This is a genomic window from Paenibacillus sp. cl130 (assembly GCF_900116035.1).
In the GTDB taxonomy this organism is placed as follows: Bacteria; Bacillota; Bacilli; order Paenibacillales; family Paenibacillaceae; genus Paenibacillus; species Paenibacillus polymyxa_B.
In genome coordinates, this window is sequence record NZ_FOYG01000002.1 from 288,357 (window position 1) to 498,576 (window position 210,220).

Annotated in this window: 146 protein-coding genes, 1 tRNA gene, 4 pseudogenes and 1 other annotated feature (1 of these 152 running past the window's edge); of the genes and pseudogenes, 38 read left to right on the forward strand and 113 right to left on the reverse strand. The window is 46.2% G+C overall.

Translation table 11 applies throughout. The features are described 5' to 3' along the window. From metG to adhE, 7 genes are all read right to left on the reverse strand, one after another. Positions 1–1,396, reverse strand: the 5' portion of a protein-coding gene (metG, locus tag BM358_RS07755) for a methionine--tRNA ligase (RefSeq protein WP_023989270.1). The gene continues 623 nt to the left of window position 1, outside the view; 1,396 of the gene's 2,019 nt are visible here — the first part of the coding sequence; it begins with the start codon at positions 1,394–1,396; the stop codon falls past the left edge of the window. Positions 1,397–1,808: 412 nt separating this feature from the next. After that, positions 1,809–2,099, reverse strand: a complete 291-nt coding sequence (gene yidD / locus BM358_RS07760) for a membrane protein insertion efficiency factor YidD (protein WP_023989271.1) — start codon at positions 2,097–2,099, stop codon at positions 1,809–1,811. A 1-nt stretch (position 2,100) separates the two neighbouring features. After that, entirely contained in the window at positions 2,101–2,592 is a 492-nt protein-coding gene (locus BM358_RS07765) for a Fur family transcriptional regulator (RefSeq protein WP_013310843.1), read from the reverse strand. A 253-nt stretch (positions 2,593–2,845) separates the two neighbouring features. Continuing rightward, positions 2,846–5,068, reverse strand: a complete 2,223-nt coding sequence (locus tag BM358_RS07770) for a copper amine oxidase N-terminal domain-containing protein (RefSeq protein WP_028540587.1) — start codon at positions 5,066–5,068, stop codon at positions 2,846–2,848. Positions 5,069–5,287: 219 nt separating this feature from the next. Then, positions 5,288–6,046: a pyruvate formate-lyase-activating protein gene (gene pflA / locus BM358_RS07775; RefSeq protein ID WP_013310845.1), complete on the reverse strand. Its 759-nt coding sequence runs from the start codon at positions 6,044–6,046 to the stop codon at positions 5,288–5,290. Positions 6,047–6,097: 51 nt separating this feature from the next. After that, positions 6,098–8,359 carry a formate C-acetyltransferase gene (gene pflB / locus BM358_RS07780; RefSeq protein ID WP_025722256.1) on the reverse strand — a complete coding sequence of 754 codons (2,262 nt, stop codon included), beginning with the start codon at positions 8,357–8,359 and terminating at the stop codon, positions 6,098–6,100. A 328-nt stretch (positions 8,360–8,687) separates the two neighbouring features. Beyond that, a complete protein-coding gene (gene adhE / locus BM358_RS07785; RefSeq protein WP_023989274.1) occupies positions 8,688–11,300 on the reverse strand; it encodes a bifunctional acetaldehyde-CoA/alcohol dehydrogenase in 2,613 nt (870 codons plus the stop codon). 258 nt (positions 11,301–11,558) lie between these two features. On the opposite strand from adhE, the gene BM358_RS07795 reads away from it, so the two are divergent. Then, positions 11,559–12,275: a Crp/Fnr family transcriptional regulator gene (locus BM358_RS07795; RefSeq protein WP_013310849.1), complete on the forward strand. Its 717-nt coding sequence runs from the start codon at positions 11,559–11,561 to the stop codon at positions 12,273–12,275. A 139-nt stretch (positions 12,276–12,414) separates the two neighbouring features. Here the strand turns inward: BM358_RS07795 and BM358_RS07800 are convergent, their stop codons facing one another. Beyond that, on the reverse strand, positions 12,415–13,182 hold the full coding sequence (locus BM358_RS07800; RefSeq protein WP_028540586.1) for a DODA-type extradiol aromatic ring-opening family dioxygenase: 768 nt from the start codon (positions 13,180–13,182) through the stop codon (positions 12,415–12,417). Positions 13,183–13,499: 317 nt separating this feature from the next. Between BM358_RS07800 and BM358_RS07805 the strand changes: the two genes are divergently transcribed. After that, on the forward strand, positions 13,500–13,799 hold the full coding sequence (locus tag BM358_RS07805; RefSeq protein ID WP_226887755.1) for a hypothetical protein: 300 nt from the start codon (positions 13,500–13,502) through the stop codon (positions 13,797–13,799). 125 nt (positions 13,800–13,924) lie between these two features. Here the strand turns inward: BM358_RS07805 and BM358_RS07810 are convergent, their stop codons facing one another. The 7 genes and pseudogenes from BM358_RS07810 to BM358_RS26740 form a co-directional block, all read right to left on the reverse strand. Further along, on the reverse strand, positions 13,925–14,269 hold the full coding sequence (locus tag BM358_RS07810; RefSeq protein ID WP_013371810.1) for a winged helix-turn-helix transcriptional regulator: 345 nt from the start codon (positions 14,267–14,269) through the stop codon (positions 13,925–13,927). Positions 14,270–14,515: 246 nt separating this feature from the next. Next, positions 14,516–15,247, reverse strand: coding sequence for a ThuA domain-containing protein (locus tag BM358_RS07815; protein ID WP_023989276.1), 732 nt, complete (start codon positions 15,245–15,247; stop codon positions 14,516–14,518). Between the two features lie 20 nt (positions 15,248–15,267). Further along, on the reverse strand, positions 15,268–16,236 hold the full coding sequence (locus tag BM358_RS07820; protein WP_013310854.1) for a sugar phosphate isomerase/epimerase family protein: 969 nt from the start codon (positions 16,234–16,236) through the stop codon (positions 15,268–15,270). 77 nt (positions 16,237–16,313) lie between these two features. Next, complete coding sequence (locus BM358_RS07825; protein WP_013310855.1) at positions 16,314–17,396, reverse strand: Gfo/Idh/MocA family protein; 1,083 nt, start codon at positions 17,394–17,396, stop codon at positions 16,314–16,316. Then, on the reverse strand, positions 17,389–18,156 hold the full coding sequence (locus BM358_RS07830; RefSeq protein WP_028540584.1) for a sugar phosphate isomerase/epimerase family protein: 768 nt from the start codon (positions 18,154–18,156) through the stop codon (positions 17,389–17,391). Before BM358_RS07830 ends, BM358_RS07825 begins: the two co-directional genes overlap by 8 nt. An 18-nt stretch (positions 18,157–18,174) precedes the next feature. After that, positions 18,175–18,345, reverse strand: a complete 171-nt coding sequence (locus BM358_RS26735) for a hypothetical protein (RefSeq protein WP_023989278.1) — start codon at positions 18,343–18,345, stop codon at positions 18,175–18,177. 2 nt (positions 18,346–18,347) lie between these two features. Further along, a pseudogene (locus tag BM358_RS26740) lies at positions 18,348–18,641 on the reverse strand (Gfo/Idh/MocA family protein); the annotation flags it as partial. A gap of 166 nt (positions 18,642–18,807) precedes the next feature. Here BM358_RS26740 and BM358_RS07845 point away from each other — a divergent pair. Further along, the gene (locus BM358_RS07845) at positions 18,808–19,626 is read left to right on the forward strand and encodes an AraC family transcriptional regulator (protein WP_023989280.1); all 819 of its coding nucleotides are present in this window, start codon (positions 18,808–18,810) and stop codon (positions 19,624–19,626) included. Positions 19,627–19,710: 84 nt separating this feature from the next. Here the strand turns inward: BM358_RS07845 and BM358_RS07850 are convergent, their stop codons facing one another. The 5 genes from BM358_RS07850 to BM358_RS07870 all read right to left on the reverse strand — a co-directional run bounded on the left by BM358_RS07850 (position 19,711) and on the right by BM358_RS07870 (position 24,080). Continuing rightward, a complete protein-coding gene (locus BM358_RS07850) occupies positions 19,711–21,195 on the reverse strand; it encodes an alpha-N-arabinofuranosidase (protein ID WP_028540582.1) in 1,485 nt (494 codons plus the stop codon). A 320-nt stretch (positions 21,196–21,515) separates the two neighbouring features. Further along, the gene (locus BM358_RS07855) at positions 21,516–21,794 is read right to left on the reverse strand and encodes a DUF6171 family protein (protein WP_028540581.1); all 279 of its coding nucleotides are present in this window, start codon (positions 21,792–21,794) and stop codon (positions 21,516–21,518) included. Positions 21,795–21,890: 96 nt separating this feature from the next. After that, entirely contained in the window at positions 21,891–22,211 is a 321-nt protein-coding gene (locus BM358_RS07860; protein ID WP_028540580.1) for a hypothetical protein, read from the reverse strand. 72 nt (positions 22,212–22,283) lie between these two features. After that, complete coding sequence (locus BM358_RS07865) at positions 22,284–23,228, reverse strand: Gfo/Idh/MocA family protein (RefSeq protein ID WP_028540579.1); 945 nt, start codon at positions 23,226–23,228, stop codon at positions 22,284–22,286. Between the two features lie 162 nt (positions 23,229–23,390). Continuing rightward, positions 23,391–24,080, reverse strand: coding sequence for a TerC family protein (locus BM358_RS07870; RefSeq protein WP_028540578.1), 690 nt, complete (start codon positions 24,078–24,080; stop codon positions 23,391–23,393). Between the two features lie 351 nt (positions 24,081–24,431). Between BM358_RS07870 and BM358_RS07875 the strand changes: the two genes are divergently transcribed. Together BM358_RS07875 and msrA are read left to right on the forward strand one after the other, a co-directional pair. Further along, positions 24,432–25,049: a TVP38/TMEM64 family protein gene (locus BM358_RS07875; protein WP_023989286.1), complete on the forward strand. Its 618-nt coding sequence runs from the start codon at positions 24,432–24,434 to the stop codon at positions 25,047–25,049. 179 nt (positions 25,050–25,228) lie between these two features. Continuing rightward, a complete protein-coding gene (gene msrA / locus BM358_RS07880; RefSeq protein ID WP_028540577.1) occupies positions 25,229–26,200 on the forward strand; it encodes a peptide-methionine (S)-S-oxide reductase MsrA in 972 nt (323 codons plus the stop codon). Positions 26,201–26,305: 105 nt separating this feature from the next. Here the strand turns inward: msrA and BM358_RS07885 are convergent, their stop codons facing one another. Further along, entirely contained in the window at positions 26,306–27,109 is an 804-nt protein-coding gene (locus BM358_RS07885; RefSeq protein ID WP_028540576.1) for a lipid II flippase Amj family protein, read from the reverse strand. A 151-nt stretch (positions 27,110–27,260) separates the two neighbouring features. On the opposite strand from BM358_RS07885, the gene BM358_RS07890 reads away from it, so the two are divergent. Beyond that, positions 27,261–27,710 (forward strand): DUF2188 domain-containing protein, encoded by a 450-nt coding sequence (locus BM358_RS07890; protein ID WP_028540575.1) that lies wholly within the window; start codon positions 27,261–27,263, stop codon positions 27,708–27,710. Between the two features lie 66 nt (positions 27,711–27,776). Here BM358_RS07890 and BM358_RS07895 read toward each other — a convergent pair whose 3' ends face one another. Both BM358_RS07895 and BM358_RS07900 read right to left on the reverse strand, forming a co-directional pair. Next, entirely contained in the window at positions 27,777–28,481 is a 705-nt protein-coding gene (locus BM358_RS07895) for a YitT family protein (protein WP_013310869.1), read from the reverse strand. A gap of 462 nt (positions 28,482–28,943) precedes the next feature. Then, the gene (locus BM358_RS07900; RefSeq protein WP_028540574.1) at positions 28,944–29,834 is read right to left on the reverse strand and encodes a DMT family transporter; all 891 of its coding nucleotides are present in this window, start codon (positions 29,832–29,834) and stop codon (positions 28,944–28,946) included. A gap of 307 nt (positions 29,835–30,141) precedes the next feature. On the opposite strand from BM358_RS07900, the gene BM358_RS07905 reads away from it, so the two are divergent. The 4 genes from BM358_RS07905 to BM358_RS07920 all read left to right on the forward strand — a co-directional run bounded on the left by BM358_RS07905 (position 30,142) and on the right by BM358_RS07920 (position 34,432). Continuing rightward, positions 30,142–30,543, forward strand: a complete 402-nt coding sequence (locus BM358_RS07905; protein WP_028540573.1) for a YhjD family protein — start codon at positions 30,142–30,144, stop codon at positions 30,541–30,543. 223 nt (positions 30,544–30,766) lie between these two features. Beyond that, positions 30,767–32,230: a spore germination protein gene (locus tag BM358_RS07910; RefSeq protein ID WP_028540572.1), complete on the forward strand. Its 1,464-nt coding sequence runs from the start codon at positions 30,767–30,769 to the stop codon at positions 32,228–32,230. Next, a complete protein-coding gene (locus BM358_RS07915) occupies positions 32,223–33,314 on the forward strand; it encodes a GerAB/ArcD/ProY family transporter (RefSeq protein WP_028540571.1) in 1,092 nt (363 codons plus the stop codon). The genes BM358_RS07910 and BM358_RS07915 overlap by 8 nt, the downstream gene beginning before the upstream one ends. Continuing rightward, entirely contained in the window at positions 33,311–34,432 is a 1,122-nt protein-coding gene (locus BM358_RS07920; protein WP_028540570.1) for a Ger(x)C family spore germination protein, read from the forward strand. Before BM358_RS07915 ends, BM358_RS07920 begins: the two co-directional genes overlap by 4 nt. Before the next feature lie 14 nt (positions 34,433–34,446). Here the strand turns inward: BM358_RS07920 and BM358_RS07925 are convergent, their stop codons facing one another. Further along, positions 34,447–36,972 carry a transglycosylase domain-containing protein gene (locus BM358_RS07925; RefSeq protein WP_028540569.1) on the reverse strand — a complete coding sequence of 842 codons (2,526 nt, stop codon included), beginning with the start codon at positions 36,970–36,972 and terminating at the stop codon, positions 34,447–34,449. A 216-nt stretch (positions 36,973–37,188) separates the two neighbouring features. On the opposite strand from BM358_RS07925, the gene BM358_RS07930 reads away from it, so the two are divergent. Then, on the forward strand, positions 37,189–38,457 hold the full coding sequence (locus BM358_RS07930; RefSeq protein ID WP_028540568.1) for a DNA polymerase IV: 1,269 nt from the start codon (positions 37,189–37,191) through the stop codon (positions 38,455–38,457). 149 nt (positions 38,458–38,606) lie between these two features. Here BM358_RS07930 and BM358_RS07935 read toward each other — a convergent pair whose 3' ends face one another. The 4 genes from BM358_RS07935 to BM358_RS07950 all read right to left on the reverse strand — a co-directional run bounded on the left by BM358_RS07935 (position 38,607) and on the right by BM358_RS07950 (position 43,759). Next, positions 38,607–38,894, reverse strand: a complete 288-nt coding sequence (locus tag BM358_RS07935) for a stage VI sporulation protein F (protein ID WP_013310877.1) — start codon at positions 38,892–38,894, stop codon at positions 38,607–38,609. A 111-nt stretch (positions 38,895–39,005) separates the two neighbouring features. Then, complete coding sequence (gene recG, locus BM358_RS07940) at positions 39,006–41,054, reverse strand: ATP-dependent DNA helicase RecG (protein WP_028540567.1); 2,049 nt, start codon at positions 41,052–41,054, stop codon at positions 39,006–39,008. A gap of 1 nt (position 41,055) precedes the next feature. Next, complete coding sequence (locus BM358_RS07945) at positions 41,056–41,925, reverse strand: DegV family protein (RefSeq protein WP_023989297.1); 870 nt, start codon at positions 41,923–41,925, stop codon at positions 41,056–41,058. A 49-nt stretch (positions 41,926–41,974) separates the two neighbouring features. Then, a complete protein-coding gene (locus BM358_RS07950) occupies positions 41,975–43,759 on the reverse strand; it encodes a DAK2 domain-containing protein (RefSeq protein WP_028540566.1) in 1,785 nt (594 codons plus the stop codon). 509 nt (positions 43,760–44,268) lie between these two features. Here BM358_RS07950 and rpmB point away from each other — a divergent pair. After that, positions 44,269–44,457, forward strand: a complete 189-nt coding sequence (gene rpmB / locus BM358_RS07955) for a 50S ribosomal protein L28 (RefSeq protein ID WP_013310881.1) — start codon at positions 44,269–44,271, stop codon at positions 44,455–44,457. Between the two features lie 223 nt (positions 44,458–44,680). Here the strand turns inward: rpmB and spoVM are convergent, their stop codons facing one another. From spoVM to BM358_RS08055, 19 genes are all read right to left on the reverse strand, one after another. After that, positions 44,681–44,761, reverse strand: coding sequence for a stage V sporulation protein SpoVM (spoVM, locus tag BM358_RS07960; protein WP_010345573.1), 81 nt, complete (start codon positions 44,759–44,761; stop codon positions 44,681–44,683). 391 nt (positions 44,762–45,152) lie between these two features. Further along, complete coding sequence (gene rpe / locus BM358_RS07970; protein ID WP_028540565.1) at positions 45,153–45,821, reverse strand: ribulose-phosphate 3-epimerase; 669 nt, start codon at positions 45,819–45,821, stop codon at positions 45,153–45,155. Positions 45,822–45,825: 4 nt separating this feature from the next. Next, entirely contained in the window at positions 45,826–46,743 is a 918-nt protein-coding gene (gene rsgA, locus BM358_RS07975; protein WP_023989300.1) for a ribosome small subunit-dependent GTPase A, read from the reverse strand. Positions 46,744–46,816: 73 nt separating this feature from the next. Next, on the reverse strand, positions 46,817–49,087 hold the full coding sequence (gene pknB / locus BM358_RS07980; RefSeq protein WP_028540564.1) for a Stk1 family PASTA domain-containing Ser/Thr kinase: 2,271 nt from the start codon (positions 49,085–49,087) through the stop codon (positions 46,817–46,819). Next, positions 49,084–49,860, reverse strand: a complete 777-nt coding sequence (locus tag BM358_RS07985; RefSeq protein ID WP_025723490.1) for a Stp1/IreP family PP2C-type Ser/Thr phosphatase — start codon at positions 49,858–49,860, stop codon at positions 49,084–49,086. The genes pknB and BM358_RS07985 overlap by 4 nt, the downstream gene beginning before the upstream one ends. A gap of 6 nt (positions 49,861–49,866) precedes the next feature. Beyond that, positions 49,867–50,907, reverse strand: a complete 1,041-nt coding sequence (gene rlmN / locus BM358_RS07990; RefSeq protein ID WP_013310887.1) for a dual-specificity RNA methyltransferase RlmN — start codon at positions 50,905–50,907, stop codon at positions 49,867–49,869. Positions 50,908–51,094: 187 nt separating this feature from the next. After that, complete coding sequence (rsmB, locus tag BM358_RS07995) at positions 51,095–52,510, reverse strand: 16S rRNA (cytosine(967)-C(5))-methyltransferase RsmB (protein WP_028540563.1); 1,416 nt, start codon at positions 52,508–52,510, stop codon at positions 51,095–51,097. Next, entirely contained in the window at positions 52,507–53,466 is a 960-nt protein-coding gene (fmt, locus tag BM358_RS08000) for a methionyl-tRNA formyltransferase (protein ID WP_028540562.1), read from the reverse strand. The genes rsmB and fmt overlap by 4 nt, the downstream gene beginning before the upstream one ends. A 6-nt stretch (positions 53,467–53,472) precedes the next feature. Then, entirely contained in the window at positions 53,473–53,970 is a 498-nt protein-coding gene (gene def / locus BM358_RS08005; RefSeq protein ID WP_013310890.1) for a peptide deformylase, read from the reverse strand. 132 nt (positions 53,971–54,102) lie between these two features. Further along, entirely contained in the window at positions 54,103–56,679 is a 2,577-nt protein-coding gene (gene priA / locus BM358_RS08010) for a primosomal protein N' (RefSeq protein WP_028540561.1), read from the reverse strand. Then, the gene (coaBC, locus tag BM358_RS08015) at positions 56,679–57,983 is read right to left on the reverse strand and encodes a bifunctional phosphopantothenoylcysteine decarboxylase/phosphopantothenate--cysteine ligase CoaBC (RefSeq protein ID WP_023989307.1); all 1,305 of its coding nucleotides are present in this window, start codon (positions 57,981–57,983) and stop codon (positions 56,679–56,681) included. The genes priA and coaBC overlap by 1 nt, the downstream gene beginning before the upstream one ends. Before the next feature lie 90 nt (positions 57,984–58,073). Then, a complete protein-coding gene (gene rpoZ, locus BM358_RS08020; protein ID WP_013310893.1) occupies positions 58,074–58,277 on the reverse strand; it encodes a DNA-directed RNA polymerase subunit omega in 204 nt (67 codons plus the stop codon). 122 nt (positions 58,278–58,399) lie between these two features. Continuing rightward, positions 58,400–58,972 (reverse strand): guanylate kinase, encoded by a 573-nt coding sequence (gene gmk, locus BM358_RS08025; RefSeq protein WP_013310894.1) that lies wholly within the window; start codon positions 58,970–58,972, stop codon positions 58,400–58,402. A 14-nt stretch (positions 58,973–58,986) separates the two neighbouring features. After that, positions 58,987–59,247, reverse strand: a complete 261-nt coding sequence (gene remA / locus BM358_RS08030) for an extracellular matrix/biofilm regulator RemA (RefSeq protein WP_005548256.1) — start codon at positions 59,245–59,247, stop codon at positions 58,987–58,989. A gap of 56 nt (positions 59,248–59,303) precedes the next feature. Further along, positions 59,304–60,191, reverse strand: a complete 888-nt coding sequence (locus BM358_RS08035; protein ID WP_028540560.1) for a YicC/YloC family endoribonuclease — start codon at positions 60,189–60,191, stop codon at positions 59,304–59,306. A 35-nt stretch (positions 60,192–60,226) separates the two neighbouring features. Beyond that, entirely contained in the window at positions 60,227–62,113 is a 1,887-nt protein-coding gene (locus BM358_RS08040; RefSeq protein ID WP_028540559.1) for a bifunctional homocysteine S-methyltransferase/methylenetetrahydrofolate reductase, read from the reverse strand. Between the two features lie 155 nt (positions 62,114–62,268). Then, on the reverse strand, positions 62,269–63,294 hold the full coding sequence (locus BM358_RS08045; RefSeq protein WP_023989310.1) for a hypothetical protein: 1,026 nt from the start codon (positions 63,292–63,294) through the stop codon (positions 62,269–62,271). 207 nt (positions 63,295–63,501) lie between these two features. Then, the gene (gene dapF / locus BM358_RS08050; protein WP_028540558.1) at positions 63,502–64,335 is read right to left on the reverse strand and encodes a diaminopimelate epimerase; all 834 of its coding nucleotides are present in this window, start codon (positions 64,333–64,335) and stop codon (positions 63,502–63,504) included. Between the two features lie 109 nt (positions 64,336–64,444). Next, positions 64,445–67,243 (reverse strand): calcium-translocating P-type ATPase, SERCA-type, encoded by a 2,799-nt coding sequence (locus tag BM358_RS08055; RefSeq protein ID WP_028540557.1) that lies wholly within the window; start codon positions 67,241–67,243, stop codon positions 64,445–64,447. A gap of 229 nt (positions 67,244–67,472) precedes the next feature. Here BM358_RS08055 and BM358_RS08060 point away from each other — a divergent pair, with 229 nt between their 5' ends. Then, on the forward strand, positions 67,473–69,218 hold the full coding sequence (locus BM358_RS08060; RefSeq protein ID WP_028540556.1) for an Rqc2 family fibronectin-binding protein: 1,746 nt from the start codon (positions 67,473–67,475) through the stop codon (positions 69,216–69,218). Positions 69,219–69,311: 93 nt separating this feature from the next. On the opposite strand, the gene BM358_RS08065 is transcribed toward BM358_RS08060, so the two are convergent. The 9 genes from BM358_RS08065 to BM358_RS08105 all read right to left on the reverse strand — a co-directional run bounded on the left by BM358_RS08065 (position 69,312) and on the right by BM358_RS08105 (position 78,613). Beyond that, a complete protein-coding gene (locus BM358_RS08065; RefSeq protein WP_028540555.1) occupies positions 69,312–70,181 on the reverse strand; it encodes a PHP domain-containing protein in 870 nt (289 codons plus the stop codon). Continuing rightward, a complete protein-coding gene (locus BM358_RS08070; protein ID WP_049828338.1) occupies positions 70,181–71,137 on the reverse strand; it encodes a selenium metabolism-associated LysR family transcriptional regulator in 957 nt (318 codons plus the stop codon). The genes BM358_RS08065 and BM358_RS08070 overlap by 1 nt, the downstream gene beginning before the upstream one ends. A 209-nt stretch (positions 71,138–71,346) precedes the next feature. Further along, positions 71,347–71,784, reverse strand: a complete 438-nt coding sequence (locus BM358_RS08075) for a hypothetical protein (protein ID WP_023989315.1) — start codon at positions 71,782–71,784, stop codon at positions 71,347–71,349. Positions 71,785–72,014: 230 nt separating this feature from the next. Beyond that, positions 72,015–72,275, reverse strand: coding sequence for a YlbG family protein (locus BM358_RS08080; RefSeq protein ID WP_023989316.1), 261 nt, complete (start codon positions 72,273–72,275; stop codon positions 72,015–72,017). A gap of 39 nt (positions 72,276–72,314) precedes the next feature. Then, positions 72,315–72,755 carry a YlbF/YmcA family competence regulator gene (locus tag BM358_RS08085; RefSeq protein ID WP_013310906.1) on the reverse strand — a complete coding sequence of 147 codons (441 nt, stop codon included), beginning with the start codon at positions 72,753–72,755 and terminating at the stop codon, positions 72,315–72,317. A 108-nt stretch (positions 72,756–72,863) separates the two neighbouring features. Next, on the reverse strand, positions 72,864–74,888 hold the full coding sequence (locus BM358_RS08090) for a helicase-associated domain-containing protein (RefSeq protein ID WP_028540554.1): 2,025 nt from the start codon (positions 74,886–74,888) through the stop codon (positions 72,864–72,866). 6 nt (positions 74,889–74,894) lie between these two features. Continuing rightward, positions 74,895–76,718, reverse strand: a complete 1,824-nt coding sequence (locus BM358_RS08095; protein WP_028540553.1) for a DNA repair helicase XPB — start codon at positions 76,716–76,718, stop codon at positions 74,895–74,897. Between the two features lie 176 nt (positions 76,719–76,894). Then, positions 76,895–77,323 carry a CBS domain-containing protein gene (locus tag BM358_RS08100; protein WP_023989320.1) on the reverse strand — a complete coding sequence of 143 codons (429 nt, stop codon included), beginning with the start codon at positions 77,321–77,323 and terminating at the stop codon, positions 76,895–76,897. An 84-nt stretch (positions 77,324–77,407) separates the two neighbouring features. Continuing rightward, entirely contained in the window at positions 77,408–78,613 is a 1,206-nt protein-coding gene (locus tag BM358_RS08105; protein ID WP_028540552.1) for a M20 metallopeptidase family protein, read from the reverse strand. Positions 78,614–78,864: 251 nt separating this feature from the next. On the opposite strand from BM358_RS08105, the gene ftsW reads away from it, so the two are divergent. Continuing rightward, the gene (ftsW, locus tag BM358_RS08110; RefSeq protein ID WP_023989322.1) at positions 78,865–80,124 is read left to right on the forward strand and encodes a putative lipid II flippase FtsW; all 1,260 of its coding nucleotides are present in this window, start codon (positions 78,865–78,867) and stop codon (positions 80,122–80,124) included. Positions 80,125–80,350: 226 nt separating this feature from the next. Here the strand turns inward: ftsW and BM358_RS08115 are convergent, their stop codons facing one another. Continuing rightward, the gene (locus BM358_RS08115; RefSeq protein WP_013310912.1) at positions 80,351–80,716 is read right to left on the reverse strand and encodes an Asp23/Gls24 family envelope stress response protein; all 366 of its coding nucleotides are present in this window, start codon (positions 80,714–80,716) and stop codon (positions 80,351–80,353) included. Positions 80,717–80,908: 192 nt separating this feature from the next. On the opposite strand from BM358_RS08115, the gene cax reads away from it, so the two are divergent. Further along, complete coding sequence (cax, locus tag BM358_RS08120; protein ID WP_028540551.1) at positions 80,909–81,979, forward strand: calcium/proton exchanger; 1,071 nt, start codon at positions 80,909–80,911, stop codon at positions 81,977–81,979. A gap of 140 nt (positions 81,980–82,119) precedes the next feature. Here the strand turns inward: cax and BM358_RS08125 are convergent, their stop codons facing one another. The 5 genes from BM358_RS08125 to BM358_RS08145 all read right to left on the reverse strand — a co-directional run bounded on the left by BM358_RS08125 (position 82,120) and on the right by BM358_RS08145 (position 87,108). Further along, on the reverse strand, positions 82,120–82,410 hold the full coding sequence (locus tag BM358_RS08125; protein WP_007431028.1) for an Fpa/YlaN family protein: 291 nt from the start codon (positions 82,408–82,410) through the stop codon (positions 82,120–82,122). Between the two features lie 141 nt (positions 82,411–82,551). Then, complete coding sequence (locus BM358_RS08130) at positions 82,552–82,794, reverse strand: HPr family phosphocarrier protein (RefSeq protein WP_013310915.1); 243 nt, start codon at positions 82,792–82,794, stop codon at positions 82,552–82,554. An 89-nt stretch (positions 82,795–82,883) separates the two neighbouring features. After that, complete coding sequence (locus BM358_RS08135) at positions 82,884–83,999, reverse strand: aminopeptidase (RefSeq protein WP_028540550.1); 1,116 nt, start codon at positions 83,997–83,999, stop codon at positions 82,884–82,886. 76 nt (positions 84,000–84,075) lie between these two features. Continuing rightward, entirely contained in the window at positions 84,076–84,927 is an 852-nt protein-coding gene (locus BM358_RS08140; protein WP_023989325.1) for a hypothetical protein, read from the reverse strand. 195 nt (positions 84,928–85,122) lie between these two features. Further along, a complete protein-coding gene (locus tag BM358_RS08145; protein WP_028540548.1) occupies positions 85,123–87,108 on the reverse strand; it encodes a sensor domain-containing diguanylate cyclase in 1,986 nt (661 codons plus the stop codon). A 436-nt stretch (positions 87,109–87,544) separates the two neighbouring features. On the opposite strand from BM358_RS08145, the gene rpsD reads away from it, so the two are divergent. After that, positions 87,545–88,144: a 30S ribosomal protein S4 gene (gene rpsD, locus BM358_RS08150; protein WP_025723468.1), complete on the forward strand. Its 600-nt coding sequence runs from the start codon at positions 87,545–87,547 to the stop codon at positions 88,142–88,144. Between the two features lie 79 nt (positions 88,145–88,223). On the opposite strand, the gene BM358_RS08155 is transcribed toward rpsD, so the two are convergent. After that, positions 88,224–89,093 (reverse strand): AraC family transcriptional regulator, encoded by an 870-nt coding sequence (locus tag BM358_RS08155; RefSeq protein WP_028540547.1) that lies wholly within the window; start codon positions 89,091–89,093, stop codon positions 88,224–88,226. Positions 89,094–89,292: 199 nt separating this feature from the next. After that, complete coding sequence (gene tyrS, locus BM358_RS08160) at positions 89,293–90,546, reverse strand: tyrosine--tRNA ligase (protein ID WP_013310921.1); 1,254 nt, start codon at positions 90,544–90,546, stop codon at positions 89,293–89,295. A gap of 66 nt (positions 90,547–90,612) precedes the next feature. Beyond that, positions 90,613–90,879 (reverse strand) — a binding site (T-box leader). 135 nt (positions 90,880–91,014) lie between these two features. Here tyrS and BM358_RS08165 point away from each other — a divergent pair. Then, the gene (locus BM358_RS08165) at positions 91,015–94,038 is read left to right on the forward strand and encodes a transglycosylase domain-containing protein (RefSeq protein WP_028540546.1); all 3,024 of its coding nucleotides are present in this window, start codon (positions 91,015–91,017) and stop codon (positions 94,036–94,038) included. Between the two features lie 118 nt (positions 94,039–94,156). Here the strand turns inward: BM358_RS08165 and acsA are convergent, their stop codons facing one another. Beyond that, positions 94,157–95,872, reverse strand: coding sequence for an acetate--CoA ligase (gene acsA, locus BM358_RS08170; protein ID WP_028540545.1), 1,716 nt, complete (start codon positions 95,870–95,872; stop codon positions 94,157–94,159). A gap of 246 nt (positions 95,873–96,118) precedes the next feature. Here acsA and BM358_RS08175 point away from each other — a divergent pair, with 246 nt between their 5' ends. Further along, positions 96,119–96,751, forward strand: a complete 633-nt coding sequence (locus BM358_RS08175) for a GNAT family N-acetyltransferase (RefSeq protein ID WP_028540544.1) — start codon at positions 96,119–96,121, stop codon at positions 96,749–96,751. A gap of 12 nt (positions 96,752–96,763) precedes the next feature. Here the strand turns inward: BM358_RS08175 and BM358_RS08180 are convergent, their stop codons facing one another. The 4 genes from BM358_RS08180 to BM358_RS08195 form a co-directional block, all read right to left on the reverse strand. Next, positions 96,764–97,462 carry a 5'-methylthioadenosine/adenosylhomocysteine nucleosidase gene (locus BM358_RS08180; RefSeq protein ID WP_028540543.1) on the reverse strand — a complete coding sequence of 233 codons (699 nt, stop codon included), beginning with the start codon at positions 97,460–97,462 and terminating at the stop codon, positions 96,764–96,766. Between the two features lie 114 nt (positions 97,463–97,576). After that, the gene (gene ccpA / locus BM358_RS08185) at positions 97,577–98,584 is read right to left on the reverse strand and encodes a catabolite control protein A (RefSeq protein ID WP_023989333.1); all 1,008 of its coding nucleotides are present in this window, start codon (positions 98,582–98,584) and stop codon (positions 97,577–97,579) included. 107 nt (positions 98,585–98,691) lie between these two features. After that, positions 98,692–99,033, reverse strand: a complete 342-nt coding sequence (ytxJ, locus tag BM358_RS08190) for a bacillithiol system redox-active protein YtxJ (RefSeq protein WP_013310927.1) — start codon at positions 99,031–99,033, stop codon at positions 98,692–98,694. Between the two features lie 101 nt (positions 99,034–99,134). Next, on the reverse strand, positions 99,135–99,581 hold the full coding sequence (locus tag BM358_RS08195; protein WP_023989334.1) for a hypothetical protein: 447 nt from the start codon (positions 99,579–99,581) through the stop codon (positions 99,135–99,137). A gap of 338 nt (positions 99,582–99,919) precedes the next feature. Here BM358_RS08195 and BM358_RS08200 point away from each other — a divergent pair, with 338 nt between their 5' ends. Beyond that, positions 99,920–100,456: a type 1 glutamine amidotransferase domain-containing protein gene (locus tag BM358_RS08200; protein WP_028540542.1), complete on the forward strand. Its 537-nt coding sequence runs from the start codon at positions 99,920–99,922 to the stop codon at positions 100,454–100,456. 186 nt (positions 100,457–100,642) lie between these two features. On the opposite strand, the gene ptsP is transcribed toward BM358_RS08200, so the two are convergent. The 4 genes from ptsP to aroA all read right to left on the reverse strand — a co-directional run bounded on the left by ptsP (position 100,643) and on the right by aroA (position 106,329). Continuing rightward, on the reverse strand, positions 100,643–102,388 hold the full coding sequence (gene ptsP / locus BM358_RS08205; RefSeq protein WP_023989336.1) for a phosphoenolpyruvate--protein phosphotransferase: 1,746 nt from the start codon (positions 102,386–102,388) through the stop codon (positions 100,643–100,645). Continuing rightward, positions 102,385–104,268 (reverse strand): glucose PTS transporter subunit IIA, encoded by a 1,884-nt coding sequence (locus BM358_RS08210; protein ID WP_023989337.1) that lies wholly within the window; start codon positions 104,266–104,268, stop codon positions 102,385–102,387. The genes ptsP and BM358_RS08210 overlap by 4 nt, the downstream gene beginning before the upstream one ends. A gap of 300 nt (positions 104,269–104,568) precedes the next feature. Then, positions 104,569–105,003 (reverse strand): CoA-binding protein, encoded by a 435-nt coding sequence (locus tag BM358_RS08215; RefSeq protein ID WP_013310932.1) that lies wholly within the window; start codon positions 105,001–105,003, stop codon positions 104,569–104,571. Between the two features lie 33 nt (positions 105,004–105,036). Beyond that, positions 105,037–106,329 carry a 3-phosphoshikimate 1-carboxyvinyltransferase gene (aroA, locus tag BM358_RS08220; protein WP_028540541.1) on the reverse strand — a complete coding sequence of 431 codons (1,293 nt, stop codon included), beginning with the start codon at positions 106,327–106,329 and terminating at the stop codon, positions 105,037–105,039. A gap of 269 nt (positions 106,330–106,598) precedes the next feature. On the opposite strand from aroA, the gene BM358_RS08225 reads away from it, so the two are divergent. Continuing rightward, positions 106,599–106,904: a rhodanese-like domain-containing protein gene (locus tag BM358_RS08225; protein WP_010345522.1), complete on the forward strand. Its 306-nt coding sequence runs from the start codon at positions 106,599–106,601 to the stop codon at positions 106,902–106,904. A 246-nt stretch (positions 106,905–107,150) separates the two neighbouring features. On the opposite strand, the gene gndA is transcribed toward BM358_RS08225, so the two are convergent. Both gndA and BM358_RS08235 read right to left on the reverse strand, forming a co-directional pair. Beyond that, positions 107,151–108,557 (reverse strand): NADP-dependent phosphogluconate dehydrogenase, encoded by a 1,407-nt coding sequence (gene gndA / locus BM358_RS08230; RefSeq protein ID WP_028540540.1) that lies wholly within the window; start codon positions 108,555–108,557, stop codon positions 107,151–107,153. A 173-nt stretch (positions 108,558–108,730) separates the two neighbouring features. Beyond that, entirely contained in the window at positions 108,731–109,330 is a 600-nt protein-coding gene (locus BM358_RS08235) for a hypothetical protein (protein ID WP_023989339.1), read from the reverse strand. A gap of 279 nt (positions 109,331–109,609) precedes the next feature. On the opposite strand from BM358_RS08235, the gene BM358_RS08245 reads away from it, so the two are divergent. Continuing rightward, positions 109,610–110,242: a YktB family protein gene (locus tag BM358_RS08245; protein ID WP_028540539.1), complete on the forward strand. Its 633-nt coding sequence runs from the start codon at positions 109,610–109,612 to the stop codon at positions 110,240–110,242. A 25-nt stretch (positions 110,243–110,267) separates the two neighbouring features. Here BM358_RS08245 and BM358_RS08250 read toward each other — a convergent pair whose 3' ends face one another. Next, a complete protein-coding gene (locus BM358_RS08250) occupies positions 110,268–111,551 on the reverse strand; it encodes an MFS transporter (RefSeq protein WP_023989342.1) in 1,284 nt (427 codons plus the stop codon). A 187-nt stretch (positions 111,552–111,738) separates the two neighbouring features. Here BM358_RS08250 and BM358_RS08255 point away from each other — a divergent pair, with 187 nt between their 5' ends. After that, the gene (locus BM358_RS08255; RefSeq protein WP_013310938.1) at positions 111,739–113,214 is read left to right on the forward strand and encodes an aminotransferase class I/II-fold pyridoxal phosphate-dependent enzyme; all 1,476 of its coding nucleotides are present in this window, start codon (positions 111,739–111,741) and stop codon (positions 113,212–113,214) included. A 106-nt stretch (positions 113,215–113,320) separates the two neighbouring features. Here the strand turns inward: BM358_RS08255 and BM358_RS08260 are convergent, their stop codons facing one another. Then, a complete protein-coding gene (locus BM358_RS08260) occupies positions 113,321–113,626 on the reverse strand; it encodes a DUF1292 domain-containing protein (RefSeq protein ID WP_007431055.1) in 306 nt (101 codons plus the stop codon). Positions 113,627–113,705: 79 nt separating this feature from the next. After that, the gene (locus BM358_RS08265; protein WP_023989343.1) at positions 113,706–114,263 is read right to left on the reverse strand and encodes a hypothetical protein; all 558 of its coding nucleotides are present in this window, start codon (positions 114,261–114,263) and stop codon (positions 113,706–113,708) included. A 201-nt stretch (positions 114,264–114,464) separates the two neighbouring features. On the opposite strand from BM358_RS08265, the gene BM358_RS08270 reads away from it, so the two are divergent. Next, positions 114,465–115,223 (forward strand): MBL fold metallo-hydrolase, encoded by a 759-nt coding sequence (locus BM358_RS08270; RefSeq protein WP_028540538.1) that lies wholly within the window; start codon positions 114,465–114,467, stop codon positions 115,221–115,223. A 122-nt stretch (positions 115,224–115,345) separates the two neighbouring features. Here BM358_RS08270 and BM358_RS08275 read toward each other — a convergent pair whose 3' ends face one another. Together BM358_RS08275 and BM358_RS08280 are read right to left on the reverse strand one after the other, a co-directional pair. Then, the gene (locus tag BM358_RS08275; RefSeq protein WP_023989345.1) at positions 115,346–115,582 is read right to left on the reverse strand and encodes a DUF3892 domain-containing protein; all 237 of its coding nucleotides are present in this window, start codon (positions 115,580–115,582) and stop codon (positions 115,346–115,348) included. Positions 115,583–115,672: 90 nt separating this feature from the next. Further along, positions 115,673–116,116: a GNAT family N-acetyltransferase gene (locus tag BM358_RS08280; RefSeq protein WP_028540537.1), complete on the reverse strand. Its 444-nt coding sequence runs from the start codon at positions 116,114–116,116 to the stop codon at positions 115,673–115,675. A gap of 141 nt (positions 116,117–116,257) precedes the next feature. On the opposite strand from BM358_RS08280, the gene BM358_RS08285 reads away from it, so the two are divergent. Next, positions 116,258–116,329, forward strand: a tRNA-Val gene (locus BM358_RS08285). Positions 116,330–116,619: 290 nt separating this feature from the next. On the opposite strand, the gene nirD is transcribed toward BM358_RS08285, so the two are convergent. Both nirD and nirB (BM358_RS08295) read right to left on the reverse strand, forming a co-directional pair. Further along, positions 116,620–116,949, reverse strand: coding sequence for a nitrite reductase small subunit NirD (gene nirD, locus BM358_RS08290; RefSeq protein WP_025724005.1), 330 nt, complete (start codon positions 116,947–116,949; stop codon positions 116,620–116,622). 12 nt (positions 116,950–116,961) lie between these two features. After that, on the reverse strand, positions 116,962–119,394 hold the full coding sequence (gene nirB, locus BM358_RS08295; RefSeq protein ID WP_028540536.1) for a nitrite reductase large subunit NirB: 2,433 nt from the start codon (positions 119,392–119,394) through the stop codon (positions 116,962–116,964). Between the two features lie 445 nt (positions 119,395–119,839). On the opposite strand from nirB (BM358_RS08295), the gene BM358_RS08300 reads away from it, so the two are divergent. Next, positions 119,840–120,442, forward strand: coding sequence for an ANTAR domain-containing response regulator (locus tag BM358_RS08300; protein ID WP_023989349.1), 603 nt, complete (start codon positions 119,840–119,842; stop codon positions 120,440–120,442). 19 nt (positions 120,443–120,461) lie between these two features. Further along, on the forward strand, positions 120,462–121,535 hold the full coding sequence (locus tag BM358_RS08305; RefSeq protein ID WP_028540535.1) for an anthranilate phosphoribosyltransferase: 1,074 nt from the start codon (positions 120,462–120,464) through the stop codon (positions 121,533–121,535). 126 nt (positions 121,536–121,661) lie between these two features. Here BM358_RS08305 and BM358_RS08310 read toward each other — a convergent pair whose 3' ends face one another. Then, a complete protein-coding gene (locus BM358_RS08310) occupies positions 121,662–123,842 on the reverse strand; it encodes an assimilatory nitrate reductase catalytic subunit NasC (RefSeq protein ID WP_028540534.1) in 2,181 nt (726 codons plus the stop codon). An 86-nt stretch (positions 123,843–123,928) separates the two neighbouring features. After that, a complete protein-coding gene (gene nirB / locus BM358_RS08315) occupies positions 123,929–126,103 on the reverse strand; it encodes a nitrite reductase large subunit NirB (RefSeq protein ID WP_028540533.1) in 2,175 nt (724 codons plus the stop codon). 419 nt (positions 126,104–126,522) lie between these two features. Here nirB (BM358_RS08315) and BM358_RS08320 point away from each other — a divergent pair, with 419 nt between their 5' ends. The 4 genes from BM358_RS08320 to BM358_RS08335 all read left to right on the forward strand — a co-directional run bounded on the left by BM358_RS08320 (position 126,523) and on the right by BM358_RS08335 (position 133,011). After that, positions 126,523–127,764: a nitrate/nitrite transporter gene (locus BM358_RS08320; protein ID WP_028540532.1), complete on the forward strand. Its 1,242-nt coding sequence runs from the start codon at positions 126,523–126,525 to the stop codon at positions 127,762–127,764. Between the two features lie 380 nt (positions 127,765–128,144). Beyond that, complete coding sequence (locus BM358_RS08325; protein ID WP_023989354.1) at positions 128,145–129,863, forward strand: NAD-dependent malic enzyme; 1,719 nt, start codon at positions 128,145–128,147, stop codon at positions 129,861–129,863. 98 nt (positions 129,864–129,961) lie between these two features. Then, positions 129,962–130,921, forward strand: coding sequence for an AEC family transporter (locus BM358_RS08330; RefSeq protein WP_028540531.1), 960 nt, complete (start codon positions 129,962–129,964; stop codon positions 130,919–130,921). A 326-nt stretch (positions 130,922–131,247) separates the two neighbouring features. After that, the gene (locus BM358_RS08335; RefSeq protein WP_023989356.1) at positions 131,248–133,011 is read left to right on the forward strand and encodes a methyl-accepting chemotaxis protein; all 1,764 of its coding nucleotides are present in this window, start codon (positions 131,248–131,250) and stop codon (positions 133,009–133,011) included. Positions 133,012–133,107: 96 nt separating this feature from the next. On the opposite strand, the gene BM358_RS08340 is transcribed toward BM358_RS08335, so the two are convergent. From BM358_RS08340 to BM358_RS08370, 7 genes are all read right to left on the reverse strand, one after another. Continuing rightward, on the reverse strand, positions 133,108–134,160 hold the full coding sequence (locus tag BM358_RS08340; protein WP_028540530.1) for a glycoside hydrolase family 53 protein: 1,053 nt from the start codon (positions 134,158–134,160) through the stop codon (positions 133,108–133,110). A gap of 102 nt (positions 134,161–134,262) precedes the next feature. Further along, positions 134,263–136,350, reverse strand: coding sequence for a beta-galactosidase (locus tag BM358_RS08345; protein WP_028540529.1), 2,088 nt, complete (start codon positions 136,348–136,350; stop codon positions 134,263–134,265). 28 nt (positions 136,351–136,378) lie between these two features. Continuing rightward, positions 136,379–137,257, reverse strand: a complete 879-nt coding sequence (locus tag BM358_RS08350) for a carbohydrate ABC transporter permease (RefSeq protein WP_023989359.1) — start codon at positions 137,255–137,257, stop codon at positions 136,379–136,381. A 27-nt stretch (positions 137,258–137,284) separates the two neighbouring features. Beyond that, a complete protein-coding gene (locus tag BM358_RS08355; protein ID WP_025718416.1) occupies positions 137,285–138,175 on the reverse strand; it encodes an ABC transporter permease in 891 nt (296 codons plus the stop codon). A 244-nt stretch (positions 138,176–138,419) separates the two neighbouring features. After that, positions 138,420–140,102: a type 2 periplasmic-binding domain-containing protein gene (locus tag BM358_RS08360; protein WP_028540528.1), complete on the reverse strand. Its 1,683-nt coding sequence runs from the start codon at positions 140,100–140,102 to the stop codon at positions 138,420–138,422. 136 nt (positions 140,103–140,238) lie between these two features. Next, on the reverse strand, positions 140,239–141,864 hold the full coding sequence (locus BM358_RS08365) for a response regulator transcription factor (RefSeq protein WP_028540527.1): 1,626 nt from the start codon (positions 141,862–141,864) through the stop codon (positions 140,239–140,241). Next, a complete protein-coding gene (locus BM358_RS08370) occupies positions 141,839–143,659 on the reverse strand; it encodes a sensor histidine kinase (protein WP_028540526.1) in 1,821 nt (606 codons plus the stop codon). The genes BM358_RS08365 and BM358_RS08370 overlap by 26 nt, the downstream gene beginning before the upstream one ends. A 114-nt stretch (positions 143,660–143,773) precedes the next feature. Between BM358_RS08370 and BM358_RS26405 the strand changes: the two genes are divergently transcribed. After that, positions 143,774–143,926 carry a hypothetical protein gene (locus BM358_RS26405; protein WP_023989363.1) on the forward strand — a complete coding sequence of 51 codons (153 nt, stop codon included), beginning with the start codon at positions 143,774–143,776 and terminating at the stop codon, positions 143,924–143,926. Between the two features lie 5 nt (positions 143,927–143,931). On the opposite strand, the gene BM358_RS08375 is transcribed toward BM358_RS26405, so the two are convergent. After that, positions 143,932–144,369, reverse strand: a complete 438-nt coding sequence (locus BM358_RS08375; RefSeq protein WP_023989364.1) for a NucA/NucB deoxyribonuclease domain-containing protein — start codon at positions 144,367–144,369, stop codon at positions 143,932–143,934. Between the two features lie 140 nt (positions 144,370–144,509). Between BM358_RS08375 and BM358_RS08380 the strand changes: the two genes are divergently transcribed. Both BM358_RS08380 and BM358_RS08385 read left to right on the forward strand, forming a co-directional pair. Continuing rightward, positions 144,510–144,704, forward strand: a complete 195-nt coding sequence (locus tag BM358_RS08380) for a hypothetical protein (protein WP_013310963.1) — start codon at positions 144,510–144,512, stop codon at positions 144,702–144,704. A gap of 387 nt (positions 144,705–145,091) precedes the next feature. Continuing rightward, a complete protein-coding gene (locus BM358_RS08385) occupies positions 145,092–145,394 on the forward strand; it encodes a hypothetical protein (protein ID WP_013310964.1) in 303 nt (100 codons plus the stop codon). A 69-nt stretch (positions 145,395–145,463) separates the two neighbouring features. Here BM358_RS08385 and BM358_RS08390 read toward each other — a convergent pair whose 3' ends face one another. The 11 genes from BM358_RS08390 to BM358_RS08440 form a co-directional block, all read right to left on the reverse strand. Continuing rightward, entirely contained in the window at positions 145,464–147,350 is a 1,887-nt protein-coding gene (locus tag BM358_RS08390; RefSeq protein WP_028540525.1) for an Ig-like domain-containing protein, read from the reverse strand. Between the two features lie 120 nt (positions 147,351–147,470). After that, the gene (locus BM358_RS08395) at positions 147,471–147,893 is read right to left on the reverse strand and encodes a hypothetical protein (protein WP_023989366.1); all 423 of its coding nucleotides are present in this window, start codon (positions 147,891–147,893) and stop codon (positions 147,471–147,473) included. A gap of 16 nt (positions 147,894–147,909) precedes the next feature. Beyond that, on the reverse strand, positions 147,910–148,578 hold the full coding sequence (locus BM358_RS08400) for a uracil-DNA glycosylase (protein WP_013310967.1): 669 nt from the start codon (positions 148,576–148,578) through the stop codon (positions 147,910–147,912). Positions 148,579–148,834: 256 nt separating this feature from the next. Next, positions 148,835–149,500, reverse strand: a complete 666-nt coding sequence (locus tag BM358_RS08405) for an S-layer homology domain-containing protein (RefSeq protein WP_028540524.1) — start codon at positions 149,498–149,500, stop codon at positions 148,835–148,837. Between the two features lie 123 nt (positions 149,501–149,623). Then, positions 149,624–150,910, reverse strand: coding sequence for a glycoside hydrolase family 140 protein (locus BM358_RS08410; protein WP_028540523.1), 1,287 nt, complete (start codon positions 150,908–150,910; stop codon positions 149,624–149,626). A gap of 71 nt (positions 150,911–150,981) precedes the next feature. After that, positions 150,982–152,286: a PTS sugar transporter subunit IIC gene (locus BM358_RS08415; protein ID WP_028540522.1), complete on the reverse strand. Its 1,305-nt coding sequence runs from the start codon at positions 152,284–152,286 to the stop codon at positions 150,982–150,984. 45 nt (positions 152,287–152,331) lie between these two features. After that, positions 152,332–153,741 (reverse strand): glycoside hydrolase family 1 protein, encoded by a 1,410-nt coding sequence (locus tag BM358_RS08420; protein WP_028540521.1) that lies wholly within the window; start codon positions 153,739–153,741, stop codon positions 152,332–152,334. A 44-nt stretch (positions 153,742–153,785) separates the two neighbouring features. Further along, the gene (locus BM358_RS08425) at positions 153,786–154,085 is read right to left on the reverse strand and encodes a PTS sugar transporter subunit IIB (RefSeq protein WP_023989371.1); all 300 of its coding nucleotides are present in this window, start codon (positions 154,083–154,085) and stop codon (positions 153,786–153,788) included. After that, the gene (locus tag BM358_RS08430) at positions 154,082–154,441 is read right to left on the reverse strand and encodes a PTS sugar transporter subunit IIA (RefSeq protein WP_023989372.1); all 360 of its coding nucleotides are present in this window, start codon (positions 154,439–154,441) and stop codon (positions 154,082–154,084) included. The genes BM358_RS08425 and BM358_RS08430 overlap by 4 nt, the downstream gene beginning before the upstream one ends. Before the next feature lie 178 nt (positions 154,442–154,619). After that, positions 154,620–156,569, reverse strand: coding sequence for a BglG family transcription antiterminator (locus BM358_RS08435; protein WP_028540520.1), 1,950 nt, complete (start codon positions 156,567–156,569; stop codon positions 154,620–154,622). 42 nt (positions 156,570–156,611) lie between these two features. Beyond that, positions 156,612–157,682 carry a LacI family DNA-binding transcriptional regulator gene (locus BM358_RS08440; protein ID WP_023989374.1) on the reverse strand — a complete coding sequence of 357 codons (1,071 nt, stop codon included), beginning with the start codon at positions 157,680–157,682 and terminating at the stop codon, positions 156,612–156,614. 311 nt (positions 157,683–157,993) lie between these two features. On the opposite strand from BM358_RS08440, the gene BM358_RS08445 reads away from it, so the two are divergent. From BM358_RS08445 to glpK, 4 genes are read left to right on the forward strand one after another with little or no spacing between them, the layout of a single operon-like run. Beyond that, complete coding sequence (locus tag BM358_RS08445) at positions 157,994–159,457, forward strand: L-fucose/L-arabinose isomerase family protein (RefSeq protein ID WP_023989375.1); 1,464 nt, start codon at positions 157,994–157,996, stop codon at positions 159,455–159,457. 54 nt (positions 159,458–159,511) lie between these two features. Beyond that, the gene (locus tag BM358_RS08450) at positions 159,512–160,357 is read left to right on the forward strand and encodes a transketolase (RefSeq protein ID WP_023989376.1); all 846 of its coding nucleotides are present in this window, start codon (positions 159,512–159,514) and stop codon (positions 160,355–160,357) included. A gap of 2 nt (positions 160,358–160,359) precedes the next feature. Continuing rightward, on the forward strand, positions 160,360–161,295 hold the full coding sequence (locus tag BM358_RS08455; protein WP_023989377.1) for a transketolase family protein: 936 nt from the start codon (positions 160,360–160,362) through the stop codon (positions 161,293–161,295). 12 nt (positions 161,296–161,307) lie between these two features. After that, complete coding sequence (gene glpK, locus BM358_RS08460; RefSeq protein ID WP_028540519.1) at positions 161,308–162,825, forward strand: glycerol kinase GlpK; 1,518 nt, start codon at positions 161,308–161,310, stop codon at positions 162,823–162,825. Positions 162,826–162,911: 86 nt separating this feature from the next. Here glpK and BM358_RS08465 read toward each other — a convergent pair. The 3 genes and pseudogenes from BM358_RS08465 to BM358_RS08475 form a co-directional block, all read right to left on the reverse strand. After that, positions 162,912–163,199: pseudogene (locus tag BM358_RS08465) on the reverse strand (LysR substrate-binding domain-containing protein); the annotation flags it as partial. A gap of 49 nt (positions 163,200–163,248) precedes the next feature. Then, positions 163,249–164,393 (reverse strand): annotated as a pseudogene (locus BM358_RS08470) (IS3 family transposase). 149 nt (positions 164,394–164,542) lie between these two features. Further along, positions 164,543–166,603, reverse strand: coding sequence for a glycosyl hydrolase 115 family protein (locus BM358_RS08475; RefSeq protein WP_028540515.1), 2,061 nt, complete (start codon positions 166,601–166,603; stop codon positions 164,543–164,545). 257 nt (positions 166,604–166,860) lie between these two features. Here BM358_RS08475 and BM358_RS08480 point away from each other — a divergent pair, with 257 nt between their 5' ends. Next, on the forward strand, positions 166,861–168,804 hold the full coding sequence (locus BM358_RS08480) for a serine hydrolase domain-containing protein (protein WP_028540514.1): 1,944 nt from the start codon (positions 166,861–166,863) through the stop codon (positions 168,802–168,804). Positions 168,805–168,989: 185 nt separating this feature from the next. On the opposite strand, the gene aspS is transcribed toward BM358_RS08480, so the two are convergent. The 7 genes and pseudogenes from aspS to BM358_RS08515 all read right to left on the reverse strand — a co-directional run. After that, positions 168,990–170,759 (reverse strand): aspartate--tRNA ligase, encoded by a 1,770-nt coding sequence (gene aspS / locus BM358_RS08485; protein WP_023989383.1) that lies wholly within the window; start codon positions 170,757–170,759, stop codon positions 168,990–168,992. Positions 170,760–170,824: 65 nt separating this feature from the next. After that, the gene (gene fabD / locus BM358_RS08490) at positions 170,825–173,098 is read right to left on the reverse strand and encodes an ACP S-malonyltransferase (protein WP_023989384.1); all 2,274 of its coding nucleotides are present in this window, start codon (positions 173,096–173,098) and stop codon (positions 170,825–170,827) included. Positions 173,099–173,129: 31 nt separating this feature from the next. After that, positions 173,130–174,062, reverse strand: a complete 933-nt coding sequence (locus tag BM358_RS08495; RefSeq protein WP_231517118.1) for an acyltransferase domain-containing protein — start codon at positions 174,060–174,062, stop codon at positions 173,130–173,132. A gap of 82 nt (positions 174,063–174,144) precedes the next feature. Beyond that, entirely contained in the window at positions 174,145–175,020 is an 876-nt protein-coding gene (locus tag BM358_RS08500) for an SDR family NAD(P)-dependent oxidoreductase (protein ID WP_023989386.1), read from the reverse strand. 60 nt (positions 175,021–175,080) lie between these two features. Beyond that, a complete protein-coding gene (locus BM358_RS08505; protein ID WP_028540512.1) occupies positions 175,081–183,957 on the reverse strand; it encodes a hybrid non-ribosomal peptide synthetase/type I polyketide synthase in 8,877 nt (2,958 codons plus the stop codon). A gap of 31 nt (positions 183,958–183,988) precedes the next feature. After that, entirely contained in the window at positions 183,989–197,389 is a 13,401-nt protein-coding gene (locus BM358_RS08510) for an SDR family NAD(P)-dependent oxidoreductase (RefSeq protein ID WP_028540511.1), read from the reverse strand. Between the two features lie 50 nt (positions 197,390–197,439). After that, positions 197,440–210,210, reverse strand: a pseudogene (locus BM358_RS08515) (SDR family NAD(P)-dependent oxidoreductase); the annotation flags it as partial. Positions 210,211–210,220: the final 10 nt, after the last annotated feature.

Below are 210,220 nucleotides of genomic sequence, written 5' to 3' on the forward strand. Positions count from 1 at the left end.
AGCTTTCTACCAAATGCAACATAACAGATGACAATTCGCGACGTTTTGCCTCATCCTTAGCCAAATTCCATGGTTGCGTCTCGTCAATATACTTGTTGCTACGGCTAATAAATTGGCTAATCGCCGTTAATGCCACGGAAAACTCCATGTTTTCCATGGCTTCTTCTACTTTACTATAAGTCGATGTTGCCATGTCTTCCAAAGCTCCGTCGAATGCTGTTACATTCGCTTCATAAGCTGGAACCTTACCATCAAAATATTTATCTACCATCGCCACGGTACGATTCAACAAGTTGCCCAGATCATTTGCCAAATCCGAATTAACTCGATCTACAAAACTTTCTGGTGTAAATGTTCCGTCTGCCCCAAAAGGCACCTCGCGCAGTAAGTAGTATCGTAGTTGGTCCAGACCATAACGGTCAATCAACGTCACTGGGTCTACAACATTGCCTTTAGATTTCGACATTTTACCGTCTTTCATGAGCAGCCAACCATGTGCAAATACTTTTTTAGGCAACGGAAGATCCAGCGCCATCAGCATAATCGGCCAATATATCGTGTGGAACCGTACAATCTCTTTACCTACGATATGCACATTTGCAGGCCAGAATTTATCATACAGCTCGGTATTGGAAGAGCCATAACCCAAGGCTGTGATGTAGTTGGAAAGTGCATCAATCCACACATACACGACATGCTTCGGATCCCCCTTCACCTTAATGCCCCAATCGAAGGTAGTACGGGATACAGCCAAATCCTCCAGACCCGGCTTGATGAAGTTATTGATCATCTCTTTTTTACGTGATTCCGGCTGGATAAACTGCGGATTCTCTTCATAAAATTGCAGCAACCGATCAGCATACTTGCTCATACGGAAAAAGTAACACTCTTCCTTGACCAGTTCTACAGGGTGTCCACTATCCGGGCTTTTTCCTCCAGCCACATTGCCTTCGGCGTCCTTCACCACGTCAACCAGCTGAGTTTCTGTGTAGTACGTCTCGTCAGGGATGCTGTACCAGCCTTCGTATTCTCCCTTGTAAATATCGCCTTGCTTCAGCAAACGATCAAAAATTTCTTGTACAACAGCCTTATGACGTTCCTCCGTAGTACGGATAAAATCGTCATTGGAAATGTCGAGCTTCCGCCACAGTTCTTGAATACCTGCCACAATATCATCTACGAAACGTTGCGGCGTTTTGCCTGCTGCACTTGCTTTCTGCTCAATCTTCTGACCATGCTCATCCGTTCCTGTCAAATAGCGCACTTCATAACCGCGTAGCCGCTTGTAACGGGCCATTGCATCTCCCGCAACCGTCGTGTAAGCATGACCTATATGTAGCTTGTCGCTCGGATAATAGATCGGTGTCGTAATGTAAAATGTGTTCTCATTGGACATGTGTGTTGCCTCCTGTTTTGTTCACGGCAGCTATAAGACCTGCTGACATGATGGTACTCCAATTCATGTATTTGGCACAAATTGGGCACAAAAAAGACCCCCGCCCCTATGGGACGAGAGTCACCTCACGCGTTACCACCCAATTTTCCTGTATCCTCGCAGACTACAGGCTTCACCGGTCACATCTGACCGCCCATTAACGCTGGAACACGCCTCCCCCTTACGATTGCCTCCCAAGCACTAATAATTGTGGCAAATACGCTCGAAAAAGGTTCCTCCAGGACCATATTCAGGCTTCGCTCCAGACCGGTTTGCAGCTAACCCCGGCTCTCTGTACTGGGCGGTTTACCCTACTCATCCCTTCGCAGGAAAACAATATTAACCAAAATATAACCAAATCCGCATAGCGCTGTCAAGTCAGACCCTTTTCAGAGTGGGTAGCCAAACGATCTTCGCTAGACCTATCTGTTCCCTTTTTTGCAGGAGGGACCAAATCTACGCCGCCCGGATGAAAGGGATGGCACTTGGCTATACGCTTAGCAGCAAGCCATGAACCTTTGAGCGCACCATGCATCTCTACCGCCTCCAACGCGTACGCCGAACACGTTGGATAGAATCGGCAGGTAGCCGGCTTTAACGGTGAAATATAGGAACGATAAAACTTAATCGGAGCCTGTACCACTCTGCGTGTGGTGATTTTCATTTCAGTAGCCCCCGTGGCTGTGAGTGTGACTGCTCGTCTGTCTGAATCCCCCATCCGAATTACTGTCAGTATGCCCATTCTTCTGTTGACAATCTTTGCAATAACCAAAAATTTCAAACTTGTGCTCGACGATTTGGAATTGATCCGTTGTATCCGTCATTTGCATTGGGCAAAAAGAAATCGGTAATGTTTTCTGACAGCTCAAGCAAATCATATGGTGATGGTGATGATGCTCATTACAGCTCACCTTGAACTTCATTCCATCCTCAAAAGATACCTGTTCCAGTACACCCAATTCCTGCATTACACGCAGATTACGATAAACCGTATCAAAACTAAGTCCACTGTACTTCTTACCCATATATTCATAAACGTCTTTGGGGGACAGATACCCTTCATTCTCGGAAAATAACGTGGCCAACGTCTTGCGCTGATCTGTAATACGCAGCCCCTGAGCGGACATTGTTGCAATAATTTCATCCTTTGTCAGCATGCGTTTCACCCTCCCCTGTCTGTAGTTTCAGGTTTTCTGATGCAGGCTTAGGCTTGCATCTATTTATTATACCACGATTAAAGTCAATATTATAAGAGATATTCGTATCTATACATAAGAAAAAGACGCTCTCCGGCGCTACGATTAAATTCGCAGCAGGAGAACGCCTATATTCTGCAAGTGACATCGACTTTTAAACGGTGAATGACGAGACCCAAGGTCTAAGCCGGTAAACAGCACCGGTTAATTCATATTAATTTTTAATAGCTGGTAAAGGCATAACTACTACGGAAACTGGCAAGTTACTTCCTGCAGCAGCAGTGAAATACATCTCTACACTTTCCTCGATATGCCCTGTGCGATACAGCACACTCATCTCATTTGGAGCCCATACCGCGCCGTTCGTCGGGATACCCACAACCTGATTGTTTACCATCGCATAGCCGGAATATTCGCCTCCACGCGGGTTGAACGTAATCAGTGAATACGGCGCTACATGATCCAATTTAACTTTATATACAACACCAAAATTACCGGCATTGGAAGCAGAAGAGCCGTCCAGACCGTCCGTACCAATCAGGTTCGGGTCTACCTTATTATCACCAAGAACGATACGTTGAGCTGTTTTACCAACCTCTTCGGTATAATTGAGCGAGATATCAGCATTAGCATACGTTCCACGGTTGTGAATACCGTCCTTAGGCAGTTTTGCCAGAGTAGGCATCACGGTCAACGGATCTACATTTGCATCTAACACAATAACCGTGTATTGAATAGGTTGATCCGTATATAAATCGGATAACAGAGAAATGACCTGTTTTTGCTTGATTTTTTGTGCATTCAAATCCTCTAAAATAATGCGATTTTCGCCAGGATTTAGAACTGTGCTAGAACGCTTGCTTCCATCCTGCATGGATTGAAAATATCGTTGAATCGAGACTTTACCCGCAGCCGTGGCAAATTCAGATGGTCCAGCAAAACCGGAATTTTCGACATTTATATTGGCAGGAGTGATATTGTTGTTGGTCGCAATCACGTACATCTTCACATCTCTACCCGTTTCATTGACATGATGGACGAGTATGCGCGTGCTGCCTGATCCGGTTTCTTGATACACGATACCATCCTGGAACACACGTTCTGGGCTGTTAGCACGGATCAAAAGACGCGGTGAAGAAGTACTTGTCACTGGAATAGTAGCCATGGTAGGCACCTGACTGCCGTCTACTGTATATTTATCACCATATGGTGTGAAGATTTTATTGAAATCATCTTCGTTGTACAGCAATTCATTCGTAATTTTAATTGTTTCACTTTTGGTACCTGTTGCGCCGTGCTTATCAGTCACGGTGAGTGTGATTGTTACATCACCTGGTTGGAAAAAGGCAAGTTTCTTATTCTCCCAATCACGCTTAGTGATAGCATTCTCATCATCTGTACTCAGGTCGGTAATGGTGATTTTCTCGCCCATCTTGTACTCTTTTTTATCAGTTGTAAACAGAGCCACTGGCGGCTGATTTGGTGGTCTTACTGTAATTGTAACTGAGTAAGGATCACTCCAGTTCCCAGCAGAGTCAAGAACAGAATAGGTAACTACATATGTACCCGGCTCCTGAAATACGTCCTGCTTACCTTCCCAACGTTGGTTCACAATCGGAAGACCTGTAGGAGAAGATTCCTTCGTCAAATACGTAACTTGGGTTTCGCCCGCATAGATATCTTTTTGCTGAACCGTGAAGGAAGCTTTAGGTTTCTGATTCAAATCCATGATAACTTGTTTAGTCGTATTATTCACAGTATAAGGAATATTTAAGGCCTGTGTAATCGAGGTCAATGGCACCATAAATACGTTCTTTTGCTGAAAAGCCGGTCCCTTCATTTGTCTGGCTTCACCGTTAACCGTATAAACCTTGCTGTCTGTTTTGAAGCGCATGACATTTGTTCCTTGTGTGATTACGGTTTCTTTGGTGGCAGTGTCATAACTAAACTGCAATCCGACACGGCTGACAAGAGAACGGATAGCTACATAGGAAACTCCGTCCTTAACAGTCATCGGCTGAGTTGCTGTGTACACCTGTCCGTTTTGTTCCATTTTCGCGCTGTTTAAGTACAAAATCAATTGATTAGCACCCATGGATGTTGGAGCTCCACCAGGATTGGTGATCGTTCCGTCTCCACCGTATACATCATTGGAAACGTTCGATCCGTTGGTTGTATCCGTAGGCAGGCCAGTCAATGGATCATTGGATACGCCTGTGTTATTAGGTGTAACCGTGTCATTTTGTGTGCTAGTTCCATCTTGATCTCCGATGCTATTCTGAACGCCTGAATCAGCAACATTGGCCTGAGCCTGCTGTGCGCTAACCGAATCGGTGGATTGAACGGTTGTTGATGCTGCTTCTGCTCCTACAGGGGCTACTGCGGCCACCTGAGCCACCGCAAGGGCGGTGAGCATGGTCCATTTCTTGAAATTCATTGTCTGTCTCCTTCTATCACCAAATTATTATCATTCCCGTAAAAAGTCATACTATTAGACGCGTCAGTTGTTAAAAAGTTTCTGGAAATTTTGCTGATCATGAAAAAAAGGGAACTTTCTCCTGTGACTGCAAAAAATTCAACAACAAAAAACCGCCGCCCATCTGACCTGATGTGGCGGCGGCTTCATTACTAGGAAATAGCTTTTGAACCATTTACATTATGATGGACGACAGACAGCATTCTTTCCTGCAGTCTCCAGACGACCCTCTTCAATGAGTCGGTAAGCACGTTGAACTTCTTCATCTGTAGGAGATGGAACTCCCTCCAACGGATACTCCTTACCGAGCATTTCCCACTTGTAAACACCCATTTGATGGTAAGGTAAAATTTCGAATTTCTCGACTCCGTTCAACGTTCCGATAAACCGTCCCAAATTCAATAAATCTTGCTCGTCATCATGAATGCCCGGTACAAATACGTGTCTAATCCACATTTTGCGCCCTTGCTCAGACAACCAGCGAGCCGTACTTAACATACGGTCGTTAGACTTGCCTGTAAGCTTAATATGCTTGTCATTGTCAATATGCTTAATATCCAGTAGCACCAAGTCTGTTACGTCCAGCAGTTCATGGATACGGCCCGCGTCATTAAAGCCGTTACTGTCCAGTGTCGTGTGCAAATTCCACCGACGTTTCACTTCTTTGAACAGCTCTGCGACAAAATGAGCTTGCAGCGTCGGTTCTCCACCGGATACGGTCAATCCGCCTCCTGAAGAACGGTAATAGGCTAAATACGGCTCAATCTCAGCCAATACCTCCTCCAACGTCATCGGATTACCTTCATTCAAGGCCCAAGTGTCCGGGTTATGGCAATATTGACATTTCAACAAGCATCCTTGCATAAAGAGCACGAAGCGGATGCCGGGACCATCGACGGTCCCGAAGGTTTCCAATGAGTGTATGTGACCTTTCAACATGTTGCATCATCCTTCCCGCATCCGCTATGCGTGCGTCATTGTAATACTTATTTACATTGTACCGTGGAAAGTACGGTTAATAACATCCAATTGTTGTTCACGAGTCAGCTTGATAAAGTTAACGGCATAGCCGGAAACACGAATCGTCAGCTGTGGATAGTTTTCTGGGTGTTCCATTGCATCCAACAGTTGTTCGCGAGCAAACACATTGACATTCAGATGATGTGCGTGGCTTCCAAAGTAGCCATCCATCATCGAAACAAGGTTTGTTTTGCGTGTTTCTTCTTCTTTACCCAGTGCTTTAGGCACGATGGAGAAGGTGTTCGAGATACCATCTAGACTGTGTTCATAAGGCAATTTAGCCACGGAACTCAGAGATGCCAAAGCACCTTTTTTATCACGGCCGTGCATTGGGTTTGCCCCTGGTGCAAACGGTTCGCCTGCTTTACGTCCATCCGGTGTTGTACCTGTTTTCTTACCGTACACTACGTTGGAAGTAATAGTCAGTACAGATTGAGTAGGAACCGCATTACGATAAGCTTTATGCTTGCGAATCATGCTCATGAAGCTTTCTACCAGTTCCACAGCGATGTTATCTACACGGTCATCGTTGTTACCGTAGCAAGGGTATTCGCCTTCGATTTCAAAGTCAACAGCAATCCCTTTTTCGTTACGGATTGGTTTAACTTTTGCAAATTTAATGGCACTCAAGGAGTCGGTAGCAACTGACAGACCCGCAATACCACAAGCCATGGTGCGGAGAATATCACGATCATGCAACGCCATTTCAATGCGTTCGTAGCTATATTTATCATGCATGTAGTGAATAACATTCAAAGTGTTCATGTACAGTTTTGCCAACCATTCCATCATAGGTTTGAAGCGGCTCAACACTTCTTCATATTCCAGAACTTCGCCTGTAATGGCTGGGAATTCAGGCCCTACTTGGACGCCAGATTTTTCATCTTTACCACCGTTAATTGCATACAGCAGAGCTTTAGCCAAGTTGGCACGAGCACCAAAGAATTGCATTTGTTTACCGATTTTCATTGCCGATACACAACAAGCAATACCATAATCGTCTCCATAAATCGGACGCATCAGATCGTCATTCTCGTACTGAATGGAGCTAGTTTCAATAGAAACTTTCGCACAATATTTTTTGAAGCCTTCAGGCAATTTTTCCGACCACAGTACAGTCAGATTCGGCTCCGGTGCAGGTCCCAGATTGTAGAGGGTGTGCAGGAAACGGAAGCTGTTTTTAGTTACCCGAGTTTCTCCAGTTACGGACATACCACCAATGGACTCAGTAACCCAAGTTGGATCTCCACTGAACAGTTCATTATAGTCAGGTGTGCGCAAGAACTTAACAATACGCAATTTCATAACAAAATGATCGACCAGTTCTTGAGCTTGTTCTTCTGTCATTGTACCCTCTTCCATATCACGTTGAGAGTAAATATCAAGGAAGGAAGATACACGTCCTAAGGACATTGCTGCACCATTTTGTTCTTTGATTGCTGCAAGATATCCAAAATATACCCATTGGAAAGCTTCTTTCGCATTGTTAGCAGGTTTTGAGATATCAAAACCGTGTTCAGCAGCCATTTGTTTCAGTTCATTCAAAGCACGAATTTGTTCGGAAATTTCCTCACGCAGACGAATTACATCTTCTTCCATGGAATCAACTTCAAGGCTTTTCAGTTGCAGTTTTTTATCTTGGATCAAGAAGTCTGCACCATACAAAGCTACACGACGATAGTCACCGATAATACGACCACGACCGTATGCATCTGGCAGACCAGTAATGATACCAGCTTTACGAGCTGCTCTCATTTCATCTGTATAAGCGTCAAATACACCTTGGTTGTGAGTTTTACGAATATGAGTGAAGATATCAATGATACTTTCTGGTACTTCAAAACCATAGGCTTTGCAAGCGTCGATCATCATCCGAATTCCACCAAACGGCTGCAAAGAGCGTTTGAATGGAGCATCTGTTTGTACACCGACAATTTGCTCTTTATCCCGGTCCAGATAACCCGGCTTATGTGAAATAATAGTGGATGGCGTATTCACGTCTACATCAAGCACGCCGCCGTTTGCCAGCTCTTTTTTGGTAAGATCGGATACAATATCCCACAGTGCAGTTGTGTTGGCGGTAGGACCAACCAAAAATTCTTCATTGCCAACATAAGGTAAGATATTGGTTTCAATAAAATCGTTGACGTTGACTTCTTTAGTCCATTTGCCTTTTTTAAAACCTCTCCAGCCAGATTGTTGCTCTTGTAATTCTCTCTCAATCACCGACATGTAAATCCCTCCAAATTGTTTGGTCTTCCGGACTTGTGATTTTTTTCACGATAAAGCTATTTCTTGAGCCCGGCCTGTTCACCGATGCCTTACGCTCAGTGTCGGGACCTTTCTTACACCCTTATTGTAGAATAATGATAGAGTGTAGTATGTGATAAAAATCACAACATGAGTGATTTTTATCACTTTATTTTCCCTAGCTTCGCGCCTATATCCTTAGCCTTGCCGTTCACCTCCCTTCCCAAACCAACAGGCCCTCTATATAGAGAGCCTGCATCGGTATTGAACGAGAAAATGCTTTTTCACAAGCCTCTTCGTACCTATTATATTATTGGTCAAAACGTCCGTAGAAGGCATTGCGATAGACATCAGCCAACTCCGTAACCAGTGGCAACTTCGGATTCGCAGTTGTACATTGATCTTCAAATGCGCGGTCAGCCAGATAGTCTACACGTGATTCGAAATCCTTCGCATCGAAACCGATTTGTTGGAACGATTCCTCGATACCGAGTGTTTTGTTCATCTTACGGATTGCTTCGATCAAGCTGTTAACCCCTTCTTCGGTGGTGCGTGCAGGCAGTCCCAGTATGCGCGCGATTTCTGCATAACGCTCATCCGCAACAAAGTGCGAATATTTAGGGAACGAAGCAAATTTTGTCGGTTTTTTCGCATTATAGCGAATAACGTGCGGCAGCAAAATGGCATTCGTGCGGCCATGCGCTGTATGGTATTGTCCACCCCATTTATGTGCAAGACTGTGGTTAATACCCAAGAATGCATTAGCAAACGCCATACCAGCAAGTGTGGAAGCATTATGCATTTTTTCACGAGCCAGCTTATCACCGATCAGAGCCGATTGTTCTAGGTATTGGAATACCAATTGAATGGCTTTAATTGCCAGACCATCTGTGTAATCATTAGCCATTACGGACACGTAAGCCTCGATAGCATGTGTCAGAACGTCCATACCTGTGTCCGCTACAGCTGTTTTAGGCAGCGAATATACAAACACTGGGTCAATAATTGCCACATCAGGAGTCAACTCATAGTCAGCCAGCGGGTACTTCGTGTTACCCAGGTTTTTGTCCGTAATTACTGCAAACGATGTAACTTCGGAACCTGTACCCGAGGTTGTAGGGATAGCTACAAATTGTGCTTTTTGGCCCAGACGTGGGTACTTGTAAATCCGTTTACGGATATCCATGAATTTTTGTTTTAAGTTATTGAAATCAGTATCTGGATATTCATAGAACATCCACATGCCTTTAGCCGCATCCATTGGCGAACCGCCGCCCAGTGCGATGATGCAATCCGGTTGGAAACGTCTCATCATTTCTGTACCACGTTCTACCGTAACTGTCGATGGATCTGGCTCTACTTCAGAGAACACTTCGATAGCTACCGGTGTTTGGCGTTGATGCAGATAATGAATAACACGATCCACATATCCCAGTTTTACCATCATAGGGTCCGTGATAATGGCTACACGTGTGATATCAGGCATTTTAGCAAGATACTGTGTCGAATTTTTTTCAAAATAGATTTTGGAAGGTACTTTGAACCATTGCATATTCACCGTCCGTTTCGCCACCCTTTTCACATTAATCAAATTGACTGCCGATACGTTCGACGAAGTCGAGTTACGACCGTACGAACCGCAACCGAGTGTCAACGAAGGAAGATTGGTGTTGTAAATGTCGCCAATCGCACCATGTGTGGAAGGTGCATTTACAATGATACGTCCTGTTTGCAGACGGTTTGCGAAGCGGGCGATAACGTCCTCATCGTTCGAATGAATAGCGGACGAGTGGCCCATGCCCCCGAATTCCACGACTTCAGCAGCGCGTTGAATACCTTGTTCCGCATTTTTTACTTTATAGCAAGCCAATACAGGACTCAATTTCTCCGCAGACAATGGGAATTTTGTTCCTACCCCTTCAATCTCAGCGACCAAAATTTTAGTTCCTGCTGGTACTGTGATACCACTCATTTCAGCAATTTTCACAGCAGACTGCCCGACGATTGCTGGGTTCACTGCACATTTCTCGACATTCATAGCTCCTTGAGTGAGCTTAGCTGCTTCTTCTTTATTTACAAAATAGCAGCCGTTAGCGATCATCAATTTTTTCACTTGTTCGAAGATTGGCTCTTCGATAATAACCGCTTGCTCGGAAGCACAAATCATACCGTTGTCAAAAGATTTAGAGAGGATAAGATCGTTCACGGCCTGCTTGATGTCTGCTGTTTTTTCAATAAAGCAAGGCACGTTACCTGGGCCTACACCCAGAGCAGGTTTACCGCAGCTATATGCCGCCTTAACCATGCCTGATCCACCAGTTGCCAGAATCAGAGCCACATCCGGGTGATTCATGAGTGAATTTGTCTTATCCATCGATGGAGCTTCAATCCATTGAATACAATCAGCTGGAGCACCATGTTTGACGGCTGCTTCGAGCAAGACGCGGGCTGCTTCCGCACTACACGATTGAGCAGATGGATGGAAACCGAAAATGATTGGGTTACGTGTTTTAATGGCAATCAACGCTTTGAACATCGTAGTCGAAGTCGGGTTTGTCACTGGAGTGATCCCCATGATAATGCCGACTGGCTCTGCTATCTTTTGAAAACTGTCAAAATCATTGTCTTCAATGACACCGACGGTTTTTTCATTTTTGATACTATGATAGACATATTCTGTTGCAAACATGTTTTTGGTGATTTTGTCCTCGTACACACCGCGTCCTGTTTCTTCAACAGCCAACTTCGCCAGGTACATGTGTTTATCCATCCCTGCGAGTGCCATAGCTTGTACGATTTCGTCAATCTGTTCCTGATTCATACTCATGAAAGCTTGCTGTGCCCGGTTCCCCCGGTCAATCAGCGTTTGAATATACTGCTCTGCGCTTTGCTCTTTTTGGATAACCTCGTTTTTAACAGCCATTTCCCTCATCCTCCTGTTATCTCGTGTACTATCTCTTGTTCACGCACTGATCGTAACACAGCTTTTCAAGATATATTGTGATTTTTTTCACAATCTATTTAAAATTTTATTTTATGAAGTGAATTAAATCACAAAGTTTGGAATTCTGCCACTTTTACCCCCTCTTCTTGCCCCAAAAACGCATTGCGCAGGTATATAATGAATTTGAATTGATCAAGTTGCAGATAAAAAACATAGGATACAAAGGGGAAATGGACGATGAGAAACCCTACAAATGTAATGGAAGCCCGCGGCAACACCTGTTGCTTCTCGGAGGCCAGCTTCAACCGGTTGCAAGTGATGATGAAAGATCGAGTTATGCCAGAAAGCTCGCATCTGTTCTGGGAAGGAGATACAGCGGATAAGCTGTTTTATATTAAGCGCGGACGCGTGAAAGTAACCAAAACAACGGATGAGGGTAAGGAACTTATTCTATATATGTATCAAAGCGGCGATCTTGTTGGTCAAGCCGATCCATTTTTCGGTACTAAGCATTCCTTTTCTGCTGAGGTTCTGGAAGACAGTGATATTGGCGTAATCGATCATACAGATCTGGAGCTACTTATTTGCCAGCATTGTGATTTTGCGATTGACTTTATGAAATGGATGGGTTCGCATCATCGCATTACTCAGACTAAGTTCCGCGATTTGATGATGTACGGCAAGCCTGGCGCTTTATGTTCAACACTCATCCGTCTATGCAATACCTATGGTGAGCCTCACGGCGAACATATCCTGATTCATAAAAAAATTACTCATACTGACTTATCAAATATGATCGGTGCGACTCGGGAAAGCGTAAACCGGATGCTTAGTGATCTACGTAAGAAAAATGCAGTTGAATATGATAATGGCATGATTGTTGTCAAGGATTTGGAAATGCTGCAAGGCGTATGTCATTGTGAATTGTGCCCTCGTGAGATTTGCCGCATATAATAAATCGTTTTTTACGTAAAAGGGAGTGTTATAAGCCATTATAGCTTATAACACTCCCTAATTTATTTCCACTCCTCTACTTATACAGAAGCAGTTGCGAAGCATTTTAACAATAGTCCTTCTTCTGGCAACACACTTTTTAAAACTGTAAGCATAGATAACTTAAATTCCCCATCTCATAGCTTCTATGGATGACCTTGGCTTTGTTTGCAGGATTGCCACTCCCCATTGCAATAAACAACGGTACAAAGTGCTCTGCTCTTGGTACGGCCTGGCGAGCATACGGTGCTTCGCTTTCATAGTGATCCAAAGCCTCTATATCTCTACTTTGCACTTTTTCAATAATCCAATCATCAAAATCTATAGCCCAAGGTTCTGTTTTCGTTTCCCCCCATTTGACGATACGCAGATTATGAACAGTCACTCCACTGCCAATGACCAGAATATCTTGTTCTCCCAGTCCACGCAGCACTTCACCAATGGCATATTGTGCTTTGGGCGAAAGATATGGATTTACTGAGATCTGAACTACCGGAATGTCTGCCTCAGGATACATACGATGCAACAATGTCCAGGATCCATGATCCAGTCCCCTCACCCGGTCAGTTTGTACGTCAATGCCCTTTTGTTCATATAATTTTTCCAGCTTATTGGCCAGTTCCACAGAACCATGTGCTGGATATTTCACCATGTACAGTTCCGGTGGGAAACCGCCAAAATCATAAATGGTATCGTACACGTCATCCATCGAACTGATCGTCAACGTTTGCGCTTCCCAATGAGCAGTAAAGATAACAACCGCTTTAGGGCGAATGCTTTTCCCTAGTTGCTCTAAAAATGAAGTATAGTCCGTCTGTTCAATAGCAAGCACCGGTGAGCCGTGGGCCAAAAATAAAGATGGCATCATATAAAGATCCCCTTATCAGTAATAGTTTATTTTATTCATTAAGTAACTTTATGTAAGCAATAATACATAAGTAACAAAGTAATGTCAACACAGATTTCAACATACACTTAAAGATCAGAGATTCCATAAATAAAGATTGATATAGGTATAAGGTCATAGTAATATGTAACTAATAAATTTAAAATTTCACTATATCTCGATACAAAGGACTGGTTTCTATGGAGATACATACTTCTAATTGCCCAAAATGCGGTTCCGTTTTTCGTCAAAACCTTAGAAACCTGTGTAGTTCTTGTATTCAGGAAGAAAATATATTCTTGGACCGCTGTTCTAACTATCTATGGAAGCATCCTTCTACTCATACTCGTCAGCTCAGTGACGTAACCGGCACACCTATAGAATTGCTCACAGATTGGGTAAGAGCAGGCAAGTTTCCCTCCACATACAGTCAGCTTGATTATCCTTGTGAATCCTGCCGTTCCCCCATTTATGCAGGAAGACTTTGCCATTCCTGCTTGGGTACATTCCGTTCGGCCGCGCTGGATATTCAAACCCGTGTGCCCCGCCGTGCAACAGCAGGATTATTCTCAGTTGCAGGGCGCGTCAAAGGCTATTAAGCCGTCCTGCCTATGCAGATCATTTCTGTAAAATGGATAAGTAGTCCTATACACAAAATAAAAAAACAGCCTTTTTCCTAGGAAAAGGCTGTTTTGCTATGAGAAACGCTTATTTAGTTTGGTGCTCATCTAATCCATTCCTCAGCCCAAAATTGAATCTGTTCCATAACCGGCTGAAGCGCACGGCCTTTGGTTGTTAGCTCGTATTCAATGCGGACAGGAGTTTCCGGATATACATGACGTGTAAGTATTCCTTCATTTTCCAAATCTTTCATCCGCTCTGATAACATTTTGTCACTCATTGTGGGAATCAGATTGGAAATATCCTTAAACCGCTTAGGACCGCTCATCATGGATTGAATAATTAATCCATTCCAACGCTTACCCAAACATGAAAAGGCGGTTTCAAAACGCGGACACATTTTTGTAAATTGCGGTTGACTCTCCAAATTTTTCACCTTCTTTTGCATTTCGGTTTGATAAAGCTTTCCTTTTGTTAGTATATATCATTTTAGCATACTTTATCCCGAAAGAAAACACTTTCTTCTTAAATTAAATACCTGCGCTGATAAAGTTGCCATGACCAAAACTGATTATACAACAAACCAACACAGCAGGTATATGTCTAAATCGTTAAATACAAAAAGGCGGAATCCCTAGAGGTTCCGCCTATCAATCTGTTCATTATACAGCTCATCAAAATGTGATGATTGTTATTATACCAACACTCCACCGAGAGGTCTTACAGGTTCGCTTCTTCCATATATTGGTTTGTTAATATTTGTCGGAGAAGTCCAACGAATGCTGTTGGCGATAACTTTCAAAATATCAGGCTGGTAATAAGTCGGATAGGTCTCATGACCTGGGCGGAAATAGAATATCTTACCGCTACCTCGGCGGAAAGTACATCCGGTTCTAAATACTTCGCCGCCTTCAAAGTTACTAACAAATACCAATTCATCCGGCGCTGGAATATCAAAGAACTCGCCATACATCTCTTCCTGCTTCAACAAAATTTTGGCGTCTATGCCTTCTGCAATAGGATGTGACGGATTCACCGACCAAATAATCTCCTGTTCACCTGCCACCCTCCATTTCAGATCACAGCTAGTGCCCATTAGGGCTTTGAATGGCTTTGAAAAATGGCCCGAGTGTAGCACGATCAAGCCCATTCCTCCCTGCACTCGCTTTACAACACGCGCCGTAACTTCATCGCTCACCTGATCGTGGGCTTTATGCCCCCACCACAGCAGCACATCTGTGGAATTCAGGATCTCTTCTCCCAAACCATGCTCGGCATCATCACGAAGAGTAGCTGTTCGAATGGCAAATCCCTCTCCTGCCAGGCCGTCAGCCAACGCTTTGTGTATCCCGTCAGGATATATCTGTTTGGCTTCATCATTCAACTTTTCGTTCAAAAATTCATTCCAAATGGTGACGTTAATCATCAACATTTCCCCCTATTAGGTTAGACCCACCACATCTCGCTCAGCGGTTCTTCAATTAATACCTGGCGAAGATTGTGGACAGCCTTAGTAAAGCCTTCCTCCACGGACATCAGACCATCTTCATGCTCAATACTCACTACATAATCGTATCCCACCAGACGCAGAGCACTGATAATATCTGCCCAGGTTTTTACATCATGTCCATAACCCACAGTACGGAACTGCCAAGCGCGATCTAGCATTTTCGTATATTCCTGCATATCGGTAAGTCCATATTTATTTACATTGACCGGATCAATCGTCGTATCCTTGGCATGAAAATGGTGAATGGCTCCCTCTCGGCCCAAAATTTGAACCGCCTGCACTGGGTCAATTCCCTGCCACCACATGTGGCTCGGATCCAGATTAGCACCAATGACCTCTCCCGCAGCTTCACGCAAACGAAGCAAGGTCGCTGGTGTATGAACGGAGAAGCCTCCGTGTAGCTCCAGCCCAATTTTAACATGATGATCTGCTGCAAATTTTCCCGTCTCAGTCCAGTAAGGAATAATTTTATTCTCCCATTGCCACTTCAACACTTCCTGAAAATCATTAGGCCACGGAGCCACAGGCCAATTTGGATATTTCGCATCCTCATGATCACCCGGACAGCCAGAGAAAGTGTTCACAACTGGAACTTCCAGCTTTTCTGCCAATCGAACGGTTTTAAGAAACGTTTCATGATCAGCTTGGGCTAAATGCTTTTGCGGATGAAGAGGATTGCCGTGACAGCTAAGCGCACTAATCGTTAGTCCACGGGACTCTACTGCCTTTTTAAAATTTTTGAGCGCTGTATCATTCTCCAGCAACTCATCCGGCTTACAATGCTTATCTCCTGGGTTGCCGCCTGTACCGATTTCTACAGCATCTAATCCTTGAGAAGCCACATAATCCAGCGCCTCCTCCAGCGAACGTCCGCCGAACAACACCATAAATACTCCAAGTTTCAAAAGAAATCCCTCCCTGTATCATATGTGAAAAAAGCTGCTTTCATTATAATGATGGTCTATTCGAGATAATTACGGGCTTAGTCAAAATAGACAGCTTTCCCGGTACGGGCCGATTCATAGATAGCTTCCAAAATTTCAGTAACAACCAGTGCCTGTTCCGGCTTCACAAGAGGTTCTTTGTCGTCCAGAATAGATTCGATCCACAGACGAGCTTCGCGGTCTGCTTCATTTTCCGTTTCTCCAGAGTAAAAGGCAACACCACCTGCATCCAGATCTATTTTCGTATCAAACAAGCGGCTGTTCTTTTCCCCGTTAATACGCAATCCATCCTGCATATCAGCTCCGCCTTCGGTTCCGCATAACAGCGTCTTCGCTTCGCCAAACTCTACAACGTTCAATGCCCAGCTGGATTCCAGTACAATCGTAGCTCCATTTTGCATCGTAATAAAACCAAAAGCTGAGTCCTCTACCTTAAATTCCTCAGGATTCCAAGGCCCAAAGGCATTTGCCGCATCTTTACGATCCCCTAGCTTATGGAAGGTTGAACCTAGTACACTTTTAGGCTTGTAATTATCCATCAGCCAGAGTGTCAGGTCGAGTGCATGCGTGCCAATATCAATAAGAGGACCACCGCCCTGCTTCTCTTCATCCAAGAATACTCCCCAAGTCGGAACCGCGCGACGGCGTAGAGCAATGGCTTTGCCCAGATAAATGTCTCCAAGCTCTCCTTGCTCAACCAATTGCTTCAGATACAAACTGTCATCACGATATCGGTTTTGATACGCAATAGACAGCTTCTTACCTGTACGGTTGGCTGCATCGAGCATCTCCCGTGCTTGCTCAGCAGTTTTAGCCATCGGCTTTTCACACAGCACATGCTTACCTGCCTCAAGCGCCGCTACGGTAATTTCTGAGTGCGAGTCATTGGGTGTACACACATGTACGACTTCAATGTCTTTATTTTCTAGCAACTGACGGTAATCACTATAAACTTGCGACCCTTCAACTCCAAACTTTTCTGCTGCCTCTTCAGCGCGCTCCTGAATGATGTCACAGAATGCAACGATTTCTGCACGCTTCTGCTTGGCAAGACTCGGCAAGTGTTTGCCGTTGGCAATGCCTCCACAACCAATAATCCCGATTTTGAGTGTTTTAGACATGAATATTTCCTCCCTGAGCTACGTATTGTTGGAGCCATTTAATGCTGGTTTCAATGCTTTCGATTGGAGGGTTTGAGCAGAAATCCTGTTCCACGACGACCCAATCCACACCTGCCTGAATAGCGGCGTCTGTAATGGCCTGAAGCTGCACTTCGCCTTTGCCAAGCTCTACAGTCACTGCTTTTTGTTGCTCGTCACGTGCCATATCCTTTAAGTGAATGATAGGCAGGCGTCCATTATAACGTCCGATGTATTCCACTGGATCATAGCCCCCATAGTATACCCAACAAGTATCCATTTCGACCTGTAACAAATCATCGGAAACCGCATCATATAAAGCATCGAATACCGGGCGATCATTGATTTTTTCTGTCAATTCAAAATCATGATTATGATAAGCCAGTATCAAGCCCTGTTCTTTCACTTTTTCACCAATACGATTCAAATTAGCAAAAATTTCATCCCACTGTCGCTGTTCTTCGGTTAAATAAGGAACGATTAGGTACTTATTGCCCAATTCTTTGTGGTATGCAATCTCCTCATCCAAATGATCCAACAAACGAGAATATTGTATATGAGTTCCGACAACTTCCAGATTCAGCTCATCCAAAAGCGCTCTGACATCCTTGGCATTGCGTCCGAAAAAGGTATGAAATTCTACCCCTTTATAGCCAAACTCAGCTACCTTGCGCAATGTACCTTCAAAATCCTGTTCAAGCTCTTCCCTTACTGTGTACAATTGCAATCCTACTTTAGCCATTACCCTTCACCTCTTTAATTAGGATGAATTTTCCATTATATCTGTTCCATAATACAAATCCTCGTCCGGCTTGAACGTGCTTTCCAGCGTAATGTGATTGCCTTCCAATGATGAGCGCTGAAAAGCATGCATGGCTTCTAACACATGGTAGGCCAGCTCAGCATTAGCACGATGGTCCGTGAATTTCAATGCGCCAAAGGCTTTTCACTGTACACATGCTTGCCTGCCTCTAGTATCGCCACATCTGTCCGTGCATGGCTGCCAGGCACGGTCAGATTAAATACAAGCTCAATCTCAGGCTGACGAAGCAATTCATCCACCTTGTATACGTTTTCAATGTTGAATTCATCGGCCCTCTCCTTGGCCCTCTCATCTAGTAAATCAGCGACGGCCACTACTTCAATAAGTGGGCTCTTTTGGAGATTTTCAAGATATACCGAGCTAATAGTACCGCATCCGATAATCCCGGCCTTCATTCGTTCCACGTCGTCACACTCCTTGGCCTCCAACATGTACTTTCTCATCTAACATGTAAGCTTTACAGTTCACATAGTATTCTATTTCTGTTTCGTTTAAAATGAATAATATGATTAAAACATGAACAATCTGGTCAATATTTGAAACAGCCATATGCCCAAAGGAGTCATCATCATGTCTATCGTCGAGCCTTGTCAGGTTCTTACCGCAGGCTATTCCTTCCATCGAAAGCCCTTTTATTCGAACCAGCCTGATGGGATTAAAAATTATTTATTCCGTTTGCAAACAGATGGACGCTGCCAGGCCCGCATTAACGGGGAAATGACACGGATTGAAGCGGGTGATCTACTGCTATTCAATCCTACCGAGCCTTATGAACTGGATATTCATAGTGAGTTGAATCCCATGGGAGATCTGGTCGTGGAAAGTGGAGATTATCACATTTTTTTCGGTGGTTCCTGGGTAGATGAGTGGTGGAACCATCATAAACGACCCAACAGAATTAAGGTTCAGCTCACAGAAGCCCTGCTTGGCCTATTTCGTCAGCTTGTGATGGAGCAACGACGTATTTCTAATCCTTACCCGGAAATATCAAGTTATTACATGCGCATTTTATGTTTGGAGTTTGACCGTATGCTATCCGATCATCCTATCGCTACTCATCATAACTATCTTGCGTATCAGATTAAAAATTATATTGAAGAAAATGCATCCTCTAACTTCAAGCTGGATGACGTGTCTTCACACGTAGGTATCAGCGTATCCCGAGCAGTACATCTGTTTAAGGAAACATTCGATACGAGCATTATGCAGTACACGCTGGACATCAGGCTTAACATGGCGAGAGAAAGAATCATTTTCAGTCCCATGTCACTGGAACAAGCCGCCGAATCGTCAGGATTTGCAAATTACACGTATTTTCATCGTGTATTTCGTTCCCGCTTCGGTATGTCGCCCAAAGAATTCAGGGTGATTCACCGCGAGCAACTGTAGGTAAAAGAGAGCGTTCACCTGAACGCTCTCTTTGTCATAACCAATAATAATGAAATTCTGCTTACATACCACAACCCAGCTTTTTTACGGAGCAATTGTCAGCATCACTACCGACATTGGTGGCAGTGTAACATCCAAATGCTGACCTTGCAGCTGATAGGATGTGAAAGCTTCCTTTTTCACACGCTCTGGCTGATCAAACGTATTATGTGCCTGCATATCGTCGCTGGCAAGAACAACACCGCTGATCTTTTTAACCTCTTCCAGTCCTCTTAGCTCCAAATTCAAGTTTGCCGACTCGCCCGGATGGACGTTGCAAAAGCTAATATGAATATTGTCATCCTGCGCCTTGGAGGCGGACACGCTTACTTGTGGGATGGAATCCCCATCATATTCATAATCGCCCACCTTTACATGAACAGCCAGTGCTTGTGCATCCTGATGCACCTTAAACATTTCAAATATATGGTATGTCGGCGTCAACAGCATAGCAGGGCCTTCGGTCAGAATCATGGCCTGTAAAACATTGACCATTTGAGCGATATTCGTCATCTGTACTCGGTCATGGTGATTATGGAAAATGTGTAGGTGCAGCCCAGCTACCAGCGCATCGCGCATCGTGTTTTGCTGATACAGGAAGCCCGGATTGGTCCCCGGCTCAGTCAGGAACCAGGTTCCCCATTCATCGACGATCAGTCCGACCCTTTTGTCAGGATCATATTGGTCCATAATGGCTGAATGACGAGTAATCAATTCATCCATATGCAATGATTTTTTCATCGTCTCGAACCATTCCGCTTCATCAAAGCCGAGTGCTTGCCGTTTCCCTTCCCAGTTTCCCGGGATCGTATAGTTATGCAGGCTCAAACCGTCCATAAGATGCCCAGCTTCACGCATTAACACTTCGGTCCAACGATAATCATCCACATTCGCCCCCCCTGCAATCCGATAAATGCGGTTCTCGCCATAGTTACGGACATATGTCTGATAGCGGCGATACAGGTCGGCATAATATTCTGGGCGCATGTTACCGCCACAACCCCAGTTTTCGTTACCCACTCCAAAATATTTGAGCTTCCATGGTTTCTCACGACCGTTTTCCTGACGCCATGCAGCCATAGGGGACTCTCCATCGAAGGTCATGTACTCTACCCACTCCGACATTTCCTGAACTGTACCACTGCCGACATTTCCACAAATATAAGGCTCTGCATCTAACAGTTCGCACAATTGAAAAAACTCATGTGTGCCAAAATGATTATTTTCAACCACACCGCCCCAATGCGTATTTACCATTCTCTTACGGTTTTCTTTTGGTCCGATACCATCTTTCCAATGATATTCATCGGCAAAACAGCCTCCCGGCCAGCGCAATACAGGAATGTTCAGCTTTTTCAGGGCTTCCACTACATCATTTCGAATTCCGTTTGTGTTTGGAATCGGTGAGTCCTCTCCAACCCATATGCCTTCATAAATGCAACGTCCAAGATGCTCAGCAAATTGTCCATAAATATTTTTATTAATAATGCCTTGTTTCCAATCGGTATTAACAACAATAGAACCCTTCACAACAAACCCTCCCCAAAATATTAAGATTGTTGGAACACCCGCACGAATGTTTGCGCTTTCATTTTTGGTCTAAATATCACTCATATTACCGATCTTCTTCCGATCTTAATTTTTACGCAACATCACATCTAGAAAATATTAATATAAATATTAATAATTAAATAAAAACATTTCACGTGTTTAATATATTTTATTGCCTACTTTTTGTCAATCGTTAAGAAAAGGTCCAATCAAACCAAAAAGCCTGCCATTAGGGCAGACCAAGGTATGACTACTTTAACCCGTAATCCAAGTTCAGCCGAGCCTGAGCATTGTATCTTTTAGGCTGTTCCTATCCAGCGTGAACCATGGTAACTGGGACAATTTTGAGCTGCCGCCAAAGCACGTACACGAACAATACTTCCGCTGATGCCACATGTATGCCCGGACATTAACTCTTCACATTGTGAGCAGGCCAACAGTCTGGCTTCGTACACTTCATCGTTTACACATTCCATTTTGGGTCTCATGTTGGTTAGAATTCTGGTAATTTGCTCTTCCGATATCGAGATATCTCTTTCACAGCCTTTACAGGTACTTGGCATAGGCATATCTTCCATCGTAAGCTTACCCTCCCCATCAACTATGTCTTAAGTAAATACAGTGAGTCCATGATGCCATAAATGATAACAGTATATTGTTTATTCTGGCTAGCCCTATTTCCGTTCCGACGGAAGGCTGCCAGCCGCCTCAGATACGACCATCGCCAAGTCCTCATTTCCGAACATGGACAGTACCCCTAATACCGTATCCAGCGGAATATCACCCGCTTCTTCACGCGATACAGTCAACTTGCGTACTCGTAGCAGACGCTCGTTGCTATCCTGATGCGGATACGCTACACGATATAATTCCTCTGGCTCCAACCCGTGATTGATACACCATTGCGCAAATACAAGGATCATCATATCTTCTTCTTGCTTATAATTTTCAATGATGGCTTCTTCTAGCTGTTTACCACGGTTATCTTCTTCCATTCATTCATTTCTCCTTCAACCTAATTCTTGATGTCTGTCTGGACTGTTAAGATCACGTTCGGACGTTCCATATTAAACACTCAAACGGCTGATCAGTTCGTCAGCCAGCATATGGCTTTCCAATACTTTTCCAGCCCGTACAGCACACTCCTCCGGACGATGAATATGCTCCAGAAAATGATTCACGACTCCGGTGAATCCCCGTCTTTCCAAAATCGTATCCCAGCTTCCAAATGTTTGCGTTAGTGGTGAATGATTTTTTTGCATAAAAACAGCCTGTTCCATATTTATTACTTCAACAGACCGTCCTGCCCCGTGAAGCTCCAGCTTCTCTATGTCAGCCCCTGCCCGTCTACTCATACTGTAGCTTCCGGTAGCATTCCCCAAACGTACGGTCCCGAACGCAGCATCCATATATCCATCACTCGTCGTATTCATACTACTATGCAGCAGCTCATAATCATCGCCACCCAACCACAAAAGCAAATCAAGCATGTGAATTAAATCATCATAAACCGTCTGTGCCGCCGGTCTTCGATCATATCCAGTACGGTGTTTAATGGCCGCACATTGACTGAATCCACCTGCTTCCTCTAACCATGCTTTAGCAGCTACATAATGCGGGGCAAAACGTCGATTAAAGCCTACCGCCAGCAGCACGGCCTGCGCTTCCGCAAAAGCGGTCATTTCCAGATTCTGACGAACATCATAGGACAACGGTTTATCCACATACACAGCAATCCCTTTTTCAATACACGCCATAACTAGATCAAAATGAGCTTCGGTCGCGGCATGTATAAATACAGCTTCCGGTTCCCATGCTAGCATCTCCTTCACATCAGTCGTTCCTCTTGGCAATCTATATTGCTCCATAATGGAACTCACCGGCTCCTGTGAACGGTTCATGACACCTACAATGTCTACACCTTGGTGTGCTGCCAGTAACGGTAAGTATACTTTTCGAGCAATACCACCCAGTCCTGCAATAGCTACCCTTGTCTTCGTTTGCTTGTCCATTTCGCTCCCACCTTTAATCACTCATTATCTGTTGTCTAGTTTACATGGAAGTCTGCTGACAAGCAAAGAAAAGAGACTGCTCCGGGTCCAGTTGGACCTAACAGAACAGCCTCTACGGCATGAATGTTCAGCTTCAGCTAAGTTTACTTAATGTAAGTTAGCTTAGGCGTGCTGCGCTTGCTTTCTTGTTTTTTCACTTTTAATTTTTTTAACACGCATCCCAATGGCTACAACCAGAACCACAACCAGAACCTCAAAGCCGTATTTAATGACCCCGTTCATAAACCAGTGTGCAATCAGCGGTTCCGCCACCACCATTTTGGCGGCAGTGTAAGCCAGTACAGCAGCACCAATCGTAATAACTACTGGGTAACGTTCAGTCAGCTTCAAGATAATCGTACTTCCCCACACCATGATTGGAACGGAGATTGCCAGACCCAGTATAACAAGCAGCATGTTTCCATGAGCTGCTCCCGCAACAGCAAGTACATTGTCGAGGCCCATCATCGTATCCGCGATAATAATCGTGCGGATCGCTGCCCACATTTGATTCGTAGCTGAAATTTCATGTTTTTTCTCTTCGACCAGCAGCTTATAGGCAATATAGATAAGTGCGAGTCCCCCAATCAAACGCAATCCATAAATTTGCAATAAATACGTGACCAGCACTGTAGCAATCACACGAACGATGACCGCTCCGACCGTCCCCCAAATAATGACCTTCTTTTGATTGGCCTTATCAACATTGCGAGCCGCCAAACCGATTACGATGGCATTGTCACCAGCTAGCACCAGATCAATGATAATGATGGATACTAATGCGGTTAAAAACTCAATTGACAAAAAATCCATACGTTTCTCCCACCTTTTTTATTTATTTGTTATACTGTACATAGTTCAGCGCTTTATACTAAAAAAGCGCCATTTCACGGAATCCGGAAACGGCGCTTGACCCAAATTTGGCATCAAAAAAAGACCATTTACCCGGATTCCTAAAATCCTGGCAAAGGTCTCGCTTACAACATTACGTTGCCAATAAAGCCGGGGATTAAAAATCCCGTAATGACGACTTTACTCGTTGAGCTACTCCCCTTTGGGAACTATTCTATTAGTGGCAGTATAGCACACATTATTGGGAATGTGAACCCTATTTTTTTCTGTATAAGCGATAAGCCGAACAGGGATATTGAAAGAGGTATGTAAATGAAAAAATGGCTACTCGTCGCGGCTTATGTTTCGCTGCTTTGCATCGCGTTTATCTACAGATATGATTGGCTCGCCTGGGCGGACAAGCAAACCTCCTTTCCAGTTCTGCTACTGCTCGCATTTTTATTCGCGTTAATACCGTTTGTGCCGTACAAGCTGATTATCGCTTCTATTGCTTATGCCGCAGGCCCCTGGCAAGGTGCTCTGATCTGCTGGCTGGGCACTACCTTGGCTGCGCTGGTCGTTTATAGTGCCGTACGTACCCTGTTCCGTGACAAAGGACGTGCCTATTTGGAGCGGGTTCCCGCATTGGAGCGCTTCAATCGGGTCATGGAGAGGGAGCCTTTTGCTGCTGTGCTGCTGGCTCGCCTGATTCCGGTCATCCCCCAGGCAGCGGTAAATGTATACGCTGGAGTAGCAGGGTTTCCGTTCTGGAGCTTTATCCTAGGTACAGCTATTGGCAAGCTTCCCGCAATTGCGGTGTATGCTTATGCAGGCGGCACCTTTGCAGAACATCCAATCACCGGTTTGCTCATTTTGGTGCTATATACTGCACTGGTGGGCGGCGGCTTTATACTCTACCGAAAAAGGCTTCAACGCGCCAATAGAATATAATGCGATAGTTTGCCACCGTCTCTGTAGGATGTTTCGTTGCGATTTTTGAGGACAGAGCCAGTTACACTGCTGTTTGGTTTCTGACGTTTCGTTGGATTTTGCAAAAATCTCGTATATAATTTAATTGTAAGCTATTTAAATAACAACTAATTAAACATTCTCAGATTGGAGTGAAAAATATGAGCACCAACAATCCACACACAGTAGAAAAAGCAACTTTTGCAGGTGGCTGCTTCTGGTGCATGGTTTCCCCTTTTGAGGAATTACCCGGTATTTTGAAGGTTAGATCTGGATACACAGGGGGACATACCGAAAATCCTACCTATGAAGAGGTGTGTTCTGAAACAACGGGACATGTGGAAGCCGTACAGATTACATTTGACCCACAAGTTTTCCCGTATGAAAAACTGTTGGAGCTATTCTGGCAGCAGATTGATCCGACGGATGAAGGTGGACAGTTCCACGATAGGGGTTCATCCTACCAAACGGCTATTTTCTATCATAATGAAGAGCAACGAATCAAGGCAGAAGCGTCTAAAGAAGCTTTGGCTCAAAGTGGCCGCTTCGACAAGCCCATTGCTACACCGATCCTGCCTGCGGCCACTTTTTATGAAGCAGAAGAATATCATCAGGACTATCATAAGAAGAACCCCGCTCATTACAAGCGCTACCGCAAAGGTTCGGGACGTGAAGATTTTATCGAGCAAAATTGGTCCGGCAAGATTGATAAATCCGATCTTAAAGATCGGCTGACGCCTATTCAATACGAAGTAACACAAAAAAACGCGACCGAGCGCCCTTTTCAAAATGAGTTTTGGGATCATGAGGGTGAAGGCATTTACGTGGATATCGTATCAGGAGAGCCTTTGTTCAGTTCATTGGACAAATTTGACGCAGGTTGCGGTTGGCCCAGCTTTACCCGTCCATTGCGCAGCTACAATGTCAAAGAAAAAACTGATCTCAGCCATTTTATGATCCGTACCGAGGTGCGAAGTCGTGAAGCTGACTCCCATTTAGGGCACGTATTCGATGATGGTCCTGGTCCAGATGGTTTGCGTTATTGCATAAATTCCGCCGCGCTCCGCTTTGTGCCTCAAGAAGACTTGGAACGTGAAGGATACGGAGCATATAAGTCATTATTTGAACAGTAAATAGCCATAGAATCATTGGGGCTGACCCGCGATCTATCTTTAATAGATGATCATGGGCCAGCCTTTTTTGGGATGTGGCAGCACATCATTACGTAAGCTAGCCATTTAACTCATTACCCATCCAAGCCAAATGGCTAGCGGTACTAGCAATAGCTGGGCTAATAAAGTACCTGCCAAGCGCGAGATGATCATCCAGCCGTACATGCTGTTCATCCGAGTTAAGGGTAGCTCCCCTCGTAGCGTTTTCTCCGACAGAACCGCCAATCTTGGATCAATTAACAAGGTTAATAATACCGTTGCGACGCCATTGATTAGACCTGACGACATTGACATTGCTGTACCTTGAGCAGGCCACAGGAATGATGCATATAAAGCAGATACTACTCCTGTTGTATAAATCGCAGTGACAGCTATATTCAGAATAATTAGACGCTTGGGTATCGCTCCACTAATCAGTGAAGTAAGCATTGACCAGGTGGGGCGCTTTATGTAGTAGCCTGCATGTTTCCAGCGACTTCGCAGCATTAAATGACGCACCAAAGCCGGAATAGATCCGGTATGCTCCAAATGCACAATCCATCTGGCTGACATGCGTACCACTGTTGGATACAGTAATATAGCAAGCATGGTTCCAACGGTTGCTGCCAGCAGTACCCCATGCATATATAGTTCCAGTCTAATATCCGTTCCGCCCACTTGTGTTGCAGCTTTAGCCTGATCGACCATCCCTCCAAGTAAAGGCCCCTGCGCCATGTTAGAGGTGCGTGAAACCAACAGCAGCATCCCCGCAACGGTTAACGCCAATCCAATCCGACTCGCTCGCAAACCACCAAGTCGAAGAGCATAGGACAAGCTATCTGTAGTATGAATGATGATAGTCAGCAAAAAAACAAAACCCCAGGCAAGCAAATGCTTCACTCCTTTTTCTGGTATTCTGCACACCATTATACGCTTTTTCTCAAGATACATTTTACAATATATTCATTTCTTTGATTTCCGTTTGTTTAAGCCGACAACGGGTAATACATAATACATCATCTGTTATAAGGAGTGTGCAACTATGCCTTGGAACAAACATGATTACCCTCCATCCATGAAAAACCTGGAGCCTCGTGTGCGAGAAAAAGCCGTCGATATTGCTAACGCCCTACTCCATGACGGCTATGAAGAAGGGCGCTCGATTGCGATTGCCACTTCCCAAGCCGAGGAATGGAACGATAATCATCCAGCCGAGCAAGATGAGAAACCGACAAAACATGAAAAACAGCATTCGAGCGAAAATCTGCACAACCATCATTCCGCTTCTTCCGATGCAAAGGAACCCATTCATGTGGTGCCGCACGAGGATCACTGGGCAATCAAAGAAGAGGGACACAACCAGCCTATTTCAACCTTTAAACACAAAAATGAGGCGATTGACGAAGCTCAAAGTTTTGTAGAACGCCAACAGATTTCTGCAATTATTCATGACCGGAATGGACGCATTCATTCAACTTTAAAGCCTTCCTGATAGAAGCTGAATACAGCGAAAGGGTGTTACGTAAGAAGATTTCTCTCCTGACGTAACACCCTTTCCTTATTGACGAAGGCTGTGGACGACCGGCACTGTTTTGGCAACCACCTTTTTAGCGGGAATAGCCGCTGGCAGTACCTTTTTCACAGGTCGGTGCAGTTGGAACGTGGTCGTCCATGTAATTATTTTTCCGGCAAGCCACACAGCCAGTATTGTAAACATTGTTTCCTTCATAGGCAGATACAACAATGATAATCCCAGTACGATGATGTCACTGACAATAAACACGTTGCCGATTTTCCACCCGCGCCACTCACTGATCAGCAGAGATAGGATATCATCGCCCCCGGTTGCTCCACCGAATCGCAGTACGATTCCGGCTCCCAAACCTGTAAGCACCCCACAAAGTAGAGCAGCTATCAGCAGATTTCCATGTAGATCTATAACCAGAGTCGAATACTTCTCAAATCCTGCATAAAACAGTGAAAAAGCGACGGCTCCGATTAACGCAAGCAGCATAAATCTTCTGCCCTTCAGTACCCATGCCAGCAATATGACGGGAATATCAAGCAACAACATACTCCATGCTGGAGATATGCCAAATGCGTAATGTCCCAGCAGGGCCAAGCCTGCAAAGCCGCCTTCTGACAAATGATTTTGAGCATTAATGTGATAGTACGTAAAAGCTAAAATGCATGTTCCGAGCAACATGACAGCAATCTGTCTCAATGCTCCATTGTTCACGATAGATTCGTAAGTTTTCCTCATACAGGCTCCCTCGGTTTCTCGTAAGTTTGATGTGGATGAACCCACTCTTACGGAAGCTACCGGGTAAGATGTGCCTGGAGGACTTGGTCCTTCGCATGTACAATCCCCTCTTCCGCAGAGTTGGCTTTCGCAACTTGACGTTACTCCGCGGAAAAGCTAAGTATAAGACAGATCAAATCGTTTCCAAATCGTCCTTTGGGGAAGTATCCTTCGGGGACACATGGTATCCTGATCCTTTCTTTTGTGGAATAAAACTCCGACATTTCTGTGGTGCATATAATTCTATAATTTATTATACCACACCTTGTCACCTGCTAAACAGCTTGCTTTTTTGCTGCACCATATTTTATTTTATGTGTGAGCATGCTTTATTGTATGTGCGAATTAACGCATTATACCGAAGGTTTGGCGAATGCACATTTAATATAATAACCAAAGCGTATTTTATTTCTGTTTAGATTATTATTCACTTAATTTGGCGGTTCTACGCTGGTTGGCCATAAACACGCCTCCAAGTATAAGGACCAGCCCGGTCAGAACGTTCCAGCCGATATGTTCATTCAGGAGCAAAAAGCCCCATACAATGGCACTTACTGGTACAAAATACGTCACCGAAGAAGCAAATTCCGCACTCCCCCGCAAAATCATGTAGTTGAACAAAATATATGCTACTCCTGATCCCAAAACTCCCAGTCCTGTAAGAGAACCCAATACACCTGGGTCAGAAACAATCGACAAATCAGGTCTCTCCACAATTGCCATCATAATGCCACCCCCTACCGCAGCACCAAACAGTGTCGAAAAAGTAGCCTGATACATGGAAAGATTGGAGAGAAAACGTTTGGAGAGCTGTGTTCCAAATCCGTAGCAGAGAGTCGCAAGCAGCATACATCCAAAACCCACAGGATCAACAGAAATAATAGATGCAGGATTAATACCCAATAAAATAATGATTCCTACAAAAGCGAGACCCATTCCTAACCACTGCATTCGATGAAAAATAGCCCCGAAAAAAACAAGCCCCACCAACATGGTCCATATTGGCGTGGTGGCATTCAATACAGAAGCCATGCTGCTAGCTATTCTGGTCTCGCTAAAACCGATCAGTGTCCATGGCAAAACCATGTTGACCAAAGCTACCAGAACAACCGATTTCCACGGAATGCTTTTGATTTCAAACGGCCTGCGCATAAGTAGCATTAATAAGACGATAAAAATAAATCCAAAGCTGGATCTGAGAAATACAATCGTCCACGGCCCTACTTGATGTAGCAACAACACCTTGATAAACATAAACGAACCGCCCCAAATGAGGCTCAACAATAATAAAGCTGCATATAACGAACGTGACAATATGTATACCTTCTTTCTCCACTTTCTTAAGTTAAATAGTAAAGGCTGACCGCAGCCAGAACGATCTCTCCTTTTATGTAAGTTTTTATCCAATAGCTTAACATAAACTCTGTTTGACTGTCATTGGCGATAAACGCATGAATTCTTTACACAATGGCACATAGGATATCGCTCCCTACCACTTTTCCAATAATTGATGATTGCTTTAGTAATGGAAAAATTCCTATGATGAGGGAGGTATAAACAGAACATACGTTCTATATACTGATTATATATTGTATTCTTACTCGGAGTAAAGGAGATTTTTATGCCAAACCAAAAGACACTAAACCACAAGAATAAAGCTCCTTTGCCTTCTGAAGAAGACGCAGGGCTGATCAAGATCTGTGTACTTCTAACTCTTGTGCTGGATGTGCTGGAACGAGACATTCGTATTATAAATACCTCTCCTCTAAAAATGCCCGATTTGTATGTTCGTAGCCTGACTGGAGTACAACAGCGCGTAGCTGTTCAATTAGCAGAGACAAAGGCGCGAATGAAAACACTAGGGGTTAAAATATACAGCGAAATCCGAAATCATGAAGGCGTAGAGGTTTTGTATGTATGCCGCGGCTATCAAAGGCGTTTTTTCATGCTTTCATCCTTTGCCCGCAGCGAGGTCCGACGGAAACTGGGACATTATCTGGGAATTGACCCCACCCAAGATTAAGCCCCCTTGTAATCTCGTCTCTAGTTCTTGCACGATTAATTTTCATTCCCTGCAAAATAACCAACCCACCTCCCATTTATCAACCTAAATTAAATTCTAGTATAAAACTATTGCGTTACGTGAAGTGAAGGTGATTCGAGAATGGATAAGTCACCATATCATGGATAAACTCAATCCATTTGACTCACATTATGCCTATCTCATCCAAAAAGGAGGTGCTCTCTTGGCTGGACATGACGCAGCTTCCGTTGAATTAAGTAGGAATGTTTCCTTTATTGAGCAAGCCCTTTTTTATACGGATGATTTAAAAAAGCAGGCGATTTCCGTTGACGGCAAAGACGGTATGCTGCTCTATATTGATTCGCTCGTAGATCAGGAGATGATTCAAACTCATATCCTGAGTGCCTTATATGAGAAAACCGATGCAGTCTCTCATCAAATGTTCACTACCTTAAGCAGTCAAAAAGACACCGACCTTCAAAATGCTGCTGATTCGCTTATTCAGGGATATTGCATTTTTATGATAAATGGAGCGGAGGAATTTTTTATCCTTTCTTCCGAAAAAACGTATGCTCGCAGTACGGACGAACCAGAAAACGAAGGGATTATTCGCGGACCGCACAATGGATTCATTGAGCAGTTATCCATCAATCTGAATCTGATTCGCAAACAAATTGTCACACCGTCACTGGTTGTACGCTACTTTTATGTGGGATCTAAAACCCGGACTAAAATCGCTATTGTCTATGTTCAAGACTTGGCTAATCCTGAGCTAGTGGAAGCAGTGAAAACGAGAATTAAAGCGATCTCCTCCGATATGGTGCTCCCCCCCGGTTTTATTCAAGAGTTTATTGAGGACAACCCTTTTTCCCTCTTCCCTCAACAACTCAGCACGGAACGACCGGATCGTGTGACCGCCAATCTAATGGAGGGACGCATAGCGATTTTGGCTGAAGGTAGCCCAACTGCTCTAATAGCTCCCGTCTCTTTTTTTGCATTTTACCAAAGCCCAGATGATTATCACGGTCGTTGGATTATTAGTTCATTTCTAAGAACGATTCGAATGATGAGCTTTTTGATCGCTTTTACGCTACCTGCCATTTACATTGCGACGATTGCTTTTCATCCAGCTATTTTGCCATTAGAGCTGGCGCATACCATCAAAAAATCACTGGAAAATGTTCCATTCCCAGCGATTGTGGAGGCTATGCTGCTTGAATTGATCTTTGAGGTGCTACGAGAAGCCGGGGTTCGTCTACCCAGTCGGGTTGGTCAAACTATTGGAATCGTTGGCGGTCTCGTCATCGGAGATGCTATCGTTCGGGCTGGTCTCGTGTCGTATACGATGATCATCGTCGTCTCGTTAACAGCCATTTCTTCTTTTTTAGTGCCTTCTCATGAAATGAGCTCAGCGGTTCGTATCCTTCGTTTTCCGATGATGATTGCTGCAGCCTTGTTTGGATACATTGGCATTGCTTTCGGTTTACTTTTTCTTACTATCCACCTTTGCAAGCTTGAGACCTTTGGTACGCCCTACTTTGCTCCTCTTGCACCATTCCGGCTCGGTGATATGAAAGATGTTTTTATCCGCTTTCCGATTTGGACATTCCATCAGCGACCATATGATTCCCAAGCCCAAAAATTGAAGCAGCAGAACGACTCTAGGAGCTGGAAAAGACGTGAATAAAGAAAGTACCATTGCATCGGGTCAACTGTTTTTTCTCATCATTAAGTTTGAGATTGGCGTAGATATTTTGTCACTTCCCTATCAGATGCACCTTTCAGCTAAAGGAGGGGGTTGGATATCTGTCATTATTGGTGGCCTTTTGATTCAACTCATTATTTTGATGTGCTGGCTCCTGCTAAGACGTTTTCCCTCCTCTTCGATTTATCAAATATTAACCCAGATTACTGGTTCCTGGATTGGAAAAGGATTGACTGTGGCTTACATTGCTTACTATCTGCTCATGGGTACCTCGGTTCTTGTGAACGCTTATGACGTCATTAATCGCTGGATGCTGCAATATACTCCCCGTTGGGCTATACTTGCCCTGTTTTTGTTCAGTAGCATATATCTGGTTCGCGAAAATTTAAGAACGATTGCCCGAGTACTTGTTTTAATTTCATTTCTGATTTTTCCCATGATGCTGTTAATTAGCTATGGTATAAAGCAGTCCAACCCGCTTTATCTGCTACCTCTGACTGAGGCGGGATGGCCCCGTATTATTGTCGGTTCAAAAGAAACGCTCCTAGCGATGTTTGGTTTTGAGTTCATTCTTGTCGTCTTTCCCATGGTTGAGGGCAAAAGTACAAGCAAGCTCAAGTCAATTCTGGCAGCTAACGCGATCGTGGTACTATTGTATTGTTTTACCGTATTTACCTGTACAACCGTATTCAGTCCCCAACAGCTTGAATTAATGCCGGAGCCAGTCATTTATTTGCTCAGATCCATTCCACTGGGGACGATGGATCGGGTCGATTTTATTTTTCTGCCGATTTGGCTCATTTCGATCTTTGGCGCTATAAGTGGATATTATTATGCGGCGTCTTACGGAATAAGCTATCTATTCAAGCAAAAAAGTCACAAAAAGGCGGTTCCCTTTGTTGTGCTCGCCTCATGTTGTATTGCCTATTTGCCTCAACGAAGAGAAGATTTCGAGCTTATTGGTTCCATAGCCAATAATTCTGCTTATTTTTTCCTAATTGTGTTCCCTTTTCTGCTGCTGATCCTATCCTATCTCTTCAAAAAAAAGGAGGGACCTGAAACATGAAAAAAAAGAGCAGAGCGCTTGGAATGCTAACTCTACTCATTTTTATAACAGGCTGCTGGGATCAGGACAATTTGAAGGATGCCCGATTGGCAAATGCATCGGCTTATGATCTCACTCCTGAAGGCATGTTGTTGCAAACGCTAGAGGTTGTAGACGATTCTCAAAGCAATCAAGGTAAAAGCACCAATGAAATTCATTCAGGCACCGGCCACTCCGTTCGGCAAAGTACAGACAAAATCCGAGCCAAAGTAACCGGGGATATCCGCTTTTTCAAATACGGAGTTATTTTGTACGGTACAAGCTTGGCCCGAAAAGATTTATATCCCTATCTGGATGTGCTGTATCGTGAGCCTGACCATCCGACTTCCCATGTCAAGGTAGCTATTGTAGATGGATTAGCTGGAGAAATAATAGATCAAAAAAGCATAGGTAACCTCTTGATTGGCGAATTTATAACCAAAAAAATCAGAAGCCTTGAGGAAATGTGTATGTTCCCGGAAATGACACTGGAGACACTGCTCCCCCCAATGCTTGATCCGGGTCAAGATTTTGTACTCCCCTATCTTTCCAAAGAAGGAGAAGATATTACAGCACGTGGAATTGCCTTATTTCACGGACAAAAATTCACAGGAAGCCTAAGTAGTGAGCAAGGTGTTTTATATGTCTTAATGACTGGAAAGTGGAAAAATACAGCTCGCTTTGTAAAAAGGATACATCCCGGACCTGTCGGTGATGTGCAAAACTTTATTACGTATCAGGCTAAAATCCAGAATGTCAAACGTAGCCTTAAAGTGAACGTTCAGCGCGATGGACAAATTGATGTGGAGCTTAACCTAAAATTGCCTGTCGATATTGTTGAATATGCACGAAACCATCTTCAAGATAAAGCTAACGTACAGCGTCTGAACCGTCAACTTTCCGAAATCATGACCCAGGATGCGGAACAAATTATCCGTACACTTCAGGAAAATGGATGTGATGCCTTTGGCGTAGGCAGACAGTTGATCGCTCATTATCCAGCAGTATGGAAAAGTGTGGATTGGAATAAAGAATACCCCAATATCCGTTTTCATCCGCAGGTCACTGTAGACATTGTCGGGAACGGCATTTTAAACTAGGCCGTTCCTGCCGTTTAGTTTTTGGGTTGATCAGATATTATTTCAGGATAAACAACTTCGTCAGATTTGGTTTTTGGAGTCTCACTCTGGCTTTGTGATTCAGAAGGAGTCACCTGCTCGTTCTCAACAGAAGGTTGCGGAGTAGCTGTAGATGGCAAATCTTTATTCTCATCAGGCATATCTATCTCTGTGTCTGCGTCAGGAACAGTAGGATCCGTTTCCTCTGGTGGAATTTTCTCTTGATCTATTGCAGGTACCTCAACCTCTGGGACTTCTTTTTCCTTGATATCTGGTTTAGATGGGACCACTGGTCTAGCAGAACGCGGAAGCTGTTCTCTTCCAACTTCGGTAGGCACATACTTTTGATTAAACCAGTCAGTCACGAGTTGACCCGATTGACGGGAATAACGCCCTGGCAGCTTACCTGTAAGGCTAGAAACCGTAACTCTTACAACACCTTCCGGCCGTATAAAGTGCTTATTCTTAAAAAGCTCAGGCTGGTCCTTGACCGCCTCATTCATGATCAGTGCCCACACTGACTGTGCTCTGGAATGGCCTTCTTGAGATAATGTATTAACCTGTTGGCGGTAACCAGCCCAGACGCCTAGTGTAACGTCAGGTGTGTACCCCATAAACCACACATCACCAAAGTTTTGTGTCGTACCGGTTTTACCGGCGATATCAATGGCACCGTAGCTTTTAAAAGCATTTTGCAGGCGTTTGCCGGTTCCCCTCGGATCTGATATAACCGTTTTGAGCATATCCGTCATCAAAAATGCGGTTTGCTGCGAATATACACGCTTCGTCTGCGGTTTAAATTCATATACGATCTTCCCGTTGGCATCCGTAATTTTGCTGATCAGATGAGGTGCATTATATACACCCATATTGGGAATCGTTCCATATGCTGCGGTCAGTTCCTCGACGGATACCCCTTTGCTTAGTCCACCCAAAACCCCTGTCTGAGCATGTTCATCCTGCGGCTGAATCGTCGTAATTCCAAGAGAACGCACAAAATTCCAAGCATTTGGAATTTTAACTTCATATAAGAACAGCCTCAGCGCAGGGATGTTGATTGACCGATTGAGTGCTTCACGGGCTGTCATAAGCCCCTCGTACCGTCTGTTATAATTTTTAGGAATATGATAACCTTTACGCCCGTCTTTCAATATGATTTGTGAATCATCAATAAGACCGGCTGGCTGAGTGTAGCCCTTTTCCAAAGCAGGTAAATAAGCAGCAATAGGCTTCATGGCAGAACCGGGCTGACGTGTCATTTGAGTTGCATAGTTCATTTGCTCGGTATTAAAATCCCTGCCCTCGATCATACCGAGTATAGCCCCTGTTTTATGATCAATCATGATTGCTGCAATCTGCTCTAATCCCTTCTTCTTACTGTATGGAGAAAAATTTTGTGGATTGGCTGCAATCTGCCGCATATTGTTATAAATTTTCTTATTTATCGTTGTATAAATTCGATAGCCGGACCGTTGCAACTCTTCTCGCGTATTTTGAAGAAGCTCGGCATGCTCAGGCTTGGAAATCTCGGCTGCCGTGATATCGGGATTTTGCTGGAGCGCTAACAATTGGGCTGCTTCCCGCTCTGTCTCCAGCATCAAATAAGGGAATGTGTTATAACTTTTTTCGCGATGTGGCGCAAGAGTGGCTTTCACATCAAATTGAAGCGCCTCGTTATATTCGGATAGCGTAAGTTTACCTGTTGCCAGCATTCTTCCCAACACGACACGTTGGCGCTCCATCGCTTTATTGAAGCCTTCTTCATCGAAGTTCCCTTTACCATCAAAAGCGGAATAAACAGATGGCAGTTGCGGGAGACCTGCCAAATAAGCCGCCTGAGCAATATGAAGCTTATGTAGATCACTTACATTGAAAATCCCTAACGAAGCAGACTTGATTCCATATAAATTGTAACCAGCGGAACCATTACCAAAAGGCATTTTGTTTAAGTAAGCCGTTAATATTTTATCCTTGCCCATAAACCGCTCCATACGCAGTGCCAGCAGCATTTCCTTCACCTTGCGACTGTCCGTCTTATCCAGACTGAGAAAAACCCTTCGGGCTACCTGCTGCGTCAGTGTGCTGCCGCCTGTTTGGCGGTTTTCATTCAAAAGCTTCTGCTTAACGGCACGAGCTGTTCCCTTTAAATCCACACCACGATGCTCATAAAATTGGCTGTCTTCCGTTGAAATGAGGGCGTCCACAATAGACTGAGGAACATCCTTCAGATCAACGAGCTGTCGATCCTCCTCCATGCGCATTCTTCCAACCGGAGTTACCTGATCATTAAAAAATACAAAGCTGGTCAGAGCGTTCTCATTTACCTTTTCATATATCAACTGACGTGATCGTACAGGTTCATCATGAACCAGTGCCGCCACATAACCGGATATAAGACCTCCAGCAAACAGCACTCCAAGTACACCCGCAAACGAGAACCACTTGATATTAATCAGCAAAACTCTGCCAAAAATACGCCACCTACTGCGTTTTTGAGATGATGGTCGACGTTTTGGGTTCATAAAAATGGTTTTCTCCCCTCAATATTCATTCATTTCCACTTGTTTTTGCTCAAGATATTATGATACGCCATGTTAGGTTTTACGTAAACTGTAACGTTCCAAAAAATACATTTGTATTAGGAACACTTGTTCTGTATATAATACTACTATAAGAGTATACATTCAAGAATATTTTGGAAGGATGACCCACACATATCAGGAGAGGAGGTCGGATTTTTGAAGGAAAGCAGAAATAGAACCATATTCTTATCGGACTGCCAAAGTTTTTATACCAGCATCGAAAAAGCAGATGATCCCAAATACCAACATAAGCCACTCGTTGTGGCCGGTGACCCTGCACTTCGTTCAGGCATTATTTTAGCTGCGTGTCCGCTGGCCAAAAAATACGGTATATCTACAGCAGAACGCCTGGGAGAAGCGGTGAAAAAATGTCCTGACCTTATCATTGTACGCCCACGTATGCAGCATTATATCGATGTCTCATTAAAAATAACAGAAATCTATAATGAATATACGGATTTGGTTGAGGTTTTCAGCATTGATGAACAGTTTCTGGATATGAGCGGAAGCCTCTCCCTGTTAGGGGATCCGGTGAGTATTGCAAGTGAAATTCAGCAAAAGGTACTGGCACAAACAGGAGTATGGATTCGAATTGGCATCAGCTCCAACAAAATGCTGGCTAAAACCGCAACAGATATATGGGCTAAAAAAAATGACAGTGGCATTTTCTTGTTGCCTACATCCGATATTGCAGCGTTGCTGTGGCCTCAGCCAGTACGTCTTATGTTCGGCATCGGTTCGCGCATGGAACGGCATTTGGAGAAGCTTGGACTACACACCATTGGAGATATTGCACGTACTCCCTTACCCCGGCTACAGGACAGATTCCGGTCTCATTTCGGCAAGCAGTCCGATATTCAGGCAGAGGTGATATGGCGAACTGCTAACGGGATCGATCACAGCCCGGTCAAGCCGGAAACATTTAATACACCTCCCAAATCCATCGGTCATATGATGACTCTTCCCCGCGACTATCTCCAGCCTGCGGAAGTGGAAACCATCCTGCTTGAACTAACAGAGGAGGTGTGTCGGGACGCCCGCCGCAAAGGATATATGGGCTCGGTTGTGACTGTTCATTGTATATGCAGTCCCTACGAGGCACCAACCGGATTCTCCCGACAAATGAAGATACCCGATCCTACAAACCATACCCAAAAGGTATATGAAACCGTTAAAAAAATCTTTTATACTTTTTGGAATCATATGCCCGTGAAGCGCGCAGGGGTTACTTTAAGCGGATTGGTGGATGATCAACTGTATCAGCTGGATTTTTTTGAGGATCAGGAGCGATCCCGTGCTTTGGAAAAGGTGACGGACACTTTAAAGGATCGGTACGGTCAGTCCATCATCATGCGCGCATCGTCGTTAACAGATGCCGGACAGGCCATGGAACGGTCTATCAAAATTGGCGGTCATTACAAATAAAAGTCTCATGATAAGCACACACTAGCTATTGCCCGGGGAATGAACTAATACAAACCAAAAAGGATCGCCTGATATCAGGCAATCCTTTTTTCATCTGTGCTTCACAAAAAAACATGGAGAGCGCTTTGAAGCACCTCTTCAAATAGCAATCAACGGAACATTCCCCACAGCTTGATTAGATGGAATGTATTGGACGGATCAATTTTTTGTGCCAATACGAAGGCGGTCAATTGCTCCTCCTGCGCAGCTGTCAAACGCTCGTTTAAAATAGCAGAAGTGGACTTCACAAGATGACGCACCTTAGCTTTATTTTGCAGGTCCGCTTTAGTCACACCTTCAATCTGCTGCTTAACCCGCTCCTTGAGCGCACGATTCTTCATTTTCAACTTAATCCGCTCCACCAGTTGCGGACTAATTCCATATTGCTGATAGCTCAATGTTGCCACACCTCCCATATCATTCGGTCATTCCCAAATATATGACGGCCAGCCTGTCCATTGTGCCTATCTGTTTAAAACGTTTAGAACAACCTCATGATTCATGGTGGATTAGTCGATGAGATCCCCCTGGAAAATCTGTTCTTTTTGCAAATAACCGCGCAGTGCTTCATACTGCGGAGATGTCCAAAAGGACGAATCCTTGATCAGATCGGTTGCATCCTCCCGCGCCTTTTCCAGCACCTCAAAATCCGCTACCATATCTGCTAAACGAAACTCGGGTAGCCCACTCTGCTTGGTGCCAAAAAAGTCACCCGGCCCTCTCAAATCCAGATCGCGTCTAGCAACCTCAAAACCATCGTCCGTATCGGTCATAACCTTCATCCGCTCCTGACCAACCTCCGACTTAGGATCAGCGATCAGTACACAATACGAGGCATGTGCTCCCCGTCCAACTCGTCCACGTAATTGATGTAACTGGGATAATCCAAAACGATCCGCATCCATAATGATCATTAGCGTCGCATTTGGGACGTCTACCCCCACCTCCACAACCGTCGTTGAAACGAGCAACTGAACCTCATTCGCATAGAAAGAACGCATAACTTCTTCCTTTTCTGCGGGAGTCATTCGTCCATGTAATAGCCCAACGCGGTAATGTGGAAAAGCCTGTTGCATTTGAATATGCAAATCGATGGCATTCTGTACGTCCAGCTTCTCCGACTCTTCAATCAACGGGCAAATCAGATAAGCCTGCCGTCCCTGATCTACCTCGCGGGAAATAAAACCAAGTACCCGATCCATCAGTTCGTGCTTCACCCAATAGGTGGAAATTGGAATACGCCCCTTCGGCCGCTCTGACAACGTAGAAACATCCATATCGCCAAACGCAGTGATGGCCAGCGTACGGGGGATCGGTGTGGCCGTCATCGTCAGCACATCGGGATTATAGCCTTTGCGACGCAGTACACTACGCTGATTCACTCCGAATCTATGCTGCTCATCCGTTACAACAAGCCCAAGCTGGTGAAAATATACATCCTCCTGAATGAGAGCATGGGTGCCTACTACAATGTCCAGCAGACCCATTTGGAGAGCAGCTAGCAGCTCCTTACGCTTCTTCCCGGTTGTACTCCCAGTCAGTAGGCCCACACTGATTCCAAAGGGCTCAAACAGCTTGTGAAGCGATCGCATGTGCTGCTCGGCCAATATTTCGGTTGGCACCATCAGCGCTCCCTGAAAACCGGAACGTACTGTGGCAAATAAACCGATGGCAGCAACAACTGTTTTACCTGACCCAACATCTCCCTGAAGCAGACGGTTCATACAATAAGGTGAGCGTAGATCGTGCAGTATTTCAAGCTCTACCTTCTTCTGTGCATCCGTTAATTCAAAAGGCAAAGCCCTTACAAATTCACGAATCGTGGCGTTATCCACGGTATGTACCACCCCGTCCGCTCGACCACGATTTAGCGCCCGGAATGCCTGCATTTTCAGCTGAAATAAAAATAGCTCCTCATACACCATCCGCCGACGAGCCTCTTGCCCCTCGCGGTTGTCCTGAGGCTGGTGTATACCTGCAATAGCCTGCTTGCGCGGCATCATACTATATTTACGCACAAGCAACTCAGGCAATATTTCGGGGATCATTTCACCAAACTGCTGGAGTGTCTGGCTCATTGTTTTTCGCATCCAGCTTTGCGTAATCTTGCCGCCTATAGAGTACACCGGTTGAAGTGTCCCCGAGCGGGCTACTCCTTTATCAGGAAACTCAGAATCTGCAACAGTCATCTGCATCCGTTTGAGATCCCATTTACCAGTCACCACAATTTCACGACCTGAGGTTAGCTGCTCCTTCATGAAATGCCGATTAAACCACGTCGCGGTAAACATCCAATCCTCGGCCATCAATTTACAAGTCAACCTTGATTTGCGCCCGTAACGCTGAAGCACCGGAATGCCCATAATTTTGGCCTGTACTGTAATCTTATCTCCATCCTTCACTTCGCTTAGCGAGCGCAGTCGGTAATCTTCATACCGAAACGGATAATATTCCAGCATGTCCTGTACGTTAGAAATGCCAAAAGCGTGAAGCTCTCCCTCTTTGAGAGCACTCACGCCATGTATTTGTTTTAAAGGTATTTGATCCAATTGCAGCATATTACCTCTCATCTCCGGCCGGCCATACAAAAATGCCAATCGTTCCTGGCCCTACATGGGTCCCAATCACAGCGCCAAGTTCAGTATATATTCGATCTCCCAGCTCAAAATGCTCTGCCAGCTGAGCCACGAACGCTTCTGCCGCTGAGCGATCTGCCGTATGACCCACAGCAATATTAATTTTTTGGCCTTTTAAATCCCGCTCCAGTAGTTCAATTATACGTGCTGTCGCTTTTTTATGCCCTCTCGCCTTATCAACCGAATAAATAGTGCCTTCTTTGTCAATCGAAAGAATCGGTTTAATGTTAAGTAACGTACCAACCATTGCCGCTGCCTTGCCAATACGTCCGCCTTTTTGTAAGTATTCCAGGGTATCCACCAGGAAATACAAACGACGGCGCTCCCCACGACGTTCCACAGCCCGAACAATATCAGCCGGGGAGTGCCCGGCAGCCGCCAGCTCTGCCGCATAAACCACTAGCATGCCGTATCCGTATGAAGCTGATTTGGAATCCACCACAGTCACTCTATGTTCATGCTTCTCCAGCATGGATTTGCCCAGCAGAGCAGACTGATACGTTCCGCTCACACCCGAGGATAAATGGATAGAGATAACCTGGCTCTCGGGGTATTGCTCCAACAGCGTCGTGTATGTCTCCAAAAAACGGGCTGGTGAAGGCTGTGATGTCGTAGGTAGCTCATCAGCCCGTACTAGTTCGCTGTAAAACTGCGACGCTGACATCTCAATGCCGTCCAGGTAAGCTGTGCTGCCGAACATCACTGTCAATGGTACAACAACTATACCGAGACGGTCTGCTAATTCCGGTGGAATATCAGCCGTGCTATCCGTCAAAATGATGGTACTGCTCATCAGTCAGACCTCCTTTTGTTGTGGACTTCCATGGGCGTGCTAAAGCACATCAGGTTTCCACTGAGAACAAATAAGGATAAATCGGCTGACCACCTTCATGAACTTCCACTTCAGCATCCGCATAATTTTCTTTAAGCCATGCAACAAGCTGATCTGTGTCTTCTTGATTCGCGTCTGAACCTGTGAGAATCGTAACAATTTCATCGCCATTCACCAGCATTTTCGCTAGCAAAAGACGGGACGTTGCCATTAAGTGTTCCTCGGTCGCTACAATTTTGGAATCCTGAATACCGATGTAATGCCCGGCTGTAATATGCAGGTCATCCAGTGTCGTATCCCGTACCGCGTAGGTCACTTGCCCAGACTTCACCCGGGTGACTGCGTCACGCATATTGTCCTGATTCACCTCAAAAGCCTCTTCCTCCTGGAAGGCAAATGCTGCCGCAATGCCCTGAGGAATTGTTTTGCTCGGAATAACCGACACCATACGTTCCATCTCTAGCAGTTCACGTGCTTGTTCTGCCGCCAAAATAATATTGGAATTATTCGGAAGAATAAAAATATGTTGAGCCGCAATCGAGCGCGCCGCATTAACGAAGTCCTCTGTGCTCGGATTCATTGTCTGGCCGCCAGAAAGGACAACATCGACGCCTAAACTTCTGAAAATATCAGCAATTCCTTCACCGGAAGCCACAGCTATAAAACCAAAGGATGCCAGTTCATGAGCAGGGGGCTCAGACGGCTCTTCCTCACGTGCAGGCTCTGTTGGTATTTCAGCAAACCACTCAGGCTCAGGAGCAACATCCATACCCGCAGACAACAAATCACGATGCTGCTCGCGCATATTTAAAATACGAATCTGTGTAATTTCTCCGTAGCGCAGTGCCAAATTCAGCACTTCACCAGGAGCCTTAGAATGCACGTGAACCTTGATGACATCATCGTCTGAAATTACGATAATAGAATCACCATCTACTGCTAACGCTTTCCGGAAGGCTTCCTCATCAAAATCGGTACCTTGCGCTTCGCCCAATTGTCGATTAATAAAAAACTCCATATCATACAAAAATTCAATATTATCCGTTTCGAGCTTCGCTTGCGCAGAAATCGGCGCATCTGGGGAAGGAACAACTGCAGTAGCAGTAGGTCTCTCCGATACGTGAGGAGCAAAAACCGTGCGTACATTATCACTTTTTGCAGTTGAAGACGTCACCAAGCCGCTTCCAAGATACTGCATAAAACCTTCATAAATGTACACAAGACCTTGCCCACCCGAATCTACAACTCCTACTTGCTTCAATACAGGGAGCATGTCCTGCGTCATGGCAAGCGTTTCCTTCGCTTTGGCAAGCACTTCTTCCATCAGTTCCGTGATGTCGTTCGTCCGGCGCGAGAAAAACACAGCATGCCTGGCCGCTTCCTTCGCCACGGTAAGAATTGTACCCTCCACCGGCTTAACAACCGCCTTGTAGGCCGCATCCACCCCGCTCTGCAATGCCGATGCGAACTGAAGGGTATTCAATTCCTCGTATGGGGCAGCGTAACGGCTGAAGCCACGAAACAACTGAGACAGGATAACCCCTGAATTGCCGCGGGCTCCCATCAGCAAACCTTTGGATAATATGCCGGACATGACACCGATGGAGGAAGAGTCCCCCCTCTTTAATTCCGTTACGCCCGCGCTCATCGTCAAATTCATGTTGGTTCCCGTATCACCGTCTGGCACTGGGAATACATTTAGTGAATTGACATGTTCCGCATGCTGCTGTAATTGTTCCGCCCCGGCTAAAACCATTGCGGTAAAATCTGTTCCATTCAAAGAACGATTACTCAAGAGAATTCCCCTTCCTAGCTTAATACACTTGTTTTACTATCAACCTTCACAACACCTTATTCAACTGTGCGTACAGGTTCAATTGAATTATACTAAAGCCAGACGACGAATACGAATATCACACTTTCGTAAGCTTTTGTACTCACGTCTGGTCGTTCTTCTACAGGTCATATAAAATGAAAAACCAGTCAACTGCCTAACAATAAATCATCGGCTGGAATGATGACTATAGTCCCGCCTCTGAACTGCCGGCATGACTGGAATAAGAATTCACATTCCATTTTAATACAAAATAATCGCAGCAATAACTATCCCATATTGTACTATAATGCGAAAGAGAAATAAATAAAGTTTTTGAATCAGTTGACGGAGCTTTTTTGACTATGATATTATATTTAAGTATTGTTTTGTTCAGGTTAGTGACTTACAAAGTCCGGCTGACCCAGTCGGCCTGAAGAGAGACCCGTTCCATATGGAATTTGGTTATTTTCAGAATAGGAGGTGGAATCATGTCTCGTAAATGTTCTGTAACAGGCAAAAAGCCTGGCAGCGGTAACCACGTATCTCACGCTAACAACCGTAATCGCCGTACTTGGGGCGTCAACGTACAAAAAGTTCGCATTCTCGTTAACGGTAAACCGAAACGCGTTTATGTCAGCACTCGTGCATTGAAAGCCGGTAAAGTGACTCGCGTGTAGTCGTAAAAAAATATCGTTATAAACAAAAGGCACCTCGTTTTAAACGGGTGCTTTTTTGGTTATTCGAAAGTAATATCCATCTGGTTCAGGAGAACAAAATGTCAGGCACCTTCCCGTGCGTTCCTATCTTTTACTGCCGAGCTACCTATCTGTTGTGCCCGGGAAGCATGCCCTGTGTACCTCCAGCTTTCATCCTACATCCTGTGTTTACATTACGTTGAATTCAGTTTTTCTGGAATGTATTCAAAATGGCTTTAACGAATCCACCCAGAAATTTTGGCAGCTTGATTGTGTAAAACTTCATGCCTCACCCTCCCCATCATCCTCCTGCATCCGTTCTCTGTAGTTTATGCAACCTGTCAAGGGTTGTTGCCCCACAAAAAAAAGGCTACATGAGAATCCCGCTCATGTAACCATATTTATGCACAACCATCCCAGGCTATACCATCAGACAAGTCCGCGAATATAGAGATATGCTGAGAGTATGAAAATAAACAGGATATAATAAAGTACGCTGCACACTACAAAACCTATTCGTAAACCACGCCGTTCATTTTTCCGAAAATAAAACAGTACAATTAGAACAGCCAAAAGTGAAAGAACAGCATTCCAAGGAGCCTTCACTAGCGAGAAACAGCTAAGGGTCAACCCCGTCGCCATGCTCGCTACAGTCATCCACAATGCTTCGGTCAGCTTCACTTGGACAAACGTGCTGCACTGTCCCGAATCGCAGCTATAGCCGCAGCGCGGTCTGTTCTGCCAAATACCGCACTCCCAGCCACCAGCACGTCAGCCCCCGCTTCAAATACGGCTGGTGCCGTCTCCTCCGCAATACCTCCGTCTACCTCGATATGTACGTCTGGACGACCCAGTTCGTTCAACCAAGCACGGATTTGTCTGATTTTATTTAACGTCTCTGGAATGAAGGACTGACCTCCAAAGCCAGGATTGACCGTCATCACCAGAATCATATCCACATTTGGCAGCACTTCCTTGATCGCGTATGGTGAAGTACCCGGATTGAGAGCCACTCCAGCCAGAGCGCCTTGCTGCTTGATCAAGTGAAGGACACCATGCAAATGAACACAGGCCTCAGCATGAACAGTGATGATGTTGGCTCCTGCTTTTACGAAATCGCCAATATAGCGTTCAGGATGCTCAATCATCAGATGAACATCTAAGGGAAGAGTCGTATGCGGACGAATAGCCTGAACGATAGGTGGGCCCAGTGTAATATTGGATACAAAATGTCCATCCATTACATCCACATGAATCCAGTCTGCCCCTCCTGCCTCAGCTTCCGCAACTTCACTGCCCAAGCGAGCAAAATCAGCGGATAAAATCGACGGTGCTATTTTTAACATATACTCAGTACCTCCGCTTTTTTTCTTTTAATTCCTGATAGAACTGCAAATAGCTATCATATCGTCCCTGTGAAATATGGCCTTCTTCCAGGGCCTCTCTTACTTTACAGCTGGGCTCGTGAATATGGGTACACCCCCGAAATTTACATCCTTCCGCATACTGCTGGAATTCACGAAAACAGGGAGATAACTCATCCACACCTAGCTCCAGAAAATCCAGCTGGCTAAACCCCGGTGTATCTGCTACAAACCCTCCGTTGTCTAGAGGAATCAGCTCCACATGACGAGTTGTATGTTTTCCTCGGCCCAGCTTATTGCTTATGGCGCTCGTCTCCAGCGTTAACCCAGGCTCCAGAGCATTAAGCATGGAAGACTTTCCTACACCTGATTGCCCGGAAAACACGCTGATTTGACCAGCCAACAGCTTCTTAAGCTCAGCCGTCCCTTCTCCGGTACGGGCACTGGTCACCAGCACCTCATAACCGATCTTCCGGTACATTTCCTGAACGGCCAGCACGGTGTCATCCTCTGAAGGGCTGCCTTCATACAAATCGCGCTTAGTCAGACAGATAATCGTATCCAGTCCGGCGTGCTCAATATGGACTAAAAATTTGTCCAGTAAAGGCAGGTTTAAATCCGGCTCACGCAAGGAAAACAGTAGCACGGCTAGCGTGGTATTAGCTACTGGAGGACGAATTAGCTCTGTCGTACGCTTTCTAATCTCCTCGACCATACCTTCCCCGTTCTCAGTCAGTTCGTAAACGACCCGATCACCGACAAGAGGCGTAATCTCTTTTTTCTTAAAAATGCCGCGTGCTCTGCATTGTACTGTAGCTTCGCCAGATACCGGACGCCCATCCTGATCCAGGCTGGAGACATAATAATATCCGCTAAGCGCCTTGACGATCAGACCTTCAGGCATGTGTAAGATGTCCTCCTTCATAATGTTCAAGTTTCATTGCGTATAACAGGTTGAGCATCTTCCTATTGCAAGTTTACTGATGCTGAACAGCCTCAATCACTTTTTCCTTCTTTGCGTGGCCTGGGTTGTTTTTATGACTAACCGCCAACTCACTGCGCGTACTCCCCGTGGAATTCGTTCCAGGAACAAAGGCGGAAGGGTCACCATTACCTCCTGTGCCCTCCTGATTGTTCGAGTCGCCTCCACTATTGCCAGTATCATTAGAAGATCCCCCGCTATCACCTTCCTCGCCGTTTCCACTTCCATTCTGCGAGGAAGTACCATCAGGTGTATCCGTTGGTGAAGTTCCAGCAGGCGGAGCAATTTGGGGCATCGTCACCGTTCCATTTTTCGCCTCAATATAAGAGACTGGATACGTATCAATAAAGTCACCATCTCTAAATACTGAGACAACACTGTCTTTGTTCGGAGCCATTAGCAGATTGATAGTGAACATCTGTGTCGTATTAATCGTACGGCTTCCCCATTCCTGATTTTCTCCACGCGCATCCGTATAAGTGATACGAATTTTGCTGTTTTTGCCCTCTTCCTTCGGCGCAACAGGCACATTAAATGGTAGTGTAATCGCTTCTGGCGGGTAACCCGTGCTTACATAAAACGTAATTTCCGTATTTGGTGGCAACTCACTGCCTGCCTCTGACGGCCACTGTTTGGTTACTCTTCCTTTTTCCTGCTCATAGCTAAATTCTTCTTTAATCGAGCCAACCTTCAGCCCTGCCTTTTTAACCTCATTTTCTGCTTGGTTCTGCGTCTTCCCTATCAGGCTTGGCATTTTCACAGTATCAGCGCCCTTGCTGACTGTGAGCACAACCTGGACTGAGTCCTTATCAAATGGCTCATTTGCAGCGGGTGTCTGACTAAGGACGGTCCCCGCGGCCTGATCACTGAACTGCTCATTTTGCTGAATCTGCGTCTCCTTAATTTGCTGGGCGGTCAGCAGCTTAACAGCATTCTCGTAGCTTTGGCCTTTGACATCCGGCATCGGGGTGAGCGGCTTGGCAATCCCGACTTTCAGACTAATCTTGGTTCCTTCCTTGACTAAAGAATCTGCAGGATAGCTTTGATAAAATACAACTCCAGGCGCGATTCCCTCTTTGTATTCATGCTGGATTGGCTCCTCAATGAGTAATCCCGCTTTACTGAGATTAACCTTCGCTTGGTCTTCTGTTTGTGTCAATACACCTGGTACTTTTACCTCAGGCACGACAAGTACACTTTGCACATAGTACACCACTCCGCCCATGCACAGAAGTAACACCAACACTAGTGTTACCCACAAGATCGCTTTTTTTCTATTATTTTTGGACGATTGCTTGCTCGGAAGCTGTTCAGACTCACGCGGTTGAGCAGGTACATCATCGCCACTAGAAGACATCCCTAATTGTTGAGGCTTAATAGCCGGAATAACCCGTGTTTGATCCTCATCATCCAAATGTGTAAACTCCAGCTTGGATTCATTACGCCGTCCCGGCAGCAAACAGGTTTCCAGATCTTTTAGCATTTCGTCTGCCGATTGATAACGCTCTTCTGGATTTTTGCGCATGGATTTTAGAATGACATTTTCCACACTTTGCGGAATCAACGGATTAATTTTACGTGGTTCCTCAAATTCCTCTTGCAAGTGCTTGAGCGCTACACTAATTGGACTTTCTCCCAGGAAAGGGAGCTGCGCTGTCAGCATTTGATATAAGACAATACCTAAAGAATATAAGTCCGATTTTTCGCCGGTGACGACACCCTTTGCATGCTCAGGTGAAAAATAATGAACAGAACCCACAACAGAACCCGTCTGGGTAATGGTCGTTGACGTAACAGCTCTAGCAATCCCAAAATCAGTTACCTTAACCCGTCCATTACGTCCAATTAATATATTATGAGGCTTAATGTCTCGGTGAATGATCTGATTTTGATGGGCATGCTCCAGCGCATCACAAATCTGGGAAGCAATCCGTACTGCTTCATCCACTTGCAATGGTGCACGTTCTTTAATAATCTCATTCAAATTTTTACCTTCGATGCACTCCATTACAATATAATGGATTTCATCCTCTTGGCCGACATCATAAATACTGACCACATTCGAATGCGAAAGCGAGGCCGCAGACTGCGCCTCACGCCGAAATCGGCGAATAAATTCCTCATCATGAACAAATTGCTGGCGCAACACTTTAACTGCGACATTGCGATTCAGCAAAATGTCTTGAGCCTTATACACCAGCGCCATACCGCCGCCACCGATACGCTCAATAATTTCGTATCTTCCCCCTAGCAGGTGCCCGATCATGCGTCACACCCCTTTTCACTCAATGAAACCGTGTCGTCGGGCAATTCAAACAAAGCTACAGTAATGTTATCGTCTCCTCCGGCAAGCAACGCCAGATGTAGCAGACGATCCGCGCGCTCCTCCAAAGGATTCTCTGCGGCACCTACTACTTTGCTGATTTGTTCTTCCGTTACCAGATTGCTTAATCCGTCGCTACACAGTAACAGTACATCGCCTTTTTCCAGCGCAATGGAGTCAATATCCACTTTCACCTCGGAATCAGTGCCCAGCGCCCGTGTCAGTACATTGCGACGAGGATGGTTCTCCCGTTCTTCCTTACTGATCTGACCGTTTTTGAACAGCTCATTAACCAAAGTATGGTCTTCTGTAAGCTGACGTACCGCTCCTTTGGAAATGACATAGGCACGACTGTCACCGATATGTCCGATAATTCCGGATGCGTCGTTTAATAAAACCGCAACAACTGTCGTTCCCATATTATGATACTTTTCATCGCGTGCAGCCGTCTGGAAGATGACTTCATTGGCATGCAAAATAGCGTCGCTGAGCGCCGCCGTCAAAGAATGTGCGGATAATCCGCTCTCCAGCGTCGCCAAATCAGCGGCAAGTGTCTCTACCGCAAGGCGGCTGGCCGTATCACCGGCCAAATGCCCCCCCATACCATCGGCAACAATCCCAAGAATATAGCCTTGCTCCAAGTGCCTGATCCAGGCAGAATCCTCATTCACCGAACGTACACGTCCGACATGGCTGACATGAACTGTTTTGATCAAATGGTTTCACCCCAACTCCATATGCTTTGCACGCAACTGACCGCAAGCAGCGGCAATATCGTGACCCTGTTCACGCCGGATCGTCACATTGACGCCTTTTTCGGCAAGAATACGTTGGAAATTAAAAATATCACTGCGTGATGTGCGTACATACTTGCGCTCAGGCACATGATTGACTGGAATCAAATTGACGTGACACAGCATGTCCTTTAACACATCCGCTAGCTCTTCAGCATGTTCTGCCTGATCGTTTACACCACCAATCAGGGCATATTCAAACGAAATTCTCCGCCCCGTCTTAGCAAGATAGTAACGTAGAGAATCCATAACATCCTTAAAGGGATAACGCCGATTTACAGGCATCAGCTTCGAACGAAGCGCATCATTAGGCGCATGAATGGATATTGCCAGATTAATCTGGGTATCCTCGTCGGCAAATTTATAAATATTCGGTACAATACCGCTGGTCGACACTGTGATATGACGTTGACCAATGTTCAGACCTTTTTCATGAACCATTGTACGTAAAAACGTCATGGTCGCTTCATAGTTTTCAAAAGGCTCGCCCGAGCCCATAATCACGATGCTACTCACTCGTTCATTGGTTTTATCCAAAATTTTCTGAGCCTGCACCACCTGTGCAGTAATTTCACCAGCCGTCAGGTTCCGTTTGAGGCCTCCAAGCGTCGAAGCGCAGAAAGTACAACCAATCCGGCACCCCACTTGAGTCGTTACACAAATGCTGTTTCCGTAATTGTGTCTCATAATGACCGTTTCAATGGCATGATCATCGTGCAAACCGAACAGGAATTTTACTGTACCGTCCTTCGATTCCAACTTTGTAATTTCACTAAGCGTCACAAAACTAAATTGCTCCTCAAGCTTCTCTCTCAGCGCCTTGGACAAATTCGTCATCTCGCTGAAATCATTGACTCGCTTCACATACAGCCAGTCAAAAATTTGTCCTCCACGAAAAGCAGGCTCGCCATTGTTCTTGGCCCAGTCCTGAAGCTCCTCCAGAGTTAAATCATATATAAAAGGTTTCATCAATGTTTGCACCCGTTCCTTCTTCATTAAGTTCTGTTTGATCGCAGATAGTATTTTTCATTCTTCCTATTTTAGCACAAATCCCTGAGGGGGTAAAAATTTTTCGTCTTCATGCAAAAAACCGCCGGAAATGTTCCGGCGGAATGTGGAAATACTGGTGGAAAGCTGCCTGGAATTCTCTTCCGCGCTATTTCACCCGACGCAGGCGCGCGATATAAAATCCGTCGCTGTGGAAATGCTGCGGTAACAGCTGTACCGAGCCTCCCTGTATACTATCCTTTTCGCGGCTCACGTCTGGGAAGGAATGACCCTCTGCCAATTCATACTCTGGATGTTCGCTTAAAAATTGAGTCAATTGTCCTTCATTTTCGTCCGGTTCAATCGTGCATGTGCTGTATACCAGAATACCACCTGGCTTCAACAGTCCCGCCACACTATCCAGCAGCTCATGCTGAAGCTGTGTAATGTCGCGAACATCCTGCGCAGTTTTGCTCCAACGCAGGTCCGGTTTACGACGAATCACTCCAAAGCCAGAGCATGGCGCATCCAGCAAAATACGGTCAAAAGAAGCTGGAGCATATCGTTCCTTCAGTTCTAGCGCATCACCAGTGACTGTTTCCACGGCATCCAGGCCAAGTCGATTAGCCTGTTCACGAATTAATTGATGCTTATGGGCATGCAGATCATTCGCAACTATCCGTCCGTGATCCTTCATCAGCTCAGCCATATGAGCTGTTTTGCCACCTGGAGCGGCACAGCAATCCAGTACCAGCATGCCAGGCACAGGAGCGACTGCTTCGGCAACGAGCATGGAGCTTTCATCCTGTACGGACAGCAAGCCGTCCGTATACCACGAGGTAAGCGCCATATTTCCACCGCTACGAACAACAATCCCATAAGGACTAACTGCTGAAGGAACGGCATCAAGCCCTTTTGAGTTCATCTCGTCCAGCAGCTGATCACGGCTGATCATTGTCGTATTCACCCGTACGCTGACCGCAGGGGGCTCATTATTAGCCTGACAGATAGCCTCAGCAGTATCTGCACCGTACTGCTTAATCCAGCGCTTAACCAGCCACTGTGGATGGGAATGTTCTAATGAAATCCGTTCCTCCGGTGACAAATCGTCAGGAATACGCAGCTTGTCCGGCTCACGCAGCATGCTGCGGAGCACGCCGTTGACCATACCGGAAATACCCTGATGCCCACGCCGCTTGGCAATGGTCACCGCTTCACTAACGACTGCATGATCCGGAACTCGATCCAGATACACCACCTGATACACACTCATCCGCAGCAACGAACGTACCCAAGCCTGAAGCTTGGCCGTTCCTTTTTGAACAAATTTATTCAAAAAATAATCTAGTGTATTTCGGCGTGCGACTGTACCGTATACAAGTTCCGTCGCCAAACCAGCATCACTTGCAGACAAACCTGCCTGCTGAAGCCGACGATTTAGCTCAAGATTGCTATACGCACCCTCTTGCTCCACACTGGTCAACACATCAAGTGCAACTTCCCGCGCCGTCTGATTGCGAGTCTTGCCGGTTCTGGCACCCACTCCCTTGCCTTGGCCTCCCTGGCGGGAGTGACTCCCGCTCATCCGAGCACCATGCCTGGCTTCATCTGTCCGCCGCGTGCAAAGGTTCCAGCATCCATAACTTTTTTGCCAGCCGGTTGAACCTGAGTCAGCCAGAGAGTTCCTTCGCCTGTCTGCACCTCAATGCCACGAGCGGTCAATTGAAGAACCGTCCCGGGTGCTGGAGCATTTGAGACACTCACTTCATTATTTATGAAAGGCTGCTCAGCAGCCCATATTTTAAAAACATTTCCCTCCCAAAGCGTAAACGCGCCGGAAAAGGGAACAAGGCCGCGAATCCGGTTGTATATCTGCTGTGCATTGTCACTCCACGAAATGCGCTCATCGTCGCGGTTCAGGTTAGGGGCATAGGTAGCCTCGTCCTCATTTTGCGGCGTACGGTCTGATTGGCCTGCCAGCAACTTAGGCAGCTCGTCCTGCAAAAGCTTTGCTCCAGCTACGCTTAACTTCTCAAAAATCGTACCGGAGGTATCCTCCGGCTCTATAGCAACCTCAACTCGCGATATCATATCGCCAGTATCCAGTCCTTCCGCCATATACATCAGCGTCACACCCGTTACGGTCTCACCGTTAATAATCGCACGCTGGATCGGTGCACCTCCCCGATAACGGGGAAGTAACGAACCATGCACATTCAGACAGCCGAACCGAGGCAAGTCTAGTACGGACTTAGGCAAAATTTGCCCATAGGCTGCGGTTACGATCAGATCAGGACGCAGCTCTGCCACCTGGGCCACCGCTTCTGGCTGGCGCAGGCGGGTCGGTTGCAGTACAGGTAATCCGCGTTTTTCTGCCGCTTCCTTGACTGGTGTAGGCGTCAATATTTTTTTTCGTCCCTGTGGCTTATCGGGCTGTGTAATCACACCGACCACGTTATAACCGTTGTCCAGTAACATGTTCAGCGATGGCACTGCAAACTCAGGCGTACCCATAAAGATAATACGAATGTCTTGACTCATCGAACCTCACTCTCCTATCTGACGGTTCGGTCCTGGCTGTTCCAGCGCAACCTCATATACTTTTTCTGCAATATCCGTGAATAAAATTCCATTTAAATGGTCAATTTCATGCTGAAAAGCACGAGAAAGCAATCCTGTCGCTGTAACGGTAATGGCCTTACCCTCGCGGTCCAGTCCCTTGACTGTAACCTTCTCGGCACGACGCACATCCCCGTTCAACCCAGGTATACTCAGGCAGCCTTCAGGACCCAATTCCTCCCCTTCTTCGGCCACGATCTCTGGATTGATCATTTTAATCAATCCATGCTCATCTCCAGCATCTACAACAATGAGACGCTTCAAAATACCTACTTGCGGAGCAGCAAGACCTACTCCCTCCGCTTCATACATCGTATCTGCCATATCGTCGAGCAGCTTTTGCACGTTAGGCGTAATTTTAGTGACTTCCTTTGCTACTTTGTGCAATACGTCATCCGGCTCCAACACTATAATTCTAATTGACATGACAACAGAACACCTTCCTCTTTATGTTTCATTTAGGCTTAACTGTATTCATCACACACGCGACTGCTACATTATCCTATGTACGGACGGCTTGTCCGCATTAATTGTGATAATAACTTTTGTGGCAACACTCTACATAAGCATTTGCGGATCAACATCCAGACTAATCAGCAACTTTTGTGCCTGTGCGGATTCGGCCATTTCATCAGCTACTTGCTGAGCCAAACTAATCGCATCGATATTTCCACGCCATTTTATCATACATTGAAATCGGTATCTATTCTTGATTCTCGAAATGGGTGAAGCTACTGGCCCCAAAATGTCGAGTACATCCGATGTAAGACGATCCATATTCCCGAACCAGCCCCGTTGTCTGGCCCGTCCCTGTAGTGTTGCTGAATAATTCTCAGCCAATCGGACCAGCACCGGGAGTTGTTCATGAGAAAAGGTCACCAAAATAAGACGACAATATGGTGGATAGTGCAAATTGCGGCGGTGTTTCAATTCTTCCCTCACAAAAGAAGCATAATCATGGCGACTTGCGTGAATCACCGAATAATGCTCTGGAGTATAGGATTGTACGAATACTTCCCCCGGCAATTGATGTCTCCCAGCCCGTCCAGCTACTTGTGTTAACAGCTGAAATGTCTTTTCCGCAGCCCGAAAATCCGGTAAATTGAGAGCCGAATCCGCAGTAATGACACCAACCAGTGTCACATCGGGAAAGTCCAGGCCTTTGGCAACCATTTGAGTACCGAGCAGCACGTCCGCTTTTTTATCACGAAATTGCTTGAGAAGCTTTTCGTGGGCATTTTTTTCTGTCGTTGTATCAACATCCATTCGAACAACACGTATACCGGGGAATAGCTTCGCCAGCTCTTCTTCCACTCGCTGGGTACCTGTACCGAAATAACGAATATGCTCACTACCGCACTCAGGGCAAGTCTGAGGCACGGGCTCGGAATAACCACAGTAATGGCAACGTAAATTGTTCGACCGCTGATGATACGTAAGCGAAATATCACAATGCGGACAACCCGCGACATAGCCACAGCTACGGCACATGACGAACGTGGAGTGCCCACGCCGATTCAACAGTAGTACCGTCTGCTCCTTACGCTCTAACCGCTCTGCAATTCCATTATGCAACGCACGGCTGAACATAGAGCGGTTGCCAGCACGCAGTTCCTCACGCATATCCATGATATGTACTTCGGGTAACGTGTTCCCCAATGCGCGAGTTGGCATTTCAAGCAGCAACGGCGCAAACTCGTCGTTGCTTTGTGAGCGAGCCGCATAGTAGCTTTCCAGCGACGGTGTTGCCGAGCCGAGAATAACGACAGCCCCATGCTGATGGGCTCTGCGAATGGCAACATCACGCGCATGGTATTTAGGTGTCTCTTCCTGCTTGTAGGACGTTTCGTGCTCCTCATCCATAATAATAAGACCTAACTCACGAAAAGGCGCAAATACTGCCGAGCGAGCACCAATCGCCACTTTCACACGGCCTTCGCGTATTTTGCGCCACTCATCGTACCGTTCCCCCCCGGACAACCTACTGTGCATCACTGCTACCTGATCGCCAAAGCGGCCTTTAAAACGTTCTACCATTTGTGGGGTTAACGATATTTCAGGTACCAGTACAATGGCCTGACGATTCTGCTCAATACAACGCTGAATCGTCTGTAGATAGATTTCCGTCTTACCGCTCCCTGTGACTCCATGCAACAAATAAGCTCCCTGCTCACGCGTGTCCAGCTGGCGAATAATCCGTTCATATACCGATTGCTGCTCTGCCGTGAGAGGGAGTGGCTCTGTAGGCTTGAAGTGTCTGCCCCGGTATGGGTCGCGGAACACTTCGACATCCTCCAGCAACACGTAGCCCTTATCTTCCAGCGCCTTAACCGTTGCTGCCGATACACTCAGTGAGGTCATGACCTCCTTCAGCGACAGAGGCAGAAACTCGCTACGTTCCAGCAAAAAAGCAAGTACCTCCCGCTGACGCTGCGCTTTGGCAGAAAATTGCTCCAGCGCCGTTGATGCCTCGTCTATGCCGATAGCCAGATCAACGGATTTCATGGTCTTTTTGCCGAGTTTGTCTTTAATAACTTGACTTTCCTGAAGCACACCCCGGCGTAACAGTGATTTAATAACCTCTGCTTCCTCAGGGAAACGTCGACTGAGTTGCTGCAATGGGACTTGCTCCTTCTCCTGAATGAAGCTAACAATCCGACGCTCCGTCGGATCACTCATACCATCGTCGGTCAGAAGTGCCCATTCGAGTTCATCGCCCTGATTCGGTTGTATAGTACGCTGTGGATGCGTTAACTCATGCTGTTCGGCAATTGAGATATAACGTTCTGCTTTGCCCTTGAGCGCGGTAGGAATCATCACTTGCAGTGCCATAATTTGATTACAAGCATAACGTTCGCTCATCCATTTGCCCAGTTCGACTAGGTCGGCAGATAAGGGTGGTACCAAATCCAGTAACTCCTGGATCGCTCTCATCCTGTATTTCGGTGGATCATCAGCTGGGACTACCGAGATGACAAAAGCCTGCACCGTCCGTTTGCCAAATGGCACAGCTACCCGGCTACCCGGCTCAATCCAAGGTCTCATTGAGTCTGGTATCAGATAATCGAAGGTGCGGTCCGTATCCTTGGCAGGTACATCGACAATGACCTTGGCAACTAAATTGCCCGTCTCCATTAATGCAGCACCCCACCCATGCGTCCCGCGGCTATAGTAAGCAACTTACGCGCAACTTCTTCCTTTGACTGTACAGGAATACGCTCTACGATCCCGCTTCGGTCATAAATTTGAACAGCATTCGTATCGACGCCAAAACCAGCACCATTCACAGTTACATCGTTTGCCGCGATCAAATCACAATTTTTACGTTCTAATTTATCTATCGCATACGTCTCCAAATGTTCGGTTTCAGCTGCAAAGCCAATTAAAAATTGATGTTTCTTACTCTGTCCGAGTGATTCTAGAATATCGACGTTCTTCACTAGCTCTAGCGTAAATACACTATCTTTTTTCTTGATCTTGGTCTGTGCAATCTCACGTGGTCGATAATCTGCAACTGCAGCAGCCATAACGACCATATCGCTCGTTTCCCATTGTTTTAATACAGCGGCGTACATGTCTTCAGCTGACTGGACTCTTTCAAGCATAATACCAGCAGGCGGTTCCGCGCTGGTATTGGCAGCAATCAAGTGCACCTCTGCCCCCATCTCCTGAGCCACTTTTGCAATGGCAAAGCCCATTTTGCCAGATGAATCATTTGTGATATAACGCACTGGATCAATTCGCTCTATCGTGCCTCCAGCCGTTACAATGACTTTTTTGCCTGAAAGCACCGATTCATTCTCATTCACAAGTGACTCAGGCACTTGAGCCTCCATAGATTCGCCACCAAACCATCGTGGTTCAGACTTGATGTTGGTTTTTTGTTCCTGAGCTTGCTGATCAAAAAAGCGCTCTATGGTTTGCACAATTGTGTCCGGCTCTTCCAAACGTCCTTTGCCAACGTAACCGCAAGCCAGTAATCCTTCACCAGGCTCAATCATCTTCACGCCACGTGATACAAGCGTCTCCATATTTTGCATGACTGCCGGATGAGTGTACATATGTACGTTCATCGCAGGGGCCACCATAATAGGCGCTGTTGTAGCCAGCAGCGTTGTAGACAGCATATCATCAGCAAGACCATGCGCCATTTTCCCGATAATATTCGCAGTTGCAGGAGCAACAAGCACCAAATCAGCCGCATCCGCCAGATGAATATGGGATACGACTGACGGCTCTCTTTCATCAAATGTGTCACTGTACACCGGATTACGAGAGAGCGACTGCAACGTAAGTTCGGTAATAAACTCCTTGGCAGAGGCCGTCATAATCACATGAACCTCGGCTCCCTTTTGCGTCAACCTACTGCACAGCGCAGCCCCTTTGTAAGCAGCAATTCCGCCAGTTATACCAAGAATAATAACTTTTCCCTTCAACATCGTTAACTCCCCCTGACCTAAAAAAATAACAACCTTGCGGTTGTCAAAGGAATTGGCATTGCGCCCGGTTATAATAGTTGTGTATAATTCTTACTCGTCTTCGCCGCTTTCAAGACGCAGATGATCCGCGTAAATCTCTTCCAACGCCACTCCAACCTGTTTGTGGGATTTAGGATTCTTGAGAGTCGTCTTTTCACCCTCGCGCAACTGTCTGGCACGACGTGAAGCCGCTACAACCAACGAATACTTACTATCTGCCTTTTTCATCATTTCATCAATGGAAGGATACAGCACGAATAGACACCTCTTCATGTAGTTTTGGGACTGTATAAGCTGAACTCCAGTGTACACCTTCAACCTCAGCTTATACAGTATTATTTCTCTTTAGGTACGCTTGGCATATGTAAAGCCCTCGTTTAAGGATGAACCTTACAATGTTCGGCGATAATAATGGATTCTATTCGTTTACAAGCGAAATCAATCTCATCATTGACGACCGCATAATCATAGTGACGCAACAAATTCATTTCATCCACAGCTACCGACATACGGTGGTCTATGGTCGCTTGAGTTTCTGTGCCCCGTCCCCGGATTCTATCCTTTAATTCGTCTAGCGAAGGCGGAAGCAGAAAGATGAATATGCCTTCTGGAAATTTTTCTTTAACCTTTAGCGCTCCCTGAACTTCAATCTCCAGAAAAATATCTTTTCCCTGCGCAAGCGTCTGATCTACAAAATCACGTGGAGTACCATAATAGTTCCCTACATACTCAGCATACTCCAGCATTTCATCTCGTTCAATCATACCCAAAAATTCTTCACGCGTTTTAAAAAAATAGGTCACTCCATCCTGTTCGCCTGAACGAGGTGTTCGAGTTGTAGCAGAAACGGAGTATGTTATCTCTGGTAGCTTATCACGCAATGCGTTGCCTACCGTCCCTTTACCGACACCCGAAGGTCCGGATATTACAAATAATAATCCCTTAGCCATAGTACACTCCATTTTTATTCGTCATTGTCATCATCTTTAGTGGATAGGCGATGAGCGACCGTCTCCGGCTGCACCGCAGACAGGATTACATGATCACTGTCTGTAATAATAACAGCCCGCGTCCGGCGGCCATAGGTAGCATCAATTAGCATATGACGGTCCCTGGCTTCCTGTATAATCCGCTTGATCGGAGCAGACTCCGGACTGACGATGGAGATAATTCGGTTGGCCGACACGATATTGCCGAAACCAATATTGATCAATTTGATTGCCATATTCAGGTCTTTCCCCCTATACATGTGACTCTTGCAGCCGTGCCGCTACCAGGTAGCTACTCAATATTTGCAGCCTGCTCACGAATTTTCTCGAGCTCTGCTTTCATCTCAACGACCAAATTAACCAATGTGAGATGATTAGCCTTGGAGCCGATCGTGTTGACTTCCCTGTTCATTTCCTGGATTAAAAAATCTAATTTGCGACCGGCCGGCTCGTCTGACAGCAGCAATCCCTTGCACTGTCCAAAGTGACTTTGAAGCCGGGTAAGTTCCTCATCAATATTGCTGCGATCCGCGAATAACGCAATCTCCATTCCGAACTTATGTTCATCAAGCGTAAATGAACCGTCCTGAAGCTCTTTAAGCCTGTGTTTCAGCCTGTTACGGTAGTCGCTCACAACATGAGGAGCCAGCACCGTCATTTCATGATGCAGGGATTCCAGCCGTAAAATACGGGATTCCACATCTTGCGCCAAATGCCCGCCTTCTCGCCTTCTCATCTCCAGTAAACCTTGCAAAGCTTCATTCAAAGCTCGCTGTAGTTGCTCTTCCCAGTCCTCTTCGTCTCCATGGCAAGCCTCTCCAGGCTCACCCAGAACGTCAGGCAAAGTAAGAATATCGCTTATCCCTAACGTTCCTTTCACTCCATAACGATCCGCCAGCTGCTCCGCTGCATGCAGGTAAGCCTGCACCACAGTGTCATTCAACCGCGCGGCGGGCATCTGTTCTTCATCACGTTCTCTGTGGATGAAGACATCGATACGACCGCGTTTAATCTGCTGTTGAACCGTTCTTCTCAAGCCATCTTCGTAACGAGTCCATTCGCGCGGAATTCTCATCATCACTTCGCAATAGCGGTGATTCACCGATTTCAATTCCAAGCGCACTTTATAGCCCTCATAATGAAGGATGGCTTGACCGTATCCGGTCATACTCAATGACATCGGCATCACATCCATTATACTATTGTAATTGATTATTATAGTCGAAACAAGGGGGCCTGTACGCGGCCTGATTTTTGCCATACGTAGGAAGTCAATTCAGCTGTCATTTCATAGAACATAAATGGAGTCATAAAATAGATACCATTAAAATGTTCCATTGCCGTATCGAGTAACTCCTTGGCAATAGACACGCCCATTGCTCGTCCTTCCGGACCCTCAAGACCAGACATACGTGCACGTACCTCATCGGATAACTGAATGCCTGGCACTTCATTGTGCAAGTATTCTGCATTGCGCCCACTAGCCAGCGGCATAATACCGATAAAAATCGGTACTTCCAAATGTCGTGTCGCTTCCGCGATGGCTGCAATGAGCTCGTGGTCGTAAACGGGCTGAGTCATAACATAATCAGCTCCGGAGGCAATTTTCTTCTCTAATCGCTGCACGGCTTTACCCAAATGCTTGACGTTAGGATTAAATGCGGCACCTACCACAAAATTAGCCTTCTGCTTCAGTGGCTTACCGGAAAATGCAACACCATCATTTAATTGCTTGATCATGCGTATGATTTCAAAAGAGGTCATATCATACACCGAACTGGCGCCTGGCAAATCACCGAACCGCGCCGGATCGCCAGTAACCGCCAGTACATGGTCAATACCGAGCGCGTCAAAACCCATCATGTGGGATTGAGTACCAATCAGATTGCGATCACGACATGCTATATGAATTAATGGGCGCAAACCTGTTTCAATACTGACCAAATGTCCAAGCGCCATGTTGCTCATACGAGTAACTGCAAGCGAGTTGTCAGCCAGTGTAAGTGCGTCGGCCCCGGCTTTCTTCAACGCATGAGCACCTTGCATAAACCTCGTAATGTCCAGATCGCGCGGAGGATCCAGTTCTACAATGACCGTATGTCGTTCCTTAACCAGATCCACAATGTTGGGCTCGCTGGTATGTCTGCCATTTCCTCGTTCCCCTTCATCTGCAATCTGCTCCGCCACTTGAAAGGACTCTTTCGACAGAGCTTCTTTTGAAGCCAGCGGAGGCGGTTGCAAACGGTTCAAAGCTTTTGAGATAGCTGCAATATGGTCCGGTGTAGTTCCGCAGCAACCACCGAGCAGCCTCGTCCCCAGGTCTACAAAGGACTTGGCACATTCTCCAAAATATTCAGGTGATGCACCGTATACATAGTGACCGTCCACATAATCTGCTAGTCCCGCATTCGGATATACGGACAGCGGTACAGACAAAGGGCCATCCAGCTGCTCCATTACACTCATAATTCCCTGCGGACCCGAGTGACAGTTAAATCCAAGGATGTCTGCCCCCTCATTACGCAGCACCGAAAAAGCTTCCGCAACTAAAAAACCATCCTGGGTGCGACCAACCTGATCAACTGCAAACTGACAAATTACCGGAATGTCACTGTATTTACGTACACTGTGAAGCGCAATGCGTATTTCATCCAGTGAATAAAACGTTTCGCACAGAATGCCGTCGACTCCTTCGGAGAGAAGGGCATCAATTTGCTGCTCATAGTTTCTTGCCAGCTCCAGCTTGGATATGTTAAGCCGTTTGCCCCCACATATGGAACCCACCGCACCTACCACATAATGTTCAGGTCCGGCCGCAGCTCTGGCAATTCTCACACCGGCACGATTGATCTCTTCTACCTTAGATTCCAGTCCAAACCGGGCTAACTTATAATCATTTGCAGAAAATGTATTAGTCTCCAGCAATCGAGCTCCTGCACTTAAATATTGACCATGTACGTCTGATATAACGTCAGGCGAAGTGATGTTCAGTTCTTCGAAAGACGTATTTACTGGAAATCCTAGCTGATATAAAAAAGTCCCCATTGCGCCGTCTCCGACAATAATTTCACGATTCAGCACAGTACGCAAATCCGGTTTCATGTCCTCTGCTCCACCCCGCTCTTTATTTTCATACTAATGTAACATAAAGAGACTATAAACATAAGCCAAAAACAAAAAAAGCCGCCCCACTCCCCGACAAAATGATATCAGGAGTGAAACGACTTGATTTATCTTTTCTATTTCCTAATACATTTTCATGGCATTTTCCCATCAGAAGAATGAAGAGAGTAAGCGTAAAAAGTCCCTTTTTTATTCACTTTAGCCACAATAGAATCCGTTCCCTTTTGCTGCTTCGAGAACGTATATTGATTCCCTTGAACTTTCACTTTATAGCCCGACAAATTGATATTAAACAACATTTGAGCCTTGGGCTTGACTAGCTTCAAAGCTTCTGAGGCAGTATATTTCGGGCTTGCAAATGTTTTTTTGAAATCTGCGTCATCATTCCAGTCCACCCCATAGGTGGATACGGCCAGCACTTTACCGGTTACCGCGCTAATTTTGACCTCACTCGCCTCGTTTGCATCCTCGAACGACCAATATGAAAGTCCCTTCGTCTCGTCCTTGTACCGTGAAGCGTGCTGTACCTTGATTCGCTGTCCACTCACACGCTTAAATGTGTTCATTGCACGGTTCAGTAACAAAGGGTCCACCTGCTTCAGCGCATAGTCCGCGTTGATGGTAATAGCGTTACCTCGATCCACATCCACATACAACGAGGAAGCTTGTTCTCCTGCGCCCCAAAATACCCAGTAATTTGAAGGCTTGTTGGACTGATAAGGGGATTTGACCCGCCAGAATGCTTCAAATTGCAAAGGACGCTTGCTGTCAAACGCTTTGGCGCTGTTTAGCACTTTCGTCTTGAGTGGCGCGTTCATCGCCTTTCCTAAGCTGCTTATTTTATATCGTATGGTTGTAGAATCCACTCTGTTTTTTTCTTTATTATATTCTGTCTGCAACGTAGCAGTTCCATCTTCCAGTTCGCCTTCTACAATCCAAGTTTTCCCCATATCTGTCACATCGTCAAATTGAAATGCTGTCTTTGAACCGATGAGTTCTTGCACCGCTTTTTCTAAACGGCTTACCACTGTCGGAGTTAGCGAGCCAACCTGCTTGTCCGTCGTTTCCGCGCCAGCAGGAATGGTCGCCGCCTGAACCGGAAGCGCGGTGGCTACAAATATGAGGACTGCAACTGCTGAAATCCAACGAAATTTCCGCACTATGAACGGCCTCCTTATTGTTTTCTCATTTTCTATATTATACATCGTTCAGGCGCCAAAAAAAGACAGAATGTTGCTTTGTTCATCGTATTCCTTGTATACAGCGGCATGTAAGTCCAAAAAAAGAAGACCTACTAAGGTCTTCTTTTCACTCACTTCTATACGATTCATAGGCCAGTTGCACGCTATTTTTAAAGTTCACATGATTTAGAACAGACGACCTTCGTACACGATCTCAGCCGGGCCCGTCATATATATGTGATTATCGTCCTCGCTCCATTCGATATCCAGGTCGCCGCCCTTCAGGCTTACAATGGCGTGGCGGTCGCTGTACCCGTTTAGTACAGAAGCAACAAGTGTAGCACAGGCTCCGGTTCCACAAGCTAGCGTTGGTCCGGCTCCCCTCTCCCATACTCTCATATCTATATGCTTCCGGCTACGTACCGTGGCGAACTCAACATTTGTCTTTTTAGGGAACAGCGGATGGCATTCCAGCTTCGACCCCCAGGCTTCCAGATCAAAGCTTGGCGCATCCTCCACATAAATGACACAGTGCGGATTCCCCATAGATACAGCCGTAAAACGAAAACCACTTCCGCCAGCTTCAATGGGCTCATTAATTACGCTAGACAGATCCAGTGTAGTTGGAATCTTCAAACCCTCAAGAATCGGCTCTCCCATATCCACCTTCACCATACGAACAAGCCCGTTCTCTACAGTTAGTTCGACCTGCTGTACCCCTGCACCCAGTGTCTCGATCGTGATCTGTTCACGGTTGATGTGCTTACGGTCATATACGTATTTAGCAGCACAACGGATAGCATTACCGCATTGCTCGGCCTCCGAGCCGTCCGAGTTAATGATACGCATGCAGAAATCCGCTTTTTGTGACGGCAATATATATACCAACCCATCGGCACCAATACCAAAATGTCGATCACATAGCCGAACAGCTAATTCCGAGGCGTCAGACGGCAAATCCTGATGCCCAAACCAAACGATAAAATCATTACCTAGACCGTTCATTTTTGTGAATTCCATAGCTTACCTCCGCCGTTGCTGCTGATATCATGTTCCTCATGAAGCTTTGATCCCATGATATCATACAGGGCAATAGTGGGAAAGCGATGCGGTATACATGACCTGATTTCTAGGCTGAAAACTTCGTACGTCCCGCTGAAAAGTGTGTATTTCCGCCGCGACGACGGTTGCGTCGACCGCCCCATACACTTCCCGCTCCCATCAGAAACGTGGGAATCCCGGCTGCCACAATGGATAGCGCCCACTCACGCAAACCGAGCGGTACCGTTTTGAAAATAGGTTGCAGCATAGGCACGTACATAACCACCAGCATTAACACTACGGAAGAAAGCACCGCAAGCACGAGATAACTATTTTGAAACGGATTACGATGGAAAATAGAACGGGAACTACGGCAATCAAATACATGAATTAACTGTGCCAGAACTAGCGTAGCAAAGGCAACGGACTGTGCTTTGATCAATTGTCCTGCGTCATCCGGTGCAATACGTAATGTCAGCCAGAAGGCCGCTAGCGTACATAAACCAATCAACAAGCCACGACTAATGATTTTCCAGCCCAGTCGACGAGCAAAAATATTTTCCTTTGCGCCACGAGGTTTGTGCTCCATGAGATCCTTTTCTGGCTGGTCCACCCCCAGAGCCATCGCTGGTAGGCCATCTGTCACCAGATTCACCCATAAAATCTGGATCGGTAACAAAGGTAATGGCAGCCCGGCCATCATGGCAAAGAACATCGTCAAAATCTCACCAACATTGGAGGCGAGTAGATAACGGATAAATTTACGGATATTCTCGTAAATATTCCGTCCTTCCTCAATTGCGGCTACAATCGTTGAGAAATTATCATCACTCAGTACAAGCGCAGCCGCTTCTTTGGTCACGTCCGTCCCGGTAATGCCCATCGCAATACCGATGTCCGACGCCTTTATCGCCGGAGCGTCATTGACGCCATCACCGGTCATGGCTACGACATGTCCGCGTCTTTGAAGTGACTTGACGATCCGTAGCTTGTGCTCCGGCGAAACCCGTGCATACACAGAGACGGTATCAACGGCTTTGTCCAGCGCCGCATCATCCATCACAGACAACTCCTGTCCTGTCAACACATGGGAGCCGCGCTGAAGAATGCCCAGCTGCTGTGCAATGGCCTCTGCAGTTGTACCGTGATCTCCAGTAATCATCACAGTGCGAATGCCAGCACGACGGCACTTGCCAATGGCTTCGCGAACCTCGCGACGTGGCGGATCAATCATGCCTGTCAGCCCGATAAAGATCAGCTGTGCTTCAGCCTCCTCAACCGTGGAGACACGCTCATGCGAGCGGATATCACGGTAAGCGACACCAAGTACACGCAGCGCCTCTGAGGCCATTCCTTCGTTAGCTGCCAGTACCTTTTGGCGCAGCGTGCCCGTTAACGGAACGACATTTCCTTCCCATAAAATGTAGGAGCACTGACCCAGCAGCACATCCGGCGCACCTTTGGCAAAGACGATGTGTCCTCCCTGGTGGCGTACGAGTACCGACATTCGCTTCCGATCCGAGTCAAAAGGGAATTCTCGCTCCCTTGTGTACAGCTCATATAGCCCTTGTCGCGTGACTCCGCCCTTGGCAGCTAACGTGACCAGTGCTCCTTCCGTCGGGTCACCCTTCAGCTCCCAAACGGCGGACGGCGTCGGCTCTTTGGTCTTCTTTTTCGAACGCAACTCATCTGTATCAGCTTGAACAATTTCAGCATTGTTGCAAAGTACACTGGCTTGTAGCAGTCTACGCAGAGATTGTCCGTTTTTAAGATCAGCAGGAAGGTCTCTATCCATAATATGCCCGTGTGGGTCGTAGCCCTCTCCCGTAACTCCCCAGAAGCGACCGTCCAGCCATAGCTTGGTGACTGTCATTTTATTTTGGGTCAGGGTGCCCGTTTTGTCGGAACAAATGACTGATGCACAGCCGAGCGTTTCAACAGAAGGCAGCTTACGCACAATCGCCTTTCGTTTAATCATACGCTGCACACCCAATGCGAGCGCAATTGTCACAATAGCCGGCAACCCTTCCGGTATGGCCGCCACAGCCAAGCTCACTCCGGCCAAAAACATGCTCATGGCTGGCTGTCCATGTAAAATGCCTGCTACGACAACGAGCACCGTTAGCGCCAACGCTACGATAATCAAAATTTTGCCCAATTGCTCCAATCTGTGCTGCAACGGTGTCTCCTGCGACTCCGTATTTTCAATCAAGTCTGCGATCTTACCCATTTCGGTACTCATACCTGTACGTATAACCATTCCTTGTGCGGTTCCTCTGGTCATCATCGTGCCCATAAAACCGATGTTTTTTTGATCCCCGAGTGGTACTTCGGCGGCATGAATAGGGCGGCAATGCTTACTCACCGGAACTGATTCCCCCGTCAGGGCAGACTCCTCTACATCACAGCCGTTCGTACTCAACCACCTTACATCTGCAGGAATGCGATCACCACTTTCCAGCAGCACAATATCACCCGGAACCAGCTCTCTGGCCTGAACTTGAATTCGTTTGCCGCCCCGCAACACTTTGGCGGTTGGAGCCGACAGTTGTCTCAAAGCTCGCAATGAACGCTCAGCTCTGAATTCCTGTACAAAGCCGAGAATTCCATTCAGTACAACAATAGCAATAATGGTAATCGCGTCCAAATATTCACCAAGCAGGCCGGATATCAGGGTCGCTCCCATCAATACGAGCATCATAAAATCCTTGAACTGGTTGAGCAACAGCAAGATTGCCGAAACTCGCTTCCCCTCGCTCAGCTCATTCCATCCTGACCTTTCTCTTCGTTCCGCAAGCTGTTCCTCCGAAAGACCCTGCTTCGGGTCGACTTCCAGACTTGTTGAAAGCTGTTCATTGCTTAATTGGTGCCAGTGTGCTTGTTCCATTCTCCCCAATTCCCTCCCGGTCAGATAGTCCGTTTCCGTCGGTTGTGCGTAGGATGGCTGCCCGTTATTATATTTTTGTGCCGCGATTGCTGATAAGCTGGACAGACTTTCTAGATTCAATCTATTCGGACAGAACCTGAAATATCACAAAGCCGCTTAAGTTTTGTCCCAAAGTTATGTATCATAGAAGGAAGGCGAAAATACATTTGCTTCAAAGGAGAACATAATTATGGCATTGGACGGAATCGTAACCCGCGCTATCGTACACGAACTGCAAGGCATCCGGGGCGGGCGCATTAATAAAATACATCAGCCAAATGATCGCGATATCGTGCTGAATCTGCGGGCACAAGGCGGAAGCGTAAAGCTGCTGCTGTCGGCTAATCCGACCTTCCCGCGTGTACATTTTACAGAACAAAGCTTTCTTAATCCGACAGAAGCCCCTATGTTTTGTATGCTCCTTCGCAAGCATTGCGAAGGAGGCGTTATTGAGAAAATCACGCAGGTGGGCATGGAGCGTATTATTCACATGGATATACGTCAACGTGATGAACTGGGAGATATTTCACTCAAACGAATTATCATTGAACTGATGGGTAGACACAGCAACATTATTTTGCTTGACCCGGAAACAGGCGTGATGCTGGATGGCATTCATCATGTCACACCGTCTATCAGCAGCTATCGGGTCATTATGCCTGGCTTTCAATACACGGAGCCTCCTGAACAAAACAAACTGAATCCACTAGAAACGGAAGAGGCAGCCTTCATATCCTCGTATCAAACAGCGATCGAGGCCGAAGAAGCTCCCAAACGCTGGATCGTGAACACTTTTACTGGACTCAGTCCCCTCATTGCTGAAGAGATACTAGCTCGAGTAACTAATGAAGTATCTGGTGATAGTGATCGTTCACTATGGAGGACATTCAGTCACATCATGGATGACGTGCGGAATCATCGTTTTCAGCCGGTATCTGGACTAAACGCACAAGATAAAGTGATATTCTCAGCCATTCCACTGACGTTGATCCAAGAAGGACGTAAGGAGTACGCTACTATCAGTGAGTGTATGGAGGACTTCTTCGGTGAAAAAGCAGAAAGGGATACGGTTAAGCAAAAGGTCAGTGACCTACTGCGGTTTCTGCAAAACGAGCGGAGTAAAAACCTAAAAAAACTCGACTATCTCCATCAGGATTTGGCCGAGGCGGAAGATGCCGATCAATTTCGCATTTATGGAGAGTTGCTGTTCGCTTCGCTGCATGAGGTGAAAAAAGGGGACAAAGTAGTGACGCTCACTAACTTTTATGATGAGGAACAGCGTCCAATGACCATCCCACTGGACCCACTACTCAACCCGTCGGATAATGCACAACGGTATTTTAAAAAATACAACAAATATAAAAACAGCTTGGCTGTCATTGATGAACAACTGGAGAAAACGCACGAAGAAATCCGTTATATGGACAATCTTCTTCAGCAGCTAGCCCATGCCTCTATGAATGACATTGAGGAAATACGTGAAGAACTGGTTCAGCAGGGCTATCTCAGAGATCGGGTCAAAAAAGGAAAGAAAAAGAAGAAAAACGACCGTCCAACCCTGCACGTCTATACATCATCCGAAGGTATCGAGTTACTGGTCGGCAAAAACAACTTGCAAAATGAATATGTGACAAATCGACTGGCCGGACCAAATGACACCTGGTTGCACACAAAGGATATTCCGGGGTCACACGTCGTTATACGTGCTGAGCAATTCGGGGATACGACGCTGGAGGAGGCAGCTCAACTCGCTGCCTATTTTAGCCAGGCCAAGCAATCCAGCAGTGTACCTGTGGACGCCACCCTGATTCGGCATGTACGTAAGCCCAGCGGAGCCAAACCTGGCTTTGTCATCTACGACCATCAGCGTACGCTCTTCATTACACCCGACGAGGAGCTGATCAAAAAAATGCCGAATCGCATCAAAAACGGCTAAGTCTCACTAGCCTATTGAATCCACAAAAAAAGCCCTTTGTTCTTTGCACGGTACACTTCTTGTGTTCCATGCATAAGGCAAGGGGCTTTTTATTTACTTTTGTCCAACAGCAGCCTTCCTCAATTCCTCGACAACCTGACCTTCCACACTACGGCTACCCAGATCACCGTGGAAAATAACACCTTGGCGTGCACCGTGAAAATCCGAGCCGCCAGTTGCAATAAGCCCATACTGCGCCGCCATCGCAGTATATCGGCTCTCAGCCTCAGCATCATGGTCCGAATGTCGCACCTCCAAGCCCACAGGCTTCGCCTCCTCTATAATTGAGCGAACCAGCTCATCATTTCCGTACAAGCCAGGGTGGGCCACCACAGGTCCCCCTCCTGCTTCACGAATCCAGTTTATGGCCTCCGCAGGCTCTACACGGGGTACTGACACATATCCGGGCGCTCCTTCCGCCAAGTAACGGTCAAACGCGTCTCGCATATCCTTCGCATATCCCTTTTGAACCAGCGTATCCGCCATATGCGGACGTCCAATGCTTTCATCTGGTGCCAGCGGTCTGCCCATCGTAGCCACCACTTCATCCAGTGTGATTTCCACGCCCAGACTACGCAATTGACTTAAAATCAAATCATTACGGGTATCCCGCGCCTGGCGAAGCTTTTCCAACCGCTCCAAAAACACTTTATTGCGGTAATCCATAAAATAACCGAGTATATGAATATCCTTACCGCCAGCTCGAGTACTAATTTCCACTCCTGGCACCACAGTAATTCCTATGCGTTTTCCCTCCTCCAGAGCTTCTTCCAGGCCAGCTACCGTATCATGATCTGTAATGGCCACACCTGCCAGTCCTTTTTCCTTGGCCCAGCGCACATTATCTACAGGTGGCTGCATACCGTCAGATGCTAGGGTGTGTGTATGTAAATCATATCGTTTTACGCTAATCTGCTCCTTCATTATGCATCCTCCTTCTCTTTCAGCTTTGCAAGCTCGTCCTGCGAGTCCCTCTGCACGTCCGTTCCCTGATCATGACGACGCAAGTAAGACAGGAAGGTTACTACCGGAATCGGCAACAACGCCGACTTCAAATGAATTGCATAAAATTCTCGTTTGAACGTGATATCTGAAATGTTTACAATTTTCAACAATCCGAGCGCAACTTCATGCTTCACCGAAGAAGGTGATAGCATGGTAATACCCAGTCCAGCCTCTACCGCCGATTTGACCGCTCCAGTGCTCCCCATCTCCATTACAATACCAAGTCGGGAGGCATCCACACCACGACTTTTCAGCTCATCTTCTATCACTTGACGTGTACCAGATCCCTTTTCTCTGGCTACAAAAGGATGCTTAAACACATCTTCCAGAACCACTTTTTTTGCCTTGGCCAGCGCATGGCCTGAAGGCACAATCAGTTTCAGTTCGTCCTGCATCACAGGTTCCACCACGATATCTGGATGCTGGACTGGGGCCTCAATCAGTCCTAAATTCAACTGATGTTTTAGTATATCATCCATAATTTGAGTCGTATTCATCACATTCATCGCCATACGTATATGAGGGTATTCCTGGCCAAACGGCCCCAACATTCTTGGTACAATATACTCACCAATCGTTAGGCTAGCGCCAATATGCAATCTTCCCTCCAGCATGTGAGTAAAAGCAGACATCGCCTCGTCAGCTTCCCTGATCAGTTGCATGCTTTTTTTCGCAAAAGGCAATAGTGTCGCTCCCGCCTCTGAAAGCTCGATTTTTTTAGTCGAACGTTGCAGCAGCTTCGTGCCGAAATAATCTTCCAAAGACTGAATTTGCATCGTCACCGCAGGTTGTGTCATATGCAGCGCTTGTGCCGCCGCCGAGAAGCTTCCGCGCTCCGCTACGGTATAAAAAATGTGCAACTGATGAAAGTTCATACTGACAGCCCTCTCCCCTCTGATCTCCCTATTTTAACATAAGAAAAACATCTGTCGAAGTATTTCCAAGTAAACTTACCGAATTGGAGAGTTATATTGACGGAAATAAAAAAAGCATGCAGCTAATAACTGCATACTTTCTACTCAAAGTTGACGGTAATCATAAGTTCGGAGATTTTTTCGCCTAGGGCCGACCGCCCAATCACCGTCTATTTTTGCTTACGAGTGCTTTTCATCAGTGTCATGCGCCGCGAATGGCGTAGCCATGAATAGTATGACTTCAAATCCCTTAATTCAATGGTCTCCGACATCCGGCCCAAAAAGGTAATGACAATCATCTTGTGCAGCGGATTCCCCGCAATATCCATCTCGCCGGGCAACTCTCCAAATTCGGCCACGACGACCAGATCACCATCAATTAAATATACATCCTCTTCGTTATGATAGTAGGACTCCATCCTGTTTTGCTTCAGGCATTCCCAAAGCCAGGCGGCGATATGATTCGTCTCGGACTGTTTCTGCTCTATCCGATCTAAGTAGCGAGTTTTCGCATGATTTGTAATCACGATATCGGCGACTTTTTTATCGCCCATCTCCACGTAGAACGGTTCGTATGTACTCCATCGCTGCATTGCTTTGTCACGCACGGGATCACTCTCCCCACCAGATAGGTCTTTATATCTACCAATATATTCATATGTTACCTCAACAGACCCGGGACTACAAGTTACAAAATTGAAGTTTATGGGTGATTTTTAAAGATTTTTTAGGTCTAACAGCATTAAGACCATTATGCAAAAGTCCTGGCTTTACAAAAAAAAGCCAGCCCGTAGGCTGACCTTTTAAGAATATTTTACAATTTATAGACATTAGAAGCTTATATTTCATATTCTTTCATCTTTTCCTTATCGTCGTTGTACTCCGTCCTAATCTCATTTCGAAAAGAGCGCTCGACCTTACGCACATAGGAAAGTCTGCGAATATTTTTAACGGTATCTTCTGCCCGATCCGCATTCATATATATAACTACATAATGCATACGCTTTGAAATAAAGTGGACATTTCCGTATTTCTCCAGATTGCGGGCAGCCTTGATATCGCTTACCCAAATGATGTACCCTGTCCGCTCGGCAAACATTCGCTTCATCTCCCCTCCACTCGGTATCATTCCTATGACCTATCCACAGGAGCATTTCCCTCCGCTGCCACATCCGCCCTTTTTCACATTCGGATCATTGCTCGGCACCTTAATGGTCTCGGACACGGAATATGCAATCGTTTCAGACATGGCATGAAGCATATCATCCAGCGCCTTTTCGGCTCGTTTGAACTCCTTAACATCCACGAATTGTTCCAGTTCCAGCTCAACGACCTGCACTGCATCCTTCGCTTCATGATAGTTCGGATGAAAATGCCCAAAACGCTCCGTTTCCGCGAATAGCTCCTTTTTGGCATCCAGCTTGCGTACACACGCCTGAATAGACGGGTTCAATTCCACACGCTGTTTCCAATATAAATAATCCGATACTTCAAAGGATCGGTTGACCATATCGCCCAATTCATAGGCGTTAATAAGCACTTCTGCCATATTGACCGTGTTCAATTCGGCTACGCTCATGAATGTTCATCTCACTTTATATAAAGTTCTACCCTGTAAAAGTAGACTCATTTATCATACCACATCCTTCTTTTGAGAAGAAGGAGTTTCATGCACTTCCTGGCTCTACTATGTAAAAGGAACCAGCAGCCGCATGTCTGACCATTCACTTGGCTGTAAAGTCGCAGGAGAAGGTGCTTCGTCATCCATTCCTGAGGCGTACCAGCCTGTGACACTCCATGGTGCACCGGGAACCACCGCCTCCGGTATCCATTTAACCTCTTTCCCACCGATTCGCAGTCCCACAGCAGCCTGCCAACGAATCGCTTGCTCGATCAACTGCCGGGCAGTGGAAGTATGGTAACTCCTCCATTCTTTTGTCCATGAGGAGGGGACTGTAGATCTTTCTGGAAAATAGTCAGACGGATCAGGCAGCGTGTGCTCTTGTTCGTAAAAATGCAGCGTGCGCCCAGTATAAACAAAACCTGCTCTTCCCTCTTGGGAAAATATAGAACGGGCTTGAGTAGGGTCGGACTCCATTTCACTGTTGGGGCTGCCTGAACTTATGTTCTCTGGTTCCAAAATCAATGGATAATGATGAGTCGGATCGTCCACACCTTCCAGTTCACGACGTGGACCTAATCCAATTGCAGCAAGCGTTTTTCGTATTTTGACAGCAGAGCTCGCCGGAATAATAAAGTCCCTGTCACCGAGCCGTTCCAGCAATCCTTCCAGCGCGGGATGGCGTGCAACCATGTCTGCATCCTCCTGTGTGCCACATCGCAAAAGTGTTACCGTTGCAAAAGCCGTCCGTCCGACATCGCCTGCCCACTGTTCCACCGCCATGCGTACATGATCAGGCACACCTGTCCGGCTGAACTTGTGCAGAAGAGCAGGAATTGCTTTGGCCTCCATTCCTAACTCGATTGCCTCTGTAACACTTTCTCTGGTGATCCGGTATACTACCATCCGATCTCCTGTCACACGTTCACAGCAGCATTCCAGTCGCCAGCGCACATCATATGCCACATCTGGTGGAACCAATATTTCAAAATCAGGTTGTACATAAAAAGTACCTTGTTCTTGATGTGTATCCTCGTAATTATTGGGACGAAGCATATCTATCACAGATACATCCCAGCGAAAACACAGTTCGCCCGATGCAGTCTGGCCCCAATCGCCCATTCCAAAAGCAGTCAGTGCCTTCAGCCAACCCTTCAATTCCTCCATGAAAGGTCCATTGAAATTAAAATCAGATACCGTTTCTCCCGCAAACCCTTCCGTATTTGAGATTGTAGGAACAAGGTCTAAAAGGGCACCGTTCTTGGGATCAGCTCCGTTCGTACTCTCCTGCTGGATCAGACCTACCTGAAGCATCCATTGCAGCAAACACTTGATAGATATCCACCCTTCTGATCCTACATACTGGGAGACGGCACACAGCATATAGCGAAAATGCTGCATAGACGCTTCGGCCTTGCCGTATCTTTCCATGAGTGTAGCAAAAATATGCTTGCGCATTTGCCAAGCAGACAAACGAATCCAAGTCTCCAGTTCCGTTTCCTGAACGCGAAAAGACACAGTTTCTTTCACTAACAGACCCAAACTGAGTAGCAAATCCATCATTACCACCGTTTGCACTGGATACAGCTCTGCATGCGCATAATGCAACCCAAGACCTATCAGGTCCTCTGGGCGAAAGGGGGTCAGTTCATTCAATTTTTGCAATGACCGCTTATGTATGGTTCCTTTGGCCGTCAAAGGAACGCCCTGTACCGCAATACGTGACAACGCATGCAGCAAATCCGACTCCAGGCCTGTCATTGATTCATGTACCATTATCGGATGATCCGAATGCATCATGTTCATTGGATTTTGCTCTAACAACATATCGTACAGATCCGGTAGCCGATGAACCGGAATATATAAAATTCGTTCGCCCCACGATTTGGTAACAGCCTCCAGCCAGCCCCGGGCACGTAATCCACGCAGTGCCAGTTTCGTTTCGACTCCGCTTAACGCTCCCCGGGTAAGCTGTATAGGTTCTTCTTCCTTCATGGGCTGTCCCGCGTACCGGATAAAGCATTGTCTAAGCACCAGCAGCTCATCTGATGAAAGCTCATTCCAGCTGTCTTGCGTGTTCGTTACGCCCATTCTTGATTAGGCCTCCTTTTTCTTTCCACGATCTCCAGGCTTATCATCCCGGCCTACGATAGCCTCTGTCACACTAAATCTGCGAACCGCATATTCATAGCCTTGCTCAATCAGAAACAGCTGACGACGAGCTGCAAAATCCGTCTCCTTGCTATTCTCCGTCACTAGCGCATAAAAATAAGCTTTATTCTCGCCCGACTTTGGTCGCAAAATGCGGCCCAGTCGCTGCGCTTCTTCCTGGCGAGAGCCAAAGCTACCCGATACCTCTATGGCTACTGCCGCATCCGGCAGATCCACCGCAAAGTTTGCAACCTTGGATACCAATAGGGTCCGAATTGTACCCTTGCGGAACGCATCAAACCAACGCACCCGCTCCGTCTGGCTCATTGAACCCGTAATCAGTGGGACACCGAGCTCCTGAGCCAATATACGTAATTGGTCCAAATATTGACCAATAATAAGCGTGGGCAAGCCGCTGTGCTGCTGCATCAGGCTACGTACCGCCTCCAGTTTGACCGGATTTTCGGCTGCAATTCGGTACTGCTGTCTACCCTCGGCACGCATACTGCGCTCCAAAAGTTCAGCTGTCATTGGAAGCCGTAGCTCCACACAATCGACCTGAGCGATCCAGCCCTGTCGCTCCAGTTCCTTCCACGGCATATCATACCGTTTGGGTCCAATTAAAGAGAACACATCGCGTTCACAACCATCCTCTCGAACCAGCGTGGCTGTTAACCCCAAACGACGGGTAGCCTGAATGTCAGCCGTCGCCCGGAATACTGGCGCGGGCAGCAAATGAACCTCATCATATATAATGAGTCCCCACTTCCGCTCACTCAGCAGTTTCATATGCTCAAAATCCCCATCTTTGGTGCGACGGTGTGTCAAGATTTGGTAGGTCGCCACCGTAATCGGACGCACCTCTTTTTTCTGACCACTATATTCCCCAATGGAATCGGCAGGAATATCCGTCTTTCGTTTTAACTCTTCTACCCATTGCCGTACAGAAGTAGTATTAGATGTTAGAATAAGCACCTCGCACTGAAACCGATTCATTACCGCCATACCTATCACTGTTTTTCCGGCTCCGCATGGAAGCACCAGTACACCACTACCCCCTAAGCCGTCCGCTCCTTCAAACGCATCAGCGGCCTTTACTTGATAATCACGAAGCTGCAACTTCGTTTGTCCCTTTCCCAAGGTGAAACTAAGCTGATTCCCCTCAAGATAGCCTGCCGTATCCACAACGGGATATCCCAAGCGCGTTAATTCCTGCTTGAGCAAGCCCCGATTTTCGGGCGGGACCGATGCGCTTACCTCATCAACGCGAAGTAAACCAAGCTGTTTGAGCTCTTGCTTGGTCAGTAGCTCACCCAGTAAAGCGGGGGTCTCTGCTGCCAAGATCAAGCGATCACCCATTGTATAGCTGTTGGCTTTCCCTGTCTTTATACCTCCGTCTGGCTCATGCTCAGCACGGTATGCGCCAATCGTATCTGTGCTATAAGTTCGCTTTTCTTCCGTACCCTCCCGTGAAAGCGTCAACGTCCCATAACGAGAAACGAGCTGTTCAATATCCTTCAACAAATCACGTGGAATATCCCAACGGGACATGGAGTGCAAACTATTTTGAATGTCCTCAGCACTCCATCCGAGGGCAGCTGCGTTCCACAAAGACAATGGAGTGATGTGGTATGTATGAAAAGCGGACGGGCTTTTAACCAGCTCCGCATAAATCTGCAACTGTGAACGAGCCCATTCTGAACCGGGCAAGCCCATTTCCAGCAGAACGGTAAAATCACGTTGTACAATACAAGGATGATCTGGATTCATAACTACCTCCTGATAATCTAACAATACATCATTTTAAACTTATATAATAAATAGCTTATCCGTTTATTGGCATATCAACCAGAATAGCAAGGAGCCCAACCCATATTCGGGTTGAACTCCTGATTAGAAGCTCGGGGTAAAGATCTCCCCAAACTAATACTACCTTAATTATTCTTCTAGTGGACCTGCTCGGAAATATGACTAAGCGCCTCTCCAGCGTTGTCTGCAAAAATATTACGAACAGCCAAATCCCCGATCGAGACAATCCCGATCAGACGGTCTCCTTCCGTTACGGGCAAACGACGGATTTGCTGTTCTGCCATCAGTTCAGCTGCTTGGTCCACCGACATGTCCGCACTGGCTGTACGAATACCTGTCGTCATGACGGTATCGACCGAACCCGAACCCGAATTTTTAGCCGCATAACCGCGAACGACAAGATCACGGTCCGTTACTACACCGATCAACTTATCACTGCCTTCGCTTTCCACAACCGGAATAAAACCAGTATCATTGTCCTTCATTTTGACCGCAATTTCATAAATATTGTCCTGCGGGGTAACCGTTACGCATTTTTTAGTCATAACTTCCTGAACCTTTTTCATGGGTACTCCCTCCTTTTCAACAGTAGGGTACCCCATTTCATTAACCTCATACTCCAGATTGAACCGTTCCCAATTCAACTCATTTTAGCCCTTAATTGCCCCTGCGTTTCGTTCCGCAGCGTATCCCATAGACATCGCAATAAACAAACGAACCGCGTTAATCATAGCATCCTCATCAAAATCAAATTTTGGATGATGGTGTGGATAAACTGCTCCTTTAACTGGGTTACCCGCTCCTACGAACATGAAGCAACCTGGCACACGTTCCAAATAATACGCAAAATCTTCAGCAGGCATCAACTTCGACGCTTCCTGCACATTCTCCTCGCCGAAAACAGATTTTGCTTCATTAAAGAAACGAGATGCTTCATGTGTGTCATTGACAACTGGTGGGTATCCCATAATATAGCGAACCTGTGCTGTTGTACCGTATGTTGCGGCTGTAAGCTCCGTCACCTCATGCAGTCGCTCCTTCATTACCGTTCGTGTCTCCTCATCAAACGTACGAATCGTTCCACTCAAGCGACACGTTTCTGCGATCACATTTTGCGCAGAGCCCCCTTGGATGGTTCCCACCGTCAGCACGGCAGGTCGTAATGGGTCGACTGAACGGCTTACAACACTTTGCAGTTGCATAACAAGAGCTGAACCCGCCACGACACTATCATTAGTGGACTGGGGCATCCCACCATGCCCACCCTTACCTGTGATTTCAATATAAAAATCGTCTGCCGCCGCCATCAACGGCCCTGCGCAACTCGCGGCCGTCCCGACCGGAAAAGGTGTCCATAAATGGATGCCATAAATGACATCCACACCTTCCAATATACCATCCTTTATTACACTGACCGCTCCGCCAGGCAGCAATTCCTCCGCAGGTTGGAACAACAACCGAATTTCTCCTTGCAGCTCGTCCCGATTCAGACTGAAATAGTAAGCCGTTCCAAGCAACGCGGATGTATGTCCGTCATGGCCGCAAGCATGCATGGCTCCGTCCACGCTGGAGCGATATTCACATTCCTTTTCATCCTGAATAGGAAGAGCATCCATATCGGCGCGCAGCAAGACGACAGGCCCAGGTTTAGCACCACGAATGGTGCCTACAACACCGTGTCCCCCTACCTGACGGCGAATCTCGATTCCCCAACTCTCCAACTTATCCGCCACAAAAGCTGCGGTTTTGCTTTCTTGAAAGGAAATTTCGGGATTCTTATGTAAATGTCTACGCCACTCCACCATGTTTTCTTGCAAACGATCAAACCAGATCTTATCTATCGCATGTTGTGTCAATTCTGCTCCACCTCTCCTTTTAAAGCACCGGGCAAGTTCCCGAATTAATCATGCAGCGTCACCACGTATGCACCGCTGCTCTCAAGTCTTCATTTTCATCCTATTGTAGCAGATATGGAATTGTTGCGATATCTGTTGCTTCAGGGAGGTTGCAGAAGCCCAACAAACATAATATGATAAAATGGATAAACGATAAAATGATAACCGTCTGCGAGGAATATACCTTGTGGCGAATACCGGGGGAAGCTGATATGAGAAATACGAAGCCGGAGACTCGAAGAAGAGGCACACCGGATTTTCAATTGCTGATCCTCACTTTGTTATTGGTTGGATTCGGTGTAATTATGGTATTTAGCTCCAGCTCCAGCGTAGCTCTGCTGAATAAAGAATACAATTTTGACTCTTTATATTTTGTGAAGCGCCAATCTGCATTTGCTGTACTTGGACTTTTTATTATGTTGGTAGCTATGAATATTAAGATGGAAAAATATAAAAAGCTTTTTGTACCTTTATTTTTCATAACTATATTACTGCTAATCATCGTTCTTTTTACAGGCTCACTTAACGGCGCAAAAAGCTGGCTCAGGTTTGGTAGTGTTGGCTTCCAGCCAACGGAGCTTGCGAAAATTTCCATCATTCTTTACTTATCCGCACTAATCGTCAAAAAAGGAGATCGCTTTAGAGATCTGCGGACTGGCTACATACCTGTAACAGTCATTGTAGGCTGTGTTGCAGGACTCATCATGCTTCAACCTGATTTAGGCTCCTGCTTCATTTTGGTTGCTACCAGTGGTCTGATTATTTATGCCGGTGGAGCCAGTGTCAAGCATATTACAGCATCAATTGTTCTGCTCGTGCTAGGCGCTTCCATCGTATTTGGCATTGGGTCATTGTTTGGAGGAGATTCTGGAACCACAGATGGACAAGCTGCTGCCAAGCAAGATTATAAAATCGGACGCTTTCAAGCCTTTCTTAATCCCGAGAAATATAGACAAGGAACAGGATACAATCTGGTACAGTCCTTGCAAGCTATAGGTGAAGGCGGTTTAAACGGGGCAGGATTTGGTAAAGGTATTATCAAGCTTCACTATCTTCCTAATTCATTTAATGATTTTATCTTTTCTGTAATTGGTGAAGAATTCGGATTTGTCGGAACAGCCATATTCCTGATGCTATATTTGTATTTCATTTGGCGAGGCATGATCATTGCTCTGCGTTGCCATGATCCGTTCGGAACGTTGGTAGGCACTGGCATCATGGGTTTGATCGCTATTCAGGCCTTCATTAATATCGGCGGTGTAACCCAAACGATTCCAATCACTGGCGTAACGCTTCCATTTATCAGCTTTGGTGGCTCCTCCCTACTTGTCATGATGTTTTCCATGGGCATTATGCTCAGTATTTCTCGTGAGAACACCAAACAAGCGGTGCAGGAACGCACCACAGGGGTAGCTGTCCGTAATGAAGTACCCAATCGCTTTCAAACGCGTAGAACCAACCGTTTTCGTTAAAAAAAGAACTTCCATGGACCACTTACAACGGTGGCTTTGGAAGTTCTTTTGGTTATGTATAAAAATACGGGAATCCTCTGTAAAAATGGCTATACTGTTGATTCACAAAACGAAAACTGGCGATTCTATAACCACCAGTTTTCGTGTTTTTATTCGGGTTATCCCACGGAATTCCCGGCATTTATACAATTGGTGAAAAACGTCAATTTATCGGTTCCTGATTCTTTTACACTGCGTCGTCCTTGAACGCGACACCTTCCACTTTTACGTTCACTTCCACGACCCGCAAACCCGTCATACTTTCGACGGCTTCTCGCACATTTTGCTGAAGAATTCGGGACACCTCATGAATAGGTGTTTCGTAGAGCACGATAATACGTAGATCAATGGCAGCTTCCAGCTGTCCAACCTCCACTGATACGCCTTTTTGCACATTTTTACCGCTCAGCCTTTTGGCCCAGCCTTCCGATAAACCGCCTGACATTGCAGCAATGCCCGGTGTCTCTAATGCGGCCATCCCGGCAATTTTACCTACGACATCGTTGGAAATCTTGATGTTTCCTGCTTCCAGTTGTTGAATTTGCTCTGCCATGACCTATGTCCCCCTTCATCCATCCTTTATTTGTATTGTAAAGCCTCAGCCACTCCAAATGCAAACCCTACGTATGAAAAACAACTTTCGTTTACAACCTATATCATTTTGGGTATATTAATTTAGAAAATCCATACAAGTGACAGCTTTCACCAAACTTGTACACATCTATTGATATCGAGGTGCTCTTCATTGAAAAAATGGTTATCTCCCGCTTTGCTTATAGTGACATTTGCTCTTAGCGCAGTCGCTCATTACACGCATTGGAACGCTATAGCCCAATTTGTCATTTGCGCAATTTCTGTTGTATTCGTAGCCGGTTTTCTCGGCAGGGCGACCGAAAGTGTCGCGCATTATGCTGGCCAACGTTTAGGCGGATTCTTAAATGCCACCTTTGGTAACGCAGCCGAACTGATCATCGCCATCTTTCTTGTTAAAGAAGGTCTTTACGATATGGTAAAGGCCAGTCTTACCGGTTCCATCATCGGTAATCTGCTGCTGGTGCTCGGAGCAAGTCTGTTCGCTGGCGGTTTAAAGTACAAAGTGCAAAATTTCAATATATCGCTGGCTGGATTAAGTGGTTCTCTGATGATTGTGGCTGTTATTGCCTTGTTCGTTCCAGCTGTCTTTCTGAACACACACGTTATCACGGACAACGAATCAGATACGCTCAGCCTCATTGTCGCAGGCACGCTCATTGTCGCGTATATTGCGTGGCTTATTTTTTCTATGATTACGCATAAGGACTATTTAGCTGATGTGACCGAACAAAAAGATGAAGAATTGCCACATGAGCATGCCCCTGTATGGTCCAGAAACAAATCCATTGCCTATTTGGTACTCGCTACCGTCATGGTCGCTTTTGTCAGCGAATGGCTGGTAGGTACACTGGAGGTATTTACGACCCAATTTGGGCTCAGCGAATTGTTTGTAGGTGCCTTCCTCGTCGCTATTATTGGTAATGCAGCCGAACACAGCGCTGCTATTTTACTGGCGATGAAGAACAAAATCGGTGCATCTGTCGAAATAGCTATCGGCAGCAGTTTGCAAATTGCACTATTTGTTGCCCCTGTGCTGATTTTTATCAGTTACTTTATGGGAAACACGATGAATATTGTTTTCACCACAATTGAGCTGGTCGCCATTGCTGTCGCTGTATTTATCGCCAAATCCATCACCCAGGATGGCTCAACCAACTGGTATGAGGGACTCATGCTACTGGTAGTGTATGTATTGTTAGGTGTATCCTTCTTCCTTGTGTAGCTTTTAAGGTTTTAAAATGTGCATTAGGATGGTGGAAGGGCGATGCGCTTTTACCATCCTAAAAGAACATTTTTTAAAAAAAGGCATCAAAAAAAGCATGCTCTCAAACTACGCATGCTCTCATCAATTCAACCGTCTTCCTAATTGGCCTTATTATTCATGGCCTCATATAGAATAGCCAGATTGCGTTCCAGCTCACTGACCAGCTGTTTACCTACCATTTCCGGAAGAAGTCCAGCGCGAACCGCAAAATCCACTTCCTTGGAAAATCCGTACATCTGAGTATCCAGCACTTCCTCATAGAGAGGGCAATAACGGGTTGCCAGATTCTCCATCTGTACTTCAATAAGCTTCTTTATTTTATCTGCATCTTCCTGAAGCAGATTAATAGCCTTGATATTCAATTGTTCCTGCAAATCAGATGAAGTCATGGATTCTTCCCCCCTATGTCTCAATGTCGCACAAGACGTCCTATCCTTAATATTAGACCAAATTGCAGGCTAATACAAGAACCTGACAAAAAAAGCATCCCTACAGTTACAGGTAGGGATGCTTTTGCTTCAAGAATAAAGTTAGCTGGCTACTGAAATATGAAGTCCGTGCTTCTCGAACACCTCGATGATCGCTTTCTTAGCTTCCTCCGCATCTGGTCCATGAACGTGTAGTTCATAGCTATGGCTGCTGACTAGGGTCGTAAACAAGCCCAGTATACTTTTCACATCAATATACTTATTTTCGGAATGAAGGACGATGGAAGAGGTGAACTTGCTCGCCGTCTGTGCAATTTCAACAACAGCCGCGTTATTATTGGACATAGAGATCCCTCGCTTTACTGAATTGTCATGTATCGTTACTCATCCATAATAATACATTGAAATCGCTTTCTCAGCAAGAACGGATATCGTTATTTTAAATTTTCAGGGTTTAATGGCTCCAGCTCAGGCAGTACAAAGATGCCGTCTTTACGAATCAAAACATCGTCAAAATAAATTTCACCACCGCCATATTCTGGACGCTGAATCAACACCAAATCCCAGTGGATGGATGAACGATTACCGTTATCCGCTGTTTCATAAGCTTGACCTGGTGTAAAATGCAAGCTGCCAGCGATTTTCTCGTCAAACAAAATATCCTTCATTGGATGTAAAATGTGCGGATTAAACCCGATGGCAAACTCGCCAATATAACGTGCTCCCTCGTCAGAATCAAGAATATCATTCAGCCGCTTCGTATCGTTACTCGTCGCTTCCACGATCTTACCATTTTCAAAACGGAATTTAACATTTTCAAAAGTAATACCATTATACAGGGTTTGTGCATTGTAGCTGATAGTTCCGTTAACGGAATCACGTACAGGTGCGCTGTATACTTCGCCATCCGGGATATTGCATTGACCTGAACACTTGATAGCTCCGATTTGCTTAATAGAGAAATTCAAATCCGTACCCGGTCCGCTGATCCGTACCTTGTCCGTCCGATTCATCAGGTCTGCCAATGCATCTTGAGCTTTGTCCATTTTTGCATAATCCAGATTACACACATCGAAATAAAAATCTTCGAATGCTTCTGTGCTGATATTCGCCAATTGAGCCATGCTGTCATTCGGATAACGCAGCACTACCCATTTGGTGTGTTTCACCCGTTGTTCGCTATGTACCGCATGCTGATAAATGGAATTATACATTTTCATTTTATCTTCCGGCACATCTGACAGATCATTTACATTTTCCCCTGCACGAATTCCGATGTAGCAGTGCATTTGCTTCATCCGGTTAAGGTCAATCTCAGCCCAGGTCTCCAGCATTTCCTTTGTCGCGTGACGAAGCATGGCGCTCTGTACCTTACGGTCTGTAAGTTGTACAAAAACATTTCCACCTTTTTTACCAACTTCATGAATGATGGCGTTAAGCAAGTCACGCTCTGTACCAATCATTTCGATCAATACATTTTCTCCAGGCTGCACCTCAACAGAGTAACCTACCAAATTTTCCGCCAGCTTAAGTGTTCTAGGATCTTTCATGTAGTGTCTCTCCTTCTCTATTTCATTCTTTTTGAACAATGGTTAATTCAAAATTCATTGTATCACGCCCGCTCCGTTACTTGTAGTCCTCAAAAGTAACTCTGGTTATCAAAGCCTCTTGATGCAGCTCTTCATTCACTCCCTGTCGGGAAATCCTGCATTCCGATGAAAGCTTTAAGGGTAAACCTGTTTGGCGATCTATGGTCAGATGATACACAGTACGCACAATGGATTGCTCCAACTGGTTGCTCATATCCTCACAACTTTGTGACCATACTTGAGTCAGCTTCTTTTGCAGTTCTCGATTCGTTCCTGTATGCTGCGTTTTTAATATCCCGATTTGAGGGTTTAACGTATTCATTTCTTTTATTAAACGATCTTTCAACCAGCGCTTTGCCGAAGCAGATTCCGGTTCAATCCTCAACATCCAAGTTCCCCGGGCAGCTCCCGTTTCCATACGAATGCTCTTATTCAGTGTATTTAATTCCTCAAGCTCCTGAATCGGATTGAAGCGATTTAACATACCATTTCCACCCAGAGGGGGATAACCGGATGTCAGCGCAACCCATTTTCCACTCTGACGAAGAAAATGTTCTTGTGTAACATCATGCTCGGACTTACCTTGTTGCAGGGCTACGTAGCCACCTTGCTTACGAAAAGCTTCTGTAGAGCCCCAATGCATGATCAATTCATCGTGATTTCTTAGCCTACCGCGATATTCAAACTGCTTATTCGTTGGCAGACCACTGTCAGCTCTAATTGCAGTCCGTCCAGTAAACGTTACCATCTCTTTGCCAGCCATTCCTGCAACAGATCTCTTAAAAATCTGCTCAGGAGTATATTGTCGATCCAGTGCACAACCACTTAACACACCTATCACAAGGAACACACCACAAACCTGCATCACCCATTGCTTTCTCCAATGCATCCCATCATCCATCCTATCCTGAACATAACTGTACTCATGAGCAATAATCCTGCTTCAAGGCAGTTATGCTACCTGGTTCACTTTATCGTGTTTTCCCTATAGTTCAAACATACACACGATAAAGCTACGTTTAGGATTACCTGTCTGCAATGGGTTATGCAAGACAAAAAGAGAACATTCCCTAAGGAATATTCTCTACACATTGGCTACATGATCAACAACTATTCGATTGCGTCCTTCATTTTTCGCTTCGTACAAGGCCATATCAGCGCTATAAAATAAAGATTCAATACTGATCTGCTCGTCCAGCCAGTTCCATTCAGCAATCCCGCAAGAAACAGTCACCTGAGGCTCGGTTTCATGCTGTACACGGTAACGTATTTTTTCTGCATATCCGAGCGCCTGCTGTACCCCCAGCTGCGGTAAATAAATGGCAAGCTCCTCGCCGCCCCATCTGGCACATACATCCTCATCGCGAGTCGCCGAACGAACGATATTGCTGACGCTTTTCAGAATTTCGTCACCCGTCTGATGCCCATACGTATCGTTCACCTGTTTGAATTGATCAATATCTACCAAAATAAGAGATCCACAGAAATCCTTTTCCTGATGTTGCTGAATGATTTGGTCCACATAATGACGTACATACAGACCTGTTAACATATCCATATTAGCCAAACGTCGCACCTCAGCGTGCAGCATAGCATTGGTTACCGCCAACCCGATGTGAGGGGCTAGCATTTGCAGCATTTTGTAATTATCATAAGAGAAAAAGTGTGGAAGCTTGCTGGACAATAGTATAACCCCTCTAGGAGTACCGCTGGTCTTCATAGGTACAGCCATCAAAGACTGGGAGTCCGTCGCATCCATAAAATGAGAGGTTATCTTCCCATCCTTTCTATAGTCCGACACAATCACTGGTTCTCCTGTTTTGCGTATCAGTCCAGCAAATCCCTCTTCATGAGGGTAACTTTCTAATTTTAAGCTTTCCACATTACTCGACATGACCTTAAAACAGCTTCCATCCTGATCAAGCTGTACAATACAACAAAAGTCAGCCATGAACATTTTTAATAACTCCTGCACGGCAAATTCAAATATTTCATTTAACTTCAGGCTCTGATTCAAGCGCTGAACCAGTTCATTAATGAGACGCAATTCATGAATAAGTACATTAGATTGCTCAAGCAGCTTCGCATTTTCAAATGCAGTGCCAGCCGTATCCGCCATCATGGCAATCAGCTCTACATCCACTTTTTTCATACTATCCGCACCCGATGGAAGGATCATATGGAAAACACCGTATACACCCTGCTTGCCACGTAATGGGATGCCGATTTCAGTCATTTCATCTTGTGTACCGACAGGCTCATTCACAGCCATTTGCCCTTTCATAAATGCACGGACGCATACATCTTCGTCCCGTTCATGCAGCAGCAAAGGTTTGACCTGCGGATTGCGACTGTGTCGATCCTGACTCATATACAAGGTGATATCTACATGGGGAAACAAATAGGCGATGCTCCCGAATACCTCATCCAGCACGCCTTCCACGTCAATTTTGTCATGCATCCGTTTTACAATCTGAAATAAAATAGAACGGCGTCTACCTTCACGATCGCTTCGATTCTGCATCCCAAGGATATCTTCCATAAATATATACTCAAACTTCGAGTAAAAGCAGGATTTAAAATGTAAAGCAGCTGCTAACAATGTGTCCTGATTTGAGACAGAATGTTGAGCAGGCCGTGTAAAACGAAGAGCGGCAAAGGGCTCCCTCTTGTAATTACGGCATAGTATGGGAACCATATACACAAACGCAAGGCTTCCATCACGAAGTTTGCGCTGACTCACTTCCATCTCTCTAGATATGCAACAACGTTCGACCAAATCCAAATCCTCGTCATCATCTTCTTCCCTACCAGCAACACGAACACCTATAAAATTAAAAACAGCAGTATATTCTTCGTTAATCCAGGATATACCATTGCTCTGCTGTAACCAACTCCGATATCCTTGGACAAGCAGCTGGTTAATATAGGGGAAATCATAGGGTGTCATATCCATGTTCTGGAGCCAGGCAAAAGACGTATATCCTTTATCATCAAACAGCGGAGCACCGCCAGCCTGGACTGTTTTACTGTCAAGCATTTGCTGATCCGTTGTTGAAAATTCCGACATATTAAGGCGCTCCTTCACAGCAAAATTAGCTGTACCAAGACAGCGGCTATACACCACTATAGCTCATAATATGATCTATTTTACTCTCAACTCTAGAAATTTGCATCCATTTTTCAGAAATTCGTCCCACTTTTTTAGTTCTTAAGCCCTATCGACAAATTCTGACGTTTTCATTCTTTTTCTTTTCTTGACATTGACCCACTCTTACATATAGTATATATTAATGAAAAAGACTGTACGGCAGAACTATCTACTGTGCGGATCTTAAATTTTGGGCGTAACAGTTTGTGTCACCCTCATCTTTTTTGTTGCTGACAGGACAGCGGCTGAACTTTTCTGTCAGTAGTGCGTCTTACCTTAATTGGTAGCGCCGAACAAATTGGAGCGCAAAGAGAGCCCCAACTCAAATTTTAATTATGAAGGAGTTAACTCTATAATGGCACGTTACACTGGTCCTAAATTTAAATTGAGCCGTCGTCTCGGTATTTCCCTGAGCGGCACAGGTAAAGAATTGAAACGCCCTTTCCCTCCGGGACAACATGGTGCAAACCAACGGAGAAAAATCAGCAACTACGGTATGCAGCTTCAAGAGAAACAAAAGCTGCGTCACATGTACGGCTTGGGTGAAAAACAATTCCGTACCCTGTTCAACAAAGCTCAACACATGCACGGTATCGCTGGTGAAAACTTTATGTTCTTGCTGGAAAGCCGCCTGGACAACCTTGTGTTCCGTCTTGGCTTTGCTAATTCCCGTGCAGGCGCACGTCAATTGGTAGCTCACGGTCACGTTACTGTGAACGGTAAAAAAGTTGACATCGCTTCTTACCAAGTAAGTCTTGGCGACGTGATCGGTCTTCGTGAAAGAAGTCGTTCCCTGTCTTCCATTAAAGAAGCTTTGGAAAACCGCAACCACTTGGCAGCTTACCTGGAGTACAATGACGCAGCTCTGGAAGGTAAATTCATTCGTTTGCCTGAGCGTGGCGAATTGTCCCAAGATATCGATGAAAAACAAATCGTCGAATTCTACAACCGCTAATCCTTGTATTAGCACCAAAAAGCACCCGAATTTATTCGGGTGCTTTTTTTATATTTCCTATGCATCGAGCCTGAGGGTTTTATTCAATGGGGATGTATACCTTCATACTCAAGTGATCTGGATAGGAGGAATTCATCACGTCCGTAATTTCAAAATCAGGCCCCTCCCTCCGTTCAAAATTAGAATTAGGAAGCCATGTGCCATAGATAAAGTCTCGTATATTCTGAACCCGTCCATCTGAACCCGAAGCGTCAAACTCAGCATACTTCCCTGCTGGAATCTCCATATATACGAAACCCTCTGCCAGTTCTTTTGACTCTTCTTCAACTGCCTCGCCCACCACAAATGAAAATGCACCGTTGTCTTCAAATCGACAGGCAACCCCATATGACATTCCCGGTGCAATTTTGTTCGGGATAAACATAAAATATTCATTTGCTCCAAAGTGCCCATAAAACCCTGGGATTTCTTTATAGTGCTGCTCATTATTCAGATTTGTTTTATATTCATATCCTACAATTTCAACTGTTTCGAGCTGCAATATCACCGGCTTATTCACATCCAAATCCCCTATCGTATTTTTTTGGTAATCCAGAAAATTGATTTTACTTTGCGCAGGAAACTCGATATCACCGTTACGATACTTCCCAGGGGTGATCCCAAAATTCTTTTCAAAAGCGCGGGTAAAAGCTTCTTGTGAGTTGTACTGATACTCAATAGCAATGTCCAACACTTTTTGATTGGATTGTTTTAGCTGTTCAGCCGCCTCGGACAATCTTCTCCTTCTTATATATTGTTGAACCGTAAAACCCGAAATGGCCTGAAAAACCCGTTGGAAATGAAAAGCTGAAAAACAGGCCTGTGAAGCAATCTCGGCAATTTTTAAATCCTCCCGGAGATTCAATTCAATAAACTCAATCGCACACTGAATTCGTTTAAAATAGTCCATATAATCCTTCCCCGCACTTGTAATTGTTTTGGTTATCTATCCTACACCCAAATTGTGCAACCCACGTTTTCATTATGTATAACTCTTTACCTACATGTTTGATTATTTGTGCTAAGTTTACCATGACTTTTCACTTGTCAGAAAAAAAAGCAACGCTGAGATCGATACAATCTCAGTGCTGCTTTTGAATATATTTTCATTATCCAAGCTTGATTTTAGCAAATTTCCGTTTACCTACCTGCACAATGTCGCCTTCCTTCGGCGTGTATGCTTCGTTCACATCGGTCCATTTCTCTTCGTTAATTTTGACCGAACCCTGCTGAATACTGCGCTTGGCTTCACCATTTGATGCTGCAAAGCCCAGATGAGTCAGCAACTGGATCACACGAATGCCACCTTCTTCTAACTGATCAGCCGTCAAGGTGAACTCTTCAATATCGTCAGGCAGCGCACGTTGCTGGAATACGGTCACAAAATGCTGCTTCGCTGCTTCCTCTGCTTCTTCGCCGTGGTACATGCGCACTAACGTTCCAGCCAGCTTCATTTTGGCATCACGTGGATGTACTGAGCCGTCCTTAACACCTTTCGCCAGCTCTGCCAGCTCCTCGTTGTTGATATCCGTTGCAAGCTCAAAATATTTCAGCATCAGCTCGTCAGGAACGGACATGGATTTCCCGTATATTTCGTTTGGCTCCTCATCAACACCAATGTAGTTCCCCAAACTTTTGCTCATCTTCTGGACGCCATCCAGCCCTTCAAGCAATGGTAATGTAATAGTAGCCTGCGGCTCAACTCCGTATTCTTTTTGCAGGGTTCTGCCCATCAGCAGATTAAACTTCTGATCCGTCCCCCCCAATTCAATATCGCTTTGGAGAGCCACGGAATCCATGCCCTGCATCAGCGGGTAAAAGAACTCATGGATGCTGATCGGCAATCCGTTTTGGTACCTTTTTGTAAAATCATCTCGTTCCAACATACGGGCAACCGTTACTTTGGCCGACAGGGTTACTACATCAGCAAAAGACATTGGCCCTAACCATTCGGAATTGTAGAATACCTTTGTTTTTTCAGGATCGAGAATTTTAAAAATTTGTTCCTTGTACGTTTGTGCATTACGCTGTACATCTTCCTCAGTCAGTTGCTTACGAGTCTCCGATTTACCTGTCGGATCACCAATTCTGCCTGTAAAATCTCCGATAATCAGTTGCACTTGATGGCCTAATTCCTGGAACTGGCGCAGTTTGTGCATAACAACCGTATGTCCGATGTGAATGTCGGGCGCAGATGGATCAAGACCCAGCTTAATTTTGAGCGGCTCGCCGCTAACGACCGATTTAATTACCTTACGCTTCAGCTCATCCTCCGGTACAATTTCCGCCACACCCCGCTGTATCACCTCTAGCTGTCGCTCGACCTCTACCTGTTGCTCCGGCTTCAATTCTTCCCACTTCATCCTGTATACCTCCTATTTTTCATCCAAAATATTACATATTAGACAAACCAAAAAGCCCCTTTCATCCCAAGGGACGAGAAGGAGCTACTCGCGTTACCACCCTAATTAAAGAAACGCATGTCAAAGACAGACATTTCTTTCACTTCATTCCTATAACGGGCCTACACCCGGTACTGGATTACTATGGTAGCTTCGCAAACCTGCAAATGCTTTCCATTCATCCAGACAGCTCCAGACGGTAATTCAAAGGAGGGACGCTACCGATTCACACCACCCATCGGCTCTCTGCACAACGTGATTCCGCCTTCTACTGAAGTCTTTCTCTGCTTTTCACGATATTTACTTTGACCTATTTATAACACACTGCTTTTATGTAGTCAACGACACCAAAAGACAGGCTTTTTAGCATATGGGTTCATTTTGTAATTTTATGCTATAATAATGGCTGTTATAAAGGAGGAAGACTTAATGGTTGAAGAAAAAAACAATGTATCAGCGCCAAAGCCTTCCCGCTTGAGGACAACCATGCGAAGGCTCGGCCGTGTCATAAAGTGGGTCATCATCATCGGTTTTATGGGGGCACTATTTGCAGGGGGGGCCGCCGCTGGCTATGTTGCTTCTATTGTAAAAAGCGAACCCGTGCGTTCCAGATCCATGATCCTACAGGAAGTAGATAAGAATGCAATTACAGGCTTCGCTTATTTCAATGATGGCTCTCCCATCGGACAACTTCGGACAGAAGAAGATCGAAGACCTGTCACGTTTAAGGAGATTCCACAACTCGTCATTGACGCAGTCATTGCCATTGAAGATAATCATTTTTATGAGCATAAAGGTGTCGATTTGTCGGGAACGCTGCGTGCTGTGAAGCAAAAGGCGCTGCATGAATCCGTACAAACCGGGGGTAGTACCCTCACCCAGCAGCTTGCGCGTCGTGTCTTTCTAAATCTCGATCGCACGGATGACCGCAAGGTCAAAGAAATTTTGCTGTCTCTGCGCCTTGAGCGCTTCCTGAGCAAGCAGCAAATTATTACGGCCTATCTCAATAAAGTACCTTTTGGTAACGGTTCAAGCGGTTACAACGTCTTTGGCATTAAAGCAGCGGCCAAAGGTATTTTTAATGAGAATGATCTGAACGAGATTAATGTAGCCCAGGCCGCCTATCTGGCAGGTTTGCCACAGCTTCCTTCTTCTTATTCTGCTTACAACGGTAAGGGCGAGTTTAATGAAGCTGGCTTTAAAAGAGCCATCAACCGCCAGCACCTGGTGCTCAGTCGAATGCTGGAGGAGAACAAAATCAATAAAGCACAGTATGATGAAGCGATGGCTTTTGATATCAAAAAATCTCTCGCACCACGCACTGTTAAAGCTTATAACACCTATCCATACCTTATGATGGAAACAGAACGACAGGCTGCGCAGGCACTCATGTCTGTCACCAATCCGGGTCAAGCAGCTAATGCCAGTGCAGATGCCAAGACCAAGGACGATAACGATTTACTCAAAGAAGCTGAACAGCAGCTTCGCACAGGCGGTTATATGGTGTACACCACCATTGATAAGAGCGTCTACAAATCTATGCGTCAAATTGCAGAAAATAAAAACAACTTCTCTGCCACTAGTAAAACCAAGGGTAACGAACAAGCAGCGGCTATTCTGATTCAGCATAAAACAGGCGCCATTCTTGGAATGATGGAAGGTCGGGACTTCCAAAAGGAGCAGATGAATTATGCCACGCAGATGGTACGTCAGCCAGGTTCGGCAATGAAACCGATTGCTGCCTATCTCCCTGCATTGGACAGCGGTCTTGTGCAGCCTGGTAGTATCGTGGATGATGCCCCTATTATTTTGAAAGATGGCAGTAATGGATATCACATTCCGAAAAATGCTAACAACCGCTATCAAGGATTGGTTACGGCGCGTTATGCACTGAATCAATCGCTAAATACGATAGCACTCAAGCTGTTTAACGAAAAAGTAGGGATTAGCAATGCTTGGGCTTTTGCTAAAAAACTGGGTATCACCACCTTGGAATCCAGTGATAACAACGCTCAAACGGGTGTACTTGGCGGCTTGGCCCATGGGGTGACTGTCGAGGAACTCACGAATGCATATGGAGCCATTCCAAATGGCGGTGTGTTTAATGACGCCTATATGATCGAAAAGATTGTGGATTCGCAAGGCAATATTGTATATAAGCATCAGGCTAATCCTGTGCAGGCCTTCTCACCGCAAACCGCCTACCTGATGACGGATATGTTGCGTACAGCCGTGTCGGAAGGCACAGGCAGACTGGTGAAGCGGAACTTTGATCAATCCGGCAAGATTCCGATTGCCGGCAAGACAGGCACTACGCAATCCTACACTGATGTTTGGTTCGAGGGCTTTACGCCTGACGTCACGCTGGGTGTATGGGTTGGTTACAAGCAACCTGTCAATAAGCTTGAAACGAAAGTCCAAAAAGAGCGGGCTCGTCGCTTATGGGCTCTAATCATGAATGAAGTAACAGCTAAAGATGCCCAGCTGTTCCAAACGGACAGCTTCAAGAGACCTGACGGCATTGTAAGCCGTACAGCATCCGCGTATGGTTCGGACATTTATAACAGTAAGTATCCACCTAAAAATAGTGAAAATGGTGTGAGCCGTGCGAAATATATTACCTACCAAGGTGTGAATTATATTCCACGCGATGGTACACCGGATGATATGTTATATGAACGGACCGTTAGAAAACGGGAAAAGCCCATCTCAGAATTGATTAAAGAGCTTCAGCAAGCCTTCAAGGTGATGAGACGACATAATTCGTTGTCCTACTATCTGCCTCAGGATGCAGATAAGGAAGCTCCTACTCAGATTGATCCACGCAAGGACGATGGAGCAGCCCCTAACGCTCCATCTAGCATCAACGTAAGCTATAGTGACGGCAAAGCCATAATCAGCTTTAGCCCAAGCGGAAACAGCGACGTCGTAGGATACCGTCTGTATCGTTCTACAGATGGGGGCAGCTTCCAACGGCTTGGCAAGGTTGTTATGGCTGATGGCTCCAAGGTGTTCTCTGACAGCCCTGGGGGCAGCAACTCCAGCTACTACGTGACCGCCGTTGATGTAGGCGGCCATGAGTCTGGGCCAAGCACGAAAGCAAGCGCAGCACCTGTGGTGCCACCTGCAGATTCTGAGTCTCCAGACGTTCCGGGCGAGGGAGATGGAACAGGTGCACAGCCTACAGAGGTTCCTACTGCCCCTGGACAGCCTCAAGCTAAAGCCGCTGGCTCATCCGTAGCGCTCCAATGGAGCGCAGGTAAGTCTGCGGACGCTATTACAGGCTATAACGTGTATTACAGCGAAAGCGGTGCGGAGCCTTTTACAAACATAGGCTCTACCGCATCTCCCAGCTTTGAATATAAGTCGGGGAAAAAGCCAAAAGGCTGGTTTCGTGTCACTTCCATGAATGCCATGGGGGAATCGGCTCCTTCCGGAGCCGTCCGTCCATAACAGAAGACAAAGCAGAAAGTGATAGGGTGAATATGAGATTCACCCTATCAAAAAGGGAGTCCCCTTAGCCATTAAGGCTTTGGAGACTCCCTTTTTTAATTCTAATATGCACAGCACTTCAATCCTCTATGGTAGATAAGTCACCTGTAGGAAGGTTAAGCTCCCAGGCTTTCAACACGCGTCTCATAATTTTACCGGAACGGGTTTTGGGTAGCTTTTCCTTAAACTCAATTTCGCGTGGAGCAGCATGAGCAGACAGCCCTTCCTTAACGAAGCGATAGATGTCCTGCTGTAAAGCTTCAGACGGTGCATAGCCTTCACGCAGTGCAACAAAAGCCTTGATAATCTCTCCCCGCACGGTATCTGGTTTTCCAATGACTCCGGCTTCCGCTACTGCAGGATGCTCCAGAAGCTTGCTCTCCACCTCAAAAGGGCCAATTCGCTCCCCGGAGGAGTTAATGACATCATCAATCCTACCCTGAAACCAGAAATATCCGTCCTCATCCATGTAAGCTGAATCACCCGATACATACCAACCGGGAAAGCGGAAATATTCCTGAAACTTGTTCGGATTGTTCCATATACGATTCATCATGGATGGCCATGGTGTACGGATCGCCAAGTGGCCCATCCGGTCAGGAGGCAACACCTGCCCTCTGTCATCCAAAATAGCAGCCTGAATACCTGGGAGTGGCTTTCCCATCGAACCCGGCTTAATTGGCAGCTCAGGGTAATTACAGATCAACTGTGCTCCTGTTTCCGTCATCCACCAAGTATCATGAATGCGCTGTGTATACACTTGCCATCCCCATCGCACCACTTCTGGATTCAGCGGTTCCCCAACGGATAATACATGCCGCAGACTGCTGAGATCATATTTGGAAACAACCTGCTCCCCTGCGCTCATCAGCATTCGAAACGCTGTAGGAGCACTATACCATATGGTCACTTCGTGACGCTCAATCGTGCGGTACCAGTCTTCCGGGCTGAAACGCCCCCCACGAATGACATTCGTCGCTCCATTTAGCCATGGAGCAAAAATACCGTATGATGTTCCCGTGACCCAGCCAGGATCAGCAGTACACCAATACACATCATCTTCCCGCAAATCCAGCACCATTTTGCCAGTATAGTAATGCTGAATCATCGCATTTTGCACATGATACACGCCTTTGGGCTTGCCTGTTGAGCCTGATGTATAGTGAATAATTAATCCATCTTCACGATTCAACCATTCTGGCTCAAGTTCCTCTGAGGACATAAGCATTTCTGTCTCGAAATCGATAATTCCCTGCTCACGTGCATCCATATCACCAACCACAAAAATATGTCGCAGCTCAGGAAGCTCCTCACGTTTTACCCGTGACAGAAGCGCAGGTGTGGTCACTAATGCCACCGCCCCACTATCCTCCAATCGATCCTTAACCGCAGTTTCCATAAACGCCTCAAATAATGGACCGACAACAGCTCCAACCTTTAGAACACCAAGTAAACTAATAACCAGCTCGGGTGAACGTGGCATGAAAATAAACACCCGCTCCCCTTTACCAATACCGTATTTCCGCAGCACATTTCCGAACCTGTTAGAACTAGCACGAAGCTGAGAGAAGGTGTAGGTTTCGTGACGGTTTGCGTCACAATACAATAGTGCCGCTTTCTCACCTCGTCCTTCCTGTACATGTCGATCAATGGCTTCATGTGCCATATTGACCTTGCCTGTTTCATACCACGTAAAATGACGCTCTGCATCCTCCCACTGAAAGTTGTTGTAAGCTTGTTCATACGGGCCCATGTTGGATGTGGGAACTACAGTCTGGAGTTCTTCAATCTTCATGCGTTAAGCCTCCTCACAATGGATTAATGAGAATCACACAGAACAAGATAACGCTTACAAAATCAATAAAGCAGATGAAGTCCTTTGGTGTACTGGTTGATTTAAGCACTTAATTGTGAACATTTTATGTCTAAAACAGTATATCATAGGTCAGGATGTGACGACCATCCTTTTCATTTAATTGTTTTTTTGCTATAAGTAGGGGATATGAGGAACGAGCTCATGGCGAACAAGGAGGGCGTACACATGCAGCATTTAAAACTGTACCACTTGGACACGCTGGATCATAACGGACAAACAATCTATGTAGAAGGCCCCGTATCCGCGGATCAACTGCGTTCATTTCAAATGCACAAGCAATTAGATGCCTTTCGCAAACCAAAGGAACAGTTCGACGCGTTGGTGGATATTTCAGAACTGCCAGAAGGCAGAATTATCATTGCCCACAACGGGGAAACCCTTCTGGGATATGTTACTTTTCATTACCCAGATGAGATGGAGCGCTGGTCGGAAGCTGGCATGAAGGATTTACTGGAACTTGGAGCTGTTGAGGTAGCCGATGACTATCGTGGTCTGGGCCTGGGTAGCCGAATGATTCGGATTGCCTTTGAGGACAGACAACTTGAATCCTATATTATTTTTACCACCGAATACTATTGGCATTGGGATTTAAAAGGCAGCGGTCTCTCCGTATGGGAATACCGCCGCATGATGGAACATCTGATGAAAACTGTAGATATGGTCTGGTACGCCACGGATGATCCTGAAATATGCTCACATCCTGCTAACTGTCTGATGGTACGAATGGGAAAGGATGTGCCCCTCGCATCACAGGAGCAGTTTGACCATATCCGGTTTGTCCGAAGATTCATGTATTAAAAAATTATACCCTTATCCCAAATGCTTGAGCATGAACTCCACAATACGATGCGAACGATGTGAAGCTTCTACCGTAAATTCAGCATAATTAACGTGAGCCGATCCATCAGCCTTATCTGACATAGATCGTAGGACAACATAAGGCACAGCGTTCATATGAGCTGTCTGAGCCACAGCTGCACCCTCCATTTCGGTACAAGCACCGTCCATTTCCTGATGCAATGCAGTCACTAACTCACGATTTGCAACAAATTGATCGCCAGAAAGTACCTTGCCGACAATATACCGATCGCCAAACGATTTGCAGGCTTGCTCAGCTAGACTTACAAGCTCGGGATCAGCTACAAACTCTGAGGTGTCCTGATAAGGAATGACCCCTCTGGCATAGCCCAAAGGCGTTACATCCATATCATGCTGCATACATGTTGATGAGATGACAATATCCCCAATGTTTAAATCGGGATGAACTGCCCCTGCCACTCCCGTAAATATAATCTGTTCTACACCAAAATGATCAATCAGGATTTGTGTTGTTACCGCAGCATTAACCTTGCCTACACCGGATTTGCAGACAACGACTCTTTGCCCGTGAATGATTCCTGTAGTGTACGTGATTCCAGTCTTGACCGTCTTGCTCGCTTCCGTCATCGCTGCCAGCAGCAATTCAATTTCTTCATCCATAGCACCCATTAATCCATAAAGTCGGCTCATTACGCATCCCTCTATTCTTGGTTTGATGATGATGTCAATAAGAAGCTTTATATCCGCGAAAAAAGCTCCATCAAAGGAGCTTTCATCGAAGGTATATCCTATTCAGCACTGCGTCTAGTCTAAATAATTAACTGACAACCGCAAAATAGTTTCATGCGGCAAAATAACGCGAGGGTTCTCCACGTTTTCCTTTTTCATCAGCTTGGTCAGCAAACGCATCGCTACCGCACCCAAATCGTACATCGGTTGCGCGACGGTTGTCAGCTGAGGACGAACCATAGAGGCCATACGAATATTGTCAACACTGATTACCGAAAAATCATCAGGAACTTTCAATCCCTCATCCTGAATACTGTGGATCGCACCAATTGCCATTTCATCCGTAGCAGCAAAAATCGCACTTGGCTTCTTCTTCAGGCCGAGAAAATATTTCATTGCTTCGACACCAGATTCATAACGGTAGTTCCCGATTCGCACGAGATCCTCCTGATAATCAATTCCGGCTGTTTCCAGTGCTCTCTTGTAACCTTGGAAACGCGCATAGCCGTTTGCAGGGTCTTGAAGCGTACCACTGATCATTGCGATTTGACGGTGTCCATGGCGGATCAACGTGTTTACTGCATCAAAAGCAGCGGCTTCATGGTCGATATCGACCGAAGGATAGCTTCCTTTTTCATCACTCGTTGCACATAGAACAATAGGGACCGCAGCTGTATGGAACGCCTGAATATGCTCGTCCGTTACTGTACCACCCATGAACAGAAGACCATCCACTTGCTTTTCAAGCAATGTGTTGATGACACGAATCTCTTTTTCTTTTCGCTTGTCGGCATTACACAAAATAATATTATAGTGATACATATTCGCTATATCCTCAATACCGCGCGCAATTTCTGCAAAAATTGAGTTCGATATATCCGGTATAACCACGCCGACGGTCGTTGTCTTCTTGCTGGCCAGACCTCTAGCGACCGCATTTGGGCGATATCCCAATTGTTCAATCGCTTCGTACACTTTCTTGCGGGTCTGAGGTTTCACATTAGGATTATTGTTAACTACGCGGGACACTGTGGCCATTGAGACACCAGCTTCGCGAGCTACATCATAGATCGTTACCGTCACATTCCTTCTCTCCATTGCCAATAAATTTTCAACCGAATCCTAGATCAACTAATTAGAACCATGATACGACAAAATACTACTTTATGCAACGACAGCACACATTCTATCTATGTGAGATGATCGTGGAGTGCACGGGCTGTAATATTCGAATGGGATGTATGCCAAACAGCCTCTCCGCCCTTGATTAAAATGGCCTGCGGGGATTCATGCTTCACCTGAAGCCTGTCCGCGGTTTCATTGGACACCGGCCGATCTTCTACTACATAAATGATACCGTATTCAATATTTTCGTTGGGAGCGCCATGCAAATAGGACTCCACTTCCTGATATGCGCCTGCACTTATCGGACAACGTGTGCTATGTTTAAAGAGAAGCAACGGCTTGTCTGATGACGCTTCCAGAGCCGTATTTAATTGTTGAACAGTAGTCATTTTTGTCATCGTCGCCATTGGATATACATTCCTTTCTGTGTCTTGTCGTATGGCCTATTCACATCGTAACAAAAAGAACATGTAAAATCCAATGGTGACCATGAAAATTTTCATATTTTTTAGTTTTTTGTATTCGTAAATACCGATTCACTGGTAAAACCGGATAATTGAACCAATTTTTTCTCTACATCATTCATCCAATCTTCGTCTCCCAGACTTCTCGCATAGCGATAAAGATCCAGTAAGAGATTAATTCGAAGCTCCATGCGCTCCTCCAAAGCAGATTGCCAATCCACATTGGGATTGTCCGCTTCCTCCAATACAAGCTTGCGAATTATTTCTGCCAGTTCATTGTTGCGAGCAAAAGATATTCTCCGTGCCGTAGGTTTGCTCCCTAGACTTTGTAATAGTGCCTTAATGTCCTTCGTCACATGCTGCAAAACCTCACTGGAAAAGCATGACGAGCATGAGAATACAGGGACGTGCAAAATTTCAACCTTGCCCGCATAGATTACCTTTCGCAGTTCCAGTCCCATCGGTTTGCCACATTGACATTGCTTCTGCATTTAACCACCTCATTACGTAGGATCAAACTATACGAGGATCTCATCAGAATCCAAATATATCTATCTACTAGTCTAATAAATATTTGTTAACTCCATTAAATCTATCATACCTTGTTTTATTTCGACTTTGGGACCTCAAATCCTTCCACAGATTGCAGCTATGAACAAATTACCAAAGCTTTGGCGGGTCAGAAAATGACGACAATTGCTGTCAAAGAGCAGACTACTAACATAAGAATCTGCGAAGGAATGGACTTCGAGCGTTCTTTTTCTTAAGATGTAAAAGTACAGATTACAAAACAGAGGTGTCATCATGTGACGCACGAAAGGATGGTTGGATGTCAAGACTTGCCGGAAAAAAGGTTATCGCCCTGGTGGATGAGGAATTCGAGGATCTGGAGCTGTGGTATCCGATTTACCGTGTTCGTGAAGAAGGCGCAGAAGTGCATTTAGCCGGTGCGGAAAAAAGTAAAAAATATATTGGAAAATATGGCGTACCTGCTGAAGCGGAATATGCCTTTGAGGAACTGAATAGCAGTGATTATGACGGGATTCTCGTCCCTGGCGGTTGGGCACCTGATAAACTGCGCCGCTATCCCAAGGTAATTCAACTCGTACAGGAGTTTCATGCTGCTCATAAGCCGATTGGACAAATCTGCCATGCAGGCTGGGTACTGATTTCTGCTAAAATTTTGGATGGTGTTACGGTAACCTCCACACCAGGTATTCGTGATGATATGGAGAATGCAGGAGCTATTTGGAAGGATGAGGCAGTTGTGACGGACGGACATATTGTATCTGCTCGTCGGCCGCCTGATCTTCCACCTTACGGAAAAGCGTTCTGCGATTTGTTAGCAGATAACACCCAGAAATAAGAGATTAAGTTAATTTTCCGTAATCTCAAGAGGCTGTCAACAAGATGAAAAAAAGAACCTTCAAAACCATGAATAAGTGGTTTTGAAGGTTCTTTTTCGTCCAAGCCGTGCTACGCCTTAAGGTTTGCTACGACAAGCTCAACAGTACGGGGTGTTGGCTGTGCAAAGCTTTGCGGACATTATATATTACTGCCGTCCAGGCCCGGCCGGAGTGCAGCTGACATTAGCTGCAGTCAGCTTGTCTTCGATCGCTGCACCAGTGGACATGCCAAAGCAAACCTGAGCGACTGTCGTTGCCTCAGATGCAGTCGTATTCAGCACACGATGCTTGACCCGCAACAAAGATTGGGGAGACATGCTGAGTTGATGTATCCCCAGTTCCAGCCAAAGAGGAACGGAACGTTCATCTCCAGCCATCTCACCACATACACTCACATCAATTCCTGCTTGATGTGCCGCTTGTGCAGTCATGCGCAGCATTCGAAGTACAGCTGGATGGTATGGATGGTACATATGTGCAATCTGCTCATTCATACGGTCTACAGCCAGCACATACTGAACCAGATCATTCGTTCCGATACTAAAAAAATCTGTTTCAGCTGCCAATAGATCAGCGATCATCGCTGCAGCCGGTACCTCAATCATAATTCCTCGCTGAATGTTTGGATTATAGGCAAGCCCTCTTGCATCCAAATCCGCCATAGCCTCCTTCAAAAGAGCATCTGCCTGGCGGACCTCCTCCACGGATGAGATCATCGGATACATTACCTTGATATTTCCCGTTGCACTGGCTCTTAAAATTGCAGTCAACTGGGTTTTAAACAATTCCTTCCAATCCAGACTGATCCGTATAGCACGGTAACCTAGAAAAGGATTTTCTTCCTCTGGTAGTTGAAGATAGTCCAACGGCTTATCTCCACCGATATCCAATGTACGGATGACTACAGAGTGGTTTCCTGCCTTTTCCGCTATCAGCCGATATACTTCATACTGCTCCTCTTCATCTGGAGCAGATTTGCGATCCATGTATAAAAACTCCGTGCGGAACAGTCCCACACCTTGAGCGCCATGCTTCAAAGCTGCCTCCAGCTCTTTAATCGAACTAATATTGGCCGCCAGCCTCAGGGTGGTTCCATCCTTGGTCACGGCATCTACAGAAGCAAGTACCTGAAGCTGCTCTTTTCTGCGTCGCTGCTCGTCACGCAAAATTTTATAATGATCAGTTACCGTTTTTTCCGGATTCACATAAACTTTGCCCAGGTCTCCGTCCACAACCATCATATCTCCCGTTTGAACGGGCAAATTCAGATTGCTCTCCAGTCCTGAAACGAGTGGAATACCAAGTGCGCGGGCCATGATCGCAGAATGTGATGTTTTCCCACCATTCATAGTTACAATCCCTAAAACATAGCTAGGATTCAAGTGTGCCGATTGGGAGGGTGAGAGCTCCTTGGCTACCAGAATATAGGGCTGTGTATCCTTGGGAAGAGTCACTTCCGGTGCACCCAGCAAATGCTTGAGCAGCCGGTTTCCCACATCTTTGATATCGATTGCCCGCTCCTTCATATATTCATCATCCAGTAAATCAAACATTGTTACAAAATGATCAATGGCTTCCTTCACGGCCACCTCGGCCGCCTTATACTGACGCTCAATAATTCCGCGAATTTCATTCATGAATTCTGGATCTTCCAATATCGCAAGATGAGCATCAAAAATGCTGGATTCCTCCGGCCCCACCATCTCGCGAAACTCATCCTTAATAAACTGGATCTCACTTTTGGATGTGCGTATCCCTTCATACAACCGTTCAAATTCCTTTGCAAGATCTACCGCATCCATTTTTTGATCAGGTAAATCCCACTCCCAGCTCGGCAGGACAAATGCCTTCCCGATTGCCACACCTGCTGCGGCGCCGATGCCTTCTATCATGTTTCTACCCCTCCAACATTCCTGTCATGCAGCACAACGGACATTACCGAGGCCTGACCTTTTTTCACTGTTTTAAACGGAGCAAAGCTCCACGACTTGACGCGATCCGGATTCGTGATGACCATAGGAGTCACCAGTGATGGAGCTTGCTCTCGCAGCGCCTGCAAATCAAATTTGATCAGCAATTGCCCCGGTTCCACCGTATCGCCTGCTTCTACCATAGCAGTAAAATTTCCTTTTAGCTGTGAAGTATCAATCCCTATGTGGAGCAGAACCTCAAGTCCCTCTCGTGTGGAGATGCCTAAAGCGTGCATAGTCGGATACAAGTGCATCACAGTACCATACACTGGAGACACAAGTTCACCACGTTCAGGAACAAAAGCAACACCGTCCCCGACCAGCTTCGTCGCAAAAATTTTGTCAGGCACTTCATGAATCGGGAGCATTTTTCCATGTACAGGAGCGTTGAACAAAATTTGAGGGAGATCACGCTCCATCAGCTTCGCGATTTCCTCACGAATCAGTTCTGAATACGTTCCGAATACAACCTGCAAGTTACCTCCACCCAGATTGATAAGCCCGGCCGATCCCAAAGCCTTCATCGCTCCGGTATCGATCAGTCTGTCATTGTGGACGGTCAGCCGCAAACGTGTGATGCAGGCCTCCACCTGCACAATATTTTCCTTCCCGCCAAGTGCTTCCAAAATAAGCGGAGCACTATAAGGAATATTGCCGGCCCAATCCTCCAGAACCGAACCTTCCTCGCGCCCAGGAGTTGGAATACGGAACCGCCGGATAGCCCATCGAAACAATACATAATACACAAGCCCGTATGCCACTCCCACTGGAATTAACAACCAGGCGTTATGTGAGAGATGAAAATTAAGGACATAATCTATAAAACCCGCCGAATAGGAAAATCCGTGATGAATATCCAGCTCAAAGGTAAGCCACATGGCCAGCCCAGACATAACCGCATGAACGAGGAACAAATAAGGTGCTGCAAACAAAAAGGCGAACTCGATCTGTTCCGACACTCCGGTAAAAAAGCAGACAAGCGCAGCCGTCAAAAATGTTTTTTGCACCTTTGGCTTCAAATCTTCACGCGCTTCCTGAATGATCGCCAGCGCAATGGCAGGGATCGCAAACATCATAATGGGGAACAACCCGGACATGAAATAGCCCGCTGTCGGATCGCCAGCAAAAAACCGGGGTAAATCTCCCTGCACAACGTTGCCAGACGGCGTTTTATATGTACCCAGTTGAAACCAAAAAATATTATTAAGCAGATGGTGCAGACCAAAGGCCGCCAGCAACCGATATAGAATACCGTAGATAAACAGTCCAAAGCCGCCCAAGCTCGATTCCAGACCTACTATAAATTGCAGCCCTCTCTGTATGAGTGGGGCAATAATTAGCATGAGTCCTGCAAACACAGCCGAGAAGAGGCCAATAAGCAGCAGAACAAATCGGGTACCCCCAAAAAACTGAAGCACCTCGGGCAATTTGATGCTTTTGAAGCGATTATAAGCCACCCCTGAAATGACCCCCAAAATGATACCAATGAGCGTCGCCGGTTGAATGAGTCCGTTTCCAAATCTCAATGTGACCTGATCATATATAGCCATACCAGCTAATGCTGCCAGTCCCGCCTGACCTGCCTGATTCGACATCCCCAGTGCAACACCAACCGCAAATAAATATGGCAAAAAATAAAAAATCCCATGTCCCGCCGCATTTGCCATATCAGACACCATAGGGAATCCCCATGTGGACCAAGGAAGGCTGCCGAGACTTAGCAATATTGCAGCGGCTGGTAGCACCATCGTCGGGAGCATGACAGCACGACCGAGCTGTTGTAAGGATCCGAGCCAATTCATGGCATTCCTCTCCTTTCTATCCCTGATGGTAAGCCGAATAAATACTTTTGTCAAAGCAATGATTCCATCTGCCAAAATATTTATTTACGCTTCTACAGGTCAAAAAACTTTATCACCACAACAGATAACACTATGAATCCGTCTAGACCATTTTCATCATCAGGCATACATACATTATATGGATTGCTAAAAGTATAATATACTTTACCATATTCCTCATTTCGCACCAAAAACCTTCAACCCTGTGAAGCAAGGGAAGAAGGTTTTCATGTGCTTATAGCACGGGTCACTGATCCTTGTTTATCCTTTACGTACAGCCTGGGTCACTGAGTCCTCCACCTTAATGCAACGATCCATAATAACCGTCATTCCATGCTCCTGCGCAATGTCAGCGGCTTCCTGGCTTATAATCCCCTGTTGAAGCCACAAAATCTTAGCTCCAATAGCTGCTGCTTCACGCGCAACCTCTGCACAGTATTCACTGCGGCGGAATACATTGACCAGCTCCACAGGCTCAGGTACTTCAGCAAGACTGGCATAACAAGTCTCCCCAAGAATCGTTTGCCCTGCCGCCGCAGGGTTAACCGGAATAATCCGGTATCCCCGCTTCTGCATGGCATAAGAAACCATATAAGAGGTTCGATCTGATTTATCAGACAAACCAACAACCGCAATATTGCCTACTTGTTCCAAAATGGTTTTAATCTCTTCTCTCGACGGATTTTCAAAAGCCATCCTGTTCCCTCCTATTCGCATCTTCGTTTGCTTCTATTTTACCCATTCTACAGAAGCACCAAGCGTCGTTAGATGATCAAAATACTGCGGATACGATTTGGCGACATGATGTGCATCCTTGATCACTAACGGCTTCTGTGAACGCAAACCTACAATCGTCAAGGCCATAATAACACGGTGATCAAAATGCGCGTTAATTTCCACGCCACCTTCGACACCTTCCGGTCTGCCATGTACGATAATTTCCGCTTGGCGTTCTTCTACCCGAGCTCCAGCCTTGGTCAGCTCATTCAAATAATCGGTAATGCGGTCGCATTCCTTATACCGTAAATTCTCCACGTTATAAAAGCGGGACGTGCCTTCAGCAAATACAGCCGCAGCCACCATAGCAAGCACAGCGTCTGTTGCAGCATCACCGTCAAACTCGACAGCTTTCAATCGACCATTGCCCTTCACGACAACGGTATCGTTCTCATGTGTCAGTGGCACTTCCATCATACGCAACACATCTACGATAGCGCGTTCTCCCTGTTTGCTCTGCTCTTTAAGACGATGAATGGTAACATCAGAATTCGTTACTGCAGCAGCCGCTAGCACCGCTGCACTCCCTGGATAGTCTCCCTGTACAGTATACGTACGTGGCTGATAGGATTGCCGCCCCGGGACACGGAAAGACATGTAATCATCGCTTGCATGAATGATAATACCAGCCTCTTGCAATACCTCCAGGGTCTGCCCAATGACCACCTTGGATTTCAAATCATGCAGCACTTCGATTTCACTGTCTTCCTCTAGTAAAGGCGTAAGGAATAGCAAGGCGCTCAAATATTGTGAGCTAACCGAGCCGGACACCTGAATTTTACCGCCTTTCGCCTGACCACCCTGAATACGAATTGGCAACTTACCTTCACGATGATCTACTTTCACACCCAGTTGCCCCAGTGCATCGATTAGATCATCATGTGGTCTCTTACCCAATGAGTCGGGATATGTATTAACAAATGTAACATCCGGACATAGAGATGCAATACCCATCAAAAAACGGAGCACCGCTCCTGCGTTTCCCACATTCAATTCCTTCACAGCTTGAGGATGGCTACCAAAACCTGTAATAATTATTTTTTCATCATCCTCTTCCAGTACTGCACCCAGATCGGCGATACAACGACGCATAGCATCACTGTCTTCACTATGGGCTGGATAATAAATGGTACTTTGTCCCTCAGCAAGTGCCGCAGTGAGCAGATAACGAGTAGTGTAGTTTTTGGAGGACAGGGCCCCAATCTCTCCTTGCAAGGAAGGGGTAGGTCTAACGATAACATCCATAATGTACATGCTCCTTTTCGGTTCAAACCATCCTATTTTACGTTAATTATACAAGTTGTAGCATTCATTTCTCCACCCAAAAAATAAGAAATATTAATCTAGGTCGCCCGAGTGAATCCCGTCGGCTAATTAATCTATACCTGCCTTTAGGATTAAGCCGATTGACAGCCTAGAGATAGCTTAGCTATCATACATAGAGTGTGTGTGACATTTTGCACACGTCAAAAATATACGTAGCACCCATTATTTATCAGAAAAGAGGTCCGGCCATGACGCAAATCGCCCTGATTGAACCTTCTGAGTTGCGCGCACGTCTGCAAGCAGGAGAGCAATTGCAATTAATCGACGTCCGCGAAGCGGAAGAAGTAGCGGAAGGCATGATTGAAGGTGCCAAGCACATTCCGCTCGGACAGCTTCCGGGTCGTCTTGAAGAAATTGAACGCACCGGTGAAATTATCTTTATTTGCCGGAGCGGTTATCGCAGTGAACGAGCCTGCGAATATCTACAGCAGCTAGGTTATGAAGGCTGTACTAACATGACCGGCGGCATGCTGCAATGGTCACAGGAGCAATAGAAAACCTACTTAACAAAAGAGACGAGAACTTCCCGTCTCTTTTGTTTTAACTCAAAGCTTAGACGCGGTAATGCATTAAAATATTCTGTCCCTATCATACCATAGCCTCAAAAGATTACACAATCCTCTACTACCCTAGAATGATATCCATAATTAAAAATTAAAAAACGGAAGCTTCTTCTACCCATAGGGCAAAAAAGCTTCCGTTGTATTACATAATGCTATTCATGCATATCCGTCCGTTCATTAGAACCATTGATGATGGAATACGCCTTCTTTGTCCACACGTTTGAACGTATGGGCACCAAAGTAGTCACGTTGTGCTTGCAGCAGATTTGCTGGCAAACGCTCAGTGCGGTAGCTGTCATAGTATGCAAGCGCGCTGGAGAAGCCAGGCACTGGAATACCTTGAGATACAGCTACGGAAATCACTTGACGCCATGCATCTTGATACGTTTCAACTACATTTTTGAAGTAAGAATCCAGTAACAGGTTTTTCAAGGCAGGGTCGCGGTCATATGCATCCTTGATGTTTTGCAGGAATTGCGAGCGGATAATGCAACCGCCGCGGAAGATCATAGCGATTTTTCCGTATTTCAAATCCCAATCATATTCATCGGAAGCTGCACGCATTTGAGCGAAACCTTGAGCATAGGACACAATTTTACTTGCAAACAGTGCTTTACGTACGCTCTCGATAAATTCTTTTTTGTCGCCGCTGAAGGACTCAGCATTAGGACCGCTCAGCACTTTGCTTGCCGCAATGCGCTCGTCTTTCATAGCAGACAAGAAGCGGGAGAATACGGATTCGGTAATCATGGACAATGGCACACCCAGATCCAGCGCGCTTTGGCTTGTCCATTTACCTGTACCTTTTTGACCAGCAGCATCCAAGATAACGTCTACCATTGGCTTGCCTGTTTCAGTATCGTATTGGGAGAAGATGTCAGCTGTAATTTCGATCAGGTAGCTGTCCAGTTCCCCTTTATTCCATTCCGTGAAGATTTCATGAAGCTCTTCCGCATTCACGTTCAGGACTGATTTTAACAGGTGATAAGCTTCACCGATCAATTGCATGTCGCCGTACTCGATACCGTTATGCACCATTTTTACATAGTGACCAGCACCGTCGGGACCGATATATGTACAGCATGGGTCGCCTTCCACTTTAGCAGAGATTGCCGTCAGAATTGGCTCTACCAGTTTATAGGCACTTTCTTGTCCACCCGGCATAATAGCAGGACCATTCAAGGCACCTTCTTCACCACCGGATACGCCTGTACCAATAAAGCGAAGTCCTTTTTCCTCCAGCTCCTTGCTGCGGCGCTGTGTATCAGGGAAGTAGGCATTGCCTCCGTCTATAATAATGTCGCCCTTGTCCAGATGAGGCACAAGCTGTTCAATCGTGGCATCTGTAGCTTTACCAGCTTGAACCATGATCAGGATTTTACGGGGTGACTCCAATGAGTTCACAAATTCTTCAATAGAGAAAGTACCCGTCAGTTTTTTACCTTCTGCTTCTTTGATAAGATCGTGCGTTTTTTCTGGAGAGCGATTAAAAACCGAGACGGTGAAGCCTCTGCTCTCAATATTAAGGGCTAAATTCTTACCCATTACCGCCAGGCCGATCACACCAATTTGCTGTTTTGCCATCTGGTTCCTCATCCTTTGCAACATATTTTGTCTTCTACATCGCCGCTTTACCGCATTACACTTTATGTGAATCGGAACACGTGCACTTCTATTTTAACGTTTTTGGTGTAAGAAGTGAACCCCTGTCTATTCACAGATCAAAACACCCCATTTTCATGAGGTGTTCAGATGTATTACACTTCCATCATCAACAGTTGGTGGGATAGCGTTTGCAGGCGTTCATGGCAATTCCCGATTTTAGCCTTATCTCCGTCTGTCATCGCTGTGAACAGTTTCTCCAATTCATCGTCTACTTCCATTTTGAGCAGCAGCAGCCGGGTTTCCCCTTCATTGGAAGCGTACATATCCTCCATTTCCTGTGCGGACAGCACCGGTCCTTTCTGATAAATGACACGCTGCTTAAAGCCAGTAACCTCGACCAGACGAATAACCTCACCGAACAAAATATTTTCTACTAAAATATGATGATCCTTAACTCTTTTGACAATGGCATGACCTCGGGTGCTTCCAATCAGCTTCTCCAACCACTCAGCCAGCTTGGCATCGCGGATTACATAATCTCCAGCCAACTTGTAGTGTCCTGTACGCAGCTGTTGAAAACGGAGCTTCACCAGCTTGCGGCCGGTTCTCACCGACAAAACCAGGTACGACTCATCCTCGCTCCAGTACAGCGAATACCCTTCCGATATCAAATCCTTGATCAGATTATGGATATGCCGACGGCTAAACCGGAGCTCTAGATTGCAATATTCTACCTCACAGCCCTTGTTCACGGCATTCCCTCCTTTTTCAAGTCCGATTCAAGAAGTCCGGCTACAGCAAGCCTGCGGCTTTCCCGCTTGATCTTCCCTTGCTCTATTTTATACTTCATTTTATGTAAGGGTACTTGGTTATTTGACCTATTTTTATGAGTAACAGCGCACAATCCTACTTTTGCCTTATATGCTTGTTTCAAACCTGGTCTAAAGTCGGCCAAGCCCGGCGGCATTATGCTATAATCGGACATATTACGCCACACGACATGGCTTAACCCAGTTACAGGAGGAAAAGGAATGACATTTAGTGGATTTACTGCAAAGGACTTCGATGTTTTTGAAATACCGGGGTTGGAGCCTCGTATGGAAGTGCTGATTCAGCAGGTTCGGCCCAAGCTGGAGGCAATTGGCGAGGAATTGGCCCCGTTCCTGACAGACTTATGTGGGGAGCCTATGCACGTTCACGTTGCCAAGCATGCACGACGCAAAGTCAATCCCCCCAAAGATACTTGGGTTGCCTGGGCGGCAAACAAGCGCGGATACAAGGCGCTGCCGCATTTTGAGGTAGGCATGTTCGCTTCCCATCTTTTCGTCATCTTCGCAATTATTTATGAAAGCCCGAGCAAAGCTACATTTGCCCAGGCGCTCGAAGCCAACCTGAGTGATGTACGTTTTAACCTACCGGATCATTTTTACTGGTCCATGGATCATATGGCTCCAGAAGGCACAGAACAACAACACATGGATAATGAAGATTTTCAAACGATCATCCACAAGCTGCAACAGGTAAAAAAAGCGGAGGTCATGTGTGGAATCCGTATTGACCGAGAAGATCCACTCGCCAGCGACGGGGCTGCATTATTACAGGCTGTGCGTTCTACCTTTGAGCATTTGCTGCCGCTGTACCGAATGTCTTTCTCGAAAGAGTAGCTCTCGCCGCTTTTCAAGGTGCTGTTCAGGCCTCCACAGTCTTCCTGCGTGGATTACGCGCCAGAGCCAGGTGGCAGCCAAACATGAGCAGCATCACGACCCCACTGATGATAAATGGTGCTGTGTGTCCGGCACGGTCCCATAGCACTCCTGAAACGAGCGGGCCTATAACCATGCCGGAGCCTTGAAGTGTTAAAAAAAAGCCCCATACCGTTGCTCGCTCGCTTTCCGGAATCAGTCGGGCAAGAAATGTGTTCCATGCAGGCAAAATGAGCGCATATCCCAAACCAATAAGCGCTACGGATACAAACACCAGCGGAATAGATCGAACGATTGAAAAGAGAAACAGTGTAATTCCGGCTAGCAAAAAACCAACATGTAGAAAATACTCCGTTCCAAGTCGGTCGACCAACTTGCCGCAAGGGATCAGTGCCAGCACAGTCACCCCACCGCCTGCAATCAGGAGGACGCTGTACAGGTTTGGTGAAATCCCGAGGTCCGTCCGAGCGTATAGCGTCAGTACCGGGCTGATTAAACCGATAACAAAAGACTGCAAAAACAGCGCCGGGTAAATTAACGGATTGACGTTAAGCTTTGTTTTGAGCACGCCAATCGTCTCCTGGATTCCTTTCAGAACTCCCCGCTTCTGCTTTATGTGCCCATCAGACGACACTAGAGCGCTCTGTTCGAGGTCACCTTTGTTAGCAGACCTTTTCGGTCCTGGCAGCATGAGAGCAACCAACAACAATACAACACTGCATCCTATCAAAATCATGAACACCATGCCGTAAGAATGCCCATAGTGGGATATGGCGAAGTTCATAATGAGCGGACCCAATCCCGTTCCGCCCATAGACGCAATTTCCAGTGTGCCCATCGCCGCGCCATTGCTGTTATTAGGCCCGGACATTTCGGTCGTTCCGGTCATAACACAAGGCCAGAGCGGAGAAGTACCCAGACCGAGCAGCAGACACGCGACGACGAGCCACACGGGCTCTGACAGTACGCTCAGCATAATAATAGCTACAAGCGTAAACAACAGTGCGGTCGACATCGTTCCACGGTAACCAAGCCGTTCAGCCATCCAGCCCGCCGGTGCCCGGAACGCATTGTCTCCAAAATATTGAAGTGAAAAGGCTAAACCAATAATCCCGGCTGACAAACCAAGCGTTTCTCCCATATATACCGGAAGGATGGATACCAGAAGAGATCCTTTCATAAATTCGACTAGAAATACCAAAACCCACAATTTGCTAAAAAAAGGAGTCCACAGCCGCTGCGGAGCTTCTTTTCGTCCTTTTTGCCACATCTAATCCACATCCTCCACCTTCGTTTTTTGGCTATAAAGACCGGGTTCTCCGCCTACTCCACTCTTTCGCAAATAAATGCGCCCTCAATCGCTTGCATTCCTACTTCAAACTGCTATACTCAATTTTGTTCTATTATCACTTGCACAGGATTGTCGAAATCCTGCACGAAAGGTTGTGACAACACTAATGAATCAAAGCAACACCCCGCTTTTTACTGCTTTGAAGAAGCACGCTCAGAGCAACCCGGTTCAATTTCACATCCCAGGTCATAAAAAGGGAGTCGGAGCAGATCCGGAATTTCGCGAATTTATGGGGGATAATGCCTTTTCCATAGATATGATCAACATCGCTCCATTGGACGATCTGCATCAACCAACAGGTGTCATCGAAGAAGCCCAAAAGCTTGCAGCAGATGCCTTCGGAGCAGATTATACTTACTACAGTGTACAGGGGACAAGCGGAGCCATCATCACCATGATTATGTCCATTTGCTTGCCAGGTGATAAAATTATTGTACCCAGAAACGTACACAAATCTATAATGTCTGCCATTATCTTTGCTGGTGCAAAACCAGTATTCATTTCTCCAGTCAGTGATGAAAATCTCGGTATTCACCACGGGGTTACAACCAAGTCCGTACGCCGGGCATTGGAACGCCACCCTGACGCCAAGGGCGTCCTTGTTATCAACCCGACATATTACGGTGTGTGCGCCGACTTAAAAGAAATTGTAGATCTCGCTCACAGCTATAATGTGCCGGTCCTGGTCGATGAGGCTCACGGGGTACTGATTCATTTTCATCCTGATCTACCGATGTCCGCCATGGAGGCGGGAGCAGACATGTCAGCTACAAGTGTCCACAAGCTGGGCGGTTCCTTGACACAAAGCTCGATCTTGAATGTAAATACGAAAAACGGATACGTTAACCCACAACGTGTACAAACGATTTTCAGTATGCTGACAACGACATCCACTTCGTATCTCCTGTTGGCTTCCTTGGACACATCCCGACGCAACCTGGCACTTAACGGTCATGAAATAGCACAACGCGCCCTTGATTTGGCTGAATATTGCCGCTCAGAGGTTAACAAGATTGAAGGACTATATTGCTTTGGTAGTGAAATTCTCGGCACGGAAGCTACCTACGATTATGATCCAACCAAAATTACGGTTCATATCCGCCATTTAGGTCTTACCGGATACGATGTGGAAAATTGGCTGAGAGATCACTACAATATCGAGGTTGAGCTTAGCGATATGTACAATATTCTCTGTTTGGTGACCCCTGGTGATACCAAAGAGGAAATTGAAATTTTGTTGAAAGCTCTGCGTGAGCTGGCTTCTCTGCACTATTCCACAGGTCAGGAGCATGAGCTGGTTGTAAAGATACCGGATATCCCTCAGCTCTCCCTCATTCCAAGAGACGCTTTTTATGGAGATACGGAAATCGTGCCTTTCAAGGAATCTGCTGGCCGCATTATTGCAGAATTCATTTATGTGTATCCACCTGGTATTCCGATCTTACTGCCAGGAGAAGTTATTTCGCAGGACAATATTGATTATATTGTTGATCATGTAGAAGTAGGCCTGCCTGTTAAAGGACCTGAGGACCGAACAGTACATCAGGTGAAGGTTATCGTCGAGACTGACGCTATTTCATAATATTGAACTGTCAACACATGCTTACAAAATATGTTGATAGCCAACAAAAAAAGCCCCCATTTGGGGGCTTTTTTCTTGAAGAGCTATGCAGCTGCTACATCCAATTCTATTCGTATTGGGCAACAAGCTCGCTATATGCGGCTTCTACACGTTTCCACTCATCTTCGTCCTCAATATTGTAAAGCACCATTTCTTCGTTTTCTTCTTCCATACGAAGAATAATGCCATCCGCTTCGGGATTGCCTCGCTCAAGCAGAAGAGCATAAACGTGATCTTCTACGTCAAAGGTCTCTACAAGCACCATTTCTACATCTTTACCATTTTCATCAGTTAGCGTAAGAACCATTTCTTCATGTTCGTGGTCATGATCGTGGTTGCAGGCTTCACCGTGTTCATGTTTGTGATCACTCATGGAAATACCTACCTTCAAATTGTTTTATTTTCCCCCGTATCGTAACATGATCAAGGGTGCAGGTCAATTTGTGGTATGCCTAATTTATCGCTGTAATGACTTTTTCGGACACCAGGGTATAGCTGCCGTCTTTGCTCTCTTTAATGTAGAAACCAACCCGGTAATTCCCTGCTGTTTTGAAATCATACGTAAAGTCGTTCGTACGGAACCAGAAGTTATCCTTTTGCGCTCCTTTGATATCTTGAGACTGAATATCCTTCACGTTGCCTGAAGGGTCGGTGATCGCTACCTTCACTCCGGAGATATCTGTTTTCAAGGTATCAATTTGACTGAATACATTAAATTTCACTTTATTGCCTTTATTCACGTTACCAAACACCGTATCTCCCTTGAACAGGAACATATGCACGTTAGGCTGGTCGAAAACAACTTTTCCACCGGATGGATCAAAATTTACAAGTCCGTTAAAATCACGGATGGGCACATAGGTTTTCCCATCAATGACAACTGCGCCATCTTTTGACACTTCTCCATTAATAATCAACTGCACTTGGTCCTTGGCGGATTCCGCCGAAATGGCGGTCCCTCCCATTATTGAAAAGGCCATCACTAGGGCCATCACTTTTCTCCATTTCATCACTACTAATCCCTCCATCGTTATCTGTTTAAAACCTTCTGTCGTACATTTATACCTAGCTCAGCCGCACAAGTTGCGCTGTGTTTCACAAATTGTCCAAAGTTTTTACATAAGGAGCCAAATCTTTAGTTCCAGCAGCATAGGTGATAAAATACGACTGTAGAATGTCCTAGTACACAAAGTCCGGAGGGATAATCCATAATGAGCCTAACGATACAAATGCTTGGCACAGGCAGTGCCTTTGCCAAGCATTATTACAACAACAACGCGCTGCTGGACAGCGGAGAAGGCAAACTGCTGATCGATTGCGGTACAACCGCTTCTTTAGCATTACACCAAATGGGCGTCCCTTTGCCTGATATTGGCGCAATTTTAATCACACATATTCACGCAGATCATGTCGGAGGTTTGGAGGAATTCGGTTTTCAAATGAACATTCTCCATCGTCGCAAGCCTCTACTTTATATCGCCGAACCACTAATCCACCCTTTGTGGGAACATACGCTCAAGGGCGGAATGTCACAGCAAGGTATGATTGACAAGCTTGAAGATGTATTCGAGGTAAACGTAATAACGCCTGGTGTACCCACTACATTAGTATCGGGTATCCAGGTGGAGCTAATCCCTACAAGGCATATTCCGGGTAAAAACAGTTATTCCATATTCATTAATGACCGCCTTTTTTATAGTGCAGATATGGTTTTTGACCCTGATTTGCTTCATCATCTGGTGCATGAACGAGGATGTCGGGGTATTCTGCATGAGGTTCAATTACAAGGCGCTGGAGAAGTCCATACGACGTTGGACGAGCTGCTAAGCTTGGCGCCATCTCTTCAAGAGCGGATTCATCTGATGCACTATAGTGATGATATGGAACAATTCAGGGAGAAGGCAGGAGTCATGTCCTTTCTAGAGCAGCAACGAGTATATCAACTTACAGAGTTGGAACGTGCAGAGTAGCATGCTAAATACAGTTTGAACAATTAACAAAAAGCCGCCTGGCTTTCCTACAAAGGATAGCCAGGCGGCTTGCTGTTCTTGAATATAATGATGAACTTGCATTCTAATGTTGCGAGTTAAGGTCAGAACAATGGCAGTTGATCCAGGTTATTAGATGGATCTCCATCGGCATCTCCCCGAATTCGTTTGCTTCCATCCTTGGCCTTGAAAACGTTAACGCCTGCAATTGAGCCTGCCTCAATCTCGTTCAATGCTTGGTTATAATCTAAAACCCGACCAGTAGATGTCTGAAAAGACGTAAGGTCGCCATCCCCGTCTTTACGTACTGCTGTAATTTGCTCTCGTTCTGTATCAGCCATACTGTATCGCTCCTTATCCATAGTATTATAGTGGAGGAACTTTTACTAGCATGCACATTGTACAGATTTGTATGCACCTTACGCTGTCGACTACAACTTTTTGCGCATACGTACATGCGTTATTCCCGCATCGTCAAAAGGTTCATCGGAGATCGTCTCATAACCGAGCTTTTCGTAAAACTTCTCGGCTTGACATTGGGCATCTAGCAGCGAGTATCTTAACCCCAATTCACGTGCACGTTCCTCCAGTGCTAGCAGTAATACACGTCCATAGCCTGCCGCACGATGCTCCTTGAGAACGGCAATACGTTGCATTTTAGCTGTATCTTCCTCATAGTATGTCAATCGACCAGTGGCCACCATTTCACCATGTTCACAAATTAGCAAATGATGGGCCGTATCTCCCAGCTTGTCATAATGGTCAATTTCTAAATCAAGAGGAACCTTTTGCTCTTCGACAAACACTTTGGTACGGATCGATATTGCCTCCTGTAGCTGTTCCTCTGTTGTTACACTTATAATTTCTGCGGCCATCATCTGTTCCCCCTATCATTAATTCCAAATTGCAAACTCGCTAAATTCGAATTATATATATAAATGGTCATGAAGTACAGGCTGACTTCTATTTTTTCACTTTACATATATGGTTAATACATGATATTATCTAGTAACCGCAGGACGGTAGCTCAGCGGGAGAGCATTATCTTGACAGGGTAAGGGTCATGGGTTCGATCCCCATCCGTCCTATTCGTCAAAAGCCTTGATTCTCAAGGCTTTTTTTATTTGTCTAGAGATAAAGCGAGTTATCCTGAGAAAAGAAGATAGGTCATTGACTAAGATTTAGCAATAACCTATTTTTTAATTTAAATCATACATATAAGATAAAAAAGCCGCCCGAAAAAATAGGGTCGACTTTTCTGTATACTCAGATCATTGCACTTTAACAACACCACTTCTTCAACAAAGCCTTTCACCTTGATCCTTCTATTATATAGAAGAAAAAAAGCAGAACCATCAGCACAATACGTATAGAACTCTTAGATTACGATATAAACCGCCCCGCTCTCACTATCAATCTCCGTGGGGTAAGCAGTCACACATCCAGTATCCGGCTCTTGCACCCGGCCAGTGGAAAGGTCAACTTTCCAGTCATGGAGCGGACAATGGACCGCTGAGCCACATATCATTCCTTCGGATAACCGCCCCCCTTTGTGCGGACAACGATTCTCAAGCGCATGCACGCTGCCATCGCTCAGACGGAATACAGCTATCTCTGTATTATGAATGCGAACTGTCCTTGCTCCACGTCGGTCAATTTCGTTCAGATCAGCTATTCTGACTCTGTTGGTTGTCGTATTGGTCTCCATTTTGTCAGCCCCCTATTCCGTTACTGCCTTAAGTTCCGGCAACTGTACAAAATTTTTGCGCAGCTCTTCGTTGTGAATAATTTCGTGCCACGGATCAGTCGTCGTGCTTAACGTCTCTTCAATTCTGGTCACCAGTTGTTTCCTCGTCTCTGCATTCGCGAGTGCCTGTTTGACGGATTCAACTCCGACCCGTTCCACCCAATGGGCTGTGCGTTCGTTCCAATTGGCCTGCTCGCGATAATACTGCAGATAGGCACCGGTCCATTCCATTACTTCATCCTCGGTTTTAACGGTACAAAGCAGTTCAGCTGCCCGAACCTTAATACCGCCGTTACCTCCAACGTAGATCCCCCAGCCACCGTCAATAGCAACGACGCCTAAATCCTTTATCGTCGCTTCAGCGCAGTTACGCGGGCAACCAGATACAGCCAGTTTGACTTTGGATGGCGCATTCAGCCGTTCAAATGCCTTTTCCAACCGAATGCCCATACCCATAGCATCCTGAGTGCCAAAGCGGCAAAAGGTGTTACCTACGCACGTCTTAACCGTTCGCAGCGTCTTTCCATAGGCATATCCAGACGGCATATCCAACTCGGCCCAGATCCCCGGCAAATCCTCCTTTTTCACACCAAGCAGGTCAAGACGTTGGCCACCCGTAAATTTAACCAGAGGCACATTGTATTTTTCTGCGACAGCAGCAATTTTCTTCAGATCGGCAGGTGAAGTAACTCCTCCATAAATGCGGGGCACGACAGAATAGGTGCCATCTTTCTGTATATTGGCATGGTACCGTTCATTCGTGAATCTGGATTCCTTCTCATCCTCATAATCCATCGGCCATACCATACCTAGATAATAATTGAGGGCCGGCCGACATTTCGTGCAACCTTCCGGTTCGTTCCATCCCAGCACATTCATCACTTCTTTGACGCTCTTCAATCCCATCTCCCGAATGCCATCAATGATCGCTTCCCGGTCAAGCGTCGTACAACTACAAATCCCCTCTTTCAGCGTTTCTCCGGCTTCTGCGCCTGCGTATAGCTGTAAGAGTCCCTCCACTAATGGCTTGCAGCCGCCACATGATGCCGATGCCTTCGTACATGCCTTAATCTCCCCGACACTCCGGCAGCCAGCCGCAACCGCCTCTCCAATGTCACCCTTGGATACACCATTACATCCGCATACAATTTCGTCATCAGGCATCTGCTCCAGCATCATGGCGCCACTAGCTTCAGGTTGACCGGGATTGAAGCCAAGTAATAACTCTTTCTCTCGGCCAACCACCGACCCGCCACTTTTGATCAAAGAAAACAGCATGGCTCCGTCAGACGTATCCCCAAACAGAACGGCTCCGATCAGTTTTTCGTCCTTGATCACGATTTTTTTGTAGACGCCGCCAATATCATCCTGATACCGCAGGGAACGTGTTCCCGGTTCATCCTTGTAATGCCCTGCTGAAAACACGTCGACACCCGATACCTTCAACCTTGTAGAAGTGACGGAACCACTGTAGCCGGGAGTCTCCATTCCCGCGAGCCGCTGAGCCAGCACACCACCCTGCTCATATAATGGAGCTACCAGTCCGTAAGTGATTCCCTGGTGTTCTGCACATTCGCCAACGGCGTATATGCCAGGGACATTCGTTTCCATGTAATCATTTACGATGATGCCACGGTTTACAGGAATTCCCGCCGACACCGCCAGTTCAATGTCTGGTCTGATGCCTACCGCCATAACGATCAAGTCTGCTTCCAGCTCACTGCCATCGGCAAATTTCAATCCTTCCACGCGACGACGGCCCGTAATAGCCGCCGTTCGCTTATTGACCAGAAAAGTCATTCCCTGCTCCTCCAGCTCGCGCCGGAGCATAAGGGAAGCAGCCTCATCCAGCTGCCGATCCATAATATATCCGTTAATATGAATAACTGTGACGTCCATCCCCAAGTTAAGCAGCCCCCTAGCTGCCTCTAGCCCAAGCAATCCGCCGCCGATAACAGCTGCTTTTTTGTGCGTCTTTGCCGTCTCCATCATCGTTTCACAGTCACGAATATCCCTAAAACCGATAACACCCTCCTTGTCGGCCCCTGGAAGCGGCAGAATAAAGGCTTTAGAACCTGTTGCCAACAACAACAAATCATAAGAGATGCATACGCCGGAGCGCGACGTCACCTGCTGCTTTTCCGTATTGATGGCTGTGACAGGATCATCGGTATACAATCGAATATTGTTGTCTTCATACCAACTCCAGTCGTTAATGACAATATCCTGCAAACCAGCCCCTCCCGCCAGAACGGAGGACAGCATGATCCGGTTATAGTTTGGATGGGGCTCGGCCCCGAATACCGTAATCTCATAGCTACCTGGTGCAAGCTTCAGCAAATGTTCGAGAGTGCGTATCCCCGCCATTCCGTTGCCGATCAACACTAACTTTTGGATATCGTTCATCAGGTCACTTCCCTTCCATTTGTATCCTCAAAACATAAAAAGCCTGCTTCACATATGGGGATTCAAAATATCCCTCCACATGAGAAAACAGGCTCCATTGCCGTTTCATCGAATACGCCGTTGTATCCATCAGAGTATGGAATTAAAAAGTATTGTAGCTAATATATAATGCTTCAAATGATATGTCAACATTCCTTACGCATAAACTTATAAAAATTATATTTTATCACCATGTAACATATCTATGACGTATAAAATATCACTCCCCTACAAAATTAGGATTGATTTTCAGTCCAAAACACGCCAAAATGGTTTAAAAGTCCGTTTTAGCTTGATGATGATGAAAAAAATAAGCAGGCAGACAAAATCTTATGTCATATTTGTTATCAATGATTACTATCCCCATCGCTAACTACCCTTCATGTTACAGAGAGGAGGAGCCCGCTTGCGTTCCTTGTTGGTAATTCACTTACATTCTGACTATGTATCTGAGCAGACACACGCCGTTTCCTCATGGCAGGCAGGACCTGAGCACCTTTTAGAGTCCAACGGATACCTAACCCTGCCCTGCCGCAATGAATCTGAAATCAAACAGCTAATTCTTAATGCAGACGCGGCGGTACTAAACATACCTGTCGGCACTATCAGCATATGGAGTGGCAGGCTGGAGCAAGCCAAAGCGATCCCATTGCTCTGGTGGTGCAGCGCAGAATCAGCGCTATCATCGACAGAGGCCTGTGAAGCTGATGTCACTGTCGATGGCATTCTAACCCCTTCTATGGCAGCCCATGAGCTGAATTGGGCTCTTCATTTTAGCGCCAAACGCTTTTTTGAACGCCAGCACTGGCAAAGTGAACGCAAGCAACTGACCGCTCGGCTGGAAGAACGCAAATGGATTGATATGGCGAAAGGAATACTTGGGGAAGTAAACGGTATCCCGGAAGCGGAAGCATATGATGTGCTACGCAAAAAAGCAATGAACGAACGCAAACGTATCGTTGATGTGGCCATCTCCATCGTCAAAGCACAGCAAATGCTAAAAGCATAAATCTGAAAGGGGCCCGAACATGAATATCATTGAAATATTAAAAGAAGTTGGTCGCGGCAAAAGGGGCGCCCGGGATCTGAATTACGCCGAAGCCGAAGCTGCTGCCGAACTTATTATGACCCAGTCAGCAACCCCTGCTCAAATCGGAGCTTTCTTTGCCGCGGAGCGCATTAAAATGGAGAGTGTTGCCGAGTTGGAAGCATTTGTAAACATCTGCCGTAAATATACCCATCGCTTTCCGATGCAGGAAGGGATTGATTTCGCCGGTCCGTACGATGGCAGAAAGTCTTCATTTATCGCCACCTTCGCAACGGCCTTTCTACTCGCCTCATGCGGAATTCCTGTAACGATGCATGGCAGTGCACCTCTCCCTCCCAAATGGGGTGTTACGCTCCCGCTTTTGCTGCAGGAAATGGGGGTAACGTCCCGGAACATGACACGTGAAACCGCCATTCATGCCGCGAAGCTGACTGGTGTACTGTTCGTTGCCTCCGAACAGTGGTGCGCGCCCCTGCGAGATATGCGGCCCATTCGCGAAGAGCTGGGGCTTCGCACAGTGCTGAATACTGCCGAGAAACTGGTTGATTACGGTTCTTCCCCGTATATTGTATTCGGCGTTTTCCACAATACTGTGCTCGAGAAGACGGCGAAACTCATGCAAAATCTGAATTACCGCAGGGCTCTGATCGTCCAGGGGAGCGAAGGATCGGAGGATCTGTTCATCGATCGGCCGACCCGGACTTACCTGCTTGCTAACGGCGAGGTATCACTACAGGTTATTGATCCGGAAATGTACGGGCTGGATTCGGTGGTACCCGAGCATAACTGGACCCCCGCTGAACAGCTGCGCATTACGGAGGAAGTGCTGCAAGGCACAGCTTCTATAGCCTTTTCGAATCAAGTGTTACTCAACAGTGCGGTCCGACTGTTCGTTGCAGGGCGAGTCGACTCCATAGAGGAAGGTTTGTATACCTGCAAACCGCTGCTAGAAAACGGGGACGCCTGGGGTTTGTATTGTCACTGGCGGGAAGCTATGCTCAGAAAAGAAATAAAAACAGGAGCAAGCAGATCCGAAACCCGAATGCATTTTTAATTATTGGCGTCACGCAGTCTAGGGATTGCGGGCCCTAAACTATCCAAGTCAAATAGGCCAGCCCCTCACTCATACAAAGGGGGCTGGCCTTTTATGCAAAGAAAAAGTCACTTACTCAGTCCTGCTCTAGAACTCAGACCATTCCCCATTATCTGCACTTGTTGCAACTGCAGCCAGATGAAGGGGACGGATACGCACAGCAGCCGTTTTGAAGCCAGGCATCCGGCAGAACGGATCAAGATCGGGTCGAGTCGCCCGATTTACATTTTGTATCCCACCCCAATGCATGGGCACGAAGAGCGTATCTTCGCGGATATGTGGTTTGATCCGGCTGCGGACAGTGAAGCTACCGCGCTGTGATGCTATTTCTACCCACTCCCCGTCCCTGATATGCCAGCGTCGCGCTGTCCGCGGATGAATTTCTACATAATTTTCAATCTCTCGTGCGGCCAGCGACGGACTTCTGCGCGTTTGTGCACCAGTCAAATAGTGAGCCAGCACGCGGCCGTTCGTCAAAATAAGCGGGTACTCCTCTGATATCTCCTCTCCTGCTCCACAGCTTTCAACCACCGTAAAAATAGCCTTTTGATCGGAATGGGCAAAGGTTTCCCGAAACATCGTATCCATACCGGCTCTGTCCGTAGACGGGCATGGCCAATATACCCCTTCTTCACGACGCAGCCTGTCATATGTGATCCCATAATAATCGGCAGGACCGCCCCGGCTGGCAAGCCGCAGTTCTTCAAAGATATGCTCAGCATCCCTGTAAGAGAAATAGCTGCCCTTGTTTAGCTTTGCAGCTACCTGACACAAAATGTTCCAGTCATCTCTAGCCTCGCCTGGTGCGGACCTCGCCGCTTCCCGTAGCAGAACGCGGCCCTCCAGATTGGTCATCGTCCCCGTATTCTCCAAATAAGACGTCACAGGCAAAACAACGTCGGCCATCCGCGCGGTTTCAGTGAGAAACATATCCGCCACAACCAGCAGATTCAGCTTTTTGAGGGCTTCCTCCACCAGCCGGACATTCGGGTTAGATACAACAGGATTAGAGCCCATCACGAACAAAGCTTGGATTTCTCTCTGATGGACAAGCTCCATCATTTCATAGGCGGACACTCCCTTACCCGGTAAACTGCTTGGTTTTACTCCCCACACGGACGCCACATAGGCTCGATCTTCTTCATCCTCAATTGATCTGTAACCAGGAAGCTGGTCAGCCTTTTGGCCGTGCTCTCGCCCCCCTTGCCCGTTTCCCTGACCTGTAATAGCTCCATAACCGCACCCTTCCCTTCCAATCTTGCCAGTGGCCAGCACCAGATTAAGAAATGCACGCACCGCCATATGTCCATCTGTCTGCTGTTCAACACCCCTGGCCGTAAAAACGATGCCGGTCTCCACACTGCCAAAGGCACGTGCTGCCTGCTGGATCATTTCTACCTCAATTCCGCACAACGCAGCTGATTCGTTCAGATCCACACCCTTCAAATGAGTCAACAGCTGATCATAGCCGTTGGTCCGCTTGCGGATAAACTCTTCATTCGCAAATCCTTCGTCCACGATGACCTTTAGCATGGCATTAGCCAGCACAGCATCCATACCTGGCTTGATTTGCAGGTGCAAATCGGCAGCAGCCGCCGTTGGTGTCGCGCGCGGGTCAATCACGATGACAAACGCACCGTTTTCCTTCGCCTCGTGAAAATAAGGCATTAACGTCGGCTGGCATTCAGCGATATTCGTGCCTGCAAGCACAATACAACGAGCCAACGGAATATCAGCCAGTCTGCAGGTCAGTCCGCGATCAACGCCAAACACTTTACTGCCAGCGGATGCCGCTGCCGACATGCAGAAGCGCCCGTTATAATCGATATATCGCGTACCTACAGCCACCCTGGCAAATTTACCGAGTAAATAAGCCGTTTCATTGGAGAGTGAACCTCCACCGTAAATTCCGATTGCATCGGGACCCTGTGTGGACAGTAGCGTAGAGAAACTGCTAGCTATAGTATCCAACGCCTCCTCCCACTTGACGGGAACAAGTTTGCCCTCTTTGCGTATGAGGGGCTGTACCAGCCTTTCCGCATGAGTCGCATGCTGATGCGCATTCATTCCCTTAATGCACAGCCTACCCTGCGAGGCTGCATTAGGTTTCCCTTCCGCCTTATACACTGTACGGATGATACCCGCAAGTGTCTCCGTACCCGCACTAACGGTCATCTTACATTGCACGCTGCAAAACGGGCACTGCGTATCCATTACTGCCGATACATGTAGCCCAGCTTCCGGTTTGCCTTCTCCTGACTGACACATCAAAGTCACCTCCCCTTCGCCATTTTTCGGAATTTTATTGTCTGCACACGATAGAATATCGCCACAACTGAACTCAACCCATCACATCATCCTGTCAGCATTGTGGTCCGCAGGCTACCCGCCAGTCCACTTCGAAGAGCAGCGTCAAGCACACTTTCCCGTAATGCCAGAACGCCAGTCCTTTCAATCCACTCCCACATTTTCTCCCCATACCGGGCACTATGTCGGTATATTTGCAAGCAGGCTACAGCCATCAGGACCGCTTCTGCCGGGTCTTCCTCCAATCCAAGCAGCTGCCCCTGGCGAACTGGATGCTCTGCATGGCCACCGGCATAAACCTCCCAGCCTACTGGAGATCGGGATATTCCAATATCGTGGACAAGTACACCTGCCGGATACGCCGATCCAGGACAAATAGCAACTGTAACCAACGCGGGCAATGCGAGACTTCCCCATAAAGTTACCAACCGCTCTCTGAGCCAGGCTACTTCTACAAATGCCTGATCCATCAGGTCCGACTCAACAAAAGCCCGATTCTCGGCATTTAGGTTCGTAAAGCGCAGACCCGCAGAGGGCGCTTCTCCTCCGTACTGCGGTGTGACCTGAACCACAACACCAGCACCTAATGGATTTGTCGCAGATCTGTCGCGCAACCCAAGGGATTCCAAATAATAAAGTACAGCCGGCCGACACAATTCACACCCCTGCTGTCTAGTCCAACCGAGACGGGACACTACTTCATCTGGAGTCTGACAGGCTGCGTCCACCATAGCTGTTTTAAGCGAATCATGATCGTAATGCGTACATCCACACACAGGGACTACTTCTTGGGCGGTCGGAGTAACTACAGGTCCGGAAACTGTCGATTGGGACAAACTATTTTTGACCAGTGCAGCCACCAGCGGCCGACAGCCCCCACAGGAACCGGATGCTTTGGTCCGGCTCTTCACCTCTTCCACCGTCTTCAGCTTATCCGTAGTGATCGCTCGCAAAATAGCCCCCTTACTCACGCCGTTGCACGCACATACCGTTTCCTCTTCCGGCAGTGCGGCTGCCGCATCCTCCGCTTTGCTTCCGCCGTTATCCCGGGATGTTAGCTCTGTAGCGGGTGCGCCGCGCTGTACCATTCCGAGCAGCGAGGTGCTTTCCGCCGTATCTCCGAACAAAATGGCGCCAGTGACAGCACCGCCGTGCATCATCACTTTTTTATAAACCTTCAGCATCCCGTTATATTCCATGACTGCTGTCTCGTTTCCCTCATCACGAATGTCTCCTGCGGAAAACACATGGATTCCCGCTACCTTGAGCTGCGCATACGGAACCGTCCCTTCATAGGGAGCCGTTTCACGACCACAAATAACTTTTGCCAGCACTTTGCCCTGCTCATATAGCGGCGCCACTAGCCCGTATGAAATCCCGCGGTGCTCAGCACATTCGCCGACGGCATAAATACCAGGAATACTCGTGCGCATATAATCATCTACGACAATGGCACGGTTTACGGTCAGACCGCTGTCCTGAGCTAATTCGATATTCGGTCGGATACCAACCGCCAGCACAACCAAATCCGTTTCCAACCTGTCTCCGTCCGCAAACATCAATCCATGCGCCCTATTTCGGCCTATGATGTTGACCGTTTCCTTCACCAAATGAAACCTCATGCCCTGTTGCTCCAGCTTTCGCTGCAGAAGCACAGCCGCCGTCCGGTCAAGCTGACGGTTCATAAGATACTGCGCATTATGAACAACCTCAGTTTCCATCCCTAGATTCAGTAGGCCTTGAGCGGCTTCAAGTCCTAACAGCCCCCCTCCGATAACCGTGGCCTTGCGGTATGTTTTGGCATATCTCGCCATGGTTTCACAATCATTCACATCACGAAAAGCGATTACTCCCTGTTTTCGAGCTCCGGGAATGGGCGGCATGAAAGGCAATGAGCCCGTTGCCAATATGAGCATGTCATAAGGTTCTTTCATACCGGATTCCGTTTCCACCATCCCGGCTGCAACATCAATACGACAGACGCGTTCACCCGCGTACAACTTTACCCCGTTCTCTTCATACCAGTCCCAGTCATGGGTAACGATATGTTTAAATGAGCTCTCCTCCTGAAGCATTTTGGACAGGAGCACTCGGTTGTACCCGGGACGGGGCTCTGCACCAAATATCGTGATTTGGAACCGCTCTGGCTCCAAAACGAGTATTTCCTCCACACATTTGATGCCTGCCATACCGTTGCCGACGACGACCAGTTTTTTCATCATATTAAACCAGCCCCATTCTCCGAATAAAATAAGACAGAAAAAGCCCTTCTCCATTCAATGGAAAAGGGCACCGTTGCCGTAAATGTCGGCACATCGTTGTGCCGATATGTATCTAAGATTACTGAATTGTGAATGTCATGTCAATATTTAATACATGAATGCTATATTTTTCGCCTTATATTTAATTTTTTTGCGATTTTGTGTTACGTATATTGACATAAAACAGATCCTTTTTTATAATTTGATTAAAATCACTCCAACGTGATCATACCAAGTCGACTCACAATGAGGTGTGTCAACCACGGCAATGAAGCCGCAAACCGTTTCCTAGATACCATGTAGGGGCGATTTGCGGCTTTTTCATGTTCAAATTACATTTTGCAGACAAAGAACAACAATTAGAACAGGAGAGATGGAGAATGAACAAAAAAAATTTCTGGAAAAGCGGACACAAGCCCACCCTATTTGGCTCCTTTCTGTATTTTGATATCAGTTTTATGATATGGGGAATGATCGGACCGTTGGCCGTTGTAATTGCTAATGATTATCCAATGGACCCTGTACAAAAAGCCAATCTTGTTGCCCTACCCATACTCGGTGGTTCCCTGCTGCGGCTCGTGCTCGGATTCATGTCGGATTATATCGGTCCGAAGCTCACAGGGCAGATTGGTATGCTTGTTACGATAATCCCTCTCTTGCTCGGCTGGCTGTGGGTTGATTCGCTGGAGCACTTGTACGTTGTTGCCCTGCTCCTGGGTGTAGCCGGAGCATCATTTGCAGCTGCGCTGCCGTTGGCAAGTCAATGGTACCCCAAAGAGCATCAAGGCTTGGCTATGGGAATTGCCGGTGCTGGTAATAGCGGTACCGTCCTTGCGACTTTGTTCGCCAACCGCATTGCTCAACATTTTGGCAGTTGGGAAGCCGTTTTCGGATTGGCTATCCTCCCCATCTTAACCGTCTTCATTCTGTTCAGTATTTTTGCCCGCAACAGCCCTCACCGCCCGGCACCAAAAAGTCTGTCGCAATATGCTTCGGTGCTCAAACAGAGGGATGCCTGGGTATTCTGTGCCTTTTACTGCGTGACGTTTGGCGGATTCGTTGGTCTTTCTAATTATTTGACTATTTTCTTCAATACCCAATATGGCCTCTCCGCGGTACATGCCGCCGATTTTGCGACCGTTTGTGTGATTGCCGGAAGCTTCTTTCGTCCTGTAGGCGGCTTTTTGTCCGATCGGATTGGTGGTTCACGCATGTTAATGTACTTGTATGCGGGAGCCGGGATTATGCTCGCCGGCATTGCGTTTTTACCATCACTTACCGTGGTAGTTGTGCTGCTGTTCGTAGGCATGATGTGCCTTGGCGCTGGCAACGGCTCCGTATTCCAGCTCGTTCCGCAGCGGTTCGGCAACGAAATCGGGCTCATGACCGGCATTGTCGGCGCTGCTGGTGGCATAGGCGGGTACTTCCTCCCCCTTATACTGGGTCATCTGTACAAATCAACGGGTTCATATATGCCAGGCTTCATCTCTCTGAGCCTAATCACGTTCTGTGCCTTTACCCTCGTCATCATAATGCAATTGAAATGGCGTAACAGCTGGATGCAACGCTCTGCTACAGTTACTGATGAAGCCGTCAATCGCATCGGAGAATTAAATGCCTGATGTTCATTAAACATTGAGCTGCGAAGCATTAAATTTTGTCCCTCAACCATCCCTATAGCCAAAAAATAGCTTAACTTCGTTTATATAAAATGAAGTTAAGCTATTTTTCATGCACGCTTAATCGAACTACATCTAAAAAACTATGATAATTATCACATTCAATCAAGATTTTCCGAAAATATCATGAAAATTAAATGAAATTTTCATTCAAAAAAACATTGAAAATCGCTTTCATTTTCATAATTTTTCTTATGTAAACACTTATATAACCATTTTTCACACAACATACTTGTTCACTTGGTTTAAAATAAGGCGTATACTTGTTCACGAATTGTTCAAGGATTAATTAAATGTAATTTTTTAGAAAGAAGGAATTGGAAATGCGTGCTTTTCATTTTACGGAAGACGGATCTATCGAAACTAAATTAACCGGAAAAGATCTACTTGCCAACCCACTGCTGAATAAAGGAGTAGCTTTTACCCTGGAAGAACGGAAACAGCTTGGACTTGACGGTCTCCTTCCTCCTACGATATTAACTATTGAGGAGCAGGTTCAACGGGTTTACGAGCAATTTCAGAGCCAACCGGATAATTTGCGTAAAAATGTTGCGTTAAATGATCTTTTTAACCGGAATACGGTCCTTTATTATCGTTTGCTCTCTGAGCACCTAAGCGAAATGCTCCCGATTGTTTATACACCAACAGTAGGCCAGGCTATACAGGAATACAGTCATGAATATCACAAACCTGGTGGTATGTATTTATCTATTGATAATCTGGCGGGTATTGGAGAGGCTTTTAAGAATTTGAACTTAGACCCTGATGATATCGACCTGATCGTAGCCACAGATTCCGAGAGTATTTTGGGAATCGGGGACTGGGGAGTCGGAGGTATTAATATCTCTATTGGTAAGCTTGCTGTGTATACTGCTGCTGCTGGTATAGATCCTAGCCGAGTACTGGCAGTTGTTCTTGATGCAGGTACAAACAACGAGAAGCTATTGGAAGATCCTTTATATATGGGGAATCGTCATAAACGTGTACGTGGAGAACAATATGACCAATTTATTGACACTTATGTTCAAGCTGCACTTTCCTTTTTCCCGAATGCCCTGCTGCACTGGGAAGATCTCGGCAATGTCAACGCACGGAACATTATCAATAAATACGGAAATAGTATTTTGACTTTTAATGACGATATTCAAGGTACTGGAGCGGTTACGCTCGCAGGTGTAATGTCCGGTGTTCAATTGTCCGGAATCCCACTGAGCAAGCATCGGGTTCTAGTCTTTGGCCCAGGAGCTGCTGGAATCGGCAATGCAGACCAAATTAGCGCAGCCATGATGCTGGAAGGACTGTCAGAAGCAGAAGCAAGACGTAACTTCTGGGCTTATGATTACCGTGGCCTGCTTACCAACGAAACAGAAGGACTTTTTCCATTCCAAGTCCCTTATGTGCGTGATGTTGCAGAATGCCGCGACTGGGAACATGCTGAGGATGGCAAAATTCCACTGCTTGAAGTCATTCGCCGCGTAAAACCGACGATTATGATCGGTACTTCTGGTGTTACTGGGGCATTTAGTGAGGAAATCGTTAAAGAAATGGCCAAACATACAGAACGTCCTATTATTATGCCTATGTCCAACCCGACTCCACTGGCAGAAGCAACTCCGCAAGATTTGATCCACTGGACCGAAGGAAAAGCCCTCATTGCAACAGGAAGTCCTTTTGAGCCGGTGATCTATAACAATATTAAGTTTGAAATTGGGCAATCCAACAATGCTTTTGTGTTCCCGGGTCTTGGTCTTGGCGCAATCGTGGTAAAATCCAAAATTATAACAGATAGCATGTTTGCAGCAGCTGCCCATGCAGTAGCTCAAATGGTTGATTTGTCGCAGCCTGGTGCTTCCCTGCTGCCAAAAATCAATGAATTACGCGAAGTATCTGAAGCGGTAGCCGTGGCTGTGGCTAAGGCAGCAGTTCAGGATGGAGTAGCGCGTCATCAACCGGACGATATCGCACAAGCGGTTCGAGATGCGATGTGGGACTGCAAATATAAACCAATCAAACAATATGGTCAGGAAGCGGTCCTGGTTTAAAAAATAGCGACAACATCAAATTTGTACTTGCATACGCAAAGTGATTATTTAACTGATGTCCGCCTTTTTTGGCGGACATCTTCATTGGAGGCGACATCATGGCTACAGGTCATATTTTTATTATCTTAATTCCTATTTTCTTTGTCATTTTAATTGGTTATTTCGCAGGATTGTTTAAGGCTTTTAACACTGCTTCTTCTAAGGGATTAAATACACTCGTGACGAAGTTTGCTCTACCTGCACACTTGTTTATTGGTATTACGACGACACCAAGAGAGACATTGATTCAAAAGTGGCCCTTTCTTGTGGCTTTGCTACTTGGTGTAATCGGCTTTTATATTGTATTGCTCATTGTTTATCGCTTAATTGCCAAAAAAGGCCTGACTGAATCCTCCATGTTCGCATTGAATTCAACACAGCCTTCTTTCGCATTCATGGGAATTCCGGTTCTGGGAAGCTTGTTCGGAAGTGCGGCAGTCGCCATCCCGATTGCGATTACTGGGATCGTCGTTAATGCCATTCTTGATCCGCTTGCAAGTATTTTGGGAACGGTCGGTCAGCGCAAAACAACAGAATCCGACGGCACTAAAGGCAACTTATTTAAAGTCACTATGAAATCAGTCCTTCATGGACTCAGCGAGCCGCTTGCCTGCGTACCCTTGTTTGGTGTCGTATTGACTCTATGTGGATTCCACGCTCCGAAACTTTTGCAATCCATGTTTGATCAAATCGGCAATATTACTGCTGGTACAGCCCTATTTGCCATCGGGGTAACCATTGGTATCAAAAAGATTACGTTCAGTCCAAAAGCACTTAGCATCGCTGTGCTGAAAGCCATCGTAATGCCTATAGTTATGCTCGGTATTGCTGTTCTGATAGGACTATCCCATGAGGATGTAACCAAAGCCGTACTGCTTGTCGCTTTTCCCGGCTCGGCTGTCGCCGCTATGATTGCTACCCGTTATGAAACACTGGAAACGGAAGCTGCATCTGCATTTGTTATTAGCTCAGTCTTATCGCTCATTTCACTACCCTTGCTCATTTCACTTCTTTTATAAGGGACAGAAACTTAAGAACCCTCAATGCAATCCAGGTATTTATAGGTATAAAGCATACCCGTTTGCTCACATTTATCTTATTTTTTAAATATTGTTAGAACAATAAAGTGATTTAGTAAGAATTGAGTTGGAAAAACAACATAAAATCCAGTTTTGCCGACAAGCGGCGGTCCCATCGTTTCATTTACTAGAGGCCGCCGTTCTTTTTGAATAACCTTCTACTCTCCCTTTTAATAAATACCTAACATTTAGAAAGCAAATTGTCGAAATATATATGGGGTAGGTTGTATATGAAACTAAATTGCTAATTCAAAGGAGAAGAAAACGTGAAAAACTTGAAGTGGAGAACTATGTCCTTTTTTGGTAAAAATCTATTAATCTCTTTTCTTAACATCGTATTAATAGGTGCTATTCTCATCACATCCAGCTATATACTTCAAAAGAACATTCTCACCACGCAGCTGCAAGACCAAGTTAAAGTATTGACTAAAAAATGGGCAGAAGATGTTGACAAAACAAAAGTACAACAAGCATTAAGCGAAAAAGATTATAACGGTTCTGCTCAACAGGATTTACGCAAATTCCTAGATTCTATCCACACATTTTATCCTAATGTTGCCCAAGCTTACATATTTGGCACAGAACTAACAGAAGGAAATCAAACCTCCATTATTGGCGTTCCCACAAATTTAGTCCAAGCTTTCCAAGACTTGAAGTTGGATATTGGGGATATGTATACTCTTCCTGACGAAAATGCACAAGCTGTAAATAAAATGCTTCAATCCAATAAATCATCATTGAGCAGCTTTTACTCGGACGAATATGGTACATGGACTACTATTGTTTACCCAATTACAGATGAAAGCGGTAAAATCACAAGTGCGATATACTTTGACGTAGACGCGAGCTCTGTACCTACCGGACTTCATAAATTGCTTGTATATGGTGTGTCATTGCTCATTCTGTTCCTTGCGATCTTCTTAACGATCCAATATTTATTGGTAAAACGGACCCTATCCCCGATTCGTAGCTTGATGAAGGGAATTGAGGAAGTCAGCGAGGGTAATCTGAATGTAAAAATCAAGACAGGCGAGGACGACCTTGGCATTATCAATCAAAAATTCAATTCTATGATCAAACGCCTTAACGATACAATGGTGAAAGTACAGGATACGACACAAGAAGTTACGGGATCTGCCCAGGAATTGTTAAGCATTAGCGAGAAAAACAGTACGAATACGAACGTCATTAACAGCAATATTCAGGAAATAACCCAGGGACTTGAAGCTCAGGATCACGCAGCACTTGAAAGTTCCAGATCTATGAATGAAATGTCGACAGTTATCCAAACGATTGCCGAAAGCTCCTCTTCCGTAGCGGATCAAGCTTATTCTATGGAAAAACGCTCCGTTGAAGGCAATCAGGTAGCCCAAAAGCTTTCCGCTCAAATGGACTCCATCTCCACTACAATGGAAAGTACAGCTGATTCCGTTAATGCGCTGCAGAACCGTTCTAACGAAATCAGTAATATCGTCAGCATCATTACAGGCATTGCCAGTCAAACGAATCTGCTTGCATTGAACGCTTCTATCGAAGCTGCCAGAGTCGGTGAAGAGGGCAAAGGTTTTGCAGTCGTAGCGGGAGAAGTGCGTAATTTGGCTGAACAGTCTCAAGAGTCTGCCAAACAAATTGCAGAGCTCATTGAAGAAATCCAAAGAGAAATTGAGCAGACTGTAAAAGGCATCAGCCTTGGTACAAAAGAAGTTCACATTGGGCTGGAAGTTACGAAGCAGACAGGCGAAATGTTCTCTGAAATTTTAGATGCGTCTAATAAAGTGTCGTCACAAATTCAGGAGGTATCCAGCGCAACGGAGCAGATCTCGGCCAGCACGCAGGAAATGTCAGCTACCTCTGACGAGCTGTCTTCGACAGTTAGCAAAACAGTCGGCAGCAGCAAACAAATCGAGCATACCATTGGAGAACAGGCTGAGTCTATGGCTTCTATTGTCCAAGCTTCTGACAAGCTTACATTGATGTCCGGGGAGCTGGAAGAGCTCATTTCGTTCTTCAAGGTGAACCGGGAAGCCTAATTTTATAACTTCCAAGTAACTCAAGATAACAATAAAGAACCTCTAGTCTGCATAGAAAGCGAACTAGAGGTTCTTTGATATACTCTTACATACTTCTTAATTTACAAATCCTTCCAAAGCTGAGGTTGGCTTACCGTCAGCCTGCCAAGCACCTTTGTTATAACCCTGATTGTAACCTGGAGTTGCAGCCGGCTCCCAATAAAATACCCCTGTACCTTTGCCGCCTCCGATGTTCCGAACCTTCGTTTTGATTGCAGAAATAAATGCCTTGGAAGCTGCAGGTTCGTTATATTCCATCCCGATTTCACTGATGACAATGCCTTTACCGTATTTGGCAATGAGGCTATTGGCATTGGTAATCGTCTGGTCCACCTTGCCCTGCCAGTCAGAAGGAGACGGATACAGAGACAGCCCGATAAGATCAAACTGAGCTCCATTATCAATCAGTCCGCCGATATTCCAGTTCAACACGGAACCGTTATCCCCGTTGGCTAAATGTACTATCGTTTTGGTACTGCTGCTTACCGATTTTACAGCATTATTACCTGTATTGACGAGCCAGGCATAGTTTTTCATGTTCACCGAAGCTTTGCCGTCTTCCCAGAGCATTCCATTGTTCGTCTCATTACCGATCTGCACCCAGTCCGGTGTTACCCCCTTGCTTTTCATCGTGTTCATAACATAGACCGTATGAGACCAGACTGCATCCATGAGTTGTGTAAATGTGAAATTGCGCCACGCATAAGGTTTGTTCTGTTGCCCTGGATCTGCCCAGGAATCACTATAATGTAGAGTCAGCATAACGCTCATACCCAATTTTTTAGCTCGCTGCGCTAGTTCTGCTGCCTTTTCGGCATTCATGTATCCGCTTGCATAATCTTTCATGTCAGGATTTACCCACACACGGATACGTACCGAGTTAATCTGATAGTCATCTCGCAAAATTTGCAGTATATCTCGACGAACACCCTTTTTATCCTTCCAAGTCATACCTTGCGCTTCCATTCCTGCTACCCAGCTTATATCTGCTCCTTTGGCGAAAGCAGGGGCGGCCGAAGCCGCACCCAACCCTACAGAGCCGAACGGATACAATAAGCTGGAAAGCAAGATCAACATCGCAAATACCATCGTGCGGTTACCTGTTTTCATAAGTCATCTCCCATCCGAATTGTATACTTCTCATTGCCTCTGACCAATCTACCAATTCCCTCACTCGGGAAAATGACAGAGATCACACTTTAATATCATGTTCTATTTATTACGCTCTGTCTTTAAAACCTTAACAGTGTAGGCATCCAATTGAACGCTACCGTCTTCTATCGCATAATTTTCAAGCATATCCGCATAAGTTCGTCCATCCAACGTAATCTTTTGCGGCTCATGCGTGAAATTTAGTATAAAAATATAATCATGAACCCCATCGGTACGAATCGCCGTATTCACTCCATGAGGCAACTTCACATTGAGCGCTTTACTAATTCCTGCATCATCAATTAAACTTCTGTAAAAATGACTGTGGAACAGTCCGGTGTTGCGTGATGCGATGTAATAAGCCTTTCCCTCTCCCAAACGGTTCACCGTCAAAGCCGGGCGTCCTGCATAAAAGTCTGAGCCGTACACAGCCAGTACCTCTGCACCCTCCGTATGAATGAGATCACACAATTCTACAGCTTCATACTCCCCTTGCAGATCCAGCTCATTGCCTTCAACCGGCAAAATGTGATTACGGTCATGATCATGCAATCCGTCAATCTCTTCCGACCAGATCCCCAGCGTCTTACGAAGCGGGCCCGGAAAGCCTCCAAGGAAGCACAAATCATGTTCATCTACAATACCAGACCAATAGGTTGCTACGAAAACGCCACCGTTTTCAACAAACTTCTGTATACGCTCCCCCACACCGCTGCGGACCATATACAACATCGGAGCTACCAAAAGTTTGTATTTGGAGAAATCTGCATCCATATGAATGACATCTACGGGCACTCCCTGCTCCCAAAGTGCCAAATAATGCGCTTCAGCTGTCTCCTCATATTTCACACCCTTGTTGCGTGGTCCCTGTGAATCGTTGATTCCCCAACGGTTCTCCCAGTCAAAAATGACTGCGGCCTCCGCCGGTACCGATGTACCGATAACCTCCTCCAGTTTTTCCAGCGCATTACCGACCTCTGTCACATCTCCAAATACACGAGTGTGCTCATGTCCGACATGATCGACAACCGCACCATGCAGCTTTTCACTCGAACCGCGGCTTTTCCGCCACTGAAAATATTGAACGGTGTCTGACCCGTGTGCCACAGCCTGTAAAGACGATAGCAGATGCATTCCTGGTCGCTTCAGCTTGCTTACGTCTTGCCAGTTCGTCAAACTCGGCGTACTCTCCATGAGCATCCAAGGCTTGCCTCCCTTGATTGAACGAATAATATCGTGCATCATGGCCACTTTAGCAGCCTGACGGCTATCATCTCCCTCACGGTCATGCCACGTTGGGTAACTATCCCAGGATATAACATCGAGCAGATCAGCAAACTTCCAGTAATTCAACCCTTCAAAAAACTCCATTAAATTGGTTGTGACCGGAATTGCTGGATTTGCAGCCTTGAGCGGCACAATCTCATGTTTGATAAAATCTGCGGTCTGATCGGTCACAAACCGTCTCCAGTCCAAATTCAGGGCATGGACCTGTGTTTCACCGTGAGGTGCCGGGGACTCAACTTGGCTCCAATCCGTAATCGTATGACTCCAAAAGGTCGTCCACCATGCGTGATTAAGCTTGTCCAGCGTACCGTATTTATCCTCGACCCAAGCGCGAAATGCCTCCTGACAATAATCACAGTGGCAATCTCCACCAAATTCATTGGAAATATGCCAGCCAATCACAGCAGGATGGTTAGCATAACGCTCGGCCAGCTTCGTATTCATGATACGTACTTTTTCCCGGTAAACAGGCGATGTAGAACAGTGATTATGGCGAAACCCGTGCAGGTTACGGACACGGTTAGCCTCCACACGCAGCACCTCAGGATATTTTTGTGACATCCAGGCTGGTCTTGCTCCACTAGGAGTGGCCAAAAAAGCATAGATTCCGTTCTCAGCAAACGAATCCAGAATACGATCCAGCCACTCAAACGTAAATACACCTTCCTCAGGCTCCAATGAAACCCATGAGAAAATACCGACAGACATCACGTTGCATTTGGCTAGTTTCATTAGACGGATATCCTCCGCTAACACGTCAGGGTAATGCTGCCATTGCTCCGGGTTATAGTCCGCGCCATGCAGCATACGTGGAACTCGCTCACTAATGGGAGGGTACTTGATTATGTTTTGATTCGTCACTACAAATCATCTCCTTCTATGAATTCTGTTACTCTTTGACGGAACCTAGCGTCATACCTTTAACAAAATACTTTTGTAAAAATGGATATACAATGAGAATAGGCGCTGCACCAATGAAAATTTGCGCAGCATTAACCGTCGTTTGAGAAAGTAATTCCATCTCTTTGGGACTCATACTCATGGAACTCATGTCCTTCTGAATAATTACAGTTTGCAGGAACGTCGCCAGCGGATAGTCCTTTGCATTGCTCAAATAGAGCAGACCGTCAAACCAGGAGTTCCAATGAAATACCATACTAAACAGCGCAATCGTGGCAATGGAAGGCAGGGATATCGGTAAAAAGATACTAAACAATGTCCGAAAATGTCCTGCTCCGTCGATCAATGCGGCCTCTTCCATCTCTTTAGGAATTCCTCTAAAAAAGTTCAACATAAGGATGACCAGAAATGTGTTGACCGCTCCTGGCAAAACAAGTACCCAGAAGCTGTCCATAAGATGGATCTTTTGAATAACCATATAGAATGGAACCAGACCACCGTTAAAAATCATGCTGAATACGAACAACCATGAATATACGTTTCTGCTACGGAACACAGATGTTTCCTTTGAAAGTGGATAAGCAGCTAAAAAGGTAATAAGCAATGTTAAGCCGGTTCCCAATACAGTCCGACAGACAGAAATCCAGATAGAGTGCAGAAAAATCGGGTTATTCATCGTCTTCTTATAGGCTTCTAATGAAAATTGCACCGGCCACAGCCCAACCAGATTGGCATCTGCTGCTGATTTAGCACTAAATGATACCGCCAACACATGAATCAGCGGAACGATACACATGATGGACAAAATCACAAGCAAGCAAATGTTAAACACATTGAAGATGCGGTATGGCGTTGTTTTATGATACATGACTCTCCCTCTTTCAGCCTCGTGGAATCAAAATATGCGGTAACCTGCCCATTTGTAAGCAAGTCGATAAGATATCAGAATGAGAATCATACTGATAACGGATTTGAACAAGCCGATTGCGGTGGCAAAGCCCATTTCCCCATTGATTAACGCTGTCCGGTAGACGAATGTATCAATAATATCGCCTTTTTGGTAAACCAGCGGATTATAAAGGTTGAAAATCTGGTCAAAACCGGCATTCAGTACATTGCCAAGTGCAAGCGTTCCAACAACGACTACCATCGGAATTAACGAAGGTACAGTGATGTGCAGCGTCTGTCTCCAGCGGCTCGCTCCATCCATTTCAGAAGCCTCATACAACGAAGGATTAATACCCGCCAGTGCAGCAAGAAATACGATGGTGTTGTATCCGAACTCCTTCCATATATCCGATACAATGACAGTAAACCGAAACCAGTTATTTTCTCCCAGAAAAAAGATAGGCTGGATCCCGAAACTACCGAGAATACGATTCATAAATCCATCTGTAGCCAACAGGTCAATCAGAATTCCGCCCAAGATTACCCACGAAAGAAAGTGCGGCAGATAAACCAGTGTCTGAATGGATCGCTGAAGGCCGACCTTGCGAATTTCATTCAGCAGTATAGCAAAAACAAACGGAACCACCAGATTGAAAAACATCTTTAACACAGCAATAATTAGTGTATTCCAGACGACTTGAAGACTGTCCTCCCGTTGAAACAAAAAGCGGAAGTTATCCAGTCCAACCCACTCGGAACCAGTTATGCCTAGCCAAGGTTTGTAATTTTGAAAGGCCATCACGATGCCGCCCATCGGAATGTAGCTGAATACAATTAAGAAAATGATGGCTGGCAGCAGCATGATATGAAATGGCCACGTACGTTGCAGACTTCTCATTGCAGTTCCTCCTGTAACTCTCATGGTATACTTCAATTATAAAAGCGTTTTCGCTGTCCCAACAGTTCAAAAAACCAACATACATGGCACAAAAGCAATCATTTTTTAAGTTCGCCAAACGAATGAAAATTTTTTTTCACACACATCATAATAGCGCATTCATTTCTACTCAATCCTGATAAAGCTGTAGTAAAAAGGCTGTCCACCTTGGGACAGCCCTCCTAACTATTACAACATCATGATTTTACTTTTCGACGCTTTTATACCATTCGTTTACTTCATTTGTAATTTGTTCGCCACCAGCTGTTTTCCACGTCTGTACAAAGGTATCAAAAGCAGAGATCGGCTGCTTGCCATAAATAATTTCATTGAAGGTCTGACTTTCAATCTTATCCAGATAGTCCTTTTTAGCCTTCATGGTTGGCGTAGTAGGGCCCGTGAACTGATCTTTCATGGAGATATCCTTCTGTTCCATAAGCACTTTGGCAGCTGCAGGAGTATCTTTCCCGTAATTCACCATTACATCTTTCTCCAGACGGGTCTTCGGTTCTGCGCCGTTAGCCAAACTTAACAAAGCCTTCATTTGGGCATCAGGTATACGCGCGCCATCACGAACCAGCAAATAACGAAAAGAGTTTACATAACCGCCTGGTATTTTATCGATAGACATTAGCTTTCCGCCCGCATCCAAATCATAATCGTAGCCCTTAAACAGCCCATTCGACAAATCACCGTCCGGTTTAGCATTAGCATAATGGTCAAACAAATAATTTTGATAAGTGAAAAAAGCTTCAGGATGCTGCATTTGTTTGTTGATTAGTACAACACCATTGGTATATTGCGTTCCGTGGCGCATGGCTTTGTTGTCAGGACCCGCTGGAATCTTGATCGGCTTCCACACGGCACCCGGCGCATTTTTGACTGTATCCTGAAGCGGCCAGCCGCTCATCCAATATGGTCCAGGAATCATACCGGCTGTTCCTGCGACTGTAGGTTCTGACGTTTTATTTTCATCCCACAATGCTGCTTCCTGAGGAATATATCCCTTTTTGAGCCACTCGCTCAGCTTTTGCAAACCCGGCTTCATACCAGGCTGCACGGAGCCATATTCCAAACTGCCATTCGTGCCTTTGTTCCACTGCTGAGGTAGTGTGCCATATGCCCCGAAAATCCAGGACGGGTCACCCATCCAAGTGTTCATGGATGTTTTGAAACCGATGCTGAGCGGAATCACTTTGTTCGGAGCCAGTCCGTCCGGATTTTTATTTTTAAAGGCGTCCATCACTTTTTCCAGGTCATCCATCGTCTCAGGAGCCTTCATACCCAGCTTATCCAACCAATCTTGTCGTACCCACAATACATAATCATGGTTATAAGCGAAATCAAGCACAGGAATACCCATTTTTTTGCCATCTCGGCTATACTGATTCCATACGTTTGTATCCTGATTCATCGCCTGCTTCCAGGAATCCGAAGCGTACTTGTCAAACAACGGACCAGCCTCTGCAAACATACCGGAATCGATCATGTCCTGTGCCAGTTGCTCATTCTCCGTCCCCAATACAACCACGTCCGGCATCTCCTGACCGGAGGACATAGCCAATCGCAGCTTCGTAGCAAATGCGCCATTCGTATCTGTGACGGACCAGAGTGATTTGATATTAATACCGAATTTCTCTTTAGCCCATTTTGTCGCAATGTTATTTTCGATAGATTCACCATTTTTAAATTTTAAGGCGGGATCTACACCCCATACCGTGGAAATTGTGACTTCTGGATTGTATTTTTCTTTGTATACGTTTTCAGTTTTAGCTGTGCTGTCCGCATTCCCACCATTTCCTGCTCCTGAGCAGCCCACAAGGCCAACTCCTAATACCATAGTTGCGGCGAGCAACGACAACAACTTTTTTTTCGAATGAACTCGCATATTGTTCCCCCTCTAAAAATCATTTTCTACTCTTTTATTATAAGAGGGCTTTTCTTCGCAGCCTATGTCACAAAATAAATATTTCTGCACCTTTCCCAACTGATCTTTGCTGGTTTCGTCCTTACTGGTCCCATCTTTACTGGTCCCGAAATTCATGCGGAGTCATTCCGTAATGCTTTTTGAACATCTTACTGAAATATTGGGGATTCTGATAGCCCAGTTCCGTCGTAATTTCGTATATTTTTTTGTTGGAATATTTAAGTAAATAAAGAGCCCGCTCCATTCTCATTCGGATAATATAGTCACCCAAACCTTCTCCGGTTTCAGCTTTATAAATTTTAGACAGATAGACTGGATGAAGATAAACCTGATCGGCAATCGTCTTAACAGACAGCTCCTGACCTTTATCCTGGGAGATGAGCTCTTGAACCTGCTTGACCACATAGCTTTTAGCGCTTTGCTCGCTTGCGGACCATTCAGATTTAAGTTTGTTCATCATGGAAAGTATCCACTCTTTGAGGTGAGGGAACGAATGAACCATTTTCTGCGCATGTAACGGATCGAAGCCTACTTGATCCATCTGTGTAATGAAACGTCCTTGTTTGTGCGCTGTATACATAAAGGCGCTCGTCACCGAAATAAACAGCTCATATAAATGCTCGCGTGTGTATCCCACCTCTTCCATTTTTCCAAATACACGGCTCACTTTCGCTTCGGCCTCTTCCCATTGCCTGGACTCTAGCAGATGAGTAAGCGTAGGGTGCATATAAAGCCCCTCCAGTGACTTAACTGAGCTGTGTGGCTGTTCTGTCTGTTCTTCTATGAATAGCAGTGTATCCGTCTCCTCCTGATGGTTCCAGTATAAGGATCTAATTGCTGTCTGATATAGCTTAGGCAGTTCCTCTGGAAACTTAAACCATCCGGTTAATGCAACGTAAATTTCCCCTTTCAAGTAATTGCTCACATTTTTTCGAAAGGTCTCAATCGCCGCACTCAAAAAACGATTCTGCTCATCCGAACTCCGTTCAGGAAATGAATTCCAATTCCCTTCTATTAATACAATTAAGCAATCATGCGGCGCTTTGCAATGCCAAACGTGAAAATCAGGTGCGAACACTTCTTCGGCAATATTTCCAATCGCATACTCAATTAAGGACACTGAATGATAGTCCATATCAGAAAAATGCTTCCCTAGCTGAATAAGCAGCATACTGGCAGGATGTCCCGTGCGTAGCTTGATTTCGTACTCGGACATTTTGCTCTCTATTTTTGGTACTGGCAAATCACGCCCGAGTAGCAAATCATGCATCAAATGGGTCCGCAGTACACCAAAATCGTTTCTGCGGCTATATTGTAATTGATGGACCTTGTCAAATGCTTCCCATTCTTCCTTTAGCGAATCCATGGCAGCTGACACACATTTGATAAACTCTTCATCATCCACCGGCTTTAAAATGTAATCAAAAGCCTTAAGCTGGAGCGCTTTTTTAGCATATTCAAAATCGGCATAGCCTGTCAGTAACAAACTTCGGATATGTGGCCATCGTTCGTTTACCTCAACAATCAACTCCAGTCCCGTCATGCCAGGCATACGAATATCCGTAACCAGAATATCAATATCGTACGCTTCCAGCACATCCACCGCTGCTAATGCGGAAGCCGCTTGATGAACCCTCTCGATGCCTAGCGTCTCCCACGGAATGGTAGCTGCCAGACTTTCTGTTACATAACTTTCATCATCTACTAGTAATATCTGAACCATCTGGTCCCTCCGTTTTAACTATATTCGAATTCGGCGAAGGCTCAATTAAACCATTCGCATGCTCTGCTTCTGTTGAGATCGACCATTTTAGAACTGCACGCAATCCTCCCAATGGAGACAAAGAGAATTCCAGTCCTGCATCTTCCCCAAAATGTAATCGCATGCGTTGATGCACATTCCACAAACCGTATCCATAATCCTCTTCCACAGGCTTGTCAAGCGTTGATGTCAGGGCAGTTATAGCCTCTCTACTCAAACCGAGTCCGTTATCATCCACAATCAGGTACATATACGAGCCAACACGCTCGGTTAAAATATGAATTATACCATCCTCCGCTTGAGGCTCTATCCCGTGCAGCACCGCATTTTCCACCAGTGGCTGCACTACAAGCGGCGGAATCCGTAGATTGCTGGCTTGTGAAGAAACATGAATTAAAAACGTTAGCCTTGGCATACGCATCTGCTGTATGTTCAAATAATATTGAACAAACTCGACTTCCTCTGACAATGGAACCAAATCCCGCTCCTGTCTTGTCGTATACCGATAATACCTGGATAAATTATGAGCCATGGCTACAACCGCCTCATGATTGCGCAGCTTTGCCATACTTGTAATAAACGAAAAACAATTATAAAAAAAATGCGGATTGATTTGTGACTGGAGCTGCTTTAGTCGCGCTTCCTTGACATGTAGCTGCTCAACATACACCTTCTCAAACAGCTCCTGAATCTGTTCGACCATCAGATTAAATTGACTAGACAGGAAAGCAAACTCGTGACTCCCCCTTAGACTTAATCGAACAGCATAGTCCCCATCCTTTAGTCTCCGAAATGCCCGCACAAGCTGAAGAATCGGCACTTGTACCTGTGAATGAAGCAAGTAAGCGCCAATCAAGCCTACCAGCAGCGAGCCAACAACAGTTATATAAAACAGTCGATTCGATGAGTAAATTGGAGACATCATATCGGACAAAGGCATGTAATCAATCAAATACCAACCAGTCGTTTGCGAAAGAACGGCATGTACCAGGTAGCTTTCTTCTCCAATTTTCACGGTCAGATTATCAACCTCATGGAGTCCCATTTTTTCCAATTTAGAAATCAGCTTTCCAGACAGCTCTTCATTTGCAGTACGATTAAAGATCACTCCTACGCCTTTCTTATAATAAAAAGGCTCCTTTCGACCATCACCTTTGAAACGGTCAAGCATGTCCTGAATATTACTGCTGTCAAATTCAACCTTAATAATCGTGTTAGCGGTTTCTGGATTACCAAGTGAAGAAAACGGGGATAATGTATACAATGAAAATATAAATTGGTCCTTCCCGTATGATCTTTTTTTGGATACCTGCCAGCCGTCTTTTATCAGCTGATTTAGTTTTTTCTGGTCATATAAACCTGCTCCATTCTCCGATACAACCCGTCCAAGCGAAGGAGAATAGATACTCAGCCCGGTTCTCCAATTAGAAGAGCTTTCCTGAAGCCCAAGCTTGGTTTGGATCCGTTTGACAAGGTTAATTCCATCCAGATTGAGAACCTTGTCCTTCAAAAAAATCGCTTGAAAACTGGCTACATCGGGATCATGAATCAGCAGATGCGGCCAAGAGGAGATCATTTCAATATTCGTATTCACCTGGTTTTGAAAAAAAGTCAGCTGATTATAATTAGATTGATTCAGCTCCTCACGTAATACACCTGTCGTTGTCTGATTAGAATAGACATACAGGATCAGCATAGGTATAAGCAATACGATAACGATGGAGACGATTTTAGTATAAAAATTAAATTTAAACATGAGTTCTACACATCCTCTGCACAAAAAACAAGCATACTTAAATGGTATGCCAGAGCCCTGACCTTCGTTGCCGTCAGTACATACTATACATTATCAATGGTTGGCGGTGATAATATGTTTGATGCTAAGCAAATGGAATGGTTTAACCAACTATCCGCTGAAGACTTGGCCATTTTAGGTGCCGGCTTCAATACACTAGGTGATTTTTTTGATTTTCTGGCGTTGATTAAGGCCAGACAGGAAACAGCCCAAGGTAATAAAAAGTAATAGCACTATTTCACAACAAATTTCACACGAGTTCCATCCTCATACTCATCCAATTGGTGACTGACCCATGATCCTGCCCCACGATTATCCTTAGGGGCTATGTATTTGATATTTGCACCTTTGCCACCTTCTGAGCACATAGCCATCGGCCATTCGTCACGATCGTATCCTTTACGAGTGGGAACACCTGCAAGCGAATGCTTGCGATTTTGCTCGGCTCCTTCACGGTCAATTGTGCATACCGGTGATTTTCCCGCCTGAATGGCTTCCTTAATATGCTGCGCCGTTTCAGGGTAGCGACCTGACGGGAATTGCAGCGTAACCTGAGCCGATGAAGGCGGGTTCTCTCCTGTCATTTTTGTAAGAAGATTGCCTCCTTCAAACCAGTACGCGCCCAAAGCTAGCAGCACTAAAGCTATAAAACTTAGCAACTTTTTCTTCAATTTCCCTCTTCCCTTCAAGCTATTCCAGTAGATGCCTTCAACTAAGGTAATCCCTGGATTTTATTTTTTGTAACCCCTTACTGACTATAAAAAAAGGTTGAATATTCGACGACAAATAGTATAGAGAGGAGGTTGTACGAATGAACGATGAGATCAAACTGGCCGTGAGCCAAATGCAAGCCGTTGTAATCCGATTACTGAATGGAAGTACCGTAATTGGCTGGCCTAAGCTCCTATCTGACCAAGAAACTCAGCAATTCAAGCTCTATGATGACGAACACGTATATACGATTTCCGTTAATGACGTGGATACAGTCGCAAGAGTTATTGTATAAGATACAGGAAGCGACTTAATGAGACATCCAGCGGACAAGCCCAAACAAGGCACACCACAGGAGAAGACTGATCAGAATCCCCCAAAATAAACCTTTAAAAAGCTTCATACCATACTGACAACCTTTCCTACTGGGCTTTTCCCCCATTATAACATGTCAGAAAGACAGCTGTCGCAGCTTGCTCTTATATCATCTTCGTGTCATATATATTAAATTTTAAAATCACGACACAAAGGAAAGAATGAAATAATTCCGAAAATTAGGCCTGATCACCAGTGAAAATGCAATCATGACATAATAAAAGTCACATTTTAATCAAAATTTAATGAAAGTTTTCCGAAAATGATGTATAATTATTGACATAACAAAACGCACGAGGTGATCATCATGGCATTATTAAACAGAGTTCATGAATTAAAATTGCAACTGCCTAACGAGCATCATAGCATTTCCCAATACGTGGAGCATGCATTGCATTCGATTGACAGTTTTGTGGAGCAACATCGTCAATTTATAGCCGCTCAGGCTCTATATGGTGAAAAAATCAATGGTACGGAAGAAAGACTGTTCCGAGACACAATTTCTGAGATTAAAGCCCAACTGGTAGCTACTTTGGAAAAGACAGTTGAAGACTTCGCACACAAAGGCGATAAGCACTGGAAAAATCATTATCAGGACGGCGTAGAATAAGCTGAAAATAACCCCCGGTCTTTGGACCGGGGGTTATTTTGTATAAGTGGATGTGGCAATATACGTAGACTATTTTAACACTCTGGCCGATGTCGCTACAGTCTTACCACCATAGACTACTTTGATACTGGAACTTCCGGTATCAATCGCCTTCACCTGACCGCCAGTAACTTGTACGATCGACGGTTTGGAAGATGTCCATACCGCTGAGCTTGTCACATTGGTAGTAGCGCCTGAATCATAAACTGCATTCACACTAAGCACTTGAGAGGAGCCTTTAGGCAGCTTCAGGTTTTTATTGCTCAATACCAGTTTGAGCAGCTTAGGTGTGACCTTGATCTCAACGTTAAACGACTTATCCTGATATGTGCCCGTAATTGTTGCTGTTCCAATTCCAACGGCTTTAATGGAAGAGCCTTTTACGATCGCTACGGAAGCATTCGATGATGTCCATTTCACTTTACTGCTCAGCGTAGCTTTTTTACCATCCGTATATATGCCGATGACTTTGATGGACTTACTTCCTTTCAAATTCATATCAGCACTCGAAAAGCTTGGTGTCAATGTAGAAATGGCTCCTTCCACAATGACAGGTACTTTCACATATTTGTTCATATACATAGCCTTGATTCCAGAGTTACCGCCATTTACCGCTTTTACTTTACCATTTGCTACTGTAACTGCGGCTGTTGTACCTACCCAGCTTACCTGATTGGTAACATCCAGGATTCCGCCACCAGCCATGTGTGCTTTTACTGTCGGAATACTTGCTTCTTGGCCTGCAACCAATACATATTTTTTCTCAGAAGCGGTCAGCTTGAGCACTTTGTATTGCACAGTCACTGGAATATCCAGTTTGAGTGCACCTACCGTTGCTGTCAATGTTGCACTGCCTGGGTTCACTGCAATCAGCTTACCATTTGCTATTTTAACTGCACTTTCACTGCTTAAGCTCCATTTTACATCGGATTGAACTGCTTTTTTAGCCCCATTGACCAAATAAGCAGATATACTCGGAAGAGAAGTTTTGCCTCCTGTTTCGAGAGTCAGACTGGCTTTGCTTGAAACCAGTTTTTCAACCGTCGGAAGTACATTAATCTTCAGAGTCTTGCTCAAACCGTGATAGGACGCTGTAATCGTCGAATTGCCTGCATCCATCGGTGTGATTTTACCTTGCTCGACTGTGGCAACCAACGGATTGGAGGAAGTCCATTCTGCCGTGTTGGTCACATCTGTCTTGCCGCCAGTCAGGTTGACATCGGTTGCACTAACCTGAATTGGGGAGCTACCCAGAAAGACCGATTTGGACCCAGTTGCATTCAATACTAATGCCTGAGAAGAAGAACGCACATACACAATCGTTTGTGCTTTGAGTTCATCTTTGCTTGCTTTAATGTAAGTCACGCCTTTGGCAAGTGGACGAACCAGACCATCTTCAACGGTAGCAACAGCCGCATTCGAAGAAGTCCATTCGACACCGGATACATTTTCCGTCCCACCTCCAGTAAGTACACCTTGAGCAGTCAATTGCTTTGATTCTCCACCAATCGTCAAATTAATGGGACTAGACGGATTTAATTGCAGCTTGCTGTAAGGCGATTTTACTGTAATCGTTGTACTTACCGTTTGCTGCTCATATGTGGCAACAATCTTAATCTGCCCTTTTGACACAGGAGTAATGAGTCCCTTATCTACCTTTAAAATGCTTGAATCCCCAGAGATCCATTCTGCTTTTTGTGTAACATCTTCTTTGCCCTTTTCTGTCAATGACCACACTTTTAATTGAGCGGGGCTTCCACCCAGATTCAATGTAGTCGGATTTTGACTGTCCCACTGTACCGTGGAAGTCGTGCTCTCCTCAGCCCGGATCAAACCCGCTGGCCATGCTGCAAATACAAACATCAGCAAAGCAAGTAAGAAGGTACTCCGTTTGCTCATACGTTTCATACGCTCCATTCGTTTCTCTCCCTTAGTTTCATCTCTATAAAATAGGATATAATTAACAATCCCATTACTTTTATCGGTTAGCAGCTAACTAAATTGAACCCTTCATCAAAAAAAGGTGAATAATTACAGTTAAAGTTCTCCACGTAGTGACCTTACTACAAACAAATGCTCTTCTTTAGATAAGGTTTGTCCATCTTCAAGAATTACATCGTGTGCCGAGTGGCTAACCAGCTTTACATTATAAGCAATCAGCTGATCCTCTCTCCAAATCGTCACCGCCGACTGAAAATGAATGGCATTATCAAACTGTAACGGAACGCTCATTACATAACCGATAGCGTTCAGCTTCGCCGGATGGCGGCTTCTACGTTCACGCCCCGGAGGAAGCATGGTAATATGCGTAATATTTTCAAAAGGAATAGCCAGCATTTTCGGGCCTAAAATAACACACTTTCGTATATCATCCCATTTTTCAAGCGTGCCGCGCACCTTCTGGGTATGACCGTTGTTGCCGTGATATAAAATGACCTGACGTCCCTTCCACTGACGCATGTCCTCACCTCCAGTGCTAGCGGTTAGGAATCTCCCACCGAATAGGCTCCATTCCATGCTCCTGCAAAAATGCATTGGTACGCGAAAAAGGCTTGCTGCCAAAAAAGCCTCTGTGAGCCGCCAATGGACTTGGATGAACGGATTTCAGCACCAAATGCTTGCTGGTATTCACGAAGCTTGCTTTTTTCTGAGCATGGCTCCCCCACAAAATAAACACTGCTGGCTGCTCGCGTTCATTAATCGCTTCAATGACAGCATCCGTGAAACGTTCCCAACCTATTCCCTGGTGAGATTGCGGTTGTCCTTCACGCACGGTTAACACGTTGTTTAGCAGCAGCACACCTTGCTCAGCCCAAGGCACGAGGTATCCCTGATTCGGAATGGGAGTGCCGATATCATCGCGAAGCTCCTTGTATATATTTAGTAGAGATGGCGGTGTTCGCACACCAGGTCTAACAGAAAAGCTCAAACCGTGAGCTTGTCCCTCTCCATGATATGGATCCTGTCCCAATATAACCGCTTTGGTCAGATGAAATGGCGTTAATTTAAGTGCGGAAAACAAGTCTTCTTTTGGAGGATATACCTTATGTAACTTGTACTCTCTGGCTAACGTATACCTTAATTCATTAAAGTATGGCTTCTCGACCTCTTCTCGTAGTACATCATCCCAGTCATTCCCAAACATACCCCTGTCTCCTCTCAATATGTAGATCTGTGAAAACGGTAAGCTTTTTGATCCAAAAAAATAAGCTGAACTCCTCATCCGGAGCCAGCTTATTTATTCGTTACCTGTGTTATATGCCGAAGGACCAGGAAAATATCCTTACGGTAATCAGCTACCGCAGGTCTAAATTCGATTTCCTTATTATAACATTAACGATAATGATGTCAAGTAACTGAAAGCTTAATTCCCTCAGAAGAAAAGCTCTTAATTGCTGTATTTATGACGATTTTGTATGAGCATTCAGGTATTCCAATGCATTATATAACATAACAGCAGCTTCGGCACGTGTAATCTCGCTTTTTGGATGAAACTTTTCATTTGCATCCAAGGTATTGACCTTGTAGACTAGCGAGCGTTGAATGCTACCTTGGTAAGAAGGCTCCAGTTCGCTGTCATCCGCAATATTCGCAGGTGCGATTTTAATCATCGGAAGAGCGCCTGCTTTTTCCATGCCCTGAATCAGCATGTGGGTGAACTCTTCCTTAGTCAGGGTTTTTGAAGGAACGATATCTTTTGGAATCTCTACGCCATTATAATGCGCGTTGATAAAGGCTTCGGCATACCATGCAGTATCCTTAACATGGGTAAACAGTCCGCTGGCCTGTGGCGCCTTATTAAAATCAATAGCGGCCAAACTGAGCTGGAGTCCGCCGGAGATCAACTGAATGCCCTGGGCAGCGGTCACTTTAGATGACGGGAGAAACTGCGTGTCAGAGGCACCTTTGAGCAGACCCTGATCTTTAAGGGATATAATTTTTTCTTTGCCGCTTACGTTGTCCAAATCCTTGAATTGACGGTCTGCCGCAGACATTTGACCTCCAACGGAGAAGGACAAAATGGCTACAGTTGTAATGGCTGCAAATGCACTTTTTCTCATGTTCATGTCAAGTTCCACCTTGTAGTTGAATTAGGCCGCCTGGCCATTAACAACCTCTTTGACGTAGTTCAGGATGGAAAGGTTGCAAGCGATATCTAACAGAGATTTGGATGAAGATTGCCCGAACGCTCAATTCTTATCTTTCACGCCAATCACGATGACATCCCCCTCAAAATTATGCATATCAATAACCGTTACATTGCCCTGAAACGCTACCGAAGCTGCTGCAAATCGGCGGTATTCCAGGTCGATAATCGTAAAGTGATATTCTCTGAGATCGGCGTCTAGCTTCAGGACCGTGTTCACCGGCACATAAATAGCAATTTTTTCGAAGCCTCTGGTTGAGGCAACTCGAATCTCTTCCGTGTTTTTAAGTACTATGTTCCAAGGCTGCAAATCTACCAGTCCGTACATCTGGAACAGCCACTTCGCGAATCCATAATCCCACGCTCCCTCAAATTTAAGGGCAGCCTGCCATTCATAGGGGCTATCAAAACCTTCCCCGGTAACTCCAAAGCGTTTCCCTTTTTTGTGCCAGCTCCATATTCCATGTGCTCCGTAGGTTACGCCGGCTTCCGCACCGGACAAAAGACTTTGCCATGCAGCTTTACGCACGTCGGCACGGCCGAAACGACCGTATTCTCTCCGGCTGTATCCCATCATCTCGTAGCAAGGTTCCGAGTTTAGCACAGGCCGTGTTACCCGCTTGTTGTAGAAGTCCAACGCCAAGGTGTAGGCCTTGGACTGAAACTGCGAATTGTGACCTGATTGGTACATGTAAAAGTCCAAATTAGGATCGTTAATGAACTCATCCGGCAGATCCGCCAGTCTCCCCTGAATGTGGAGAGTAGTCAAACACTCCGGACTATGTGTCTTCACAACGTGAAGTGTGGTGCGGTAATACTCGTTCGCTCGCTCTGACGGGAAGTCGGTATCCCCGCTCACAATATAGATAGGGTGATACTTTGAGAATCGGTCTGCCGCGTAACGCACATACGGTTCTACCGCCTCCAGAGGCATCTTTTTCTCATCACGAAGCTTGGCCGCCCATGTATCCGGGATATAATTGCACCAAAGCAAAACAAGCGCGGGTACAAATCCCTTGCTCACCGCCATCTCGACCATTGTCTCCGCCCTGTCAAAATAGTCTGGATTCAGCGAATAAAAATCGTAGCTCCCGTCCTCAATCCGTTCGAACGGTTCGTAATCCAAATCACTGCCGCTGGCATCCCACTGCCGCAGCAAATTGATTTGCAGAACATTAAACCCCTGGCTACTTCTGTAGTCAAGATAATCAGCCCATTCCTCCAGTGAGATGTTGGTAAATGCGCTCCAGACGGTATCCGCCAGATAGAAAAATGGAACTCCTTCATTGACAAAGTAACGTTTATTCTCCGCTATGCCAAGCTTTATCATATGGCATCCCCCTTATTGCTGTAATGACAGAAAACGGCGAACAGTTCGCCGCTTTCCCTTTTATTGCTCATTTATGAAGTAACGATACTAGCTTGGGCTCCAGCCGTTCCCTCCTGCTCTGACTTCTCCTGTGCTTCGCGTTCCCTGTTCAACGCTTGTTTATCAAGCGTTCTAAAGAACGGATAGTAAATCAGCATACAAACGGGAATGAGCAAAAGCTGTGCAACTGCAAGTCTCCAGCTCCCCTCAATAAAGCCCAGAGCAAAAATCGGAGTGCCAAATGCCGGGTAAATTCCGATGGGCGCAGGCAGCAAGCCCGCAGTTGTTGCAAAATAACCGAGGACGGCGCAGACGATAGGAGAACTGATAAACGGAATAGCCAGGAGCGGATTCAAAACAACTGGAATTCCGAAATTGAGTGGCTCGTGAATCGAGAAGAAAGTCCCCGGAAGGCCGAGCTTGCCAATCGTGCGTAATTGCTTGCTCTTGGCCAAGAAGACCAGCAGGAGAGCGAAGCCCAGCATCGGCGCATAGTTTGAGAAGATATACCAGAAAGCCAGCCCGATAATGTTCGGTAGCGGAGCTCCCGCCTGGAAAGCGTCGAGATTGGCAAGATCCAGGCTCATCCAGATCGGTTTGACGATGGCAAGCGTTACGATTGCACCGTGGATTCCGAACATCCAGAGCACCTGCATAATGATGAGGGCGACAATCATAGCCCCCAGTGATCCACCCAGTCCTTCCAGTGGCACTTGCAGATAGGTATAAATAAACTCATGGACCGTACCGAATGACGTATGCATGAATAGACCGGAAACGATAACGAATATCATAGCTACGAGTATCGCCGGAATTAATCCTGAGAATGTTTTGACAACGGTAGGCGGTACTCCTTCGGGCATTTTAATGGTCCAGTTGCGATCGACAATCCAGATATACAATCGGGAAGCGAGCAAGCCAACCAACATGGCGACAAACAAACCCTGCGCACCGAGCCACTGAAGTGGAAGCGCCCGGACTTTATCGAATGTTTGGATCGGCGTCAAAATAAGAAACGAGAGCAGTGCCGTTGCTGCGGGAACCAGTGGGTCCTTGTCAAAAGATTGCGCCAGTCTGTAGGCAATGAAGAAGACTGCATAGAGGGCGACGATGCCAGTTGTCATCGTCGATCCTAATCCGATAATACCCTTGATGGGTGCGATGAGGTTCTGGTAAGGCTCCCAGGCAAGTGCGGAGAAAAGCGTCGAAAATGCTCCAATAATCAAAAAAGGAAGGGTGGACATCAGTCCATTTGATATAGCGCTCATATAGCGATTTTGCTGAATTTTCCCAGCGTATCTTTGCAATTTATGCGATAGTTTTTTTTCGTTAGCCATATTCCTTCAACTCCTGTTTTAGAGTTTCATCTGTTGAACAATAATCTAGAGAGCGCTTCCATTTGAGGAAATCATATTTTTGTACCAATGGAAGCTGTTCTTGCGAATCCGCCGCAATTGTCTCAGGTTGAACTCATCCCGGTCAACATAGACGAATCCGTAACGTTTGCTTACTCCCTGGTGGGTGCTGACCAGATCAATTGCGGACCAAGGACAATAACCAAACAGCTCCACCCCGTCCGTAATAGCCAGCTGGCATTGCTCGATATGCTTGCGCAAGTAATCGATGCGGTAATCATCTCTTACAACATCGCCCTCTTCCAAGGAATCAAAAGCCCCCAGTCCATTCTCGGTAATGATCAGCGGTAGCTGGTAGCGGTCATAGATCTTCCTAAGAGTAACACGCAGGCCTGCCGGATCAATTCCCCAGCCGAACTCCGTTCGCTCCAGGTACTCATTTCCACTCCCAGCAAAAACACCCACTTCTCCAACTGAGATTTGCTGATCTCCCATCCCGCCTTTTTCTACCGAATTCTGGGTACTGGCTTTGACCGTTGCAGAGCTGTAATAATTAAAAGCGATAAAGTCTGGCTTCGCGGCGGCCAGAATGCTCATATCCCCTTCTTGAATCTCAGGCGTATAGCCTTTTTCCTCGAAGTAACTCCAGACCAGCGTATTGTAACGGCCAAACACCGCCATATCAAGGTATAACCAATTGCGGATTGCGTTGAAGTTATCAGCCGCCAGCACATCTTCCGGACGCGAAGACGCTGGATATACGCACGAGATGTTAGGGGCCGGTGCCACTTTAGCTTCAGGTAACATTTCTTTGCACAGAATCATCGCCCTGGCTTGAGCCAGAAGCATATGATGATTTTGCTGATACAATTCCTTTTTTGGATTCTTCAGGTTCGGGTCCAACGTTCCCAAAGCGGAACCGTGCAAAATCATCATGTTTTGTTCGTTAATAGTTAACCAATATTTCACCCGGTCCCCAAAGTGTTCGAACAATGTCTTCGCATACGTTTCAAATGCGTTGATTGTACTACGGTTCGACCATCCGCCTTCTTTTTCCAAAGCTGCCGGAAGATCAAAATGATACATGGTCACGATCGGTTCGATCCCGTATTTTAATAACTCATCAATTAAATGGTTGTAAAACTGTATGCCTTTCGGATTCAATTCCCCTGTTCCCTGCGGATAAATGCGGGTCCAGGCCACCGAGAAGCGATAAGCCTTAAAGCCCATTTCCGCCAGTAAGGCAATGTCTTCCTTATAGTGATGGTAATGATCGCTTGCCACCTTATAATCAGTGATCTCTTCCCGGGGTGGACGGGTGTCAATAACAGACGGCCCTTTTCCGTCCTCGTTCCATGCTCCTTCAAACTGATAGGACGAGGTCGATCCACCCCATAGAAAATTGGAATCAAACGCTTTCAATTTATGATATTTCATTTAACACCTCCAATGAAAAAGTGTTGATCTATATGTACAGACGATTATAGATTTAAGGCTTCGGCAAGTACTTTTTCACCATTCATCATGCCATAATCCATTCTGTCGATTACGCTTACCTTGATGCCTTTAGGCTCGTATTTGGTTTTAAAATCGTCTTCCAAGTAGCCAACCTGCGGTCCTATCAGCAATACGTCCGTTTTGTCCGCATACTCTTTAAAAGAGCTTTCGGAAGTAGCTCTGATTTCAACCTCAACATTTTGAGCCTGTGCAGCCTTCTGCATCTTTTGTACCAACATACTTGTAGACATTCCTGCTGCGCATACAAGCGTAATTTGTTTCATTGGTTATTCCTCCCCGATAATGGTGTGATGGATACTGTTGCTTCGTAACGGTTCAATCTGCTGTAAAGTTCCACGATATGTCTCGCCAGATCCTTGGTCGTAATGGCAGACATGAGATGGTCTTGTGCATGCACCATTAGCAGTGTCACTTCATGAGCTGTCCCACCCGCTTCCTGCTGGATCAGTCGCGTCTGCGATTTATGCGCTTGGACCAGCTCGTTCTTGCATTCTTCAAGACATTCTGCTGCCTGCTCCGCATTACCCTTCTCGGCAAAGCTGATAGCTTCCATAGCTTTACTCTTCGCAATACCCGAATTTGTTATAAGTCCCATTATGATTTCCTGATACTCATCCATTGAATTCACCTCATGCATTTCATCTCTTTAGCTTACAGATTCAGTGTATACGATTCTTGCCGACTTCTAAACGCAACCCTTTTCCACTAGAAGCGGAAATGCTTACAATGGAAAAAAATAGAGAAGCTCTGCACGATGCTTGTTCAAAATCCAAGCAGATGTCGTGCAGAGCTTTATTTTAATACAGTTTATGTTTGACAATAATTTGAGCAAAATCCCCGTAGGTTTTGCATTCCAGCATTTGCTGGATAATATCCGAGTCGTCGAGTAGTCCCATCAGATGCTTATACATTTTCGCCGGAGGCTCGTCGCCGTTTTTGTTAATACTGAGCAGGCAGACGAACTGCACGGGCTTGCCGGACCAATCTATGGGAGATTTCAGTGTACAGACCGCCCATACCGTCCGGTTGCTTTGCGGAATAATAGGATGAGGAATGGCTATCAGATTTCCGTAAGCCGTAGGAGCAGCATTTTCCCTTTCCATCACCAATCCGATGAATCCCTCGGAAGAGCGGATCAATCCGGAAGCATGCATTCTTTCTCCCAAAAAAGTAATAACCTCTTCTTTTGTAGTAAAGTTATGTCTCAGAAATACAAGCTCTTCCATAATGTAGCGGAAAGTAAATTCGTTTTCATCCGTCAGCAGCTCTTCAATCTTATCGATGTCACCGCCGCCAAGCAGAGTCTGAACTACCACGACCGGAACGGATAATGTCTGCGGGATTGGAACTGTGCTTACCACAAAATCAATGCCATGCAAAGGAACCTGCTGCAACTTGTAATACTCGGTCGTGCCAGCAACCTCAAGCCTTTCACCGAACTTGCTACGTAGCTTGTAATACAGCAAGCGGGCACTTCCAACACCCGAAGTGCATACGACAAGGCAGCGTTTAGGTCTGTTGTTCATCTGCTGCCTTTCCATGGCGGCCCCGATATGAATCGCCAAATAACCCATTTCTGTCTCTGGTATGGTCAAATTCAGTTTGCTCTCGATTAACTTGGCACCTATGACCCCCGCCTGAAAAGCCAAAGGATAATTATTCTTCACATGATCCAGCATCGGATTACGGATATTCATCCTATATTTTACGCGGTTTAGCGCCGATTTCAGATGAAGACATATGCCCATTAACAGTTCTTGATCCCGGCTGATATTCAGGTTAAAGCCCCTGTCAATTTCAGCCAGCATTTCTCTGCCAAGCTCATAAATTCCCCGATCCAAGAGCTTCTGAGGCCCTGTCTCTTCTGTCTGTTGCTCCGTAACTCCCTCAAACCACTTGTTCCCGGCCAGATGCATGGCGATATAAGCAACCTCATCCTCCGGAAAGGTCAAATCCATTTGCTTTTCAATGTGGCTAACAATATGTTCAGCGGCTCGAAATTCCTCGGTAGCCCGAAAATCTTCCCTTTCATCGGAAAGCATCGCGACCCGGTTCCCATCGCGAATACGCTTGCAAGCTATAGCGATATGAATGGACAGGTTGTTGAAGGCAACATCCGACAAAGTGACCCCGTGGTTCTGGATTTGCTCCAGAATAATACCTCGAATGAGTGTCATTTCCCAAGGGGTAACCATTCTCGATGCGGCCTCCACGCCCCCAGCCCTTTCTTCTTCAGAACGGTTGACGATGAATTCAGACATGCAGAAACGTAAGCGAACCTCGTCGCCCCTCAGCTTGACACCGTAATTCGGGCGCTTATCAATGCCGATTCCGTAAGCCTGTAGCATATGCTTAACCTCTTTGAAATCATTTTGTACGGTGGATTTGCTAATGTATAACTCATCCGCCAACTCTTCGAGCTTCAAATAATTTTCTGTAAGCAGGAGGCGCGAGATTAAATAACGCTGTCGGTATTCAGGAGAATTGGGATCATCCGGTTCGTTATACAGGAACAACTGCTGTAGGAGCGTACGAAAGCTGCGGTCGTCCGTGATTTTCAGTTCATACCCCCTTGAACGAACAGGCTGAATCGATGCTCCATGCTTGGCCAGAAATTCATCCAGTTCTCTGATATCGCTACGTACGGTACGTGAAGTAACCTGGATCAACTTTGCCAGATGCTCGCTGTTGACAGGAGTGTCCGCAGCCAGCAAATGCTGTAGAATCGAAACCATTCGCGTATTCATTCAAGGTGACCCCCCGTTCTTTTGTCAAAATCTATCCTCTACTCAGGCCTGCTCGGTTAGCTCGCCTTTAGGTACGAAAGTGGCAGGAGCAGCACAGGAATTGCGCTCTACAAATTTCGTATCCACTGTGATTTTTGCTGTAACCTGCGTTCCCTGCTCAATAGTATCGGTCAGGAGATCGACAGCCAGAACGGCCATTCTTTCTTTTTCTACATGAATGGTCGTTAGCTCCGGCGTAACAATGACCGATTCCGTAATGTTGTCAAAGCCGATAATTGAAGTATCCTGCGGCACCCGGATGCCAAGCTCGCTCATGGTCTTCATAGCGCTGATAGCAATATAGTCGCATTCGCAGAACCAGGCCGTCGGCAAAGTTTTCCCGCTCTCCAGATAAACGGTTAACTGCCGATTCAGATCCTCCTGCGAAGTAAGAATGGTTGGCGCTACAGCCAGCATTTGTGCCTCCGGAATCTTCAGCCCCCGTTCCATGAGTGCCGCCAAAAATCCGCGTTTACGTTCCTCAAAATTATGAATTCGTACATTTGAAGCAATATAACCGATTGAGGTATGACCCATGTCGCATAAATAAGCTCCTGCCTGATAAGCACCCATAACATTATTAATCTGGATAAATTGTACGGGAAGCGTATCAAAGCAGGTATCCAGCACAATCAGATTCGGCAGCTTGCCATGAATATCACTGATCTGCTCACGGGTCAGATTGGTTCCCAGAACAATGGTGCCTGCACTGCGTTTCTCCTCTGCAACCATCTGGATATCCCTCTGGAAAAATTCTACGTCGACCGTCGAGAAGATCAACGAATACCCTTTTTGTCGGCAACGTTCCTCAATAAACTGGATTAATTCTTTAAAAAATGGCTGTTGATAGTATTCCTCAAGGACAATGCCCGAATTTGTACACACGAGAAAAAGCAAGGACTTATCACTTCTTGAAGCCGTTATCGTCTTGCTTTTGGGACTGTATCCTGCCTCGTGGGCTACCTGGAGAATACGTTCACGCGTATCCGGGCCAATACCCGGCTTGCCGCTGAAGGCCAGTGAAACAGCTGATTTGGATACGTTGGCCAGCTTGGCAATGTCTTCCATTTTCATGCCCTAATTCTCCATTCTAAATAAGATGAACACAGCAGTGAAGTGAATAAATGAAGTTTACACCGATTTGAGATGCGATGCAATAATTAGCTGAATTTATTTATATTTGTTTAGTTATTTTTTTAGTTTTTATAACTAAATATCACTAAATAATTAATTGACACCGTTTTAATTCGATGTTACTATGGCCTCGATATAGAAATAGTCATTGAATTTAGTTTTTACAACTAAACTAATTTGGTTTTGTTTAGTTTATTTATTCTATTTTGTTCAGCAAATGTTGTTTATTCAAGTACAGAGGAGACATGATCATGAAGAAATTAAAGTTGGGTTATGCTCCGACGCGCCGATTTACGTTCAGCGCCGACGATGCCTTTAAGTACAAAGTGGAAATTCGCAAGAAAATTGAGAGTTTTGGCATGGATATCGACATTGTAGACCTGGAGGGCCTTAATGAGGAAGGCTTGCTGTATGACGACCATATAAACGCGGATTTAATTGCAAAGCGATTCAAAGAAGAAGAAGTCGACGCTGTTTTTTTCCCACATTGCAACTTTGGTACAGAAGATACTGTAGCTCGTGTAGGCAAGGCGCTCGGCAAGCCTGTCCTGCTGTGGGGACCGCGGGATGAAGCGCCGCTTGCGGACGGCATGCGCCTTCGCGACACCCAATGCGGTATTTTCGCCACAGGTAAAGTGCTGCGAAGATTCAACGTTCCCTTCACCTATGTAACGAACAGTTGGGTGAATGATCCGGTTTTCGAAAGAGGCTTTACCAACTTTGTGGCGGCTGCCAACGTCGTGCGCCAATTCAAGAGCTTACGCATTCTCCAGATTGGCCCCCGCCCCGCTTCATTCTGGACGATGATGTGCAATGAAGGCGAACTGCTGGAACGCTTCGGCATTGAGATTCATCCCATTACCATTGTCGACATTCAGCTTAGAACCAAAAAAATCGCCTCCAGCAATAGCTCAGAGCTTCTGGAAACGATGGATTACATTAAAGAAAAACTCGATTACAGTGAAGTGACCGAAGATGATGTAAGACGGATAGCCGCTTTAAAGGTCGCCATGAAATCCTTCGCCCGTGAGACGGGAAGCAGCGCTATCGCAATTCAGTGCTGGTCCTCTTTGCAGGATGCCATATCTATTATGCCGTGTCTGGCCAATGCAATCCTGACTGACGAACAAATTCCGGTTACTTGTGAAACAGATATCCATGGAGCCATTACTTCCATTATGGTGCAGGCTGCCTCCATGAACACATTGCCAACCTTCTTCGCAGATATTACTGTTCGACATCCTGAGAATGATAACGGCGAACTTCTCTTCCACTGTGGCAATTTCCCGGTCTCGCTCTCCGTAGAGAACAAACCGAAGTTACGCAAACATTTTCTCTTCGACGACCATTCTCCCGGAACTCATGAAGGCGAAATCCGCGGTGGCGGTATGACCATTGCCCGATTTGACGGCGACCACGGTGAGTACTCCATGTTCCTCGGGCGTGCCCGGGGTATTGAAGGTCCTTATACCCGCGGCTCCTACGTATGGGTGGAAGTAAACGATTGGCCGCTGTGGGAGGAAAAACTCGTAAAAGGGCCTTACGTCCATCATTCCGTAGGTATCCACGCCAATGTGATCCCGGCCATTTATGAGGCCTGCAATTATATACCCGGCCTGACGCCTGATCCGGTCGATCCCACGGAACAGGAAATTCAAAGCTGGCTTAGAGGATCCGATCTCGCCCGTAATAAGCGCCCGAACCTTCACGTTTGAGACGTCTAAAGCGACAAAGCCCATCCCTATAATACCTATCTTGAGGAGGACATTATGGAAATCCAGGAACTGAAAGTAAAAGCCGCACAAATCCGCATGGACCTGCTAACCATCATTCACCGCGCCAAAACGGGACATACGGGGGGATCGCTGAGCAATACAGACATTTTAACGGCTTTATATTATGAAATCATGAACGTTGACCCTGCTAATCCAAAATGGGATGACCGTGATCGCTTTATCGCCAGCAAAGGGCATTCCGTAGAATCTCTATGGTGTATTCTGGCCGACCGGGGCTTTTTCCCAAAAGAAGAGCTGGAGACCTATAGCCAGTTCGGCACCCGACTCATTGGCCACCCGAACAACAAGGTTCCAGGGATTGAAATGAACACCGGGGCCCTCGGCCACGGCCTGCCCATTTCCGTAGGCATGGCACTAGCTGCCAAGCGGGATGACCGTCCTTACCGTGTATTTTGTTTAATGGGAGACGGCGAACAGGCCGAAGGCTCCAACTGGGAAGCCGCTATGGCAGGCTCTCATTATAAGCTGGATAACCTGATCGGCATTATCGACCGCAACCGACTCCAGATCAGCGGTGCTACCGAAGAAGTCATGGGACTGGAGCCGCTGGAAGAGAAGTGGACTGCCTTCGGCTGGAACGTCGTCTCTATCAACGGCAACAATATGGAAGAATTGCTTAAGGCATTCAGGTCCGCCCCTGAAGTAGCCGGAAAGCCAACGTTAATTATGGCCAATACCACCAAGGGCAAAGGCGTATCGTTCGCCGAAAATGTCCCGGCATGGCATCACCATGTGCCTAATGATAAAGAGTTGGAGCTGGCTCTCACAGAGCTAAAGGCAACGATCGAAGAATTGACGCAGAAAGGGCAGGTGCATTAAGCATGAATAAAATTCCTAATCGCCAAGTAATCTGTGACACACTGCTGGAGTTGGCCAAAGACGACCGTGATATCATGGTACTGGCCAGCGATTCGCGCGGTTCTGCTGCAATGGCTCCCTTTGCCAATACGTTCCCGCAGCAGTTCGTCGAGGTCGGCATTGCCGAACAGAATATCGTAGGCATGTCTGCAGGCCTGGCCCACAGCGGCAAAAAACCGTTTGTGACTTCACCAGCCTGCTTCCTCAGTATGCGCAGTATTGAACAAGTCAAAGTTGACGTTGCTTATTCGCGGACAAATGTGAAGCTCATCGGCATTAGCGGAGGCGTTAGCTACGGGGCGCTTGGCATGTCACACCACTCCGTGCAAGATATCGCAGTAGCTCGGGCAATTCCGGGACTGGCGATTGTCCTGCCTGCTGATCGTCACGAAACGAAGAAACTGACCGAAGCACTTGTAAAATATGACGGCGGCGTATACGTGCGAATCGGGCGTAATCCCGTTGAGGACGTTTACGAAACCGATGATTACCCATTCGAAATAGGCAAAGCTATAACTGTGAGAGAAGGCAACGACGTTACAATTATTGGTGTCGGTGAAACCGTGCGAATCGCACTCGATGCCGCCAAGGCACTCAACGACGAAGGCATATCCGCCCGGGTAATCAACATGCATACAATCAAGCCGCTGGATGAAGAGGCGATCATTACCGCTGCACGTGAAACTGGACGCATCATTACCGTTGAGGAACATAGCATTTACGGCGGTCTCGGCGCAGCCGTGGCAGAAGTTGTTGTGCAGAATCACCCGGTTCCTATGAGAGTGCTCGGCATCCCGGATGAGCCGGCGATTGCCGGTAAATCGGCGGAAGTTTTCCACCACTACGGCATTACGGGTGACAATATCAAACAAATTGCATTCGAATTGATTAATAAGTAGAGGGCGAAGCATATGGAGCACAATCAACAATATATATTGGCCATCGACCAGAGTACTTCAGGCACCAAAGCACTCCTTGTAGACCATCAGGGTACAGTAATCGCCCGCAGCGGGATGGAGCATAAGCAATATTACCCCCATCCCGGCTGGGTAGAGCATGATCCGCTCGAAATTTATGAAAATGTCAAAATAACGGCCCGCAGCGTATTGGAGCAAGCCTGCATCCACCCGTCCGCACTAGCTGCGCTGACAATCACCAATCAACGCGAAACGGCATTGGTGTGGGATAAGACGACTGGTCAGCCAATATATAATGCTGTTGTCTGGCAATGCCAACGTACGGCGGACCTGTGCGCCGAGCTGAAGCAAGCTGGCCACGAAAGAACCATCCACGCCAAAACAGGGCTTATGCTTGACCCTTATTTCTCCGCTGCCAAGTTCAAATGGATCATTGAACATACGGAAGGAGCTGCCAACCTGCTGGCTGAAGGGAGGCTACTTGCAGGGAACATGGACAGTTGGCTGGTCTGGAAGCTTACCGGCGGTAAAAACCATGCAACCGACTTTACAAATGCCAGCCGTACATCGCTGTTCAATATCCACACGCTGGAGTGGGATGAAGAGCTTGCCCAGCTGTTCTCCGTTCCTTCTTCCCTGCTGCCTGAGGTTAAACCATCCGACGCAATTTTCGGATATACGGCAGATTGCGACCTTTTCAATGAGAAAATACCGATTTCGGGCGTCATTGGGGATTCACAAGGGGCATTGTATGGGCATCTGTGTTTCAAGCCCGGAACAGCCAAAGCAACCTTTGGCACGGGTACCTCTGTATTAATGAACGTAGGGAATCATCCGGTGGATGGCGGTGACGGACTTGTAACCGCTATCGCCTGGGGGGCCGGCGGAACTGTTACGTATGCGCTTGAAGCCATCATCCGGACAACAGGCGACAGCATCAAATGGACGCAGGACAACTTAGGACTGTTCTCTACCTTTGAGGAAATGCAGCGCTTAGTCGAAAGCGTTCCTGCAAACGATGGCGTCTATCTTGTGCCTGCCTTTGTCGGAATGGGCGCTCCCTATTGGAATCCCTACGCCCGGGCGGCAATTATCGGTATGAACCGTGGAACTGGCAAAGGACACATCGTCCGGGCTGCGCTGGAGAGCATCGCTTACCAAGTACGGGACGCTATAGAGTTTATTCAGGAACAGTCCGGGATTGAGTTGGTCGGCCTGCGCACGGACGGCGGGGCTTCCTCCAACACTTGGCTGATGCAATTTCAGGCCGATATTCTGGGCAACCTTGTGACCCGATCCACATGTGCCGAGCTGTCGGCCATGGGTTCGGTCTATCTCGGTGGGCTCGGCACAGGCTTTTGGTCCGATCCAGAGCAAATCGCTTCCAATCTTAAAATGTATGAAGCATACGAACCAAAGATGGATGAGGCTACCAGAGAGAAATATTATACTGGCTGGCAGCGGGCTGTTCAGTCTGTATTGCAACAACAGCATGAATCTCCCGTTTTATAAATAATCTCTGTACTCCATTCCTCATATCTCCCCAATACAAACCAAACAAAAAGGGCCCTTGCTTTTACAAAGGCCCTTTTATTAAGTTACTCACTCGAACGATATAACTGACCCAACGCTTTTACAAACTCACGGGCTGCCGGGGTCGCTTCATCAAAAGAATGCGCGATAATTCCGATATCCCGCGAAATTTGGGGAATGATCTCTTTAACGATTAGTGTATGGGACACCGAGGAAAGCGTAAACTTCGATATAATGCCAATGCCCAACTTTTTTTGGACCATATGGACTAAGGTTTCAGCCGTTTGGACCGTGAGACTCTCCTGGAAAGGAATTTGATGCTCGTGCAAGGTGTTTAATACAGCAGATTCATGTCGGGACTGACCCCCGTTTGTGAGACAGGGATCAAAACACCTTTCAAGTTTAAGCAGCCAGTCGTCGGAAATTTACCGGCGACTGGTTATTTAGTTTCGCTTGAATCCGAATTGAGTTATAGTAGGTGATGTAGTCTCAAACGGTCTGTACAACGATTGCAGTCGTTGTACAGATGAGATCTTCGAGGTAGAACGTTTCAGACTTTAGTGTGGAATAAAACGATTCGATGGGGGCATTATCAGCGGGCGTTCCTTTACTGGACATGCTCATGGTCATGCCTTTTCCCTTTACTGCAGCTTGATAAGCCTGTGACGTATATACGCTTCCCTGGTCGCTATGGAGCAGCATGCTTGTCCGTTTTGGAAGTTGATTCAGTGTATCCAAAACCAAGGACGTATCTTGCTTGTCCGCTATACTGTAAGCCACAATCTCCCCGTTGTACAGGTCTAGAATGCTGGAGAAGTACAACATCTTTCCGCCAAACGGTAAATAGGTGATGTCCGTGACGAGCTTTTGCAGGGGCGCCTCTGCATGGAATTGCCGCTTCAGCAGATTTTCTGCTGGATGAGCGATCTGCCCAGTGGCCTTTCGTTTCTTCATCCTCACGCGGCACTGTAACCCCTCATGTTGCATCATCCGCTGAACTCGTTTGTGATTGATTCTTTGCTCTGCCCGAAGGAGTGCGGTGATTTTCCGGTAACCATACCGAAATTTATGACAGATGCAAAGCCCCGGGATTTTCTCCACCGTCGCATCTGTATGCTCTGTCCCCACAGCTGCTTTCCAACGGTAGTAGGTCGCTCTTGCGATTCCGAGCCATGTACAAGCCTCAGACACCGTCACTTCGTCTCGAATGGATTCGATCCAGGCAACGGCGACCTCTGGTTCCACCTCCTTTCCAGTTCCTTGTACTTTTTTAGCAGGTCCAATTGCTGCTTCAGGAACCGGTTCTCCGCTTTTACTTTTTCGAGCTCCGAAGAGTGTTCCGGACCTTTTCCGTAGCTGTATTGTTTACCCACAGGCTGTTCCAGACGATGCACTTCACCTTTTCGATACCACCTCATCCATGTTTTTAGCTGTGTTTTATTCCGTATTCTCAACTGCTCCATAACCTCTCTTACCGGGACTCTTGCCAATCTCATTTCAATAGCTTTCATCTTTATTTCTAAGGGGTAACTCACTCTCGTTGCCAACGTAAAAACACCTACAAGGTTATCTCCATATCTTACGACATGGTTCGATTCTCTTGAAGGTGTTTTGATTTGTCTCCCGTTATGGGGTCAGTCCCCTTCATGGATTGGAAGGTTCTTTTATCAGAAGTCATACAAGTTCTAAGATCCTTTTAATATAATACCTTCTCCAGACAGCGTGCCAATTCATCATCGGGAAGGGGCTTGCGATGCGTATTCTCCAGGTAGATATATTTCTCTGTTTCTGGCATTAAATATTGTTTGGACCACAGGAACATATCCGGACTGTCTCCCTGAAGACGAAGAAATCTCCGCACAGTGTCCGCATGAGAAATAGTGTTATCTAGATTGGTTAACCAATCTGCCCGGTAGAAATGCTCCCATCTTCCAGTTCCTGCGAGCGATAACGCTTCTTTACCCATCCGGTAGCTCCAAACGGCATGAGAAGCTTGTATAAATGCTCTTGGGTAATCTTTTTCAAGGAACAGCCCATAAGCGCTACATAAGCTTGCCAGTCCACGTGAACCACTCAGATGCAGTTCAATCTGCACAAGCAGTTGATTATACAGCCTGCGACATTCATCTTCAGGCAACTGCTTCATTATTCGTAGACACCGCTCTCGTAGTTCAACCCAATCCGGGATTGCCGACTCGGCTTTTTCCTTGAACCAGCGTACCTGTTCAGGAAAAGGCCTTTCTCCAGTAGCCCAGTACAGCCGTTCATCACTGCTTTCTTTGCCTTGTAGCCAATACCCCATAATTTGCCGAGCCGGATGGTGATAGAATTCCTCCCCTGCTCGATCATCCTTATGCGGGCCATAAACGATAGTGCAACGGGAATAATCCCGGTATAATTGGGAAATCTCTTGAAGCTGACTACTGTACAGCCGCCCGATAAAATCAGTAAGCTGCTCTTCGGTATCCACGTTACCATTCGTCCATAAATTTGCTACTAAATCCAGCGTATATACATGCGGCAAAATATTACCTGAATTGACCAGCAGATACTCGTCCGCCCCTGTAGTAAACGCTGCTGTTAATTCCTCTACAATCAAGCTGGCTGAGGAGGGAAATTGGGTTAGATGGTTCGACGCTTGCAAGTCGTGGAAGGTCACATGGTAATATACTCCATTCTTACCCCCATCCTGCGCCTCGGGCAATGCTGGTACACGATAATTGAGATTCCCATGGCGCCGAGATACCATTTTACCGTAACCATTGTCTGCCCATATTTTGATCACCCCTTCGGGTACTTCAATATGCCCCTGCTTGTATAACTCGGCAATCTCACCATACATCGCCATACAGCACACGGGCTGCTCCACAAATTCACAGATCATATTGTACTGCTTGCGAACCACATACGATATTAATTGTCCGCGTTTGTCCGGCGTATTAAAGGAAGGATCATCTTCCCAAAAAGGCTTGTCACCCTGCCCGCGAAAAGACAATACCCATACAATTTTCTCTTCCTTCTGCCGTTCAATCGCTTCCTGCCACAGCTGTTCAAACAACTCGGGATGCTCTCTGTAGCTAGCTTGTTTACCCGGAAAGGCGCGCAAAAACATTTCCGCCCCCAACGGCTCGGCATGATGATGTGTGATCCATAAGCCCATGTCTGCTGCAAGCTTATGATGGATACCTGTGCGTGGTAAATCGGTTCCGGGAATCACCATATTTCCACCGCACCGCAGTAACGCTTCAAAAACGGGCTGCCACACCTGCTCCGTTGGTGGATAATCTTCCTTCCAGCCAATCAAGCATACCTCATCATTGACAAACCATCCCCGATATCGGACCTTGGACGGTATACTGTCAACATTCTGACTTGGCAAAACGATGGTATCCCGCTTAGGCGGGAGAAGCTCCGCCCAGAACCAGAACGGCTCCACACCCAGAGCGAAACGGCTGTAATGAAGCAGTCCATAAATAATTCCTAATTCATCACGGCCAATAATATGGAGTACCGTTCCCTTGCTACCAGCAACAAAACGCAGACAATAGCCCTCTGGCCAATGCGGGCAGCTATCTCCTTCCTGCGCATAACGGATAATGATCGAGGGCTCTACTTCTGTTTGCAATGGCTTGCGGCCAAACACTTGCTTATGATCTCGCGCAATCATGTTCCAAGCGTGGGCAATTGGCACACTTTCATCGGTTTGAAGATTGTATCCGCTTTCAGATGAAATAGTTAGAGGTTCACAAGCTTTCATTTATTGTCATCTCCTATTTTTTTCAACTATGAGGATTCTTCTTCTCTTTATTTTATAGGTTGGCAACATACATATAAAGCTGTTCCAACGTAAATATAGCTTTTTTTCGGTAAATCACTTGAGAGTTGAAGCTTAATTCGAGAAAGAAAAAAGTAAGGAACAGGAGAGAAATAAGAAAGACTTGATTGCTACACTAAAAATGTTCCAAAAAACAGACTGCCCTTAAAGATTCAAGTGCAGCAAAAAGGAGACTTGATATGAAATTGAAAAAACGATTTGCCTCTTTGTTCCTGTTGGCATTGATGGCATTTATCCCGGTCCAGGCATATGCTTCTGGGTCCGTTCCAACCACGCCCTCTGGAATTCCGATTTCCGAAATCGAAAACAGAACAGATCAAATTATGAAAAAATATATAGGAACAGCGATTCCTGGTGCTGCGGTTTCCATAGTAAAGGACGGGAAAATTGTTTTTTCAAAAGGTTACGGATACTCAAACATCGAGAAACAAACACCCATGAGTACGGAAACAACCTATATGGAGGCCGGTTCAGTATCGAAATTGTTCACCTGGACGGCAGTAATGCAACTGGTTGAGCAGGAAAAGCTGGATTTGAATACGGACATCCGCACATACTTGCCTGACGGCTTTCTCAAGCTTTCTTTTGATAAGCCTATTACCCTGAAATCACTGATGAGCCACACGGCAGGTTTTGAGGAGCACCTGGAAAAACTTTTGGTTCATGATCCTGCTGATCTTAGGTCTCTCAAGGAGCATATCGCACCCAGAAATCAGCCTGAACAGATTTATGAGCCTGGAACAGTGATTGCTTATTCCAACTATGGGACCAACCTGGCCGGTTATATTATAGAACGTGTATCCGGAATGCCTTTTGAAACCTATATTCAGAAACATATATTTGAGCCTCTAGACATGAAACATTCTTACTTTACACAACGATATGATCTTATCCCGGAGGTTATCGAACATAAAGCAACAGGCTACTCCAAGAAGGATGGAAACTGGGTGGCAAAGCCCAATGTTTTCTTTAATGATGTGCCGGCGGGTGCGTTAAACATTACTTCGGAGGACATGGCTCATTTTATGCTTGCTCATCTGAACATGGAGCATTCCTTAAAATATTCGCTATTCAACAAGAATGAAACCCTGCGAGAAATGCATGAGGCTTCATATACCCACTATCCCGAGCTTCCGGGGAATGCCCATGGCTTTTGGGAACGGTTCGCGGGAGATTATCGTGTTATCGAGCACGGTGGAAATACAGATTCATTCTCCTCTCTGGTCTCTATCGTGCCGGATCAAAACTTTGGGATCAGCATCCTGACCAATGTGGAAAATGAAATGTCCGGTGCAAGAAGCGAACTCATTGACCTGTTTGCTGGGGATTCCCACGCTACTCCGCAAGCGGATAGCACGTTGAAGCATAGCGCGGATGTGGCGGGAAAATACCGTTCTGCTCGTGCAGTATCATCTGGTATATTGAAGCTTATACCCGTATTATCCAATGCGGAAGAAGTGGTCACAGCCAACGGCAATGGCGGAATCACTCTGAGTATTCCATCCATGAATATTCATGTTGATTATGTAGAAACCAAACCCTATTTTTTTGAACGTGTGACTCCTGGGAGCACTTCTTATGATTACGCGGGCTTAAACATCAGTCGTCTTTTTTTCTTAACCAATGCCGATGGTAAAGTGACGCAGTTGTCATATGGAGTGATCGATGACCAATTGCCGATCTCCTTCCTGCAAACATCCATTTTCAGTTATATTCTAGTGGGGGCATGCGGCATTTGGTTTGCGCTTGGGTTTGTTTTTGGTATTACAGGGTGGCTGCGGAAGCTCAAGGACGCAAGAAAGCAGAAGAATACTTCGCGGCTTCCCTTCCCTGACAGTGTAACCGTAATACCATTGCTGGGTCTGCTTGTGATCGTCAATCTCATTGCTTCCAGCATCCAATTGATAGGCGACCCCTTTCAGCCTATGTCCAATTTCAATTTGAATATTATCTTTTTCTGGGTACTTGGGCTTGCCTTTGTACCGGCTGCCTATCTTGCTGTAAGAAAATGCAATGTTTCCAAAACAACATTGTTAAGAAAGGTATACACCGCGACGCTGATTCTTTCGTTTCTAGCTATTTCGATTTTCCTGTATTCCTATAATTTCTACTTTTTGGCATAGCTCCACTTGATAAGCCTGCCATACCTTCTAGTATACCGATGAAGATTGTCATCGTGAACAACCCCAATCTGAGCTAAATAAAAAAACTCTCCTCTGCATCTAGCAGGGAGAGTTTTTAACACACTCAATGAGATTCAAATACGTGCCGATTTCAGCCTTTGCTTTCAGTATGTTGTTGAATCTGTTTATTCTGTTTCTGGCTGAGTATTTACCAATTTTATATGAACATCTCTCAATTGTTTCTCAGTAACCTCCGAAGGTGCTCCCATTAATAGATCCTGCGCTTTGCTATTCATTGGAAAAGCAATAACCTCTCGGATATTCGATTCATTTGCAATGATCATAACAATCCTATCAATTCCAGGTGCTATACCTGCATGAGGCGGCGGCCCAAATTGAAAAGCATTAAAGAGTGCAGGAAATTTACTCTTGATATCTCCATATGTATAACCTGCAATCTCAAAGGCTTTTACCATAATCTCCGTATCATGGTTACGGACAGCACCCGAGGACAGTTCAATCCCATTACATACAATATCATATTGGTACGCTAGGATATCAAGAGGATTCATATTCAGCAGCGCATCCATACCACCTTGTGGCATCGAAAAAGGATTATGGCTAAACCCAATTTTATGAGTATCAGGATCCAATTCAAACATAGGAAAATCAACTATCCAGCAAAATTTATATATATCCTTTTCCAGCAAATCTAGTCTTTTTCCTAATTGATTTCTGACAGCACCGGCTATTTTTTCGACATTTTCAAGTTGATCAGCAGCAAAAAACAGTGCATATCCTGAACTAGCTTGCGTAACATGTATTAATTCGTTTTTCACCTCTTCAGAGATGAATTTTGCAATAGAGCCACTAAGAGACATATCATCGTTGAACTTAATCCATGAGAGGCCTTTCGCTCCAGACTCAATAGCAAAGTTTACTATATCGTCATAAAAGCTTCTTGGCTGTGCTCCACAACCAGGAACAGCAATAACTCTTATCGTTTTATTTTTAAATACTTTAAAATCAGTCTCTGTAAACAGCTCTGTAACATCATGGATAATTAATGGATTTCTTAAATCAGGTTTATCGCTCCCGTATTTGAGCATGGCTTCTTGATATGGAATCCTGGTAAAAGGCTTTGAGATTTTAAAATTTGTAAATTCAGAGAAAACTTCATATAGCATATTTTCAACTACATTAAAGACATCTTCCTGTGTTGCAAAAGCCATTTCCAAATCCAGCTGATAAAACTCGCCGGGTGATCTGTCTGCCCTTGCATCCTCATCTCTAAAGCACGGAGCAATTTGAAAATATTTATCAAAGCCCGAAACCATTAATAATTGTTTAAATTGTTGTGGTGCTTGAGGCAAGGCATAAAATTGGCCTGGATGCACTCTACTAGGAACTAAATAGTCTCTGGCGCCCTCTGGAGATGAACTTGTCAGGATAGGTGTCTGGATCTCTAAAAAATTCAAATCGATCATCTTTCTTCTGATACTTTGAATTACTTTAGAACGAAGTATAATATTATTGTGTATTTTTTCATTCCGTAGATCCAAGAAACGGTACTTTAATCTTAAATCTTCCCGAGCTTCATTTGCTAAAGATACTTCAAAAGGTAATGGATTCACTACCTTCCCTAAAACTTTTATCTCATTAGCAGCTAACTCAATATGTCCGGTTTTCATAGTGGGACTAATCGTATTTTCAGATCTGTTACATACAGTGCCTGTAACAGAAATAGTTGACTCTCTGGTGATCTTTGATACAAAATCTTTCAATTCGTTATTATCAGAAACAACAATCTGCGTTACTCCATAATGATCCCTAAGGTCAATAAAAATAACCCCGCCATGGTCACGCATATTTTTTATCCATCCTGCAATTCTCACTACTTCGCCGACATGTTTTTGATCCAATTCTCCACAGTTATGAGTCCTGTAACTATGCATGAAAAACCCCACTTTCTTTTATTCCCTATCATCTTAATGATTTCTATTTTTCTCCACACATATACTCACATTATCGTTAAAGCTTTATACCTCTCATTCAGGTATTCCGCAGTTTCAACCATTATTTTTTGTCCTATTTCGTCAACATGCCTGTTCTTCCAATTCTCAAAGACTGTTCCCTTAACCCATTGGTTAAAAGCGCCGAGGGCTGGTCCGCAGTGTACTTGATAATCAACCTTACTGTGTTTGTCTCCATTCATTGCAAGTCGTGTAGAATAAGTAAAGTACCATCTAAATATCAACGCCATCTTACGTTTAGGAATTCTTTCAGCTTTTTCAATGATCTCAGCCGGGTAATAAGCTTTAATATCTTCATATACTTGTTCAATACTCTTCTTAAAATACTTTTCTTCAATATATTTTTTGGTTCCGCTATCAATTTCATCTATGGAGTTATAATTACGGTAAAGATCATATAATTTATTCGCCCTGGCCGGGAAAAAAACTCCTTTTTTCATAACCTGAATCTTCGCTCCCATTTCAAACATATCTCCTGCGGGAGCGTAGTCTGTATCCTGTATATTTAACTGCTGGAGCAAATCCTTTACATCATCACTTGTCCCTGCTTCAACCGTGCATTGGTTGATTGAGCCTGTCATGATAAAATCCGCACCCAGTATAAACGCTGCCGCAGCAGCTTGTGGAGTCCCTATCCCCCCGGCTGCCCCTACCCTTATACTTTTATTGTATTTATACTTAAGTAACGCTTCATCCCTCATTTTAAGCATTAACGGAACCAGTACATATGCAACAGCATGATCAGTATGCCCGCCTGAATCAGCCTCGACACACAGATCGTCTACCATAGGAATTTCCATCGCCATCCGGGCCTCATCCCGGCTTATCCTATTTTCCTCGAGCAGTTTATTTACGATATTCTGAGGCGCAGGACTCAAGAATGCCTCCACAACCTCGGGTCTTGATACTTTCGCTATAATCCTGTTCTGCGGTGTTACGATCCCCTTTTCATTTCGTTTCAAACCCTTCAATCTGTACCTTACCAAAGAAGGCGTTATACTCATAAAAGCAGAGGCTTCAATAGTTCTAACACCGTATTTTATGTACAAATCAACGATGTTATTTTCTATTTCCAGGTGATCGGGAACATGAATAAGATTCATTCCATAGGCTTCGCCTTGGTTCAATTCTTGCTGAATATACTTTATAGCTTCCTCAAGGGCCCCAATCTTGACTCCCCCTGCCCCAAAGAATCCCATCATTCCTGCCTTACCTGCTTTTACGACCATCTCTTTTGAAGATATTCCCTTATACATCGAACCCATAAGATACGCGTATTTAAGTCCATAATATTTTTTGAATTCGCTATGACCAAGAGACTCCGCCGTAAATCGTTGGCCGGATATACTATTCTTCGACTTTACTTCCTGTACCTGCTCGCTACGTTCCTCATCCTCCCTCACAATCAGCGGTTCTGCGTCTCGTTGTATTGCGTTAACCAACCCTGTTATGACTTTTCCAGGCCCAACCTGTATGAACTGGGTTACATTTTTACCCATTAGATATCTTATACTTTCCGACCATTTGACTGGACTTACGATCTGGTTGATCAGCGTACTCCTTACATCTTGCTGCCTGTAGGGTCTGGCATAGATATTTGAAATGACTGGTATTTTCAATTTTGAGAATTCGAACTGTGACGCATAGGCCTCAAATCTCTGTCTGGCATCTTCCAAATACCTGGAGTGAAATGCTCCACTTACATTTAAAATCACATAGTTTGTGGCTCCTGCATCCTCAAAAATTGGCTGCGCCTGCTCAATCATGTCCTTCGGTCCTGAGATGACAATCTGGCTTGGCGAATTAAAATTAGCAACATCAATCTCCCTTAAATTATTTTTCTCGATAACTTCTCTAAATACTTCCTCGTTCAAGCCTATGACCGCTGCCATACCACCACCGGTAGCCTTGACCATCAGTTCTCCTCTTTTTTTAACCAGCTTCAAGCCCGTTTCAAAGTCAAATGCCTCTGCGGCAAATAAGGCATTGTATTCACCTAGGCTATGTCCTGCAACATAATCGGGTTTTCTTCCAGTCTCTTTTAATTTATTAAGATAACTCAAAGCGTTTACGACAAATAGCGCCGGTTGGGTAAAATCCGTTTGTCCTAGTTGATTGGCAGGATCTTCAAGACACAGTTTCTTAATAGAATAACCAAGAATAGCATCCGCTTTTGCAACCAATTCCTGAAATTCGTCAAATAGTCCTACTCCCATGCCTTTGGCTTGAGCCCCTTGTCCAGGGAACAGATATGCGATCATTTGTGTCCTCCTTTTTGCTAGTGAATGCATATTAGTCGAATATTTCAAATAGACGATCCAAATTTTTCATATCGTTTTGAAAAGGTGAAAGAATAGAACAAATACTTGCCATTTTCTTGCTACCAAAATTGTACTTCACAAAATTAGCAAGAGTGCCCGAGGGGCCAAGGTCAATATAGATGACCCCGTCCCCGTCTCCCAGACATTTTAAAGCGTTCCGAAAACGGATAGGTTTTCTAGTGACATCCCAAAGAAAACGGTTGTCAAGGGATGTCGCCTTTCCTCCGAACATAGATGAAACCATATTTATAGTCGGATTCCTTAGGGTCTTAAGCTTTAAATACGCTGTATATTCCAAGGCTATAGGGTCCATTAAGGAAGAGTGAAAAGCAAACTGAACCGGTAACCTTTGACATATAATCTCATTTGCTATCAAGTAGCGTTCAATTTCTTCCAGTTCCTCACAGCTTCCAGAAATGACAAAATGCGAGTCATAGTTGATTGATGCTAACTCTGAGTTGGCATTCAATACGGATATTTGGTCATACAGACTGAGGTCGCCAATTACGGCCAGCATGCCACCCTTTGGACAGTAGGTTTCTACCACTTCTGCTTGCTTGACAAGGCATTGAAGAGTATCTTCATAACTCATACAACCAGCCGCAGCAACAGATGCAAACTCACCGAGGCTGGAACCTAAAACATAATCAGGATAAATCCCCTTTTCCAGTAATACCTGTGTGAGGGCATACTCCACCATGAAAATTGCAGGGTGAGTATATAACAGGCTATCAAACACGTCTCCCCTCCCACGGTTGTCGTCGTACAGCATTTTTAATACGGACCTGCCTGTAATATCCGTATGAATCTCATCCAGCTTGGTCATCCATTTTCGGAAAACTGGATTTAACTTATATAATTCTCTTCCCATGCCGTAGTATTGTGAGCCTTGGCCTGAAAACATAAAAATCACAGATCTGTCCATTCTAACCTCCCACAACATACTCATTGATAAAATCCCAATAACACCATTTAAAATACATATTTCACAGTAAATTACGAACTAATTGCATTTGGGAAGCTGTGGGATTGCTTTCGTTAAGAACATTCTCCATATGTTGTCTTATTGCAGGTTTGAATTTCGGCTCTGTTATGATATATAGCTGCCCTTTTTTGATTCCCTCAAACATCTGATTTGCTACATCCTCTGGAAGTATTCCATTCTGGACAGCCTTGCGGGCCAATTGATTAATGACTTGTCTTTCCGGGGGAAGATTTCCTAGTCCGGTCTGCTTACTCAGCTCCGTCGGTCGGTTCCGTTCCGCATCCATAATTTGGGTGCGTACGAACCCGGGGCAGACAACTGAAACTCCTACATTGGAACCTATCAATCTGAGTTCTTGGTGTAGCGTTTCAGACAAGCTTAAAACGGCATGTTTTGATGCGCTATATATGCCATTACCAGGGCCGGACAATAGCCCGGCGATGGATGCTGTATTCACAATATGACATGCGGTTTTCTGTTTCAGCATAATAGGAACAAAAATTTCAGTTGCAAAGAGAATCCCCCATATGTTTACGTTTATTACCCACTGCCAATCCGCCACCGTATTTTCCCATAATAAGCAGCCCGTTCCGGCGTCCACTCCTGCATTGTTGAACAAAAGATGCACAGCTCCAAATGTCTGAACCGTTTTTTGCGCTAATGCACGTATATCAGCTTCTTTGGAAATATCCGTCACCACAGATAACGTTTCTGCGCCCATGTCTTTCAATTGTTTTTCGGCCCTTAGAAGGGCCTCCTCCTCAATATCCGCGAGGACGACCTTCATGCCCTCATTTACACATCGGTCCGCAATAGCACGGCCAATCCCACTGGCGGCTCCCGTAACTACGGCTATCTTATCTTTAAATTCCCTCATGATTTACCTCCAGAATATTTTGTATTTTCCATCTGATAGTGATCGGTTCCCTGTTTATGTTTAAAACAGGGTTATCGGTAGGGGGATTCTGCGGACATCTTTATCCTCATGAAGTGCCTCCCATGAAATCCTGCCCCCCTGGGTCCAATACATCGCTATATTTTCCATATTTTTCTCCTCTAGCAGCAATTGAGAAACGGTCTCTCCTATTTTCCCTGAGAGAAGCGCACTCGTATTTGAGTCTTCTGCACTTTCTCCTATAAATAACGGAATAGATGCCCCTTCGGGCCCGTTGCCGCTATCGGCTATTTCGAGAAGTTCCCTAAGACCCGTGAGTAGATCCTGCCGCGTATTCGCTACGATTGCCGCCCGGCATGTCATCGCTTCGCGGCCTGTCTGAAGTGTAAAGGCAATATCTTGTAAGGCATCATCGCTCTGCTGCTCCAAATATCCCAGTAATTGATTGGCAAGCGCCATCAGTCTCTCCCGGTTTATGTCCGAGAGAATCACCACTTGGGGCTGATCTGCCACTCGCAAATGAATGTTGTCTTTTTCTGAAGGGATATATTCTTCCAGAATGAAATGCACATTAGAGCCTCCCGCACCAAAGGAGCTTACGGTTGCCCGCAACGGGAATTCCCGTTCTTCTCCCTGAATCTCAATTACAGGCCGCTCCCATTCCTGAACCTCCCGTTGCAAATAAAATGGAGTATTACTGAAATTAATATTAGGGTTAAGCTTCTCGGCTTTAATGGTAGGAACCAGTTTTCGATGCCACAATTGCAATATGACCTTGGTTAGCTGTGATATTCCCGAAGCCGCTTCTGCATGCCCTATATTGGATTTGACTGAGCCAATGGCACAAAATTGCTGCTCGGTCGTGAATTTCTGGAATGCTTTATTCAAAGCAGCAAGTTCAATAGGGTCTCCCAATGTAGAACCATTTGCGGCTGCCTCTACATAACTGATCGTCCGGGGGTCTATACCGGCTTTCAAAAAGTTTTCTTCGACTAGTTGCGCCTGCGCATTGGGGTTAGGGATTGTATATCCATTGCTATGTCCCCCATGATTGGTTGCCGTGGATTTAATAACCGCTAAAATGCAATCTCCATCCTGTACAGCCTTATGAAGCGGTTTTAAGAGTACCGCTCCAACTCCTTCCGCTGGAAGGTACCCATCCCCATCTGCAAAGCTTCTGCTATCTTCATGACTTCCAATCAACTGATTTTGACTGGATTCAATATACTTTTTGGGGCTGGTCAATAGATTTCCCCCGCCAGCTACCGCTATTTGACACTCTCCCCTGATCAGGCTTTCACATGCCATATGGACAGCTACAGCTGAGGAAGAGCTCATCGTATCAATGGATATGCTCGGTCCCTGGAAATTGAAATAATGCGACATGGGATTTGCGACTGCAACAGACCCAAATGATGTTACCCGTTGGGCAGAGTCCGGTTCGATATCACAGGAGCAGTATTTGTGATACGTAGCGCCCACATAGACGCCAACCTTGTTCTGGTGCTTCTTCTGTAATGCCTCTCGCGTATATCCTGCACTTTCAAGCAAATTCCATATTATTCCCAGGAAAAGTTGCTCCATCGGGTCCATTAAACTGATCTCATAGGGGGTGAGATGAAAGAATGCTGGCTCTGACAGGCTTATTCGTTCCATGAAACCGCCCCACTTGCAGTAGGTTTTTCCCGGCTTGTTTCTCTCCTTGTCAAAATAAAGATCGTGCTCCCAACGGTCTTTTGGAACTTCGGTAATGCAGTCCTTGCTATCTTGGAGATTGCTCCAGAACTCCTGAAGATTTTCCGCCCCTGGATATTTCCCGGACACCCCGATGACAGCAATGTCCATCGCTCCTGTTTCTTGTTTCTTCTCCTCCTGAGCCTCTACCTCGGTTGCCGAAAATTGGGGACGACGGAATATCGGAGAAGGGGCTTTTACCTGCTCCATACCAAACCATTCAATCAATTCGCCTCGATGCGATTCCAGGAAATATTCTATTAAACTCTGGATATTCGGATATTCAAAAAGTAAGGTCCTCGATAGCGGGCCGAAGTTTTTTTCCAGCTCATCGGTTAATTCCATTGACTTTATGGAGTCAACACCATAGTTTTCTAGATTTTTGTCCTCTTCAATGCGATGTTCCGGCAGTCCAGTGGACGAAGAGAGCAGGCTCTTTAGGTAACTTGCCATTTTTTCACGCAGTAGCTCTTCTTCCTGGCTGGACACTGCCTTATTTGTTATAGAAGTTGGTTCGGCATTTTCACCCGCAGCTGTTGCCTGATCTATGCCAAACAAAGCGATCAATTGGTCTCGATAGGCTTCCACAAAATATTCCGTCAAACTTCGAATATTTGGATATTCAAAAAATAGAGTCCTCGACACCTGATCGAATGTTTTCTCCAGCTGGTCGGTCAACTCCATAGACTTTATAGAGTCAACCCCATAATTCTCAAAAGGTGTATTCTCTTCGATTCGATATACGGGCAGTTCGATGGACGTTGAAAGCAGGGTCTTCAAGTAATGGACCGTCTTTTCACGCAGCAGGTCCGCTTCTCTGCCGGACACTTCCTTGTTTGCTGCAACAGTTGTGTCAGCTTTCGCGCCTGCCACCGCTACCTGATCTATACCAAACAAAGCAATCAATTGGTCTCGATAGGCTTCCACAAAATAATCCGTTAAACTCCGGATATCCGGATATTCAAAAAATAGAGTCCTCGACACCTGATCGAACGTTTTCTCCAGCTGATCGGTCAACTCCATAGACTTTATAGAATCAACCCCATAATTTTCAAAAGGTGTATCCTCTTCGATTCGATATACGGGCAGGCCGATGGACGATGAAAGCAGAGTCTTCAAGTAATGGACCGTCTTTTCACGCAACAGGTCTTCTTCCTGGCCGGACTCTGTCTTCTTTGCTGTGGAGGAAACGATGTATGCTTCAGCTTCTGATCCGAGCGCCTGATCCCGGGATGCTTTGCCGCTTTCTTCAAGCTGTCCCTCCATGATCATCATGTTGCTGATTAGCTCTACGTCTCCTTCGATCACCATGACCTGATCCGATATACAGGCTATGCTTTGGTACAGGGCGCTCATTCCTGTCTCTGTCCTCATCGCATACATACCCACCTTCTGCATGGCCTTCTCCGTCTCCTGGTCAGGCCGCATTCCGCCATCTTTCCATAACGGCCAATTGATGGACAGCGTTTTGCCTGTACGCTCCATGGAGGTTACCAAGGTATTGCGGTACCAGGCATATGCGTCCATAAAAGCATTCGCGGCAGCATAGTCAGACTGACCTGCATTACCACCCACTCCCGAACCTGACGAAAAAAGGATAAAGAAGTCAAGAGCAATGTCCTTACTGGCTTGGTCCAGATTTACCAGTCCCGCAACCTTGGGCGCCAGCACTGCCCTGAATTCCAGGCTAGTCTTTTTAATAATATAGTTATCCTGGATTATTCCAGCACTGTGCAGGATGCCGTTGATTCCGCCGTATGTCTGTTTGATATCTTCAATTAAGCCAACCACAGCTTCCTTCCGCGTGACATCCGCCTGCTTGTATTCTACCCGGGCGCCCAATGCCTTCAATTCCTCCAATGAAGTCTGCTTGTCCTGATCCAGTAGGGAACGTCCAGTAAGAATCAAAGTCACTTCCTTGGCCTGACGCGCAATCTCTTTAGCAAAAATAAGACCTAAACCCTTTGCTCCTCCAGTAATCAAATAAACCCCGCGGTCTTTCCATGGAATATCCGGTGTTTCTGACGGCATTTCTGCTTTACTCCAGACAGGAATCCAACGTTTGCCTTCTGCAAACCGGATGCGGCTATCCGCAGGATGTCGGCTGCTCGTTTTTAGTATTTCAATGAGCCCTTCCATTTTTTCTGTATCCTCAACTTCAATTAACTGACCATGGATCTTTGGATTTTCCTTTTGCGCAGTTTTGAGTATGCCGCACAGCCCAGCGAAGAGCAGCTTTTCATGCTGAGGCATCGTTACAATCTGCACCAGCACCTTGCCTTTGGGTTTGTCATCCAGGATACTTTTTATTTTTTCAAAAACCTGGACGGCATACTTTTCGAAGCGGCGATCAACCTCTTCCATACCGGATTGCAGAGTGATACATTCCACTCCTGCCAAGGAGGACTCGATATCTCCTGCAGCAATGGTATCTGTTTCGCAAAGCATTACCACATGTCGTTCGTAAATGGGAACCATCGTGTCCTCCGCAACCGCCTGTTCTTTCCAGAAGGGTTGGAGCATCATTACACCAAGTGTTTTCTCACATGCGTCCACTTCCTTGTAGGAGCATCCTTTTATGCGCACGCAGACCTGGCCTGCCTCATCACACAAATCAATGTCATACTTCTGCGTATTATGACCAGCCCCGCTTCCTCTGCTATACCGGATCAACGCCCACATTTCACAGGGACATTCCCGAAATATTTCGAGTCCCTCAATGGCAGTCGGCCGTATTTTCTGTAGAGGATCAATGCCTGAAGGCCACATGATATTTTCATCATTCGAAAACAAGTATGCCGGCGGCATTTGCAAAGCAGCGTTTATTATAAAGGGATGCAAAACAAATAAGCCCTCAGTATTCCTAATACCGGAAGGCAACGATAGCTTGGCCAGCACTAACCCCTGTCCTATATGCACTTGTTCATTGGCCTGATGCCCCAGACTGTCGTCGGCTCCCATGTCCCACACTGCTTCGTCGTCTATCCCAGGCGAAACATGCTGAAAGCATTCCATCTGCAAAGCCTGTATATCCCACGTTTCCGCTGCATTCAACATCTCCAATTCGGCATTACCCTGGCTGTGTAAGACAGGGTCCCCGACTTCTGTTAATCTGCTGTAGATTTTGAAGCCAATCGCTCCTTGATCTCCCGGAAAGAGCCCTATATGTATTTCTAACGGCTGATCTCCTATAGCGGGAGCATGTGTCCATACAATATCTTTAATAATGATGTTTGCCTGCCCCTTCTCCTGTACTGTTAACGACTGCTCAACCGCTGCCCGCACCATTTCAAGGCATGCCGCTTCTGACAGGACAAGCTTTCTGTCAATTACGGAGTTTTTCAGATAAAACTCCTGGCCGCTAAAGGTTGAACTAAATCTTTGCTCAGAAAGTACGGAGGTGTTTTGATGCAGTAATGGATGTAGATGTGCAGCCGTATTGGCGAACGGCTTTTCTTCATCTACATGTATCCAATATCGTTCTCTGGCAAAAGGATATGTGGGTAAAGGGATACGGCGGGGCTGGACATTACCGTAAAGTCTGCTCCAGTCCATATGGACACCCTTGACCCACAAGTCTGAGATTCTGCCGTACTTTTCCGCTAGAATCTGTAAATCAACCGTTTCATCGAGCGTTTTCTCCTCTGAGGCCATGTTCAAGCTCTCCTTGTCTCGCTTGGCCTGTCCCCGGTAAAGCTGTGCAATACTCTGTCTTCCTCCAATAAAGCCCCGCAACTTGCTTCTAAGTTCCTCCACTGATTCAACGACCACAGCGAGGCGCTCTTCCATCGCTTCGCGTCCTGTCTGCAAGGTATAAGCCACATTCACCAGATCGTGATCGGAAAACTCATTCCGATCCATTACAGTAGCCAATTGGCTTACCTGCTCCTTCAATGCTCCGTCACTTTTTGCCGACAGAACTATGACGACCGGTCTTGGAGGAGTAAAGGGATTTTGAAAGTCATCCTGTTCCGCAGGGAGGTATTCCTCAAGGACAATATGGGCATTAGCCCCACCGGCTCCAAAGGAAGATATCCCGGCGATCCTCGGGTATTCCCGTTGCTCGCCATCCTCCTCCACTATCGGACGCTCCCATTCAGAAAGCCCCTGTTGGACTACAAATGGCGTTTTGGAAAAGTTTATATTAGGGTTCAGTTTTTGGGAATGCAGGCTAGGGGCAATTTTCCGGTTTTTCATTTGCAAGATGATTTTAGCGATGCCTGCAATCCCTGCGGCCGCCTCTAAATGGCCTATGTTTGATTTTACCGAGCCGATAGCGCAAAACCCCGTGTCCTGCGTATCTTTCTTAAATGCCTGGGTAAGCCCGGTGATTTCAATAGGATCACCGAGTTCCGTTCCAGTACCGTGGGCCTCAATATAACTGACTGCCCGGGCATTTACGCCTGCTTTATCAAAAGCCTCTCTAATCAGTTCACCCTGTGCTACCGGGTTAGGCACGGTATACCCGTTTGTTTTTCCTCCATGGTTGATACGGGTTCCCCGAATAACGGCATAGATATGGTCCTTGTCTGCAATGGCTCGTGACAAAGGTTTGAGCAGCACAACCCCTGCACCTTCGCCAGGGACAAATCCATTCCCGCCTTCCCCAAAGCTTTTACACCGCCCCTCAGGCGATAGCATTCTCATCGTACTGAGAAAGATATAGCTTGAAGGATGAAGATATAAGTTGACTCCTCCAGCAACAGCCATTTCGCATTCACCGTTAAAGATATGCTCACAGGCCTCGTGGATTGCAGTTAATGAGGAAGAGCACATGGTATCAACCGGGATACTGGGCCCCTTTAAGTTCAAGAAATAGGATATTCTGTTGGCTACCGAGCTGAAGGAGGTTCGCGGAAATACGGGTTGTCCTTGTTCCCACAGCTTTGGTCCATATAGATTGAACCCCGTTCCGGTAATTCCTGCAAAGACGCCAATCCGGCCATTATACTGTTCGGCGAGCTGTTCCCTGCTATATCCTGCATCCTCGAAAACCTTCCAGCATTCTTCCAGGAATATTCGCTCCTGAGGATCCATACTCATTGCTTCCCGGGGAGATATATTAAAGAAGAGAGGATCAAAATCTGCAAAACCCTCCACGAATCCTCCATATTTACTATAGCTTTTGCCCTTCTCAACCGCTTCTTTGATGTCGGAACAGTAGAAACCTTCCCTCTTCCAGCGTTCCGCAGGAATTTCTGTTATACAGTCTTTGCCCTGTTCCAGATTACTCCAGTACTCTTCCATATTTTTGGCCTGCGGATATCGTCCGCTTATACCAATAATCGCTATTTGCTCGTGTTTCACACGGTCTCTGTTAGTAGCCGTGTTGCGGATACGATTGTTTTCTTCCTTTGGCAGGGGTGACAAAGAAAACTCGCTGGCAGCATGCAAGGTTGCGGAAATGGAGACGGATTTCTCTTCCATCTTTATCTGGCTTCCGAGTCCTGTCCACCGTACGCATTCCTTGTGATAATCAGCAATAAAATATTCGGCCACTGCCTCCAACGTCTGATATTCATAAAACAAGGTCATTGATATTTCTCCAAAAATGCCCTGCAGCTTTTGATTAAGCCTTGTAATCATGATGGAGTCAATGCCATAGCTCTCTAAAGGCTCGCTGACATCAATCTTGTCAATGCTCAGCTTGGTAACTTCTCCAAACAATAGTTTTAGCTGATATAAGGTTTTTTCTAGAAGCAGTTCAAGATTCACCTCTGAAGAAGCTGACTCTTCAACATATTCTTTCTCCTGTGGTTGGGACGCCAGGAAATACTTTTGCAATTTTGATTGCTCACCTTCTATTACTAATAACTGATTCAGGCCAGCGGCCAGACCGTTATATAAAGCCTGGATACCGTTTGAAGCTTGCATGGCTACCATGCCAATACTTTGCCAAGCCCTCTCCGTGTCATCGCCCACATGCATCCCTCCATCCTTCCAAAGAGGCCAATTGACAGATAGCGTCTGCCCTTTGCGCCCCTTTGAGGATACAAGGCTGTTTCGATACGCGGCATAGGCATCCATAAAGGCATTAGCGGCAGAATAGTCGGCTTGACCGGGGTTGCCCATAATCCCAGCTATTGAGGAGAAGAGAATAAAGAAATCCAGATGTAGCTCCTTGGTCCCCTGATCTAAGTTCACCAGTCCGGCAACCTTTGGTGCCATTACTTCCGCGAACTCTTCCTGTGATTTATTCATAATAAAACGATCCTGTATTACTCCAGCACTATGAAGGATACCATCAAGGCCTCCATACTCTTCCCTGATCTCAAGGATCAATTTGGAGACCTCTTCCTTCCGTGCTACATCTACCTGTCTGTACTCAACGCGGGTCCCCAGCGCCTTCAACTTCTCCAATATGGCCTGTTTGCCTTCGTCTAGATTTGAACGGCCTACAAGAACTAGCGTGGCTTCCCTGACTCGCTGGGCGATATCCTCCGCAAAAATAAGTCCTAAACCTCCTGCACCACCCGTAATCAAATAAGTCCCCCGATCCTTCCAGGGCACTCTTCCCGTTGTCTCAGTGGGTTTCATCTCGTTCCAACCGAGAACCAAACGTTTACCATCCTCATACCGTATTCTTTTATCCTTTGGATATTGACTGTTCTCTTTTAATTTCTCAATCACCTCTTCCAGACCTACAGATTCCAATTCTACGAGTTGCCCTACGATTTTCGGGTTTTCTTTCTCAGCTGTCTGCAGTAATCCCAACAGTCCTGCGAAAGGTTGCTGAGCGCTTTGTGCGGAAACTGCAATCTGTATCAGTACGCTACCCTTGGAGTCCTCTTTGAGAACCATTTGCACTTCCGTGAGCAGCTGGAGGGCATACGCCTGAAAGCGTTCATCCATGCTGCTTTGGCTGGCATGCAGCTTGATGTAACGGGTTCCTTTCATGAGCGATTCAATGCTGCGCTCCGCGAAATGATCCAGTTCGCAAAGCACCACCAGATGCTGGCTAAATTCAGGGCGTGCCACTTTCTGGAGAGCAACTTGCTCTTTCCAGAAAGGCTCAAGCATAAGGACTCCCGTATCCGCCAAGGACCCCGCAGTCCTTGTTCCGCTTTGCGGGGCCTCATGTGAAACCATTTGAGCTTGAAATTGGCGTATTTTTACAATGGCATCCTCTTTTTGTATCCGTCCGCTTTTTACCTCGCCTAGAATATATTGAAAAAAATCCTTCATCTTCTATTGCCTCCCAGCACGTAGAAACTTCTCATTTACGTATACATATATTGAGGATTTCACTGGCAGCCTCATCAACAGACAGGGTATCGTTCATCATTTCATCCAAGAGTCTGCCGCACAATATATCATCAAAGTCTACATCGCTCTCACCTTGCGAAAATAATGCATAGGCTTTTACTTGATCCTTGCTTTCAGAAGCCCAGTAATGCTCTTTAGCAAAAGGGTAGGTAGGCAGGCTGATACGGTGAGGCATCTTCCCTGTGTAAAGTTTTTCCCAATCCAAATTTATCCCTTTGGCCCACAGCTCCAAAAGCTTGGTATATTTCTTTTTGGAAATCCAAAGATCGATCATTTGTTGCAAGTCTTCGTCCCCCGAAAAAATAGACAACGATTCTCTGTTACGTTTAGCCTGTCCCCTATATAGGTTGAGCATGTTATGGCGTCCATCCACAAAACTCTTTAATTTTTCCTCAAGCTCTGCGGTAGATTCCACAAGTATGGCTAAACGCTCCTCCATCGCTTCGCGCCCCACCTGAAGCGTGTAAGCAATATCCGATAGGCTTGCGGAGAATAGCTGACCCTGAAGAGCATTCAGCAGCTGCCTTCCCTTTTCCTTAAGCTGCTCCTCGCTCTTGGCTGACAACACGATCATGACAGGTCCCTGAGAAGCGGATTCTGTTCCAGACTGTTCCTGATACTCGGGAATATACTCTTCAATCACGATATGAGCGTTTGCCCCGCCTGCACCAAAAGAAGATATTCCAGCCCGTCTTGGATATTCTTTTGTGATTCCATCGGTTGTAATTACCGGTCTCTTCCATTCCTCCAGGCTTTGCTGAACGATAAATGGAGTATTGTTGAAATTAATTTCAGGGTTCAACTTCCTTGAATGTAAGGATGGTACTAGCTGGCTGTGCTTTAGCTGCAACAATATTTTAGTCACTCCTGCAATGCCTGCTGCACTCTCACAATGGCCTATATTGGATTTGACCGCCCCTATGGCGCAGAACTGCTTATCCTTTGTGAATTTTTCGAAAGCCCTTGTCAGTCCTGCAATTTCAATAGGATCTCCCAGAGCTGTACCGGTTCCGTGGGCTTCAATATAACTAACTGTCCTTGCATCGACATCCGCACGCTGGAGCGCTTCTTCAATCAACCAGGATTGAGCTTGAGGGCTAGGTACTGTATAACCGCTGGTTTTACCTGAAGCATTAAGCATGCTCCCTTTGATTACTCCATAAATATGGTCGCCATCTGCAATGGCCTTCTCCAACGGCTTCAACACGATCGCGCCGACACCCTCTCCGTCGACGAATCCATCTGCCTGATCTCCGAATGACTTACATTCACCCGTTTTAGAAAGCATCGTCATAGCCGACAGCTTGATATAGTGGATAGGGTCTACAATCAAGTTGACTCCCCCGGCAATGGCACACTCGCTTGTACCGCTATACAGGCTTTCCAAAGCCAAATGGATCGCCGTCAATGAGGAAGAGCAAGCGGTATCTAAGGACATACTCGGACCTTGGAAATCCAAATGATAGGAAACCCGATTCGAGATGGAATTATATTGAGGTCCCAAACCGTAATTTCCGTTCATAACGCCTGCAAATACACCGACTCTTCTACTCTCACAAAGATTGGCAGGGGTATACCCAGCATCCTCTATGCTTGCATATGCTGCTTCCAGGAACAGTCTTTCCTGCGGATCCATTGTTTCGGCTTCTGCGGGAGAAATCTTAAAGAATAGCGGATCGAATAAATCAATGCCTTCGATAAAACCGCCCGATTTCGTATAGATTGTGCCCCTTTTCCCTTTTTCTTGGTCAAAGTAGGTCTTCCAATCCCAACGGTCTTTCGGAATTTCAGTTATGCAATTTTTACCTTCTCTTAGATTGTTCCAATATTCCTCTATATTACTAGCTCCCGGATAGCGTCCTGACATCCCAACAATCGCAACATCCCTGATATTGGAGGATCGTGTCGTTGGCTTTTCCTTTGTGCTGTCAGAAGGCTTAAGGAAACGCCCTCCCCGGTCAAACTTCATTGGGACAGTAGCGAGTAATTGCAAAGCAGGGACCTCTTCAACTCTGGAAGTCTCTTCGGTCAACTCCTGTTCCTTTATCCCTACCAGCTTCTTCAACGAGTCCTTTTGCGTTTGAAGAAGGTATGCTACTAGATCATCTATGGTGTTGTACTCAAAAAACAGCGTGCTGGCAAAATCCTCAATGACTTCACGCAAAACATTTGTGATTTGCACAACCAATATCGAGTCGATTCCATACTCTTCCAGGGCAACCGTTGAGTCGATACTTCCCGGTTCCATTTTTAGCGTCTCACCAAGCAAATGTTTAAAATACGCCGTACTTTTTTCACGCAGCACATGTTCTACCTCTGCTTGTGCTACCTCTATTTTGGGTTGAGTTCGTTGTTTCATTGATACCGTTTCTACGGTTCTTTTCTCTATCAATATTGATCTTCGTTTGTGCTGTCGCTTTTGCCGAACCAAGCCATCGCTTTGGGCTGCAACAATCTGCTGGCCCCAATCATGCGCCTCTTGCGCCGGGAAGAACGCTGCATGGAAGCCTTCTTTGTCCAATACGGTTTTCCATATTTGAGGACGAAGTCCTGGGCATCCAGGTATACGCCATTCCGGATCCTCATACGCCCACCAGCCATCTAGCAATCCGAAGGTAAGGTGGGTAAATACGCTACTACCTGTGATTTCATTAAGCAGGAGCAAGCCATTGCTTTTCAAAACCGCTTTTGCATTACGTAACGCCTGGCGGATGTCTTTTGCGGTATGAAGCACATTAGCGGCAATGACAATATCATATTTCCCCGTCTCAATACCTTGCCCGGCAATAGGTTCTTCAACATTCAAAATCTGGTAGCTGAGATACGGATTATGCGGCCCATACTCTTTTTCCGCGTGCATCAAAAAGGCTTTGGAAATATCGGTATAGCAATATTCCTGAATGTGTTTGCGGTATGGGCGCAATTTCAGGAATAGCGTGGCACTGGTTCCTCCGGTGCCCGCTCCGATTTCCAGAATTCTGATTTTCGCAGTGGAGTCGGCCATAATCCTCTCCTGAATATAAGCGGCAGTCGTATCGGCAAGTACTTCATTAAAGTAGTCCACCACCAGATTGTTCTTGTAAATTCCTTCCACTAGTTCCATTGAGGAATTGGGAAAGATGACTTCAGTCGCAGGCGATTTTCCGGTAAGCACTTCCGGTAAAGCCCGTAGCGTTGTCTCAACCAAATTAACCCTTGCTCTCATCTGCGGATATTGTAGCCATGTACGCTTGCGCTCTTCCCATTCCTGCCAGACATCATCTCGATCCGTCAAGCTGGAGTTTCTACCTGATAGGTCGTTATCCATCTGTGTCAAAATCTCCATGCTCTCTTTCAGCCATTTGCCATATAGCTCAGGTAGTCCGAGTTTATTTTTGAACTCGTCGACGGACTGACGATCTGTCCCTGATAACCCCATGGACAAGAGCTGCTCCCGCAACAACCTGCTTAGGAGATGTTCCATCTCCCTTTCCTGGAGGTCGCCCATATCATCTGCAGCATAGTTTTCGATAAAATGGCTTCTTGATTGTATTGCTGTAGCAATATTTTCCTGAATATCCCTGAGATTCGGATCCGAATTAGGCGGGTAGAGATCAATCTCTTCCGTCGGATTAGTCCCTTCCATCTCCAGATGTCTTGTTGTTTTCATAAGCCCCATTTGGTCTATCGGTGAGGCAAGAAGCGTCTCAAGCGCCTCCATCCCCTCCTGCGGGTCAATGAGCCCAACACCTATTTGCGCCAGTCTGGAGTAATTTTCTACCTCCTGCCCTCCATTTTGAGAGGCATTGTTTTCGCCGCTCCCCCAGTATCCCCAGTTCATGACCTTCACTGGACAACGCCATTCCTGCGAAAGACGATGCGCAAACGCGTCTTTAAAGGTACTTCCGGCAGCATAGCTACTTTGTCCCGGATTCTTTACATAGGTAATCATGGAAGAGAAGAACAATACGAAATCCAACGGCTCATTTTGGAAGACCTGAGCCATGCGTACACTTACATCAACCTTTGCTGAAAGCCCTGACCGGAGCTCTTCTTCCGTCAAATCTTCCAAGCCCTTTTCCAAAAATGAAATAGCTGAGTGCACCACTCCGTTTATGTTGGAGTACCGCTGTTTTATTTCCTCATATGCCCGCTGCAGCTCCCTTTCGTCTGCTACATCCGCCGTGATATAGCATGGAACAGGTCCCAGGCCTTCAAATCCGTCCAGTTTGGCCTGGATAGAGGCATCCTTTTGCCTTCTGCCTAGCCACACCATCTGGGCCTGGTAGGTACAGGCCATATACTTGCTCCAAGCCTCTCCGATAGTGCCGGCACCCCCGATGACCACATAGACGCCTCCGGTTTTGTATAGCGTCTGTCCTTTTAAACCTGAAGTCTGTTTGAATGGGACCAAGTGCTGCCGGTACCACTGCCCATTTCTGTAAACCCACATCCGTCCTTGTCGGTCCGAAGGCAGCGTAAACATATCGGATAGCGGCCAGTCATCATCGGATTGCAGGTCAAGGATACGGATTTTCCAGTTCGGATATTCTTTGGCCATGGTGCCTACCAGCCCATGAAGACTTGCGTGAGTCGGGTTGACTGTATCGTTCTGATCCATCGGCTGAGCTTGATTGGTTATCGTTGTCCAGCCTAGCTTTTTCGTCCCGTATCCCAATAAAAGCATCGCTTTGACCATTCTAAAGAAGAGAAGGACTCCCTGCTCCTGTTCCTTGATCAAGGACTCGGCAGTCACCGATTCGACGAAAGCACAGGGTGCAATCCACAGAATATGGTCAACGGCTCCATATTCTTCTACCTTTGAGGCAACTGTTTCAATGGAATCGTGCGCTTGAAGCTCCAAGAAATGCGCCCTAGGATAATACTCCCGGATGGCCTGTCTGTCTTTGTCAGTACCACCTGCAATGACCAATCGGTCTGTCGGTGACGGGGAAACGACATCTTTTTTTACAGCAGCAGGGTCCCATTTCGGGATGAGCATTACGGATCCTACAAGCGAGTCGGCGGCACTTTCTCCTGCCGCTGCGCCTTGTGCATTTTCAATGCCGACTTCTCCTTCCAGCGCCCGGGTGGATAATCCTGTTATTCTGACGCAAATAGTTCCTTCCTCATCACACAAGTCAATATTAAGCTTCTGTACCTTGTCTTCTTTCTTGCTGCCCTCGCTGTATTGAATCAACGACCACATGGTCGGGGTGCATGCCCCATAAATCTCAAACTCTTGGAGGGCAAACGGCATGTGAGGCGTAGCTGGTACAGCGCTACCCGGTAGCCCTCCGTTCTCTTGGCCCATGATTAGCCCGATCGATGCATGCAAGGCCGAATCCAGCAAGCTGGGGTGAAGAACCAAGCTGTCCGCCATATTAGAAATGAAGGAAGGCAATGCCAGCTTGGCTAGTACCCTGCCCGGATGTGTATATACCTTCTCCACACATCTGTATGCCGGGCCATAGTCCATTCCCATTTCCTCGAAGATTTCATAACATTGCGATCCGTTAAACCTGTGTTGACCAAAATCTGCCTGTAACGCCTTAAGGTTTAGTGTCGGTTTTTGCTCTACGCAAACCTGCACCGCATCACCTTGGCTATGCACGGTATGCCCTCTTTCGCTTCCTACTTGCCCGCTATACACTTCAAAGCTGATTTTTCCAGTGTCTTCCAGGTAGAGCCTGGTGTGTACAGAAACTGGCTGGTTATCCACCACAATGGGCCGAATCCAGTTTACATTTTTCAAACGGATTCCTGTTGTGCTGTTGTCCATATCTCCTGTGGAACGTTCTACAGCCGCCCGTACCATCTCAAGATAGGCTACGCCAGGCAGAACCTTTTGACCTTTCACAACATGATCCTTGAGGAAAAATTCCTCGCCTGTAAACGTTGAACTGAACCGCTGTTCCAGAAAGTCTGAAGTGTTCTGATGCAGTAAAGGTGTCAAAAAGGATGATTGGGACGAAGCGGCTTCTGTTATTGCGGCGCTCTTTTCCTCATGTACGGGTATCCAATAGCTTTCTCTGGCAAAAGGATAGGTTGGCAGACTCATCCTGCGAGGCTTCACATCCTCATAAAGCTTGTTCCAATCCAAAATCAGTCCCGTAACCCAAAGTTCAGCGAGCTTTCCATACTTCCCTTTGTCCACCCATGCATCAATCATTTTAGCCATATCTTCATCGACTTCCTGAGTGACAAGCCCTCCTCTATTACGCTTTACCTGTCCTCTATACAGTTCTTCTACGCCTTCCTTTTTTTGTAGGAAGCCTTCCAATTTCCAGTCAAGCTCTTGGATGGATTTTGCAATGATCGCCAGACGTTCGTCCATCGCTTCTCGCCCGATTTGCAGCGTGTAGGCGATATCTGAGAGACTTGTATGCGGGTCATTCAGCTCTCTGAGTGCAGACAGCAATCTTTGCACCTGCTCGTCCAGTCTTTCCTTATTTTTGGCCGACAACACGACTATGACAGGATTCAGGGATACAGGCGCAGCTTGCTGCTGACTAGCTTCTTCTGGAATATATTCTTCGATAACCACATGAGCGTTAGAGCCCCCAGCACCAAAGGCCGATACTCCTGCTGCCCTTGGGTATTCTCTGGTTTCACCGTTGATAGCAACTACTGGTCTTTTCCACTCTTCTAACCCTTGCTGAACTTTAAAGGGACTATCGCTGAAGTCGATATTGGGATTTAAGGTACTTGCATGTAGCGAAGGCACGATTTGTTTATATTTCAACTGCATAAGCACCTTTGTCACCGCGGCGATACCAGCAGCACTCTCACAATGCCCGATATTAGACTTCGCCGACCCGATTGAACAGAACTGCTTATCGCCGGTATATTTCCGGAAGGCCTTCTGTAAGCCTGCAATTTCAATCGGGTCTCCCAGTGGAGTTCCTGTTCCATGGGCTTCTATATAGCTGATGGTTCTGGGGTTGATTCCTGCCTCCTTAATTGCCTGACCAATCACACGGGCCTGTGCGTTGGGGTTAGGTACGGTATAGCCGTTGGTTTTTCCCCCGTGGTTCACTGCAGTTCCTTTGATAACTCCATATATCCGGTCTCCGTCTGCTATGGCTTTGGCTAATGGCTTGAGCAGCAAAGCCCCGACTCCTTCTCCCGGTACATATCCGTCTCCCTGTCCGAAGCTTTCACATCTCCCATTGCTTGATGCAAAACTTCCCTGTCCCAACAATAGGTATTTGTTAGGATGGATGGAGACGTTGACCCCTCCTGCTACTGCCAGTTCGCATTCTCCATGCTGTAGTCCATGACAGGCCATATGAATTGATGTCAGTGACGAGGAGCACATGGTATCTACAGCGATACTTGGCCCTTGAAAATTACAAAAATACGATACCCGGTTGGCAACCGCCGAGGCATTCCCGAGAAGTCCAATCATCCTTCCCTTGGCTTGTTCCTGGGCTCCATAGAGTTGATACTCATGGTACATCACTCCGACGTAAACCCCGACATTGCCTTCTATGCCGCCAAGCTCCCGCTCTGCACAAAGGGTTTCTCTCGTATAACCTGCATCCTCTATCGTTTCATAAACGCATTCCAGGAATAAGCGCTCCTGCGGGTCCATCGTTTCCGCTTCCCTTGGCGAAATATTGAAAAACAACGGGTCAAACCAGTCCACTCCATCGATGAACCCTCCCCACTTGCTGTAGGTTTTTCCGGGCTTGCCTCTGTTTTCATTAAAGTACAGACTGTGATCCCAGCGTTCTTTAGGAATCTCTGTAATGCAATCCTTTCCATCCCTTAGGTTGTCCCAGAACTCTCGGATACCCAATGCTCCCGGATATCTCCCCGACACGCCGATAATTGCAATGTCTAATGCCTTCTTCTCCTGATGTGGTTGTATACCTGTCGGGAAAAGCCATGGACGCCTACGATTAGCCGATATCGAGGCTAAAGGCTCTATGGTTGCTTTTATAGGTACTTTCGGGCCTGCATCAGGAGCCGTATTCTTCTCTGTCGCTTCTACAGCATCAATCAGCCGACCGCGATACGATTCAAGGAAATAACCCGTCAATGACCGGAGATTCTGGTGTTCAAAAAATAATGTTTTCGGTAGTGAGCCGAAAGTCTTTTCCAATTCATTGGTAAGCTGCATAACCAGTATCGAGTCAATCCCATACCTGTCCATTGGTGCATTGACATCTATACTTTCAGCGGGCAGCTTGATCACGGTTGAAAGTACCGTTTTCAAATAACCCTCCGCTTTTTCCCTTAGCCATTCTTCTCCGATAAGCGATGCTCCCCCGCTTTCCATTACAGATCGGCCTGAGACATCAGTTTCCGAGAGCTGGCCTAGAATTGCCGCTTTAATCCTTTGGGGATACCCTTCGATCACCATAACCTGACTTCTGCCGGAAGACAGGCTTTGATACAAAGCTTTGATTCCATTCTCCGTTTGCATGGCAATCATGCCCAGGCCTTGCATCGCCCTTTCCGTTTCCAGGTCGACATGCATGCCTCCATCCTTCCACAGAGGCCAGTTTATCGACAGCGTTTGCCCCTGGCGCTGCTTTACTGTCACCAAAGCATTTCGATAGGAGGCATACGCATCCATAAAGCCATTAGCAGCGGAGTAGTCAACCTGCCCTACATTGCCAAGGCTTCCTGCGCCAGAAGAAAATAAGATAAAGAAGTCCAGAGGCAGGTCTCTGCTGGCCTGGTCCAGATTCATCACCCCTGAGACCTTCGGAATCAGCACTTCTCTAACCTCTTCTTTAGTCTTCTTGATGATGAAGTTGTCCCGAATCACTCCGGCTGTGTGCAAAATACCGTTAAGGCCGCCAAATTGCTCGACGATGCCATGAATTAGCCCGGTAACCGATTCGTTGTGGCCCACATCTGCCTGTTGATACTCTATATGACCGCCCAGCGCTCTCAGTTCGCTTAACAGAGCCTTTTGGTCCGCAGAAAGTGATGACCGACCCACCAATACGACGGTGGAGTTTTTCACATTGCGCACAATGTCTCTGGCAAAAATAAGCCCCAGGCCACCTAAGCCACCAGTAATGAGATAGATCCCACCATCTCTCCACGGCAGGTCTGCATCTTCACGTAAGGCTTCAATTTCTTGCCACATTAAAGCCTGTCGTTTGTCCCCTTGGTACCGTATCCGTTCGTTATGCAGGCCACTCCGGTTCCCTTGTAGTTTCTCAATGATTCCTTCGACATTATCCTCTACATCAAGCTCAAGCAGCTGACCCATGACATTCGGATTTTCTTTTTGAGCGGTTTTCAGCATTGCAAAGAGCCCGGAATAAACCTGTTGGTCCTTCCGAGCGCGGGTTGCAAGCTGTATCAAAACTTTCTGTTTGGGGATGTCTAGCAGGATGCTTTGCAATTCTTCAAATATCTGAATGGTATAATCTTCAAACCGACTGTCCATATCCATGCTGGAGGACTGTAAAACAAGGCAGCGAGTACCATCCATGTGGGCTTCAATATCCTCCCCGGAGATACCATCCACTTCACACAGGATCACAACATGCTGGATATCTTCGTTAGCGTTCACCCCTGTGGTGACAGGTGTCTCCTGCCAGACAGGCTCAAGCATCAGTGTACCCATATCCTCAGTGATGCTGGCTTGCCCCACATCTCCTTCCAAAGCTCTGGATAAAAGTCCTTTGAGCTGCACGCAAATCTTTCCGGTCTCATCGCACAGATCAATATCCACCTTGCTTAATCCATTCGACGTCTCTTCACTCCCATCGTGAGAGATCCGGGCCCACATCACTGGAGTGCATTTTTCGGAAATCTTCAGTTCCTCCAAAGCAAAGGGTAACGCTGGCTTGCCTACAGGCAAATTTTCTTCCGAACCCATTACCAAGCCGATTGTGGCCTGCAAAGTTGAATCCATCAAAGCTGGATGCAGTACAAATTCAGTTTGAGTATGGAGTACAGAGGATGGTAGGGACAGCTTGGCCAGCACGTAATCCTTTCCTCGAAAGATTGCCTCAATGCCACGGTGTGCGGGTCCATAGTCTATCCCCATGGCTTTGAAAGCTTCATAGCATTGGCTCGAAGAAAGTGGTGTGCGGGTACAGTCTGCCCGTAAGACATTCAGGTCCAGATACTGTAGCTCGCCAGCCCTCTCCAGCACAGCCATTCCCTGACTGTGTATAATACCTTCAGCGTCGGCCCCTTCCATCCCGCTGCATATTTCAAACGCAATCTCTCCATTGTCCTGGGGATATAGACTGATGAGTACCCTGACCGGTCCGTCTGCTACAACCACAGGCCGAGCCCATACGATATTTTTCAGCTGAATATGGGTCTCGCTTTCTACTACGGCCCCCACTGCCTCTTCTACAGCTGCTCGCACCATTTCGAGGTAAGCCACCCCGGGTAATGTTTGTTGACCCTTGATTCTGTGGTCTGACAGGAAAAATTCCCGGCCTGTAAAAGTAGAGCTATAACGTTGTCCGGAGAGATCGGAAATATTCTGATGCAATAAAGGATGAATTTGGGCAGTCATAGCCAGATTTACACTGCCTTGTCCAGTGTCTGTTTCGGATAACCAATAGCGTGCCCTTTCGAAAGGATAGGTCGGCAGACTGATTCGTCTGGGCTTGATATCTCCATAAAGTGCGTCCCATTCAATGCTTGCGCCATTGGCCCACAATTTGGCTACCTTATCAAGTCTTTTCTTCTCAGTCCAGGCCCGAACCAGGGTTCCGGTGTCTTCGTCCGAATCCAAGAGTTCGATTCCGCCACCTGGATAGTTCACACGGCCGATCAGCACTTTTTCCGACGAGTTTCCGTTAATAAAATGTTCAAGTTCATCTATCAGATTTTCTCTTGAATCCGTCAAAAACGCGAGACGCCAGTCCATGGCCTCTCTTCCCACTTGCAAGGTATAGGCCAGGTCCGTGAGATTAACGCTTTCGTGCAACTTAACAAAATTCATCATATCTGCTGCATAGGTTTTCAAGGATTGTTCACTTTTAGCGGACAGCACAAATAGTCCCGGGTTGTCTTTACCCACTGGGGGTAGATTCACCGCAGAGACTACAGGAACATATTCTTCAATAACCATATGAGCGTTAGTGCCGCTAAATCCGAAAGAACTTACGCCCGCACGCCGGGGTACTCCCGGTTCGGGCTCCCAGCTTTGCAGACTGGTGTTAATATAGAACGGGCTATCCTCCAGAGAAATATGCTCATTTAAGGATTCGAAATGAATGGTAGGCGGCAATTGGTGGTGCTTCATGGCCAGCAGCACTTTCATCACACTGGCCACTCCGGCCGCAGTCATCATATGACCCATATTGCTTTTCAGTGACCCCAATGCGCAATAGCCCTTCTTGCTTGTATAGGATCGGAATGATTCCGTAAGTCCCTCCACCTCGATAGGATCACCCAGCTTTGTTCCTGTTCCGTGGGCCTCTATCATGGAGATGGTTTCGGGATGAATGTTAAACCGTCGATATACGTCTTTTTCCAGCGAGATTTGTGAATTTACACTTGGGGCAGTTATTCCGTTGGTTTTTCCATCCTGGTTCATTCCCCATCCCCGAATAACTCCATATATGGAGTCCTTGTCTCTGACTGCATCAGAGAGCCGTTTTAATAAAATGACCCCAACTCCTTCTCCGGGGACAAACCCGTTTGCACGGGCATCAAAGGTAAAGCACCGTCCATCCTTGGACAGCATTCCTGCCTTGCTAGTCATAACATGCATCCCCGGACCAGCCATAATCATGACTCCGCCTGCCAGAGCAAGGTCACTTGTTTCTAAAAGGAGACTGTTGCAGGCTTCAGCAATAGCCACCAGAGAGGAAGAGCATGCGGTATCAATAGCCAAAGAAGGACCTTTCAAATTTAGCAGATACGAAATCCGAGCGGATAGAATTGAAGGAGACCCTCCCATAAGAACCTGCGCATTTAACCCCTGCCCACTCATGGACCTCCCATAATCACTGGCTGCACAACCTACAAAAACACCGCAGCGGCTCTCCGACAGTGAGGCTGGATTTAATCCGGCATCTTCAATGCATTTCCAGCTGCTTTCAAGAAACAGGCGCTGTTGAGGATCCATCATCTCTGCTTCTGCAGGGGATATATTAAAGAACAACGGGTCAAATTTATCTACATCCTCTAAAACACCCATCCATTTGCTATAGGTTTTTCCCTGAGCCTTGGGATCGGTATCGTAATATTCATCGATTGACCATCGCGTTGAAGGGATTTCCGATATACAATCCCTGCCCTGAGCCAGATTGTCCCAAAATTCAGCCAAAGTCCTGGATTCCGGGAATTGCCCTGCCATACCAATAATTGCGATAGACTCCTTATGTTCCTGACCGCGCGGCATATCTAGCATAGCTTTTTTAGAATCAGCATGCTTGACCGTTTTGTGGGAATCATTGCTATTCGGCAGCTGTCCATAGGCGAATTGAATCCGTTCTTTAACTTCTTGCTGATTCACAAACGTTTTATCCTGCATTTTTATTTCTTTTTCAATAGTAGCCGCCAGCTTTTCTCTTATCGATTGGGCCATATGGTTTTTCAGCTCAATTAATGACTCCCTGGGAGACTCAGACAGTTTTCTTGCCAGCTGCATGGCGTGCGGCACCACTTCATTCCTCGGTACAACCGGAAAAGGAACCCCTTTGGTTTCCAGTTCCGAACCACTATATCTAGTACCTGTAAATAGAATTTCCTGTGCCATACTAACCCCGAATTTCTCAGGGAAAATCAGGGTCGAACCCGCTCCGGGAGTAAAGCCGTACTTCATAAAGTTAGTAGTATAGATGCTTTCCCGACTCATCACGATAAAATCGCAAAACATCCCCATGCACCAGCCAGCACCAATCCCATGTCCCTGCATAGCAGCGATGACGGGCAGCTTGCAATCCAAAGCAATCTTGTAAACATTGGTATCGCTATATTTCGCCTTTCCCTCATGGATAGCCAGCAACCCCTCTTGGGTGCCTCCTGTGGCAAAGTAGGTGTCATATCCCGTCAGAATCACAACTTTATAATTCTCGTTAGCCTGCACTGTCTCAAACGCCTGATTCAGGCCGATAATTAGTTCATCGGAAAATGTATTTTTGTGCGCCGTGTCCTTCATTTTCAACAAGACAATCCCGTGCTCAAATTCCTGCAATTCAACCACAGACTGTACCTTCATTTGGGAGGCGCTTATCTCCTGCCCATCCTCCGACGTGTGGAAGCTGTCCAATGGTTGCAACGTGAAAGCCCGTCCTTCTGATAATTCCTGTGGACTGGCTTCCAATGATTCATCCGGGAGCTCGCCAATAAATTGAAGCAATTGTTTTTCAGCATCTTCATAATTGATTTCCCCTGCTTGCACCGCACGAAAAATATCTTTTGAATCCATAAACATGTCCTCCTAGCTGTATGAAATAGGACAAATATCGTGTTGGCTGTCTACGAGTGTAATTGGTTGAATAACTGGTCGGCCTGTTCAAAATCTAACTCACCCTGCAGTACTTTCTGTAACAAGACTTGCATGGGCTGCTTAGGCTTCGGCTCTGTAGGAGCCTGATTTGTATCTCCCGCCGACTTGTTCAATTCCTTTGCCAAAAATTTGGAGAATTCTTTAATGTTAGGATAGTCGTACACTCTGGTTGCCGGAATAGCTGTTCCAAAGCGTTTATTCACAGCCTGCACCCACTCTACACCTATAATGGAGTCCAGTCCCATATCAATAAATTGATCATCCCGGCCAATATCCATTTCATTCATACTCAAGGATTTCGCAAGACTTTCTACCAGTTCCTTCTCCAATGTTTCTATCCGTACAGCCGTTGGCGCATATGTCGACCGCTTTGCCTCATCCCTGGCAACAATGGGCGGCGGCGAAGAAGGCTTGGCCTCAGGTTGCGGCGGGGCAGGCTTGGATTCTGCCAGCACAGCTGACTTTTCTGGCTTATCTGCTACCATCTGGATGTTGGAAACGGAGCTTAGCAAAATGCCCTGCGGTTTTTCAGGTACTTTCGCCAAAGTCTGTCTCTGCACATTATCGTTGCTATGGTTAACTGCAGGAGGGCTGGAAACGAACTCTTGTACCGACACATCGACTACAGGAGTTTCCGCCTCGACGTCCCGGGATTCGCCCCCACGCGCGAAGATCCAATAGCTCTCCTTGGCAAATGGATAAGTTGGCAGACTAATCCGACGAGGGCTGGTATTCTCATAAAGTCTAGTCCAATCGAAGAGTAGCCCCTTCACCCAAAGCTCCGCCAGCTTTGTATACTTCCCCTTGCTTATCCAACTATCCACCATTTTTGCCATGTCTTCGTCTGCCTCAAGAACAGCTAGGATGTCTTTATTCTTCTTTGCCTGACCCAAATACAGCCCGTCAATATCCTCATTCCCCGCTAAAAAACTCTCCAGCTTTTCTGTAAGCTCACGGGTAGACTTAACTATGACTGCTAGCCGTTCTTCCATGGCTTCCCGTCCCACCTGCAGAGTAAATGCTATATCCTCCAGGCTGGTTTGCGAGTATTCCGGCGCTTTGAGTTCAGCAAGCAGTCTTTGCACCTGTTCATCCAGTCGATCTTTATTCCTCGCCGACAGCACGATCATTGCCGGATTTTGCAGTGGAATGGTAACTTGTCTAGTCTCCTGCTCCTCAGGGATATATTCCTCAATGAGCACATGTGCGTTGGAGCCTCCGGCGCCAAATGAGGAAATACCTGCGATTCTTGGGTATTCAACTGTCTTCCCATTCATTGTGACGACGGGTCTTTTCCACTCTCCCAGCTCCTGCTGAACTATAAAAGGACTATCGCTAAAATCGATATTCGGGTTTAGTGTTTTTGAATGCAATGAAGGCACGATTTGTCCGTATTTGAGCTGAAGGAGCACCTTTGTAACTCCGGCGATCCCTGCCGCGCTCTCACAATGCCCAATATTTGATTTTGCCGATCCGATTGCGCAAAATTGCTTATCCTCCGTATATTCCTGGAAAACTTTTTGCAATCCGGCGATTTCAATGGGGTCACCTAAGGATGTCCCGGTGCCATGCGCTTCGATGTAACTAATGGTTCTGGGGTTAATTCCTGCTTTCTTAAAGGCCCTTCCAATTACACTGGCCTGCGCATTGGGATTAGGAACTGAGAATCCGTTTGTCTTCCCTCCATGATTCACCGAGGTCCCCTTTACGACCCCATATATATGGTCGCCATCTGCAATAGCTTTGGACAGTGGTTTGAGCAGTACGGCTCCTACGCCTTCTCCCGGCACATATCCATCTCCGCCTTGTCCAAAGCTTTCGCACCGTCCTTTACTCGATACAAACCTGCCTTGCCCAAGCATCAGGTATTTGTTCGGATGAATGGATACATTGACGCCGCCAGCAATGGCAAGCTCACACTCGCCTTGTTGCAAGCTTTGGCAGGCCAGATGAATGGTCGTCAATGAAGAAGAACACATGGTGTCCACAGCCATGCTCGGACCGTGGAAGTTACAGAAATAAGATACCCGATTTGCGATGGAAGCCGGATTGCCAGGAACGGCAATCATTCTGCCCCTAGCTTGTTCCTGTGCCCCATAAAGCTGGTATTCTTCATACATGACCCCGACAAAAACACCCACATTCCTATCCTGCCCAAGGCCCCGCTCTAGTCCAAGCGCTTCCCGGGTATAGCCTGCATCCTCTATCGTTTCATAGACGCATTTCAGGAATAGACGCTCCTGAGGATCGATTATCTGTGCTTCTCTAGGAGAGATATTGAAAAACATGGGGTCAAACTGATCCACACCTTTGATAAAGCCTCCCCACTTGCTGTAAGCTTTTCCGGACTGGTTCCTGTCCTCGTCAAAGTGCATGCTGTGATCCCAGCGATCTTTGGGAATTTCCGTAATGCAATCCTTCCCATCGCGCAGATTGTTCCAGAATTCCCGTATGTTTTCTGCATCGGGATACATGCCCGACAAACCAATAATGGCAATTTCCTCTGATTCGCCTGCTCTTTTCGGTTGCGGTTGGAAACTTGCCTGAACTGGCATGAAACGCGATTGCTTCCGACTATCAGAAAGTGACCTTCCCGGGTCGTTTTCCATCGTAGAAGGCTTGAATTCTTTCGCAGGGTTGACCTCTGTCTCGATTCCAAGCAATTTAATCAGCTGCTTCTGGTGGACTTTAAGGAAATATTGGGTCAATTCCCGGATATTCTGGTATTCAAAAAATAAAGTTTTGGGCAGTGTTCCAAACGTTTTCTCCAACTCACGGGTTAGCTGTTTAATCATAATGGAATCAATGCCGTACTTCTCCATAGGGGCATCGGTTTCAATCTGCCTTGCCGGCAGCCTGATGGATGTAGCGAGCAATTGCTTTAAATAATTTGCCGCTTTTTCGGCAAGCAGGTCTTGTCCGATGACCGAACCCATCTCGCTTTCCCTTATCATAGAGGAGGCATCTCCAGCCTGATTCAGGGACGGTTGCTGCAGGAGCGTTTCTCTTAGCTGACTGGCATGCCCTTCCAACACCATGACTTGATTCTTTTCGGAAGCCAGGCTCTGATACAAAGCCCGAATTCCTGCACCAGTCTCCATTGCAAACATCCCCATCCCTTCCATGATCTTTTCTGTTTCCCCATCAATACGCATTCCGCCTTCTTTCCAGAGTGGCCAATTGACTGAAATCGTCCGCCCCTGGCGTTGTTCTCGCTCTACCAGCGTACTACGGTACTTGGCATAGGCGTCCATAAAGGCATTGGCAGCAGCATAGTCAGCCTGCCCTATATTCCCGAGGCTCCCTGCAACGGATGAAAAAAGGATGAAGAAGTCCAGCGGGATTTCCTTGCAAGCCTGATCCAGATTCACCAATCCCGTAACCTTTGGTGCCAAAACGTTTTGCAATTCCTCCCGTGTTTTTTTTATAATGAAATTATCGCTAACCATTCCTGCGCTGTGCACAATTCCGTCCAGCTTCCCAAACTCTTCCTGAATATCCCGAATCAAAACTTCAACGGCCCTTTTATCGGCTACATCGGCTTGTCGGAATACTACTCTTGCACCTAAAGCCTCTATCTCCTCAATCCTTGCTTTGGTGTCACCACGAAGCGGGGAGCGTCCAACAAGAATTAGAGTAGTATCTCTGGCCTGTCGTGTAATTTCTTCGGCAAAAATTAAACCAAGACTTCCGGTTCCGCCGGTAATTAAATATACTCCCCTGTCCTTCCACGGAATGCTGATCGCTTCCAGAGAATCTTTAATTTCCGTCCATACAGCAACATGTCGTCTACCCGATTGATAGCGGATATGTGGTTCTATATAGCTGCGACTGTTTTCTTGCAGGATATTTATCAGACCTGCTGGATCCTGCTCCACATCCATTTCTATCAATTGGCCAACCAGTACTGGATTCTCCAGCCATGCTGTTTTTAAGAGTCCGGAAAGTCCCGAGAATACCTGTTGGTGATCCTGCACCGGAACGACAAGCTGAACCAATGTTTTGCCTTTGGATTCCGTTTTAAGAATATGTTGAATTGCCTCAAACACCTGTGTCGCATAAGTCCTAAACCGTGCATCAATGCTCTTCTCTTCGGATTGGAGAATGAGGCACTGCACCCCGTTCATTTGCGATTCAATAATTTCCCCGGAAATATATCCCGGTTCGCATAAAATTACCAGATGCTGTTGATAGTCAGGTGCTGTTCCTTCCAGAGCAATCGCTTGTTCTTCCCACACAGGCTCAAGCATCAAAGTCTCAGGTGCAGTCCATTCATCTGGGCCACCTGTTCCTCCTTCAGCAACTCGTGATAAAAATCCCTTCATCCTCACACAAACATTCCCCTGCTCGTCACACAAATCGATATCTAACTTTTGCAGCGGGCCATCCTGCCTGCTGTCTTCACTATTACGGATCCAGGCCCACATCTCTGATGTGCATCTGTTAAATACCTCTAACTCTTCCAATGCAAATGGTAAAGCTGGCTTAATGGAAGCTTTGCGATCACCTGCACTCATAATCAAGCCTATCGTCGCCTGAAGAGCGGAGTCCATCAAACTGGGGTGCATCACATAATGCTCCATCGTATGGTAAACGGAAGAAGGCAAGGACAACTTGGCAAGCGCTTGACCCACTCCGATATATATTTTCTCAATTCCCTGATGTCCCGGCCCATAGGAAATCTGCATCGCCGCAAACGCCTCATAGCACTGACGGGATGAAACGGAGCCCAGACTGCACTGCTCCAGCAAGGTTTTAATATCTATAGCAGGGACCTCTGCCACCGGAACAATTACTGCCCTGCCTTCACTATGCACCACCAGCTCGGTGTCCGTTGCTCCAGACTTGCTGTAAATTTCATAGGCGATCTCCCCGCCATCTTGCGGATAGAGCCCAATACTGACATCAACCGACTCCTCCCCAACCACAACTGGACGGATCCAATCCACATCTTTTAACCGGATGGACGTCCACTTATCTTCTGGAGATCCTGCAACCTGCTCTACTGCCGCCCGCGCCATTTCAAGGTAGACCACTCCAGGCAAGAGCTTCTGCCCCCTTATCACATGGTCAGACAGGAAAAATTCCTTCCCCGTAAAAATGGAGCTGAACTGCAGTCCATAAATATCGGACGTATTACGCTGAAGTAAGGGATGAATGCCGACTGCTGTCTCCCGTTCCAACACAACACCGCTTGCTCCCGTCCGTTTATTGATATCGGTTATACAATATCGTTCTTTGGCAAAGGGATAGGTTGGCAGACTGATACGGTTTGGTTTAGCCTCTCCGTACAACAGGGCCCAGTCAATTGCGACTCCTTTTACCCAAAGGTCTGCGATTTTTCCATAGCTGCCTTCGCTAACCAAAACATCAATCGTCGTGCCTGCACCCTCTCCGTCTTCACGAGCTCTATTTTCTTCTTTATGGCGTTTGGCGTGTCCCACGTGTAAGCCGTGGATACCATCCCGGCCTTCCACAAATCCTTTCAATTTCTCTTCAAGCTCCCGGAGAGAGCCTACAACGAAAGCCAAACGTTCTTCCATTGCTTCGCGCCCCACCTGAAGGGTATACGCTATATCTACCAGACTGCTGTCTGTGAACGGATGCTCCCCGATTGCAGCTAGTAATAGCTGCGCCTGCTCTAGCAGTTGTCCTTCACTCTTGGCTGACAGCACCACAATAGCCGATTTTGGGGTGGTAAGGGGAATAGAATTCTGCGCCTGCTTTCCAGGAATGTATTCTTCGATTATCAAATGGGCATTGGCACCCCCGAATCCAAAGGAGCTAACACCCGCTCTTCGAGGAATATTTTTCCCTTGAGTATCCCGCTGTGGCTTCCACTCCCGCGCCTCCTGAACGATATAGAACGGACTACCTTCAAGTTTTATATAGGGATTAATTGCCTCGCAATGAAGGCTTTTGACCAGCTTTTTATGCTTTAACTGAAGCAGTACTTTTATGACACCCGCGATTCCAGAAGCCAGTTCCAGATGTCCGATATTGGTCTTCACCGAGCCCAATCCGCAATGGGATTCTGTGATCCCGGGTCCCTCTGTATTCTCATAAAGCTCTTTGAAAGCTGCTTTCAGTCCGTTAATTTCAATCGGATCGCCCAGCTCGGTGCCTGTCCCGTGGGCCTCAATGTAAGAGACAGTCCTTGGATCGATTCCGGCCTTTGTATATGCATTTACCAACACATCCGCCTGAGCCCTCGGATTAGGAGCTGTCAGGGAATTGGCCCGGCCTCCGTGATTGACGGCAGTACCCCGAATTACACCATAAATATGGTCTCCGTCCTTCTCTGCATCCTTCAGCTTTTTCAGGAAAAGCATGCCGGCCCCTTCACCACGCACGTAGCCATTGGCCTTATCGGAGAAGGTTTTGCACCGACCGTCCTCACACAGCATTCCTGCTTTGTTGAAGCTGATATGGAGTTCAGGCGTGATAATCACATTGACACCGCCTGCAATCGCCATCTCGCAGCTTCCATCCTCTATGGCTCTAACGGCTCGGTGAATGGCCACCAGCGAACTGGAGCAAGCCGTTTCGATAGGCTCACTCGGACCATGAATATTAAGGAAATAGCTCATTCGATTGGGCCCAACAGACGGTGCCATACCGCTGGAGGAATACGCCTCGACACCCACATTTCCCTGATAGATCATACCGCTGTAGCCGCTGTTCGCGGTACCTACAAAGATTCCTGTGCGGGTTCCCGACAGACTCCCTGCCTGAATGCCTGCATCTTCAATCGCCTTCCAGATATAGGTCATCAACAGACGCTGCTGCGGGTCCATGAGTGCGGCTTCCCGTGGTGAAATTCCAAAGAATAACGGGTCAAACTCATAGATCCCCTCAATAAACCCGCCCCACTTGATGTTTGTTTTATTGGCCTCCTGCTCAGGGTCACCGTAATACGTCTTCCAATCCCAGCGATCTTCAGGGATTTCAGTGATACAGTCCCTGCCTTCCTCAAGATTTTTCCAAAACTCATCCACATCCCGAGCCATGGGAAATACACCGCTCATTCCCACGATGGCAATAGGTTCAGGAACAGCCTGAGTCTGTTGCCGCATGGACAACACATTCCCGCCTGCAAACCGGAAACGCTGCCGTCTAACGTGGGTACTGTCTTCCCTATCATCCTCCACGGCCTGGACAGCAGGCTCAATCCGGGCATGCACGGCAAACTGCTCGCCAAGCACGGCATCATATTCGTCCACCAAATACCTGGTGAAGTCATGAATCGTTGTGTATTCAAAAAATATGTCCGGCGTCAGCTCAAGTCGGTATAAGTGATTGATGTTGTTGGTAAATTGTGTGAGCAGGATGGAATCGAAGCCATACTCACTCAGTTCTACATGTTCATCAATATCTTCAAGTTTGACTTTCAGCAATTTTGACACGGCCTGTATCATAGCGGCCTGTACCTTGTCCAGCAGATCCGGTACGGCATTGCTTTTAGGGGAAGCTTCTGAAATTCCTGTCACCTTTTCAGGCTGCCTAATCTCTGGAGTCGTGATTAAACCCATGCTTTTCTTCATTTTTGCGAGATTGCCTTCCATCACCATAACCTGATCAACGCCCGTGATCATGCCACGATACAAGGCCTGAACGCCGGAAGAGGTTGACATGCCGCTCATGCCTGTACGCTGCCTTACCAGCTTCTCCGTTTCCTCATCAATACGCATCCCACCCTCTTTCCATAGCGGCCAATTGATGGATAGCGTTTGACCCTGGCGCTGCTTAGATGCTATCAGAGTGTTCCGGTATCCGGCATAAGCATCCATAAACGCATTAGCTGCAGAATAGTCTGCCTGTCCCTGATTACCTAATCCTCCGGCTACAGACGAAAATAGAACAAAGAAGTCAAGCGGCAGATTCTTGCTTGCCTGATCCAGATTCACTGTCCCTATTACTTTGGGTGCGAGAACCTCCAGCATTTCCTCGCTATTTTTTTGGAGTATGCGGTTGTCGCGAATCACTCCTGCACTATGAATGATGCCATTGATGTTTCCGAATTCCTCCTGAATTTCCTGGATTAAATCGGTCACCGCCTGCTCCTGAGTCACATCGACCTGTCTGTATATGATTCGTGCCCCTAATGCCTCCATTTTCTTTATCTCAGCCCGTTTGACCTCATCCAGCGTGGAACGCCCCGTTAAAATCAAGACAGCTTTATGGACTTTATCCGTAATCTCTTTGGCAAAAATGAGCCCCAATCCACCGGCACCGCCAGTAATCAGGTACACTCCCCCATCCTTCCAAGGGTTACCCGCCGCTTCCTGAGAGATGTGAACTTCGTTCCAGCAGGAAACCCACCGTGTCCCTTTCTCGTACCGAATCTGGATATCCTCGAGGCTACGGCTGTTTTCTTTTAAAATGTCTATGATTGCTCCCCAGTCCTCATCCTGTCCCAATTCTATTAACTGACCTACCAGTTTTGCATGCTCAAGCCGGGCCGTTTTTAAAAGACCGGAAAGTCCCGAGAAAAGCTGCTGCTCCTCCTGTCCGCTTATGGCAATCTGGATCAGCACCTTGCCATTGGGTTTTTCCCTGAAAATGCTTTGAATCTCTTCAACCACCTGGACGGCGTAATGCTGGAACTGTTCCGCGATTCCGTTTCGGTCGGGTTGCAGTACAATGCATTGCACGTCGTCCATCCGAGCTTCAACTTGTTCACGGGAAATCTCGGACGGCTGGCAGAGTAACACAACATGGCGATCATATACAGGCATTTCAGCCCCTAGAGCAATCCCTTGCTCTTTCCATACGGGTTCAAGCATCAAGTTACTGGAATTAGACTGAACATCCGAGGAAATCGAGTCCCTATTCAAAATTCTTGATGAATATCCTTTTATCCTGACACAGATGGCTCCGGTTTCGTCGCTCAGGTCAATATCCAGCTTCTGTGCCTTTTCCTCAGCTAGACCGTCTGCATTGTAGCGAATCAACGCCCACATGATGGAGCAGCAATTTTTTATAATTTCAACTTCTTGAATGGCGTAAGGCAGAGAAGGTTTGATCACGCCAGACCCCAGCGTCAAGCCTACGGTTGCCTGCAATGCCGAATCTATCATACTTGGATGCAGGACAAATTGGCTTTGGTTGTCAGAAACGGAAGCCGGCAAGCATAACTTAGCCAGTACTTGGCCCTCTCCCGCATACACCATCTCAATCCCTTGATGTCCAGGGCCATAATCCATTCCCATATCCCTGAAAACTCCATACATTTGTGTGGGGTCGAAGTTCCGACTGCATACATTCTGCAAGTCTTTAATATTCAGTGTTGGGACCTCCACAGCCGATCTTCGTGTGGCACTGCCGTAGCTATATATCACAATCCCTGCATCAGCTTCTTCGCTCTCCCCATATATTTCATAGGAAATCTCTTGATGATCATCCAGGAAAAGTCCGATGTGTAGCTGTAGTGGCCCATCCTCTACGATAATAGGCCGTGCCCAAACCACGTTTTTAAGGCAAATTCCGGTTGGCCCGCCCTCATCAGAACCTGTTGCCCGATCCACGGCCGCCCGGACCATTTCAAGGCAAGCAGCCCCGGATAGAACCTTGCGTCCATTCACCACATGATCCTTCAAGAAAAACTCCTGGCCTGTAAAAGTCGAACTGAACCGCTGCTCCGAGAAATCGGAGGTGTTTAGATGCAGTAAAGGATGGAGCGAAGCAGCAGTGACAGAAGTCATGCCTTTGCCTGCCTTGCTGTCAAGCTCAGGCGCCCAGCAGCGTTCTCTCGCAAAAGGATAGGTCGGTAGACTGATCCGGTAAGGTTTGATGTCCCCATACAGCTTGTTCCAGTCAATAGTTAGCCCCTTTACCCACAACTCCGCTATTTTTTTCAGTTTTCTCTTCTTGATCCAGGTTTCAAGCAACGATTTGGCATCTTCATCCGCCTCAAACATCACAATCCCGTCTTTGCTCTTTTTCACCTGCGCCGTTAGGACGCCAGAAACCAGATCATGATTCGCAAATCCTTCGAGCGCTTTTAGCAATGCCTCTTTTGAATCTGCCACAAAAGCCAGCCGGTAATCCATCGGCTCGCGGCTCACTTGCAGCGTATACCCCATATCCGAGAGGTTAAGATTTTCCCGGGATGCAATAAAGCTCCTCATTCTTTCGGCATACGTTTTTAGTTGCTTTTCACCTTTAGCAGACAAAACGAAGAGAACGGGATTATGGATATCGGCGGCTGCTGGTGATGTCGCAGATGTTCCAGTCCCGGGACGATATTCTTCAATAATAAGATGGGCGTTCGTACCGCTAAATCCGAAAGAGCTCACAGCGGCGCGCCTTTTGTTCCCGCGGGAAGGTTCCCAGGCGTTCAATTCTGTATTGACATAAAAAGGAGAATTATCAAAATCAAAATGCTCATTCGGGTTCTTGAAATTCAGTGTCGGTACTAGTTTTCTATGCTTCATGCATAGCAACACCTTTTGCACGCTTGCTATGCCCGCTGCTGCAGAAGTATGCCCGATATTGCTTTTTACCGAACCTATGGCACAGTAGTTCTTCTGATCGGTTTTCTCTTTAAAGGCGGTTGATAAAGCTTCCAATTCAATAGGGTCGCCCAGCTTGGTTCCTGTCCCATGCATTTCAACATAGCTAATGCTTTCAGGCTCAATCTGATATTTGTTGTATATTTCCCGCTCCAGCTCAATTTGGCTGTTTGTGCTTGGAGCGGTAATCCCGTTGGTTTTTCCATCTTGATTGATTCCGGACCCAATAATAACTCCGTATATATGATCCCGATCAGCCTCAGCATCCTTCAGCCGCTTCAGAACCAGCGCCCCTACTCCTTCCCCCGGAACAAAGCCGTTGGCGCTATTGTCAAACGTTTTACACCGGCCATCTGGCGACAACATTCCGGATGCAGACATGCCTACATACGATTCAGGAGTCAGATATAGCGACACCCCGCCAACCAACGCCATTTCTATCTCTCCGTTAGATAACGCCTGGCATGCCAGATGGGTTGCCACCAGCGATGAGGAGCATGCCGTATCTACGGATATGGCCGGACCTTTCAGATTGAGGAAATAAGAGATGCGAGCCGCTGCAATAGCGTTGCTGTTCCCAGTAGTATTGGTGAACTGCGCTTGATGCTTGTACCGCAGCATACTATATTCATTATTTAAAATCCCAAGGTAAACCCCGCATTTTTTATTTCCCAACTGTGAGCCACTATAGCCTGCATCCTCAATTGCCTTATATGCTTCCTGCATAAAAATGCGCTGCTGGGGATCCATCCCTTCCGCCTCGGTAGGAGAAATATTGAAAAATAACGGATCAAAATATTCCATATCCTCTAAAACACCCAGCCACTTGCAATTGATTTTCCCCTCTTGCGCTGGACGAGGATCGTAATATTGGCTTACATCCCAACGGTCCTTCGGGATTTCAATAATGGAATTTTTGCCTAGAGCGAGATTATCCCAATATTGCTGCACATCTTCCGCACCAGGATATCTTCCCGAAATCCCGACAATTGCAATTACTTCTTTATTTTCCGAAGGCATAGGCGATGAATCTTCTGCTACCTTTACCAGGTGGAATGGCTCGGAATCCTCCTTTGACGATAGCCTTGGGGAACATTGCAGCGTGTCAGGTCCCTTCGAATGGACTTTCGCAATAGGCTTATCCGTGTCCGGGACTGTGCTCAAGGACTGTTGATTGGAGCTTCCTCCACGCTTATTGATTTCTTGTGCCAAATATGCAGCGAATTGGCGAATGGTCGGATAGTCGTAGACCTTGGTCGCTGCTATAGATGTACCATATCGTTTATTAATGTTTCGAACCCACTCTACGCCTATAATGGAATCTAGTCCGGTATCTATAAAGTTTTTATCCGCCTCAATCTCGCTCCGTTCCATATACAAAGCCTCAGCCAGGCTCACCGTCAGTTCTTCCTGTAACAGCTCTGCAGAGGCGCTGCACTCAGCCATGCTGGCCTGCGCCTGCTTTTCAAACGAAATCGGCATCAAATTCACCTGAATGGAAGCCTCTGCCGATTTCTCCGGCTCTAATGCAACGGATGACGGTGAATACTCTGCTGGAGAATGATCCGAAATAGACTGGGCAGAAAATGGCGCAATTGATTTGCTCAACAATTCCATCTCTACAAATTTGCTAAAATCCCGGATGGTTGGATAATCATAGACTTTTGTCGCTGTTATGGCTGTATTGTAATGCTTATTAATGCTACGAACCCACTCTACGCCAATAATGGAATCCAATCCAAGATCAACAAAGTTTCTATCCGAATCGATATCGCTCCGATCTATATATAAAGCCTGCGCCAGGCTTGTTGTCAGCTCCTCCTGCAATATTTCCGCCGATATTGCAGGAGGAATAGACGACAGCGCTTCCGTCTTCTTCTCATCCTCAAATGTGTGCGATGTCTCCTCCAGTGAAGTTAACATGATCGTTGTCCCCTCCTGGTTGGCAGACTTGCTTAGGTGCGGCTGACGGTCCAACAAATTCGGTAAGGATATGGCGCTTGGTTTTTCAGAACTATTCAAAAAACCGGGTTGTATTAGGGCTGTTGGCTGCATCGCATGAGTCTGGACGGGAATTGCCTTTTCCTGAGCTTCCGTAACAGCTCTTTCTACAGAAGAGACTCTTTCTACAAATGGGCTCATAATATCCGTGATCCAGTACCGCTCTCTCGCAAAAGGATAGGCCGGCAGGCTGATTCGCCGCGGCTTGGCATCCCCATAAAGCATGTTCCAATCC

Bases quoted from the DNA above. Each gene is read 5' to 3' on its own strand.
- yidD (WP_023989271.1), bottom strand. From the start codon at position 2,099: ATGAAAATCACCACACGCAGAGTGGTACAGGCTCCGATTAAGTTTTAT.
- BM358_RS07765 (WP_013310843.1), bottom strand. From the start codon at position 2,592: ATGCTGACAAAGGATGAAATTATTGCAACAATGTCCGCTCAGGGGCTG.
- BM358_RS07770 (WP_028540587.1), bottom strand. From the start codon at position 5,068: ATGAATTTCAAGAAATGGACCATGCTCACCGCCCTTGCGGTGGCTCAG.
- pflA (WP_013310845.1), bottom strand. From the start codon at position 6,046: ATGTTGAAAGGTCACATACACTCATTGGAAACCTTCGGGACCGTCGAT.
- pflB (WP_025722256.1), bottom strand. From the start codon at position 8,359: ATGTCGGTGATTGAGAGAGAATTACAAGAGCAACAATCTGGCTGGAGA.
- adhE (WP_023989274.1), bottom strand. From the start codon at position 11,300: ATGGCTGTTAAAAACGAGGTTATCCAAAAAGAGCAAAGCGCAGAGCAG.
- BM358_RS07795 (WP_013310849.1), top strand. From the start codon at position 11,559: ATGAGAAACCCTACAAATGTAATGGAAGCCCGCGGCAACACCTGTTGC.
- BM358_RS07800 (WP_028540586.1), bottom strand. From the start codon at position 13,182: ATGATGCCATCTTTATTTTTGGCCCACGGCTCACCGGTGCTTGCTATT.
- BM358_RS07810 (WP_013371810.1), bottom strand. From the start codon at position 14,269: ATGCAAAAGAAGGTGAAAAATTTGGAGAGTCAACCGCAATTTACAAAA.
- BM358_RS07815 (WP_023989276.1), bottom strand. From the start codon at position 15,247: ATGATTAACGTCACCATTTGGAATGAATTTTTGAACGAAAAGTTGAAT.
- BM358_RS07825 (WP_013310855.1), bottom strand. From the start codon at position 17,396: ATGTCTAAAACACTCAAAATCGGGATTATTGGTTGTGGAGGCATTGCC.
- BM358_RS07830 (WP_028540584.1), bottom strand. From the start codon at position 18,156: ATGGCTAAAGTAGGATTGCAATTGTACACAGTAAGGGAAGAGCTTGAA.
- BM358_RS07845 (WP_023989280.1), top strand. From the start codon at position 18,808: ATGTCTATCGTCGAGCCTTGTCAGGTTCTTACCGCAGGCTATTCCTTC.
- BM358_RS07855 (WP_028540581.1), bottom strand. From the start codon at position 21,794: ATGGAAGATATGCCTATGCCAAGTACCTGTAAAGGCTGTGAAAGAGAT.
- BM358_RS07860 (WP_028540580.1), bottom strand. From the start codon at position 22,211: ATGGAAGAAGATAACCGTGGTAAACAGCTAGAAGAAGCCATCATTGAA.
- BM358_RS07865 (WP_028540579.1), bottom strand. From the start codon at position 23,228: ATGGACAAGCAAACGAAGACAAGGGTAGCTATTGCAGGACTGGGTGGT.
- BM358_RS07870 (WP_028540578.1), bottom strand. From the start codon at position 24,080: ATGGATTTTTTGTCAATTGAGTTTTTAACCGCATTAGTATCCATCATT.
- BM358_RS07875 (WP_023989286.1), top strand. From the start codon at position 24,432: ATGAAAAAATGGCTACTCGTCGCGGCTTATGTTTCGCTGCTTTGCATC.
- msrA (WP_028540577.1), top strand. From the start codon at position 25,229: ATGAGCACCAACAATCCACACACAGTAGAAAAAGCAACTTTTGCAGGT.
- BM358_RS07890 (WP_028540575.1), top strand. From the start codon at position 27,261: ATGCCTTGGAACAAACATGATTACCCTCCATCCATGAAAAACCTGGAG.
- BM358_RS07895 (WP_013310869.1), bottom strand. From the start codon at position 28,481: ATGAGGAAAACTTACGAATCTATCGTGAACAATGGAGCATTGAGACAG.
- BM358_RS07905 (WP_028540573.1), top strand. From the start codon at position 30,142: ATGCCAAACCAAAAGACACTAAACCACAAGAATAAAGCTCCTTTGCCT.
- BM358_RS07920 (WP_028540570.1), top strand. From the start codon at position 33,311: ATGAAAAAAAAGAGCAGAGCGCTTGGAATGCTAACTCTACTCATTTTT.
- BM358_RS07925 (WP_028540569.1), bottom strand. From the start codon at position 36,972: ATGAACCCAAAACGTCGACCATCATCTCAAAAACGCAGTAGGTGGCGT.
- recG (WP_028540567.1), bottom strand. From the start codon at position 41,054: ATGCTGCAATTGGATCAAATACCTTTAAAACAAATACATGGCGTGAGT.
- BM358_RS07945 (WP_023989297.1), bottom strand. From the start codon at position 41,925: ATGAGCAGTACCATCATTTTGACGGATAGCACGGCTGATATTCCACCG.
- rpmB (WP_013310881.1), top strand. From the start codon at position 44,269: ATGTCTCGTAAATGTTCTGTAACAGGCAAAAAGCCTGGCAGCGGTAAC.
- spoVM (WP_010345573.1), bottom strand. From the start codon at position 44,761: ATGAAGTTTTACACAATCAAGCTGCCAAAATTTCTGGGTGGATTCGTT.
- rpe (WP_028540565.1), bottom strand. From the start codon at position 45,821: ATGTTAAAAATAGCACCGTCGATTTTATCCGCTGATTTTGCTCGCTTG.
- rsgA (WP_023989300.1), bottom strand. From the start codon at position 46,743: ATGCCTGAAGGTCTGATCGTCAAGGCGCTTAGCGGATATTATTATGTC.
- pknB (WP_028540564.1), bottom strand. From the start codon at position 49,087: ATGATCGGGCACCTGCTAGGGGGAAGATACGAAATTATTGAGCGTATC.
- rlmN (WP_013310887.1), bottom strand. From the start codon at position 50,907: ATGAAACCTTTTATATATGATTTAACTCTGGAGGAGCTTCAGGACTGG.
- rsmB (WP_028540563.1), bottom strand. From the start codon at position 52,510: ATGAGCGGGAGTCACTCCCGCCAGGGAGGCCAAGGCAAGGGAGTGGGT.
- fmt (WP_028540562.1), bottom strand. From the start codon at position 53,466: ATGAGTCAAGACATTCGTATTATCTTTATGGGTACGCCTGAGTTTGCA.
- def (WP_013310890.1), bottom strand. From the start codon at position 53,970: ATGTCAATTAGAATTATAGTGTTGGAGCCGGATGACGTATTGCACAAA.
- priA (WP_028540561.1), bottom strand. From the start codon at position 56,679: ATGGAGACGGGCAATTTAGTTGCCAAGGTCATTGTCGATGTACCTGCC.
- coaBC (WP_023989307.1), bottom strand. From the start codon at position 57,983: ATGTTGAAGGGAAAAGTTATTATTCTTGGTATAACTGGCGGAATTGCT.
- gmk (WP_013310894.1), bottom strand. From the start codon at position 58,972: ATGGCTAAGGGATTATTATTTGTAATATCCGGACCTTCGGGTGTCGGT.
- remA (WP_005548256.1), bottom strand. From the start codon at position 59,247: ATGGCAATCAAATTGATCAATATTGGTTTCGGCAATATCGTGTCGGCC.
- BM358_RS08035 (WP_028540560.1), bottom strand. From the start codon at position 60,191: ATGTCATTGAGTATGACCGGATACGGTCAAGCCATCCTTCATTATGAG.
- BM358_RS08040 (WP_028540559.1), bottom strand. From the start codon at position 62,113: ATGAAACCGGATTTGCGTACTGTGCTGAATCGTGAAATTATTGTCGGA.
- dapF (WP_028540558.1), bottom strand. From the start codon at position 64,335: ATGGAATTCACAAAAATGAACGGTCTAGGTAATGATTTTATCGTTTGG.
- BM358_RS08055 (WP_028540557.1), bottom strand. From the start codon at position 67,243: ATGGAACAAGCACACTGGCACCAATTAAGCAATGAACAGCTTTCAACA.
- BM358_RS08060 (WP_028540556.1), top strand. From the start codon at position 67,473: ATGGCATTGGACGGAATCGTAACCCGCGCTATCGTACACGAACTGCAA.
- BM358_RS08065 (WP_028540555.1), bottom strand. From the start codon at position 70,181: ATGAAGGAGCAGATTAGCGTAAAACGATATGATTTACATACACACACC.
- BM358_RS08070 (WP_049828338.1), bottom strand. From the start codon at position 71,137: ATGAACTTTCATCAGTTGCACATTTTTTATACCGTAGCGGAGCGCGGA.
- BM358_RS08080 (WP_023989316.1), bottom strand. From the start codon at position 72,275: ATGTTTGCCGAGCGGACAGGGTACATCATTTGGGTAAGCGATATCAAG.
- BM358_RS08085 (WP_013310906.1), bottom strand. From the start codon at position 72,755: ATGAGCGTAGCCGAATTGAACACGGTCAATATGGCAGAAGTGCTTATT.
- BM358_RS08090 (WP_028540554.1), bottom strand. From the start codon at position 74,888: ATGGGCGTAACGAACACGCAAGACAGCTGGAATGAGCTTTCATCAGAT.
- BM358_RS08095 (WP_028540553.1), bottom strand. From the start codon at position 76,718: ATGAATCCAGATCATCCTTGTATTGTACAACGTGATTTTACCGTTCTG.
- BM358_RS08100 (WP_023989320.1), bottom strand. From the start codon at position 77,323: ATGAAAAAGGTTCAGGAAGTTATGACTAAAAAATGCGTAACGGTTACC.
- ftsW (WP_023989322.1), top strand. From the start codon at position 78,865: ATGAGAAATACGAAGCCGGAGACTCGAAGAAGAGGCACACCGGATTTT.
- BM358_RS08115 (WP_013310912.1), bottom strand. From the start codon at position 80,716: ATGGCAGAGCAAATTCAACAACTGGAAGCAGGAAACATCAAGATTTCC.
- BM358_RS08125 (WP_007431028.1), bottom strand. From the start codon at position 82,410: ATGACTTCATCTGATTTGCAGGAACAATTGAATATCAAGGCTATTAAT.
- BM358_RS08130 (WP_013310915.1), bottom strand. From the start codon at position 82,794: ATGTCCAATAATAACGCGGCTGTTGTTGAAATTGCACAGACGGCGAGC.
- BM358_RS08135 (WP_028540550.1), bottom strand. From the start codon at position 83,999: ATGAAAGATCCTAGAACACTTAAGCTGGCGGAAAATTTGGTAGGTTAC.
- BM358_RS08140 (WP_023989325.1), bottom strand. From the start codon at position 84,927: ATGCATTGGAGAAAGCAATGGGTGATGCAGGTTTGTGGTGTGTTCCTT.
- BM358_RS08145 (WP_028540548.1), bottom strand. From the start codon at position 87,108: ATGTCGGAATTTTCAACAACGGATCAGCAAATGCTTGACAGTAAAACA.
- rpsD (WP_025723468.1), top strand. From the start codon at position 87,545: ATGGCACGTTACACTGGTCCTAAATTTAAATTGAGCCGTCGTCTCGGT.
- BM358_RS08155 (WP_028540547.1), bottom strand. From the start codon at position 89,093: ATGGACTATTTTAAACGAATTCAGTGTGCGATTGAGTTTATTGAATTG.
- tyrS (WP_013310921.1), bottom strand. From the start codon at position 90,546: ATGAAGTGGGAAGAATTGAAGCCGGAGCAACAGGTAGAGGTCGAGCGA.
- BM358_RS08165 (WP_028540546.1), top strand. From the start codon at position 91,015: ATGGTTGAAGAAAAAAACAATGTATCAGCGCCAAAGCCTTCCCGCTTG.
- acsA (WP_028540545.1), bottom strand. From the start codon at position 95,872: ATGAAGATTGAAGAACTCCAGACTGTAGTTCCCACATCCAACATGGGC.
- BM358_RS08175 (WP_028540544.1), top strand. From the start codon at position 96,119: ATGCAGCATTTAAAACTGTACCACTTGGACACGCTGGATCATAACGGA.
- BM358_RS08180 (WP_028540543.1), bottom strand. From the start codon at position 97,462: ATGAGCCGACTTTATGGATTAATGGGTGCTATGGATGAAGAAATTGAA.
- ytxJ (WP_013310927.1), bottom strand. From the start codon at position 99,033: ATGGCGACGATGACAAAAATGACTACTGTTCAACAATTAAATACGGCT.
- BM358_RS08195 (WP_023989334.1), bottom strand. From the start codon at position 99,581: ATGCAGAAGCAATGTCAATGTGGCAAACCGATGGGACTGGAACTGCGA.
- BM358_RS08200 (WP_028540542.1), top strand. From the start codon at position 99,920: ATGTCAAGACTTGCCGGAAAAAAGGTTATCGCCCTGGTGGATGAGGAA.
- ptsP (WP_023989336.1), bottom strand. From the start codon at position 102,388: ATGATAGAAGGCATCGGCGCCGCAGCAGGTGTGGCAATCGGGAAGGCA.
- BM358_RS08210 (WP_023989337.1), bottom strand. From the start codon at position 104,268: ATGAATTGGCTCGGATCCTTACAACAGCTCGGTCGTGCTGTCATGCTC.
- BM358_RS08215 (WP_013310932.1), bottom strand. From the start codon at position 105,003: ATGGCTTTTGAAAATCCGTCGAGAGAAGAGATTAAAACCATTTTGGAA.
- aroA (WP_028540541.1), bottom strand. From the start codon at position 106,329: ATGGATGTTATCGTTAGACCTACCCCTTCCTTGCAAGGAGAGATTGGG.
- BM358_RS08225 (WP_010345522.1), top strand. From the start codon at position 106,599: ATGACGCAAATCGCCCTGATTGAACCTTCTGAGTTGCGCGCACGTCTG.
- gndA (WP_028540540.1), bottom strand. From the start codon at position 108,557: ATGGCAAAACAGCAAATTGGTGTGATCGGCCTGGCGGTAATGGGTAAG.
- BM358_RS08245 (WP_028540539.1), top strand. From the start codon at position 109,610: ATGACATTTAGTGGATTTACTGCAAAGGACTTCGATGTTTTTGAAATA.
- BM358_RS08250 (WP_023989342.1), bottom strand. From the start codon at position 111,551: ATGTGGCAAAAAGGACGAAAAGAAGCTCCGCAGCGGCTGTGGACTCCT.
- BM358_RS08255 (WP_013310938.1), top strand. From the start codon at position 111,739: ATGAATCAAAGCAACACCCCGCTTTTTACTGCTTTGAAGAAGCACGCT.
- BM358_RS08260 (WP_007431055.1), bottom strand. From the start codon at position 113,626: ATGAGTGATCACAAACATGAACACGGTGAAGCCTGCAACCACGATCAT.
- BM358_RS08265 (WP_023989343.1), bottom strand. From the start codon at position 114,263: ATGAAATGGAGAAAAGTGATGGCCCTAGTGATGGCCTTTTCAATAATG.
- BM358_RS08270 (WP_028540538.1), top strand. From the start codon at position 114,465: ATGAGCCTAACGATACAAATGCTTGGCACAGGCAGTGCCTTTGCCAAG.
- BM358_RS08275 (WP_023989345.1), bottom strand. From the start codon at position 115,582: ATGGCTGATACAGAACGAGAGCAAATTACAGCAGTACGTAAAGACGGG.
- BM358_RS08280 (WP_028540537.1), bottom strand. From the start codon at position 116,116: ATGGCCGCAGAAATTATAAGTGTAACAACAGAGGAACAGCTACAGGAG.
- nirD (WP_025724005.1), bottom strand. From the start codon at position 116,949: ATGGAGACCAATACGACAACCAACAGAGTCAGAATAGCTGATCTGAAC.
- nirB (WP_028540536.1), bottom strand. From the start codon at position 119,394: ATGAACGATATCCAAAAGTTAGTGTTGATCGGCAACGGAATGGCGGGG.
- BM358_RS08305 (WP_028540535.1), top strand. From the start codon at position 120,462: ATGAATATCATTGAAATATTAAAAGAAGTTGGTCGCGGCAAAAGGGGC.
- BM358_RS08310 (WP_028540534.1), bottom strand. From the start codon at position 123,842: ATGTGTCAGTCAGGAGAAGGCAAACCGGAAGCTGGGCTACATGTATCG.
- nirB (WP_028540533.1), bottom strand. From the start codon at position 126,103: ATGATGAAAAAACTGGTCGTCGTCGGCAACGGTATGGCAGGCATCAAA.
- BM358_RS08320 (WP_028540532.1), top strand. From the start codon at position 126,523: ATGAACAAAAAAAATTTCTGGAAAAGCGGACACAAGCCCACCCTATTT.
- BM358_RS08325 (WP_023989354.1), top strand. From the start codon at position 128,145: ATGCGTGCTTTTCATTTTACGGAAGACGGATCTATCGAAACTAAATTA.
- BM358_RS08330 (WP_028540531.1), top strand. From the start codon at position 129,962: ATGGCTACAGGTCATATTTTTATTATCTTAATTCCTATTTTCTTTGTC.
- BM358_RS08340 (WP_028540530.1), bottom strand. From the start codon at position 134,160: ATGAAAACAGGTAACCGCACGATGGTATTTGCGATGTTGATCTTGCTT.
- BM358_RS08350 (WP_023989359.1), bottom strand. From the start codon at position 137,257: ATGTATCATAAAACAACGCCATACCGCATCTTCAATGTGTTTAACATT.
- BM358_RS08355 (WP_025718416.1), bottom strand. From the start codon at position 138,175: ATGAGAAGTCTGCAACGTACGTGGCCATTTCATATCATGCTGCTGCCA.
- BM358_RS08360 (WP_028540528.1), bottom strand. From the start codon at position 140,102: ATGCGAGTTCATTCGAAAAAAAAGTTGTTGTCGTTGCTCGCCGCAACT.
- BM358_RS08365 (WP_028540527.1), bottom strand. From the start codon at position 141,864: ATGGTTCAGATATTACTAGTAGATGATGAAAGTTATGTAACAGAAAGT.
- BM358_RS08370 (WP_028540526.1), bottom strand. From the start codon at position 143,659: ATGTTTAAATTTAATTTTTATACTAAAATCGTCTCCATCGTTATCGTA.
- BM358_RS26405 (WP_023989363.1), top strand. From the start codon at position 143,774: ATGTTTGATGCTAAGCAAATGGAATGGTTTAACCAACTATCCGCTGAA.
- BM358_RS08380 (WP_013310963.1), top strand. From the start codon at position 144,510: ATGAACGATGAGATCAAACTGGCCGTGAGCCAAATGCAAGCCGTTGTA.
- BM358_RS08385 (WP_013310964.1), top strand. From the start codon at position 145,092: ATGGCATTATTAAACAGAGTTCATGAATTAAAATTGCAACTGCCTAAC.
- BM358_RS08390 (WP_028540525.1), bottom strand. From the start codon at position 147,350: ATGGAGCGTATGAAACGTATGAGCAAACGGAGTACCTTCTTACTTGCT.
- BM358_RS08395 (WP_023989366.1), bottom strand. From the start codon at position 147,893: ATGCGTCAGTGGAAGGGACGTCAGGTCATTTTATATCACGGCAACAAC.
- BM358_RS08400 (WP_013310967.1), bottom strand. From the start codon at position 148,578: ATGTTTGGGAATGACTGGGATGATGTACTACGAGAAGAGGTCGAGAAG.
- BM358_RS08405 (WP_028540524.1), bottom strand. From the start codon at position 149,500: ATGAACATGAGAAAAAGTGCATTTGCAGCCATTACAACTGTAGCCATT.
- BM358_RS08410 (WP_028540523.1), bottom strand. From the start codon at position 150,910: ATGATAAAGCTTGGCATAGCGGAGAATAAACGTTACTTTGTCAATGAA.
- BM358_RS08415 (WP_028540522.1), bottom strand. From the start codon at position 152,286: ATGGCTAACGAAAAAAAACTATCGCATAAATTGCAAAGATACGCTGGG.
- BM358_RS08420 (WP_028540521.1), bottom strand. From the start codon at position 153,741: ATGAAATATCATAAATTGAAAGCGTTTGATTCCAATTTTCTATGGGGT.
- BM358_RS08425 (WP_023989371.1), bottom strand. From the start codon at position 154,085: ATGAAACAAATTACGCTTGTATGCGCAGCAGGAATGTCTACAAGTATG.
- BM358_RS08430 (WP_023989372.1), bottom strand. From the start codon at position 154,441: ATGGATGAGTATCAGGAAATCATAATGGGACTTATAACAAATTCGGGT.
- BM358_RS08435 (WP_028540520.1), bottom strand. From the start codon at position 156,569: ATGAATACGCGAATGGTTTCGATTCTACAGCATTTGCTGGCTGCGGAC.
- BM358_RS08440 (WP_023989374.1), bottom strand. From the start codon at position 157,682: ATGAAAATGGAAGACATTGCCAAGCTGGCCAACGTATCCAAATCAGCT.
- BM358_RS08445 (WP_023989375.1), top strand. From the start codon at position 157,994: ATGAAGAAATTAAAGTTGGGTTATGCTCCGACGCGCCGATTTACGTTC.
- BM358_RS08450 (WP_023989376.1), top strand. From the start codon at position 159,512: ATGGAAATCCAGGAACTGAAAGTAAAAGCCGCACAAATCCGCATGGAC.
- BM358_RS08455 (WP_023989377.1), top strand. From the start codon at position 160,360: ATGAATAAAATTCCTAATCGCCAAGTAATCTGTGACACACTGCTGGAG.
- glpK (WP_028540519.1), top strand. From the start codon at position 161,308: ATGGAGCACAATCAACAATATATATTGGCCATCGACCAGAGTACTTCA.
- BM358_RS08475 (WP_028540515.1), bottom strand. From the start codon at position 166,603: ATGAAAGCTTGTGAACCTCTAACTATTTCATCTGAAAGCGGATACAAT.
- BM358_RS08480 (WP_028540514.1), top strand. From the start codon at position 166,861: ATGAAATTGAAAAAACGATTTGCCTCTTTGTTCCTGTTGGCATTGATG.
- aspS (WP_023989383.1), bottom strand. From the start codon at position 170,759: ATGCATAGTTACAGGACTCATAACTGTGGAGAATTGGATCAAAAACAT.
- fabD (WP_023989384.1), bottom strand. From the start codon at position 173,098: ATGATCGCATATCTGTTCCCTGGACAAGGGGCTCAAGCCAAAGGCATG.
- BM358_RS08495 (WP_231517118.1), bottom strand. From the start codon at position 174,062: ATGTTTTCAGGCCAAGGCTCACAATACTACGGCATGGGAAGAGAATTA.
- BM358_RS08500 (WP_023989386.1), bottom strand. From the start codon at position 175,020: ATGAGGGAATTTAAAGATAAGATAGCCGTAGTTACGGGAGCCGCCAGT.
- BM358_RS08505 (WP_028540512.1), bottom strand. From the start codon at position 183,957: ATGAAGGATTTTTTTCAATATATTCTAGGCGAGGTAAAAAGCGGACGG.
- BM358_RS08510 (WP_028540511.1), bottom strand. From the start codon at position 197,389: ATGGATTCAAAAGATATTTTTCGTGCGGTGCAAGCAGGGGAAATCAAT.